The organism is Mesorhizobium sp. CO1-1-8 (assembly GCF_020164875.1).
Taxonomy (GTDB): domain Bacteria; phylum Pseudomonadota; class Alphaproteobacteria; order Rhizobiales; family Rhizobiaceae; genus Mesorhizobium.
On the sequence record NZ_JAIUGZ010000015.1, the window covers coordinates 1 to 171,874 of the forward strand.

Annotated in this window: 151 protein-coding genes, 1 tRNA gene and 2 pseudogenes; 59 read left to right on the plus strand and 95 right to left on the minus strand. The window is 63.0% G+C overall.

From position 1 onward, the window contains the following. Positions 1-347: 347 nt before the first annotated feature. From LB558_RS25230 to LB558_RS25240, 3 genes are all read left to right on the plus strand, one after another. Positions 348-1,898, plus strand: a complete 1,551-nt coding sequence (locus LB558_RS25230) for a cation:proton antiporter (RefSeq protein ID WP_224700048.1) — start codon at positions 348-350, stop codon at positions 1,896-1,898. A 165-nt stretch (positions 1,899-2,063) separates the two neighbouring features. Then, complete coding sequence (locus LB558_RS25235) at positions 2,064-2,966, plus strand: endonuclease/exonuclease/phosphatase family protein (RefSeq protein WP_224700049.1); 903 nt, start codon at positions 2,064-2,066, stop codon at positions 2,964-2,966. Positions 2,967-2,973: 7 nt separating this feature from the next. Next, positions 2,974-3,819 carry an EamA family transporter gene (locus tag LB558_RS25240; protein WP_224700050.1) on the plus strand — a complete coding sequence of 282 codons (846 nt, stop codon included), beginning with the start codon at positions 2,974-2,976 and terminating at the stop codon, positions 3,817-3,819. Between the two features lie 8 nt (positions 3,820-3,827). Here LB558_RS25240 and LB558_RS25245 read toward each other — a convergent pair whose 3' ends face one another. From LB558_RS25245 to LB558_RS25305, 13 genes are all read right to left on the minus strand, one after another. After that, positions 3,828-5,060, minus strand: a complete 1,233-nt coding sequence (locus tag LB558_RS25245) for an MFS transporter (RefSeq protein ID WP_412033501.1) — start codon at positions 5,058-5,060, stop codon at positions 3,828-3,830. 129 nt (positions 5,061-5,189) lie between these two features. Beyond that, the gene (locus LB558_RS25250; RefSeq protein WP_224700052.1) at positions 5,190-5,498 is read right to left on the minus strand and encodes a Dabb family protein; all 309 of its coding nucleotides are present in this window, start codon (positions 5,496-5,498) and stop codon (positions 5,190-5,192) included. Positions 5,499-5,515: 17 nt separating this feature from the next. Beyond that, complete coding sequence (locus LB558_RS25255) at positions 5,516-7,144, minus strand: GMC family oxidoreductase (RefSeq protein WP_224700053.1); 1,629 nt, start codon at positions 7,142-7,144, stop codon at positions 5,516-5,518. 12 nt (positions 7,145-7,156) lie between these two features. Further along, positions 7,157-7,918, minus strand: coding sequence for a 3-ketoacyl-ACP reductase (locus LB558_RS25260; protein WP_224700054.1), 762 nt, complete (start codon positions 7,916-7,918; stop codon positions 7,157-7,159). Beyond that, on the minus strand, positions 7,915-9,417 hold the full coding sequence (locus LB558_RS25265) for a GMC oxidoreductase (protein ID WP_224700055.1): 1,503 nt from the start codon (positions 9,415-9,417) through the stop codon (positions 7,915-7,917). Before LB558_RS25265 ends, LB558_RS25260 begins: the two co-directional genes overlap by 4 nt. Positions 9,418-9,422: 5 nt before the next feature. Then, positions 9,423-10,538, minus strand: coding sequence for an ABC transporter ATP-binding protein (locus LB558_RS25270; RefSeq protein WP_224700056.1), 1,116 nt, complete (start codon positions 10,536-10,538; stop codon positions 9,423-9,425). A gap of 4 nt (positions 10,539-10,542) precedes the next feature. Beyond that, the gene (locus LB558_RS25275; RefSeq protein ID WP_224700057.1) at positions 10,543-11,487 is read right to left on the minus strand and encodes a carbohydrate ABC transporter permease; all 945 of its coding nucleotides are present in this window, start codon (positions 11,485-11,487) and stop codon (positions 10,543-10,545) included. Then, complete coding sequence (locus LB558_RS25280) at positions 11,484-12,440, minus strand: carbohydrate ABC transporter permease (RefSeq protein WP_024502750.1); 957 nt, start codon at positions 12,438-12,440, stop codon at positions 11,484-11,486. Before LB558_RS25280 ends, LB558_RS25275 begins: the two co-directional genes overlap by 4 nt. Positions 12,441-12,543: 103 nt before the next feature. After that, on the minus strand, positions 12,544-13,797 hold the full coding sequence (locus tag LB558_RS25285) for an ABC transporter substrate-binding protein (RefSeq protein WP_127267247.1): 1,254 nt from the start codon (positions 13,795-13,797) through the stop codon (positions 12,544-12,546). A gap of 57 nt (positions 13,798-13,854) precedes the next feature. Next, the gene (locus LB558_RS25290; RefSeq protein ID WP_224700058.1) at positions 13,855-15,366 is read right to left on the minus strand and encodes an aldehyde dehydrogenase family protein; all 1,512 of its coding nucleotides are present in this window, start codon (positions 15,364-15,366) and stop codon (positions 13,855-13,857) included. Positions 15,367-15,375: 9 nt separating this feature from the next. After that, entirely contained in the window at positions 15,376-16,152 is a 777-nt protein-coding gene (locus tag LB558_RS25295; RefSeq protein WP_224700059.1) for an enoyl-CoA hydratase/isomerase family protein, read from the minus strand. Continuing rightward, positions 16,145-17,746 (minus strand): acyl CoA:acetate/3-ketoacid CoA transferase, encoded by a 1,602-nt coding sequence (locus LB558_RS25300; protein WP_224700060.1) that lies wholly within the window; start codon positions 17,744-17,746, stop codon positions 16,145-16,147. The genes LB558_RS25295 and LB558_RS25300 overlap by 8 nt, the downstream gene beginning before the upstream one ends. 106 nt (positions 17,747-17,852) lie before the next feature. After that, positions 17,853-18,911: a LacI family DNA-binding transcriptional regulator gene (locus LB558_RS25305; protein ID WP_224700061.1), complete on the minus strand. Its 1,059-nt coding sequence runs from the start codon at positions 18,909-18,911 to the stop codon at positions 17,853-17,855. 240 nt (positions 18,912-19,151) lie between these two features. Here LB558_RS25305 and LB558_RS25310 point away from each other — a divergent pair, with 240 nt between their 5' ends. Further along, complete coding sequence (locus LB558_RS25310; RefSeq protein WP_224700062.1) at positions 19,152-20,306, plus strand: dihydrodipicolinate synthase family protein; 1,155 nt, start codon at positions 19,152-19,154, stop codon at positions 20,304-20,306. A 394-nt stretch (positions 20,307-20,700) separates the two neighbouring features. On the opposite strand, the gene LB558_RS25315 is transcribed toward LB558_RS25310, so the two are convergent. Then, complete coding sequence (locus LB558_RS25315; RefSeq protein ID WP_224700063.1) at positions 20,701-21,468, minus strand: Stf0 family sulfotransferase; 768 nt, start codon at positions 21,466-21,468, stop codon at positions 20,701-20,703. Positions 21,469-21,650: 182 nt separating this feature from the next. On the opposite strand from LB558_RS25315, the gene LB558_RS25320 reads away from it, so the two are divergent. Together LB558_RS25320 and LB558_RS25325 are read left to right on the plus strand one after the other, a co-directional pair. Next, positions 21,651-21,815, plus strand: coding sequence for a hypothetical protein (locus LB558_RS25320; protein ID WP_224700064.1), 165 nt, complete (start codon positions 21,651-21,653; stop codon positions 21,813-21,815). Between the two features lie 65 nt (positions 21,816-21,880). After that, positions 21,881-22,084 (plus strand): hypothetical protein, encoded by a 204-nt coding sequence (locus tag LB558_RS25325; RefSeq protein ID WP_224700065.1) that lies wholly within the window; start codon positions 21,881-21,883, stop codon positions 22,082-22,084. Positions 22,085-23,064: 980 nt separating this feature from the next. On the opposite strand, the gene LB558_RS25330 is transcribed toward LB558_RS25325, so the two are convergent. Beyond that, positions 23,065-23,442 (minus strand): low affinity iron permease family protein, encoded by a 378-nt coding sequence (locus tag LB558_RS25330; protein WP_224700066.1) that lies wholly within the window; start codon positions 23,440-23,442, stop codon positions 23,065-23,067. Positions 23,443-24,358: 916 nt separating this feature from the next. Between LB558_RS25330 and LB558_RS25335 the strand changes: the two genes are divergently transcribed. Further along, the gene (locus LB558_RS25335) at positions 24,359-24,565 is read left to right on the plus strand and encodes a hypothetical protein (RefSeq protein WP_224700067.1); all 207 of its coding nucleotides are present in this window, start codon (positions 24,359-24,361) and stop codon (positions 24,563-24,565) included. Positions 24,566-24,627: 62 nt separating this feature from the next. Here the strand turns inward: LB558_RS25335 and LB558_RS25340 are convergent. After that, positions 24,628-24,702, minus strand: a tRNA-Val gene (locus tag LB558_RS25340). 116 nt (positions 24,703-24,818) lie between these two features. Next, on the minus strand, positions 24,819-25,181 hold the full coding sequence (gene cpdR, locus LB558_RS25345) for a cell cycle two-component system response regulator CpdR (RefSeq protein WP_006199474.1): 363 nt from the start codon (positions 25,179-25,181) through the stop codon (positions 24,819-24,821). Between the two features lie 164 nt (positions 25,182-25,345). On the opposite strand from cpdR, the gene LB558_RS25350 reads away from it, so the two are divergent. Together LB558_RS25350 and hisN are read left to right on the plus strand one after the other, a co-directional pair. Continuing rightward, complete coding sequence (locus LB558_RS25350) at positions 25,346-26,287, plus strand: N-formylglutamate amidohydrolase (RefSeq protein WP_224700068.1); 942 nt, start codon at positions 25,346-25,348, stop codon at positions 26,285-26,287. Between the two features lie 327 nt (positions 26,288-26,614). Further along, positions 26,615-27,388: a histidinol-phosphatase gene (gene hisN / locus LB558_RS25355; protein ID WP_224700069.1), complete on the plus strand. Its 774-nt coding sequence runs from the start codon at positions 26,615-26,617 to the stop codon at positions 27,386-27,388. 101 nt (positions 27,389-27,489) lie between these two features. On the opposite strand, the gene LB558_RS25360 is transcribed toward hisN, so the two are convergent. Next, on the minus strand, positions 27,490-28,467 hold the full coding sequence (locus LB558_RS25360) for an alpha/beta fold hydrolase (RefSeq protein WP_224700070.1): 978 nt from the start codon (positions 28,465-28,467) through the stop codon (positions 27,490-27,492). 479 nt (positions 28,468-28,946) lie between these two features. Here LB558_RS25360 and LB558_RS25365 point away from each other — a divergent pair, with 479 nt between their 5' ends. After that, positions 28,947-29,414: an Hsp20 family protein gene (locus tag LB558_RS25365; RefSeq protein ID WP_109659260.1), complete on the plus strand. Its 468-nt coding sequence runs from the start codon at positions 28,947-28,949 to the stop codon at positions 29,412-29,414. Between the two features lie 69 nt (positions 29,415-29,483). Here LB558_RS25365 and LB558_RS25370 read toward each other — a convergent pair whose 3' ends face one another. Further along, positions 29,484-30,533, minus strand: coding sequence for a threonine aldolase family protein (locus LB558_RS25370; RefSeq protein ID WP_224700071.1), 1,050 nt, complete (start codon positions 30,531-30,533; stop codon positions 29,484-29,486). 511 nt (positions 30,534-31,044) lie between these two features. Between LB558_RS25370 and gltB the strand changes: the two genes are divergently transcribed. Further along, entirely contained in the window at positions 31,045-35,781 is a 4,737-nt protein-coding gene (gltB, locus tag LB558_RS25375) for a glutamate synthase large subunit (RefSeq protein ID WP_224700072.1), read from the plus strand. Positions 35,782-35,923: 142 nt separating this feature from the next. Beyond that, positions 35,924-37,378 (plus strand): glutamate synthase subunit beta, encoded by a 1,455-nt coding sequence (locus LB558_RS25380; RefSeq protein WP_224700073.1) that lies wholly within the window; start codon positions 35,924-35,926, stop codon positions 37,376-37,378. Between the two features lie 6 nt (positions 37,379-37,384). Here LB558_RS25380 and LB558_RS25385 read toward each other — a convergent pair whose 3' ends face one another. Beyond that, positions 37,385-38,599: a DUF459 domain-containing protein gene (locus LB558_RS25385; protein WP_224700074.1), complete on the minus strand. Its 1,215-nt coding sequence runs from the start codon at positions 38,597-38,599 to the stop codon at positions 37,385-37,387. 128 nt (positions 38,600-38,727) lie between these two features. Then, entirely contained in the window at positions 38,728-39,948 is a 1,221-nt protein-coding gene (locus LB558_RS25390) for a lytic murein transglycosylase (RefSeq protein ID WP_224700075.1), read from the minus strand. Between the two features lie 209 nt (positions 39,949-40,157). Here LB558_RS25390 and galU point away from each other — a divergent pair, with 209 nt between their 5' ends. Further along, on the plus strand, positions 40,158-41,063 hold the full coding sequence (gene galU / locus LB558_RS25395) for a UTP--glucose-1-phosphate uridylyltransferase GalU (RefSeq protein WP_013529722.1): 906 nt from the start codon (positions 40,158-40,160) through the stop codon (positions 41,061-41,063). 40 nt (positions 41,064-41,103) lie between these two features. On the opposite strand, the gene LB558_RS25400 is transcribed toward galU, so the two are convergent. Next, on the minus strand, positions 41,104-42,894 hold the full coding sequence (locus LB558_RS25400) for an outer membrane beta-barrel protein (protein WP_224700076.1): 1,791 nt from the start codon (positions 42,892-42,894) through the stop codon (positions 41,104-41,106). 248 nt (positions 42,895-43,142) lie between these two features. On the opposite strand from LB558_RS25400, the gene LB558_RS25405 reads away from it, so the two are divergent. Beyond that, positions 43,143-44,144: a KpsF/GutQ family sugar-phosphate isomerase gene (locus tag LB558_RS25405; RefSeq protein WP_224700077.1), complete on the plus strand. Its 1,002-nt coding sequence runs from the start codon at positions 43,143-43,145 to the stop codon at positions 44,142-44,144. Positions 44,145-44,195: 51 nt separating this feature from the next. Here the strand turns inward: LB558_RS25405 and LB558_RS25410 are convergent, their stop codons facing one another. The 12 genes from LB558_RS25410 to LB558_RS25465 all read right to left on the minus strand — a co-directional run bounded on the left by LB558_RS25410 (position 44,196) and on the right by LB558_RS25465 (position 58,358). Beyond that, positions 44,196-44,660, minus strand: coding sequence for an NfeD family protein (locus LB558_RS25410; RefSeq protein WP_023810067.1), 465 nt, complete (start codon positions 44,658-44,660; stop codon positions 44,196-44,198). 11 nt (positions 44,661-44,671) lie between these two features. Further along, the gene (locus LB558_RS25415; protein ID WP_127259978.1) at positions 44,672-45,622 is read right to left on the minus strand and encodes an SPFH domain-containing protein; all 951 of its coding nucleotides are present in this window, start codon (positions 45,620-45,622) and stop codon (positions 44,672-44,674) included. 121 nt (positions 45,623-45,743) lie between these two features. Further along, a complete protein-coding gene (locus tag LB558_RS25420; protein WP_224700078.1) occupies positions 45,744-46,955 on the minus strand; it encodes an NAD(P)/FAD-dependent oxidoreductase in 1,212 nt (403 codons plus the stop codon). A 77-nt stretch (positions 46,956-47,032) separates the two neighbouring features. Beyond that, positions 47,033-48,097, minus strand: a complete 1,065-nt coding sequence (hemH, locus tag LB558_RS25425) for a ferrochelatase (protein ID WP_224700079.1) — start codon at positions 48,095-48,097, stop codon at positions 47,033-47,035. 135 nt (positions 48,098-48,232) lie between these two features. After that, positions 48,233-50,302 carry a bifunctional metallophosphatase/5'-nucleotidase gene (locus LB558_RS25430; protein ID WP_224700080.1) on the minus strand — a complete coding sequence of 690 codons (2,070 nt, stop codon included), beginning with the start codon at positions 50,300-50,302 and terminating at the stop codon, positions 48,233-48,235. 187 nt (positions 50,303-50,489) lie between these two features. Continuing rightward, positions 50,490-50,870 (minus strand): hypothetical protein, encoded by a 381-nt coding sequence (locus LB558_RS25435; RefSeq protein WP_224700081.1) that lies wholly within the window; start codon positions 50,868-50,870, stop codon positions 50,490-50,492. A gap of 85 nt (positions 50,871-50,955) precedes the next feature. Continuing rightward, on the minus strand, positions 50,956-52,401 hold the full coding sequence (locus LB558_RS25440; protein ID WP_224700082.1) for a homospermidine synthase: 1,446 nt from the start codon (positions 52,399-52,401) through the stop codon (positions 50,956-50,958). A gap of 128 nt (positions 52,402-52,529) precedes the next feature. After that, on the minus strand, positions 52,530-53,483 hold the full coding sequence (locus LB558_RS25445) for a heme-dependent oxidative N-demethylase family protein (RefSeq protein ID WP_224700083.1): 954 nt from the start codon (positions 53,481-53,483) through the stop codon (positions 52,530-52,532). A gap of 3 nt (positions 53,484-53,486) precedes the next feature. Continuing rightward, positions 53,487-54,149, minus strand: coding sequence for an aminotransferase class IV family protein (locus LB558_RS25450; protein ID WP_224700084.1), 663 nt, complete (start codon positions 54,147-54,149; stop codon positions 53,487-53,489). Continuing rightward, positions 54,098-55,243, minus strand: a complete 1,146-nt coding sequence (locus LB558_RS25455) for an aminodeoxychorismate synthase component I (protein WP_224700085.1) — start codon at positions 55,241-55,243, stop codon at positions 54,098-54,100. The genes LB558_RS25450 and LB558_RS25455 overlap by 52 nt, the downstream gene beginning before the upstream one ends. A 182-nt stretch (positions 55,244-55,425) precedes the next feature. Continuing rightward, positions 55,426-56,163 (minus strand): proton-conducting membrane transporter, encoded by a 738-nt coding sequence (locus LB558_RS25460; RefSeq protein ID WP_224700086.1) that lies wholly within the window; start codon positions 56,161-56,163, stop codon positions 55,426-55,428. A gap of 362 nt (positions 56,164-56,525) precedes the next feature. Then, positions 56,526-58,358: a M3 family oligoendopeptidase gene (locus tag LB558_RS25465; RefSeq protein WP_224700087.1), complete on the minus strand. Its 1,833-nt coding sequence runs from the start codon at positions 58,356-58,358 to the stop codon at positions 56,526-56,528. 174 nt (positions 58,359-58,532) lie between these two features. Here LB558_RS25465 and LB558_RS25470 point away from each other — a divergent pair, with 174 nt between their 5' ends. From LB558_RS25470 to LB558_RS25480, 3 genes are all read left to right on the plus strand, one after another. Beyond that, a complete protein-coding gene (locus tag LB558_RS25470; protein WP_224700088.1) occupies positions 58,533-60,068 on the plus strand; it encodes a sigma-54-dependent transcriptional regulator in 1,536 nt (511 codons plus the stop codon). 520 nt (positions 60,069-60,588) lie between these two features. After that, the gene (locus LB558_RS25475; protein ID WP_224700089.1) at positions 60,589-62,412 is read left to right on the plus strand and encodes a DUF882 domain-containing protein; all 1,824 of its coding nucleotides are present in this window, start codon (positions 60,589-60,591) and stop codon (positions 62,410-62,412) included. Between the two features lie 176 nt (positions 62,413-62,588). Beyond that, on the plus strand, positions 62,589-62,780 hold the full coding sequence (locus tag LB558_RS25480; protein ID WP_224700090.1) for a hypothetical protein: 192 nt from the start codon (positions 62,589-62,591) through the stop codon (positions 62,778-62,780). An 88-nt stretch (positions 62,781-62,868) separates the two neighbouring features. Here LB558_RS25480 and LB558_RS25485 read toward each other — a convergent pair whose 3' ends face one another. Continuing rightward, positions 62,869-63,507, minus strand: coding sequence for a 2-dehydro-3-deoxy-phosphogluconate aldolase (locus tag LB558_RS25485; RefSeq protein WP_224700091.1), 639 nt, complete (start codon positions 63,505-63,507; stop codon positions 62,869-62,871). A gap of 301 nt (positions 63,508-63,808) precedes the next feature. Here LB558_RS25485 and LB558_RS25490 point away from each other — a divergent pair, with 301 nt between their 5' ends. The 3 genes from LB558_RS25490 (at position 63,809) to LB558_RS25500 (ending at position 66,652) form a co-directional block, all read left to right on the plus strand. Beyond that, complete coding sequence (locus tag LB558_RS25490) at positions 63,809-64,729, plus strand: rhodanese-related sulfurtransferase (RefSeq protein WP_224700092.1); 921 nt, start codon at positions 63,809-63,811, stop codon at positions 64,727-64,729. 117 nt (positions 64,730-64,846) lie between these two features. After that, positions 64,847-65,584, plus strand: a complete 738-nt coding sequence (locus LB558_RS25495; RefSeq protein WP_224700093.1) for a tellurite resistance TerB family protein — start codon at positions 64,847-64,849, stop codon at positions 65,582-65,584. A 312-nt stretch (positions 65,585-65,896) separates the two neighbouring features. Then, the gene (locus tag LB558_RS25500; protein ID WP_127259995.1) at positions 65,897-66,652 is read left to right on the plus strand and encodes an SDR family oxidoreductase; all 756 of its coding nucleotides are present in this window, start codon (positions 65,897-65,899) and stop codon (positions 66,650-66,652) included. Here the strand turns inward: LB558_RS25500 and LB558_RS25505 are convergent, their stop codons facing one another. Both LB558_RS25505 and LB558_RS25510 read right to left on the minus strand, forming a co-directional pair. Further along, entirely contained in the window at positions 66,653-67,027 is a 375-nt protein-coding gene (locus LB558_RS25505; RefSeq protein ID WP_224700094.1) for a YciI family protein, read from the minus strand. It abuts the gene before it with no gap. 141 nt (positions 67,028-67,168) lie between these two features. Next, positions 67,169-68,353, minus strand: coding sequence for a pyridoxal phosphate-dependent aminotransferase (locus LB558_RS25510; protein ID WP_224700095.1), 1,185 nt, complete (start codon positions 68,351-68,353; stop codon positions 67,169-67,171). An 83-nt stretch (positions 68,354-68,436) separates the two neighbouring features. Between LB558_RS25510 and LB558_RS25515 the strand changes: the two genes are divergently transcribed. The 4 genes from LB558_RS25515 (at position 68,437) to denD (ending at position 71,416) form a co-directional block, all read left to right on the plus strand. After that, a complete protein-coding gene (locus LB558_RS25515; RefSeq protein WP_224700096.1) occupies positions 68,437-69,123 on the plus strand; it encodes a GNAT family N-acetyltransferase in 687 nt (228 codons plus the stop codon). Between the two features lie 10 nt (positions 69,124-69,133). Continuing rightward, the gene (locus tag LB558_RS25520) at positions 69,134-70,120 is read left to right on the plus strand and encodes a cation diffusion facilitator family transporter (protein WP_224700097.1); all 987 of its coding nucleotides are present in this window, start codon (positions 69,134-69,136) and stop codon (positions 70,118-70,120) included. 89 nt (positions 70,121-70,209) lie between these two features. Beyond that, positions 70,210-70,422 (plus strand): hypothetical protein, encoded by a 213-nt coding sequence (locus LB558_RS25525; protein ID WP_126071175.1) that lies wholly within the window; start codon positions 70,210-70,212, stop codon positions 70,420-70,422. Between the two features lie 16 nt (positions 70,423-70,438). Then, positions 70,439-71,416 carry a D-erythronate dehydrogenase gene (denD, locus tag LB558_RS25530; protein ID WP_224700098.1) on the plus strand — a complete coding sequence of 326 codons (978 nt, stop codon included), beginning with the start codon at positions 70,439-70,441 and terminating at the stop codon, positions 71,414-71,416. A 22-nt stretch (positions 71,417-71,438) separates the two neighbouring features. Here the strand turns inward: denD and LB558_RS25535 are convergent, their stop codons facing one another. The 4 genes from LB558_RS25535 to LB558_RS25550 form a co-directional block, all read right to left on the minus strand. Then, positions 71,439-72,653, minus strand: a complete 1,215-nt coding sequence (locus tag LB558_RS25535; RefSeq protein ID WP_224700099.1) for a nickel/cobalt transporter — start codon at positions 72,651-72,653, stop codon at positions 71,439-71,441. Continuing rightward, entirely contained in the window at positions 72,650-73,318 is a 669-nt protein-coding gene (locus tag LB558_RS25540) for a DUF1007 family protein (RefSeq protein WP_224700100.1), read from the minus strand. Before LB558_RS25540 ends, LB558_RS25535 begins: the two co-directional genes overlap by 4 nt. Positions 73,319-73,407: 89 nt before the next feature. Next, entirely contained in the window at positions 73,408-74,307 is a 900-nt protein-coding gene (locus LB558_RS25545) for a LysR family transcriptional regulator (RefSeq protein ID WP_023810038.1), read from the minus strand. 2 nt (positions 74,308-74,309) lie between these two features. Continuing rightward, a complete protein-coding gene (locus tag LB558_RS25550; protein WP_224700101.1) occupies positions 74,310-75,506 on the minus strand; it encodes an amidase in 1,197 nt (398 codons plus the stop codon). 540 nt (positions 75,507-76,046) lie between these two features. On the opposite strand from LB558_RS25550, the gene odc2 reads away from it, so the two are divergent. Together odc2 and LB558_RS25560 are read left to right on the plus strand one after the other, a co-directional pair. Beyond that, on the plus strand, positions 76,047-77,180 hold the full coding sequence (odc2, locus tag LB558_RS25555; RefSeq protein ID WP_224700102.1) for an ornithine/lysine decarboxylase: 1,134 nt from the start codon (positions 76,047-76,049) through the stop codon (positions 77,178-77,180). Between the two features lie 170 nt (positions 77,181-77,350). Next, positions 77,351-77,920, plus strand: a complete 570-nt coding sequence (locus tag LB558_RS25560) for a GNAT family N-acetyltransferase (RefSeq protein WP_224700170.1) — start codon at positions 77,351-77,353, stop codon at positions 77,918-77,920. A gap of 96 nt (positions 77,921-78,016) precedes the next feature. On the opposite strand, the gene LB558_RS25565 is transcribed toward LB558_RS25560, so the two are convergent. From LB558_RS25565 to LB558_RS25605, 9 genes are all read right to left on the minus strand, one after another. After that, entirely contained in the window at positions 78,017-78,301 is a 285-nt protein-coding gene (locus LB558_RS25565) for an SCP2 sterol-binding domain-containing protein (RefSeq protein WP_013529756.1), read from the minus strand. A gap of 192 nt (positions 78,302-78,493) precedes the next feature. Continuing rightward, positions 78,494-79,009 (minus strand): hypothetical protein, encoded by a 516-nt coding sequence (locus LB558_RS25570; RefSeq protein ID WP_224700103.1) that lies wholly within the window; start codon positions 79,007-79,009, stop codon positions 78,494-78,496. A 97-nt stretch (positions 79,010-79,106) separates the two neighbouring features. Then, positions 79,107-79,532, minus strand: a complete 426-nt coding sequence (locus tag LB558_RS25575; protein ID WP_127270030.1) for a hypothetical protein — start codon at positions 79,530-79,532, stop codon at positions 79,107-79,109. 13 nt (positions 79,533-79,545) lie between these two features. After that, positions 79,546-80,118, minus strand: a complete 573-nt coding sequence (locus LB558_RS25580) for a rod-binding protein (protein ID WP_412033502.1) — start codon at positions 80,116-80,118, stop codon at positions 79,546-79,548. A 301-nt stretch (positions 80,119-80,419) separates the two neighbouring features. After that, complete coding sequence (locus LB558_RS25585) at positions 80,420-81,313, minus strand: carbohydrate ABC transporter permease (RefSeq protein ID WP_224700104.1); 894 nt, start codon at positions 81,311-81,313, stop codon at positions 80,420-80,422. Position 81,314: 1 nt separating this feature from the next. Then, the gene (locus LB558_RS25590) at positions 81,315-82,166 is read right to left on the minus strand and encodes a carbohydrate ABC transporter permease (protein ID WP_245455906.1); all 852 of its coding nucleotides are present in this window, start codon (positions 82,164-82,166) and stop codon (positions 81,315-81,317) included. Positions 82,167-82,359: 193 nt separating this feature from the next. Then, positions 82,360-83,685 (minus strand): ABC transporter substrate-binding protein, encoded by a 1,326-nt coding sequence (locus LB558_RS25595; RefSeq protein ID WP_224700106.1) that lies wholly within the window; start codon positions 83,683-83,685, stop codon positions 82,360-82,362. 38 nt (positions 83,686-83,723) lie between these two features. Beyond that, the gene (locus tag LB558_RS25600; protein WP_224700107.1) at positions 83,724-84,809 is read right to left on the minus strand and encodes an ABC transporter ATP-binding protein; all 1,086 of its coding nucleotides are present in this window, start codon (positions 84,807-84,809) and stop codon (positions 83,724-83,726) included. A gap of 165 nt (positions 84,810-84,974) precedes the next feature. Then, positions 84,975-85,868 (minus strand): NAD(P)/FAD-dependent oxidoreductase, encoded by an 894-nt coding sequence (locus LB558_RS25605; RefSeq protein WP_224700108.1) that lies wholly within the window; start codon positions 85,866-85,868, stop codon positions 84,975-84,977. A gap of 217 nt (positions 85,869-86,085) precedes the next feature. Between LB558_RS25605 and LB558_RS25610 the strand changes: the two genes are divergently transcribed. Together LB558_RS25610 and LB558_RS25615 are read left to right on the plus strand one after the other, a co-directional pair. After that, the gene (locus tag LB558_RS25610; protein ID WP_224700109.1) at positions 86,086-86,733 is read left to right on the plus strand and encodes a TetR/AcrR family transcriptional regulator; all 648 of its coding nucleotides are present in this window, start codon (positions 86,086-86,088) and stop codon (positions 86,731-86,733) included. Positions 86,734-86,786: 53 nt separating this feature from the next. Then, positions 86,787-87,001, plus strand: a pseudogene (locus tag LB558_RS25615) (IS3 family transposase); the annotation flags it as partial. A gap of 193 nt (positions 87,002-87,194) precedes the next feature. Here the strand turns inward: LB558_RS25615 and LB558_RS25620 are convergent. The 3 genes from LB558_RS25620 to flhA are packed head-to-tail and all read right to left on the minus strand — an operon-like array spanning position 87,195 to position 90,417. Next, positions 87,195-87,578 carry a hypothetical protein gene (locus tag LB558_RS25620; RefSeq protein WP_224700110.1) on the minus strand — a complete coding sequence of 128 codons (384 nt, stop codon included), beginning with the start codon at positions 87,576-87,578 and terminating at the stop codon, positions 87,195-87,197. Positions 87,579-87,580: 2 nt separating this feature from the next. Continuing rightward, positions 87,581-88,333 carry a flagellar biosynthetic protein FliR gene (gene fliR / locus LB558_RS25625; RefSeq protein WP_224700111.1) on the minus strand — a complete coding sequence of 251 codons (753 nt, stop codon included), beginning with the start codon at positions 88,331-88,333 and terminating at the stop codon, positions 87,581-87,583. Beyond that, positions 88,330-90,417, minus strand: coding sequence for a flagellar biosynthesis protein FlhA (gene flhA / locus LB558_RS25630; protein ID WP_224700112.1), 2,088 nt, complete (start codon positions 90,415-90,417; stop codon positions 88,330-88,332). The genes fliR and flhA overlap by 4 nt, the downstream gene beginning before the upstream one ends. Before the next feature lie 149 nt (positions 90,418-90,566). On the opposite strand from flhA, the gene LB558_RS25635 reads away from it, so the two are divergent. Beyond that, positions 90,567-90,866, plus strand: coding sequence for a putative quinol monooxygenase (locus LB558_RS25635; RefSeq protein WP_224700113.1), 300 nt, complete (start codon positions 90,567-90,569; stop codon positions 90,864-90,866). A 134-nt stretch (positions 90,867-91,000) separates the two neighbouring features. Then, positions 91,001-92,782, plus strand: a complete 1,782-nt coding sequence (locus LB558_RS25640) for a chloride channel protein (protein WP_224700114.1) — start codon at positions 91,001-91,003, stop codon at positions 92,780-92,782. 8 nt (positions 92,783-92,790) lie between these two features. Here LB558_RS25640 and LB558_RS25645 read toward each other — a convergent pair whose 3' ends face one another. Beyond that, complete coding sequence (locus tag LB558_RS25645; protein WP_224700115.1) at positions 92,791-93,411, minus strand: ferric reductase-like transmembrane domain-containing protein; 621 nt, start codon at positions 93,409-93,411, stop codon at positions 92,791-92,793. A gap of 238 nt (positions 93,412-93,649) precedes the next feature. On the opposite strand from LB558_RS25645, the gene LB558_RS25650 reads away from it, so the two are divergent. Next, on the plus strand, positions 93,650-94,264 hold the full coding sequence (locus LB558_RS25650; RefSeq protein WP_224700116.1) for a TetR/AcrR family transcriptional regulator: 615 nt from the start codon (positions 93,650-93,652) through the stop codon (positions 94,262-94,264). Positions 94,265-94,331: 67 nt separating this feature from the next. On the opposite strand, the gene LB558_RS25655 is transcribed toward LB558_RS25650, so the two are convergent. The 31 genes from LB558_RS25655 to LB558_RS25805 form a co-directional block, all read right to left on the minus strand. Then, positions 94,332-95,975 carry an MFS transporter gene (locus LB558_RS25655; protein ID WP_224700117.1) on the minus strand — a complete coding sequence of 548 codons (1,644 nt, stop codon included), beginning with the start codon at positions 95,973-95,975 and terminating at the stop codon, positions 94,332-94,334. 229 nt (positions 95,976-96,204) lie between these two features. Next, the gene (gene fliQ / locus LB558_RS25660; protein ID WP_224700118.1) at positions 96,205-96,471 is read right to left on the minus strand and encodes a flagellar biosynthesis protein FliQ; all 267 of its coding nucleotides are present in this window, start codon (positions 96,469-96,471) and stop codon (positions 96,205-96,207) included. Between the two features lie 24 nt (positions 96,472-96,495). Next, a complete protein-coding gene (gene flgD / locus LB558_RS25665) occupies positions 96,496-96,903 on the minus strand; it encodes a flagellar hook assembly protein FlgD (protein WP_013529774.1) in 408 nt (135 codons plus the stop codon). Then, the gene (gene flbT / locus LB558_RS25670; RefSeq protein WP_023810019.1) at positions 96,903-97,346 is read right to left on the minus strand and encodes a flagellar biosynthesis repressor FlbT; all 444 of its coding nucleotides are present in this window, start codon (positions 97,344-97,346) and stop codon (positions 96,903-96,905) included. The genes flgD and flbT overlap by 1 nt, the downstream gene beginning before the upstream one ends. Next, positions 97,343-97,690, minus strand: a complete 348-nt coding sequence (flaF, locus tag LB558_RS25675) for a flagellar biosynthesis regulator FlaF (protein ID WP_023810018.1) — start codon at positions 97,688-97,690, stop codon at positions 97,343-97,345. The genes flbT and flaF overlap by 4 nt, the downstream gene beginning before the upstream one ends. A gap of 31 nt (positions 97,691-97,721) precedes the next feature. Continuing rightward, positions 97,722-98,765, minus strand: a complete 1,044-nt coding sequence (locus LB558_RS25680) for a flagellar hook-associated family protein (protein ID WP_224700119.1) — start codon at positions 98,763-98,765, stop codon at positions 97,722-97,724. A gap of 4 nt (positions 98,766-98,769) precedes the next feature. Next, complete coding sequence (gene flgK / locus LB558_RS25685; RefSeq protein WP_224700120.1) at positions 98,770-100,224, minus strand: flagellar hook-associated protein FlgK; 1,455 nt, start codon at positions 100,222-100,224, stop codon at positions 98,770-98,772. Between the two features lie 27 nt (positions 100,225-100,251). Further along, the gene (locus LB558_RS25690) at positions 100,252-101,508 is read right to left on the minus strand and encodes a flagellar hook protein FlgE (protein ID WP_224700121.1); all 1,257 of its coding nucleotides are present in this window, start codon (positions 101,506-101,508) and stop codon (positions 100,252-100,254) included. 79 nt (positions 101,509-101,587) lie between these two features. Next, the gene (locus LB558_RS25695) at positions 101,588-102,256 is read right to left on the minus strand and encodes a response regulator transcription factor (RefSeq protein ID WP_224700122.1); all 669 of its coding nucleotides are present in this window, start codon (positions 102,254-102,256) and stop codon (positions 101,588-101,590) included. Positions 102,257-102,479: 223 nt separating this feature from the next. Further along, positions 102,480-103,067, minus strand: a complete 588-nt coding sequence (locus LB558_RS25700; RefSeq protein ID WP_224700123.1) for a transglycosylase SLT domain-containing protein — start codon at positions 103,065-103,067, stop codon at positions 102,480-102,482. Beyond that, positions 102,997-104,373: a flagellar hook-length control protein FliK gene (locus LB558_RS25705; RefSeq protein WP_224700124.1), complete on the minus strand. Its 1,377-nt coding sequence runs from the start codon at positions 104,371-104,373 to the stop codon at positions 102,997-102,999. Before LB558_RS25705 ends, LB558_RS25700 begins: the two co-directional genes overlap by 71 nt. Continuing rightward, the gene (locus LB558_RS25710; protein WP_224700125.1) at positions 104,370-105,743 is read right to left on the minus strand and encodes a chemotaxis protein MotC; all 1,374 of its coding nucleotides are present in this window, start codon (positions 105,741-105,743) and stop codon (positions 104,370-104,372) included. The genes LB558_RS25705 and LB558_RS25710 overlap by 4 nt, the downstream gene beginning before the upstream one ends. Next, positions 105,740-107,071: a MotB family protein gene (locus tag LB558_RS25715; RefSeq protein ID WP_224700126.1), complete on the minus strand. Its 1,332-nt coding sequence runs from the start codon at positions 107,069-107,071 to the stop codon at positions 105,740-105,742. The genes LB558_RS25710 and LB558_RS25715 overlap by 4 nt, the downstream gene beginning before the upstream one ends. Continuing rightward, positions 107,068-107,694 carry a hypothetical protein gene (locus tag LB558_RS25720; RefSeq protein ID WP_224700127.1) on the minus strand — a complete coding sequence of 209 codons (627 nt, stop codon included), beginning with the start codon at positions 107,692-107,694 and terminating at the stop codon, positions 107,068-107,070. Before LB558_RS25720 ends, LB558_RS25715 begins: the two co-directional genes overlap by 4 nt. 3 nt (positions 107,695-107,697) lie before the next feature. Next, positions 107,698-109,344: a flagellar basal-body MS-ring/collar protein FliF gene (gene fliF / locus LB558_RS25725; RefSeq protein ID WP_224700128.1), complete on the minus strand. Its 1,647-nt coding sequence runs from the start codon at positions 109,342-109,344 to the stop codon at positions 107,698-107,700. 135 nt (positions 109,345-109,479) lie between these two features. Next, positions 109,480-110,547, minus strand: coding sequence for a flagellin (locus LB558_RS25730; protein ID WP_224700129.1), 1,068 nt, complete (start codon positions 110,545-110,547; stop codon positions 109,480-109,482). 268 nt (positions 110,548-110,815) lie between these two features. Next, entirely contained in the window at positions 110,816-111,811 is a 996-nt protein-coding gene (locus LB558_RS25735; protein ID WP_224700130.1) for a flagellin, read from the minus strand. Between the two features lie 199 nt (positions 111,812-112,010). Next, on the minus strand, positions 112,011-112,742 hold the full coding sequence (fliP, locus tag LB558_RS25740) for a flagellar type III secretion system pore protein FliP (protein ID WP_013529789.1): 732 nt from the start codon (positions 112,740-112,742) through the stop codon (positions 112,011-112,013). Continuing rightward, positions 112,739-113,233: a flagellar basal body-associated FliL family protein gene (locus LB558_RS25745; RefSeq protein ID WP_224700131.1), complete on the minus strand. Its 495-nt coding sequence runs from the start codon at positions 113,231-113,233 to the stop codon at positions 112,739-112,741. The genes fliP and LB558_RS25745 overlap by 4 nt, the downstream gene beginning before the upstream one ends. A gap of 16 nt (positions 113,234-113,249) precedes the next feature. Next, positions 113,250-113,957, minus strand: a complete 708-nt coding sequence (gene flgH, locus LB558_RS25750; RefSeq protein WP_127257844.1) for a flagellar basal body L-ring protein FlgH — start codon at positions 113,955-113,957, stop codon at positions 113,250-113,252. Then, positions 113,954-114,541 carry a MotE family protein gene (locus tag LB558_RS25755; RefSeq protein ID WP_224700132.1) on the minus strand — a complete coding sequence of 196 codons (588 nt, stop codon included), beginning with the start codon at positions 114,539-114,541 and terminating at the stop codon, positions 113,954-113,956. Before LB558_RS25755 ends, flgH begins: the two co-directional genes overlap by 4 nt. 3 nt (positions 114,542-114,544) lie before the next feature. Continuing rightward, complete coding sequence (locus LB558_RS25760) at positions 114,545-115,786, minus strand: flagellar basal body P-ring protein FlgI (RefSeq protein ID WP_224700133.1); 1,242 nt, start codon at positions 115,784-115,786, stop codon at positions 114,545-114,547. Then, complete coding sequence (gene flgA, locus LB558_RS25765; protein WP_127257839.1) at positions 115,783-116,310, minus strand: flagellar basal body P-ring formation chaperone FlgA; 528 nt, start codon at positions 116,308-116,310, stop codon at positions 115,783-115,785. The genes LB558_RS25760 and flgA overlap by 4 nt, the downstream gene beginning before the upstream one ends. 3 nt (positions 116,311-116,313) lie before the next feature. Further along, positions 116,314-117,102 (minus strand): flagellar basal-body rod protein FlgG, encoded by a 789-nt coding sequence (gene flgG, locus LB558_RS25770; RefSeq protein WP_013529795.1) that lies wholly within the window; start codon positions 117,100-117,102, stop codon positions 116,314-116,316. A gap of 11 nt (positions 117,103-117,113) precedes the next feature. Then, complete coding sequence (locus tag LB558_RS25775) at positions 117,114-117,440, minus strand: flagellar hook-basal body complex protein FliE (protein WP_224700134.1); 327 nt, start codon at positions 117,438-117,440, stop codon at positions 117,114-117,116. Beyond that, positions 117,440-117,856, minus strand: a complete 417-nt coding sequence (gene flgC / locus LB558_RS25780) for a flagellar basal body rod protein FlgC (RefSeq protein WP_224700135.1) — start codon at positions 117,854-117,856, stop codon at positions 117,440-117,442. Before flgC ends, LB558_RS25775 begins: the two co-directional genes overlap by 1 nt. Before the next feature lie 2 nt (positions 117,857-117,858). Then, entirely contained in the window at positions 117,859-118,239 is a 381-nt protein-coding gene (gene flgB, locus LB558_RS25785; protein WP_013529798.1) for a flagellar basal body rod protein FlgB, read from the minus strand. A 79-nt stretch (positions 118,240-118,318) separates the two neighbouring features. Then, a complete protein-coding gene (locus LB558_RS25790) occupies positions 118,319-119,158 on the minus strand; it encodes a hypothetical protein (RefSeq protein ID WP_224700136.1) in 840 nt (279 codons plus the stop codon). After that, positions 119,145-120,548, minus strand: a complete 1,404-nt coding sequence (fliI, locus tag LB558_RS25795; protein WP_224700137.1) for a flagellar protein export ATPase FliI — start codon at positions 120,546-120,548, stop codon at positions 119,145-119,147. The genes LB558_RS25790 and fliI overlap by 14 nt, the downstream gene beginning before the upstream one ends. A gap of 3 nt (positions 120,549-120,551) precedes the next feature. Beyond that, entirely contained in the window at positions 120,552-121,274 is a 723-nt protein-coding gene (flgF, locus tag LB558_RS25800) for a flagellar basal-body rod protein FlgF (protein WP_013529801.1), read from the minus strand. Positions 121,275-121,281: 7 nt separating this feature from the next. After that, on the minus strand, positions 121,282-122,403 hold the full coding sequence (locus LB558_RS25805; RefSeq protein ID WP_224700138.1) for a DUF1217 domain-containing protein: 1,122 nt from the start codon (positions 122,401-122,403) through the stop codon (positions 121,282-121,284). A 146-nt stretch (positions 122,404-122,549) separates the two neighbouring features. Here LB558_RS25805 and motA point away from each other — a divergent pair, with 146 nt between their 5' ends. The 6 genes from motA to LB558_RS25835 are packed head-to-tail and all read left to right on the plus strand — an operon-like array spanning position 122,550 to position 127,388. Then, positions 122,550-123,425: a flagellar motor stator protein MotA gene (motA, locus tag LB558_RS25810; RefSeq protein ID WP_127290388.1), complete on the plus strand. Its 876-nt coding sequence runs from the start codon at positions 122,550-122,552 to the stop codon at positions 123,423-123,425. A 32-nt stretch (positions 123,426-123,457) separates the two neighbouring features. Further along, entirely contained in the window at positions 123,458-124,405 is a 948-nt protein-coding gene (locus tag LB558_RS25815) for a FliM/FliN family flagellar motor switch protein (RefSeq protein WP_224700139.1), read from the plus strand. Between the two features lie 16 nt (positions 124,406-124,421). Next, on the plus strand, positions 124,422-124,808 hold the full coding sequence (fliN, locus tag LB558_RS25820; RefSeq protein ID WP_023809994.1) for a flagellar motor switch protein FliN: 387 nt from the start codon (positions 124,422-124,424) through the stop codon (positions 124,806-124,808). Positions 124,809-124,851: 43 nt separating this feature from the next. Then, entirely contained in the window at positions 124,852-125,862 is a 1,011-nt protein-coding gene (locus LB558_RS25825) for a flagellar motor switch protein FliG (protein ID WP_224700140.1), read from the plus strand. Positions 125,863-125,871: 9 nt separating this feature from the next. Further along, positions 125,872-126,954, plus strand: a complete 1,083-nt coding sequence (gene flhB / locus LB558_RS25830) for a flagellar biosynthesis protein FlhB (RefSeq protein ID WP_224700141.1) — start codon at positions 125,872-125,874, stop codon at positions 126,952-126,954. Then, positions 126,951-127,388, plus strand: coding sequence for a hypothetical protein (locus LB558_RS25835; RefSeq protein WP_224700142.1), 438 nt, complete (start codon positions 126,951-126,953; stop codon positions 127,386-127,388). Before flhB ends, LB558_RS25835 begins: the two co-directional genes overlap by 4 nt. 35 nt (positions 127,389-127,423) lie before the next feature. Here LB558_RS25835 and LB558_RS25840 read toward each other — a convergent pair whose 3' ends face one another. From LB558_RS25840 to LB558_RS25855, 4 genes are all read right to left on the minus strand, one after another. Further along, positions 127,424-128,194 carry a helix-turn-helix transcriptional regulator gene (locus tag LB558_RS25840; RefSeq protein WP_224700143.1) on the minus strand — a complete coding sequence of 257 codons (771 nt, stop codon included), beginning with the start codon at positions 128,192-128,194 and terminating at the stop codon, positions 127,424-127,426. Next, positions 128,191-128,901, minus strand: a complete 711-nt coding sequence (locus LB558_RS25845) for a helix-turn-helix transcriptional regulator (protein ID WP_127257812.1) — start codon at positions 128,899-128,901, stop codon at positions 128,191-128,193. The genes LB558_RS25840 and LB558_RS25845 overlap by 4 nt, the downstream gene beginning before the upstream one ends. A gap of 549 nt (positions 128,902-129,450) precedes the next feature. Next, positions 129,451-130,482 (minus strand): histone deacetylase family protein, encoded by a 1,032-nt coding sequence (locus tag LB558_RS25850; RefSeq protein WP_224700144.1) that lies wholly within the window; start codon positions 130,480-130,482, stop codon positions 129,451-129,453. A 23-nt stretch (positions 130,483-130,505) separates the two neighbouring features. Next, the gene (locus LB558_RS25855) at positions 130,506-131,336 is read right to left on the minus strand and encodes a TetR/AcrR family transcriptional regulator (RefSeq protein WP_224700145.1); all 831 of its coding nucleotides are present in this window, start codon (positions 131,334-131,336) and stop codon (positions 130,506-130,508) included. An 81-nt stretch (positions 131,337-131,417) separates the two neighbouring features. Here LB558_RS25855 and LB558_RS25860 point away from each other — a divergent pair, with 81 nt between their 5' ends. The 8 genes from LB558_RS25860 to LB558_RS25895 all read left to right on the plus strand — a co-directional run bounded on the left by LB558_RS25860 (position 131,418) and on the right by LB558_RS25895 (position 142,042). Beyond that, the gene (locus LB558_RS25860; protein ID WP_224700146.1) at positions 131,418-133,097 is read left to right on the plus strand and encodes an amidohydrolase; all 1,680 of its coding nucleotides are present in this window, start codon (positions 131,418-131,420) and stop codon (positions 133,095-133,097) included. A gap of 141 nt (positions 133,098-133,238) precedes the next feature. Beyond that, a complete protein-coding gene (locus tag LB558_RS25865; protein WP_224700147.1) occupies positions 133,239-134,333 on the plus strand; it encodes an ABC transporter ATP-binding protein in 1,095 nt (364 codons plus the stop codon). Positions 134,334-134,335: 2 nt separating this feature from the next. Next, positions 134,336-135,256, plus strand: coding sequence for an ABC transporter permease (locus tag LB558_RS25870; protein WP_224700148.1), 921 nt, complete (start codon positions 134,336-134,338; stop codon positions 135,254-135,256). Beyond that, entirely contained in the window at positions 135,249-136,049 is an 801-nt protein-coding gene (locus LB558_RS25875) for an ABC transporter permease (RefSeq protein ID WP_023809983.1), read from the plus strand. The genes LB558_RS25870 and LB558_RS25875 overlap by 8 nt, the downstream gene beginning before the upstream one ends. A gap of 22 nt (positions 136,050-136,071) precedes the next feature. Next, entirely contained in the window at positions 136,072-137,106 is a 1,035-nt protein-coding gene (locus tag LB558_RS25880) for an extracellular solute-binding protein (protein ID WP_224700149.1), read from the plus strand. A gap of 68 nt (positions 137,107-137,174) precedes the next feature. Beyond that, positions 137,175-138,371, plus strand: a complete 1,197-nt coding sequence (locus LB558_RS25885) for a serine hydrolase domain-containing protein (RefSeq protein ID WP_224700150.1) — start codon at positions 137,175-137,177, stop codon at positions 138,369-138,371. A gap of 36 nt (positions 138,372-138,407) precedes the next feature. Then, entirely contained in the window at positions 138,408-139,589 is a 1,182-nt protein-coding gene (locus LB558_RS25890; RefSeq protein WP_224700151.1) for a serine hydrolase domain-containing protein, read from the plus strand. A 128-nt stretch (positions 139,590-139,717) separates the two neighbouring features. Next, the gene (locus LB558_RS25895; RefSeq protein ID WP_224700152.1) at positions 139,718-142,042 is read left to right on the plus strand and encodes a Tex family protein; all 2,325 of its coding nucleotides are present in this window, start codon (positions 139,718-139,720) and stop codon (positions 142,040-142,042) included. Here the strand turns inward: LB558_RS25895 and LB558_RS25900 are convergent, their stop codons facing one another. Continuing rightward, positions 142,043-142,954 (minus strand): LysR family transcriptional regulator, encoded by a 912-nt coding sequence (locus LB558_RS25900; RefSeq protein WP_224700153.1) that lies wholly within the window; start codon positions 142,952-142,954, stop codon positions 142,043-142,045. Between the two features lie 138 nt (positions 142,955-143,092). Here LB558_RS25900 and LB558_RS25905 point away from each other — a divergent pair, with 138 nt between their 5' ends. The 8 genes from LB558_RS25905 (at position 143,093) to LB558_RS25940 (ending at position 155,813) form a co-directional block, all read left to right on the plus strand. Further along, positions 143,093-144,289 carry an acyl-CoA dehydrogenase gene (locus tag LB558_RS25905; RefSeq protein WP_224700154.1) on the plus strand — a complete coding sequence of 399 codons (1,197 nt, stop codon included), beginning with the start codon at positions 143,093-143,095 and terminating at the stop codon, positions 144,287-144,289. A 112-nt stretch (positions 144,290-144,401) separates the two neighbouring features. Continuing rightward, on the plus strand, positions 144,402-147,761 hold the full coding sequence (locus tag LB558_RS25910) for a DUF2126 domain-containing protein (RefSeq protein WP_224700155.1): 3,360 nt from the start codon (positions 144,402-144,404) through the stop codon (positions 147,759-147,761). Between the two features lie 6 nt (positions 147,762-147,767). After that, positions 147,768-150,179, plus strand: coding sequence for a circularly permuted type 2 ATP-grasp protein (locus LB558_RS25915; protein WP_224700156.1), 2,412 nt, complete (start codon positions 147,768-147,770; stop codon positions 150,177-150,179). Between the two features lie 3 nt (positions 150,180-150,182). Continuing rightward, complete coding sequence (locus LB558_RS25920; protein ID WP_224700157.1) at positions 150,183-151,067, plus strand: transglutaminase family protein; 885 nt, start codon at positions 150,183-150,185, stop codon at positions 151,065-151,067. Between the two features lie 185 nt (positions 151,068-151,252). Beyond that, entirely contained in the window at positions 151,253-152,359 is a 1,107-nt protein-coding gene (locus tag LB558_RS25925; RefSeq protein ID WP_224700158.1) for a DNA topoisomerase IB, read from the plus strand. Positions 152,360-152,466: 107 nt separating this feature from the next. Further along, complete coding sequence (locus LB558_RS25930; protein ID WP_224700159.1) at positions 152,467-152,841, plus strand: YciI family protein; 375 nt, start codon at positions 152,467-152,469, stop codon at positions 152,839-152,841. Continuing rightward, positions 152,838-154,112 (plus strand): RNA polymerase sigma factor, encoded by a 1,275-nt coding sequence (locus LB558_RS25935; RefSeq protein ID WP_224700160.1) that lies wholly within the window; start codon positions 152,838-152,840, stop codon positions 154,110-154,112. The genes LB558_RS25930 and LB558_RS25935 overlap by 4 nt, the downstream gene beginning before the upstream one ends. Before the next feature lie 186 nt (positions 154,113-154,298). Further along, positions 154,299-155,813: an aldehyde dehydrogenase family protein gene (locus LB558_RS25940; RefSeq protein ID WP_224700161.1), complete on the plus strand. Its 1,515-nt coding sequence runs from the start codon at positions 154,299-154,301 to the stop codon at positions 155,811-155,813. Between the two features lie 62 nt (positions 155,814-155,875). On the opposite strand, the gene LB558_RS25945 is transcribed toward LB558_RS25940, so the two are convergent. The 4 genes from LB558_RS25945 to LB558_RS25960 all read right to left on the minus strand — a co-directional run bounded on the left by LB558_RS25945 (position 155,876) and on the right by LB558_RS25960 (position 159,904). Next, positions 155,876-156,736, minus strand: a complete 861-nt coding sequence (locus tag LB558_RS25945; RefSeq protein ID WP_224700162.1) for a hypothetical protein — start codon at positions 156,734-156,736, stop codon at positions 155,876-155,878. Positions 156,737-157,084: 348 nt separating this feature from the next. Then, positions 157,085-157,420: a hypothetical protein gene (locus LB558_RS25950; RefSeq protein WP_224700163.1), complete on the minus strand. Its 336-nt coding sequence runs from the start codon at positions 157,418-157,420 to the stop codon at positions 157,085-157,087. Positions 157,421-157,482: 62 nt separating this feature from the next. After that, positions 157,483-158,331: an endonuclease/exonuclease/phosphatase family protein gene (locus tag LB558_RS25955; RefSeq protein WP_027038289.1), complete on the minus strand. Its 849-nt coding sequence runs from the start codon at positions 158,329-158,331 to the stop codon at positions 157,483-157,485. Between the two features lie 109 nt (positions 158,332-158,440). Further along, a complete protein-coding gene (locus LB558_RS25960) occupies positions 158,441-159,904 on the minus strand; it encodes a phospholipase D-like domain-containing protein (protein ID WP_224700172.1) in 1,464 nt (487 codons plus the stop codon). A gap of 80 nt (positions 159,905-159,984) precedes the next feature. On the opposite strand from LB558_RS25960, the pseudogene LB558_RS25965 reads away from it, so the two are divergent. The 5 genes and pseudogenes from LB558_RS25965 to LB558_RS25985 form a co-directional block, all read left to right on the plus strand. Then, positions 159,985-160,343 (plus strand): annotated as a pseudogene (locus tag LB558_RS25965) (invasion associated locus B family protein); the annotation flags it as partial. A 412-nt stretch (positions 160,344-160,755) separates the two neighbouring features. Next, the gene (locus tag LB558_RS25970) at positions 160,756-162,204 is read left to right on the plus strand and encodes a TolC family protein (RefSeq protein ID WP_224700164.1); all 1,449 of its coding nucleotides are present in this window, start codon (positions 160,756-160,758) and stop codon (positions 162,202-162,204) included. 39 nt (positions 162,205-162,243) lie between these two features. Beyond that, positions 162,244-164,376: a type I secretion system permease/ATPase gene (locus tag LB558_RS25975; RefSeq protein ID WP_224700165.1), complete on the plus strand. Its 2,133-nt coding sequence runs from the start codon at positions 162,244-162,246 to the stop codon at positions 164,374-164,376. Positions 164,377-164,418: 42 nt separating this feature from the next. Then, positions 164,419-165,708 carry an HlyD family type I secretion periplasmic adaptor subunit gene (locus tag LB558_RS25980; protein WP_224700166.1) on the plus strand — a complete coding sequence of 430 codons (1,290 nt, stop codon included), beginning with the start codon at positions 164,419-164,421 and terminating at the stop codon, positions 165,706-165,708. Continuing rightward, a complete protein-coding gene (locus LB558_RS25985) occupies positions 165,698-166,339 on the plus strand; it encodes a ribbon-helix-helix domain-containing protein (RefSeq protein ID WP_224700167.1) in 642 nt (213 codons plus the stop codon). Before LB558_RS25980 ends, LB558_RS25985 begins: the two co-directional genes overlap by 11 nt. 23 nt (positions 166,340-166,362) lie before the next feature. Here LB558_RS25985 and LB558_RS25990 read toward each other — a convergent pair whose 3' ends face one another. Beyond that, complete coding sequence (locus LB558_RS25990; protein WP_224700168.1) at positions 166,363-167,292, minus strand: transglutaminase-like cysteine peptidase; 930 nt, start codon at positions 167,290-167,292, stop codon at positions 166,363-166,365. Positions 167,293-167,615: 323 nt separating this feature from the next. Here LB558_RS25990 and LB558_RS25995 point away from each other — a divergent pair. Beyond that, positions 167,616-171,874: beta strand repeat-containing protein (locus LB558_RS25995; protein WP_224700169.1), on the plus strand; the 4,259-nt coding region annotated here is incomplete at its 3' end.

Consider the following 171,874-nt stretch of genomic DNA (forward strand, 5'->3'; position numbering starts at 1 on the left):
TCAGTACGAATCGTTCCATCCAAAGCTTGAATCACAATCCAAGTTCAGGCGGAATCCTGAATCTCAACAAGCCTTAGGCTGCTGCGCTTGTTTGGAATGATGGCTGCATCCCGGTCGACGAAGACGGACGATGCTTCCGCCCGCGTGGCATGGACTGCAATGTAGCGAAGTCCGTGTTAAGCGAACCCCATATCAGGTGATCTCGATGTCGGTGGGGTCGGCGGATTTGTCGAATTAGCGGAAAGGCAATTCGAGGCATATCCTGCCGGCTCGAGCTTGCTGGGCAATCAACAGTTTTCCAACCGCTTTGCCACTGCCAGAATCTCGCTTCCCGGCTATAAGAGGCCATGGTTCTTTTCGAACTGACACTCGTTCTGCTGTTGATCGCCGTTGCGCTTACGGCGCTGTCGCGGCGCGTGCAGGTTCCCTATCCCTCTTTGCTGGCGCTGGCTGGGGTGGGCATAGCCTTCGTGCCTGGCGTGCCGACCATCGAGATCGACCCGGAACTGGCGCTTGCCCTGTTCATTGCGCCGGTGCTGCTCGATGCCGCCTATGACACGTCGCTGCGCGATCTCAACCGCTACAGGGTCCCGCTTGTGCTGCTGGCGCTTGGTGCCGTCCTTTTCACGACAGCGACGGTCGCGCTGGCCGGCTGGGCGATGGCAGGTCTGCCGATCGCCGCAGCCATAGCGCTTGGCGCCATCGTGGCGCCGCCCGATGCGGTTGCGGCATCGGCCGTGCTTGGCCAATTCAAGGTGCCGCATCGCATCACTGCCATTCTGCAAGGCGAGAGCCTGCTTAACGACGCCACCGCGTTGCTGATCTACCGGATGGCGATTTCGGCGGCAGCAGGTTCCATTCTGCTGAGCAGCGCCGTTCCGATCATCCTGCTGTCCACGCTCGGCAGTCTTGCGGCCGGCTACCTGCTTGGCCGGGTGTCTCTGATGACGCTGGGCCGGATCGAGGACCCGGCGAGCGGCACCGTGGTGCAATTTGCCGGCACATTCGGGGTCTGGATCCTGGCCGACAGGATCGGACTGTCGGCCATCATCACCATAGTCGTCTATGCCATGACGATCGCCCGCACCGCGCCGCGCCGCATGCCGGCCAGAAACCGCATCAGCTCGTATTCGGTCTGGGAAACGGCGGTCTTCGTGCTCAATGTTCTGGCTTTCGTGCTGATGGGCCTGCAGGCGCGGACGATCGTCGGCCGGCTTGCCGGGCAGGGGCAGACCGATGCGTTCGTCCTGGCCGGGACAGTGCTTGCCATCGTCATCGTCTCACGCCTCATCTGGGTGCTGGGGTGCGGCGCGATCATCAGGTGGTTTGGCCGTTTCGGCGGAGCTGATCGTCAGCGTGACGCTCCGTCGTTTCGTGGCGGCGTGCTGATCGGCTGGTGCGGGATGCGCGGTTTGGTGACGCTTGCGGCGGCATTCGCCCTGCCGGCGGAATTCCCGGCCCGCGACCCGATCGTGCTCGCTGCCTTCACGGTTGTGCTCGGCACGCTGGTGCTGCAAGGCATGAGCCTGAAGCCGCTGCTGCGCCTGCTGAACCTCGACCCTGACGAAACGGTCGACCGCGAGGTTGCGCAGGCGCGTGTTGTGGTCATGCAGGCCGCGCTCGACATATTGAGTGGCAAGACATCGGACGCGGCGGCCGCGGTGCGCGAGCAATATGCCGCTCAACGCAAGATCGCCAAAAATCCCGACGATGCCCAGGCGGCGACCGAATATGACCGCTTGCGTCTTTATGCGATCAAGAGCCAGCGCGACGCGCTGGAGGAATTGCGCCGCAACGGGACGATCGGGGACGAAGCCTATCATCGCCTTGAGGAAGAGATCGACTGGACCGAACTGGCGGCGTCGCCACCCGGCCGGTTCCAGCCGCTGAATACTTAAGGCATCGCACGCCGTTTTCCGGCGCACGGAAGATGCCGAAGTGCTTCGGGATCGGTGCATGATCCCGGTGAAGGCAAGGCTGGTCCAAGCCACATCCATTCTCCTGCACATTGCAACCGTGGCATCGAACCGCTACTGCCAACACGAAATTGAGCCGGATAAGCAATGAAGCTGGTCAGCTACAACATCCAGTACGGGTTCGGCGGCGACGGCCGCTACGATCTTTCGCGCGCGGCGCGGATCGTTGCCGGCGCCGATATCATTGCCCTGCAAGAGGTCGAGCGGCACTGGCAGCGCAGCAATCATGACGACCAGCCGGAGCTGCTTTCCCGCCTGCTGCCCGAACATCACTGGGTCTATGGCCCGGCCTTCGACATGGATGCCAGCGAGCAGCGCGACGGCCGTCTGGTCAATCGGCGCCGTCAGTTCGGCACCATGGTGCTGTCGAAACTGCCGATCGTCTGGTCGCGACTGCATGCGCTGCCGATGCGCCGCACGCAGCGGCCGCTCAACACCCGCAACGCCGCGCTTGAATGCATGATCCGCACGCCGGCAGGGCCGGTGCGGGTGTTGTCGCTGCATCTCGCCCACATCGCGGCCGAGGAGCGGCTGGAGCAGATCGACTATCTGCTGGCCGAGCATCGCCGGGCACCGTCCGATGGCGGGCCGTGGAGCGGCGTCGACGACGAGCCCACGCGCAACTGGACCAGCGGCGAGGCGGAGCCGGAAAACCCGCTGGCGGCGATCTGGATGGGTGATTTCAACATGGAACCGGGTAGCGCCGAATATCGCCGTATCGTCGGCAGCACGCCCTACCATCGGGGTGCCGCCTATCTTGACGGTTTCGTCGATGCCGCCGCCGTTGCCGGGGAGCCGGTTCCGGACTTCCACACCCATGTGAAGACCATCGACGGCAAGCTGGCAAAGCGCCGGCTCGACCATTGCTTCGTCGGCGGCATGTTCGCCGGGCGGGTGCGTTCGATCAGTGCCGACATCGGCGAGGTTGCGTCGGATCATTTTCCGCTGCGGGTCGACATCGACCTGGAAACGCCCGGCATCGCCACATGAGCCACACATGACGCTTTTCGTCTTCTTCGCAGTGCTTGCAGCCGCCGCCATGCACGCGATCTGGAATGCGCTGGTCAAGGTCCATCTCGACCGCTTCCTGTCGATCACGCTGATGACGCTCGGCATGGGCGGGGCAGCGCTGGTGGTGCTGCCTTTCGTCGAAGTGCCGAAGGCGGAAGTGTGGCCCTACATCATCGCTTCGGTCATTTTCCACATGGGCTACCGGACCTTCCTGATCGGCGCGTATAAGGCGGGCGATTTCGCCCAGACCTATCCGCTGGCGCGGGGCACCGCACCTCTGCTGTCGGCCTTTGGCGGCATGTTCGTCGTTGCCGAGATTCCCGGCCCGTTCGCCATGCTCGGCATCTTCCTGTTGTCGGCCGGCACGCTGGTGATGTCGTTTCGGGGCGGCGCACATCTGGAAAAGCTCAATCTGCGCGCGGTCGGCTTCGCGCTGGGGACTTCGATCTTCATTGCCAGCTACACGCTGTCCGACGGCAGCGGCGCGCGGCTGGCGGCAACCGCGCAGAGCTATGCAGCCTGGCTGTTCATCTGCGATGCTTTTGGCGCCTTGGTGCTGTGCCTCATCTTCCGCGGGCCGAAGGCGCTGCCGGTGCTGACACGCGACTGGAAGGCCGGGCTGTTCACGGGCGTGCTCAGCGGTGCGGCCTACTGGATCGTGATGTGGGCGATGACAAAGGCGCCGATCGCCTCGGTGGCCTCGCTGCGTGAAACCTCGATCCTGTTTGCCATGATGATCTCGGTCTTCGCGCTCGGCGAAAAAATGACCGGGTGGCGCGGTGCCGCCGCGCTCAGCATCGTTGCCGGTGTCGTTGCGCTCAGGCTCGGCTGACTTCGACCCTAATTGAGCACAGTCATCAACTGGCCACGTCGTTCCGGACTGAAGCGGATGACGACGATGATGCAGACGGCGACCACGCCGGCAAACAGCGCCAGCGCATAGCCATAGCTGCCCCCGGCGCTTTCAGCGATTCCGGCCTGATAGGGGCCGCCATAGGACGCGGCGAGATTACCCGCCTGATAGATAAAGCCGGGCAAGGTCGCCCGCACCGCGCCGGGCGAAAGCTCGTTGAGGTGCACGGGGATGACGCCCCAGGCGCCCTGGACCGCGACCTGCATGACGAAGGCGCCGATGGCGAGCATGAACGGGGTGGTCGAATAGGCCCATAGCGGGATGGACGGCAGGGCGATCAGGCAGGCCAGCGTGATGGCGTTGACGCGGCCGATCTTCTCGGACAACGCGCCGAACGCCAAACCGCCGACGATGGCGCCGATATTGGCGACGATGGTGATCCAGCTCACCGTGTGCGGATCGAAGCCGTGCTGCTTCTTCAGGAAGGTCGGATAAAGATCCTGCGTGCCATGGCTGAAGAAATTGAAGAACATCATCAGCACGACGGCATAGAGCGCGACGCCCCAGTGTTTCTGAAGGGTTTCCCACATGCCCGGTCTCGCGGTCTTCTGCGCTTCGACGAAGGCCGGCGATTCCGGCACATGCGAGCGGATGAACAGCACAATCAGCGCCGGCACAAAGCTGAGCAGGAACATTGCACGCCAGCCGATCGTGTAGTCGCCGATCGTTTGCTGATAGAGCAGGCCATAGACCACCGCCGCCAGCAGATAGCCGGCCGGATAGCCGCATTGCAGGATGCCGGAGACCATGCCGCGTGCGCTCGGCGGGATGGATTCCATGGCCAGCGAACTGCCAAGCCCCCATTCGCCGCCCATGGCGATGCCGAACAAAGCACGCAGGGCGAGGAAGATGCCGAGATTGGGAGAGAAGGCGGCCAGCGCGCCGATTACCGAATAGCTGACGATGTTGAGCATCAGGATCGGCTTGCGCCCGTATTTGTCGGCAAGCATGCCGAAGAAGAACGCGCCGATGAAGCGCGTTGCCAGCGTCAGGAACAACGCCTTGGAGACGGCCGGGACATCGGCGTGGAATTCGGTCGCGATATCGGTGAGCAGGAATGTCAGAAGGAAGAAATCGAAAGCATCGAGCGTCCAGCCCAGGAATGAGGCGAGGACGGTCTTCTTCTGCTGCGAATTAAGGGGCAAATCTTCCTCCTCCATCGTCGTCGATGGGGGAATTATCGGCCAGTTCAGGGAAGATCGGTGGTCACTTTTTCGCGTGGCTCATTTGATCGAAGGCCCGCTGGAATGGCGGAAGGTGCGACAGTACGTGTCATCGGTCGACGGGTTCTAGATTTCGAGATCAAACACCATCAGCCCGTCTGTACCGCCTTCGAGAGCTGCAACAAGCCGAGCGCCGGCGCGCTGGTGCGCCTCATGCGCCAGATAGGCGTCACGGGCGGCAGCATCGCGGAAATCGATGGTGAAGCCATGGGTGAAGCCGTGTGCGAACGGCTCCGGGCTGACATTGGCGCTGAATTTTACTGCGTCCATGCCGTCGATCACCTGTCGAAGCGCCTCGAGATCGGCATGGATCGCCGTGCGCTCGGTGGCGGCGACACCGGTGCGAAATTTGATGAAAACACAGTGCCTGATCATGTCGTACTCCTCAGTGGCTAAGCAGCCCGGTTTCCGGAAAACACGGCCGGCGGCAGCGGCTCGCGGCCGAGGACCAGGTCGGCGCCCTTTTCGCCGACCATGATGGTCGGCGCATTGGTGTTGGAGGAGGGCACGCGCGGCATCACCGAGGCATCGCAAACGCGCAGGCCCTCAATGCCGCGCAGCCTGAGATCCGGCGTCACGACAGCCATGTCGTCGTGGCCCATGCGGCAGGTGCCGACCGGGTGGTGGTCGGTTTTGGAACTGCGGCAGGCATAGTCGAACAGTTCGTCGTCGCTGGCCAGTGACGGGCCGGGCAGCACTTCGCGCAGAACATAGGGGGCAAGCGCCTTCTGCCGCATGATCTCGCGGGCTAGCCGCAGCCCCTTGATCGACATGGCGCGGTCATAGGGATCGGACCAGTAGTTCGGGTCGATCAGAGGATGATCGGCCGGGTCGGCGCTCTTCAGCCGCACCGTGCCGCGCGAGCGCGGTCGCAGGAAGGCCGAGTTCAGGGTTACACCGGGGTTTTTCAGCTTCTCGACGCCGGCCTCGATGCCGGAGCCGAGGCCGAGGTGGAATTGGATGTCGGGCGAAGCGGCTGTCGGGTCGGCGTACCAGAAGCCGCCGGTCTCAAACAGGCTGGAGGCCACCGGTCCCTTCTTCAGGAGCAGATATTGCAGGCCGGCCCATGCCGTGCGGTGCAGCTTGGCGTAGTTGTCATAGGTGTGGTCGCCGGTACATTCGGCGATGACGAACAGATCGAGATGGTCCTGCATGTTGGAGCCGACGCCGGGCAGGTCGTGCACCGGCGTGACGCCGACCGACTTCAGATGGTCTGCCGGGCCGATGCCCGACTGCATCAGGAGTTTTGGCGAGCCGATGGCGCCGGACGAGACGATCACCTCGCGCTCCGCGCGCAGAATTTTCTTCTCGCCGCCTGGTCTGTCGACCACCTCGACGCCGATGGCACGGCCCTTTTCGACGACGATGCGGGTCACCAGCACGTCGGTCCTGACCGTCAGGTTCTTGCGGGCGCGGATCGGCTTCAAATAGGCGACGGAAGCGGACGAGCGCCGGGCATTCTTCTGGGTCAGCTGGTAGTAGCCGACGCCTTCTTGGGCAGCGCCGTTGAAGTCCGGATTGAAGGGAATGCCCATCTCCTGGCCGGCGCGGAAATAGGCTTCGCAGATCGGCAGCGGCGCAATCGGGTTCGATACGCCGAGCGGTCCCTGGTCGCCGTGAAAATCGTTGGCGTAGCGCTGGTTGTTTTCGGCGCGCTTGAAATAGGGCAGCACGTCGCGATAACCCCAGCCGGTGAGACCCTCTTCCTTCTCCCAGGCATCATAGTCGCGGGCATTGCCGCGCGTGTAGATCTGGGCGTTGATGGACGAGCCGCCGCCGACCACCTTGGCCTGCGTGTACCAGAAGACGCGGTCCTTCATGTTTCTCTGCGGCACGGTCGACCAGCCCCAGGAGGCGATCCCCTTCGTCATCTTGGCGAAGCCCGCCGGCATGTGGATATAGGGATGCCAGTCCTTGCCGCCGGCTTCCAGCAGCAAGACTGAGTTGCTGGGATTCTCGCTCAACCGGTTGGCCAGAACGCAGCCGGCCGGACCGGCGCCCACGATGATGTAATCGGTCATTTTTTCATCCGTTCACAGCCGTGGCACCGAGAGCGCGCCGTCGACATTGATGATCGAGCCGGTCGAAAAGCCGAGCTTTCCGCCGGCGAGCGTCGCCACCACGGCGCCGATGTCCGATGCTTCGCCCCAGCGCTTTGCCGGCACCAGCCCACCGTCTATGAGGGCGTCGTATCTGGCGGTGACGCCTGAAGTCATATCGGTGCGGATGATGCCGGGCCGCACCTCGAACACGCCGATGTTTTCGGGCGCAAGCCGCAGCGCCAGGTTCTTCACCCACATCGAAAGTCCGGCTTTCGAGATGCAGTAGTCCGGCCGCTCCGGCGATGCCATTTCGGCGCTGACCGAGGTGATGGTGATGATCGACCTCTGGTGGTCGCCTGGTGCAGCCAGCATCGCATTGGACACGGCCTGGCTGAGGAAGACGGTGCCGCGCAGATTGATGCCCAGCGTGCGGTCGAAATTCTCCGGCTTGAGGTCCAGGAGGTCACCGCGCATCACGGCGCCGACGCCGGCATTGTTGACCAGGCAGTCGATGCGGCCGAAGGCGCGCATCGCGGCATCGACAAGTGCGGTGTGGCTGAAGAGATTGGCGATGTCGCACTGGACGTAGGCGAACTTCGCGCCACGCTTGGTGATATCGGTGGCAAGTCCGTCAGCGGCCGTTTCGGCAAGGTCGGCGACCAGAATATCGAAACCGGCATCGGCCAGTGCCTGGGCGCAGGCAAGGCCGATGCCGCGCGCGCCGCCGGTGACGATGGCGGAGGGTCGGGTCATGCGGCGAGGTCCGTCTTCCGGATGTGATCGGCGACACGCAGCGCCTGGGCTGCAATCGATAGCGCTGGGTTGACGGCGGCCGAGTTCGGCAGGAAACCGGCGTCGACGACGAACAGGTTCCGGTGGTCGAAGGACCGGCAGAACGGATCGAGCGGCGCGGTGGCCGGATCGTCACCCATCTTTATCGTGCCGCATTGGTGCGACGGCGTGCGCTTGTCGAAGGGGCGCGACAGCACGATGGGATAACCGCAGGCGCGGAAATTCTCGCGCATCACCTTGGTCAACCCGTCGAGCGACTGCATGTTGGAGCGCCGCCACTGCATGACGATGTCCTTGCCGTCGACCATGATGCGGCTTTCCGGGTCGGGCAGATCCTCGCACATCAGGTACCAGTCGACGGCATGGCCGGCCATGAAATCCAGCGCGAATCCCGGCGTGTACTTGACATTGGCCCGCAGCATGTTGCCGTCGATCTTTCCCAAAAGCTGCACATTGCCGAGCGGCTTGCCGCCCTTGCCGTCGGATAGGTAATAGTCGTTCAGCATCAAGGTCTTCTGGTAGACGGCATCGTTGCGGCGGCGCGGGTCGATCGCCAGCATGGCGCTGGAATTGTGGTTCATGAAATTACGGCCGACCTGGTCGGAGCGGTTGGCAAGGCCCTTGCCGTGCGATGTGGGCGAGCGCAGCAGGATGACGGCGGAATTGACCGCGCCGGCCGAGAGGATGACCAGCTTCGATGATACTTTCTTCAGCTCGCCATTCTGGCGGTAGTGAATGGCTGATATCGTCGTGCCGTCGGCCGAGGCTTCGAGATATTCGACATAGGCGCCGGTCTGGAGCTTGATGTTCTGGTCGGTCAGGGCAGCGGTAAGCGGCCCGGTTTGCGCGTCTACCTTGCCCTGGCCGGTGTTGGGAAAAGCATCCCAGCCGGTCTTGCCCTCTTTCAGCCAGGTGTCGATGTCGACGCCGAGCGGCAGCGAGGCCGGATGCAGGCCGAGGCTTTTCAGCTCGGCGCGGGCGCGGGCGATGGGGGCCTCGTCGGGCACCGGCTTGAAGGCATAGGGGATCGAATGGAACGGCTCGGTCGGATCCTCGCCCAGTGCACCGCGCACGCGAAACAGCTGTTCGGCTTTCGAATACCAAGGCTCGAATTCCTCATAGGAAAACGGCCATGCCGGCGAGACGCCGCCAAAGTGCTCCATGGCGGCGAAATCTTCCTTGCGGTAGCGGATCAGCACCGCGCCATAGAATTTCGAATTGCCGCCGACATAGTAATAGTTGCCGGGGTTGAAGGCGGCGCCGCCGGCCTCAAGCCACATCTCCTTCGGCCTATAATGGCCGTCGACGAAGATCGAGCGCGTGTCGCGCGCGTGCGGTGTCGCCGGCAACGGCTCGCCGCGCTCCAGCATCAGGATCGAGGCGCCGCTGCCGGCAAGGCCGGAGGCGATCGTGGCGCCGCCAATGCCGGAGCCGATGATGACGATGTCCGGATTTGTCATGGCGGTCAGCGAATGCGGGTCTCGGTCGCCGGATCGAAGAACACCGCCTTGGTCAGGTTGAAGGCGAGCGGCGTGTTGGTGCCCGGCTGGATATTGGCGTCGGCGCGCAGCCGCGCCACCACGCCCTTGCCGCCAAGATTGGTGACGGCGAAGGTGTCGGAGCCGGCCGGTTCGACGACCTCGATGTGACAGTCGGCGGTAGCGATGTGCGAGGCGTTGCGCTCGGCACCTTCCGGATCGGTCAGGGCTTCGGGGCGGACACCGAAGATGATCGGCTTGTCCTGGAATGCCGACAGGCCGGCCGGTGCATTGGCCATCGGCAGCGAGATCGGCTCTCGTGCTTCGCGCTGCAGCACCACGGACAGCGCGTTGCCTGACGTGCCGATCGTCGCCGGGATCAGGTTCATCGCCGGCGAGCCCATGAAGTCGGCGACGAAGAGATTGCTCGGGTTGTTATAAATTTCGGCCGGGGTGCCGAACTGCTGCACCTCGCCATCCCGCATGACCGCGATCTTGGTCGCCAGCGTCATCGCCTCGATCTGGTCGTGGGTGACGTAGACGATGGTGGTGCCGGTGGTGGCATGCAGGCGCTTGATCTCGATGCGCATGTCGACGCGCAGCTTGGCGTCGAGGTTGGACAGCGGCTCGTCGAAAAGAAACAGTTTGGGGTCGCGCACCAGCGCACGGCCCATGGCGACGCGCTGGCGCTGGCCGCCCGAAAGCTGGCTCGGCTTGCGCTGCAGCAAGTGACCGATCTGCAGCACCTTGGCCACCTTGTCGATGGCCTTCTGGCGCTCCGACGCCGGTACGCCGCGCATCTCCATGCCGAAGGAGATGTTTCCGGCCACCGTCATGTTCGGGTAGAGCGCATAGCTCTGGAACACCATGGCGATGTCGCGCTTGGAGGGGTGCAGATCGTTGATGGTGCGGCCGTCGACACGGATTTCGCCCGAGGTGATCGTCTCCAGGCCGGCGATGGTGTTGAGCAAGGTCGACTTGCCGCAGCCGGAAGGGCCGACCAGCACCAGGAAGCCGCCCTTCTCGAGTTCGACATCGATCCCTTTCAGGATCTCGACTTGGCCGAAGCGCTTTCTCAGACCATCAATTTCCAGAAAAGCCATCAGATCATCCTTTGACGGCGCCAGCCATGAGACCGCGCACGAAATAGCGGCCGGCGAGCACATAGACGAGAAGGGTGGGCAGTGCCGCGATCATCGCGGCGGCCATGTTGACGTTGTATTCGACGACGCCGGTCGAGGTGTTGACGACGTTGTTGAGCGCCACCGTCATCGGCATCGAGTCGCCGGTGCCGGCGTAAGCCGAGGCGAACAGGAAGTCGTTCCAGATGTTGGTGAACTGGTAGATCACGGTGACGACGAAGATCGGCATCGAATTCGGCAGCATGATGCGGCGGAAGATCTGGAAGAAGGAGGCGCCGTCGACCTGCGCCGCCTTGACCAGTTCGGTCGGGAACGCCTCGTAATAATTGCGGAAGAACAGCGTGGTGAAGCCGATGCCGTAGACGACGTGGACGAAGACGAGGTTGACCGTCGGGTTGCCGAGGCCAAAGCTGGTTCCCGTCGCATTCTGCAGCGTGACGCCGAAGCGGCCGAGGCTGCCGAGGATGGTTGCCATCGGCAGCAGCACCGATTGGAACGGGATGAAGCAGGCGAACAGCATCAGCCCGAACACCAGCGTCGCGCCGCGGAAGCGCCATTTGGTCAGCACATAGCCGTTCAGCGCCCCGAGCATCGTCGAGATCAGCACGGCGGGAACCACCATCTTGATGGAGTTCCAGAAATAGCCCTTGATGCCGGCGCAGGTGAGGCCGACGCAGGTCTCTCCCCAGGCCTTCAGCCACGGATTGAAGGTTGGCGCCTTGGGCAATGCCAGCATGTTGCCGTTCTGGATCTCGTCCATGGTCTTGAACGAGGTCACCAGCATGACGAACAGCGGCATCAAATAGAACAGCGCAAACAGCGCCAGCAGCCCGTAGATGACGATGCGGTTCATGAGCTTGACGTTGACACCGCCGGAGGCTTGGCGGACGGGAGTGGCGACAGCGCTCATCGCGGCTTCTCCCGCAGTTCCGAATAGAGATAGGGCACGATGATGGCGACGATGGTCATCAGCATGATCACCGCGCTTGCCGAGCCGACGGCCATCTCGTTGCGCTTGAACGTGTACTCATACATGAAGTTGGAGGGCAGCCATGCCGAGCCGCCTGGGCCGCCGCTGGTCAGGGCCACGACCAGATCGTATGACTTGATGGCGAGGTGCGCGAGCACGATGAAGGCTGACAGGAAGATCGGCCGCAGCAGCGGAATGACGATGCGGCGGTAGAGCTGGAAGGTGGTGGCGCCGTCGATCTGCGCCGCCTTCATGATCTCGCCGTCAATGCCGCGCAGGCCGGCCAGGAACATCGCCATGATGAAGCCGGAGGCCTGCCAGACGCCGGCAATGACCACCGTGTAGATGACGAAATCCTTGTTCTTGATCCAGTCGAAATGGAAGCTCGTCCAGCCCCATTGATGCAAGGTCTGCTCGAGGCCGAGGCCGGGATCGAGGAACCACTTCCAAGCGACGCCGGTGACGATGAAGGACAGCGCCATCGGGTAGAGATAGATCGGCCGCAACACGCCTTCGCCGCGGATTTTCTGGTCGAGCAGGATGGCCAGGAACAGGCCGAGCGCCAGGCAGATTGCGATGTAAAGGAAACCGAAAATACCCATGTTGGTGATCGACGTGTACCAGCTCGACGGCGGGTCGGTGTCGAAGGTCCAGCCCCACAGCCGCTGATAGGCGCGCGAGCCGGTCAGGACATAGGATGGAAAGGTCTTGGAATTGGTGAAGGACAGATAGATCGTCCACAGGATGAAGCCGTAGACGAAGACGATGGTTATGGCGAAGCTGGGCGCCAGCACGATCTTTGGCAATGCGTCCTGCAGGCGCGAGCGCACCGAGGCGCGTGGCCGCGCATGCTCCGGCGTCAGCTTGATCTGGCTTGTCGCTACCGTGCTCATGGGGCTCCTCCCGTCGACTCGCGGCCAACCAGCTTCGCCGATCTAGTTCGCGGATCTGGGCCTTCCCCGCCGGAGCGGGGAAGGCGTTTTTGGCGTGTGGCGCTTACTTGGCGTCGTCGATCGCCTTGACCAGCTCGGTCACCGCCTCGTCCGAGGTCTTAATCTGACCATGGACGAATTTCGAGACGACATCCTTGTAGGCATTGGCGACCGCCGGAGGTGCGCCATAGCCTTGGGCCAGCGAGCCGAACAGCGTGCCGCCTTCGTTGGCTGCCTTCAGGTCGGCGATGCCCTTCTTGCCGCAAGCGTCGAAGTCGGTGTCCGGGACGTCGGTACGGGCCGGGACCGAACCCTTGACGACGTTGAAGGCCGACTGGAAGCTCTTCGACAGGGTGGCGGTGGCCAGCGCGACCTGGGCTGCCTTGCGGTCGTCCGGAACGTTGAACATGCCGAACATGTCGGAGTTGTAGATCACCGAGCCGTCGGTGCCTGGGAAGCGATAGCACAGGAAGTCGGTGCCCGGCGTTTTCTTGGCGGCGTTGAACTCGCCCTTGGCCCAGTCGCCCATAACCTGCACCAGGGCGTCGCCCTTGATGACCATGGCGGTGGCAAGGTTCCAGTCGCGGCCGGAGAAGTTGGGGTCGACATAGGTGACGAGCTTGGCCAAATTGTCGAACGACTTCTTCATCGTGTCCGACTTCAGGGATTCGTCATCGAGGTCGTTGAAGGCCTTCTTGTAGAACTCGGGTCCGCCGGTCGACAGCACGACGGAGTCGAACATGGTGGCTTCCTGCCAGTTCTGGCCGCCGAGAGCGAGCGGGATCACGCCTGCCGCCTTGGCCTTGTCGAGCAGTGCAACGAAGTCGTCGAAGGTCTTCGGCTCGGTGCCGCCGATCTTGTCCAGGACGGCCTTGTTGATCCACAGCCAGTTGACCGAGTGAACGTTGACCGGCGCCGCGACCCACTTGCCGTCATAGACCGAAAACTTCTGCAGGGCTGCCGGAACGGACTTGTCCCAGCCTTCCTTCTTCGCCGTTTCGGTCAGGTCGCCCATGACGCCGGCGGCCGCATAGTCGAGCACGGTGTAGCCGAGCATCTGCGAGGCCGTCGGATAATTGCCGGCCGCGACCATCGCTTTCAGCGCGGTCATGGCAGCGTCGCCGCCGCCGCCGGCCACCGGCACGTCCTTCCAGGCGTAGCCTTCCTTGGCCAGATCACCCTTGAGGACGTTGAGAGCAGCCGCTTCGCCGCCCGAGGTCCACCAATGCAGCATCTGGACTTCCTTGACGTCCTCGGCGTGGGCCGCGAAAGCCAGGCCCGACGCGAGAGCCGTTCCGATAAGCAGTTTGCGCAACATGTACTTCCTCCCTTGTTGCATTACACGACCGGCGGATGCCGCCGGGTTCTTCTCAACTCAGCCGACCCACCACCCGGTGCGCTGGCCGCGATGAAACTGGATTGTCTTTTCCTCGGTATAGTCCTCGACGGCGCGTTTGCCGAGTTCGCGTCCGAGACCGGACTGCTTGTAGCCTCCGAAAGGCAGCTCGGGATAACCTTCCATGAATGTGTTCACCCAAACGGTTCCCGAACGCACTCCACGCGCGACCGACATGCAAGTGTCGATGCTGGCGCTCCACACGCCGGCCGACAAACCATAGGGCGTGTTGTTGGCGATGTGCAACGCCTTTTCAATCGATTCAAAAGTCAGCACCGAGAGCACCGGGCCGAACACTTCCTCGCGCGCTATGGCCATCTCCTCGGTAACGCCGCGGATGATGGTGGGATCAAGGTATTGGCCGACATTGGAGGCCAATTGCTTGCCTCCGCTGTAAACCTGGCTGCCGTCGCCTTCAGCAGCAGAAACATAGCCGGCTACCTTCTTAAGATGGTCTGCCGAAATCATCGCGCCGACTTTGGTTTGGTCATCGAGCGGATCGCCGACCGTGACCCTGGCGGTAAGCGCCTTGACGGCGCTGAGAAAATCGTCGGCGATCGCCTCGTGCACGATCAGCCGGCTGCCGGCATTGCAGCACTCGCCGGCATTGAAGAAGCCGCCGAACACCGCCGCATCGGCGGCCGCTTCGAGGTCGGCGTCGGCGAAGACGATCTGGCCGTTCTTGCCACCGAGCTCCATCGAGACTTTCTTCAGCGACTGCGCGGCGGACGCCATCGTCATCTTGCCGACGCGGGTGGAGCCGGTGAACGAGACCATCTCGACCAGGGGATGGCTGACCATCGGCGCACCGACGTCGGCGCCAAGACCGGCGAGGATGTTGACGACGCCGGCGGGCAGGCCGGCCTGCATCAGGATGTCGCCAAGCACGAAGGTCGAGGCTGAGGTCATTTCGCTCGGCTTGACCACCGCCGTGCAGCCGGCGGCAAGCGCGAAGGGAAGCTTCTGGCTGACGATCAGGAACGGGAAATTCCATGGGGTGATGATCGAGACGACGCCGATCGGTTCGCGCAGGACCACACCCAACATGGCGTCGCCGAGATTGGCGTAGGATTCGCCATGCAGCGTGCGGGCCAGCGAGGCGGCGTAGCGCCAGATGTCGACGGCGCCGCCGATCTCGCCGCGCGCCTGGGCGATCGGTTTGCCCGATTCCAGTGCGTCGAGCCGGGCGATGTCTTCCAGCCGGCCCTCGATCAGATCAGCCGCCTTGAGCAGGATCGCGGCACGCTCAGCTGCCTTCATGCGCGGCCATGGACCGGTCTCGAACGCCTTGTGGGCAGCCTGCACAGCGGCTTCCACTTCGGCCTCGCCGGCCTGCGCATAGTGCGAGACGGTGAAACCGTGGCCGGGGCTATTTCGAGCAATCGTGCGGCCGTCGCGGGCATCGACATGCTCGCCGTCGATCAGCAGCTTGTACGCTTTCGGTGCCGCAGCCGCCTCGGCCGGCATGGCGATCTTGAGGGGTGCGTTCATATGTTTGCTCTAGGCTCTCGAAAAGGCTGGCTTCTGCTTGGCCTTGAAGGCATCGACCCCTGCCTTGAGATCGCCGGTCAGGGCGATGAAGCCGCTGGCCAGCGCTTCGGTGGCGGCGGCACTTTCCTCGCCTTCGGCGACCGCGATCATCAATTTGGCGGCTTCCGTCGCCAGCGGCCCGCGCTCGGCTATCTTTCCGGCCCAGGTCTTGGCTTCTTCATGTGCCTTGCCGGTCTCGACCACCCGGTCGACGATGCCCAGAGCGAGTGCCTCGGGGGCGAGAAAGATCTCGCCGCCGAGCGCCATCCGGCGCACCGTCTGCGCGCCGAAGCGGCGCACGGCGCGCTGCGTGCCGGACCAGCCGGGCACCACGCCGATCGAGGTTTCCGGGAAGCCTAATTTCACTTGTGTTTCCGCCACGCGGAAGTCGCAAGCCACAGCCAACTCCAGGCCGCCGCCCAGCGCATGGCCGGACAGGACGGCGATGGTCGGTTGTCTGAGCCGCGCCAAGCGATCGAAGACGCGGTGGCCATAGCGGACCCATTGCACCTGGAAATCGGCGGCACTCATCCGCGCCCACGCCTCGACATCGCCGCCGGCGCAGAAGCCCTTGCCTTCGCCGCGCAGCAGCACGGCGCGGACGCCCTCGGCCATCTCGGCTGCGTCGAGCGCCGTCTCCAGCGCCCGCAGCATCGGAATGTCCAGTGCGTTGAATTTCTCCGGCCGGCGCAGCGTGACGATGCCGATGGCGCCATCCTGCTCGAAGGTGACGAGAGGCTCAGCCATGCGCCCCTCCGAGCAAGGCGCCGCCATTCAGCGACAGGCCTATCGGCGGCTCCTGATAGAGGGCTGCCGGTGTCGTCTTGAGGTTCTTGGCAACGCCCAACGGGATTTCCGACTGCGCCAGCACATCGCGCTGCAGATCGATGCCAGGTGCGAGTTCTGTGATGACGAGGCCCTCCGGCGTCAGCCTCATCACGCAGCGCTCGGTCACATAGGTGATGTCCTGACCCTGTGCCACCGCGCGCTTGCCTGAAAACGAGATGTGCTCGACTTCGTTGACCACCTTCTTGACCTTGCCCTCCGCCTCGATGCGGATGCCGCCATCGGCCAGAGACAGCTTGGCCCCGGCATTGAAGAAGCCGGAGAAGACGATCTTCTTCGCCCGTGCGGTGATGTCGACAAAGCCGCCGGCGCCGGCGGTGACATGCGGCCGCGCCGAAAGCTTCGAAACGTTCACAGAGCCGTGTCGATCGATCTGCAGGAAGGACAGCAACGAGGCGTCGAAGCCGCCGGCCTGGAAGTAGATGAACTGGTGCGGCGAGGGCATGAAGGCGTCGGCGTTCGACGAGCAGCCGAATTTGAAGTCGAGCAGCGGCACGCCGCCGACCGCGCCCTGTTCGATTACCCAGGTAATCTTGCCGTGCTGGCCTTCCTCGAGAAGGATGCGGGGGACATTGGCGGAAATGCCGAAGCCGATGTTGACCGCCATGCCGTCGCGCAACTCCATGGCGACGCGGCGCGCGATCACCTTCTGGACGTTCATCTCTGGCGTGCGGAAGCTCGACAGCGGCCGGAAGATTTCTCCGGAGATGGCCGGGTCATAGGGCGTCAGCGTCGTCTGCAACTGGTCGGGCGCGACGACGATATGGTCGACCAGGACGCCCGGCACGCGCACGTCATGCGGTTTCAGCGTGCCGTTCTCGACCACGCGCTTGACCTGCGCGATGACGATGCCGCCATTGTTGCGGGCGGCGAGCGCCTGTTCGAGGCCGCCGAGATAGGCGCCTTCATGCTCGTAGGTGAGGTTGCCGCGCTCGTCGGCTGACGTGGCGCGGATGATCGAGACCTGCGGCACGATGGAGCGGAAATAGAGCCATTCCTCGCCGTCGAACTGCTGCACCGAAACGATCGGCTCGCTGGCGGCGGCGTTCATGGCGCAGCCCTGATGGCGCGGGTCGGCGAAGGTGTCGAGGCCGACCTTGGTCAGCACGCCCGGCCGCTTGGCGGCGGCTTCGCGGTGCATATCGAACAGGATGCCGGACGGCACGTTGTAGGCGGCGACCGAATTGTCGCCGATCATCTTCCATATCTGCGGCGGTTCGGAAGAGGAGGGGCCGGACGGATAGGAGCCGCACAACGTACGCGTCAGCAGCCCAGGCTTGGCCAAATGGTCAATTCCCTTGATGCCATACATGTCGCCGGCGGCGATCGGATGCAGCGTGGTGATGTTCTTCGGATGGCCTTCTGCGTCGAAGCGTTCGCCGATCGCGGCGAGCACCGCGTCGGGACAGCCGAGGCCGCTCGACGAGGACACCGACACAACCATGCCGTCCTTGATCAGGCCGGCTGCCTGTGCCGCGGAGACGACCTTGCTCAATTCATGCTCCCAAGCTCAGGGTGGATTGCGACTGCCTTGCGTGATTTCGCGGACCGTGACGCTGCTCGACTGACGCCGCTGGCGCCGATCAAGCTCCATTTGACGCTCATGCAGCGCCTCCCAAACCGACCGCCCTGTTTCGAATGCGACGATCCGGGCCGCAGCTTTCCCTGACCACGAGATTGACCGCGCCGATATGGTCTTCGGCGCGTGTTGTCCGCGACTGGATCATTTTCAGCATGACATGGGCGGCGCGTTCGCCGAGGCCTGCCGAGTCCACCGCGACGCTGGTCAGAGCCGGCATGTAATGCTCGGCCTCGGCCACATCGTCGAAACCGACGATGGCGAAATCAACTCCCGGCTCAAGCCCGCGCTTGCGCAACGCCAGCATGGCACCAAAGGCGACGGCGTCGTTGAAGCAGAGTGCCGCGGTCGGCGGTTCAGCCATTGCGAGAGCGGTTTCGAGGCACGCGATACCCCCTCTGCGGCTGGTCTCTCCCTCGACGACCAGTGCGTCGCGGTCGGCGATGCCCTGCGTCTGGCAGGCTTCGCGAAATCCGCCAAGCCGCTCGTGATAGACGACGAGATCGGACGAGCCGCCGAAGAAGACCAGCCGGCGATGCCCCTTGCCGATCAGATGGGCGGTGGCGAGATAGGCGCCGCGATGATTGTCGGGCGCGATGACCGGAATGCGGCTCTCGGGAAGCCGGCGCATGGCGAAGACCACCGGCAGACCTGCCGTTTCGATCCGCCTGAAGGCGCCCGGCGTCGTGCCGCGAGCCGGGGACACGATGAGGCCGGCGACGCCTTGCTCCATCAGCGATTTCAGCACTTCTTCCTGGCGCACCGGATTTTCCGCCGTATTGGCGATGAACGGCACGATACCGGCTGACTGGAAGACCCGTTCCATGCCAACCGCCAGCTCTGCGAAGAAAGGATTGGTAAGATCGTTGATGACCATGCCGATGACATTGGAGTGCGCCTTGCGCAGATTGGCGGCGCCGCGGTTGTAGACGTAACCGACATCCTCGATCGCCTTGCGCACCTTGCTTGCTGTCTCGGGCCGGATCAGCCCGCTGCCCTGGAGCACGAGCGATACCGTCGATTTGGACACGCCTGCTTCGCGGGCGATGTCGAATATCGTCGCCTTGGCCCGGTTGGCCATCCAGATGCATCCTCCCCGATTGCAGGTCCAAAGTATTGGAACGTTCTAATCTCTGCTCCGCTGGTGAGTCAATCGGGATTTTTCCCCCGCCTCGGACCTCGATTGTACGTACTCAAATGGCATGAGCTGCAAGGCTTTTTGTGTTGCAATGCAGCATTCCCGCCTGCAGAGAGTTCAGATCTTAAAGGTTCTTGATTTATTGGAACGTTCCATTTAGTAGCGTTGCGAAGGGAGAGATAGATGGACATTTCCTTGCCTGGTGAGGGTGGCGGCAGCACCCGCTACACGCTGGTCGGTGAACCCGTGCAGCCGATGGTCGGCGCGCGATTTTCGCGTATCGCCTATGCCGCCGCGCATGTCGTTGCCGATCCGCTCGCCATGACCGATCCGTGGTCCAGGCCGGCAGTCGACTGGGACAGGACGATGGCGTTCCGTCACCATCTGTGGCGGCTGGGCTTCCGCATCGCCGAAGCGATGGACACGTCGCAGCGTGGCATGGGCTTCGACTGGGCAAATGCACAAGAATTGATCCGCCGTTCGATCGCCGAGGCGCGCACCGTCGATGGCGCCGATCTCGCCTCGGGTGCCGGCACCGACCATCTGGCGCCCGCCGCCGCCAGGACGCTGAACGATGTGATCACCGCCTATGAGCGGCAATTCGCTTTCATCGAAGGCTTGGGTGGCAAGGCGATCATGATGGCCAGCCGGGCATTGGCGGCAGTTGCCAAGGGGCCGGATGACTATGTCAGCGTCTACGACCGCATCCTGTCCCAGTCCTCCGGTAGGGTCATCCTGCATTGGCTTGGCGACATGTTCGATCCGGCGCTCAGGGGCTATTGGGGCAGCGAGAATTTCGAGACTGCTCTCGATACAGTTGTTGCCATCATCGAACGCCACGTTGGCAAGGTGGAGGGGATAAAGATCTCACTGCTCGATGCCGGCAAGGAGGTTGCGCTGAGGAACCGTCTGCCGGACGGCGTCGTCATGTTCACCGGCGACGATTTCAATTATCCCGAACTGATCGCTGGCGACGGCAAGAAGCACTCGCACGCACTGCTCGGTATTTTCGACGCGATTGCGCCGGTCGCCAACGCGGCCCTGTCGAAACTGGCGGAAGGCGACCGCGCCGGCTATGACGCGTTGATGGCACCGACCGTGCCGCTATCGCGAAAAATCTTCGAGGCGCCGACCGAGTACTACAAGGCCGGCATCGTCTTCATGGCCTGGCTGAATGGCCACCAGGACCATTTCGCGATGGTCGGCGGCATGCAGTCGGCGCGCGGCGTCCGTCACTATGCCGACGTGTTCCGCCTTGCCGACCAGGCAGGATTGCTGGCGGATCCGGATCTGGCGGTGGCCAGGATGAAGAGCTTGGGTGCTTTGGCGGGTGTCTAGGTCCGCGAAAGGGCTGGCCTGCGAAACGGATACCCGCGCAAGGTTCGTTGGCCCGCGATTGCAGCGCCGGCGCAATGATGGCTCGCCGCTCGCAAGGCTCTTCTTCCTGCCCCCTATAGTCGGCGTTCGCCAAGTTCAAGCACTGCATGCGGCGTGCGCCAGGTGCAGGCCATAAGTCAACCTAAATGCGAACCGCTCTACCTCTGCCGAACAGCCGGGAAATGCCGATACAAGATCCGCTTGTCTGGTTGGATGGTGGGCGTGACAAGGATTGAACCTGTAACCCCTGCACACGCGATCCGTGTTTCAATCAGCTTGAAGAGCCGGGCATTGAGCGCTGGAACCCGAGCCGGCTGCAACGATCATCGAATTCCCCCGAGAAAAGTACCTGCCTCTAGAAGCGCTTTCGGATCAGGGGCCGTTTCAGGGCAAAGCGGGCGATATTGTCGAGCGTTCTTGGCACCGCCATCTCCCCGATGCCCTCAATGGCGCCCTTGGCCGCTGCGTCCTCGCGAAAGCGCACTATCCACTCTTCCGTGAGGCTGTCCCGTTGAATAGTGAATTTCGAATTGGCGGTGTCTTCGGGAACCTGGACGCCCATATAATCCGCCACAGCCTCCAGATAGGGCCGGGGGTCTTGCTGCAAATCTTCATAGACGAATTGACGGCAATCCAGCCCCGCAAGTTGTAGGTAGGACCTCCAGAACGCATAGCTTCGATCAATCTGGAAATATGCTTGGCTGATCTCGGCAAAGCTATAAGGAACAGCGCGCGGCTTGACTTTCCCTTCATGCCGGCTCGTCCACACTCCAGACATCCTGGCCCGGTAGAACGAAATAGCTTGCTGAATTCGGTCGCGACGCTCCAACAAAATGAATTCCAGGTCGTGTTTTCTTCGAATCTCGAATAAAAAGTCTTTTCCGAATTTCTCCTTGCACCAGGCCAAATGGCGCGGAAACAACTTGATCGCAAACCGTCCGTTGTCGGTCGACGCTTTCTTGATGACCGCTTTTTCAAGATCATCATAGGTGCGGGGATCGAAGCGTAGATAGGCCGGATCAAGCCATTCCTCCGACCGTCCCATCAGCCCAGTTGCGTTCGTCAGGCTTCCCAGCCAGTTCGAACCGCTTCTTCCCTCTGTAAAAATCGCAACGCCCCGCATAAAATCCCCACTTCACCCTGTCCCGGAACGCATGCAGCAAGGCGCGCTTACCTTCAAGCCAAATCAGCGCTGTATTTCCCATCCCATGGCCAGGAACACGGTGCTCAGCTTATTGCCGCCGTGATCTTCGTTGCCATCCTTGTCGGCATCCACCAGCGCCTTGGCTGGATTCTAGACCAGATATGACCACGCAATTCATCTACGACGCCGCATCGGCCTCGATCGTCATCGTGGGCGTGTTCGCCGTCGCCGACGCGTCGCCACGCGATTGCTGCGCCTGCCCAGGAGTCTCCTCTGTCGAACAACGGCAAGGGTTGTTTTCGCCGCCATCACCAATTTTCTTGTGAACCAATTTCTCCCGAGGCGCGACCAAGCGAAGTGTCCAAACATGGTCCATCAAGGAGAACGTCTGATGTTTACTGTTTCAAGAAACGTCCTTTTGGCCGCCATCGCCGTTTCGGTGCTGGCCGGCTGCAAGACAACCGCGCCAAGGGAATGCGACAGGCTGAAGCCTGGCGTCACCTACAACGGCAAATGCTGCGGTATCGAGCCTTGCCGCGACGGCAAGGGCGGCGGCGACAGGCCGGGAAATACGCCCGATCCAGAGCCGCAATGATCTGGTCGCCTGTGCCGTTCCGGTTCAAGCCGGGACGGTTTCGCGCCAAGGAGCTTGCCCGTGGTTCCAATGAACCCAAAGCTCTATGTGCAAAGCACCTGAGGGAGTTCACCGGCATCTACCAGGCTGTGAAGGCGATGGCGCGTCAAACAGCCAGGGACTACCAGGTCGAAGCTAGCGCGCTTTCGTTCAGCCAAGGATCATTTGAGCCAGTACAATCGTGAGAACCATTGATGCCGGCACGGCTATGAGGCAACACACCTCAGCGATCCTGTTTTGTCCCTTGTCCATCTCCGCCACCCCGCGTTGTTCGTTCTCACTTTGACGCTAACGGGCAGCCGTTGGAAGTGGTCCAGGCGCGGCGCGGTCAGAGATGCCGTGGGTGCTGTATATTAGCAACACCTTTCGAGCCAGCGGCTCCTCAACCATCCCACTTGGAACATTTTTGATGAACTGAAAGTTCGATAGCCATTACGAGGACGACAACTTTTATACCTGCCCGATTTGCGGTCAGCAGGTCGATATGCGCGACCTACGCCAGGTTATTTGGGACGAACGGCCAAAGCACCGGCCGTTGCTCGTTTGGTGGATTAGACTGATGAAAGCCCGCCGCCCCATTTGCGAAGCGACGGGCCCCTCACGCCCCATCTTTGTCAACGCAAGTTTGCTGCCAAGCTTTTTTGATCCGTTATGGGACACAAGGGACCCTCTCCGAGAGCGCTCAAACAGACATCCAAAATGCCTGCAGCAGGGCGCATAAGGATAAGACGAGGGCAGCGGTGGCAAAAAGCACGCCCTGCCAATTTGGCGGTGGCTCGGACATTAACTTGTCGGGGGGCGGCTGATTGTCATTCATGAAAAGCAATTGCGGCGCTAAGTTGGTTCCGCTAATCCTTGATGTTGTCAGCGAAAATGCTCGTCGTCCTAAAACTCAAAATACCAAGACGACGACCACCGCACGACGAGCCAAGTGATACTGTTCATGATCTCTCTCCTGTTGCTTTCGAAAGTTCGCGCCTGGCAGCCCCAATCGTTTGAGACGCTTCTGCTTCGAGTTTTACAAGCTTCTCCCTGATCTCCTCCGGCTCGGCGTGCTCTAATCCGACAACGTCGTTTCTGGTTTCGTTCAGTGAAACGATAATCTCGTCTAGTTTTGCGTGGATGGCGGCGGTATCGCGATAGCCTTGTAAAAGGACAACACCGGTGATCACGATGGCGGCAACCGACAGGGCATAGGTAACCGCACTTGTCAGACCAAAAGGCACCAGGGCGGTGCACAAAACCATTGCTATGAGCATGACATAGAAGCCCGGCGGCCGAGATAGAAAGTCGGAGGCCGCGAAAAGCAGTCGGTTCATATCCGGGCCAAAGCCATCAAGGCGACCAGTGCGGTAATGGCCACACAGATAGGCACCGCTGCCAGCAAGCCTGCCTCTAATATCCGACTCTCTTTGTCGCGCAACATCAGGTCATCTACTCCAAGTTGAAGATGTAAGTGCGAGAGAGCTAAGCGGCTCTCGAACCCTGCTATCGGCATAGGAAGGAACGTTGCTGCACCGATCCACCACTGTCAGCCATGCACGAGTGCCATCACGATGGTGAAGGCTGTCGCAAAATCGGTGCGAGTAACCGTCGTGCTTGGTCAGCACTTCATGCATCTGCTTTCTCCCAAATTCGAAAGACAACAGCCGCTGGGGGCGGGCGTTCCAGCCGCTGTCCCTGGCAGGACCAATGCGTGTGTCGGGCCAGACCTAGGTCCCAAAGGACTAGGCCTAAGTGCCTAGGCGGGAACGTTCAGGGCGGCTTTGCCGGGCGATGCGGGACGATGATCGTCATGGCCAGACCCTACAGGAGAGCAGATATGAACATGCTTCTAGAGAACACCGCAGCTGTGGGATCGGCTCAGCCGGACCGATATTGTGTAGCTGGACAGAACGATGGGCGGTCATCCGGTCCGAGTACCCGCTACGCCAGCGAGTCGTGGCGGGTTGCTTGCGGCAGCCGCGCCCCAACTTGCGGGTGGGGGCGGACCCCTTTTCCAACCTGCCTTGGCATAAGGTTCCTCTGATGCACAAAAAGCCCGCATGCCAGCGGGCAGTTCTCATGGGGAAAGCAGGAAAGGCCGGGCTCTTAGCATTGTAGAAAGCGTGCAACAATTCGCTTGAAGGGCCTTCTTTAGCAGCCATATAGTCCCTAACGTCACCGGCCTAGATCTATGGGCCGCCGGTGTTTGAGAGTTCGCTATGCTCCCGCCCATCCTTGGGGAGTTCGTCCATGGACAAGAGCCGTGAACACGGTCGCGTTTCAGCCTTCGCCTTTGACATTGCGCGAGAGGCTTTCCGAAAGTCGGTAGCAGAGACGAACATGGCTGAAGAGCATTGGGGCGAACACGCCAAGCGGCTGTTGCAGGAGATGGTCGACGGCGAGCCAGACCAATCCATGATCGACCGGATCATCGGGCGAGGCGCTACCCAGCCGTAGGGAATGGCGTACAAAACAACGAAAACCGAATGGACGGCGGCTTAGCTAAGTTGTCGAAAGGATGGTGGGCGTGACAGGGATTGAACCTGTGACCCCTGCAATGTCAATGCAGTGCTCTCCCGCTGAGCTACACGCCCATCCGAAGCCGCGCATACACCATTTTTGATCCAGCGCGTCAATAGCAGGAAAAAGGAAAGAAGGCGTCGTCTCGCCGCAGTGGCGAAGAGGTGCGGCGCCTCGCCTAGAAAACGGCTCAGGCCGCCTGCAGCATCTTCTCGACCTCGTTGACGAGGTCACGCAGATGGAACGGTTTCGACAGCACCTTGGCGTCTTTCGGCGCCTTGGAATCCGGGTTCAGCGCAACGGCGGCAAAACCGGTGATGAACATGACCTTGAGGTCGGGATCGATCTCTGTGGCGCGCCGCGCCAGTTCGATGCCGTCCATCTCCGGCATGACGATGTCGGTCAACAGCAGCGAGAACGGCTCCTCGCGCAGCCGCTCATAGGCGCTGGCGCCATTGTCGAAATCGCTGACCTGGTAACCGGCGCGCTCCAGCGCCTTGACGAGGAACCGACGCATATCGTCGTCGTCTTCCGCCAGAAGAATGCGTGCCATGATATCCCGTCCGAATCACCCGCCCGAGATTGCCGTTGGGCAAGCCCGTTAACCATCCTGTATATGAGGAGGTGAGGGTAAACATCAAGTGAACGCGGACGGCGATGATCCATATTTGCCAGGGCGGGTGCTGCCGCTGAAATGCTGGACACGCGGCCTGCAAGGTGGCACTTTCACATCATGATGCACTGGTGTTTTCGGGTTCGCTCAAATTGAAGACGGCAGCCGAGGATTTTTCGGTCTTTCCACCCTTCGAAATCCGGTCGGGCGCCGAGCAGCGCGTCCCCTTCCTCTTCAACTCGCCGCATAGCGGCCGCTACTATCCCGAACGCTTCCTTGCCATGGCAAGGCTGGACCGCAACGCCATCCGCCGGTCGGAAGACTGTTACGTCGATGAGTTGTTCGGCGGCGCCGTCGCGCTCGGCGCGCCGTTGCTGGCGGCGAATTTCCCGCGCGCCTATCTCGACGTCAATCGCGAGCCGTGGGAGCTCGATCCTCGCATGTTCGCCGAGCCAGTGCCGTCCTTCTGCAACATCCGCTCGGCGCGGGTGGCTGGCGGGCTTGGCACAGTGCCCAAGCTGGTGGGCGAGGGGCTCGACATCTATTCCGGCCGCCTGCCTCTGGCCGAAGCGGTCGCCCGCATCGAAGCCGTCTACAAGCCCTATCACGAAACACTGAAACGGCTTTTGACCCGGACCCATGCGCGGTTCGGTTTTGCCGTGCTGATCGACTGTCATTCGATGCCCGCGAGCATCCGTGTCGGCGACAGCGGTCTGCGCCCCGACTTCATCATCGGCGACCGCTTCGGCATCTCGGCAACCGCCGCCCTCACCGATACCGCGATCGGCCTGCTCAGCGCCATGGGCTATTCGGTTGCCCACAACAAGCCCTATGCCGGCGGCTTCATCACCGAGCACTACGGCCGCCCGGCGCGCCATCTGCATGCGCTGCAGATCGAGGTCAATCGCGGGCTCTACATGAACGAGCGGACATTCGAGAAGGCCGCCGGCTTCGATGCGCTGGCCGACGATCTGACGCGGTTCTCAGCCGACCTGATGTCGATGCCCGACCATCATTTCATCGACCTGCCGCTAGCCGCGGAGTGAGCGACCGGCCGCTGGCCGCAGAGTGAAATGGCGGCGTAAAAAAAGACCGCATCGTTTGCACGATACGGTCGAAGTCTAGGGAGGAAACGCCCAAGGAGGGCATGGACAGGAAAACCCTGTCCGAGGTCGATGGTATTGTGCGCTGCACAAAAGTCAAGCGACCTTCAGGCTTTTTTAATTCACTCTGATGTGGAAATTGCATTTCGACGACGCTTGTGTGACATCCGGGCAACAGAGGGCGTCGGGGAAAAGTCGTCGAATATCCTTGTTTTGGTACGAATTGGCGGCAGAGCACGGCTCGGACATGCTGCAGTGCGGGAGAATCAGTTGGACATCAGTGTCGATTTCATGCGCCGCATCGCGCAGGCGGCAGCGGCGGAGACCTTGCCGCGCTTTCGTGCCCAAGGAGCGGTCGCCAACAAGGAACAGGGCAGTTTCGATCCGGTCACCGAGGCCGATCGCGAGGCCGAGCGCGCCATCCGCGCACTGATCTCTGCTGAGTATCCTGACCACGGCATTCTGGGCGAGGAGCACGGCAGCGAGAACATTTCGAGCCGGCACGTCTGGGTGATCGACCCGATCGACGGCACGCGCGCGTTCATTTCGGGCCTGCCGGTGTGGGGCACGCTGGTTGGGCTGACGGTCGACGGCGACGCCGTTGCCGGCATGATGGCACAACCCTTCACCGGCGAGCTGTTCTACGCCAACGCCTCGGGTTCGCACTATGAGGGGCCGGGCGGGCCTCGCAAGCTGACGACCCGCAAGACGACGAAGTTGGACCAGGCGACGCTGTTCACCACCACGCCGGCGCTGTTCAAGGGCGAAGCGCGCAGCCGTTACGACGCATTCGAAAGACAGATCCAACTCGCCCGCTACGGCGCCGATTGCTATGCCTTCGCCATGATCGCTTCGGGGAGCGTCGACATTGTCGCCGATCCCGGTTTGAAGCCCTACGACATCGTGGCGCTGATCCCGATCATCGAGAAGGCAGGCGGTGTGGTCACCACGTTCGATGGCGGGCCGGCCGAACAGGGCGGCGACGTCCTGGCCGCGGCGACGCCGGAGCTTCATGCCGCCGCCATGGCCGCCTTGCGCGGCTAAACGCGAGCCCACCGCCATTCAGGTGATGCCGACCGCCTGAAGCCGTCCTTTTACTGCCTGGCGGCACCCCTTTGGGACAGTGAGCCGGCAATCGGCGCCAGTCAGGCCGTCGGTTCGTCGCTGCCGGGAATGAAGGCGTCGAAGGCGGCGAGCAATTGCTCGCGGTAGATGTCGGCTTCTTGCAGGATTTCGTGACGGGAGCCATCGATCATCAGCAATGAACCGATCCGCAGACGTCTGGCGTAGGCTTCCACGGTTCTGGTCGAGACAACCTGGTCGGCGCCGGCGGCGATGATCAGCAGCGGGACCTGGATCCGAGCCATGAAGTCGGGATCGCTGACGGCTTCCGAAGCTTTCGCGGCCGCCTGCAGCCAGCGGATCGTCGGCCCGCCAAGCGCCAGTTGCGGGTATTCTTCGTAGATCCGTGTGTTGCGCCGATAGCGCGTCGGGTCCGATGTCAGCTTGTTGGTCTCGAAAGGGGCCGTTACCTTCGGCCGCGGGCCCCAGGCGGCATAGAGCCGGCCGAGGCCGAGAGCGCAGAACAGGGAACAGACGCGGCGAACCGTCGAGATCGAGACCGGCAGGTCGGGCAGCGTCAGGAAGGGCGCGATCAGCACCATGCGCCGGACGCGATTCACCATCGACGGCGCGGCAAGCAGGGTGATCAATGCGCCCGCCGAATGGGCCAGGATGTAGTACGGTCCGCGGCAATCGGGCAGCACGATCTCCTCGAAGAACTGTTCGAGGTCGGCGGTGTAGTCGCGGAAGCTGCTGACGTAGCCGCGCTGGCGATCGCGGATCAGCCGGTCGGAATCGCCCTGGCCGCGCCAGTCGAGCGTGGCGACGCCAAAGCCGCGATCGGCAAGGTTGCGGATGGTTTCGAAATATTTCTCGATGCACTCGTTGCGGCCGGTGAGCAGGACCACGGTGCCCTTCATCGGGCGAGCGACCGCGCCGAACAGGCCGTAGCGGATATTCTTGCGGTCACGCGTGGTGAAGAAGCCGCCGGTGGCGTTTTCCGGCCGCGGATTGCCCTCGATTCCGTGAAAAAGGGAGTTCTCGGTGAAAAGATCCGTCATTCGGGACTTCGTGCTCGGCGTCTCGCATGCCCGCCTGCGCTGGCCGGCTCCGCTAAGGTGATAGACGCCCATGCGCCAAAAGCCAAGGAATTCCCGGTGACTGGGCTGCAACAGGGAAGGCCGGAAGCCGCTTGAAAAGCGTGCTTCCGGCCTCTGTCGATCCGGGAGGAAGGGACGTTACACCCGGTCGGCCTCGTTGCGGTGCCTGTTGTGCCATCGGCGCCGCCAGTCCTTGATCCTGGTATGGACTTTAGCGCCGGCTGCCTGAACGCGCGCCGAAGTGCCGGTTCATCTGCCGTTCATCAAGGAGCCGGGCCGCCGTGGCTTTTGCCGCCAGGTGAAATCTTGAAATGCTTTCCAGCGCTCCCCAAATGTCTCGTGCGGTCGCCAATGTCGGGGCCGCTGGCCCACCCGAAACGCCGCTCAAGGGTTTCGCACCGGCCATACGCAAACCATGTTGCTCAACAGGAGAACACCTCATGCGTCACGTTGATTTTTCCCCGCTTTATCGCTCGACCGTCGGCTTCGATCGTCTGTTCACGATGCTCGATTCGCTTGCGCAGCCGGATGGCGCGCAGACCTATCCGCCCTACAACATCGAGCGCACCGGTGAGGATTCCTACCGCATCTCGATGGCGGTTGCCGGCTTCTCGGACGAGGAAATCTCGATCGAAGCCCATCGCAACGTGCTGACCGTGAAAGGTGAGCGCAAGGACGAGGGCACCGGCGAAGGGTCTGAACTGCTCTATCGCGGCATTGCCTCGAGGGCTTTCGAACGCCGATTCCAGCTTGCCGACCACGTCGAAGTTGTCGGTGCTTCGCTGAAGAACGGCCTGCTGTTCGTCGACCTCAAGCGCAACATCCCCGAGGAGCTGAAGCCGCGCAAGATCGCCATTACGGCGTCTTCGGCCAAGGCCAAGCAGATCGAGGCCAAAACCGCCAACTAAACCAATAGCCTCCCAAGGCAAAGGCGGCGCCGAGAGGCGCCGCCTTTTTGTTGTCTGGAATATTGATTATCAAGCGATCAACTGGCCAAAACGGTCGACTTCATCGGCTGTCGTCGCAAAGCTGGTGACGAAGCGATAGAGCAATTCGTCCTCGCCGATGTGGCCGTCAAAGCCGTGCGGCTTGTGCCAATCATAGAACGCTGCACCCGCTGCCTGCAGCTTTTCGACTTCGGCTTTCTTGATGACCGCGAAAACCTCGTTCGCCTGCGGCAGCCATGCCAGCTTGGCCGTGGCCGAATCCTCGATCGCGGCGGCAAGGCGTGCGGCCATGGCGTTGGCGTGGCGAGCGGTGTCCAGCCACAGTCCATCCTTGAAATAGGCTTCGAACTGCGCTGCGACGAAGCGGGATTTCGAAAACAGCTGGGCGGCGCGCTTGCGCAGGAACGCCAATTCCCTGGCACGATCAAGATCGAACAGCACGACCGCCTCGGCGCACCAGCAGCCGTTCTTGGTGCCGCCGAAGGAGAGGATGTCGACGCCGCGTTTCCAGGTCATTTCGGCCGGTGTCGTGTCGAGTGCGACCAGCGCATTGGCAAAGCGGGCGCCATCCATGTGCAGGGGCACCGAATATCGTTTGGCGATCGCCGAGATTGTCTCGATCTCATCCAGACCGTAGATGGTGCCGACCTCGGTCGACTGGGTGATCGAAACGGCCATCGGCCGTCCCCAATGGACGATTTCCGGTGCGAAACGGCCGATGGTCCTTTCCAGATTGTGCGGATCGATCTTGCCCAGCGCGCCATCGATCTCATGCAGGCGGGAGCCGCCGGAGAAATACACCGGCGCGCCGCATTCGTCCTCGATGACATGCGATTCGCGGTGAGCAAAGGAAATACCGCCCGGCTTGTTGTAAGCGGTCAGCGCCAGCGAGTTGGCGGCCGTGCCGGTGGCAACGAAGAACACCGCGACCTCGCGTTCGAAAATCTCGCTGAAGCGCTGGTAGACCGCCCGGTCGAGCGCGCCGTCACCATAGGCGGTGGAAAAGCCGCCGGCATTCGCCGACAGGCCGGCGGCAATGTTGGGATGGGCGCCTGCCCAATTGTCGGAAGCGAAGAACATGCATCTGCCTATGTCTTGGGAGATCGGGGTTTTGGGGAGATCGGGGTTTTGGGGAAATCAGCCTGAAGTTGACCGGTTTCGGGAGCGGACCGCAAGGGGCCAGGCGCCGGAAAATCAGTAAAGCCAGCCAACCGGCAAAGCCCAGGCCGACGACTGAAGCTTACGTTTTTCCCCAACTTCACGACATTTTCTGTCGCAAAAAGCCCAAGTTTTTTGTGAATCGGTCTTGTGCGCGTCCGGGATTTCTGCCATAAAAATTTAGGACAGTAGTGCTGTCTTATTTTGTCGCACAAAACGAGCTGGATTGGCGTATCATTTGGGCCTCTCCGGCTGTTGCCGCGAGCGACAGGTGGACAGCCAGACTCTGGCCTGTACGATTACCAGATGCGATCCATGCGGAAAGCCGCCTGGTTCGACAAGGATTTCGCAAGACGTGCCACAAGGATCAGGGTGAGCCAAGCGCTTGCCGAGGCAAACCAGCGCCTGAATGGCTGGGAATGGAGGACAGGAGATGACGGACATGACGCACTCTGCGACGAACGGCCAGGCCGCGCAGACGAAAGCGGCAACCGTCAAAAACACCTTGCGATCCAATATTGGCCGAACCGCCAACGGCTTTTCCGCCCAGGGCCTCTACGATCCGCGCAACGAGCATGACGCCTGCGGCGTCGGCTTCATCGTCAACATGAAGGGCGTGAAGTCGCATCAGATCGTCGAGGACGGGCTGGCTGTGCTCGAAAACCTGACGCATCGCGGTGCTGTCGGCGCCGATCCGCTGGTCGGCGATGGCGCCGGCGTGCTGGTGCAGCTTCCCGACCGTTTCTTCCGCGAGGAGATGGCGGCCCGGGGCATGGAGCTACCGCCGGCGGGCCAGTACGGCGTCGGACACTGGTTCATGCCGCAGGACGCGGCCCTTCGCGCCCATATCGAGGACATCATCGCCGAATCGGCACAATCCGAGGGGCTGCCGCTGCTGGGATTCCGTGACGTGCCCGTCGACAATTCGTCGCTGTCGAAGGCGCCTGACATCGTGGCATCCGAGCCGTTCCATCGGCAGATATTCATCGGCCGCACGCCAGACATCACCGATGACGAGGAATACGAGGCCAGGCTCTATCTGCTGCGCAAGGTCATATCGGGCCGCATCTATGCCGAGAACGACAACATGGACATCGGCGCCTATTGCGTGTCGCTGTCGGCGCGCACCATCGTCTACAAGGGCATGTTCCTGGCTTATCAGGTCGGCGCTTACTACAAGGACCTCAAGGACCCGCGCTTCGAGACGGCGCTGATCCTCGTCCACCAGCGCTTCTCGACCAACACGTTCCCGTCATGGAAGCTGGCGCATCCCTACCGCATGGTCGCCCACAATGGCGAGATCAACACCGTGCGCGGCAACAACAACTGGATGGCTGCGCGACAGGCTTCGGTCGATTCCGAACTGTTCGGCAACAACATCTCGAAGCTGTGGCCGATCTCCTATGACGGCCAGTCCGACACCGCCTGCTTCGACAATGCGCTCGAGTTCCTGTTCCAGGGCGGGTACAGCCTCAGCCATGCCATGATGATGCTGATCCCGGAAGCCTGGGCCGGCAACAAGCTCATGGATGCCGATCGCAAGGCCTTCTACGAATACCATGCGGCATTGATGGAGCCGTGGGACGGGCCGGCGGCGGTGGTCTTCACCGATGGCCGCCAGATCGGCGCCACGCTCGACCGCAACGGCCTGCGCCCGGCGCGCTACATCGTCACTGACGATGACCGCGTCATCATGGCCTCCGAAGCCGGCGTGCTGCCGGTGCCGGAGGAGAAGATCGTCAAGAAGTGGCGGCTGCAGCCCGGCCGCATGCTTCTGATCGACCTGGAGAAGGGGCGTATCGTTTCCGACGAGGAGCTCAAGTCGGAGATCGCGACCAAGCATCCCTACAAGACGTGGCTCGCCAACACGCAGCTGATCCTCGAAGATCTGAAGCCGGTCGAACCGCGCGCGCTGCGCAAGGATGTCAGCCTGCTCGATCGCCAGCAGGCATTCGGCTACAGCCAGGAAGACACCAAGCTGTTGATGTCGCCAATGGCGACGACAGGCCAGGAAGCGGTTGGCTCGATGGGCACCGACACGCCGATCTCGGCGATGTCGGACAAGTCGAAGCTGCTCTACACCTATTTCAAGCAGAACTTCGCCCAGGTCACCAACCCGCCGATCGACCCGATCCGCGAGGAGCTGGTGATGAGCCTGGTGTCCTTCATCGGGCCGCGGCCGAACATCTTCGACCTGGTCGGCAATTCGCGCCGCAAGCGGCTCGAGGTGCGCCAGCCGATCCTGACCAATGGCGATCTCGAAAAGATCCGCTCCATCGGCCACACCGAAGACCGCTTCGACACCAAGACGATCGACATCACCTATGGCTCGGCCGAAGGGGCCGCGGGCATGCAGGGCGCCATCGATCGGTTGTGCGAGCGGGCGGAGGCGGCGGTCGCCGGCGGCTACAACATCATCATTCTGTCCGACCGTCAGGTCGGGCCGGACCGCATCGCCATCCCGGCGCTCCTGGCGACGGCGGCGGTCCATCATCACCTGATCCGCAAAGGGCTGCGCACCTCGGTCGGCCTCGTCGTCGAATCCGGCGAGCCGCGGGAAGTGCATCATTTCTGCTGCCTTGCCGGTTATGGCGCCGAGGCGATCAATCCCTACCTCGCCTTCGATACGCTGCTCGACATGCACAAGCGTGGCGAACTGCCGAAGGAAGTGGACGCCTACGAAGTCGTTTCGCGCTACATCAAGTCGATCGGCAAGGGCATCCTCAAGGTCATGTCCAAGATGGGCATCTCGACCTACCAGTCCTATTGCGGCGCGCAGATTTTCGACGCCATCGGCCTGAAGACCGATTTCGTGCAGCAATACTTCACCGGCACCGCGACGCTGATCGAAGGCGTCGGCCTGGACGAGATCGCGACCGAGACGCTCAGCCGACACAATGACGGTTTCGGCAACGACCCCGTGCTGCGCAACAGCCTCGAAGTCGGCGGCGAATACATGTTCCGTATGCGCGGCGAGGCGCATATCTGGTCGCCTGATGCGGTCGCCACCTTGCAGCACGCCGTGCGCCAGGGGTCGTGGGAAACGTTCAAGGACTATTCCGCCCAGATCGACAGCGAGACGGCCCGCGCACAGACCATTCGCGGCCTGTTCAGGCTCAAGCTGGCGCAGGAAACCGGCCGCAAGAAGGTGGCGCTCGACGACGTCATGTCGGCGGCCGACATCGTCAAGCGGTTCTCGACCGGGGCGATGTCGTTCGGTTCGATCTCGCGCGAAGCGCACACGACGCTGGCGCGCGCCATGAACCAGATCGGCGGCAAGTCGAACACCGGCGAGGGCGGCGAAGAGGCTGACCGCTATCTGCCGCTGCCTGGCGGCGGCAAGAACCCGGAACGCTCGGCGATCAAGCAGATCGCCTCGGGTCGTTTCGGCGTGACGGCCGAATACCTCGTCAATTCCGACATGATGCAGATCAAGGTGGCGCAGGGTGCCAAGCCCGGCGAGGGCGGTCAGCTGCCCGGCCACAAGGTCGACGCCACCATCGCCAAGGTCCGGCATTCGACGCCGGGCGTGGGGCTGATTTCGCCGCCGCCGCATCACGACATCTATTCGATCGAGGATCTGGCGCAGCTGATCTACGACCTCAAGAATGTCAATCCGGCCGCCGACGTGTCGGTCAAGCTGGTGTCGGAAGTCGGTGTCGGCACGGTTGCGGCGGGCGTCGCCAAGGCACGCGCCGACCACATCACCATCTCGGGCTATGATGGCGGCACCGGCGCCTCGCCGCTGACTTCGCTCAAGCATGCCGGCAGCCCCTGGGAAATGGGCCTTGCCGAGACGCACCAGACGCTGGTGCTGAACGGTCTGCGGTCGCGCGTTGCGCTGCAGGTCGATGGTGGCCTGCGCACGGGGCGCGACGTCATCATCGGCGCGCTGCTCGGCGCCGACGAGTTCGGCTTCTCGACCGCGCCGCTGATCGCGGCAGGCTGTATCATGATGCGCAAGTGCCATCTCAACACCTGCCCGGTCGGAGTCGCGACGCAGGATCCGGTGCTGCGCAAGCGCTTCAAGGGCACGCCCGAGCATGTCATCAACTTCTTCTTCTACGTCGCGGAAGAGGTGAGGGAACTGCTCGCGGAGATGGGTTACACCCATATCGACCAGATCATCGGCGACACCGATCTTCTGGAAAAGCGCGACCTGATCGAGCACTGGAAGGCGCGCGGGCTCGATTTCTCGAAGATGTTCTTCAAGCCGGATGCGCCGCATGAGGCCGTGCATTGGACCGAGCGGCAGAAGCACCCGATCGACGACGTGCTCGACCGCAAGCTGATCGAACTGGCCAAGCCGGCGCTCGGGAGCAAGCTGCCGGTCAAGATCGAAGTCGATATCCGCAATGTCGACCGCTCGACGGGCGCCATGCTGTCGGGTGAAGTGGCCAAGCGCTTCAAGCACAAGGGCCTGCGCGAGGATACGATCCAGGTGAAGCTGACCGGCACCGCCGGCCAGTCCTTCGGCGCCTTCCTGGCGCGCGGCATCTCGTTCGAGCTTGTCGGCGCCGGCAACGACTATGTCGGCAAAGGCCTGTCGGGCGGACGTATCGTCATCCGGCCGCCGGAAGAAGCCAAGATCGTCGCCGCTGAATCCATCATCGTCGGCAACACGGTGCTCTATGGCGCAACCGAGGGCGAGGCCTATTTCGCCGGCGTCGCCGGCGAGCGTTTCGCCGTGCGCAACTCGGGCGTCGCCGCTGTCGTCGAAGGCGTCGGCGACCATGGCTGCGAGTACATGACCGGCGGCATCGTCGTCGTCATAGGCAAGACCGGCCGCAACTTCGCCGCCGGCATGTCGGGCGGCGTCGCCTATGTGCTGGACGAAGCGGGTGATTTCGCCGAGCGCTGCAACATGGCGATGGTCGAGCTGGAGCCGGTTCCCGAAGAAGACGATCTGATGGAAAGGCTGCTGCACCATGGCGGCGACCTCGATCACAAGGGTCGCGTCGACGTCTCCGGCGACATGACCAGCCATGACGAGGAGCGGCTCTACCAGCTGATCTCCAACCATGTGCATTACACCGGATCGGTACGTGGCCGCGAGATTCTCGACGGCTGGACGACTTTCCGGCCGAAGTTCCGCAAGATCATGCCGGTCGAATACCGCCGTGCCCTGATCGAGATGGAACGCATGCGCATGGGCGTCGCGGCGGAATAAGCTTTTGCAATTGCCGGGGAGCCCAGGCTTCCCGGCCCATCTTCATCGACAGTTTGACCTCCGGCGCAAGGTTGCCATGGCTGCCTCAAGGGGTTAACGGGTGCGGCGAAAACCGCACCATCTGGACAGCAGGAACTGGACTATGGGCAAGGTAACAGGCTTTCTCGAAATCGACCGGCAGGTGCACAAGTACCAGCCGGCCTCCGACCGCATCCGGCATTTCCGCGAGTTCACGCTGCCGATGTCTGACAAGGAGGTCGAGAAACAGGCCGCGCGCTGCATGGATTGCGGCATTCCGTTCTGCCATGGACCGACCGGCTGCCCGATCCACAACCAGATTCCAGACTGGAATGACCTCGTCTACAATGGCGACTGGGACAACGCGATCCGCAACCTGCATTCGACCAACAATTTCCCGGAATTCACCGGCCGCATCTGCCCCGCGCCCTGCGAGGAAGCCTGCACGCTGAACCTCGAGGACATTCCCGTTGCCATCAAGACGGTCGAGCAGGCGATCGCCGACAAGGCCTATGAAACCGGCCATATCAGGCCCTATCCGCCGGAGAAGAAGACTGGCAAGCGCGTCGCCGTCATCGGTTCCGGTCCGGCCGGTATGGCGGCTGCCCAGCAGCTTGGCCGCGTCGGCCACGATGTCCATGTCTACGAGCGCGAAAGCCGGCCCGGCGGGCTGATGCGCTACGGCATTCCCGACTTCAAGATCGAGAAGCACTATATCGACCGGCGCATCGAGCAGATGCAGGGTGAGGGCGTGACATTCCATTGCGGCGTCAATGTCGGCGTCGACAAGCCGGTTGCCGAGCTGCTCGCCGAACATGATGCCGTGCTCTATTGCGGCGGCTCGGAAACACCGCGCGCGGCCGGCATTCCCGGCGACGATCTCGGCGGCGTGCATGACGCGATGCCCTATCTGGTGCAGCAGAACAGGCGGGTCGGCGGCGAGCCGATCCAGTCGGTGGCGTGGCCGTCGCATCCGATCATCGCCGGCGGCCAGCATGTGGTCGTCGTCGGCGGCGGCGATACCGCGTCCGATTGTGTCGGCACGGCCTTCCGCCAGGGCGCGGTGCGTGTCACCCAGCTCGACATCCGCCCGCAGCCGCCGGAAAAGGAAGACAAGCTTTCGGTCTGGCCCTACTGGGCGACCAAGATGCGCACCTCGTCTTCGCAGGCCGAAGGAGCGGAGCGCGAATTCCAGGTGGCGACGCTCGAATTCATCGGCGAGGAAGGCCAGCTGACCGGCGTCAAGTGCTGCGAGGTCGACGACAAGCGCAAGCCGATCGCCGGTACCGAATTCGTCATTCGTGCCGATCTCGCTTTCATCGCCATCGGCTTTGCCGGGCCGGCCGCGGCCGGGGTGGCGACGGAGCTGGACGGGCAGATGAAGATCGCCACCGACAGCCGCCGCTCGCGCAATGTCGAGGCCAATGACCGCGACTACAGGACCAGCGTCGACAGGCTTTATGCGGCCGGCGACGTGCGTCGCGGCCAGTCGCTGGTCGTGTGGGCGATCCGCGAGGGCCGCCAGGCGGCACGCTCGATCGATGAGGCGTTGATGGGGTCGAGCGTTCTCCCGCGCTGAGCGTCTTTAGCGATTGATCGCGGTCGTGGTGTCGGTCGCGGCTGCGGCTTTCGGCGGCCATGAGAAATCGTCCGCGCGGCCTGGCGAGGCAATAGGTGCCTTGCCCTCGACCACAAGCTTTTCACCGGGCAGGTCCAGATTTGCTTTCGCCGGTGGGGCCGCGCCAAGCAGCTCGGAGCCGCCGTCGAGGGCTGGATCGCTGAGCAGCATCGGCGCGGTGCGGTCGATGACGATGGGTGCCGCGGCCGGCGCCGGCGCCTCGACAGGGGCGCCGGCCGGAGCGGACGGTGTAACCACGCTTCCCGGTGCGGTCAGGCCGAGGATCTTCAGCAGCGGTTTTTCGGTATAGAAGGCGAGCTTGCGCTTGCCCGCCCTCGAGACGTTGATGCCGTCATCGGCGCGCAGCCGCACCGGCTGGCCGTTGATGTCGGGGCCGCTGGTGACGAAAGCACCGTTCTCATCGACGAAGCCGTCCCAGACGTCGACGAATTCACCGCCATGGCTTTCGGCGGCCTGATGATAGATGTCGTTGAAGGCCAGCATGTCGGAGGTCATCTTCGGCACCCGGAATGCCGGCATGCCGACCCATAGGAAGGGTACCTTTGCCTCGGCGATAGCTTTGCCGAACGCCTCGGTCCGGCGCTCATATTCCTTGGTCCAGGTTTCAGAGCGGGGCTGCTCGCGCTCGTCACCCACCTTCATCTGCTGGCGGTCGTTGGAACCCAGCATGACGATCACTGCGGCGGGTTTTTCGGTCTCGATCAGCGATTTGATCTGTTCGGGCCAGTTGTAGAAATCATCGCGTACGAAGCCGGACGAGCCATTGCTGCGAACGACAATCCTGACGCCGGTATTCTCGGCAAAGGCGGTGTCGAGGCCTTCGGCGAGGCCCGCCGCCATGAAGTCGCCGACCACCAGGACGGTGCGGGCGTCCGGTGCCTTGTCGACCACCGGGATTTCCGGTTCCGCGGGCGGGCGAGGGGCGCGGGGTTTTTTTGCCTTGGGCCTGGGCCTTGCCTTCTGGATGTCCTGCGGTGGCTCGATGCGCTCGCTGCGGCGCGGAAACAGAAGGTCGCGCAACGACCAGCCGCGGTTTTGCTGCTCCTGCGCCAAGGCCGGCGCATGAAAGGCGCCAGCCACGCCGACGGCGAGCACGATCACGGCCAGAATGAGAACCGGCATGCGACGAACAAGCCCTGCGATGCGCGCAGCCAAAGCCAATCGTTTCCTCCATCCCTTGGCGTGGTCCTGCCGAAAAACCGCATCGATTTCTCGGCAAATGCCGCGCCAACCAGATTGCTACAGCGTCCTTTGCGCGGCCGAAAGGCCGCGCGGCACCGCAGGTGGCTCTATTTCTGCCGGAGCCACTTCAGCACTTCCATGCTCGGGTAACCGTCCTGGGTCAAGCCGGCCTTGGCCTGGAAGGCCAAGATGGCTGATTTCGAGCCGTCGCCTATCTTGCCGTCGAACTTGCCGTCATAAAGGCCATGTTGGGAAAGCCGCTGCTGCAGTTCCTGCCTTTCCTCGAAAGTGAGCTTGGTGAAAGGCCGCTTCCAGTCCTGCACGAGACCGCTGGAGCCGGCGATTTCGTCGGCAAGAAGGCCGACGGCAAGCGCATATTTGTCGGCGTTATTGTAGGCCTTGATGACCGTGAAATTCTTGATCATCAGAAAGGCCGGCCCGCTGCGGCCGTCCGGCACCTTCAAAGTCGCTTTGTCGGAGCCGTTCTTGAACGGCTTGCCATTGGCCCTGACGACGCCAAGCGCCTGCCACTGCGACAGCGTCTTGGAACCGCCAGGAAGTTTGCCGGCCGGCAGGGCGACCTCATAGCCCCAGGTCTTGCCGGCCTGCCAGCCATTCTTCTTCAACAAATTGGCCGATGTCGCCAGCGCATCGGGGATCGAATTCCAGATGTCGCGCTTGCCATTGCCGTCCATGTCGACGGCATAGTGCAGATAGCTGGTCGGGATGAACTGGGTGTGGCCCATGGCGCCGGCCCAGGATCCGCTCAGATGGCTTTCGTCGATGTCGCCGGTCTGCAGGATCTTCAGCGCGGCGACCAGCTGGGTGCGGGCGAATTTCGCCCGCTTCGGATCGGCATAAGCCAAGGTCGCCAGCGAGCGCACGACGTTGCGCATGATGTCGTCGCGCTTGAGAATCTCGCCATAGTTCGACTCCATCGACCAGATGGCCAGCAGGATATAGCGGTTGACGCCGAACCTGGCCTCGATCCGATCCAGCCACGGCTTCCATTTCCTGGCCATCTGCTGGCCGACGGCGACCGACTGGTCATGGACGCGGTTGTCGAAATAGTCCCAGGCAGGGGCCGTGAATTCAGGCTGCGTACGCGCCTTTTCCAGCACCACCGGATCGATATCCCTGATGTTCCTGAAGGCCTGGTCGTAGAGGGCGCCGGAAACGCCGCTCTGCACGGCGGTGGCGCGGAAGCCGGCGACCCACTGCCGGAAACCAGCATCGGCGAAAGCGGGGCCAGGCATCAGCAGAGCGAACGAGAGGCCGGCTGCCGCGATGACGCTGGTGAATCTTTTTGCGGCACTGCGAACGGACATCTTTTCCTCCTTCTCTGTCTCAGGAAAGACCATTCATCGCCGAACCAGGTTAGGAATTAGTTTACCATAGGTGCCACCGGGAACGAAAAGACGCTTCGAAGCTTTACCGGTGGACGTCCCCCCTCAGTTGCCCAGTAGTCCCCAATTCCGGCGTGAAAATGTCTTGAACGGGGATTGCGGAGCTGGCCCTCAAACGGATAATTGAAAGCATGAAGAGAGTTCGCAAGGCAGTCTTCCCGGTCGCTGGTCTCGGCACACGGTTTCTCCCGGCCACCAAGGCTGTCCCCAAGGAAATGCTGACCGTCGTCGACCGGCCGGTGATCCAGTATGTGGTGGATGAGGCGCGCGAGGCCGGCATCGAGCATTTCATCTTCGTCACCGGCCGCAACAAGGCCGTCATCGAGGACCATTTCGACATCCAGTTCGAACTCTATGACACGCTGGCCCAGCGCGGCAAGGACGACCAGCTCGCCCGCCTGCAACGGCTGCAGCCGGCGCCGGGGCAGACCAGTTTCACACGCCAGCAGGTGCCGATGGGACTTGGTCACGCCGTCTGGTGCGCCCGCGAACTCGTCGGCGACGAGCCCTTCGCGCTTTTGTTGCCCGACATGATCATGCAGTCGGAGAAGAGCTGCACCAAGGCAATGGTCGAGCTCTACGAGGAGACCGGCAACAACATCATCGCGGTGCAGGAATGCGATCCCGCCGAAACCCACAAATACGGCATCGTCGGCCGCGGCGAAGACACGCATCACGGTTTCCGCATCACCGAGATGGTGGAAAAGCCGAAGGCCGGCACCGCGCCGTCCAATCTCTACATCAACGGCCGCTACATCCTGCAGCCGGAGATATTCAAGATCCTCGAAGGTCAGGAAAAGGGTGCCGGCAACGAGATCCAGCTCACCGACGCCATGCTGAAGCTGGAAAAGCAGCAGCCTTTCTACGGCTACCACTATCGTGGCCGCACGTTCGACTGCGGATCGCCGGAAGGTTTTGTCGAGGCCAATGTCGCCTTCGCGCTGTGGCGCAGCGACATGAACGAGAACATGGCCGGCGTCATCCGCACGCTTCTCGACGAGCTGAAGCCGTCTGAGCGCCGCGGCGCTGCGTTTTAAAAGATTCCAGCGAGCCGCCGGATGTCGTTGGTGCGGCCGTTCAGCGCTGCACCTTCACGCCGAGGAAGATGCTGTTGGCGGTGTAGTCCCGGCCAGGCAGATTGCTGGTCAGCTTCTCGGTCCTCACTCTTGTGGTCAGGCCGGCGTAGCGGTTCAGCCACCAGGTCAGTCCGGCCTCCGCGCTCAACACCCTGTCATGGCCGTCGATGCCGATGTAATCACGCCAGTCGAGGCCCAGAGCCGCGTTGGCGGTGAGATTGGCGCGAATCTGGCGTTCGCCGGTCAGGCGACCGGAATAGAGGATGTCGCCGCTTTCGCCCGATGTGGTCGTGGGCTCGACGGTGGTCCGCCCGGTCAGGCCGATCGTGGTGCCGCGCTCGGGTGACCATTTGAGGTCGGCGTTGACGGTGGCACCCGAGATCGCATCAAGGTTTTTGTCGTCGATCGCTTCCCTGAGCCAGCCGGCCGAGAATTCGCCTGACAGCTTCTCACCCATGTCGAGTGCAAGGCCAGCGCGGGCGCCGAGCCGCGTTGACGAGCGCTCGAAGCCTTCATTGTCGATGCGTTGGTCATAGGTCCGGCGGCCGACCTCGATCTCGGTGAAAGGGGTGAGGGCAGGGGAGATCTCGTAGCCGGTGCGCAACGTCGCCGTGTAGAGCGTGGAGTCCTGATCCTTCTGCGACAGCGAAGTGCCGTCCGAGAGCTTGGCGTCGCCGTAGAAGTCGTGCGAGACCGCGCCGGTCAACGTGTACTGCATCTTGCCGAGATGCTTTTCGACGGCGAGGCTGCCATCGATGGTCTGCCGCAGCGGCTGCTTGCTGACGCCCGCAATGGCGTCCGGCGATGATGCTGATTCCGGCACGGCCTCATAGCCGAGCTTGGCGATGGCGCGCAACTCATTGTCGAGGTCGACATTGAGCTGGCCTTCGATGCGCCCTTGTTCGTCGTGAACCGGGTAACCCGAGACGGTCTCGCGAAACAGGCCATAGCCGTCGATCGTGGCTGAGTTCTCGCGCCAGTCGGAGGCGGCGGAAAAGCGCAGCGCCGTCTCGGACAGCAGCGCCGACGTGCCGGCACTGCTCGAATCGCCGTTCGAGGTGGCGGTCAGGCCCTGTTCGATCGTCGGCCGGATAACGAAGGAGCCCCATTTGACGCCGGTGGCGGCAAATGGATCATCCTCCGGCTTCTTTTTCTGGCCTTCGATGGCGTCCGTGCGCTCCGCGCCTGGGTCGAGCTTCTGCTTGTCGGCACTGTCGATGGTGAGGGCGCGGCGGTTGGCCGTGTCCTCGTCTGTCTCTTCACCGTCGGCAGCATTCGTCGTGGCGGCGGTCGTGGAAGCGGTGATGTCGGAGGTGTCGGCCGTCGATTTCTTCTTCTTTTTCGACTTGTCGGCAGCCTTGTCCTTGGCCTGGTCAGCCGCATTCTGCCTGGCGGTCGATGAGCGGCGGCGAGGCTTGGGCGGCGCCGCAGTGTCGGCGGACGTGTCGTCAGTGGCTGCCGGCGGGTCGAAGAGGCTGCCGGTCGCGGTGGCATCGCCAGTGTCGGCGTCGTCAGGCACGGCACCGGCGCTGGCCGGCAGGTAGGTGCGGGCCGGCGCATTGTCCTGCGCGGCGTTGGCCGGCTGTTGACCCTGCGCTGCCAGGGCCAGCTGTCTCGCCTTGCGCTGCTGGTCGGACAGGATCGCCGATTCCGAAACTTCGCCGCGCAGTTCGGTTTCCTGGGCATGGAGCGCCGTTGGGCGCAGCAAGGCAAACATGCTGGTTGCCAGCAGCAAGGCGCAGACCGCCTTGCCCCCACGTCCTGTCGAATTTTCTGGCTGGACCCCGAACATCGCCACCACTGCTTGCGCGGCGCACGCGCGCCATACTTACCGAACCGTAAATGGGGATGGTTAACGGAGGGTTGAGGCAGCGGCCTGTCAGCCGCCTGAAGCTGATCTCCAAAGGGATCCATGCCGCGTGCGTTAAGCTTTTTGTTTTCGCGCCTGCCGTCGTCTGAAACCACCGCACACGTTCGAGCGACATGCCTGGGGCCATTTCTGTTGGACAGCGCGCCGGCAAAGCGCTAATCGCATCAGCCATGCATGCGGGATCCCTGGATAAGAAGCCTTCGGACAGGCAAGCCTCGATCGCTTCGGCGCTCAGGACGGTGGCAACCGAACAGGCTGGGGTTGCAGCCCTTGCCGAGGCCTTGGAGAACGGATTGGCCGCGCCTTTCGCGCAGGCGGTCGAGACGATCTCTCGGATTGAAGGCCGGCTCATCGTCACCGGCGTCGGCAAAAGCGGCCATATAGGTTCGAAGATCGCGGCGACGCTGGCCTCGACCGGCACGCCGGCTTTCTTTGTCCATCCCGCCGAAGCCAACCACGGCGATCTCGGCATGATCGCCAGGGATGATGCCATCATCGCCATGTCGTGGTCGGGCGAAAGCAAGGAACTGATGGGCATCGTCGCCTATTCCAGGCGCTTTTCCATTCCGCTGATCGCCATCACCGCCGGAGAGACATCGGCGCTGGCACGGGCGGCGGACGTGGTGCTGCTTTTGCCACGTGCTCCGGAGGCCTGTCCGCACGGCCTGGCGCCAACGACATCGACGCTGCTGCAATTGGTGATGGGCGACGCACTGGCGATCGCGCTGCTCGAGGCACGCGGCTTCACGCCGGACCATTTCCGCACCTTTCACCCGGGAGGCCAACTCGGCGCCAACTTGACGCAGATCCGCGAGATCATGCATGTCGGCGACAGGCTGCCGCTGGTGGTTGCGGGCACCGGCATGCAGGACGCGATCCTGGAGCTGTCGCGCAAGGGGTTTGGCTGCGTCGCGATCACCGACGTCGACGGTGCGCTGGTCGGCATCATCACCGATGGCGACATCCGCCGTCACATCGGCAGCAATCTGCTGGCGATGACGGTGGATCAGGTGATGACAAGAGGACCGAAGACGGCTGCGCCGGACACGCTGGTGGCAACGGCGCTGCAGACGATCAACAATTCAGCCATCACCAGCCTTATGGTGGTGGAGGGCCGGAAACCAGTCGGCCTCATCCACCTGCACGACCTGTTGCGTATCGGAGCGGCCTAAGGTGTGCTGATCTCCGGGAGATGCCGGCCTGACCTGAATCTGCGCGCTCGTTCAGACCGCCTCGACGGTCAGTTCCAGATCCGTATCGGCTGCACCCGTCACGCGCACTTGCGTGCCGGCCGGCAAATCCGGCCCGGAGACGCGCCACAGCGTATCGCCCAGCTTGATGCGGCCGCGTCCATCCCGGATCGGTTCGGCAAGTGTCGCCATCCTGCCGACCATTTGCGCGCCGCGCCGGTTGAGCAGCGGCTGGTCGGTCGGGTCATTGCGGCTGCCGACCAGCTTCTTGCCGACATAGGCCGAGACCAGCGACAGCGCCAGGAAGGCGAGGACCTGGACCTGCCAGGTCCAGAAGCCGGCGTCCCAGATCAGCAGCGACACGGCGCCGATGATCAGCGCGGCGATGCCGATCCACAGCATGAAGATACCTGGTGCGATGATTTCCATCACCAGCAGGACGAAACCGAGAACCATCCAGTTCCACGGGCCGAGTTCGGAAACGATGCGGTCGATCATTGGTTTCGACCTCAGTTGTCGGTTGGGCGAACGACCGGTGGGCGCGCGGCCTGCCTTTGCGAGCCGGTCGTGCCCTCGCTGCGGAAGACTTCCTTGGCGATCTCGCCGATGCCGCCGAGCGAGCCGATCAGAGACGACGCCTCGAAGGGCATCAGCACGATTTTGCTGTTGGTGGCCGTGCCGATCCTGCCAAGCGCTTCAGTGTATTTCAGCGCCACGAAGTAGTTCAGCGCCTGCACATCGCCTTTGGAGATCGCTTCCGACACCACCTGGGTGGCGCGGGCTTCCGCCTCTGCCGAACGTTCGCGCGCTTCGGCATCGCGGAAGGCGGCTTCCTTGCGGCCCTCGGCCTCGAGGATCTGCGACTGCTTGAGGCCTTCGGCGGCAAGGATCTGCGCGCGCTTGTTGCGTTCCGCGGTCATCTGCCGGCCCATCGATTCGATAAGGTTGGCCGGCGGGTTGATGTCCTTGATCTCGACGCGGGTGATCTTGATGCCCCACGGGTGGGCTGCTTCATCGACGACGCGCAGCAGGCGTTCGTTGATGGCGTCGCGGTTCGACAGGAGTTCATCGAGGTCCATCGAACCCATGACTGTACGGATGTTGGTCATCGTCAAATTGAGGATGGCGTTCTGCAGGCCGGAAACCTGGTAGGCGGCCTGCGCCGCGTTGAGGATCTGGAAAAAAGCGATGCCGTCGACACCGACGATGGCGTTGTCGCGGGTGATGATTTCCTGGCTCGGAACGTCAAGCACCTGCTCCATCATGTTCATCTTGGCGCCGATGCGGTCGATGAACGGGTAAATGAAATTGAGACCCGGGCTCAGTGTCTTGGTGTAACGACCAAAGCGCTCCACCGTATAGTTGTAGCCTTGCGGGATTGTCCTGATGCCCTTGATCAGCAGCACCAATACCAGAAGGGCAAGTGCACCAACCGCAATATCGAAACCACTGAAATCCATTTGGCTCTCCCTCAGACGAAGGCCGCTCAAGCCATTCTCGCGCAGCCGACTTCACCAAAGACTTAAGTGTGTTTCAGATGCGTTACAATCAGGTGATGATGGATTGTTTATAGGTTTGCACTCAACGGTTGAAGGCAAACAGCCTTGCATCCCTGTCATCCAGCCCGTTGATCGAAGCCGGGACAATCTCGGAAGCGATCTGCGAGAAGGTGATGCCGTTGCCGCCGTAGCCCATCACCGCATGGATGCGAGGGTGGCGGGGAATGGCGCCGATATAGGGCAGGCCGGTGGTCGTGGTGCCGAAAGAACCGGTCCAGGCAAATTCAGGCCTGGTGTCGAGATGCGGAAATATCAGGCCGAGCTTCTCGGCGATGCGTGTGCTCTTGTCGGCGATCAGTTCGTCGCGCCGCGCTTCGTCGACAAAATCCTCGTCCTCGCCGCCGCAAACGACCCGGCCGTCAACGGTCGCCCTGACATAGAGGTAGGGGTCCGACGCTTCCCAGATGAACGCCGCCTGCGGCCAGATATTTCGCGATTGCGGCCGTGTCGCGAGCGCCCATGTCGAGATGATCCGGTGGGCTGTCGCCGGCACGATGTCGACCAGTTCGTAGCCGGTGGCAAGAACAACATGGCGTGCGGTGATGGTAGGCCCATCCCTGGTCGCGACGACCGCTTCGTCGGCGCTGTCCTCGATGATTGTGGCTTCGACGGGGGCGTAGAAGCGTGCCCTGCGCTCCAGGGATTTCAGCAGCAGCCCGGCCGTCAGCTTGCGTGGGTCGAGTGCGATGTTGCCATGGCTGAGGATGGCGCCACCGCGGTCGATGCCGAATGTCTCGGCCAGCGGCGCCGGCGTGAGATAGGTCGCGCCGATGCCGGCTAGCCGACGTGCCTCGGCCTCGTCGCGCAGTTCCGACGGACCAAGCATCGTGCCGGCCAGATAGAGCGACGGCGTCCGGCTCAGGCCACAATTGATGCCGAGTTCGGCGATGCGGGCGCCGAGATTGGAGACGGCGAGCCGCGAGCGCCGCCAGGCCTGCTGCGTCGAGGCCCCGCCGACCATCTTCGAGAGCGTGGAGAGAGGCTGGTCTATTTCGAATGCCACCAGTGCGGTGGTTGCGGCCGTCGAGCCCTTCAGCGGGCCGCGCCGGTCGATGCAGATCACCTGATGGCCGTCGGCCGTCAGCGCCTCGGCCATCATGGCGCCGCTGATGCCCATGCCGACGACCAGCACATCCGTCTTGACATCCCGGGTCAGACTGTCCGTCGGCACTGTGGGCGCCCGATAGGCTGACCAGACGGGCCGGCCACTACTGAGGTCGAGTTTGCGGGACATCGCATTCTCCGGAGGGCGCGCCTGGTTGACGAAATTCCGGACGGAAAACCGTTTCCACACTTTTCCTGGAATTTCTCCTAGACCCAGCCAGACAGTTCGCGCCGCACCATCGCCTCGATCACCGCCATCCCTTCCGCGCTGTCGTTGAGGCAAGGGATATGGGCGAAATTCTTGCCCCCGGCATGGTGGAAGGTCTCGGCCGCCTCGCGGCCGATCTCGTCCAGCGTCTCGATGCAGTCGACGGAAAAGCCCGGATTGACGATGGCGATCGACTTCACGCCGTCCTGCGCCAGTTTCTCGACCGTCTTGTCCGTATAGGGCTGCAGCCATTCCTGCGCGCCGAAGCGCGACTGGAAGGTGATGATCAGTTTCCTGTCATCCCAGCCGAGCCGTTCGCGCAGCAGCCGCGTCGTCTTCTGGCAATGGCAGTGATAGGGATCACCCTTCTCGAAATACGGTTTTGGAATGCCGTGATAGGAGGTGATGACCACCTCCGGCTCGAAGTCCAACGTCGTCAGATGCCGTTCGATCGAACGCGCCAGCGCCTCGATATAGACCGGCTCGTCATAGTAGGGCGGCACGCTGCGGATGGCCGGTGCGCGGCGCATCTTCATCAGCGCGCGAAACAGCTGGTCATTGGCGGTTGCCGTGGTCGTCGCCGAATATTGCGGATAGAGCGGAAAGGAAAGAATGCGGTCGCAGCCCTGGTCGACCAGACGCTGGGCAATGCTGGCGGTTGAAGGGTTGCCATAGCGCATCGCCCAGTCGACGATGACATCAGGCAGGTCGCGCAGCGCTTCGGCCAGCTTTTCGGCCTGGCCGCGGGTGTAGGTGCGCAAGGGCGACTCGTTCTTCTCCCGGTTCCAGATACGGGCGTAGTTGGCGCCCGACTTCTTGGGCCGCGTGGTGAGCACAAGGCCATACAGGATCGGATACCAGATCGCCCTGTTGAGCTCGATGACACGCGGATCGGACAGGAATTCACGGAGATACCGCCACATCGGCTTGAAATCGGTGCCATCGGGCGTGCCGAGATTGACCAGCATGACGCCGATCTTGCCAGCCTTGACCGGCGGATGCCCAGCGGGCAACGGGCCGAGCGCCTTTGCGGCCTTGGGTTCGGCAGGAGTGGAAAGCGTCATAAAGGTTCTCCGGGAGACGCGAACCTAACCATCTTGCGCGCGCATTCAATGCAGCGTCTGGCCGCACCTTAGCCCGAAAACAGGACGCTCGTCCGGTTTTCGGGCGGGCGGTGTCATTCAGGCATGTAAGCCAGGCTATTTCGGCGGGATGGTCAGCGTTGCGCCGACCGGAAGCCGGCGCGGCTCATAGCCCTTGTTGGCGTCCGAAATGACCTTCCACTTGGTGCCGTCGCCATAGGCCTTCTTGGCCAGATCCCAATAGGTATCGCCGGCAACGATGACATGGCTGGCTTCGGCCGGTGCGGCCTCGGCAGGCTTTGCCGGTTCTGCAGGTGCGGGAGCTGCTTCAGCGGGCTTTGCTGGCTCGGCCGTTGCCGGCACAGCCGGTGGCGCTGGCGGAGGAGGTGCTCCTTCCGTCGATATGGCCGGTGGTGTGTTGGCGATATCGCCCGAGTTGGCCGGCAATTCAGGCATTGCAGGTGCCGCTTCGGCAGGCTTGGCGGCTTCAGCCGGTGCGGGCGCCGGGGTGGCCGGCGCTGCTTCGGCTGGCTTGGCCGGATCGGTTGCCGGGGCCGCGGGCGCCGCGGCGACGGTCGCCGCGATTTCGGTGATGCGGCCATCGAGCTTCGGCGTGTAGGGCCGGTGGGCGCCGAGATAGTCGGCAACCACCTGTTCGAGGCCGGGGCCGTAGTCGTAGGCATTCTTGGCCTTGTCGGCGAAGACCTTGTAGCCGTCGCCGCCCTGGCGGACATAATTGTTGGTGGCGACCAGATAGTCCTTGTCCGGGTTGATCGGCTTCCAGGCGCCGCCTTCCATGACCTCCACCGATTTGACCCGGCCGGCATTGGGCGCAACGGATTTGTCGAAGGAATATTTCAGGCCGGCGACCTGGGGGAAGCGCCCGGCGCCGTCCTCGACCTGGCTAAGGCCGCCCTCAAGGCCGGCCACCAGATCCTTGCCCGAAATCTGGAAGGTCGCCAGCGTGTTCTGGAACGGCAGCACGGTCAGCACCTCGCCCATGGTGACGGTGCCCTTGTCGATCGAGGCGCGCAGGCCGCCGCCATTGGAGATGACGATCTCGACGCCCTGTCCCTTGACGCGGTCGAGGATGGCGTCGGAGACGAGATTGCCCATCGCGCATTCGCGGGTGCGGCAGCTCTCGCGGCTGCCGTCGATCACGTCCGTGGTCTCAGCCACTTCCTTGTTCTTCAGTGCCTCGATCGGCGCGCCAAGCTCCTTGATGCGGGCGAGCACGGCCGGGTCGGGCGTGATCGACTTGTCGAGATAGATCGGGTCGCCGCTGGCCGATTTGACGACGCCATTGTCGTCGAACACCACTTTGAACTCGCCGAGATATTTCGAGTAGGACGCCGCCTGCACCACCGGCACCTTGTAGCCGTCCGGATTGTCGACCATTGTCGGGTAGGGGCCTTCCGCCTTCGGATCGGTGTTCGACAGCAGGGAATGGCTGTGGCCGCCGACGACGACATCGATGCCCGGGATCTTGGCAATGACGTCGCGTTCGCGCCTGTAGCCGATATGGGTCACGGCGATGATCTTGTTGACGCCTTCGCCCTTGAGCTTCTCGACTTCGGCGGTGATCGACTTGACGTCGTCCTCGATGGCGACGTTGGGTCCGGGGGAAGCGAGATCCGGCGTGTCGTTGGTGATCGCGCCGATGATGCCGATCTTCTGGCCGCCGACCTCGACGACAACAGACGGCTTGACGCGGTCGCCGAGCTTGGATTGCGCGTTGGCCTTTACATTGGCGCCGAGCACCGGGAACTTGATCATGTCGAGGAACTGCGCCAAGGCCACTTCGCCGTCGTCGAATTCATGGTTGCCGAGCGCCATCGCGTCGAACTTCATGTCGTTGAGGAATTCGCCTTCGACCTTGCCCTTGTAGGTCGTGTAGAACAGCGATCCCTGGAAATTGTCGCCGGCGCTGAGCAGCAGCACATTCTGGCCTTCCAGCTTCTTGCGCTCCTGGGCGATCGCGGTGATCAGCCGGCCCGCGCCACCGATGCACTCGCCCTTGGTTTCCTCGTCCGCCGAGCAGGTCGATTCATATTTGTTGTTGCCTTCGATGCGGCTGTGCCAGTCGTTGATATGCAGGATGTTCAGCGTGTAGTCGGCAAAGGACGCGCCGGCCGACAGACCGAGTGCTGAGGCTGACAGGGCTGCAATGGCGGCAAGCTTCTTCATCTTCGTCTCCCGGAAAGCTGATCAGAGGCCATTAGCGCTCTTGCTTGACTGGAACATAACAGCCGGCGCTTCGGCCATGTTCCCATCGCGTTCCGGATGACGCAAGCGGAATCCGGGACCTTTTGCCGGCACAAAAAAGGACGGCGGCCAACCGGCCGCCGTCCTTGGAAAACGAAGGGTCGTGGGTTCAGACGCGCCTTGTCAGCACGAAATTCTGGCCGCTGGAGCTCGTGCAGTTGAGCTGGCTTGTCGACACCATCAGGCAGTTGAAGCTGACCGCGGTCTGGCGGATCAGCGAGGTGCCGTTGATCTGCACCGATGTGGCGCCGGTCATCGTGTAGCTGCCGTCGGCAAGCTTCTGGCCGGTGTCGGTGGCTACCGTCGTGAAAGCGCCGCCGGCGAAGGTCGACAGGCCGGTGCCCTTGGCGTCGATCCAGGAGCCCTCGACGCCTTTCGGCGCCGCTGCCATCGGCGGCTCATTGGGGCCACTGGTCGTACAAGCAGCAAGCCCGGCCAAGGCCGCCGCCGCTACGCTCATCGAAAGAACTTTGCGCGCAATGTTGTTCATATGAAAATCCTCTCCTCAGTCCGCATCCCTTCAATCGCCCGATTTCCGGGCGATTGCAAGGCAATGGCGTATGCCGGGCAGGCTGCTATCGCACAAGGATGTTGCGGAACTGCCACGGGTCGTTCCGGTCGAGGTCTTCCGGGAACAGGCCGGGACGGTTATCGAGCGGCGTCCAGTCGGTGTAGTAGCCCTTGACCGGTCCGAGATACTGGGATTGCACTTCCAGGCAGCGCCTGTAGTCCATCTCGTCGGCTTCGACGATGCCGGCTTCGGGATTCTCCAGCGCCCAGACCATGCCCGAGAGCACCGCCGAGGTGACCTGCATGCCGGTGGCGTTCTGGTAGGGCGCCAGCTTGCGCGCCTCGGCGAGCGACAGCTGCGAGCCGTACCAGTAGGCATTCTTGTCGTGGCCGTAGAGCAGCACGCCGAGTTCGTCGACGCCGTCGATCAACTCGTTCTCGTCGAGCACGTGATGCACCGGCTGAGGCTTGCCGGCGGCGCCGAACATCTCGTCAAGCGACAGCATCGCGTCGTTGCAGGGATGGTAGGCATAGTGGCAGGTCGGGCGGTAGTGCACCTTGCCCTTCTTCGAGCGCACGGTGAAGAAATCGGCGATCGAGATCGCCTCATTGTGCGTTACCAGCAGGCCGTATTGCGCGCCGGGCGTCGGGCACCACGAGCGCACGCGCGTGTTGGCGCCCGGCTGCTCCAGATAGATGGCGGCCTTCGAGCCGTGCTTGTGCTTCTTGGCGTTCTTCGGAATCCATGTCTCGTGTGTGCCCCAGCCAAGTTCCGCGGGCTGCAGGCCCTCGGAGATGAAGCCTTCGACCGACCAGGTGTTCCAGAACACATTCATCGGTTTCGGCTTCTTGGTGCGCTGGGTGTCGCGTTCGGCGATGTGGATGCCCTTGACGCCGGCTTTCTTCATCAGCTTGGCCCAGCCCTCGCGGTCGTCCTGCGCGGGCTCCGAGAACTCCAGGCCAAGATCGGTGGCGAGATTGACCAACGCCTGCTTGACGAACCACGAGACCATGCCTGGATTGGCGCCGCAGGTGGAGACCGCCGTGGCGCCGCCGGGCTTCTCGTGCTTTTCCTTGAGCAGCGACTCGCGCAGCGCGTAGTTGGTGCGGCTGGCGTTATCGGCCTTGGCGTCGAAATAGAAGCCGAGCCACGGCTCGACGACGGTGTCGATGTAGAGCACGCCGAGCTTGCGGCAGAGCCGCATCAGGTCCACCGAGCCGGTATCGACCGACAGGTTGATGCAAAAGCCCTGGCCCCCGCCATCGGTCAGAAGCGGCGTCAAGAGCTTCTTGTAGTTCTTCTCGGTCACAGCTTCCTGGACGAAGGTGATGCCGCGCTCGTCGAGCAGTTTGCGGTCGGTGTCGCGCGGGTCGATGACCGTCATGCGCGACTTGTCGAACTTGAAATGGCGTTCGATCAGCGGCAGCGTTCCCCGGCCGATCGAGCCGAAGCCGATCATCACGACAGGGCCGCTGATCTCACCGTAAACGGGCCAGTTTTCAGTCGCCATTTTATCGAACACTCCTTCAAAGCCCAGGAAACTGGGAAAACATGCGCAAAACCGGGAATTTTTGCCCGGCGGCCATGCGCTACATCACAGATCATTGTCACAAACCAGCGAAAAGCGCCAACCAGCGGCTACGCTGTGTTGGCCATGTGGTTAAGGACCGTCATCAGCCGATCGCGGTCTGATGTCAGGCCCTTGTAGTCGAGCTGCGCGAGATCGAGCGCCTCGAGCTGGGCGGCGAAAGACGCCGCGAGCTTCGACCGATCAGGGTGCCTGGCCAGCACGGCGAGCGGGTCGAGATGGATGCGGATGGTGAACAGGATATCGCGCGAAACAGGCAGTTTGCGCAGGGTCTGCCGCTCGACGCGGATGAAGGCATGGGCGTCGATGTCGCCATCGGGAAAGCGCGACGGACGGTTGGTGGCGCGGTCGATGCGCTGCAGGTCGGAGAGCGGATGGTAGAGCGCGTTGTCGGACTGGATGGACCAGTTGTAGCGCTCGACGGCCTGCCCCTGGAGGCCATCGAACATCCGGTTGATGAGTTCCGCCGGACGCGTGCCCGGGCCGAAACCCGGCACCGGCGCGTGGATGTCCTGCAGCGGCTTGCCGAATTTTTCCAGAAGCGACCAGGACGAGGGAAAGCAAAGCGAGCCGGCAACCAGCCGCCAGCCGCTGTCGCTGCGGCGCATCAGGATCAGGTCTTCCTGGATGAGCTGTGAGGCCTTGGCCAATGGAGCATCGGCGAGAGAAGCAGGCAGACGGCTCGCGGCGCCCATCACCTCGACTGCTGATCCGGTGCGCCGATGGGTTTCGGGGAACCTCTCCAAGAGATGCGCAGCGAGCAAGTCCAGCACTTCCTGCTGGGCATCGCGCGTGCCGTCCTCTTCGACGAAAACACGGTCGGGGATTTCGGCATAGAGCCGGTGCTTTTCGGCGAGATACGGCAGCAGATGGCCATCGACCTCGATCCAGTCCGCCGGGTCGAGCGGCTTCAGCCCGATACTGAACAGTTTCGACGAGCCGTCATAGGGCGTGTGGGTCGGCAGCGTATGCTTTGGGGGTGTGTGAGTGGGCATAGACGTCATGTTTCAGGTCAGTCTTGCGGGGATCAGTCCGCGCAGCGAATTGCCGACGAACAGGGATTTGGCGGATTTCAGATCGTCCAAGCTGTAGATCGCTTCGCGGACGCGGCCTTCATCCAGAAGCTGCGCGCGCAATACGCCAGGCAGCAGGCCGCAATCGAGCCGGGGCGTGGCGAGCACGCCGTCGCCGAGATCGGCAAAGACATTGGTGATCGTGCCCTCACAGATTTCGCCGCGTTCGTTGGCCATAAGCACCTCGTCGGCCTGGGTGATGAGGTGTTCGGCGCGGGCACGCGTGTAAAGCTGCCGCCGGGTGGTCTTGTGGCGCAGCAGCGTGTCGTTCGAATCGAGCCTCGTCCGCGCCAGCCGCAGCATCCAGACCTTGTCGGCGGCGAGCGCTTCATAAGGTTGCGCCGAGGCCGTCACCTCACCATCGTGCGACAGGACGAGCCGCGTGCGCATGGCAACGCCGAAACCGCTGACCGCGCTGCTCAGCGCCTCGCCGACCGTGCCTGGATCACAGCGGAAGCCGAGCTCCGCCGCTGAGCCATAGAGGCGCGCAAGATGGCGATCGAAGCGCAGGAAGCCCGGGCCGGGTTCCCAGCGCATGGTCTCGATCAGCTGAAAGTCGGCGGTGTTCCCGTCGCGAAGCGCGCTTTCAAGAGACACTCCTGATATTCCTCCTGCGCCGTCGAATCGAAGACGACGCCGCCTCCGACATTGTAGACGGCCTCGCCGCCCGAAAAGAGCGAGATGGTGCGGATCGCCACGGAAAAGCGCATCGGGCCGCCGGGCGCGATCCAGCCTATGGCACCGCAATAGGCATCGCGGGGCGTGCCTTCCAGATCGCGCAGGATCTCCATGGCACGGATTTTAGGCGCCCCGGTGATCGAACCGCAAGGAAACAGCGCCGCGAAGATCTGGCGGATAGAGAGACCCGGCAGCAGTTTGGCCCTGACGTCGCTCACCATCTGATGCACGGTTGGGTAAGTCTCGATGCGGAACAGCGCCGGCACGTCCAGCGTGCCCACCTCGCTGATCAGCGATATATCGTTGCGCAGGAGATCGACGATCATCCGGTTTTCGGCCTGGTTCTTCTCGTCATTGCGCAGGAAGATCTTCTGCCGTTCGTCCTCGGCTTTGGTGGCTCCGCGCGGCGCCGTTCCCTTCATCGGATGTGTCTCGATCATGCCCTCGGCGTCGATCTCGAAGAACAGCTCAGGCGAGCGCGACAGCACGATGGGTTCGCCGAGCGCGATCAGCGCGCCGTATTTCACCGGCTGACGTTCCGTCAATGCATCGAAGGCGGCCAGCGGCTCGCCCGACCATTGCGCATGCACGGGAAAGGTCAAATTGCCCTGGTAGCAATCACCTTGCCTGATGTGCCGGTGCAGCCGCGAGAAGCGTTTTTCATAATCCTCGGGCGACCACGTCGCACGGGCGTCGAAGATCGGGCCATTGGTCGCCGCCGTATTGCGCGGCGGCACCGCCTCTTCGACCGGCGCATCGAAAATCCCAAGGCACACGAGTGGGGAGCGGCGCCCGTCCGGCAGCAGGGGAACGAGCTTGGGTTCGAGCAGGTAGCCCGCCTCATACGAGAAATAGCCGGCAAGCCATTTGCCTGCATCATGCGCGGCTTGTGCTGCTTCCAGAGCCGGCTCGAAATCCCCTGCTTCGTGCGCCACAATGACATCGGCCGGCCGGTCGAAGACGAGCTGGCGCGCGCTTTTGTCATTGCGAAAAATTGCGGCGGGCAGGGACATGGGCACCGAATGCTGCGATCAATGAAGCCATCACCCGCTCTATATGGGGTGCCGCCCGCGCGCAATCGAGGGAACGGCACGCTGCCTCTCAAAGCCGACCTTAGGGCCAACTCGGGAACCAAGAGCGAGCGGCGGCGCCGATATGGCGCCGCCGCTTGCAATCTTCAGTATTCGCCAGGCGATCAGCTGTTGCTGGAGGTTCCGGCTGTTGGAAACTGCTTGGCGAACTCCTTCTCGTTGCCGGCGGCGAGCAGCTTGGCCTGCTCGATCCAGCGTTCGCGCGCGATGCGGCCGTCGAAATTCATGACGTCCTCGATCCGTTTGATATCGGCGGCTGTCCAGGACGCGATCTGGGCGAAGCTGGTGACGCCTTGCGCCTTGAGCAGCTTCTCGTTGACCGGACCGATACCGATCAGCCGGCGCAGATTGTCGGGCTTGCCGGATGCTGAGCCGGCTGCTGGCTTGGCTGTTGCAGGCTTGCTCGTCGCGGATTTGGCTGGAGCCGAGGTTTTGGTGGCGGCGGGTTTCGCCGCCGGCTTGGCAGGAACCGCCTTGGCAGAGACCGCTTTCGCAGCGGCCGGTTTAACCGGCGCCGGCTTTGTGGCGGCGGATTTGGCCGTCGCGTAGGTCGACATCAGGGCTGCCGGCGCCTGGCTTGCCGGCTTTGCCGCGCTGCTTCCGGCGGCAGGTGCGGCCGGCGCTTCGCGCAGCCGGCGCTCGAGGTCGGCGCGAGTCTTGCCGCATGCATCGAGTTCGCCGGTCAGGCGGTCGCTGTCGGTGCGCAGCCTGTCGCGTTCGCTGCGTGTACGGTCGAGGTCGCCGCGCAAGCTGTCGAGTTCACCGCGCAGGCGCCCCCAAAGGAACCAACCCGCCAGCACGCCTATCAGGAACGCCAGGACGACATAGAAAAAAGTGCCCATTGTCTCTCTCCAGTCAGATCCGTCTGCCGTGGGGTCATGACCTTCGGCGAAGGACTACTCTTGGTGGTTCCGCGGTAAGCAGAACAGCCGGCTTCGGTTCGAGCTGTCGGCGATCGGCTTTTGCTTGCCCATGGTCAACGGCCGTTGTCGCGTTCGCCTGAGCGCCACGACCGGCTGAGATTTCTCCTCGCCGATCCGCATGCGCTCCGGCTGAGCTTGGAGCGAAGGCTATCATAGAGCTTGTGGAAAGCTATCGGAAAACTTCGGTGGAGAGTACTTCAAGAACAGATATTTAGGGCGATAGTAGAGCTGCCCCAACATGCATTCCGGCTAAACTGTCAGAGCGACGCCTGAGGGATGTTTCAAGTGTCGAGCGCTTCCAACTCGTCGATCAGGCCACTGATGACGCCAAGTCCGATCTGCCAGAAGGCGGGATCGGTGGCGTCGAGCCCGAAGGGCGCCAGAAGCTCGGAATGATGTTTGGTGCCGCCGGCACGCAGCATTTCGAAATACTTGTCCTGAAAGCCGCGCTCGGCGTTCTGGTAGACCGCGTAGAGCGAGTTCACCAGGCAGTCACCGAAAGCATAGGCATAGACATAGAAGGGCGAATGGATGAAGTGCGGGATGTAGGTCCAGAACACCTCGTAGCCTTCGCGCAGCTTGATAGCGGGACCCAGACTTTCGGCCTGCACTTCGAGCCAGAACTGACCGAGCCTGTCGGAGGTCAGTTCGCCGTTCTTGCGTTCGGCATGCACCTTGCGCTCGAATTCATAGAAGGCGATCTGGCGTACGACCGTGTTGATCATGTCCTCGACCTTCTGGGCGAGCATGGCCTTTCGCTCGCGCCGGTCGGTGGTCTGGTCGAGCAGCGATCGGAAGGTCAGCATCTCGCCGAAGACCGATGCCGTCTCGGCCAGCGTCAGCGGCGTCGAGGCCATCAGTGCGCCCTGGCCGCCGGCCAGCACCTGATGCACGCCATGGCCAAGCTCGTGCGCCAGCGTCATCACATCGCGCGACTTGCCCATGTAGTTGAGCAGGACATAGGGATGCGCCGACGGCACGGTCGGATGCGCGAAGGCGCCAGGCGACTTGCCGGGCCGCACCGGCGCGTCGATCCAGTTGCGGTCGAAGAAGGTTCGCGCGATCTCAGCCATGTCGGGCGAAAAGCGCTGATAGGCGGACAGCACGGTGTTCCTGGCCTCGTCCCAGCCGATGATCGCCTGGGGCGTATCCGGCAACGGCGCGTTGCGGTCCCAGTGGTTCATCACCTCCATGCCCAGCCAGCGTGCCTTCATCGCGTAATAGCGGTGCGACAGGCGCGGATAGGCATCGCGAACGGCGGAGGCCAAGGCGTCCACCACGCTGCGCTCGACGCGGTTGGCGAGATGGCGTGAATCGGCGATGTCCTCGAAGCCGCGCCAGCGGTCGGATATCTCCTTGTCCTTGGCCAGCGTGTTGGTGATCAGCGTGAAGGTGCGCAGATTTTTGCGGAAGGTCGTGGCCAGCGCCTCGGACGCCCGGCGGCGCACCTCGCCGTCGGCGTCCTGCAAACGGTTCAGCGCCGGCTCCAGCGTCAGTTCCTCGCCGTCGATGTCGAAGCGAAGGCCGGTCATCGTCTCGTCGAACAGGCGGTTCCAGGCGCCGCGTCCGGTGACCGACTTTTCGTGGAAGAGCTGCTCGACGCGGTCCTCAAGCTGGTAAGGCTTGTCCTTGCGCAGATCGAGCACCCACGGCCGGTAGTGACCGAAGGCGGGATCGCCGGCGAGCGCGCCTTCGATCGACACATCGTCGATCAGGTTGAGTTCGAGCGCGAAGAACAGAAGGTGCGCGCTGGCGTCGGTCATCTTCTCCTGGATGTCGCCATAGAGCTTGGCGCGCTGAGGATCGGCGGTGTTTCCGGCATAGACCAGCCCCGCATAGGAGACGATGCGGCCGATCAGTTCCTCCAGCGCCTCGTAGGCGACAAGCGCCTCGCCCAGCCTGCCGGCGCTGCCGCGCTCGGCCTCAGCGGCCAGCGTGCCCTTCCAGCGGCTTTCGAAGCTGGTCGCATCAGTGGCGGCCTTGGCGATGTCGCGCTTCAGCTCCGGCGCGTCTATGCCGGCATAGAGGTCGGAAAGGTTCCATTCCGGCAGGTCGCCCAGCTCGGCCGCACCCTGACCGGACGCCGGCGCCGCCAGCCGCCGTGTGGAAACCATGTGCCCAGAATCCTTATGCATTGCCGACACCTTCCGTGGCCAACGTTCAAGGAGAAACGAGAAGCCGGTCAAATCCTAAGGAATTCATTCACCGGGTTTTTTGAAACCTTATTTAGAACCCTGTGCCAAGATGGTCCACAGGGCAGAATTCCTCGGGCGGGCGCCATACCAGTCATGACAGGTTCCATACTCATAGTCGATGACGATCCGGTGCAACGCCGGCTGCTCGAAGCGGCGGTGACGCGGTTCGGCTACAGCGCAATCGTCGTCGACGGTGGCGCGGCCGCTCTCGATATCCTCGATGGACCCGGCGCCCGCGAGGTGTCGGTGGTCATCCTCGATCTGGTCATGCCCGGTCTCGACGGTATCGGCGTGCTGAAGGCGATGCGCGAGCGCGACATCAACGTGCCGGCCATCGTGCAGACCGCGCAGGGCGGCATCGAGACCGTGGTTTCGGCGATGCGTCATGGCGCCTTCGATTTCGTCGTCAAGCCGGCGTCCCCCGACAGGCTGCAGGCGTCGATCGGCAATGCGCTCAAGGTCGAAGCCGTCGAGGGCGAGGTCAAGCGCACGTCGCGCCGTCGCGGCGGCCTCCTGACCTTCAAGGACATGATCACGCACAGCCCGGCCATGGACAGGGTGATCCGTCTTGGCCAGAAAGCGGCGGCATCCAACATCCCGATCCTGATCGAGGGCGAGTCCGGCGTCGGCAAGGAACTGGTGGCGCGCGCCATCCAGGGCAGTGGCGACCGCCGCACGAAACCCTTCGTCACCGTCAATTGCGGCGCCATTCCAGACAATCTGGTCGAATCGATCCTGTTCGGCCACGAGAAGGGTTCGTTCACCGGCGCCACCGACAAGCACACGGGCAAGTTCGTCGAAGCGCATTCGGGCACACTGTTTCTCGACGAGATCGGCGACCTGCCGCTCGACGTGCAGGTCAAGCTGTTGCGCGCAGTCCAGGACGGCGAGGTAGACCCGGTCGGTGGACGCTCGACCGTCAGGGTCGACATCAGGCTGATTTCGGCGACGCACCGCAACCTCCTGCAGCAGGTCAAGGACGGCAAGTTCCGCGAGGATCTGTTCTATCGGCTGAACGTCTATCCGATCTTCGTGCCGCCGCTGCGCGACCGCCGCGACGACATCCCGTATCTGGTCACCCATTTCATGGAGAAGGTGGCGCCGGCCGACCCGCAGCGTCGCCTGCAAGGTATTTCGGCGGCAGCGCTCGCCGTGCTGCAGGCCTATGACTGGCCCGGAAACATCCGGCAGCTCGAAAATGCCGTCTTCAGGGCCTCGGTGCTTTGCGAAGGCGATGTGCTTTCCGTCGAGGACTTCCCGCAGATACGGGCGCAGGTGGAAGGCACCGTCAACCTCGATATGGACGGCGACGCGCCGTCGCCGCCCCTGCCTTTGGAGGGCCGCGATGACGAAGCCTTGCCCGGCGAGGGCGGCCCAGCAATCGCGTTCGATCCTCTGGCAAGGCTGCAGCCTCGCTTCGGCACGTTGCGGGCGCTCGACGAGCGCGGCAATGTGCGGGCACTTGCCGATGTCGAACTTGAGATGATCAAGCTTGCCATCGATCACTACAACGGACAGATGAGCGAAGTCGCCCGCCGACTCGGCATCGGCCGCTCGACGCTCTATCGCAAGCTCAAGGAACACGGCATCGATCCGGAGACAGGCCGCGTGGACCGGCTCGCCTCCTAAGGGTGATGCCGGGCTACAAAGATAGCGTATCCAAAGCCGCTCGGCTGCGGTTCGGGAACCATCATTTTCGGCTCGGCCTGTCCAAATCTTAACACACCTTTGGAGCGCATGGCTTCTTGCTAGGCTGGGCTTCGGCCCGAAATCCGGCTTTGCCACAAGGTCGACGCCAGCTTGCAATGCCACAACGGTCCTTGTATCGCCGTTTCAGCGGCATTGTGGCTGTCTTATGGACATCTCTGTTCACGCATTAAGGCTAACGGTAACAGATCGTGTTCGGGGCGAAGGGGAAAATCTGATCTAAACCAGCGGTTTACCAAGAAACCTTGTGAACAATTTTTGACGGGATATCGCCACGGTGTTACCGCATTTCGGCTTCAATAAGCGATGATTAACCATTAGGATGGATATTCGGGTGTGCTAATGCCACATCCGTTTGGACAAATCCGGGGACAAACGGCAGCCTGCAAGGCCTTTTGATTTGAACAGAATCGAACGACTCACAAACAGGCGGCACCATCATTTGAGCGTCTGGCCGAAGTGGCTGACAGTGTTGGTTGTCGCTTTTGGTTTTGTTGCCGCGGCTGCGAGCGGAGCCAGCGCCGAAACACGGTCGCTGAAGCTTTATCATCTCCACACCCATGAGAAGGCCGAGATCGTCTACAAGCGCAACGGCCGCTACGTTCCCGAGGGTCTCAGGAAAATCAACATCATTTTGCGCGACTGGCGTCGCAACGAGCCGACCAAGATGGATCCGCGTCTGCTGGATCTGGTCTGGGAGGCGTATCGGGAAGCGGGTGCCACGGACTACATCCAGGTCGTCTGCGGCTATCGCTCGCCGTCGACGAACTCGATGCTGCGCGGCCGCAGCAGAGGCGTCGCCGAGAAGAGCCAGCACATGCTCGGCAAGGCGATGGATTTCTATATTCCCGGCGTGCCGCTCAAGAAGCTGCGTAACATCGGTCTCAAGATGCAGGGCGGCGGCGTCGGCTACTATCCGTCCTCGGGTTCGCCGTTCGTCCACATGGATGTCGGCAATGTGCGCCATTGGCCCGGTATCAGCCGGCAGGAACTGGTCGGCCTGTTCCCCAATGGCAAGACGCTGCATGTGCCGAGCGACGGCAGGCCGCTGCCCGGCTTTGAGCAGGCGCTCGCCTCCTACAAGGCGCGCAAGGGGTCAGGCTCGCCGGCCATCGAGATGGCCAGTGCTGGCGGCAGCAGCAAGAAATCAGGTGGCTTCCTGTCGGCTTTCTTTGGCGGCGGCGACGACGAGGCCGACGACAGCGCCGATGTCCAGACCGCTTCGGCCGCCCCCCCGCCCAAGGCGAGAAACCTGAAGCCGGCAGCGGCAGCCAAGACCAGCAACCTGCCGGGTATCGCCATCGTGGCGCCGGAGAATGCGCGGCGCGCCGAGATTCCGCAGGTGACCGAGCAGCAGGCTCCGGAGCCGGAAGAGGACACGCCGGAGACGATCATCGCGGCATTGCCGGCCCGAAGCATTCCGCTGCCGGATTTCGCACCGCGGCCGAAAGCCGATGTCGGCGCACAGCAGCCTGAGAACGTTCCTTTTGCGATGGCGGAGGCGACAGCCACCACCGAGCAGGCCGTGGCGACCGCGCATGCGCCGGCGAGCGTTCCTTTCGGCATGGCCGATGCAACGGCTTCGGCTGATTCGACCCAGGTCGCGGTCAACAACGTGCCGTTGCCGACATGGCGTCCCGACAATTCGCTGCCGGCCGCTCTGGCTGAGCCGCCCAGCAAGGATGTGCTGATGGCGCTGGCCGAGACGGCTGATCAAGGCAAGACCGCGACCGATGCGTTCTCGGTGCTGCCGACGGCGCGGCCCGAGATGGCCAGACCGGATGCGGTCAAGGCCGTGCTCGACGAGGCCAATGCCCAGGTCGGTGCCGCCGATTACCAGCTTGCTTCCTTGTCAGGATCCGAGCCGCGTTCGGCGTTCAACGATCCGGGCACCAACGCCGCATCACCGCGCGATGCTGTCGTTGCCCGTCCGGCCGGTTCCGATCCGGCCGCCGCGATCGGCGCCGGCGTCAAGACGACCCGCAAGGAATCGAGAGCCACCGCCCGCGACCTGAAGCCAGGCCCCAAGGCCATGGTGGTTGCGGCCGCACCGCAGGCCGCCCGCTGGGCATTGACCAGCGGCGAGCAGGTCGCCACCGTTTCAAGCGCGACGACGGCGCCGGGCTACGCCTACAGCATCGTGCACACGCCGCCGAGCGAGGTCTACACGGCCGGCTTCCAGCCGAGCAGCCAGATGGCCGATGCCAATCGCTTCACCGGCAACGCCGTCAAGTTCATGTCGGTAGCCCGCTTCCAGACCAAATGACGGCAAATCAATCGACAAAGCCGCGCCGGGCAACCAGCGCGGCTTTTTGCTGCGTGGCCGGATCCGGTCGCCCGGCCCGCCGGGTTCCGATCACGCCGGCCTGACATTGCCGTGATCGTGGAACGCCTTGCGCCGTCAACGGTTTCTCTCCCGTTCGTTCAAACCCGGGGATATCCATGAAGAAGATTCTATTGGCGTCGGTCATCGCTTTGGCAACCGTCTCGGCGGCCATCGCCCCTACGCTGGCCGAAACCATTGTCGTCAAGACCAACGATCATATGCATATGAAGAAGCACTGCAGGACCAAGCTGGTCACGACCTGGAAGCACCATCACAAAGTGGTCAGGGAGATCCGGGTCTGCAACTGATCCCAGCTCAAAGCAGCTCTTTTAAAAACATCTGGCAAACCCGGTCGACGCAAGTCGGCCGGGTTTTTTCATGCCCGCATTGAAAGCCTTATTTTGCGAGCTTGCTCGCCGCGCGCGCCAGGGCTTCGATCTCGTCCCACTTGCCGGCCTTGACCAAGTCATCGGGCGCCACCCAGGAGCCACCGACGCAGACCACGTTGGGAAGGCTTAGATAGTCGGGCGCGTTCTTGGCGGAGATGCCGCCGGTCGGGCAGAATTTCACATCGGCGAGCGGCGAGGCGAAGGCCTTCAGCGAAGCGATGCCGCCCGACTGCTCGGCCGGGAAGAATTTGAGAAAGCGCAAGCCGGCTTCCCGCGCCGCCATGATCTCGCCAGGCGTGATGGCACCGGGCAGCAACGGAACATCGCTGCCGGCGGCTGCCGCCAGAAGCTCGCGGGTGATGCCGGGGCTGACGATGAACCGAGAGCCCGCGTCGGCTGCCTCTTCGAACTGCCTGCTATCGAGAATAGTGCCGGCGCCGACGATGGCTTCCTCGACTTCACCAGCCACTCGTCGGATCGCTTCCAGTGCGTCGGCGGTCCTCAGCGTGATCTCGATAGCCGGCAGGCCGCCGCGTGCCAGCGCGCGTGCCAGCGGCACCGCATCGGCGACGTCAGAGATCTTCAGCACCGGGATGACCGGCTGGCCGTTGAGGAGCGACAGGAGTTTTTCGGTCTTGCTGGGCACGTGTCTCTCCGTGGCGTGGGACAATTCAACCGATTAGCAGAAGGCTGTTTTCCTGTCCACGAAACCGACCGTGTCGCGATGTCACGCGTCGCCCATGCTTAGCTTGACAAAGGCGGCTGCCAACTCGGCGGTGTCGGCAGCTTTTGTGCCGGCAGCTTTTCAGGATAGGAATTTTTTCTTGACTCCCGACCTCAGCTATGGTACAAATTCGCCCATGGTGCAGATTTGCGCCAGTGACCAGCCGAACAGCATGCCTGCTTTGCCTTGAATCGGCTTGCTCGAGCGTTTAGTTGCTTCGGCAATGACATCACTTCCACCCTTCCGCGTCGCAGCGCTCTACCGGTTTGCCCGGCTCGACGCTTTCGAAGAACTGCGCGCGCCGCTCGCCGCCTTCTGCTGCGCGCGCGGCGTCAAGGGCACGCTGCTTCTGGCGCATGAAGGCATCAACGGCACCGTCGCCGGCAGCGAGACGGCAATTGCCGAACTGATCTTGTATCTCGAAGCCATCGAAGGGCTGGCGGGCCTCGAGGTCAAGTACAGCGCAGCCGCGGACATGCCGTTCCACCGCATGAAGGTGCGGCTGAAGCGCGAGATCGTCACCATGGGTGTCGATGACATCGATCCTTCGAAAAGTGCCGGCACCTACGTCGCGCCGACCGACTGGAACGCGCTGATTTCGAAGCCCGGTACTGTCATCATCGACACGCGCAACGCCTATGAGGTGTCGATCGGCACGTTCAAGGGTGCGATCGATCCGGCCACCGCAAGCTTTCGCGAGTTCCCGGCCTGGGTGGAAGCGCATCGGGCGGAGCTCGAAGGCCGCAAGGTGGCGATGTTCTGCACCGGCGGCATACGCTGCGAAAAGGCAACCGCCTATGTCAAATCACTCGGCTTCGAGGATGTCTTTCATCTCAAGGGCGGCATCCTCAAATACCTCGAAGAGGTTCCGGCCGAACAGAGCCTCTGGCAAGGCGAGTGCTTCGTCTTCGACGAGCGGGTTTCGGTGTCGCACGGCCTCGCCGAGGGCGAAGCGGAACTGTGCCGCGCCTGCCGCCACCCGCTGACGCCGGGCGACCTGACGTCGCCCAAATTCGCCGCCGGTGTTTCGTGCCCGCATTGCTTCGATGCGCGTTCGGACGAGGACCGCCAGCGTTATGCCGAGCGCCAGCGCCAGGTCGAGCTTGCGCAGGCGCGGGGCAGGGGGCCGCATATCGGCTCCTGATCCAGGCGTCGTGGTGCTGCAAAGCGGCTGCCTGTCATTGCAATGTCAAGTTTCGGGACCTACGTCTTCGACGTTCGAAACCTGCCCGTTCGGCCGGGCAAATCCTGGAGGCACTGAATGTTCGATCCCAAGAAGCTTCTCGACGATCTGCTCGGCTCGCAAATCCCCGGCGCCAGCGGCACAGTTCGCGACAAGGCAGGGCAGGCCGTGCAGATGGCCAAGGACAATCCGCTGGCCGCCGGTGCGCTGGCTGCGGTGCTGCTCGGAACCGGTACTGGTCGTAACGTGACGGGCGCCGCGGTGAAGCTTGGCGGACTGGCTGCCATCGGCGGTCTCGCCTACAAGGCCTACCAGAACTACAAGGCCGGCAACGCACCCGTGGAAGCGCCGGCGGCCGGCGAACCGGAATTGCTGCCGCCGCCCAAGGACACCGCCTTCCACCCGTCGCAGGCGCCGCAAGGTGAGGACGAATTCACGCTGACCCTGATACGGGCGATGATCTCGGCGGCGAAGGCCGATGGCCATATCGACGATGAAGAGCGCCAGAAAATCGCCGGCAAGCTCAGCCTGGCCGGCATAGGCTCCGATGCTGAAAAGTTCCTGATGGCGGAGCTGGCGAGCCCGCTCGACCTCGACACGCTGGTGACTGGGGCCAAGACCGATGCGCAGAAGCTCGAACTCTACACGGCGTCGCGCCTGACCATCGATCCCGACACACGCGCCGAGCGCGGTTATCTCGACCTTCTTGCCGGCCGGCTCGGCCTGCCGGACGCGCTGGTCGACCATGTCGAGGCGACAGTTTCGGCGGCCAAGGTCCCGGCCAAGGCCGGGACGTCACCCAATCCGCGCTGGTAGGCCAAAACGGCACAGGGCGCACTCTCCGGCTTAACCTCTCGTTAACCCAGCAAGCGCATCATTCTACCCAGTCGGATCGGCTTTCCTCCTCCCAAGCCCGGTTCAGATCAGGGGCGGTCGCCAATGACCGCCCTTTTTGTCGGCCCGATCTGTTCGCCCGACTACGACCTTTTCCGACAGCCGAATTCGACTTTTCGCGATCGTGCTCCTGTGCTCTGCTTGCCATCGGCGCCGCCATTTGCGATGCCTTTGGTCTTACGCCAACCCTGAAAATCAGGCGGGCACGCACCGCGATGCCGGAGGACAACAATCATGACCGAGCAAAGAACCGCCATCGTCACGGGGGCCGGCACGGGCATCGGCAAGAGCGTCGCCACGGCGCTGCTCAAGGCCGGCTGGAACACGGTGTTTTGCGGACGCCGCAAATCCGTGCTGGATGCAGCCGTGGCCGAGGCCGGGCCCACCGACGCTAAGGCCCTGGCGGTTGCCTGCGATATCAGCAAGGCAGGCGAGGTCGACGATCTGTTCGAGACCGTGGCGGCGGCCTTCGGCCGTGTCGACCTGCTCTTCAACAATGCCGGCATGGGCTACAAATCGACGCCGATCGACGAGATACCGGTCGAAGTGTGGAACGATATCGTCGGCGTCAACCTCACCGGTTCGTTCCTGTGTGCCCGCGCCGCCTTCGGCGCCATGCGCAAGCAGAAGCCGATGGGTGGCCGCATCATCAACAATGGCTCAGTGTCGGCCTATGCGCCGCGTCCGGGCTCGGTGCCCTATACAGCGACCAAGCATGCCATTACCGGGCTGACCAAGACGCTTGCGCTCGACGGCCGGCCCTATGACATCGCCTGCGGCCAGATCGACATCGGCAATGCGCTGACCGATATGGCGCAGCCGATGACGGTCGGCGTGCCGCAGGCCAACGGCTCGATATCAGCCGAAGCGGTGATGGACGTTCAGCGCGTCGCCGACGCCGTCGTCCACATGGCCAGCCTGCCGCTCGACGCCAACGTGCTCTTCATGACGGTGATGGCGACCAAGATGCCGTTTGTCGGGCGAGGGTAGTTATTTCCCCGCCAGCGGCACGCCGGGCTTGAAAAGCAGAATGGGCCTGATCTCGTAAACGGCGGTGGGATTGACGCGGCGCAGGTCGCGGGCGATCGCGATTGCCGCGTCTCTCGTGGTACAGTCGACCACATAGAGGCCGAGCAACTGTTCCTTGGTTTCGGCGAACGGGCCGTCGATGATTATGCCGTCGCCGGGGCCGCGCAGCGTGCAAGCGTCGTTTGTCGCGCCCAGACGCGCGGACGGTCCAAGCGTGCCTTCCTCATGAAGCCGGGTGTTGATCTTCAGCAGCTCGGCCATCAGCGCCGCATCTTCCTGCGGCGTCAGCGCCTTGATCGCATCTTCCACGTGATAGGCAAGGATTGCATAGAACATCCGGGGCACCTGCTTCGATCCTGATCCAGCGGAGCGTAGCTGTTCCCAACACGCACGCCCAGCCCTGGCCGTACGTCTCCGGACGCATCATGACATCATTGTCTTCAGTCGCAACCACCCGGCACCAGCCCGCTTTGAACCTCACTTCGCCAGGAACGCTCCGATCCGCTCCAGCGCGAGCAAGATGTTCTCCTCGGAATTGGCGTAGGAGAGCCTGATATAGCCTTCGCCGAGAATGCCGAAATCGGGGCCGCCGATCAGTGCCACGCCGGCCTCGTCGAGCAGCGCAGAGGCCAGCTTCTTCGCCTTCCAGCCGGTCTTCGAGACGTTGGGGAAGGCGTAGAAGGCGCCCTTGGGCGTGATGCAGGACATGTTGGGCAGGGCGTTCAGTCCCTCGACGACGATCTTCCTGCGTCGGTCGAAGGCGCGCATCATCTTGTCGACGTCGTCCTGCGGGCCGTCGATTGCGGCGATGCCGGCGAATTGGCTTGGCGCGTTGACGCAGGACCAGCAGTTGACCGCCAGCTTGCGCACCTTGTCGTAGAGATGGGCGCCCTTGTCGCCATTCGGCCAGATCGACCAGCCCATACGCCAGCCGGTCATCGCCCAGGTCTTCGACCAGCCATTGAGCACGATCAGCCGGTCGCGGATCTCGGGAAAGCCGAGCAGCGAGCAATGCGTCTCGCCATCATAGGTCATGACGTCGTAGATCTCGTCGGAGAGGATGGCGACGTGCGGATGCGCCTCCAGCCCCTTCACCAGTTTCTCGATCTCGGCACGGGGCGTGACCCCGCCGGTCGGATTGGCCGGCGAGTTGAGGATCAGCAGCCTGGTCTTCGAGGTGATCAGGGCCAGCGTCTCCTCGGCGGAGAAGGCAAAGCCGTTTTCCTCGCGCATCGGCACGGGAATAGGGGCTGCACCGGTGAACTCGATCATCGAGCGATAGATGGGGAAGCCCGGATCGGGATAGAGAATTTCGGCGCCAGGTTCGCCGAACATCAGGATCGCCGCGAACATGGTCGGCTTGCCGCCGGGCAGGATCATCACCGTTTCGGGGGATACTTCGACACCGGTGGTGGTCAGCGTGCGCCGCACCACCGCCTCGCGCGTCGCCAGCAGGCCGTTGGCCGGCGTGTAGCCGTGGTGACCGTCACGCAGCGCCTTGATCGCCGCCTCGACGATGTGCTGCGGCGTCTTGAAGTCCGGCTGGCCGATGCCGAGATTGACGATGTCGCGGCCTTCTTGGGCAAGTGCTGTGGCCCTCGCGAGCACGGCAAAGGCATTTTCTTCGCCAAGGCGGTCGAAGGCCGAAATCGTGTGGAGCATTTTTCCCGTCCGTGTGGTTCTTGCTGTTGGGTCGCGTTTTTGTGAGCCTCGGGCCGCAAAAGTCAAACGGATTGGAGCGTTCGGTGTCGGAAAATCTCACGGATTGGCAACCGCGTCCGCGGCCCGAACGCAAGACTATCGACGGCCGGTACGTCCGGCTTGAGCCGCTGAGTGCTGCAAAACACGGCGACGGCCTCTATGAAGCGTCCTCCGTGTCCGACATCGACGGCCGCTTCGCCTGGTTGCCCGACTATCCGTCGGAAACCCGTGCCGCTTTCCAGCCATGGCTGGACAAGGTCGAGGCCAGCGAGGATCCGCTGTTCTTCACCGTCATCGACAAGGCCAGCGGCAAGGTCGCCGGACGCCAGACGCTGATGCGCATCGATCCGGCGCACGGCGTCATCGAGATCGGCAACATCTATTGGGGGCCGCTCATCTCGCGCAAGCCGGGAGCAACCGAAGCGCAGTTCCTGTTCATGAAATACATCTTCGACGAACTCGGCTACCGCCGCTACGAATGGAAGTGTAATAACCGCAACGAGCCATCGAAGCGGGCCGCCGAACGGTTCGGCTTCAAGTTCGAAGGCATTTTCCGCCAGCATCTCATCGTCAAGGGTGAAAACCGCGACACCGCGTGGTATTCGATCATCGACAAGGAGTGGCCGGCGCTGCGCAGTGCCTATGAGGCGTGGCTCGATCCGGCCAATTTCGATGGCGACGGCCAACAGAAGCGGCGGCTCGAGGATTGTCGCGCGGAATTTGGCGCTTAGGAGTTCACCATTGGCACACACCCACGATCACAGCGGGCACGATCACGGCCCTGGTCGTGTGCATGGCTCGACCGATAAGAAACGCGTTCTGATCGCAGCCTGCCTGACCGGCGGCTTCATGGTCGCCGAAGCACTTGGCGGCATCCTCACCGGGTCGCTGGCGCTGCTGGCCGATGCCGGCCACATGCTCGCCGACTCGATCGCGCTCGGCCTTGCCTGGTATGCGTTTCATCTTGGCGGCCGGCCGGCGACCGTTCGCCTCACCTACGGCTTCGGCCGGGTCAAGACGCTGGTGGCCTATACCAACGGCATTGCCATCTTCGTCATCGCGCTATGGATCGCCTATGAAGCGTGGGGGCGCCTGCAGGCGCCGGCGCCGGTGCTTGGCGGGCCGATGCTGGCGGTGGCGATCCTCGGTCTGCTGGTCAATATCGGCTCGTTCTTCGTGCTGCATGGCGGCGACCGCGAGAGCCTGAACATGCGCGGCGCCATCCTGCATGTGCTTGGCGACCTGCTCGGCTCGGCGGCGGCCATCGCGGCGGCGCTGGTCATCCTGGCGACCGGCTGGACGCCGATCGACCCGATCCTGTCGGTCCTGGTCTCGCTGCTGATCCTCTACACGGCGTGGTCGCTGATGCGTGAAGCCGCCCATGTCCTGCTCGAGGGCGTGCCGCCAAGCCTCGACCGAGATCTGATCGCCAGGGATATCGAGAAGACGATCCAGGGCGTGCGCGAAGTGCACCACATGCATGTCTGGTCGCTTGACGGGACCAGCAACATGGCGACGCTGCATGCCTGTCTCGACGAGGGCGTGGATGCGCATCAGGCGGTGAGTGCCGTCAAGAAGCGGCTTGCCAGCGAGCATGGCATCAGCCATGCCACCGTGGAACCGGAATTCGGCCAGTGCGCCGACGATGGCGACGACCATGAGCACGACGACGGGCACGAGCATGGGCACGAGCATGAAGCGGCTGCATATCACGACCACCATCACTAGGACCGGATCGATCGATGTCGATTGTCCTGCCTCAGGAGTTGCAAAATCTTGAAAACCAGCTTGACGAACGCCCGCTGCCCGGACGCGGCATGATGGACCGCGACACCAGGAATGCTCTTATCGCTGCCGTGTGGATCATGCTTCTGTTCGGTATCGGCGCCTACTATCTGCCGACCGTGATGCTGGCTCTCGGCAGCCTTTCGACCGTGCTCGCCGGCGCCTTTGGCATCGTCTTCGTGCTGGCGTTCTTCTCGGTGTTCTGGCTGCGGGCCCGCAACCAGCGCAAAAACCAGGGTAAATAGGCAAGGGATTTTCGACATGCGCATTCTGATCACTGGCGCCGCGGGTATGGTCGGCCGCAAGCTTATCGCCCGGCTCGCCAAGGACGGCACGCTGCGGGGCCGCAAGATCACGGCGCTCGATTTACACGATATCGTGCCACCACAGGCGCCGAGCCTGGATGGCGTCAGCGTCACGCTGCACACCGGCGATCTCGCCGAAGCGGGGGCCACTGAGCGCCTAGTCGCATCGCGTCCCGATGTCGTGTTCCATCTCGCGGGCATCGTATCGGGCGAGGCGGAAGCCAATTTCGATCTCGGCTACCGCGTCAATCTCGACGGTACGCGCGCCCTGTTCGATGCCATCCGGGTGGCGGGCTTTGCACCGCGCGTCGTCTTCACCTCGTCGATCGCGGTGTTCGGCGCGCCGTTTCCGGACGTCATTCCCGATGAGTTCCATCCGACGCCGCTGACCTCCTACGGCACCCAGAAGCAGATGAGCGAAGCGCTGCTGGCCGACTATTCCAGGCGCGGCTTCTTCGACGGCATCGGCATCAGGCTGCCGACCATCTGCGTGCGGCCGGGCAAGCCGAACAAGGCGGCCTCGGGCTTCTTCTCCGGCATCATTCGCGAGCCCTTGAGCGGCCACGAGGCGATCCTGCCGGTGCCGCGCTCGGTCGTGCACACGCACGCCAGCCCGCGCTCGGCGGTCAATTTCCTGATCCATGCGGCGGAAATCGACGGCGCCGCGGTCGGGCCGCGCCGCAACCTGACCATGCCCGGCGTCGCCGTCACCGTCGGCGAGCAGATCGACGCGCTGGAACGCATCGCCGGGTCAGAGGTGGTGAAACTGATCCGTGAGGAGCCGGACGCGACGATCTGGGCGATCGTCAAGGGTTGGCCGACAAGGTTCGAGGCGAAGCGGTCACGGGAGCTCGGCTTCAGCGCCGAAAAGAGTTTTGACGAGATCATCCGCGCCCATATCGAGGATGAACTGGACGGCAAGATCGCGGGTTAGATCTGTCCGCCGGCGCTGGGCATCATCCGCCCGACGCCAGGCTCGCCGACAGCAGCAGCAGCCCGAACAGGAACACGAAGGCGGCGCCGCCGATCTCGACGATCGAGTGGATGCGGTTGCCCATGCGGCCGTCACCGGCAAAATAGACCGCCCAGTTCTTGGCGGTCACCGCCAGTGTCGCCAGTGCCGAAACGGTGATGGCGGTGCCAAGCGACATCGCCAGCACCGACAGCAGGCCGCCGAGCCAGAGCCCGTTGAGCAGGGCGAAACTGAGCACGATCAGCGCGCCGGAGCAGGGGCGGATGCCGACCGCTGCCACCGCCGTCCACGCCGTACGCCAGTCGAAGCGGTCACCCGACAGCAGTGCCGGGTCGGGTGCGTGCGAATGGCCGCAGGTGTCGCAGACCTCACCGGCCGCGTGATCGTGATGGGCATGATCGTGTGTGGCATGATCATGGTCGTGATCATGCGCGCCGTGGTCGTGATGATCGTGGGAATGGTTGTGCGCGTGGTCGTGATCGTCATGCGGGTGCAGGGCGTGCGAATGGGCATGCGCCGGATGGCTGTGAGCGGTATGCGAATGACCCGCATGCGAGTGGCCGCCATGCGAATGTCCACCATGAGAATGACGGGCATGAGCCGCCGACAGGCTGTAGGCGGGGCCTTCGCCAAACAGGCGCAGGACGGCGGGTCCGAGCTTGCGCCACAGCAGCCACGCGCCGAACAGGGTGACGAAGACGAAGCTCATGATCTCCATGAACCAGGCTGCGTCCGTCATCGAGACGGAGGTGCCGCGCAGGACGAAGTAGGCGACCCCCATCACCGCGACCGCCGTCAGGCCCTGCAGCAGCGCCGAGACGAAGGACAAGAGGATGCCGCGCCGCAGCGCCACCTCATTGGCCACCATGTAGGACGAGATCACCGCCTTGCCGTGGCCGGGGCCGGCGGCATGGAAAATACCGTAGGCGAAGGACAGGCCGACGAGTATCCAGATCTTGCTGCCGTCCTGGCGCATCGCCTTCATCGCCGTTGCCAGCGCGCGGTAGAATTCCTGCTGCCTGAGATTGATCCACATCAGGATATGGGCGAACGGGCCGGTGGTGGGCGCCATGCCGTCATTGACGCCGATGCCGAGCGAACTCTGGGCATGAGCGGCGTCGGCGGCATGCATCATGGCGACAGTGAGGGCCAACAGGCCGAATGCCAAACGCAGGGACGGTTTCGTCACCGGCTTCATCCTTCTGGCTGACAGGTCAGTTCGAGCTTGGTGGCGAAGATCTTGCTCATGTCGGTGCCGGTCGGATCGTTGAAAAAGGCATCGGTGAGGGTCTTCTGGTTTTCCTTGATGGCCTCGTCCGGGTCCGGACGGACCACCTTGCTGGTGCAGTTCGAGGGCAGGCCTTCAACCGTGATGTTGGAGTCCTCGGTGAAGTCGATTGCCGTGTAGAATGTCGGGTCGTAGACGCCGATATCGATCTTGCCGTTGAGCTTGATCGGCACCTTCGGTTCGGACTCGAACAGGATGATCAGTTGATCGTTGTCGAAGTTGGCCATCAGATGCGGCGGCGGCGTCATCGGCACGTCCTTGCCATCAACGGTGACGAGCTGGAAATAATTGAACTCGGCCAGCGAGGCATGAACGGTGTCGGCGACTTCCTTCAGCTCCTTGTCGTCGAGCTTCAGGTCGGAGTTCTTGTCGAACTCCATCATCACCGTCGAGGAAAACAGATCGTCGAAGCGCCAGAGATGACGCAGGGCCTTCACGCTTTGGTGATCCGGGGAGAGAATCACATCGAGGCGGGCCTCGGCGAAGACATGCGGATGCACGTAAGCCGGTCCAGCGGCGGCAAAAGTAGCCGCCAAGGCCGAAGCCAGCATGATTGCGTGCCGTTTCAGGTGCATTCTCGGTCGCGATTCCATAGGCCTCGGAAGAGTTGCCGAGAGTTACCAGAAAGGGGGCGAAATTGGGACCGCGAGACTGTCGACGCCGGTCAGCCAGCCTCGCGCGTCCTGAACCACTGCACCAAAAAGTCGACGAAGACGCGGACTTTCGCCGGCAGATAGCGGCGGTGCGGGTAGACGGCGAAGATGCCGCCGCCTGAGAGGATACGGTCATCCATCACCGCCACCAGCCGGCCGCTTGCGAGGTCGGGCGCGGCGATGAAATCCGGCAGGACGGTAAATCCGAGCCCCGCCACGGCCGCGGCTCTCGCCGTCATCGGGCTGTTGACCTCGACCGGACCAGACACCGAAACGCTCACCGGGTCGCCATTGTCGCCCTTGAACGGCCAGTTGTTCAGTCCGCGGCCATTGGTGTCGACGATGCAAGGCATGCGGCTGAGATCCTGCGGCCGTGTCGGCATGCCATGCTTGGCGATCAGTTCGGGGGAGGCGCAGAGCTTTATCGAAAACGGCGCCAGTCGCCTGGCGATCAGCGATGAGTTCTCCAGCCGCGAGATGCGCACCGCAAGGTCGAAGCCTTCCTCGACCAGATCGACGAAGCGGTCGTCGAGCTGGATGTCGAGCACGATGTCGGGATGCTGCTTGGCGAAGTCGATCAGCGACTGGCCGATCGGCGCATCGGCGAAGGTACGCGGCGCCGAAAGCTTGATCCGGCCGCGCACGTCGCCGGAGGATTCACGCACCGCGTCGGCCAGGCTGTCGACCTCGCGCACGATCTCCGAGGCGCGCCGGTAATAGGTGTGGCCGGCCTCTGTCATCGAGAACTGGCGCGTGGTGCGGTTGAGCAGCAAAGCGCCGAGTTCGTCCTCCAGCTCGCGCACATATTTCGACAGCAAGGCCTTGGAACGGCCGATCTTGCGCGCCGCCGCCGAAAAGCCCTCGGCCTCGACCACGTCGATGAAGGCACGCATGCGCGTCAGTGTGTCCATGGTCAGGCCTTTCGTGCCGCGTCGAGAAGTTTCCGGCCGAGCCGTATCAGGGCAATGTCGCTGCCGGAAGGGCCAAGCAGCGACAGGCCGAATGGGGCGCCGGCGACCGAGCCGACGGGCAGTGTGATCTGTGGAAAACCGGACAGGCCGGCCAGGCACAGAAGTTGGAGCGCCCGTTCGCGATAGGCCTGGAATTGCTCCGGCGTGCTGTCCACGTAAGGCGCCGGACCAGGCACCGTCGGCAGGACAAGGAAGCCGTCCTTGCCGAGCAGGGCGCTCAGTTCGCCGCGAAAGGTCAGCCGGCGCACTTTCTCGGCCTGGACTGTCTTGTCGTCGACGGCGCGGCCAAAGCCGAAACGCTCTTCGACGCCGGGGCCAAGGTCGCGCTCACCGCTGGTGATCCACTCGCCATGCACAGCCCAGGCCTCCCTGGCCTGCAGCCGGCGAAAACACCAGTAGAGTTCATCGGGAGATGAGGAGAAGCGGATTACCGGCGTCGCCGGTGCGCCGAAGACCGCGCCCGCCAGCCCCTTCATTCCGGCATATTCGGCCAGCGCCGGCCGGGCGACCAATCCATCCAGCCAATCCAGCGCCAGCGGCCGGTCCAGCACGTGCTGGTGGGGATCGCGGCCGAGCAGCAGCTTGCCGACGGTCTCGTAGGTCTCGATATCGTCGGCGAACCAGCCGAACGTGTCGAGGCTTGGCGCCAGCTTCATCGTGCCGTCGAGCGAAATGCGGCCATGCGTGGTGCGCAGTCCGATCAGTCCGCAGAAGCTCGCCGGCGCGCGGATCGAGCCGCCGGTGTCAGAGCCCGTGGCGATATCGGCCAGCCTGCCCGCCACCGCCGCCGCCGACCCCGATGAGGAGCCGCCAGTGACGCGGTCGGGTGCCGCCGGGTTCACCGGAAACGAGAAATGCGCATTCTGTCCGAACAGCGCGAAGGCAAGCTCGTCGGTCTGCGTCTTGCCGACGAAGCGTGCGCCGGCATCGAGGATCATCTGTACGGCGGGTGCGGTGCGCGAGGCCGCGTGGCTTTCAGCGAATTTTTGCAAATTGCCGCAACCGGTGCGGTAGCCGGCGACGTCGTAGATGTCCTTGACGGCCAGCCGCAGCCCGGCCAACGGGCCGAGCTGGGCATGTGCCACCGGCATCTGGCGAACATCGAGAAAGGCGTTGAGAGGGCCGTGCGTGCCTATCATCGTTCAATATCCGGATACGGTTGTCGCAACATTGTTCGACGCCAGAAATTTTACAACCTGCGATACGATTTTTATTGATTGTGAAAGTCTTCGCCCTTATATCGCGCTTGCCCAAAGTCGCACGTGCCTGTGGGTGTCCGCCGATCCTCGAATGGTGAGGGAAATCGGTAAGGTAACTGGAGCTAACCCCTCCAGTCGGTCTAGCGGCCAACCGCCAGCCCGAGGACACCTTGAAGCAACGACGGTGCGGGCCTTTCTGGTGTTCTGCCGGTTGTCCAAAAACCGGGGTTACTGAAGAGGCACACCTTCATTGCCGGCAGTGCGGACGGGTCTCCCCTCCAAGCCAAGGCAGACAAAGCGAACCGAGGCCGGGCAAGGCCAAGGTTCACCGCCGCGAGACGGCGCTTCATGGTTCCGGGGTCTCCACCGGCTGGTTCCATGGATTTCCGTCCCGCCTTTGTCCACCGCGAGTTCGCGAGGCCGACAGCCCGCGTCCCGCAGCCTTATTGCGCGCCGAAAGGCGCTGATGGAGAGACCCCGATGGCCACCCAGCGCATCCTTGACTTCCTCGCCACCCGACGTCCGACCGGCCCCTGCCTCGTCGTCGACCTCGATGTCGTGCGTGACAATTTCCGCGCCTTCGAGAAGGCGCTGCCCGATTCCAAGATCTACTATGCGGTGAAAGCAAACCCGGCGCCGGAAATCCTGCGCCTGCTTGCTGCGATGGGCTCGTCCTTCGACACCGCTTCCGTTGCCGAAGTCGAGATGGCGATGGACGCTGGTGCGCCGGCGGACCGCATCTCCTTCGGCAACACCATCAAGAAGGAGCGTGACATCGCACGCGCCTACCAGCTCGGCATCCGTCTGTTCGCCGTCGACTGCGTCGAAGAGGTCGAGAAGATCGCTCGCGTCGCTCCAGGCGCGCGCGTGTTCTGCCGCGTGCTGACCGATGGCGAGGGCGCCGAGTGGCCGCTGTCGCGCAAGTTCGGCTGCGTGCCGGTGATGGCCGTCGACGTGCTGCGCCATGCCAAGGGGCTCGGCCTCGACGCCTATGGCGTGTCGTTCCATGTCGGCTCGCAGCAGACCGACCTGACCGCCTGGGACCGTGCGCTGGCCGACGCCAAGGTGGTGTTCGCGACGCTCGCCGAGGAAGGCATCGTCTTGAAGATGGTCAATATGGGCGGCGGTTTCCCGACGCGCTACCTGCGTGACGTGCCGGCCGCCCAGGCCTATGGCCAGGCGATCTTCTCGGCGTTGCGCAAGCATTTCGGCAATGCCATTCCGGAAACCATCATCGAGCCGGGCCGTGGCATGGTCGGCAATGCCGGCGTCATCAAGTCGGAAGTCGTGCTGATCTCGAAGAAGGCGGCCAACGACAATGTGCGCTGGGTGTTCCTCGACATTGGCAAGTTCGGCGGCCTGGCCGAGACGATGGACGAGGCGATTCGCTACCCGATCGTCACCGCGCATGACGGCACGGAGACAGCACCTTGCGTGCTCGCCGGCCCGACCTGCGATTCGGCCGACGTGATGTACGAGAAGACGCCCTATCCGCTGCCTTTGTCGCTGACCATCGGCGACGAGGTGCTGATCGAAGGCACCGGCGCCTACACGACCACCTACTCGGCGGTCGCCTTCAACGGCTTCGAGCCTCTCCGATCCTACGTGATCTGACGGCGCTTCCTCAGCGCATTTTCGACGGCGAACCGGACACAACTTCGCCTGAAAATGCGCTGAGAGAGCCGATCAGATCATCCCAGGTGGGCGACTGTCGTCCACCCGGGCTCGCCTGTGGAACAGATCTCCGCTCGCCAGGGATTGCGGAAATGGAAATGTCAGTTGAAATGGAAGTGCCAGTTGAAATTGGGGGCCACGCACCGGCCTTTGTGATGGTCGCCGAGACCGCAGCCGATGTTGCGGCGCGCGAGGCGTTGCTCGATCGGGCCATGGGGCCGAAGCGCAGGAAAAAGTCGTCGGAGAAGTTGCGGCGAGGCCGGCGGCCCTCGGAAGGCCTGGCCTTCGTCGCCCGCGATGCTTCGGGCGGCGTGGCCGGCACCGTGCGGCTGTGGGATGTCAGGCTGGGCGAGGGCGGTGCGGCCGCGCTGCTGCTTGGCCCGCTTGCCGTCGACCCGTCGCTCAAGAATGCCGGCATCGGCTCGGCGCTGATGCGCCATGCCATCGCCGAGGCGGCGCGTCTTGGCCATGCCGCTATCCTTTTGGTCGGCGATGCGCCCTATTACGCGCGCTTCGGCTTCTCGGCTGGGAAGACCGGTTCACTTGCCATGCCGGGACCCTATGAGCGGCACCGCCTGCTGGCGCTGGAACTGGTGGAAGGTGCGCTTGACGGCGTGCACGGCACGCTGAAGGCTGCCGGCCGCAAGCTGAAGGCGCAGCAATTGATATCGGCGGCCTGAGACACGAAGCCGTCGGCATTTCATGCAAAAACGCCGCCCGAAAGAGGCGGCGTTTTTTCGCAATTGGTGGGCGCCACCTTGGGCGGCTGGATGCCCTCAGCCGATCAACTGGCTGAGCGCCATGGCGACGGTCATGTCGCCTTCGACCTTTATCTTGCCGGTCATGAACGCCATCGTCGGGTTCAGGTCGCCAGCGATCAGAGAATCCAGATCGTCGAGCGAGAGCTTGATGGTACAGTCGGTGGGTGCATCGGTGTTCGAGACGGTTGCGCCGTCGATGACGATGACGCCGTCGCTGCCGGTGTCGAATTTCACGGAACGATCGAACCCGCTGCTGGCCACGCGCGACTTGATCTTCTCGGCAATCTCCTGAACGCTCACGCTGTTCTCCTTGTCTGGTTCATCTGTCTCGCAACGGCGCTTCGATCCAGCCGAAGCCCATGCCGCGGTTTCGCGATCACGGTCGCTGCCGCATATAGCTTTGGGTTGACGTTTACGTCAACGCGAATTCAGGCGGTTGGTTCCTGCCGTCGCGGCAGCCGCGATGAGGCCGGGACTGTGAGCCGGGCAAACTCAGTGTTCCTTGAACGCCTTGGTCATTTCGCTCGCCGTCTCGCTTTTCTTGCGGCGCAGCCAGTTGTCGCGGATTTCGTCCTTCGACAGAAAATTGACCTGGTCGATCAGAACCTCATGCACCAAAGGCGCGCCGACACGCGTGTTGACGGTATCGCGGATCGCGGCCCGGAAGGCGTCGAGATCGATCGTCGCCTTGTTGGTGAAGTCGATCTGCGGATTGGAATAGAGGTAGGAATAGACCTGGTCGGTGATCAGCGCTTCGGCCGGAATGGACAGTTTCTTAATCTGCTCGGGTTCGACGGTGTAGACAAGCTTGGTCAGGAAATAGCCGCCGATCTCGGAATCGCGGATCAGCGGCACCGAAATGATGTCGGTCTTGACGTAGTCGAGGCCGCCCAGCATCGGCTTCGGCGTTTCGCCGACACCGCGCTCGCCGGCCGCCTGGAAAGAATAGAACACGGCGCCGAGGGTTGCGGCGCAGATCCAGACGGCGATGGCGACGACCTTGATCATCGGGCCCTGTCAGTCCTTTGGTCGGTCCCTTGCGATGGCAATGCGGCACTGCGCCGTTGCTTCGGCAGGATCTCCGATGTGTCGCTTGTATTCGGCATCATGCCTTCATCCAGCCGAACTCGCCGGCGGAGTAGGTGCCGTCGGTCTCGGCGCGCTGGATGGCGTGCCGCAGCAGGCTGGCGACTTCGTTGACCGCGCTGAGATGCGCCAGGATTGCCGCTTCGTTCTTCGCCAGCTTCTGGCGCAGCCGGGTCAGGCCCTCGCGGTGCTGTTCGAGGAATTCGGCTTCGCTGCCGCCCTTCATGGCGCGGGTCAACTCGTAGAGGTAGCGGCTCTTGCGGGCGTTCGATGCCTTGAGATCATAGTTGGTCGCGTTGCGGATGCCGGCCGTCTCTTCCTCGACCACTTCCTCGATACGGCCGATGATGGCGGCGAGGTTGCCGGGCCGCGCGAACGGGATCGGCGCTTCCGACGCGGTCGTGCGTGCTGGCAGGTTGGGGGTGGATTCCGAAAAGTCGGCCATGGCGTTTCCCAGTTTAGATCTTGATATTTGTTTTTATGGTCGTCTCGTCACCAGTCATCGACCCCGCAGCCTTGCGCTGCAATTGGTGGACCAGCGAGGTCGACAGGCTGTTTTGCTGGTCGATCTCGGTCTTTTCCAACCCGCCTGAAACCGGACCGACCGGCACCACGCGCTTGCCTTCGAGATAGTGGTCGGCAAGCATCGACTTGGCGATGCCGATGCCGCCGCGTTCGGCCATCACGTCGGCCACCCGCTCGGCAAGCTGCGATTTCCACATGTCGCCGGCCAAGCCCTTGCCGTAGACGCCCTCGGTGTCCTTGGGCAGCATGTTCTGGATGAAGGTCTGCAAAACCATCGCCTCGAACTTCTTGAATTTCTTGGCGGGGTCGGTTGCGGCGGCGGCCTTGTCGGCGGTGGCGCGCGACAGGATCGAGCCGGCATCGACCGAAGCGGCGGTATCGAGTGAAAACGTGCCCGCAACGCCGCGGGCCCGCTTTGCCAGCGCGGCGCGGGCGGTCTCGATATCCGCCGGCTCGACGGCTCGGGCCACATCCATAACGATGTCGCTGGGTGGAGAAATCGCCAAGAAAGTCCGCCTTTTACCGGTTTTCCTAGCCAGACCATGCCTCAACAAGCTTGTGGCAGGCTTGCGGGTAGGAGAGGGAGCGGAGTGCGGGGATCGGATCGAAGCTGCCGGCTTTGCGCCATGCGTTGGCGGGCAGATTTTTCCATCGTCGCTTTGGCCGGAAGCTGACGATCAGCTTGGCACTGGCTCATGAAAGAGCAGCGTTATGTGGCAGTACCCCGAGGGCCGTCCGAAATCGGCACCGGTGCCGGCTCACGAGCTTGCTTCGATGATCCGCCGAGGGTGGGATTCCGCCTCGGCTTCACTCCTTGACCGCCCCCGTCATCGAGGAGACGTAGTGCTCGACAAAGAATGAGTAGAGCACCACCACCGGCAGGGAGCCGATCAGCGCGCCTGCCATCAGGGCTCCCCATTCATAGACGTCCGAACGTACAAGCTCGGTAAGCACGCCGACCGGCACGGTCTTGTTTTCGGACGACTGGATAAAGGTCAAGGCGTAGATGAATTCGTTCCATGACAGGGTGAAAGCGAAGATGCCGGCGGAGATCAGGCCGGGCACCGACAGCGGCAGAACTATCTTGGTCAGGATTTGCCAGCGGCTCGCTCCGTCGATCAGCGCGCATTCTTCCAGTTCGAATGGTATCGAGCGGAAGTAGCCCATCAAGAGCCACGTGCAGAATGGAATGAGGAACGTCGGATAGGTGAGGATCAGTGCGAACGGCGTATCGTAAAGGCCGAGGTTGAACACCATTACCGACAGTGGAATGAACAGAATCGAGGGCGGCACGAGATAGGCCAGGAAGACCGCCAAGCCGACCTGCCGCGCCCCGGAAAACCTCAAGCGTTCGATCGCATAGGCAGCGAACACCGCCGCCAGCAGCGACAGGAAAGTTGCGGCGGTCGAGATGATGATCGTGTTGAGAAGCCAACCCGGATAGGACGTGTCGAAGAGTAGATACCGGATATGCTCGAGCGTCGGATGGACGACCCAGAACGGGTTGAAATTGGCATAATCCGTCATCTCGAGATTGGGTTTCACCGCCGTGATCGTCATCCAGTAGAACGGGAACAGCAGCACGATGACGAATATCAGGAGCGGCAGATAAACGGTCACCACGCGCCGGGGCAGGCTCTGGAGATAGCCCATGCCGCCTTCATCCGTGTTCGGACGGTTGTTCGTTTCGATCGCGGCCATGTCAGTCTCCACCGCCCTGCTGCCATTTACGACGTTGCAGCCCGAAATAGCTGAAAAGGATCGCCGCAAGCAGGAACGGGATCATCGCCACCGCGATCGCGGCCCCCTCGCCAAGCTGGCCGCCGGAAATGCCGCGCTGGAACGAGAGCGTCGCCATCAGATGGGTGGCATTCACCGGCCCGCCGCGAGTCAGCACATAGATCAGCTGGAAATCGGTGAAGGTGAACAGGACCGAAAAGGTCATGGTGATGGCGATGATCGGCGTCAGCAGCGGCAGCGTCACATAGCGGAACAACTGCCAACGGCTGGCGCCGTCGAGCGTCGCGGCCTCGTAAAGCGACTGGGGAATCGTCTGCAGGCCGGCCAGCAGCGTGATGGCCACGAAAGGAATACCGCGCCAGACATTGGCAGCGATCACCGAGGCGCGCGCATTCTCCGGATCGCCAAGGAAATTGATGCGGTGGTCGATCAGTCCCATCTGCTGCAGCGCCCAGGAGAGAATGGAGAACTGCGAATCGTAGATCCACCAGAAGGCGATGGCCGAGAGCACCGTCGGCACCACCCAGGGCAGCAGGACAATCGCGCGGAAGAACGATTTGAAGGGAAGGTTCTGGTTGAGGATGAGCGCTAGCCAGAGGCCGAGCGCGAATTTCAGGATCGAAGCGCTGATCGTATAGAGCAAGGTGTTGAAGACGGAGAGCCAGAAGACGGCGTCGCTCCACAGATATTCATAGTTTTCGATGCCGATGAAGATGCCGGGGCGGCCGATGCGGGCATCGGTGAAGCCAAGCCAGACGCCGAGCCCCAGCGGATAGGTCAGGAAGACAAGCAGCAGCGCAGCCGCCGGAAGCATGAAGCCGAAGCCAAGTGCGTTCCGGCTTTCGCCCCAGCGCGATAGAATCCGTGCGAAGATCGAAGATCGCGGCTGGATAGCAGCTGATGGCACGGCCATGGGTTGGCTCCTGCTGAGGTCTCATTGATCGGCCGGATCGGCCGCGACGCAATCCGAGGCCAGCCGGGCAGCCACGCTGCCCGGCTGAGCCGGCTCAAACGCGATAATAGCGATTTGCCCGCTTCTCGGCCTCTTCCATCGCCTCTTGCGGCGTCGCCTGGCCGGTCACCGCTTTGGCGAACATATCGACCAGCACGTAGTCGGCCATGGTTGCCGCCGAAGCATAGCCGAGCGGCCCGGCATAGCCGTTAGGCCGCAGAGTCGCCGAGGCCTTGGCGTAAGCGGCGTTGTTGGGATCGGCAGTCCATACCGGGTTGTTGTCGAATGCCTTCAGTGTCTGGCAGCAATATCCGGCCGAGGAGGTGATCCAGTCCTTCATTTGCGGTTCCTCGAACATGAACTGCAAATACGCCTTGGCCGCGTTGGGGTAGGGCGTGTAATTGAAGATGACAGCCGTGGTCACCTGGAACAATTCGACGGATTTGCCGACAGGACCGATGGGCAGGTTGGTCGTGCGTATGTCCTTGGCGATTTCAGCCAGCTTCGGATCACTGTCCTTATTGATTTTGGCGGTGTTGTAGGCCGAGATGCCGTTGGCGATGACAGCCAGTTCGCCGGCCAGGAAGGCGCGGTTGTTGTTGACATCGAGCCAGCTTTCGGTGCCTGGAATGAAGGTCTTGTAGAGTTCCTGCGCGTATTCGATCGCCTTGAGGGTCTCGGGGCTGTTGATCGTTACCTTGCCACTCTCGTCGACCATCTGGCCGCCATGGCTCCACAGCAGCCAATGAGCATAGTTGTTGCCGTCGCCGACACCATGGCCATGCGTGAAGCCGGCCGGATGTCCCTTGGCTTGCAAGGCCTTGCAAAGTTCCAGGAAGCCTTTCGTGTCCTTGGGAAACTCCGAAAAGCCGGCCTCTTTCACCCAGCTTTCCCGATAGACGATGGCATTTCCGATCGTGGCCAGTGGCAGGCCGATGAATTTGCCTTCCCGGGTCGCATATTGCTTTGGTCCATCGTGCCAGCCGCCGTATTTCGAGCCGAGATACTCGCCCAGTTCACTCACGTCGTGCAGCTTGTCGGGATATTGGTGCGGGTCATCGAACCAGACGAACATCAGGTCGGGGCCGGACCCGACATTTGCCGCGACTGCCGCCTTGGGCCGAATGTCCTCCCAACTTTCCTTGTCGACGCGGACCGCGACCCCGGTCGCTTCGGTGAAGCGCTTGGTGTTGGCCAGCCATTGGTCCTCGTCGCCCTGGACGAAGGGCGACCAGCGCAGCAGTCTAAGCTTGGCGCCATCCTCGGGTTTGTACTTCAGTCCGTCCTGGGCAAGGGCCGGAGAGCTGATGAACCGACTTCCCAAGGCCCCCGCCGCCGCGCCGGCGGTGGTGCGGATCACGTCGCGTCTGGTGAACTTCATGCTCGTTTCCTCCTGTTTGTTGTCCTTGCCTTGTGGTCCTACTGATCGGTACGTGTTTGGAATCTCTGTCCGGTTTCTCCGTGAAAGAGATGGATGAGGCTGGGCTCGGCCGTAAGCCGGATGGTTTCGCCCGGCGTGAAGGAATGTCGTTCCCGGAAATTCGCGACGATCTCTTCGCCGCCGGCTGTCCGGCCGATGAGCTGCACTTCGGACCCGGTTGGTTCAACCACCGCGACGATGACCGGAATGCCCTGGTCGTCGGACAGCCGCAAATGCTCGGGCCTTATTCCCAGCACCACAGGCTCGCCATTGGGGATGGAAAGTGCCGAGGCCAACGGGACTGAAATCCCGCCGGCACCGCGGAACGAGGGTGAGCCGTCGGTAGCGATCTCGCCCCTCAGCAAATTCATGGCCGGCGAGCCGATAAAGCTGGCGACAAAAAGATTGTTCGGCCGGTCATAGAGTTCCAGCGGCGGCCCTATCTGCTCGACGATGCCGTCATGCATGACCACGATCTTGTCAGCCATGGTCATGGCTTCGATCTGATCGTGTGTGACGTAGACTGTCGTGGTCTTGAGGCGCTGGTGAAGTTCCTTGATCTCGGCGCGCATCTGCACCCTGAGCTTGGCGTCGAGATTGGAAAGCGGTTCGTCGAAGAGGAAGACCGCCGGATCACGCACGATCGCGCGGCCCATCGCGACGCGCTGGCGTTGGCCGCCGGAAAGCTGCCGAGGATAGCGCGCCAGCAACGGCACCAGCCCAAGGATTTCGGCCGCGCGGCGCACGCCTGCATCGCTCTCTGGCTTGGAAACTCCTTTGAGCATCAGCGAGAACGCCATGTTCTCGGCAACGGTCATGTGTGGGTAAAGCGCATAGTTCTGGAAGACCATGGCGACGTCGCGCTCCTTGGGCGCAACGTTGTTGACGACACGTTCGCCAATCGCGATCTGGCCGCGTGAAATCTTTTCCAGGCCGGCGATCATTCTGAGCAGGGTTGATTTTCCGCAGCCGGATGGCCCGACCAGAGTGACGAACTCGCCGTCCTCGATGTTCACGCTGACCCCGTGCAGGATCTCGACAGCGCCGAATGATTTGTGGACTTCGTCAATTGCGACAGACGCCATCGGTCCTCCCAACAAATTCCTGCAACGTCGTCGAAGGAACAACGCTTCCGCCAGCGACAGCCTTGGCTCCTCCCCGGCTCACGCTAGGTCGAAACGGTAGCGCTACCAAACCGGGCTGTAAAGCGTTTACGGGAAGGCCCGAATCTTGATCGCTGCTGCTTGCTCTCAAGCCAGCATCGACTGCTGGGCAGAGATACCGGCCATCGCGCCTTGCGCTATTGCCGTGGTCACCGACGCCATGGCCGGGTTTGCAAGATCGCCGGCAGCATAGATGCCGGGTACGCTGGTTTGGCGGCGCTCGTCGGCCTTGACGGCGAGGCCGAGGGGCGTATTGACCGTGGCGAGGCCTAGCGATTCATGCAGGCTTGCGGACGGCTCGTTGCGCGGATGCGCGAACAGGATGTCGACCGCGACATCCGAGCCGGAATCGAGCCTGACGGTGGCATTATGGCCCCTGTGACGGGCGATCTCGGTGATCCGGCCATCAACGATCGGTATCCTCCGGCCCGCCAGATCGGCTCGGATATCGGGCGCAATGTCGTGACCCTCGGCGAAGACCGTCAACGTGTCGGTCCAATCTTGGTACAGCCTGACATAATTGTGCGACTGAGGGCCGGACCAGACGAGGCCCCAATGCTGAGTGGCGACTTCAAAGCCGTCGCAATAGGGGCAGGGCACGATGGATGTGCCCCAGCTTTCGGCAAAGCCTGGAACAGCAGGCATCTGGTCGACAACACCATAGCTCAGGATCAGGCGGCGCGCGCCAAGGCTCTTGCCGTCGGCAGCGAGGACGGAGAAATTGTCGATGGTGCCGGAGAGGCTCTCGGCCCGGGTGTTGACCAGCTTGACTGTGGGATAACGCGCCAGTTGCTGCCGCGCCTCGGCCAGGATGTCCAATGGTGGCTTGTGGTCGTGGCCGAGTACACCATGCGAGTGGCTCGCGAAGCGATTGCGCGGCAGCCCGGTATCGAGAACAGTGACCTTGCGGCGGGCACGGCCGAGCTGAAGGGCGGCGGCTAGACCGGCAAAGCTACCGCCGATGATGATGACGTTATCCATGGTGATGGGCTCCGAGTTGCGGTTAGAGGAGGTTGGAATGGGCTTGGCGGCGGCTGGGCACCAGGGAGGCCGATGGTGGAAAGCGCGGCCAGCTTCAGCAGTGTCCGCCGTCGCGTGGCGCCCTCCTGTTTTGAATTCATTCTTCGGCTTGTATATTAATGAAACCGCGTGGTATCGTTATTCCGGAATAAGGATACTGTCAAGGATCGGAATTGTTGTGAGCGAAATTAGTCAGGCCCGGCGCGGCCGGCCCGCCAACGAGGCGCTTGGCCAAACGATCATTGATGCCGCGTGCGAACTTTTTGGGGAATTGGGCTTTCAAGCGACGACCTTGGACAAGGTCGCCAAGCGGGCGAAGATATCCAAGCTCAGCATCTATCGGCACTTCGAGAACAAGGAGGCGCTGTTCAGCGCGGCCATCACGGCCCGCTGCCATCAGCTCGCGCCACAGGCCCTTTTTGAAGGCATCGACGGTTCGGCCGAAGATCAGCTCATGGCGGCGGCATCATTCCTGCTTCGCTCGCTGTTGAGCCCTGATGTCCGCAGTGTCGAAGCCATGGTCATGGCGGACAAGACAAACGAAAAGTCATTAAGCAAGCTTCATTACGAAGCAGGTCCCGCTTATGTCATCGCCCAGATCGAGGCCCTGTTGCGTCAGCTGCATGCCAAGGCGGTTCTGAAAGTGCCTGATCCTCTCCAGTCCGCCCGTTTGTTTGCTGCGCTTATCAAAGGATCCGATCTCCTGCTTATCGCACGCTTCGATGAGGCGAGAGCAGAGGACGAGAGCGAAATCAAATCTTATTGCCGGTCGGCCGTTGCCATGTTCATGGCGGCGCACGGTGGCAATGACCGCGCGGGCGGATAGTCCAGCGGGCCCATCAATTCTCGCTGGAAGCCTCGGAAAAACTCGAACTCACCTTTAGCCGGTCCTGCAATGTCTGGGACAACGCGGCGATGGGGAGCTTCTTCTCATCGCTCAAGACCGAACGCACCGCCCGCAAGTTCTATCGCACCAGAGACGATGCCAAGTCGATGTGTTCGACTATATCGAGCGCTTCTACAACCCGAGACGCCGACACTCCACACTGGGCTATCTGAGCCCCGTGGAATACGAAGAGCAAGCCAACCTGGCCTGGCTCGTGTCAACCGAACCGGCAGCAGATCAATCCGAAGCTCTACGCCGTGGGCGGCGTTCCAGGACCTGTGACCGGCGGCGTAACCTGCTACCACCCATTTGCGGCCTTAGTGCCGGCCTAATGGCGCAAAGCGGTCATTCACGTCGCGCCGTCCGTAAGTCAACTTCGAGCCATAAGCAGAACTCCGCAACTACTCGTCGTTCCGCTTCTGCGCGATCAGGTCCAGCCGCTCGCGGTCGGAGCGTTCGCGCTCGTCGCGGTTGCGCACGTCCTTGTAAGCGCGCTCGACCATGTTGGTGCGGGCGGTCGCGGCGGCGATGAGGCTGGCTTCCTGCCTGGCGCTCGCCAGGTTCGCCTCCTGGCGCACGACCGCCTGGGCGATGCGGCGATGGTAGAGGTCGGGAAACAGGGCGGAGAGCGAATCGGCCTGGTCGAAATGGCCGACCAGTTCCCTGGCTTCGGTTTCGGCGGCACTGGCCGCGGCGAGGAAGGTGGCGTGGCGGGTTTCGTGCAGCGCCTTCAGCTGCTCCTGCACCTTGACCAGCTTCTTGAGGCGGTCCTTGCGCGTGCTCATTTCTATCTCGCCAATGTCAGGTCGACGAAGCCGTCGACGAACAACGACAGCATGGTGCCGACGGCGAAATAGAAGATGATCATGCCGCCGGCGATGATGAAGGGCTGGGAGATGAAATAGATCGGGATCTGCGGCGTCAGCTTGTTGACGAAGCCGATCGTCAGATTGACGAGAATGGCATAGGCGACGAACGGGCTGCCGAGGCGGATGACCAGGAAGAAGGTGTCCGACACCGTGTCGGTGACATCGACGAGGGCGGCCTGCGGGTTGAAGAAGATGTTGACCGGCGCGACTGTATAAGAAGACACCAGCGCGCGCACGATCTCGTGGTCGAAATCGAAGACGAACAGCATCAAAAGTGCCGAGAACGAGATGATGGCGGCGAGGGCTGCCTGAGGTTCGGGCTCCTCGATCGCCGGTCCGCCGGTGCCGCCATAGCCGACCAGCATGGCAATGGCCGAGCCCATGAAGCGCAAGGCTTCCATGTAGAGCCTGGTCATGGCGCCGATCAGGCCGCCGACCAGAAGTTCCGAGATGATCATCGGCACCAGGATCTGCGGGCGCGGGTCGACGAAAGGAAAGATCTTGTCCCACAGGAAGGCAAGCAGGCCGCCGGTGGCGGCGACCGCCACGAACAGCCTGACCTGGACCGGGACGCGGGCGCTGGACAGGCCGGGCATCAGCATGAAACAGGCGCCGATGCGGCAGAAGGCGAGGAACGCCGCGATGACGACGCCTTGCGACAGCACGCTCACGATATGGTTCCGAGCACCTTGATCTCGACACCCTTGGCGATTTCGACGTGGCTGAGCACCGGCAGCGTGGTGAACAGCCGCTCGATGATCATGCGCAGATAGGGGCGGGCGTCGGGCGCGGTGACCAGAACGAAACGCTCGCCGGCTTCCAGATATTTCTTGATCGCCTTGGTCGCGTCCTGGCCGAACTCCTCGAGCTGGCGCGGGTCGATGTCGAACTCGCGCACCTCACCCTTGGCGTCGCGCTTGAGGCTCTGGTGGAAGGCGAGGTCCCAACGGTTGCCGAGGCGAAGCACCTTCAGCACGCCGCCCTCGGACAGGTCGCCGCAGATCTGCTGGGCCATGCGGATGCGGACATGTTCGACGATCTGCTCGGTGCGGCGCACATGCGGCGCGATCTCGGCGATCGCCTCGATGATCAGGTGCAGGTTGCGGATCGAGACGCGCTCGGCGAGCAGCAGCTTCAGCACCGCCTGCAGACCGGGATAGGAGATGTGTGTGGTGCAGATCTCGTCGGCGAGCTTGCGATATTCCTGGTCCTGCCGCTCGAGCAGCGCCTTCATGTCCTTGTAGGACAGAAGCTGCGGCAGGTTGTTGCGGATGACCTCGGAGAGATGGGTAAGCAGCACCGACATGTTGTCGGCGAAAGTGTAGTTCTCGCGCTTCAGATCCTCGGCGAAGGCTTCGACCACCGAATAGGCGCGCATGCCGAAGGCCGGCTCGCGGATTTCCTCGCCCGGTATTTCGGGGATGTCGCGATTGCCGAGCAGCACCATGATCTCGCCGACGCGCATCTGATATTCGGCCACCACGGTGCCGTGCACCTTGATCTGGTAGCTCTTCGGCGGGATGGCGAAATCGTCGGCGACACGCACTTCCGGCACCACGAAGCCATATTGGGTGGCGAATTTCTTGCGCATCTTGCCCATGCGGAAAACCAGCTCCTGATGCGACGTCAGCAGCCTTGTCGACAGCTGCTTGCCGATCAAGAGCTCGATCTCGGCGGTGGCGAGCGAGGCCTTGACCGAGTTCTTCTCCTCCTCGACCTTGGTCGCCTTTTCCTGGTCCTTGATCGCCTCGGCTTCGGCGAGGACCCGGTTGGCGCGCATCGGGATGACATAGCCGAGGCCGGCCATGCCGGCGGCGAGCGTGAAGAACGGGAACAGCGGCAGGCCGGGCATCAGGCCGAGCAGCACCAGCAGCGATGCCGCGACATAGAGGGCGCGCGGATGGGCGCCGAGCTGGCCGAACACCGCCTGGTTGGTCGAGCCGCGGGTGCCGCCCTTGGAGACGAGCAGGCCGGCGGCGAGCGACACGATCAGGGCCGGGATCTGGGTGACGAGGCCATCGCCGACCGACAGCTTGATGAACACGTCGGCGGCTTGGCCCATGCCCATGCCGTGCCTGATGTAGCCGATGGCGATGCCGCCGACGATGTTGATGGCGGTGATTATGAGGCCGGCGATGGCGTCGCCGCGGACGAATTTCGAGGCGCCGTCCATCGAGCCGAAGAAGGAGCTTTCTTCTTCCAGTTCACGGCGCCGCAGTTGGGCGGTCTTGTCGTCGATCATGCCGGCCGAGAGGTCGGCGTCGATCGACATCTGCTTGCCGGGGATGGCGTCGAGGGTGAAGCGCGCGCCGACTTCGGCGATACGCGTGGCGCCCTTGGTGATGACGATGAAGTTCACCACGATCAGGATCATGAAGACGATGAGGCCGATGACGAAGTCGCTGGCCATCACCAGCTTGGAGAAGCCGGCGATGACATAGCCGGCGGCGTGGGTGCCCTCATTGCCATGCGACAGGATCATGCGCGTGGTGGCGATGTTGAGCGACAGTCGCAGCATGGTGGCGATGAGCAGAACGGTCGGAAAAGACGAGAAATCGAGCGGCCGCTGGATCCACAGCGCCACCATCAGGATCAGCACCGAAAGCGCGATCGAGAAGGCGAGGCCGATGTCGATGAGAAAGGCCGGAATCGGCAGAAACAGCACGGCCAGGATGATGACGATGCCGATGGCGAAGAAGACGTCGCGGCCGTTCTTGGCCACCGCGCCGGGCTGAATGCTTTCGCTGATCGCCATATCGTTCTCAAACCCCATAGACTGCCGAGCGCGCGACAGCCCTGTGAGGGTAGCCCGCCAAGCTTGCGCGAGGGTGGGAGACTGGCTAGTTCGAACGATCATGCGCGCAGGTCGCCGTGTCGGCCGGCCTCGTAAAGAAGGGAAAACCCATGCTTCTGATCATCGGCACCATCCGCTTGCCGCCAAACAAATTGGAGGAAGCCAAACCCGCAATGGAGCGCATGGTTTCCGGCAGCCGCACCGAGGTCGGCTGCATCCAATATTCCTACGCGCAGGATGTCTTCGATGCCGGGCTCATCCGGGTCACGGAAGTCTGGAGTGACAGGGCAGCGCTCGACGCGCATTTCGCCTCGCCGCACATTGCGGACTGGCGTGCGAGCTGGCCGGCGCTTGGCATAGGCGAGCGCAACCTCGTGCTTTATGAAGCCGGCGAGCCCATGCCGACCTGAACGGTCCATCGGCCGATCGGTATCGCGCCCGCTGTCGCCAGTATGGTGTCTGTCGGCATTGTGGTTGCCATGCCGTGCCGCCGGGCGTATCAGGCTGGCTTTCCACTGCCTTCCGATATCGGCGAGCCGCCCCGGTGCTTTCCAGAAACCACAGCGAAGTTTACGCCCGCCGGCTGCGCGCTGTGCTGATCAGGTCGTTGCCTCTGCTCGAGGCACGCGGCATCGTGGTGGTCATTCTCGCCGGTGTCGTAGGCGTCATGGCTGGCATATTGGTCACGGCGATGAGCCAGATCGTGCAGGACCTGCACGGGCTGCTGTTCGGCGTTCAGCCAGGCGGCCGGCTTTCCGGCATGTTCTCGCTCGCCAATCCGATGCAGGCGCTGATACCGGCGATCGGCGGCATGCTGCTGGGGCTGACGGTGGTCTGGCTCCGGATACGGAAATTCCGCACCCCGATCGACCCGATCGAAGCCAATGCGCTCTACGGCGGGCGCATGTCGCTGACCGACACCTTCATCATCGCCGGCCAGACGATGATCTCCAGCGGTTTTGGCGCCTCGGTCGGACTGGAAGCCGGCTATACGCAGGTTGGCTCCGGGCTGGCATCGCGGCTGGCGGGCATCTTCAGGCTGCGCCGCAACGACGTCCGCATCCTGGTCGGCTGTGGTGCGGCCGGCGCCATCGCCGCTGCCTTCGATGCACCGCTGACCGGCGCCTTCTATGGCTTCGAACTGGTCATCGGCATCTACTCGGTCGCCAATGTCGCGCCTGTCATGACCGCCGCGATCTCAGCCTCGCTGACCGCCGAAATGTTTGGCGGTGTGCCGTTTCCGCTTGAGCTTTCGGGGTTGCCAGCGCTCACTGCCAGCCAGTATGTGCCGTTCCTGCTGCTCGGGCTGCTCGGCGGCGCCGCCTCGATCGCCATCATGCATCTGGTGACGCTGATCGAGCGCGGTTTCGCCAGGCTGTCGATCGATGCGTCGCTGCGCCCCGTCATTGGCGGCGTCATCGTCGGGCTGCTGGGGTTGATCACGCCGCAGGTCCTGTCCAGCGGCCATGGCGCGCTGCATCGCGAATTCTCGATGAATTACGGGCTGGCCGTGGTGGCGAGCGTCTTCGTGCTCAAGCTGGCGGCGTCGGCGGTCTCGCTGGGCTCGGGTTTTCGCGGCGGATTGTTCTTCGCCTCGCTGTTCCTCGGCGCGCTGCTCGGCAAGGCGTTCGCGGATGTGATGATCGTCGTCTCGCCGGCAACCGGCATCGACCCCGCCGTCGCCGCCGTCGTCGGCATGACTTCGCTCGCCGTCGGTGTCGTCGGCGGTCCGCTGACGATGACCTTCCTGGCGCTGGAGTCGACTCGCGACCTGACGCTGACCGGCGTCGTGCTGGCCGCCTCGATCATGTCGGCCATCCTGGTGCGCGAAACCTTCGGCTACTCCTTCTCGACCTGGCGCTTCCATTTGCGCGGCGAGACCATCCGCAGCGCCCACGATGTCGGCTGGATGCGTAGCCTCACAGTCGGCTCGATGATGCGCAAGGACATCAAGACCATCTATGCCTCGACGACACTCGCAGCCTTCCGCAAAGAGGTGCCGCTCGGCTCTGCCCAGCGCGTCATCGCCGTCGACGCGGGCGACCACTATGTCGGCGTGCTGATCGTGGCCGAACTGCACAGCGATCCTTCCGGCGGCGAGGTGCCGGTGCGCGATCTTGCCAAATACAAGGACGCGGTGCTGGTGCCGAGCATGAACGTGCAGGCCGCGGCCGAAACGTTCCAGCGCGCGGGCGCCGAAGAGCTCGCCGTGGTCGAGGATTTCACCGACCATATCGTGCTGGGGCTGTTGACCGAAGGTCATTTGATGCGGCGCTATGCCGAGGAACTCGACAAGGCGCGCCGGGATCTGTCGGGCGAGGGGTAGCGGGAAGGCTAGCGGGCAGCCGCTCGCGCTTTTCCACCCCACCAGCGCAGGGCCATGACGGCGACGAGAAGCGCCACGTAGGGCCAGTAGTGGACGTCGTGCACCGCGCGCTTGCCCTCGGCGATCACGAAGGTCAGCCATATGTCGTAACCGCCGACGGTGTGGAGGATGCGCCATGCGCGCGATCCGAGCCATGCCGCCGTGCGATCGAAGGACGTCGCGGCCATGGCGATGATGAACAGATAGGCAAGGCCGCCGAAGACGAACATCGCCGTATTCGTGGCGTCATTGAACTGCGCCGGATCGATCCGGGAAAAGACCACAAGAGCGATCGCGTGGACACCGTGCGAAAATGCAACGGCCAGTCCGATCTGACGCCGATGGCGGCGCAGGAACAAGGTCGGTGGGCCCGGCAGACGGTGTGCCAGCGCCGATGCCGAAAAGGCGGTGCAGAACAGCATAAGCGATATCTGCGCGGTGAGCCGCACGACCTGGCGGACGGCCTCGACCGAGAAATCGCCGCGATAGGCGACAAGCCCGGATAGCGCAAGAATGATCGCTGCCAAAAGCCAGAACAGCCGCCAACGGCTCGGTGCCTTGGCTGCAAGGGGTGGTGCGACGACGGTCATGGTGCCTCCAGAGCAATAAATGTAATCACAACTTACATTTATTGACGACCAATGCAACCCCAGAAGTAAGTCGTGCTTGCATCGGTCGCGGGATTGTGATGGCTGCTAAAGCGCATCGCGTTTGAAGGGGCCCAGAGACACGCTTCAGATCTCGTTTTTATGATGTTCCCCAAAGCCGGGACCACTTTTGGGCGCATTAGGGTGTCGGCCCGAAAATCAAAGGAATCCGGACAACGGCATGGAGACGCAACGCAAGACATACCATCACGGCAGTTTGCGGCAGGCGCTGGTCGATGCGGCCCTTGCCATCGCCAAGGAGGATGGCGTCGATCAGGTGACGGTGCGGGAAGCCGGCAAACGGGCCGGGGTCTCGTCGGGAGCGCCGTTCCGGCATTTTCCAACCAAGACCGCGCTTATGACTGCTGTGGCTGAAGAGGCGATGCGCCGGTTTCGCGCCGAGATATCGGTTGAGCTGGACAGAACGGAAAAGGTCGATCCGCTGGCGCGCTTTCGGGCGCTAGGCATCGCCTATCTGCGCTGGGTCATCAACAACCCGACGCATTTCGAGATCATCTCGATGCGCCGGGCGCTCGATTTCGACGCATCCGAGACGCTTGTCCAGCTCAACGAAGAGATTCGCGGCATGATGGTGCAGATCCTGGAGGATGCGCGCGCTGCCGGCCAACTGCGAACAATGGATATGGAAGGCGTCCCCCTGCAAGCGCGAGCCCTGGTCTACGGGCTTGCCCGCATGTGGATCGACGGCCAGTTTGCGCAATGGGGTGGCGCCGAAAAGGCCGAGTTGCTGATGCGGCAGAGCCTCGATAATTTTCTTGCGCTGCTGGCAAAATAGAACCGCGGTCAAGGCCTCAGATTCTGCCCACCACCACCAAAACACCGCGGTTGTGGGCGACAAAATGTCAGTGCTCGATCGGCCCCTTGGCCATCACAAGCGCCGTGCCGGCGGTGGTCGGGCGCTCGATCATGCGCCGCACGCGGGGCGGTTCGTCGCCGCTGTGCAGCGCCCGCACGCGTTCGCCGATGATGGCGTCGGCATGGGTGATGCGTCCATTGTGCCTGATATATTCGATCCAGGTCGGCGTGTGATAATGCTCGATCCATACTGTGGGATTTTCGAGATCGCGCGCCAGCGTCCAGTTGCGGGCACCGTCACGGCGGCGGACGCGGCCGCGTTCGGCCATGATGGCGAGGAACTCCGGTTCGTCCTCGTGCCGGATCACATACTCGATCATGATGGCGATGGGACCACTGCGCGGCTTCAGGTCAAGCGCCAAATGCGGTTCCTTGAAGCGATTGAGCGGGTCGAGGTTGAGCACCTGCTGTTGCGGCAGCGGGAGCAAAAGACCGATGGCGCCGCCGGCCAGCATGGCGACGCTGGCGGCGATCAGCGCGGTTTCGGCGCCGTGCGCGTCGGCGACGACGCCCCAGATCCAGCTGCCGAGCGCGATGCCGCCGAAGGTCGCGGTCTGGTAGACCGACAGCACCCGGCCGACCACCCAGCGCGGCGTCGCCATCTGCACCGTGACGTTGAAATGCGAAAGCGCGATCACCCAGCAGGCGCCGCCGACAAGCAGGCCGAGCGACGTCTGCCAGGCATGCTGGCTGACGGCGGCATTGAAGGCGCAGACGGCGAAGCCGGCGAAAGCACAGCGCACCATCGTCTCGCTGGAGAGCAACTGCCGCAGCCTGACGCTGATCAAGGCGCCGCCGACCGCGCCGATGCCGAAGGCGCCGAGCATGATGCCGTAGGTCAGCGCATCGCCCTTGACGACATCGCGCGCCACCAGAGGCAGCAACGCAAGCACAGCGCCTGCACTGAAGCCGAACGCAGCACCCCTGACCAGCACCTTGCCGATGTTGGGCGACATGGCGACATAGCGCAGGCCGGCGCCCATGGCGGCCCCCAGCGACTCGCGCGGCAAGGTCGATATGGGCACGTCCGGCTTCCAGCGCGCCAGCACGACGATCAGGCCGATATAGCTCACCGCGTTCGCCGCGAAGGCGGCCGCGGCACCGGCCGCGGCGACGATGATGCCGCCGATCGCCGGACCGACGCTGCGCGTCAGGTTAAAGCCCATCGAATTGAGGGCGACGGCCGCCGGCACCTTGTTGCGGGGAACGATATCGCCGACCGAGGCTTGCCATGATGGGCTGTTGAGCGCGGTGCCGCTGTCGATCAGGAAGGTGAAGGCAAGCAGCGTCCATGGCGTGATCAGGCCTGAATAGGTGAACAGGGTCAGAAGCACCGACACCACCAGCATGAAGGTCTGGGCGACCAGCATCACCTTGCGCCGGTCGAAACTGTCGGCGATGGCGCCGGCTACGAGTGCAAACAGCATGATCGGCAAGGTGGTCGAAGCCTGGACCAGGGCCACCTGATAGGGCGAGGTGGCGATCGTGGTCATCATCCAGGCGGCGCCGACACCCTGGATCAAGCCGCCGAAATTCGAGACGAGACTTGCGCCCCACACGGCTCGGAAAATGCCGTGACGGAAGGGCGCCAGCGCCGAGACGCTCTCGCTGTCCGGCTTTTCGTCAATCATTTGGGGTTCCCGCCATGTCGTGCCTGCTCGTCAGACAATCCGTTTGCGCAGACCGTTTGCCGAAAGTAGGGCATGGCGCCGCAAAGGGCAAAAAAGCTCATGGTCCAACAATAGGATAGAGGCGGTCCAGGCCTGTCCGCCGTGGGTCCGGAGGTGCCGCGGGGACCGGCGGCGTCTGTCGTCGGACAATTGCGAACGGCATGCCGCGGCACACCATCCTGGAACAGGTTCAGAATCCGTTCTGGATGCGCTCGAAGATCACGTTGGTGAAGGCCGATATCTGGCTGCCGATGAAGGGGCCGGTCAGCGCCACCACCAGCATGATGGCGACGATCTTCGGCACGAAGGTCAAGGTGATCTCCTGCACCTGCGTCAGCGCCTGGATGAGGGCGATGCCGACGCCGACCACCATGGCGACCAGCACCACCGGAGCCGACGCGACGAGCACCGTCCACACCGCGTACTGGACGATGTCGAGAGCGTCGGCCTCATTCATCGGACTGGCTCTCTGCCGAAAGCGTCAGCTAGCTGCCTTGACCGAAACTCCCGGACCGACCGCGACTTCGGTGCCGTTCTGCAGCACGGCGATGAGACCGTTGCTGGCGAGGCGCACCGAAGCCACGGTGCCCGTCGTCAGGCCGTCGGCGGAGGTGATCGAGCGCCCGATCAGTGCGTCGGCCTGCGACAGCGCCGAGGACTGCATGATCTGATTGAGCTTGGTGTTGGTCTGCACCGATTGCTCGACCTGCGAGAAGGTGGCGAGCTGGGCGACATATTGCGTCGAATCCATCGGCTTGGTCGGATCCTGGTTCTTCATCTCGGCGATCAGAAGCTTCAGGAAAGACTGGTAGTCGACCGCTGTCTTCGAGGTGGACGCCGTGGCCTGATTGGCGCCGGTCGGAATCGTCGTCGTCATGTCCACGTTCATCAGTATCGTGCTCCCACAGCCAACGGGCGCTCGGCACCCGAAACATCGTCATTACCACCCAGCGCGCGGCGTTCGAGCGGATAAAGCGCGCGGATCGCCTTAAGCGCCTCGTAAATATGATCCTCGCCGACCATGCGGTCGATCTGTTTCAGCGCGCTGCAGATCTGGGTGTCCTCGAAGCTTGCCAGAAGCAGCGGCAGCGAACGGCGGAACATGTCGCGCGCGGCGGCGGCGCCGGCCGGGTTCATCAGCATGACCTGCAGGATGAAATAAAGCTGCTTGAGCGGCGTCGAGGCATCGTCGGCCTGGATCACGTGGCTTTCGAGCAGGAACTGGACGTCGTTCATCAATTCGACGGTGACCTTGCGGTCGACCCGGATGACGGCGCCGTTGATGTAGATCTTTTCGTTCGGCTTCAGCGATATCTTCAGCGTGTTGGTCATTGAATGCCGTCCCTGATGATCTGGGACACCTCGATCAACCCTTCGAAATTATTGGTGCGGCCCTGACGGATGTCCTCCGCCTCGCGCAGCAGCCACAGGCCGATGGAAATGAGATTGGCGCGCAGCTCCTTGGGCAGGGCGTTGTCGCTGGAGCCAAGATCCTCGACGAAGGCGGTCCAGACGCGGTTGGTGAAGTGAAGCGCCTCGATCGCCTCCATCGAATCGTGGCCGGCAGCCGCCGCCGCCGCCAGCATGTCGATCGAGCGGGTCAGAAGTTCCCGCTCGCGGTCCTTCGCGTCGGCAACGGAGTTGCTCTGGATGTCGGCGTAAGAGAATTGGTACATCGTTGGGGCTCTACCGTTCCGTTAAGCGTTGTCAGGTCAGGTAATTCAACAGGCTGAGCTGTTGCAGGCGTGCGGTCAACGCGAAAGACGTTTCGATGTGCTGTGTCAGGTCCGCGACCCGTGTCGCGGCTTCGGCCGGATCGACGGCTTCCAGATCGAGAATGTGCCGTTCGAAAAGGTCGACCTGCGTTTTCATCCGATCGTTGGCATCGGAAACCCGCTTCTGGACGATACCGGTCTCGGATTGAAGCTGGGCAATGCCGCTCAGCGCTTCGCCGACGAGCAAGGTGGAGCGGCTGACGACAGTGTTCTTCGCCGCTTGGCTGATGTTGCTGGACATCAGGCTGGCGACCATGGTTGCCGCCATGGCGAGCTTCTGGATGCCATCGCTGTTGGCGCTGGTCGAAGTCGGTGTGGTTTCGTTGAGTGCGATGCGACTGACGATCTGCTGGTCGGTGGCGTTCGACCAGTTGCCTTGCCAACCGGCGCCCGTGAACTGCGGCGCGACATCATTGGTGATGAAGTCGTCCATCTGGGCAGCCGTGATGTTGGCCGCTGCCGGGTCGTCCTGGGTGAAACCGAAATTGGTGAGGAAAGCAGTATCGAATGCAGCCTTGGCAGGAGAGCCGGCAGCCGTGACATTGTTGATCGGCTTAACGTCTGTGTTGGTGCCGGCAAACAGATATTCGCCATTGACGCTGGTGTTGAGGATCGAGGTCAGCTGCTGGATGGTCGCCTTGCCGGAGTCCCGGGTGAGGCTGTTGGACGAGTCGCTTGAGGAAGCGGTGGTCAGGGCGGACAGGAAGGTCTGCGCGGCGGTGGAGAGCTGGCCAAGCGAGGTCTGCGTCGAGGAAAGCCGGGCGCCGACCAGGCCGTTGGAATCGATGATGACGTTGAGCCGGTCAAGATCGCGCTGGAAGGTGACGGCCTGGGTGGTGCGCCCGCCAAGAGCCAGGCCGATGTCGGCGACCCTGCCCGTCGAAGATTCTTTGGTGGCTTTGACGAGTTCGGCCTGCATGCGCATCTGCTGGGAGCGCATGGCATTGGAGATTGCGGCCGAGGAGACTGAAGTCATGGAATTATCCCACCGCGTTGAGCAAGGCCGTCATCATGTCGTCGACGGTTTTCATCATCCGGGCCGATGCCTGGTAGGTGTGTTCGAGGTCGAGCAGCAGCGACATTTCCTGGTCGACATTGACCCCGGTCGCGTTGGACAGCGCCTCGGCGCTGCGCGATGCCAGTGCTTCCTTGGCGTCGGAGGCGGTCGACGCCTGCTGGCGCACGCCCTCGAACCAGCCGATCGAATTGGCGGCGTAGTCGGACACGCTGGACGTTGCCGAAACCCCGGCGGCGGGGTCGAAAGTCATCGGCTGGTCGAGCCGGTCGCCATAGGCAATCAGAAGGGTGGAATAGGACGCGCCACCGCCGGTGTTGGCGACATAGGCCGCACCGTTGGCACCGCCATCGCGCAGCAGCGTCGGGTTGCCGCCGGTGCTCGGGTCCATCGCTGCATTGACGCTGATGGACGCGGCAAGGCCGTTGACCAGCGTGCCGGCGGCCGGCACGGCCGGCGCGCCCGACCAGGTGAACAGGCCGGCGGCATTGGCCATCGAGGGTGCGGTCTCGGCAAAAGCGATGATCAGGCCACGCGCCGTCTCGTCGAGCTGGCTCTGCATGGTCGAGGCGACGCCGTCGCGCAATTGCAGCAGGCCGGCAAGCGTGCCGCTGGCGCTGGTGTTGCCGCCGGCACCCGCCGAGATCGGCACGTTGTCGATGTAGAGGGCATTGCCGACGGTACCCGCCGTATATCCCGCCGACGCCGCGAAGGTGACCGTGCGCGGTATCGTCTCGAACAAAGTCGTGCCGTCGCCGGTGGTGATGACCATGTCGTTGTCGCCTCTTGTGAAGGTCGACACCGGGACATAGTTCGAAATCTTCTTCAAAAGCGCGTCGCGCTGGTCGAGCGCATCGGAAACGTCGGTGCCGGAACGGGTTCCGGACATGACGGCCGTGTTGGCATCCTGGAATTGGCTGAGCAGCGAGTTCAGGTCATCGACGGCCGTGGCGATCTGGCCGTCGGTCTGGGTGCGGAAATCCTGGACTGCCTTGGAGCCCTCGTTGAGCGAGCGCACGACCTGCTTGGCGGCGTCGATGACGCTGGCGCCGAGGTTCTGGTTGGACGGCGAGGTGGCGTAGAGCTGCAGCGCCTTCTGCAGGTCGGCGATTGCGGTAGAGGGCGAGGACGCATTGTCGACGCCATTGACCGCAACGCCCAGTTGATCCATGCCGCTGTAGAGCGCGCTCTGGCCGCTCCAGGCCGACAGCGCGCCGAGATTCTGGCGAAACAAAAGCTCGTTGGCTGCGCGCTGGATATCGACCGAACGCGCGCCCGGCGCCGTGCTGGTGACGACGGCCTGGCGCCGCGAATAGTCCGGGTTGGAGGCGTCGGCGACGTTGCGCGAGACAACGCTGGTCTGTCGCGCGGTGTTCATAAGCGCCGACTGGGCGATACTCAATGCGGTAGACAGTGACATGCGGGTCTTTCGCGGGCGACGCCCGTCTTATCTCTTCAGGTTGACAAGGACGTCCATCAGATCGGAACCGGTCTGGAAGACTTTCGAATTGGCGGTGTAGCTGCGCTGTGCCGCGATCATGTTGGTCAGTTCTTCGGCGATATCGACGTTGGAATTCTCGAGCGCGCCGGAGACGATGGAGCCGAGCTTGCCTTCATTGGCAAAGCCGACACGAACCGCGCCGGACTCGGTGCCCTGCGAATAAACATTGCCAGGCAGCGCCTTGAGCTGGTCCGGACTCTGTACGTCGGCGAGCGGGATCTTGTAGAGCGGCTTTGTGGAGCCGTCCTTGTACTGGGCGTAGATGGTGCCGTCCTTGCTGATCTGGACCTTGTCGATGGTGCTCGGCGCGTTGCCGTTGACCTGGGCGTCGGAAACCGTGAAGCCGGCGCCAAGCTGGGTCAGCGCAGACAGATCGAGCGAAAAGGCGGCGCCGTTGGGCACGGTGAGGGAGACGCTGTCGACGGCGCCGGTGAGCTTGCCGGTGGTGGTGTCGAACGTCAGGTTGGCCGAGCCCAGCGCGCCGCCGGTATAAGGGAATGCTGTTCCGGCGGTGGCCTTAGACTGATCGAAGACCGAGACCTGCCAGGTGCCGGCGCCGGTGTTGGTGAAATAGACGTCGAGCAGCTTCTTGTTGCCGAGATTGTCGTAGGCAACCATGGAGGATTTTGAAGTGTACTGCGCGCCGACAGCATTGGTGGTGGGCAGATTGCCGGCGGCGACCGGTGTCGCGCCGGCCGGCAGGTTGCCGGCATAGCTGCCCTCGGTGCTCGGTGCCGCGGTCATTCCCTGGTCGGAGATGACAACCGGGACCAACCCCTCGAAGCCATTGACCGTCGCTGCCGGTACCCCGTTGTCGTAGCTGTAGGCCATCAGCTGGAAGCCGGCCGAGTTGACCAGTCTGCCCTGACCGTCGGGAACGAAGGCGCCGGCTCGGGTCAGGTAAGGGGTGCCGCTCGGATCCTGAACGACAAAGAAGCCATCGCCGCTGACGGCAAGGTCGGAAACCGAGGTCGTGTACTGAAGCACACCCGGATCGCTGACCGCCTGACGGATCGTCGTGGTGACGCCGCCGGAATTGTAGGCGCCGCCAGTCGACGGCATGACCAGAGTCGAGAATTCGGCGGAGGACCGCTTGTAGCCGGTGGTGTCGGAATTGGCGATGTTGTCAGCGACCGTCGACAGGCGGTTTGCCTGGGCGTTCATACCGGAAACGCCGGTCCGCATCATTCCGTAGAGGCTCATCGAAACGTCTCCGCTGTGTCCATGCTGCTGGCTACGAGGCTACGCATGTTTTCTTGCGCGAGGCTGGCGCGGCGCTGCATCAGAAGACGAGCCGGTAGCCGAGGAAACGCTTGGAATCGATCGGATCGGTGCCCAGCTTCTCGCGCAGCTTCTTGCGCAGTTTGCTGATGTGGCTTTCCACCACGTTCTCCTCGACCTCTTCGTCGAAAATGCCGTAGATGGCGTTGAAAACCTGGGTCTTGGTGACGCGGCGCCCGCGATTGCTCGCCAGATATTCGAGGATGCGGCGCTCACGGCGCGGCAGGGGGAGGGGCTGACCGTCGATCTCGGGATCGCGGCCGTCCATGAAGATGCGCATGGCGCCGATCTCGGTGTAGGCGACGTCTTCCTGGGCGCGGCGGCGGATCGCGGTGATGCGAGCCAGGATCTCACGGATATGGACGGGCTTGCGAATGACGTCGTCGACGCCGCTCTCGAACAACCGCAGCGTGTTCTCAAGGGAATGCTGTTCGCTGAGCGCAATCACCGGAGCGCCGGTGCGGTCGCGGATCTGGCGGGGAGAGATGGAGCCTTCGCGGCAGTCGCCGAGGAGGAAGGCTCGGACCGAGCGCAGATCGGTGTCGGCGGCCGAATTCACCCACTCACCGAATTCGCCGGATGCAAAGCCTGCACAGGCGATGCCCTCACGATCGAAAAGTGAATTGTATCCCTCTGTTACGAGCTCGCGCTCGTCAACGATCACAATCATCGGCCCCGCCTTCCGAATCAAATCATTTGCCCCGTGAAGAGAGGCCTATCCGCTGGCGGGAATCCTGAACAACCGTCATTTCTTGTAGCTAGTTTCTTGGGAGTCTGGAATCGTATCGGTTGCATTAGGGTGCGGCCAGATATCCATTCGGCGCCAAGTTTCGGCCAAGTCAGACCAACAATTCCGGGTTGCATGGTTGCTCAATTAGAAGCAGAAAATGCGCTTATGGGTTGCAGAAGCCGCGGGCGTTCGCGGTCCATTTTCCAAAGCCGGTGGCGACCATGTTGGCAATGACACGGCAGACATAGATCTTCTGCGCCGGGTCGTTGTCGGGACCAGCATGATAGCGGGCAACGGCCATCGACCAGGTTTCGTGACGGGCATGAAGGCTGGCCAGGAAGCGCGCCGCATAGTCGACGTTCTGACGTGGGTCGAGCATGTCCTCGACGCTGCGAAAATGCGATGCGTGGTAGTGGTGATTGATCTGCATGCAGCCCAGATCGATCAGGGTCTTGCCCTCGCGCCGGGCATTGGTGAAGGCGGCAAGGGCCTCGGTCCGGCTCCTTGGAAAGACTGCTTTTCCTTCTATATTCAAGGCGTTGGGTTGAAGGCTGCCCTTGTTTCCGGTCTCCGTCAGGCCAACGGCATAGAGGATGCCGGCGGGCACGCCATAACGATCGGCGGCGCGCAGGATCTCAGGCTCGCAAGGGTTGGTCGCGGCGGCGGCAGCGCTTGCCACGCTAAATAAAGATATCGCCGCCAGCGCGCTCGCGAGAAGGCGAAGTGCCGCGGCCGTAGTCCTGCGCGTCATCGTTGCGTTTTCCTGAGGATTGGTGGCCCGGTTGCTGGCCGCCGGCTCCACCATTGCCACTGCCCGAATTCCCGGGTTGAAAGGATGCTGGATCGCGGCCTGCCGCAGCCGGCAAGGGGGCGGTTGCATCGGTGCGGGTTGTAGCGGTGACCGCTACCGAGGGTTGCAGAATTGTGACCTGGTCAACCTCGAAGCCGAGCCCACGCAGCGATTTGACGATGGCCTCGCTGTCGGCTGACAACCGACGGTAGGCGTCGTGTGTTTCAGGCTTCAGCTCAATCGAAAGTTGTTCCCTGGAGAGGCGAAGATTGGCCGTCACCATGCCAAGTTCGGCGGGGTGGAGTTCGATCTTCAGCACATGTGTCGGAACGGCAACAGAGCTTGCCAGATGGGTGGGCGTGGGTGAGGCTGAAAGCGCCTTTTGCGGCCCAGTGTCTGCGGCTATGGCGTTGATCACATTGAGGGCCGCCTGGCTGATGGGACTTTGCGGCGGGGCGGGAAAGCTCTGTTCGGACACCACGTCGATGCGTGCAGTGGACAGGGACTGTTTTCCTGCTTCGGGCCGCATCGCGGACTGGACGTCCTCGATGCTCTTCATCGGATTCGTAGCCTGTTTCGACCGCACGCCGGGCACATCGGCAGCCGGCGCGTCCGACAGCTTCTGGGCCGCCGCTGTGACGTCGCGTTTTGGCGCGCTGGAGGCAGCGCTCGGCGACTGACCGTCAAGCGCCGTCAAAGGTCCGTCGACGATCGACGCCTGCTCCGGCTTCGATATGGTTTCGAGTGCTTCGCGTCCGCCCGAGGATTTTGACCGGTAGGTCTTTGGCAGGGACGCCTGTCCGCCGAGCGCCGGGTCCGGCGGATTCTCGCCAGTGGCCGCATTGCTCCCGGCTGCCTTGGCCGCTGTCGAGAAATGCCGCAGGTCATGAAATGCGATCAGCAGCGGAAGGTCGTCCTGAAGCGGCGCGGTATCCGACGCCATCTCTTCGGCGTCGGCCTCGTGCGTCTTTGCTTCCAAATCGTCCTTGCCGGTTTTCGCGTTTGCGCCTTTGGCCGAGGTGGTCCTTCCGGGCTCGGCCGATGCCGGTTCGGCCTTGGCGTCATGCCGGGCAAGGCCCGCAGCGAGCTTGCTCCAGCGCTGGTCGCGCGATCGCGCCTCTGTCGACGGCTGCCGTTCCGGGCGGGCATCGTCGCGCAGCATTTTGCCGAAGCCAGCGTCATCGTTCCTGCCGTTTGCGGCCGGCTGCTCCGACGTCGCGCGCGTGGAGGCAAATCCTGGCAAGGCCGAGCCGAGGCTGGTGGTCATTTGGGGGCGGCTCCAAGCATCTGGTCGATCAGATCGAGCTGTCGACGTGTTCTGGTCATGGCGGCGTCGGTCGGATCGGGACCGGCCGCGGGCGACGGTGCCGACGCCGGCATGACGGTCGCTGCGTCGGAGGATGTGGCTGCAACTACCGCTGAGTCCGGAGCATTGGCGGCCGGTCCGCCGGAGGCCGCGGTGGCGGCAGGTTGCTCCGAGATGGCGCCTTCGACCGGTGGTAGTCCACTGTCGTCGGGGTTTTGCGGCGTGGCGATCTCGGGAGCCGGAGGTTGCTCGGCCGCAACAGGGGCAGGTTTTTCCGCCGGAAGGGCGGTGGGCGGCGCGACGACCTCGCCGGCAATAGCCTGCGCGGCGTCGAGCAAGGCGCGGTCGCCTTCCGAGAGCCTGGTGCGGTCGATCTTGCCGAGCTTTGCACGAACGTCCTCGATTGTGCCCGAGGTGACGGTGGAAAGGCTGGCATAGAGCAGAGCGCGCGGATCGTCCTGATTGGTGTTGCCGTCGCGGCCCTGCTCGGCCCGGGCCGAAGCGAAGGCCGACAGGTCGTTCAGGCCGTCTATCGCGGCACGGCGGGCGATGCGGAGATAGATCACCTTCTCGCGCTCGGGATCCATCATCGAGGTGATGTCGCCCAGCTTCTCCTGGCTGATCGACATGTGCAGCGCGATGACGCCCGAGACGAAGGAGTCGGCGAACTGGCTGGCATAGGGCGAATAGAGGTAGCGCTCGACATACTGTGTGGAAGCAAGGGCGAAACGTGCCGCGTCGCCTTGCGCGACTGCAAGGCCGACCGAACGGCGAAGTGCCGCTTCCTCGACCAGCGTGCCGGGACTGAGCAACCTTGCCTCGTCGAGCAGACCGAGTGCGGTCGCCGGTTGATCGCCGGCAAGCAGTGAGCCTTTGACCAGGGCGAGGAAGGCGCCGAGATCCGGAGGCAGCGCCATGGGATCGATAGGCCTCAAGGCTTCGATAGCCTCGCCGGGCCTGCCGTTGAGGTAGTCGATCACGCCTTTGGCGATGGCAAGGCTTTGCGGGTCGGTTGTAGCGCGCGACGTGGCCGCTTCGACGGTCACCGGGTTGCCGCCGCTCATGCCGTAGACAAGCAGGGCCCGAAAGTTCTTGGGATCCTTGTAGTCATCGGCATTCGCCGTGCGCAGGCGCGCATCCGCCATCTCCAGCAGCTTGGCCTGCATCGGCAGGGCGGCATGATCGCCGGCGGCTATGCGGTCCTGGATGAGTTGCAGCGAGCGCACCAACTGATACGGCTGCAGCGCGTCCTGGGCGAAACCGGCCGACGGGTGTCCGCCGGCCAGCAGCAGCAGGCCAATCAACCGGCGGGTGACGGCCGCTCGCTTCATCCGCCGGTCGCCATCAGGATCTCGATGCGGCGGTTTGCGGCCGCCAATGGATCGGCTGCTACCTTCGGCTGACGGTCGGCGAAGCCGGCGACCTCGGTGATGCGGCGTTCGTCGACGCCGCCGCGCACGAGCATGTAATAGGCGGAATGCGCGCGCGCCGTCGACAGCCGCCAATTGTCGTAGCTGTCGCTGCGAAACGGCCGGGCGTCGGTGTGGCCGTTGATGCTGATGGTGCCCTTCTGGCTGTTGACGATGCGGCCGATCTTCTCCATCGCCAGCACCAGTTCGCGTCTCGGCAACGCCGAGCCGACCTCGAACATGCCGAAGTCGAGCTGATCGGTGATCGAGATGACGACGCCCTTGTCGGTGGCTTCGACCGAGACGCCGTCGTGCAGCTTGTCGCCAGGCTTGAAAGCATCGGCCAACTGCCGCTTGACGTCGGCCGCTGCCTTCACGGCAGCCGCGGTTGGTAGCTTTTCACCGATTTCGGGCTTGGGCGCCTTTTGCGCCTCAGGCTCTGCCTTGGCTGCGTCGGCGGCCTTGGTGCCCGGTTTGGTCTCGCCGGCCATTGCACTGGCAGGGTTCGCGGCCTCCTTGCCGGTCACGTCCTTTGCCTGCGGCTCAAGCGGTGCGGCCGCGACAGGCGGCACGGCTTTGACTTTGAGCACTTGCGTTTCGGCGGTCTTGTCGCCGGGCTTGGCCGGATCGCCCTCGATCTTGGTGCGCTCGGAGCTGGCCTCGGCGCCGGGCGCCGCGACCTGCTGCGACCAGAAATCCGGCTCGAAGGGATCGCGGTAGGAGGCGCCACCGGAGGCGCCGGTAGCCGGGCCGGCAGCCTGCACGCCGCCGTCACCCTTCTGGCTGACATTCTGCATGACGCCAGTATCGGTGGCGATTTCCGAAAGTACCGCGTAGGGGTCGGCGAACAGGTGCTCGTCGGAGTGTTCCGCTTGCGGGAGGTCTTGCTTGTCTTCTTTGCGGTCCGCCGAGCCATCGCCGTCCTGGCCGGCCTTGTTGGTCGCCTTCTTCGGATTGTCGGCCGTCGTCCCGATCGCGCGCGGACCGTCGCCGAGGTCCTCAAGACCTTTGCGGCTCGAATTGCGGTCAACCAGCTTGACCGGGTTGAAGTAGCTGGCGACGGCTGCCTTGGTCTGCTCGTTAGCGGCATTGATCAGCCACATGACCAGGAAAAAACACATCATGGCCGTCATGAAGTCGGCGAAGGCGATCTTCCAGACGCCGCCATGATGAGCCTCGTCATGGTCGTCATGGCCACGACGCACGATGATGATTTCGTGGGGCGTGTGTCCGGCCTCGGCGACGCTCATGCCAAAACCTCCGAGAGGGTCGTCGACCATTCGGCCATGCGCGTCTCGAACACCGCCTCGTCGATGGCGACGGTCAGGTCGAAGCCTGGTGCCTCGACGAAGTCGAGATTGGCGGCGCGAGGTCCGAGCGACGCCTTCAGTGTTTCGAACATCGAGAGCGGGCCGCGTACGACGATGCGGACCGCTTCGGCATCGCCAACCGCTTCGCGAACGGCGCCGGCCAATGCATCGATCGAACGTTTCTGTAGATCGTCGCTGACTATGCCGCCGATGATGCGGGCGACCGTGGCGGCGACAAGTCCGGTCACGCGCGCCTCCATCGCATCGATGCGCAACGAGACGGCCTTGCCGACGTCGTCGCCGAGGCTTTCGAGAAATATCCTTGCTTCCTCGGCATTGGCCTGACGTTCGGCTTCGAGCGCGGCGTCATGCGCAGCCGACAGGCGGACCTCCAGCGCTGCCTCCGCCTGAGCAACAGCCTCGGCGATCAGCGTGCCGATATCGGCTTGCGGCGCCCGCGTCTCGGGCTTGTGTTCGGGATCGACTGCTGCCCGGGGCTGGCCGGCACGTTGCGCGCGCGTCGCGAAATCAGGCAGAAGGTCGAAGAGGGCTGCGGAGGGCATGGATTACACCGCCACTTCCTGGGAAGCCCATTTGCGCAGGATTTGCGCGGTGCGCTCCTCGTTGAGGTCGACCATCCTGGCAAGCCGGTCCTGCGGCGCCGGCCGGATCTTCTGGCGAAGATCGTCGAGCGGTGTGGGGCCTGGGCGTGTGCCTGGCAAGGCGCCAACCGCGGCATTGTCGGTGGCGGCCATTGCCTCCGGGGTCGGCAGCGAGCGCTGGACGTCGTCGAAGCTGGGACCTGCCAGGGCCGGAGTAGCCTTTGCCGTCAGCGCCGCGGCCATCGGCCTCAGGCCGAAGAAGGCGACCAGGAACACCACGACGATGAAGGCACCCGCATTGATCATCGTGCCGGCATGCTGGCCGATGGAATCGAGCATTCCCGCCTGCGGGATCGCCTCGCCATCCAGGCCATCGATGAACTCGACCGCCGAGACGTCGATGATGTCGCCGCGCTTTTCGTCCAGGCCCGTAGCGGACGTGACCATCTTCTGGATCTCGGCGACGCGCTTGGTGATCTGCTCCGGCGTGGCGTCCTTGCCGAGGATGGTCGTCAGCCGCTGCTGGTTGACGACCACGGCAATCGACATCTTGGTGACGGTGTAGCCGTTGGAGACGGTGGCGATCTTCTTGGAATTGATCTCGTAGTTGGTGATCTCTTCCCTGCGGTCGTTCTGCGAGGAGGATTGCGGACCATCGGTGGCGGTTGCCTGGGTCTCGGGCAGGTTCTGCTCGACGCTGGCCGGAGTGGAAGCCTGCTTCTGGTTGTTGTTCTCGTTGGCGCGCACCGACTGTACCGAGCGTTCGACGCGGGAATTCGGATCGAAGATGGTCTCTTCCGTCTGGCGGGTGTCGGTGTTGACCTCGGCCTTGACGCTGGCGCGGAAATTGTCGGGGCCGAGATAGGCCGTCAGCGCACGGCGGATGTTGTCTCCTATCTGCGCCTCGACGGTCTGCTCGACGCCGAGCGTGCGGGCGGCGCTGGTGTTGGAAGGATCGTCGCCAGCGGCCAGCAGATTGCCGCTGGAATCGAGAACAGTCACCTTGTCGGCCGACAGGCCCGGAACGGCGGCGGCGACGAGATGGCGGATCGACATGGCGCTCTTCTCGGCGTCGATGCCGGCGTAGCGGATGACCACGGAGGCGGAGGGCTGCTGCTCGTCGCGGCGGAAATTGGCGCGTTCGGACATGACGATGTGGACCCGCGCAGCCTTGATGCCGGATATCGACTGGATGGTGCGGGCGATCTCGCCTTCCAGCGCGCGCACGCGGGTGATCTGCTGCATGAAGGAGGTGAGGCCGAGCGAGCCGACATTGTCGAACAATTCGTAGCCGGCATTGGCGCTGGTCGGCAGGCCCTTTTCGGCGAGCAGCATGCGGGCCTGAGCGGTGGTGCCGGCCGGCACCAGAACCGAGGTTCCATCGGCGCCGACATCGAAGCCGATACCGGCTTCGCCCAGCACCAGGCCGATCTGGTTCACGTCGGCGCGGTCGAGTCCAACATAGAGCGTGTCGTAGGCGGGGCGGTTGAGATAGACCGAGGCGATGCCGATGACGCCCATCACCAGCACGGCGATGCCCGCCAGCATGGCGAGGCGCTTCACGCCAAACCCGCGGAGATTCGAGATGATGCTCTGGATCTGTTCCGGCACGGTTCAACGACTCCCAGCATGATTGCCCGCCGGAACTCTAGTCTTCGAAGCTTGTGCGAAAATGAAATCGGGCCGCGCTTGCGGCGCGGCCCGATAATCGGAGTGCGGAAAGGAGGGCGCCGGTGGCGGCCGCGATCAGCTCTTGAACAGCGACAGGATCGACTGCGAGGCGCTGTTGGCGATCGACAGCGATTGGATGCCGAGCTGCTGCTGCACCTGCAGTGCCTGGAGGCGGGTCGATTCCTTGTTCATGTCGGCATCGACGAGCTGGCCGACGCCGCGGTCGATAGAGTCCATCAAGCTCTGGGTGAAGGTCTTCTGCAGGTCGATGCTGCTCTTGGCCGAACCGAGGATGGTGGCGGAGTCGGTCAGCTGCGCCATGACCTTGTCGATCCTGGTGACCATCTGCGTGATGATGTCGTCGGTTACCCCGGCCGCCGTGATGTCGAGGTTGTAGGCGGAAATATTGTCGACCTTGGCCACCACCGCTCCCGCCGCCGTCTGGCCAGCTAAGTTTGCGGCGATGTCCGTTAGTCCGCCCGCGATCGCGGCCGAATAGGCGGTGTCATACAGGGTCTGGGCGGCCCCAGTGGCATAGATGGAGGTCTGGCGATCGAGGGTGCCGTAGTTCTTGACGTCCGTGGTCAGGCCGTAGTCGAAAAGCTTAGTGCCCTCGACATCGATGTTGATCGTTCCAATCGAGATGGCGCCGGACGAGGAGCGATTGAATGAGGATACGATCTGCGAGTCGGGCTGGACGCCATCATTGGCGGCTGCGACCTGCTTGGAAGTCACCGCAAGGAAATTCGAGCCGGAGAAAGTGGCCGCATCGGCAAAGGACTTCATCTGCGCCTGAAGCGCCTTGAGCTCGGTCTGGGTTTTTGCCTTGGCTGCGTCCGTCTGGCCGACGGTCGAAAGCAGCTTGGTCTTGATCTGGCCAATCGTTGTCAGAACATTGTTCATGCCGGTGTAGGCGGTATCGACTTTCGAGGCACCGAGGCCGAGTGCATCCTGCACCGTCGACAGGGCCGCGTTGTCCGAGCGCATCGTGGTGGCGATCGACCAGTAGGCGGCGTTGTCGGAGGCCTGCGAGACCCGGTAGCCGGTCGATATGCGGGCCTGCGTCTGTTCGAGCGACTTGTTGGTGGCGCTGAGGCTTTGAAGCGCGGTTAACGCCGAAGCGTTGGTCATGATGCTCGCCAAGAAAGTCGCTCCTTCTCAAAAGCCGACATGCTCAGACATGCCGGATAGGCCTGTTCAACGGGTGGCATCGTGCCGGTCGGACCGAATCGCCAACTGTCGTAAGCTATTGGTTAACCATAACTAGCGCGGCATGGTTAACAGCCTGTTAAAAGCTGGCTCTTGAGAGTTAAGGACCGAGGATTGCGCGGGGCTGGAGCAAAACGCAAATCGGGCCGCGCTTTTGGCGCGGCCCGATTTTTTAATGCGAACTGTGGTTGAGCGAAGGCGATCAGCCGCGGAAGAGCGACAGGATCGACTGCGAGGAACCGTTGGCGATCGACAACGCCTGGACGCCGAGCTGCTGCTGGACCTGCAGGGCCTGCAGACGGGTCGATTCCTTGTTCATGTCGGCATCGACGAGCTGGCCGACACCGCGGTCGATGGAGTCCATCAGGTCCGAGGTGAAGGTCTTCTGCAGATCGATACTGCTCTTGGCGGCGCCGAGCGTGGTGGCCGAGTTGGTCATGTCGGCGAGCGCGGAGTCGATGACGGTCAGCATCTGCTTGATCTGCGTATCGCTGGCAGCCGTGCCGCCCGAGAAGATGGAGAGCGAGGCGGCCGAATAGGTGTCGGTGGCCGTTGCGGCGGCGCCCAGGGTCACGGCAACGGCCGTGAGGGTGGCCACACCGGTGGAGCCGGTGCGCTGCGAGTCCAGGATGCCCTTATTGAGTGTCGCGGTGGTACCAGCTTCATAGAGCTTGATGTTTTCCACCTTGACGTCGATGGTCGAGATCGAAGATGCGCCGGCCGCGTCACGGTTGAAGGCCGAAAGGATCTTCACATCGGAAGCCGCCGTGGCTGTTGCGCCACTGTCTACGGACAGCATGTTGGTGCCGGAGAAGGTGGCGCCGTCGGCGTAGGACTTCATCTGCGCCTGAAGAGCGGTGATTTCGGTCTGGGTCTTTTCCTTCGAGGCGTCCGTCTGGCCGTAGGATGCCAGCAGCTTGGCCTTGATCTGGTTGATGGTCGAGATCGCGCTGTTCATGCCGGTGTAGGCGGTGTCGACCTTCGAGGCGCCGAGGCCGAGAGCGTCCGAAACGGTGGACATTGCCTGGTTGTCGGAGCGCATCGTGGTGGCGATCGACCAGTAAGCAGCGTTGTCAGAGGCCTGCGAGACGCGGTAACCGGTCGAGATGCGGGCCTGGGTGTCGGTGAGGGATTTGCTGGTGGCGTTAAGGCTCTGCAGAGCCGTCAACGCGGCGGAGTTCGTCATGATGCTCGACATGGTACTCGTACCTTGATTTTACAGGTGTTCTTTTGACATACCGGGTCTCCCGGTATGACGGTGCGGCATCATGCCAATGATCTCTGAAATCGATCACCCGCCATCTGCGAGCGAATATGCGGGCAAGTCCCTACCAAAGGGCTAAACCGGACGGTTAATCGAAAATATATTGCTGGGATTTCGAGCCGGCGCGGCAGGGTCAGTTGAAGGAGCGCACCAAGCTGCCGACAAGCAGGTTCCAGCCGTCGATCAGGACGAAGAACAGGATCTTGAACGGTAGCGACACCACTGTCGGCGGCAGCATCATCATGCCCATCGCCATGGTGATGGTGGCCACGATCAGGTCGATGACCAGGAATGGCAGTACGATCAGGAAGCCGATCTCGAAACCGCGCCGGATCTCCGAGATCATGAAGGCTGGCACCAGGATGCGCAGGTCGACGGTGTCACGCGAAACGGTCTGGCCGCGCTCTCGGGCGAGGTCGGCGAAGAGGTCGAAATCCTTGTCACGCACATTGTGCAGCATGAAGGTGCGGAACGGGTCCGAAATCTTGTCGAAGGCTTCGGTCTGGGTGATCTGGTTGTCCATCAGCGGCTTCACGCCGGTGTTCCAGGCCTGATCGAAGGTCGGCGCCATGACATAGAAGGTCATGAACAGCGACAGCGAAATCAGGATGAGGTTGGCCGGTGTCGACTGCAGGCCGATGCCGGCGCGCAGGATCGAGAAGGCGATGACGAAACGGGTGAAGCTGGTCACCATGATCAGCAGGCCTGGCGCCACCGACAGAACGGTCAGCAGGCCGAACATCTGGATGATGTAGCCGACGGTGGTGCCGTCAGCCTTGCCGATGCCGCCGAGATCGAGCTGCTGGGCCGCCGCGATGGAGGTGGCGGCGGCGATCATGGCCGTGGCGAGAAGGAACTTTCTCATTCGAGCAGCAATGTCCTGACGAGTACCTGTTTGGCGTGACCCTTGCTGCGGATCGCGGCGCGTTCTTCGAGGTCGGCCTTCAGGTGCTGGTAGCCGCTGGCGCCCTCGATCTGATGCATCTTCAACGTGCGCACCAGGGCCAAAAGGTCCTGGTGGATGTCATCCGACATTGCCTGTGGCTGTGGCACGTCATAGACGACGGATACCTCCATCCTGATCCAGGTGCCGGCAGGCGAGGCGATGTTGGTGGTGATCGGTGCCAGCACCACAAGCATCGGGCCCTGGCCTGGCTGATCGGCCGCAGCGGGCTGCACGATCTTGCCTTCGTTCTCGGGCGCGACGGGTACCGACGCCGGCGCGTCGACGCCTTTGAGATAACCGCCGGACATCCAGCCCATGCCAATGGCGGCCGCCGTCACAACCAGCAGCATGCCGGCCTGAATGGCAGGGGAGGGACCCTTGCGCGGCTGAGCCTGTTCGATATTTGCCACGGCGCCCTGCCCGATCCTAGAACGGAAGAACCTGGTCGAGAATCTGCTGGCCGTAGGCAGGTTGCTGGACCTCGGTGATGCGACCGCGTCCGCCATAGGAGATGCGGGCCTCGGCGATGCGTTCGTAGGGGATGGTGTTTTCGGCGCCGATATCGGCCGGCCGCACGATGCCGGCGAGCGTCAACACCCTGAGCTCGGCGTTGACGCGCACTTCCTGCGATCCGGTGATCATCAGATTGCCGTTGGGCAGCACATCGGTGACGATCGCCGCGACATTGAGTTCAAGCGTTTCCGAGCGCTTGATCTCGCCGTCAGCCGTCGTGTCCGTGGTGGAGCTGAGAGCCCCAGCGCCCTTGCCGGCGGTGCTCCACTTGTCCCACTGCGCGCTGAGGTCGTAACCGAGCTTGCGATTGGCGGTGCGGCTCCTGTCGTTCTGGTTCTTGAAGTTGGCCCGATCGTTGATCTTGATCTTGACCGTCAGGATGTCGCCTTGGGACAGCGCCCGCGGGTCGGTGAACAGCCGGCTCTGGCGGTCGTCCCACAACGAGAATTTCTTGACCGGCGCGGGCGGCGTTTGCGGGTAGCGATAGAGCGAGCCGGTGCTGCCGCCATCGATGCCGGAGCCGACCGGGGAGAGGGCCGGCTCCCTGCCGACCTCCTTGAGGTTGGTTCCGCAACCGGACAGCATGGTGACCGCGCACAGGACAAGCATTTTCCGGATCATGACGGATCTACCCTTCGGGCTGCGCTGGCCATAATGCCGGTGAGCGTCGCCGCCGCCTTCTGGTCCATTTCGTTAAGGATGACGCTCGCCTTGCGTGAATCGAGCTTCATCAATATGGCCGCAGCCAGATCGGCGTTGACGATGGCCAGCCGTTCGGCGGCGGCGTCGGGTTTCATGCCGGCGTAGATCTGGACGACGCCGTCCTCGGCCCGGGCCAGGAAAACCTCGCGCCGCTTCAGCCAGGTCTCGTATTCAGCTTTCTTTGCGTCGAGAGCTTTCATGCGCTCGTCAATGCCGGCCTGGAGCTGTTTCAGTTCCTCCGCCTGCAGGACATAGCGGCGGTCGCGGGCGGCGTCGGCGATGTTTGAGCAGAAGCGCTCGATCTCGCTTTGGTCCGGCGCCTTTTCCCGTTTCAATTGCCGCGGCGCCGCTGCCGCCGGTGCTCCCGGCAGGATCTGGCGGACCGTCTCCTCGCCGCGTGCGGTGTCGCCGGCAAAGGGCAGAGCCGCGAGGATGGCGGTCGCGAGCAGGATCGCGGCTTTGCGGTGTCTGTCATGGCGTGGGAAGGAGCGCGTCATCGGCATCGCCTATTGCAGAACCAGGTCGGCCTGCAGGGCCCCGGCCGACTTGATGCCCTGCAAAATGGCGATGATGCCGTCCGGCTTGACGCCGAGCCGGTTGAGGCCGGAAACGAGGGTCTGGAGATCGGGTCCGTCAAGCACGGCAACGCGGGCGTCGGGCCGGCTGGCGTCGATGGCGGTAAACGGTTCCACGGCGGTCTCGCCCTTGGAGAAGGGCTCGGGCTGGACGATGCGCGGCGCTTCGGTGATGCGCACGGTGAGCGTGCCGTGGCTGATGGCGACCCGTGAGATCTTGACGTCATTGCCGATGACGATGGTGCCGGTGCGCTCGTCGATGACGACACGAGCCGGCGTGTCGGATTCGACCACCAAATTCTCGATTTCGGCATAGAAGCGCGCCGCCGAGACACCCTTCGGCCTTCTGATCTGAACGGTGCGCGAATCGCGCTCGGCCGCCACCCGCATGCCGAAGCGCTGGCCGGTGTAATCGTTGATGGCGTCCGCGATGCGGATAGCGGTCGAGAAATCGGGATTGCGCAGTTGCAGCGTCAGGATCGCCTGATCGTCGAACTCGGCCTGGACAGCACGCTCGACGATGGCGCCGTTCGGCACGCGGCCGGAGGTCGGCACGCCTTGCGTCAGCTGCTCGGCCTGCCCCTGGGCGGTAAAGCCGGACACGATGACCGAGCCCTGGCCGACGGCATAGATCTCGCCGTCCGCCGCCTTCAGCGGCGTCATGATCAGCGTGCCGCCGGAAAGCGAGGTCGCGTCGCCCATCGAGGAGACGTCGATGTCGATGCGGGCGCCCGACTGCACGTAGGGCGGCATGTTGGCGGTGACGATGACGGCGGCGACATTCTTGGCACGTGCACTGCCGCCTTCGGTGGCGATGCCGAGATTTTCGAGCATCGCGCGGATCGACTGTTCGGTGAATGGCGAGTTGCGCAGGCTGTCGCCCGATCCGGCAAGGCCGATGACCAGGCCGTAGCCGACGAGCTGATTGTCGCGCGAACTCTGCAACTGGGCGATGTCCTTGATGCGCGAGGCGACCTGGCCCGGCGGCAGCGAACTCGGCCCGGTCGAAACCCGGAACATGCGGCTGGTGGTGGCCGGATCATATTCGGGATCGTTGTAGACGCCGCCATTCTTCGCGGCGAGCTCGCGCTTGGCCTTCGGCGTCAGGCCGTCGGCCAGCGCCGGCTGCAGGCCAAGCACGGCTGCCAGTATCAGGGTAAGCCCGCGCATCATGAAGCGCTGACCTGGATGGTTCCATCCGCCATCACAGTGCCGGACAGGACTTTGCCGCTGTCGATGTTGCGAACCTTGACGAGGTCGCCCGCGGCTCCTGGCTGCAGCGTCACGGCGGTGGCCGAGATCGTCAGCCCGCCGGCGATGAAGAAGATCTGCACGGAAGCGCCCTGTTCGACCAGCCAGGCCTCGCGGATGGCTGTGGAGGGAATGTAGCGGCCGGGCAGCAACGTGCGCTTGGCGACCTTGCCATCCAGTTCCTCGACCCGTGTGGCGACCGCCTCCGGCTTGTGCTTGCCGACGATAAGGGTGACCTGTTTCAGGGCAGCAAGGTTGATGGTCTCGCCGGGATAGATAACCCGGCTCGGAATAAGCACCACCTCGCCGACAGCTTGATTGCTGGCGATCCGGGTGGCCGACTGGTTGGCTGATTCCTGGGCAAAAGCCGGCATCGTGCCGGTCACCAGCGCAAGGACGAGCGCGGTGCGGCGGAATGCGGACAGGAGGCCGGGCGTCGACATCATGCGTTACCTGATGTTCTTGGAGACCACGGAGGCCATGTCGTCGGCGGCCTGGATGACCTTTGAGTTCATCTCATAGGCGCGCTGCGCCGAGATCAGCTCGGTGATTTCCTTGACCGGGTCGACGTTGGAGGCTTCGAGATAGCCCTGCTGGATGGTGGCAAAGCCGGGATCACCAGGCACGCCGACATTCGCCGGCCCCGAAGCCGTGGTTTCCTGGAACAGATTGTCGCCGAGCGGCGCCAGGCCGGCCTCGTTGGCGAAATTGGCGATCTGAAGCTGACCAAGGTTCTGAAGGTCGGTCTGGCCGTCGATGCGGGCGAAGACCTGGCCGGTCTTGTTGACGATGACCTCGACGGCATCCACGGGGACGTTGATTGCCGGAATGACGGCAGCACCGTCGACCGTCACCAACTGGCCGGTGGCGTTGGTGTTGAGAGCGCCGGCGCGGCTGTAGAGCGTGCCGCCGTCGGCACCCTCGATCTGAAACCAGCCCCTGCCGGTCAGCGCCAGGTCGAAACTGTTGCCGGTGCTGGTCAGTTCGCCCTGGGTGTGCACGTTGCGCACGGCCGTCGTCTTGACGCCGAGACCGATCGAGACGCCCTCCGGCACCAGCGAGGCGTTGGAGCGGTTGGGTACGCCTTGCGTGCGGTCGACCTGATAGAGCAGGTCGGAGAATTCGGCACGGGCGCGCTTGTAGCCGGTGGTGTTGATGTTGGCGATGTTGTTGGCGATGACTTCCAGATTTGTCTGCTGGGCATTCATGCCGGTGGCGGCGATGGCGAGTGCTTTCATGGCGGAAATCCTCAGATGCCCATTCGACTGACTTCGAGATAGGCGGAAACCACCTTGTCGCGGATCGCGACGGCGGTCTGAAGCGCCTGCTGCGCGCTCATCACGGCGTCGACCACCTGACGGGTGTCGGCGTCGCCCTTGAGCGCCTGCAGCGATACCTGCTCGGCATTCTGCAGGGTGTTGACGGTCTTGGAGGCTGCCTGGCTCAGCGCCTCGGTGAAGGAGGTACCGATGTTACCGCCGACGGAGGGTGTCGCGCCGCCCTGGAGCAGGCTTGTCGCCGTGTCATCGCCGCCGATCGACGGCTTGAACTGAAGGGCTCCGATACCGCTGATCATTACTGGTTCCTCATCAGGTCGATGGTCATGGAAATCAGGTCGCGGGCCTGCTTGACGACCTGAAGGTTGGCCTCGTAGGAGCGGTTGGCCTCGGTCATGTCGGCCATTTCGATCAGCACGTTGACGTTGGGCATCTTGACGTAGCCCTTCTCATCGGCGGCCTCGTTGCCGGGCTGGAACTCGACTGGAAAGTCACTGGGGTCTCGATCGATCGAATTCACTGCAACCGTTGAGCTGCCGGAGGACCGGTCAAGCTCGGAGACGAAGCTGATGGTCTTGCGGCGATAAGGATCGGAGCCGGGCGCGGTGCCGGTCGACTGGGCGTTGGCCAGGTTTTCGGAAACCACGCGCAGACGCTCCGACTGCGCGCCGAGGCCGGATGCTGCGACTTTGAGGGCTGCGGTCAGCGCGTCCATGGTCAGCTCTTCACCGCCATCATCATCATCGAATGGAACGCCTTGACGATCGCCGTGTTGAGTTCGAAGGAGCGGCGCACCTCGCCGGCTTTCAGCAACTGGTCTTCCAGCACGACGGAGTTCTTGGACGGCATGACGACGCCGTCATCCTCCTGCGGCTTGATGGTGAAGCCGGCATTGGTCGCTGCATTGCCGAGATGGCCGGCCTGGGTGGCCTGCAGCGATACGGCGGCGCGGTCGAGCACCTTTTCGAATGGCTCGACGTCGTTTGCCGTATAGCCTGGCGTGTTGGCATTGGCGATGTTGCCGGCGACTGCCGACTGGCGCACTGCCAGCCATTGCGCTTGCTTGGCGGCGAGGTCGAAAAGGGAAACGGGCTCCATGGGAATCTCCGAGCAGGTACCCAGAGACTAGGCCGCCAGTCTTGCGCGGGCCTTGCGGATGGCCGGAAGTCTGAGACCGTTATTTGGAGAGTTCGATCACCTGGTCGGCGCTGGTGACCATGACCCATTTGCCATTGCGCTGCTCGATGGAGGATACCTGGCTGGAGTCAGGCAGTATCGAGCCGCGCTGGACGATCCAGAGGCCAGCGTCGTCCTGGATCATGGCGCGGCCATTGGCGACATGAACCATGCGGAATTTCGCCGCGTCGGCCGGAAACGGTTGCTCGTCGGATGCGGCTGCGGGACTGGCATCATCCCGCACCGTCCCCGTGGCAAAAAGATCGAGATTGGCCGCGGGAATGTCCTTCGCCGTCAGCGGCGCGCTGCGTTCGGCGACCACGCCGCCGCCCGCTCGCCCGGAATTGGAGCCTGTGCCGCCGAACTTCATCGCCTGGACGCCAAACTGGTCCTGGTTGAAGAAGATGTACCAGGGAAACAGGGCGCAGATCAGGCCGAGCGTGATGCCGAGCGCGGCAATGACCAAATCGCTGCGTCGGTCGGACTTCTTCTTCAGCCGGGGAAACGGTGCCTTTGGTGGCTGCGGCCATTCGGTGCGCGGGAACAACCCGTCGATCAGTGAGTCGCGGCTGGCCTGCGTCATCTCCGCAGCCACCACCTGGGGAGCCCGGGGCAGAGCGGGTTCGAGGGGCCTGGCCGGATCAGGATCGGCTTTGCCAGCCCGTGGCAGGATTGGCTTGACGGCTCTGGCCAGAACGGCCTCGGCTTTGGCTGCGATGGCATGGGCGGCCTTTGCCTTGGCAGTTCTCGCTTCGTCAGCCTCGGCTTGCTCCGCGGCATTGGCCTCGGCGATCATGTCGCGCAGGATGCGCTCGGTATATTCGCGTTCAGTCTCCGGCATCGGCGTTCAGCTTGCTCTTGAGGTGGCGGGCGAGATCGGAGAACGGGTCGGCCGACGGGCGATCCTTCGGCGCTTGCGTCAGCGCCTCATAGATCAGCGGCACCTGGCGCACGGCGATGTCGAGTTCGGCATCGACGCCGCCCTGATAGGCCCCGAGCAACCGGATATCGCGCGTGTCCTCGAAGCGCGAGATCATCGACTTCAGCCTTGTCACCAGCGCGCGCTGTTCGACGCTCCAGGCCTTTCCGGCCAACCGCGATATGGACGACAGCGGGTTGACGGGGGGATAGCGACCCTGTTCGGCGATCGTGCGATCGAGCACGACATGGCCGTCGAGGATGCCGCGCACGGAATCGGCGACCGGGTCGTTGTGATCGTCGCCGTCGACCAGCACGGAAATGATGGCGGTGATGGATCCTTTGCCTTCCCCGCCCGGCCCGGCGCGTTCGAGCAGCTTGGGCAGTTCGGTGAACACCGAGGCCGGATAACCGCGCGCGACCGGCGGCTCGCCGGTTCCCGTCGCCACCTCACGCAGGGCGTGAGCGAAGCGGGTGATCGAATCCAGCACCAGCAAAACGCGATGCCCCTGATCGCGAAAATGCTCGGCGACGCGCATGGCGGTGTCCGGCGCACGCCGGCGCATCATGGCGCTTTCGTCGCTGGTGGCGACGACGGCGACGGTCTTGGCCATGCTGTCGCCGATCGTGTCCTCGAGGAATTCACGGACTTCGCGGCCGCGTTCGCCGACGAGCGCCACCACGACGGTATCGAATGCGTCGGCGCCGGCGAGCATGGCGAGCAGCGTCGACTTGCCGACGCCGGAGCCGGCAAAGATGCCGAGGCGCTGGCCAAAGCAGAGCGGCGTGAAGATGTCGATGACCTTGACGCCGGTCATGAAGGCAGTGCCGACGCGTTGCCGCGCCATGGCTCCCGGTGTCGTCTGGGCGCCGCGCGTTGTGTCGTCTCCCCGGGCGAGCGGCGGGCCGCCATCGATGGCCCTGGTGAGCGCGTCGATGGTGCGGCCGCGCCACGAGGCATGCGGCGCCACCACGAGCGGACCGCGACGGAACACGGCATCACCGATGCCGGAATCGGCGCTGCGTTCGAAGGGCGCCACGACGGCCTCGTCGCGGCCAATCTTGACGATCTCGCCGCGGCGCGCACCGGCATGGCCGCGCTGCTCGACGATGTCGCCGAGCCTGGCGAAACCGGAAAGGCCGTGCACCTTGTAGTGCGTGGGCGTGACTTCGATGACGCGGCCGCCGCGCTTGAGCAGCGCCTCGGCGTCGGCGAAACGCCGCCAGACCCGTTCCAGCGCGGCAAGCCGGTCTTCCGGCGCCGGCTGGAGTTGTCTTTCGGGTGCGCGCAGGGATGGCTGGTCGAGCGACATGGATTATTTCGAGCCGAGCGTCTTGATCGCTTCGTCGGTGGACGAGTCAGTCTGCCGCATCAGGGCGGCGGTGTTCTCGAAGGCGCGCTGGACCATGATCAGCCTGGTGATCTCCAGCACCGGATTGACATTGGACTCTTCGAGAAAACCCTGGGCAACGCCGATATCCGAGCGATCGGTAACAGGCTCGGGGGTGCGTGCCGGAACGATGCCGGAATTGCCGTAGCGGACGAAGTTCGCGCCTGGATCGAAATTGTAGAGACCGATCGAGCCGACAAGCTGATCGTTCTGGCGCAACGAACCATCGGCCCCGGCCTTGGGCGGGCCGTTGCGGGGGTCAAGCTGGATCGGCGAGCCGCCGGCATCGAGCACCGGGTGGCCCTCGATCGACATCAGCTCGCCGTTCTCGTTCATTGAAAAGCGGCCGTCGCGGGTCATGACGGTGCCGACCGGCGTCTCAATGGCGAACCAGGCATCGCCCTGGATGGCGAAATCGAAGGGATTTCCGGTCTCGCTCAAGGCACCGTGGGCGCCGGAAAGGTAGGTCTTGCCCGGGGAGGCGAAGGATACCGATTTCTGCCCGGTGCCGGAGACGACGTCCTCGAACTTCACGCCGGTGGCGCGGAAGCCGATCGTCGAGGCGTTGGCAACGTTATCGGCGATGGTGTCGAGGCGCCGCTCGAGCGCGATCTGCGACGAAAGGGCGACGTACAGGCTGTCCCGCATGATGGTCTCAGAACCTCAATTTCTGCATGGCCATCATCAGGTCGGTGGAGATGCCGACGGTGAGTGGCTGGGCAAACAGCACGCTGACCGAGGAGACGGCCGATGAAGTCGGGTTGTTGATCTCGTACATGCTGGTGAAGCGCGTCAGGAATTTGCCGAGTTTCTCGGGATCGGAGAAATCCGAGATGTCGAGTTTCTGCTCGAACAGCTGCGCCTGCTTGTCGACATCGGCGGTGGCGAAGGAATCGGGCAGGCCGAGCACAGTGCGCACGACACTGGCAAGCGCGGTGTCGGCCAGCACGTCGTACCAGTTGGTGATGGTTGGGGCCTTGCGATCGAAATAAAGCGCCAGCCGCACGCCCTGGTTGGTCTGACCGGCATCCTCTTCGAGGGTCTGGCGCATGTATTTGTCGACGGTCGGCTGCTGCGCTGGATTGATGGTGGTGGTGTTTTCGCCATAGGCTTCGAAGTTGAAGGCGGAGGCAAGCGCGGCATAGGTCTTGTCCGTCATCTTGTTGGCGACGCTGTCGGGATCGCGGACGCCGCCCTGCAGCACCCGCTTGATGAGGTCCTTGTCCTCCGTCGCCGAATCGAGGCCGAATGACGCCAGCGCATATGTGTAGAGCCGGTTGTTCGACATCAGATCGTCGATCGACTTCACCTTGGTGATGTTGGCAAGGTAGTATGTCGTCTCGCCCTTCACATAGGCCGAATCCGGATCGAGGCCGCCGATTTTCGCCTGCGTGGCGTAGTTCTTGGTCACCATCTGCTGCGTCTTGTTGTAGATGGTCGCATCGGCGCCGTTGGCGGCGAAGTTGAAGGCGCTGACGAATTCGGCGTAGCGCTTGTCGGTCAGCTTGTTGGCGAAGCTGTCGGGATCGGAGACGCCTTCCTTGAGTGCCTTGACCATGAAGGCCTTGGCATAGTCCATGTCCTCCAGCCCGTAGGCCTTCATGGCATATTTGAACAAACGGTCGTTTTTGACGAAATCGTCGATCGATTTCACCTTGGTGATGTTGGCGAGATAATATTTGGTGTCGCGATCAACCACGGGCTGCTGCTCGATCCTGTCGATCGATTTTGAAATGTCCTTGGTGATGAGCTGGTAGCTGGTAAAGGTATTGAGCAAAAACGTGCCTCCGGCCGAAGCTATGCCGGCATAATACCCACACTTCCTTGCGCGAAACTGAATCGCTTCCACGCCCTCGATTCAAGCCTCACACAAGGCACAGGGGCTATCCCTTGCTCCTGATGTGAAATGCGGAAGGACCTGTCGTGGGCATTCTGATTGGACTGGTGGTAACGCTCGGCTGCGTCCTTGGCGGCTTCATGGCCATGGGCGGCCATCTTCACGTGCTGATCCAGCCATGGGAGGCCGTGATCATCTGTGGCGCGGCTTTCGGCACCTTCCTCGTCGCCAATCCGATGAAGACGGTCAAGGACACCGGCAAGGCCATTCTCGAAGCCTTCAAGCAGGCGGTGCCGAAGGAACAGGACTATCTCGAAACGCTCGGCGTGCTGCACTCGCTGATGCGCGAGCTGCGGTCGAAATCCCGCAGCGAGGTCGAGGCGCATATCGACAATCCGGAAGAGTCGGCGATTTTCCAGGCGTTCCCAACCGTGCTGCACAATCATGACCTGACGCATTTCATCTGCGACTACTGCCGCATCATCATCATCGGCAATGCCCGCTCGCACGAGATCGAGGCGCTGATGGACGAAGAGATCCAGACCATCAGGTCCGACAAGATGAAGGCCTATCACGCGATGGTGGCGGTGGGCGATGGCCTGCCGGCGCTCGGCATCGTCGCCGCCGTGCTCGGGGTGGTCAAGGCGATGGGCGCGCTCGACCAGTCGCCGGAAATCCTCGGCGGTTTGATTGGTGCCGCACTTGTCGGAACATTCCTCGGCATCTTCCTGTCCTATTCGGTGGTCGGGCCGGTCGCCACCAAGATCAAGACAGTGCGCGAGAAGAAGAACCGCCTCTATATCATCGTCAAGCAGACACTGCTGGCCTACATGAACGGCGCGCTGCCGCAGGTGGCGATCGAGTTCGGCCGCAAGACCATCTCGTCCTATGAACGGCCGACGATCGACGCCGTCGAGCAGAGCACGATGAATACCGGCACCGTCGAAAAGAAGGCCGCCTGAACGATGCGCGACAGATCGGTCCCGGCACTGTCATGACCAGCCCGGGCAGCCCAGCGGAAGCGCGCTCGCTGATCATCGAGCGTCTGGTCGGCGACAGCGGCGAGGCCACGCAGGTCATCGACGCAGGCCGCGCCATGGCCGAACGCGCCGTACCGCTGTTGCAGAAAAGCCTGACCAGCGAGCTTGGCGTTCCGGTCGTCGTCGATCTCAAAGCGATCGAGGTCAGCCGCGTTCCCGAGGCGCGTTCGCGTGCCGGCGACACGTTCGCCATGACCGTGATCGGCTCGTCCGCGTCCTCCGATGCGATGACCCTGGTGATCGATGCTCCGGCAATCGCTATCATGATCTGCACGCTGTTCGGCGGCGACCCGGATCTGCCGGTCTCGCCGATCGAGCGCGATCTGTCGCAGATTGAAATCGATGTCTCGACCATGGTGTTCCAGCAGGTCGCGCAGGCCCTCAACGCATCGGGAAAGCGTTCGCTCGACCTGCGCCTGCCTGCGCCGCGAGCAATGTCTGGCACCGAGGCGAAGCGGTATGTGCTGCGCGATGGCGCGGCAATCCGCATCGTGCTTAGCATCTCGACGCCGGCCGACAGCGGCACCGTCACGGTGACGATGCCGCAGCGCGTCGTGCTGGCCAGCCGCGACGGAGCCGTGCCTGTCAGCGACGACGATCACGGCCCCAGCTGGCGCGCCCGCTTCTCGGAAGAGGTGATGCGCTCCACCGTGGCGCTCGAGGCCACGATGCCGCTGGCGCGGCTAACGCTCGGCGACCTTGCCGGTTTCGAAATCGGCGACGTCATCGAATTCGAGGAAACGGCCCAGTCCCAGGCGCGTCTCAGCGCACGGGGCAAGACGCTGTTCGTATGCGAGTTCGGCAAACTGGGACAGAATTACACCGTCCGGATCAGGCATCCTTACGACGCCGGGCAGGACTTTATCGACGGGCTGATGCCGGCTGCCGCCGGACGCGCCTGAGCATTTGGAGACGATCATGGCCAAGACCAAGGCGGAAGCCGACCTCGACCAGCCGGACGAGCAGCTCGACCGTGCCATCGAAGAGTTGCGCGGTGTCCTGCATGAAGAGGAGCAACGCCCCGATGCGGCGTTCAGGGCGGCCTCATCAGCCAATTCGAGCGTGATCATGAACATCCCCGTCGATGTCCAGATCATCCTCGGCAGCACTGAGATGCCGGTCTCCGATCTGATGGCGCTGCAAAAAGGGTCCACCGTGGCGCTCAATCGCCGCATCGGGGAACCTGTCGACGTCGTGGTCAACGGCCGCAAGATCGCGCGCGGCGAGATCACCGTGCTGGAAAGCGATCCGTCGCGTTTCGGCATCAGGCTGACCGAAATCATCGCCGGCACGAAGGGCGCCTAGACATGGTTTGCGGGGCTTGCCGGCGGCAGCGGAGGCGAGTGGCATGACGACGCCGGTGACCTTGACCCGCGCGCAGAAGGCGGCCGCCATACTTGTGGCGATGGGCAAGCCGTCGGCCAGCCGCCTGCTGAAATTCTTCAAGCAGGAAGAACTGAAGGCCCTGATCGAGGGCGCCCGCCTGCTGCGGACGATTCCGCAAAGTGATCTTGAGCGCATCGTCGCCGAGTTCGAGGCCGAGTTCACGGAAGGGGCGGGATTGCTTGATTCCGCCGACAGGATGGACACCATCCTCAACGAATCGCTCTCGCCCGAAGAGATGAGCGCGATCATGGGCGACAAGAAGTTCGAGGTCGCACCGGAAGGCCCGCCGCCGATCTGGCCCGAACTCGAAAAACTCGAACCGGCGCGGCTTGGTGCCTTCCTGGCCGGTGAGCATCCGCAGACGGCGGCCATGGTGTTGTCGAAGCTGGCGCCGCAGGTGGCGGCCAACGTGCTGCTGACACTGACCAAGCCGATGCGTGGAGAAATCATCAAGCGCATGGTGACGATGGCCAATGTTCCAGACGCTGCCGCCAGGATTGTCGAAAACCGGCTGCGCACCAGCGTGCTGGCGGAAACCTCGACCAAGGACACCTCGGCCGGGCAGGCGCGTGTCGCCAGCGTTCTCAACGAACTCGACAAGCCGCTGCTCGAGGAGGTCATGCAGGATCTGGAAGCCGCCGGCACGCCTGATCTCGACGGTGTGAGGGCCCGGCTGTTTGCTTTCGACGACTTGCCGCTGCTCACCCAGAAAGCCCGGGTGCTGCTGTTCGACGGGCTGTCGACAGAGCTGGTCACGCTGGCCCTGCGCGGCACTTCGGCCGCACTCGCAGAATCGGTGCTGTCGGCCATCGGCGCCCGCTCGCGGCGCATGATCGAAGCCGAACTCGGGCAGGGCTCGGACGGGGTCCCTCTCGCCGACATCGCGGCGGCCCGCAAGACGATCGTTACGACGACGATCCGGCTGTCGCGCGAAGGCGCCTTCGAACTACCCTCGACCCAAGACGCCGCCTAAGACCGCGCCATGGCTGACGCGGTCGACAAGGATTCGAAAACCGAAGAGGCGACGGAAAAGAAGATCCGCGACACCATCGAACAGGGCAAACTGCCCCATTCGCGGGAGACAGCGCTCTTTGCCTCGTTCGTTGCCATACTGGTGTTCACCGTCTTCTACGCCAAGGATGCAATCATCGATCTCGGCATGTTCCTGTCGATGTTCCTGGAGAAGCCGGAAGCCTGGCCGATGGACACGGAGGCCGACGTCATCGCGCTTTACAAAATCGTCCTCCTCGAGGTTGGCCGCGCCGTCCTGAGCTTGATGGTGCTGCTGACCGTCGCCGGCGTCGGCGCCTCGGTGTTCCAGAACATGCCGCAATTCGTAGGTGAGCGGGTCCGGCCGCAACTCTCGCGCATTTCCATCGCCAAGGGGTGGAACAGGCTGTTCGGCATCCAGGGTTGGGTCGAGTTCCTGAAGTCACTCGGCAAGGTCGGGTTTGCCATCGTCGTGCTGAGCTTCACCCTGTCGGAAGACCACCGCAAGCTGCTCGCCGGGATGATCACCAATCCGGTCGCCTTCGGTCTCGTCATCCGCGGCATCGCCGTCGACATCCTGGTGGCGATCGTCTTCGTCATGGGGCTGATCGCGGCAATCGACATCGTCTGGTCGCGCTTCCACTGGAAGCAGGATCTGCGCATGAGCAAGCAGGAGGTCAAGGACGAGTTCAAACAGTCCGAGGGCGACCCGATCGTCAAGTCGCGGCTGCGCTCGTTGGCGCGCGACCGGGCGCGCAAGCGGATGATGACGGCGGTGCCGCGCGCGACGCTGATCATCGCCAACCCAACACACTTCTCGATTGCGCTGAAATATGTGCGCGACGAGGACTCGGCACCCATGGTGCTGGCCAAGGGCCAGGATCTGGTGGCGCTGAAAATTCGCGAGATCGCGCGGGAACACAACATCCCGGTCTTCGAGGACGTGGCGCTCGCCCGCTCCATGTACAAGCAAGTTTCGGTCGATAGTGTGATCCCGTCACAATTCTACCAGGCCGTCGCCGAACTGGTGCGGATCGTCTACTCGAAAAAGGCTGAGCGCAGACAGATTTCATGAACCGGCAACCGCACGCAAAATCCCGCGAGATCATCGTCGCCAACGCTATCGAGCAGGTGGTGGGGGAACTCAGGCTGATCGATGTCGCCGACTACATCGCCTTTATCCGGCTGGAGCATTTCGCATGCCTGTCGGACTTGGTCGATTCAGCGGTTGAGTTGTTCTTCATGCCGGGCACTCTGCGGCTCGGCCATGGTGGTGAGGCGCATGTCGACTGGAGCGGCAGCCCGCGCATCGTGCTCGATCTGGAATTGAGGCCGCCCGGCGTCACCGTCTATTTCCAGCTGACGCTGAGCGAGCTCGGCGCTTCGGTGGCGGTCAACTACGTGTCGTTCGAGAAGCCGGGCGAAGACCCGGAGCACAACACGGCGCTGCTCGAGGCGGTGATCGAAGAGGCGCGTATCCGCAAGGTCGAGCCGCTCGGCTATCGCTGACCGTCGGTCGCTATCGAGCCGCCTGTCGAATTCCCCTATTCGATCAAGCCCAGCCGCAGCGCCTTGGCAACGGCCTGGTTGCGGTTGACGGCGTTGAGCTTCTGGGTCGACTGGGTCAGATACTGGTTGGCGGTGTGCACCGACAGTTTCAGGAGACGCGCGATCTCCTCGCTGGTGTTGCCGTTGGCGGTCAGCTTCAGGCATTCGAGTTCGCGCTTGGAGATTGCGCGCATGCGGCCGGCATCGGCCGGACGGATGCGGGCGACGGCGGCGAACAGCGAAAAGCAGCGGGCGTGTATTTCGTAGAGCACATCCTGCTGCAAGGTCATCTCCGAGCCCAGGAACACGACAAGGCCGCATTGGCCGCGGTCGGCGTGCACGGGAAAAGCGATGCCGCTGGTTCCGGGCGCCAGCGCCGCCATCCGCTCGGTCCAGGCGAGATTGCCAAACAGTTCCGCCATGGCGGCGACGCCGTCATCCGTCCACCAGCGCGGTTCGGTCGAGACGCGGGTGTGGCGCACGATCTCCTCGCCGTTGGCGCCTGAGATGAACTTGGTCGCCACGGCGATGCCGGGATAGTCGGAATCGAAGCATGGCACGAGCCGCGCCCGCTCGGGCGAGGGGCTTACGAAGAAGAGGCCGAAAGCCGAGGCATTCATGTCAACGGCGATCCAGCGGCAGCGGCGCACGGCATCGGGAATGGTGACCGCGTGATGGGTTTCGGAGCCAAGGGTGAAGGCCCCGAACGGGTTGCGCTGCTCGTTGAAAAGGGCTTCGGCCGTTTCCTTGATATCGGCGTGTTTCAAATGATGCCGCTCCTGATCGCCGTGGCGATGGCCATCGCGCGGTTGCTGGCCGCGAATTTCTGGATGGCGTGGGTGATGTAGCTGTTGACGGTGTTGGAGGAGACGCCAAGGATGACGGCGACCTCGTCGGTGGTCTTGCCTTCGGAAACCCAGAACAGGCATTCGCGTTCGCGATCCGACAACGGATCCTGCATAGCGGCGGCGGCAATCAGTTGCGGGATGTGCGAGAGCGCGTAGCAGCATTTCAGCTGCGCCCGCATCAGCGCCGGCTGGTCGATGCTGCCGGCGGTCGCCGCAGAGAACAGGGCGAACAGGCGCTGGCGACCGACATTGAGGCGCAACGAATAGATTTCGGCATGGCCGAGCACGTCGAGAAGCCGGGCTTCCTCGCCGGTGACCAATCCGTCTGCTTCTGGTGCCCGGGATGCCACCAGCGGCTGTGGGCGGATGCCTGGCGCGACGGTGAGCGCGCCTTGCGCAAGTCCGGCGATCAACCGCTTGCCGATCAGCTCGATGGCATCGAAAATCCAGTTGGAGGAGACGATGCGCGCATCGTTGCGGTCCTGGTCGTGGACGATGGCGACCAACATGTAGCTGTCGGCGCAGATCTCGGCGGTCAGTTGCATGAAAAAGCTGGTGAGATCGCCGCGCGACGTCAGGCGCGAGCCCAATGTGTCGGATTGAAGAAGTGCGGCGGGACTGCTCATTCTTGTTGCTTTTGGCCGGAATCGTTTCTGCTGTCCGGATGCTGGAAGCCAGCCGCCGAACCCGAATACGCATTACTTTGACGAAGACACACGCGTGGCGCAGGGCTGCGCCGAACCAAATACCGAATCCATTCAGGGAACGCGAAGCCGTCCGCGTCTGGTGCCGGAAAAGCTCCGGAACAAGAGACTTTGGGTGGTCGCCGCGCCCCCCAGGACCGGCTGATTCGGGTCTAATCTACCCGCAGTTGAATCTGACATCAAACGCGATTTGACAAAATCGAATGCGGTGGACTCACGTGCGACTCAGAGGTCGGTTTTCGCGCCCTGGACAGAAGACCGGGACGCGAAAGTCTTCGCCGGCCATCTCGGCGGCTAGTCGATTTCGCCAGGCTCGGAGCATTGAATAGACGGGCGCGCCGGTTGCTGTGCCGAACGCTGGTGCCTTGGCCCGATAATGGGAGCCGGGCGAAGTTGCCGCCCGGTCCCGGTGGTCTTTGCTTATGCCTGTCGTTGTCCCAAAATCGCTGGATGCTCCTGGACGACAGGCATCTACCGATCCTCGAACCCGGTCAGCACGCCGACCGCGTTGATGCCGATCTCCTCGACGGCATAGCCGCCTTCCATGACGAACAGCGTCGGCAGGCCGAGCCTGGCGATGCGGCGGCCGATCTTGGGATAATCAGATGTCTTCAGCTTGAACTGGCTGATCGGGTCCTTCTCGAACGTATCGACACCCAGCGAGACGATGACGACATCCGGTGCATAGGCGGTGAGCCTGGCGCAGGCATCCTCGAGCGAGGCGTTCCATGCATCCCAATCGGTGCCGAAGGGCATCGGATAGTTGATGTTGAAGCCTTCGCCGGCACCCGCGCCGCGTTCGTCGGCATGGCCGAGGAAGAATGGGTACTCGATCATCGGATCGCCATGCAGATTGAGCACCTGGACATCGGCACGGTCGTAGAAGATTTCCTGCGTGCCGTTGCCGTGGTGGTAGTCGACATCGAGGATCGATATGCGTTTGGCGCCCTGGTCGCGGAACCATTGCGCGGCGACGGCGGCGTTGTTGATGTAGCAATAGCCGCCCATGAAGCCGGCCCCGGCATGGTGGCCGGGAGGACGGCAGAGCGCGAAGGCGGAAGCCTCGCCATCCTTGACCAGGCCGGCGGCGGTCAGCGCCACGTCGTAGGAAGACTTGATCGCCGCCCAAGTACCTTCGACGAAGGTGGCGCCGGCATCGAAGGAATAATAGCCCAGCAGGGCGTCTATGCGCTTTGGCGGCACGTCGCCGCGCAGGCCGCGCGTCGGCCAGGTGAAGGGCATCGCCGTGCCCGTGAGGCCTGCTTCCAGCCATTGCGGCCAGACCGTCGGGAGAAAGTCGATATAGTCGGATTTGTGGATGCGCTTGGCGGCGGCAAGGTCATGTTCGTGCGGCGCGATGATGGGACCCAGTTTCTCGCTTGCGACCCGTGCCTTGATGAATTCGGCCCTCGATGGCTTTTCGAAACCCGGTACGATGGCTGATGTGACCAGTTCCATTTGGCCGGCATGGCCGGCGTGCAGGGGGGAGAAAACAGTCTTCATGAAATTCCTCTCGAAATGCGAAATCAGTCAAGGTTGAGATAGGGGCTCACCAGAGCGAGCCACATGGTTTCCACATCGTCCTCTATGAGGTCGAACGTCCTGCGATCCCTCTTCAGTCCGACCAGCCGGCAGGCGTGCCCGACTTCCATCATCACAAGGCCGAGCCGTTTGGCGATCTTGTCTTCGAGAGCAGGATTCACATGCCGCAGCCAGGCGGCATAAAGCGCGATGATCTGCTCATCATATTCGTCCTGGATAGGCCTGAGATCGGCGTTGCCTGAAATGGCTTCGATCACCGGCATCAGGGTCGCGTTTTCGAGATAGATACTGGACGTGTCGATAAAGAGCTTGCGCACCTCGCGCCGGAAATCTTCGCGGTTGGTGGGCTGGGGGACCTTGATGCGCCTCTCGATCACCTCCGGAAAGGAGGACAGCCAGCGCCGGGCGAGGTCCAGAAGAATGGCTTCCTTGTTGGGAAAGTACTGGTAGACCGAACCGACCGACAAGCCTGCGCGCTGCGCGATGGCAAGCGTCGTTGGCGTCCGGGTTCCTTGCTCCCGCGTCAGGATCAGAGCTGCGTCGAGAATCCTGTCGACAACCTTGCTCGACCGTTGCTGCCGCGGTTGCTTGCGCGGCTCGAGCGCTATCCTGGTTTTGCGGTCAAGACTGCGCTTCACGGCTTGATGTCCTCGTTCCCCGCCCGGTCTCAACATGGTGGAGCTTGCTGTCCACAATACATTCCAGATTCGGCATGTTGACAAACGCGAATATTCAGTCGCATTCTTTATCCACGCTGCCTCTTGGGATGACAAGGGGAATTTCCAAGACAGCGCACTGGCATTCTTTTCGTCCATGGCGTCGTTCCGGTGGAGTGGCAGGTCGTTGGACAAGAGGGTTTGTCGGTCTCAGTCAGTCGTCAAAAGCGCGGAGTCGCGATGTCTGCCACAGGTGCGGGTCACAATGCGGATCTGATCGTCATCAACGGTCGTGTGCGGACCATGGACGACGACAATCCCGCCGCCGAAGCCGTCGCCGTGAAGGACGGCGCCGTCATGGCCATCGGCAGCCGCGCCTCCATCGAAGAGTTCAAGGGACCGGCCACCAAGGTGATCGACGCCAAGGGCGGGTCCGTCCTGCCGGGTTTCATCGAAGCTCACATGCATCTGTTTTCGGGCGGGGCTGAACTTGCCCACCTTCAACTCACCGGTATTCATGGCTTCGAGGCGCTGCAGAAGGCGATCCGCGACTATGCGCCGACGCGGCCCGACGCGGAGATGCTGGTCGGCCAAGGTGTCGACTACACCGTGCTCGGCAGCGAGCGGGTGACGCGCCATCACCTCGACGCCATTTTGCCCGATCGACCGTTCTGCATGGCCGCGCCTGACCATCACACCATGTGGGCCAACACCAAAGCGCTGGAAATGGCCGGCATCCAGCAGGGGCGCACGCTTGGTCCGGGCAATGAGATCGTCATGGGTGACGATGGTCTGGCCGCCGGTGAATTGCGCGAGGGCGAGGCCTTTGGTCCGGTGCTCGACCTTGCCGGCGAAGGCCGGGTTAGGCTGGGGCTGTCGACCGGCGGCGAACCGGACCCGATGCCGACGGCGGCCGAGCGGGACGCCGACCGCGACATCATGCGGCGCGGGCTCGCCTGGTGCGCCCGCCACGGCATCACCTCGATCCAGAACATGGACGGCAACCTCTACCAGCTCGAGCTGCTGGCCGAGATCGAAGCCGAGGAAGGCTTGCCCTGCCGCGTCAGGATCCCGTTCCACTACAAGAATTTCATGACGCTCGACATGCTCGACAAGGCGTCATCGATGGCCGAACGCTACAACAGCGAATGGCTGTCGTCGGGCATGGTCAAGGTGTTCTACGACGGCGTTCTCGATTCCTGGACAGCTGTCATGGTCGAGCCATACGCCGACCGGCCCGACTGGGTGGGCGAGCCGCTGTTCACGCCGCAACAATTCATAGATCTGGCCGTCGCGGTCGACAGACGCGGATTGCAGATCGCCGTGCACTCGATCGGCGACGGCGCGGTGCGCGCGGTGCTCGACGGTTATGAGGCGGCGCAGAAGGCGAACGGCAAGCGCGACAGCCGTCACCGGGTCGAGCACATCGAGGTCACCACCACCGCTGATGTGCCGCGTTTCGCCGAACTCGGCGTCATTGCCTCCATGCAACCACCGCATCCGCCCGGCGCCATGGATTTTCCGCTGGAGCCGACCGTGTCGCGCATCGGGCCGGCGCGCTGGCCGCTGAGCTATGCCTGGCGGACCTTGAAGGATGCCGGCGCGCATGTCGTCTTTGCATCCGATTGGCCGGTGTCGCCGATCGATCCGATCCTGGGCATTCAGGCGGCAGTGTTGCGCAAACCGTGGGCAGAAAGCGACCCGGACCAGAGTTTCTCACTGCATGAAGCGATCGCCGGCTACACGATCGAGGGCGCCTACGCCGAATTCGCCGAGCACCGCAAGGGCACGCTGAAATCAGGCTACATGGCCGATCTGGTGGTTTTGTCGATGGATATCGAGAACACCGCCCCGGCCGACCTGCACAAGGTGCGGCCCGTGACGACGATTTGCGGCGGCAAGGTCACCTATCAGGCCTGACTACGGCATGGGGCTTGCAAGCCTCAATGACTGATTGAACTGTGACCCAATGCCGGGCTTGCCAACCCACCGGCCATGTGGTCACATCGAACAGGGGAAGAGCTCCGCCAGCAAGAGCGGGGTCAACAGTGAGGCGTAATCGTGCCGGACAAACCGGATCGGAATGCGATTGAAGTAGTAAACGTCAGCAAAATTTTCGGATCAGGTGAGGGGCAGGTAGCTGCCCTCGACACGGTCTCTGTATCTATCCGCGAGAACGAATTCTTCACGTTGCTGGGGCCATCCGGCTGCGGCAAGACGACGTTGCTCAGGCTGATCGCCGGCTTCGACTTTCCAACCGCCGGTGAAATTCTGCTCTACGGCCAGGACATCGCGCCGCTGCCACCCTTCAAGCGGCCGGTCAACACTGTTTTCCAGTCCTATGCGCTGTTCCCGCACATGACGGTCGCCGACAATATCGGCTTCGGCCTGGAAATGCTGGGTAAGCCGAAGGCCGAGATCAAGGCGAGCGTCGCCGAGATGCTGAAGCTGGTCAAGATGGAGGCACTCGCCGGTCGTCGCACCAGCCAGATCTCCGGCGGCCAGCAGCAGCGCGTGGCCTTGGCCCGCGCCTTGGCACCGCAGCCGAAGGTGCTTTTGCTCGACGAGCCTTTGTCCGCACTCGACTACAAGCTGCGCAAGGAGATGCAGATCGAGTTGAAGCGGCTGCAGCACGAGACCGGTATCACCTTCATCTTCGTCACCCACGACCAGGAAGAAGCGCTGACCATGTCCGACCGCATCGCTGTCATGTCATCGGGCAAGATCCTCCAGGTCGGTTCGCCCTGGGATATCTACGACAAGCCGGCCGAACGCTTCGTTGCCGACTTTATCGGTGAAACCAACTTCCTCACGGCCGCCATCAGCGAGATGGCCAACGGCAAGGCGCGCGCCACGCTCAAGTCCGGTGCGACCATCGAGGCGACCGTGGCCCAGGGTTTCCAGCCCAAACCCAATGCCACGGTCGTGGTTCGGCCTGAACACGCCAAGCTGACCAAGGCCAAGGGCGAACTCTCGGGGACGATCGACAACATCGTCTATTTCGGTACCGACACCCACATCCATGTTCATCTCGACAGTGGCGAACTCTTCACCGTACGCCAGCAGAACACGCGCAGCGCGGGCTGCGGTTTCGAGAAGGGCGACGCGGTCGGCATCCTCATCGGCAGCGATGCCGCCCAGGTCCTGAAGGACTGACGATGGCGACCGCGGAAGAAGTCGCCAAGGCAGCGGAGCGGCGCGATGTCCGCGACCGCTGGCTCTTGTCAGCGCCAGCGCTGCTGGTCATTTTTCTCGCCGCGACCGGCCCCCTGCTGATCGTGCTCGTCTACTCGTTCCTGACGCCAGGCTCCTATGGCGACGTGAAGTGGCAGTTTTCGCCGGAAGCCTGGATAGCGGTGTTTCTGGAACGCGATATCTTCGACGACACGCTTTCGATCGCTGCCGCCCACGTCACCATCTTCCTGCGCTCGATCAAGCTCTCAGTGGTGACGACGATCGCCACTTTGGTGCTTGGTTTCCCGACTGCTTATTTCATGGCGACGCGCAGCGAAAAGACCCGCGATCTCTGGCTGTTCCTGATAACCATTCCGTTCTGGACCAACCTCCTGATCCGCACCTTCGCGGTGCTGCAGATCATCCGCAACGAAGGTATCATCAACACGATCCTGCTCAAGCTCGGCATCATCTCTGCGCCGATCCAGATCCTCTATACCGACACGGCGATCCTGATCGGCATGACCTATGTCTACCTGCCGCTGATGGTGCTGCCGATCTATGCCAGCATGGAAAAGCTCGATTTCCGGTTGGTCGAGGCGGGATACGATCTTTACGCGTCGCGCTTCCAGGTGCTGCGGCGGATCATTTTTCCGCTGGTCAAGCCGGGCGTCATCGCCGGCTCCATACTGGTCTTCATTCCAGCGCTTGGCGCCTATGTGACACCGAGTGTTCTTGGCGGCGGCAAGAACATGATGCTGTCCAACCTGATCGAATTGCAGTTCGGGCAGGGCCGCAACTGGCCACTCGGCTCGGCGCTGTCGATCGCCGTCATGATCATCGTCATGGTGGCGCTGCTTGCCTATGTGCGCAATGCCGGCAAGTCGGGGGTGCGTCATGGCTAAGAACTTTTCCATCAAGCACCAGCCAGGATTCACCGCGATCGCCGCGACCTGCTTTATCGTGCTGTATCTGCCGATCATCGTGCTGGTCATCTATGCCTTCAACGCGGCGAGCTCGACCTCCGAATGGGGCGGCTTTTCGCTGAAATGGTTTCAGTCGGCATGGCAGAACACGCAGGTCGTCGATGCCACGCTGCGTTCCTTCCAGATTGGCTCCATCGCGGCGGTGCTCTCCACGATCTTTGCCACCATGGCGGCGCTCGCCACCACCCGCACCGCGCCCTATCCCGGCCTCACCTTCAAATATGCGGCGATCAACCAGCCGCTGATGGTGCCCGAGATCGTCACTGGGGTGGCGCTGCTGATCTTTTTCTCGCGCATCAAGATCTTCACCGGCTATTCCGGCATCGGCTATCTGGTGGCCGCGCACACGGCGTTCTGCATTCCCTTTGCCTACCTGCCGATCCGGGCGCGGCTTGAGAATATGGACCTGACGCTGGAGCGTGCCGCAGCCGACCTCTACGCGACGCCCTGGAAGGCCTTCCGGCGCATCACGCTGCCGCTTCTGTGGCCCGGCATCCTGGCCGGGCTGATGCTGGCCTTCGTCATCTCGCTCGACGACGTCGTCATCACCGAGTTCGTCAAATCGGGCGGCCAGGACACGCTGCCCACCTACATGCTCGGCCAGATCCGCCGCGGCATCACACCCGAGATCAACGCGATATCGACCGCCTTCCTGCTGCTTTCGGTCGCGATCGTCACGTTGTTTTTCTTCGTCAGCAGGAAACGAGACTGAACCGAAAATGGGAGTTAAAACCATGAACTGGAAGACGACAGCAACCGCCATGGGGTTGGCGCTGCTCGCCTCGACGGGCCTGGCCCGCGCCGACGGCGTGCTCAACATCTACAATTGGGGCAACTACACCAGCCCCGACGTGATCAAGAAGTTCGAGGCCAAATACAACGTCAAGGTGACCATCACCGATTACGATTCCAACGACACCGCGCTGGCCAAGGTTCGCCAGGGCGGCACCGGCTTCGACATCGCCGTGCCGTCGCAGACCTACGTACCGATCTGGATCAAGGAAGGCCTCATCCAGGAGACCGATCCGGGCAAGATGGAAAACTTCAAGAACGTGGCGCCGGAATGGGCCAATCCCGATTTCGACCCGGGTCGCAAATACAGTGTTCCGTGGGCGTGGGGCACGATCGGCGTGGTCGTCAACACCGATGCCTACAAGGGGCCGGCCAACACGTGGGGCATCGTCTTCAACACGCCTGACGAGCTGAAGGGCAAGGTCAATGTCGTTCCGGAGATGGGCGATGTGATGTTCGCCGCGATCAAGTATGTCGGCGGCCAGCAATGCACCGACGACAAGGCGGTGCTGAAGAAGGTGCGCGACCTGCTGGTGGCGGCCAAGCCGAACTGGATCGCGATGGAATACAACACCATCGAGAAGATGGGCGCCGGCGACTTCAAGGCGACCAGCGACTGGAACGGCTCGGCGCTGCGCCAGCGGCTGGCCAACCCGGCCATCCACTACAACTATCCGAAAGAAGGCTACGGCCTGTGGAGCGACAACGTCGTCGTTCTGAAGGAAGCCAAGAACGTCGAGAACGCCAAGCTTTTCCAGAACTTCATCATGGACCCGGAAAACGCGGCAGGTCTCTCGGCCTTCCATCGCTACGCCAATGCCATCACCGGTTCGGACAAGTACATGCCTGCCGATATGAAGGACGCGCCGGAAGTCATCATTCCAGCCGCGGACAAACCCCTTGGCGAGCTCCAGCAGATGTGCCCGCCGGAGACCCAGGAACTTTACACCAAGATCTGGACCGAGTTGCAGAAGTAAACTGGGTTCGACGGACCCGGCGGCACACGCCGCCGGGTCCGTTTTTATGTTCAAGGGACTCGGCCGTCATGGACTCCTATCGCAATTCCGATCCGCGGCCGCCGATCATGCAGGGCTCGCCGCCCGCCATGGTACCGCCGAAGCTCGACTGGGACCGGCCGCCGTGGAACCGCTGGGCGTTCCAGCACATTCGTGAAATTCTGCCGACCGCCGAAGTCTGGCGCGGCAACGGCCATCGCCGCCGTCTCGAACGCGCCGAGGTCGATCTCGACGGGCTGCAGGTCGAGGACAGCGAGGGCATGCCGACAACGCTCGCCGGGCTGCTCGACGAGACCTATACGGACGGTTTTCTGGTGCTCAAGGACGGCAAGGTTGCCTATGAGCGCTACTTCAACGGCATGGATGAGCGTACCCTGCACCTGTCGCAGTCGATGGCGAAGTCCCTTACCGGTTCGGTGCTCGGCATACTGGTTGGGCGCGGGCTGATCGATCCGGCCAGGCCGGTAACCGACTACCTGCCGGAACTCGTCGTTACCGGCTGGGCCGGCGCCGGTGTGCAGCATGTGCTGGACATGACCAGCGGCGTCCGCTTCTCCGAGGAATATACCGACCGCTATTCCGATATCGGCCAGGTCGATGTCGCCACCGGCTGGAAGCCGGTGCCGCCGGATAGCGATCCGGCCTTCCGCTGGCCCTCGCACATGTTCGAACTGATCCTCGGCTTGAAGGGAACGATCCGCCCGCATGGTGCTCAATTCGAGTATCGCTCGATCGAGACCGATGTACTCGCCTTCATCATGGAACGGGTGACGGGCAAAAGGCTGCCGCAACTGGTTTCGGAAGAACTCTGGCAAAAGCTCGGCGCTGATGAGAGCGCCTGTTTCACGGTCGACAGCGCCGGCTATGCGGTGGCCGACGGTGGCTTCAACGCGACGCTGCGCGACTATGGCCGCTTCGGCCAACTGATCCTCGACAATGGTGGCGGCGTCGTGCCGGCCGGCTGGGTCGAGGCGACGCGCAACGGCAGGCATGGGCCGGACTTCAGCCCCAGCCTGCCGGAGGGCAGCTATCGCAACCAGTTCTGGATCGAGGACCCGCGCTCGCGCGCACTGATGTGCCGCGGCGTGTTCGGTCAGATGATCCATATCGACTGGAACACCGGAATGGTCGTGGTGAAGCTTTCGACCTGGCCGGATTTCGCCAATGGTGCCTATTCCATAGCGACGCTGAAAGCCGTGCACGCTATCGCAACGGCACTTCGCTGAGCCCCACAAGAAGAAACGACCCCGGAAGGAAACGCCATGACCGGCAAGACCGCGTTTGAGACCCGCTATGGCTTTCGCCGCAACCAGGTGCTGCTCGCCAACTGGCGCGAAAACCCGTTCAACCAGTGGTCGTTCCAAAATCTCGGCGAACTGGTGCCGACCGCCCGCGTGGCGGCGGCACCAGGCGTTGTCGAAGCCCCCGTGCGCGATATGGGCGGGCTGCTCGACGAAAAGGTTTCGGTGGGCAGCAAACCGGAGACGGTGGCTGGATTTCTCGCACGTTCGAGCACCGACGCGCTGTCGGTGATGAAAAGCGGCAAGATCATCGGCGACTGGTTCGCGCCGCATATGGACTTCGGCGCCCGCCACATCATCTTTTCGATCAGCAAGTCGCTCACCGCCATTGTCGCAGGTATCTTGGAAGGCGAGGGGGTGTTCGATCCGGAAGCGCCTGTGACCCAGTATATCCCTGAAGCCGCCGGCTCGGCCTATGGCGATGCGAGCGTGCGGCACGTGCTCGACATGAGTGTCAGCCTCGATTTCGAGGAAGCCTATCTCGATCCGGAAAGCGCTTTCGCCCGCTACCGCCGCGCCACGCTGTGGAATCCGGGTGGCGGCACGGAGAGCCTGCGCGAGTTCATCCTGACCCTGCAGCGCCTTGCCGAGCCGCATGGCCAGACCTTCCGCTACCGCTCGCCCAATTCCGATCTGCTCGGCCTGCTGCTTGAGCGCGCGTCGGGCCAGCGGTTCAGCGACCTGATGCGCGAGAAGCTGTGGCTGCCGCTCGGCGCCGTCAGCGAAGCCTCGATCGGCGTCGACATGGAAGGCACGGCGCGCACGGCCGGCGGGATTTCGGTGACGCCGCGCGACCTGGCGCGTGCCGGCGAGATGATGCGGCAAGGCGGGGTGGCCAATAGCCGCCGCATCGTGCCGGAAGCCTGGGTGCGCGACACGACAAGCACCGGCGGCAGTGCGGACGCCTGGCAGCGCGGCGCGATGCTGCCACTGTTTCCCAAAGGTCGTTACCGGAACAAATGGTACCAGACTGGACACGAGAACGGCGCCTATTGTGGCATCGGTATTCATGGCCAGTGGCTGTATGTCGATCCCAGGACCGAGGTGGTGATCGCCAAGATGTCGTCGCAGCCCGAGCCGGTCGACGATCCGCTCGATGTCGAGATTGTCGCCTTCTTCGAGGCGCTCAGCCGCATGGTCTAGGCTGGACCCGAGCCGCCACATTAGCATACGCTTTCCTGTGGACCCGCCGGGCGGATCGAAGCGCGGCGGTTGGCGGGCTGGACGTCTGCGCCTATGGTCGCCGCTCTTTGGATGAGAGCAGGAACGACATGGCATCCGACATCAAGCGCATTGCAGCCATCATCGCAGCCGAGATCGGCGCGCGGCCCGAACAGGCGGCCGCGGCTATCGAACTGCTCGATGAGGGCGCAACAGTGCCGTTCGTGGCGCGTTATCGCAAGGAAGTCACCGGAGGGCTGGACGATACGCAATTGCGCGATCTTGCCGAACGGCTTGCCTATCTGCGCGAGCTCGACGCGCGCCGCGACACCATCCTTGGCTCGATCCGCGAACAGGGCAAGCTGACCGAGGAGCTTGAAGGCAAGATCGTCGCCGCCACCACCAAGGCGGAACTTGAGGACATCTACCTGCCCTACAAGCCCAAGCGCCGGACCAAGGCCGAGATCGCCAGGGAGCGCGGGCTGGGGCCGCTGGCCGAAGCCATCTTGGCGAACCGCTCATTGGTGCCTGCCGAACTGGCGCTGGCCTATGTCAGCGAAGAAGTGGCCGATACCAGGGCGGCGCTCGAGGGCGCGCGCGACATCCTGTCGGAACAATTCGCCGAGAATGCCGATCTGGTCGGCAAATTGCGCACCTATATGAAGGAACGCGCCTTCATGCGGGCCAGAGTGGTCGACGGCAAGCAGGAGGCCGGCGCGAAATTCTCCGATTATTTTGATCATGTCGAGCGCTGGGCAAATGTGCCGAGCCATCGGGCACTGGCCATGCTGCGCGGCCGCAACGAGGAGGTGCTGTCCCTCGACATCGAGGTCGATGCCGACGACACCTCACCGGTGAAGCCGGTGGAGCGGATGATCGCCAATGCCTATGCCATCGGCGGCAGCCTGCCGGGCGATCGCTGGCTGACGGAGGTCGCCGGTTGGACCTGGCGTATAAAACTGTCGCTGCACCTGACGCTCGATTTGATGCGCGATTTGCGCGAGCGGGCCGAGGAAGAGGCGATCCATGTCTTCGCCCGCAATCTGAAGGATCTGCTGCTCGCCGCCCCGGCTGGTTCGCGCGCCACGATGGGGCTCGATCCGGGCATCCGCACCGGCGTCAAGGTGGCGGTGGTCGACGGCACCGGCAAGGTGCTGACCACGACGACGGTCTATCCGTTTCCGCCCAGGAACGATGTGCGCGGCACGCAAGCGGAACTGGCCAAGCTCATCCGCCAGCACAAGGTCGAACTGATCTCGATCGGCAACGGCACCGGCAGCCGCGAGACGGAAAAGCTGGTCGCGGACATGCTGTCCGACATGCCGGCTGATGGCGGGCCGAAGCCCTTGAAAGTGATCGTCAGCGAGGCAGGCGCCTCGGTCTATTCGGCATCGGCGACGGCGGCGGCGGAATTCCCCGGCCTCGACGTGTCGTTGCGCGGCGCGGTGTCGATCGCCCGGCGCCTGCAGGATCCGCTGGCCGAACTGGTCAAGATCGAGCCGAAGTCGATCGGCGTCGGCCAATACCAGCACGATGTCGACCAATACCGGCTCGGCCGTTCGCTGGAAGCGGTGGTCGAGGACGCAGTCAATGCCGTCGGCGTCGATCTCAACACAGCCTCGGCGCCGCTGCTGGCGCGCGTTTCAGGCCTGGGTGCGTCGCTGGCCGACGCGATCGTTTCGCATCGCGATGCGACCGGGCCCTTCGCCAGCCGAAAGGATCTGCTCAAGGTGCCGCGGCTTGGACCTCGGGCCTTCGAACAATCCGCCGGCTTCCTGCGCATTGCCAATGGCATCGAGCCGCTCGATGCCTCGTCGGTGCATCCGGAAGCCTATGGCGTGGCCAAGAAGATCGTCGCCGCCTGCGGGCGCGATGTGCGGTCGTTGATGGGCGATAGTGCCGCGCTCAAGGCACTCGACCCGCGCGTCTTCGTCGATGAGCGTTTCGGCTTGCCGACGGTGCGCGACATCCTGGCGGAGCTGGAAAAGCCCGGCCGCGACCCGCGCCCCGGCTTCAAGACGGCGACCTTCGCCGACGGCATCGACGACATCAAGGATTTGAAGCCCGGCATGCTGCTGGAAGGCACAGTCACCAATGTCGCTGCCTTCGGCGCCTTCGTCGATATCGGAGTGCATCAGGACGGGCTGGTGCATGTCTCGCAACTGGCCGACCGGTTCATCAAGGATGCGCATGAGGTGGTCAAGGCTGGCGACGTGGTCAAGGTGCGCGTCGTCGACGTGGACATCAAGCGCAAGCGCATTGCGCTGTCCATGCGCAAGGACGGTGGCGAGGGTGGTGCACCGCGTGGCGGGCCGCGCGACAATGGTGGCGGCAGGCCGGCACCACGTTCGCCGGCGCCGCAGCGCCAGCCGGAGCGGCCGGCACAGCAAGGAGCATTCGGCGCTGCGCTGGCGGATGCGCTGAAGCGGAAGTAGCTACCACGCCAGAACGGCCGGCTCCTTCTCGACCTGGCTCAGCAGCCAGTCGCGAAAACTGGCGACCGGCGGATGGCCGCGCTTGTCGTGCGGGACGACGAGATAGTAGGCGCTGCGGCTTTGCATGGGCTGGCCTGGCGCCGGCACCAGCTGGCCGCGCTGCAATTCGCCTGCAATGAGGATCAGCGGCAGCAGCGCCACGCCGAGCCCCGCCATGCAGGCCTGGGCGGCGGTGCCGAACTGCTCGAACTGCATGCCGGGCCCGGTCGGCGCGCTCAGGCCCTGATACTCGAACCATTCGGTCCAGGCGCCAGGACGCGTCGCCATGTGCAGCAGCGGCAGGCGGCCGATATCGGCCGGTGACGCAATGGCGCGGCCGGCGAGGAATTCGGGCGACACGACCGGCGCCACGGTTTCGCGCACCAACAGCGTCGAGTCGGCCTCAGGCCAGTCCGGCAGGCCATAATGGATGGCGGCATCCAGCCTGTCCCTGGCGAAGTCGAAGCGGCCGACGCGGGTGACGAAATTGATGGTGATATCGGAATTGTTTTCGACGAAATCGGGGATCATCGGCATCAGCCAGCGCGTGCCGAAGGTCGGCAAAATCGCAAGGTTCAGGATGCCACTATGCCGATTGCTCATCAATCCAAGGGCTGCGTCACGCAACTGGCCAAGTGCTGAACGCACTGCCTCGGCGTAGATTTCGCCCGATGCCGACAGCCTGACATTGCGGCTGTCGCGTTCGAGCAGCCGGCGGCCGAACTGATCTTCCAGCAATTTGATCTGCCGGCTAACCGCGCCTTGGGTCAGATCGAGTTCCTGGGCGGCAGCGGTGAAACTGCCCAGTCGCGCCACAGCCTCGAAGGCGGCAAGGGCGCTTATGTTGGGCAAAAGGCGGCGTTGGACATTCATGATCCATTCCTAACGGTCATTGATCGGTGAATCAATTTCGTTTGATTTTTTCGAGGCGCAGGCCGATAGAACGGGCCAACATTTTGCTTCATGCATGTCATCGTTTTGAGCGACATGCATCGGTTGGGGAGAAACGCGATGGCCGCCGACAAGAACGCATTCGTCTGGGAAGACCCGTTCCTGATCGAGGGCCAGCTTTCGGAAGACGAGCGCATGGTGCGCGACGGTGCGGCCGCTTTCGCCACCGACAAGCTGGCGCCGCGGATCGAGGACGCCTACCTCAACGAGACCTTCGACACCGCGATCTTCCGCGAAATGGGCGAGGCCGGCCTGCTCGGCATCAACATCCCCGAGGAATTCGGCGGGCTTGGCGCCAACTATGTGACCTACGGGCTGGTCGCGCGGGAAGTCGAACGTGTTGACTCCGGCTATCGCTCGATGATGTCAGTGCAGTCGTCGCTGGTGATGTATCCGATCTATGCCTATGGCTCGGACGAACAGCGCAGGAAGTACCTGCCCAAGCTCGCCAGCGGCGAGTGGATTGGCTGTTTCGGCCTGACCGAGCCGGATGCAGGCTCCGACCCGGGCGGCATGAAGACACGCGCCGAGAGGACAGCCAGCGGCTACAAGCTGTCCGGTTCGAAGATGTGGATTTCCAACGCACCGGTCGCCGATGTGTTCGTCGTCTGGGCGAAGCTGAAGGGCGAGAACGGCAAGGACGAGATCCGCGGCTTCGTGCTGGAAAAGGGCATGAAGGGGCTTTCGGCGCCGAAGATCGGCGGCAAGCTGTCGCTGCGGGCGTCGATCACCGGCGAAGTGGTGATGGAAGGCGTCGAGGTCGGCGAGGACGCGCTGCTGCCCAACGCAAAGGGCCTCGGCGGACCGTTCGGATGCCTCAACCGGGCTCGCTTCGGCATTTCCTGGGGCTCGATGGGCGCCGCGGAAGATTGCTGGCACCGCGCCCGCCGATACGGTCTTGATCGCAAGCAGTTCGGCAAGCCGCTGGCCGGCACGCAGCTCTACCAGAAGAAGCTTGCCGATATGCAGACCGAAATTGCGTTGGGATTGCAGGCATCCTTGCGTGTCGGGCGGTTGCTGGATGAAGGCAAGATGGCGCCGGAAATGATCTCGATCGTCAAGCGCAACAATTGCGGCAAGGCTCTCGACATCGCCCGTCAGGCCCGCGACATGCATGGCGGCAACGGCATCCAGATCGGCTACCACGTGATGCGCCATGCGCAGAACCTGGAAACGGTCAACACCTATGAAGGCACACATGACGTGCATGCGCTGATCCTGGGAAGGGCGCAGACGGGGATACAGGCGTTTTTCTGAGCCGGCAACCGTTGCTTAAATTAGGTGCACCGCAACATCTCTGCTTGGAGAATGGTCGCCAGATGTGTCAGGGTTCAGCGAAATCGTTTGAAACGCTGAATTCCGGGGCCCCATGGCAATTCTGGCAGCCGTCTACCACCTGACCCACTACAAATATGACCGGCCGGTGGTTCTCGGTCCCCAGATCATCAGGCTGCAGCCGGCGCCGCATTCCCGCACCAAGGTGCTGAGTCATTCGCTCAAGGTCGAGCCGGCGAACCATTTCGTCAATCTGCAGCAGGATCCCTACGGCAACTTCCTCGCCCGCTTCGTCTTTCCGGAGCCGGTGACCGAGCTGAAGATCGAGGTCGACCTCGTCGCCGACATGACGGTCTACAATCCGTTCGATTTCTTTGTCGAGCCATCGGCGGAGGCGTTTCCGTTCGAATATCCGGAGGAGATACGCGATGATCTCGCGATCTACCGCAGGCCGGAACCGGCCGGTCCGTTGCTGTCGGCCTTGCTCGGGACGATCGACCGCAGCGCGCCGAATACTGTCAATTTTCTCGTCGATCTCAATGCCCGGCTGCAGCGCGAAATTGCCTATATCGTGCGCATGGAGACCGGTGTGTTCTCGCCGGAGGAGACGCTTGCCGCGAAAAAGGGTTCATGCCGGGATTCGAGCTGGCTGCTGGTGCAGATCCTGCGCAATCTCGGCATCGCGGCGCGCTTCGTTTCCGGCTATCTGGTCCAGTTGAAGCCAGATTTGGTGGCGCTGGACGGTCCAGCCGGAACCGCCGTCGACTTCACCGATCTGCATGCGTGGTGCGAGGTCTATCTTCCCGGCGCCGGCTGGATCGGCTTCGATCCAACCTCGGGCCTGCTCACCGGCGAGAGCCATGTGCCGCTGGCCGCCACGCCGCATTTCCGCAACGCGGCCCCGATTTCCGGCATGGCGAGCTTCGCCAATGTCGAATTCGGCTTCGAGATGCGGGTCGACCGCATCGCCGAGCATCCGCGAATCACCAAGCCATTTTCGGACGAAAGCTGGCAGGCGCTCGACGCTCTGGGCAACAAGGTCGATGCAGCGCTTGCCGCCGGCGACGTGCGGCTGACGATGGGCGGCGAGCCGACTTTCGTGTCGATCGACGATTTCGAGTCGGCCGAGTGGAACACCGCCGCCGTCGGTCCCACCAAGCGCGAAAAGGCGGACGAACTGATCCGTAAACTGCGCGAGCGCTTCGCGCCCGGCGGCTTTCTCCATTACGGCCAGGGCAAATGGTATCCGGGCGAAAGCTTGCCGCGCTGGACCTTCTCGCTCTACTGGCGTGCCGACGGCCAGCCGGTGTGGAGCGATCCGTCGCTGATCGCCCGCGAAAAGAGCGAAGCCGATATCGGCCCGGCACAGGCCGAAAGCCTGCTCACCGCGATTGCCGGCGAACTCGGCATCGACAAGGCCATGGTCAGCGAAGCCTATGAGGATCCGGCCGAATGGCTGCTCAAGGAAGGCAAGCTGCCCGACAATGTCGATCCGTCCAACTCCAGGCTGGAGGATCCGGAAGAACGCAGCCGTATGGCGAAAGTGTTCGAACGCGGGCTGACCAAGCCGTCCGGCTACGTGCTCCCCGTCCAGCGCTGGAACAGCCAGGCATCGGATCCGCGCTGGCGCTCGGAAAAATGGAAGACGCGGCGCGGCCGGCTGTTCCTGGTGCCCGGCGATTCACCCGTCGGCTACCGCCTGCCGCTCGGCACGTTGCCCTATGTGCCGCCGGAGCAATTCCCTTATATCGTGCCGGTCGATCCGTCACTGCCACGCGGCCCGCTGCCCGCGCGTGAAGCCATACTGGCCGGAACGGCTCCAGCCGAACTGGAAGGCGCCGACGAGATGGCGCGCCGCCAGCAAGCGGCATCGTTCACCGCTGCGAGCGGCCAGCAGGAGCGGGTCGAGCAGGAGATCACCGAGATCGGCGGTGCTGTGCGCACTGCACTTTCGGTCGAGCCGCGCGATGGCCGGCTGTGCGTATTCATGCCGCCGGTCGAGGCGCTGGAAGACTACCTCGAACTGGTCGCGGCGGCCGAGAACGCGGCAAAGACGACCGGCCTTCCTGTGCATATCGAAGGCTATGGCCCACCGCACGATCCTCGCCTCAACGTCATCCGCGTCGCGCCCGATCCCGGCGTCATCGAGGTCAACATCCATCCGGCGTCCAACTGGCAGGATTGCGTGGCGACGACGACGGCGATCTACGATGAGGCGCGGCAGACGCGGCTTGGCGCCGACAAGTTCATGATCGATGGCCGCCACACCGGCACCGGCGGCGGCAACCATGTCGTGGTCGGCGGTGCAACACCCAATGACAGCCCGTTCCTGCGAAGGCCGGACCTGTTGAAGAGCCTGGTGCTGCAATGGCAGCGCCATCCGTCGCTGTCCTATCTGTTCTCGGGCCTGTTCATCGGGCCGACCAGCCAGGCGCCGCGCTTTGACGAAGCGCGTCACGACTCGCTCTACGAGCTTGAGATCGCGATGGCGCAGGTGCCGCATCCAGACCGGGGCAATGCACCCTTGCCATGGCTGGTCGACCGGCTGTTCCGCAATTTGTTGACCGACGTCACCGGCAATACGCATCGTTCGGAAATCTGCATCGACAAGCTGTTTTCGCCGGACGGACCGACCGGCCGGCTGGGGCTGGTCGAATTCCGCGGTTTTGAGATGCCGCCCAATGCGCGCATGTCGCTGGCGCAGCAACTTTTGGTCCGCGCCATCATCGCCCGCGCTTGGAAGAGCCCGCTCGACGGCCGCTTCGTGCGCTGGGGCACGTCGCTGCATGACCGTTTCATGCTGCCGCATCATGTCTGGGCCGATTTCCTCGACGTGCTCGACGACCTCAAGCTCAACGGCTTCGAATTCAGGCCCGAATGGTTCGATGCTCAGCTCGAATTCCGCTTCCCGTTCTGCGGCGAGGTTCAGCATGCCGGCATCAAGCTGGAACTGCGCCAGGCGCTGGAGCCGTGGCATGTGATGGGCGAGCAAGGCGCGATCGGCGGGACCGTGCGCTTCGTCGATTCCTCGGTCGAACGGCTGCAGGTCAAGACCGAAGGGCTGAACCCGGAGCGTCACGCAGTCGTCTGCAACGGCCGCATCGTGCCGATGAAGGTCACTGACAATCGCGAAGTGGCGGTAGCGGGTGTCCGCTTCAAGGCCTGGCAGCCGGCATCGGGCCTACATCCGGCGCTGCCGGTCAACACACCGCTGGTCTTCGACATCTATGACCGCTGGTCGGGCCGTGCGGTCGGCGGCTGCGTCTACCATGTCGCCCATCCCGGCGGGCGCAATTACGACACCTTTCCGGTCAATGGCAACGAGGCGGAAGCTCGGCGGCTCGCCCGCTTCGAACCGCGCGGCCATACGCCATCCGCCTATGTGATCCGTGAAGAACAACCGGCGGAAGATTTCCCGATGACCCTTGACCTTCGGCGGCCGGCAAGACTCTGATCAGCGATGGCAAAGGGGAATCACAAGCGGGGACGCGGCAAGCCGCAGACCCACAGCCTGCTGGAGCACTACCAGCCGATCGACGGCGTCGTCGACGAGATGGTCGATGCGTCGGGCAATCCTCGCCCGGCCTGGAAGCATTTTGTCGAGGCGCTCGAGGAACTCGGTGCTGAAAAGCTCGGCCAGCGCTTTGCCCGCGCCGACCAGTATCTGCGCGATGCCGGCGTTTATTACCGCGTCTACGACAAGGCCGGTGCCAATGAGCGCGAATGGCCATTGGCGCATGTCCCGGTTCTCATCGAGGAGAGCGAGTGGGCGGCGATCAGCGCCGGCCTCGTGCAGCGCGCCGAACTGTTCGAGGAAACCATCGCCGATATCTACGGGCCGAACCGGCTGGTCGAAAAAGGCATCCTGCCGGCGGGATTGATCGCCGCCAGCCCCGAATATTTGCGGCCTGTCGTCGGCACCAGGCCGGCCGGCGGCCATTTCCTGCATTTCTGTGCCTTCGAGCTCGGCCGTGGGCCTGACGGTCGGTGGTGGGTGCTGGGCGATCGCACGCAGGCGCCGTCCGGCGCCGGTTTCGCACTGGAAAACCGCGTCGCCACCACACGCGCGCTGTCCGACATCTATGGCGAGATGCATGTGCACCGCCTTGCCGGCTTTTTCCGCCGTTTTCGCGACGCGCTGATCGGCATGGCCAAGGAGACCGACGGCCGCGTCGCCATCCTGACGCCGGGGCCGCTTAACGAAACCTATTACGAACACGCCTACATCGCCCGCTACCTTGGCATCATGCTGCTCGAAGGCGAGGATTTGACCGTCTCCGGCGGCCGGCTGATGGTGCGCACGGTTTCCGGCCTGATGCCGATCAGCGTGTTGTGGCGGCGGCTCGATGCCGCGTTCGCCGACCCGCTCGAACTGCGCCCGGATTCGCAGATCGGCACGCCGGGCCTGGTCGAGGCGATCCGCCAGGGCGCGGTTGCTACCGTCAATGCGCTTGGCTCCGGCCTGATGGAGACGCGTGCGCTGCTCGCCTTCCTGCCCAAGATTTCACGGGCCTTGCGGGCCGAGGAATTGCTGCTGCCAAGCGTCGCGACATGGTGGTGCGGGCAAGCAACCGAACGCGCGCATGTGCTGGCCAACATCGATCGCATGGTGATCGGGCCGGCGCTGTCGACGAGACTTGCCTTCGAGGATGACGATTCAACGAAGCTCGGCTCGGCCCTGTCGGCTGGAGAGCGGGCGGAGCTGGTGGCGCGCATCGAACGCGATGGCGGCGATTTCGTCGGCCAGGAAGCGGTGACGCTTTCGACAACGCCCGTCTATGTCGGCGGCTGGCTGGAGCCGCGGCCAGCGAGCCTGCGCGTCTACCTGGCGCGAACGCCGGAGGGCTGGACGGTGATGCCGGGCGGTTTTGCCCGCATCGGCCTGTCGCTCGACCCGACGGCGATCGCCATGCAGCGCGGCGGCCAGGCAGCGGATGTCTGGGTTGTCAGCGACAAACCGGTGGAGCGCGAGACGCTGCTGCCACAAGAAGGCGACAGTTTCAGCCGCACCAGGCCCGGCAGCCTGCCCAGTCGCGCGGCGGAGAACCTGACCTGGCTCGGCCGCTATATCGAGCGATCGGAAGACACGGTGCGCATCCTGCGCGCCTATCATGTGCGGCTCGCCGAAACTTCCGACCCGGATATGCCGCTGCTCGCCGACATCAGGGATTATCTCGAACCTTTCGGGATCGATGTGGAGACGGCGATCCCGTCAGGGCTGATAGGCACGCTGGATAGCGCGGTCTACAGCGCCGGGCAGATCCGCGACCGCTTCTCGCCCGATGGCTGGCTGGCGCTGAAGGACCTGTCGAAAACCATCCATCAGTTCGCAACGACGGTCGCGCCCGGTGACGACGCGACCCGGGCGATGACAGTCATCCTGCGTAAGCTCGCCGGCTTTTCCGGTCTGCTGCACGAGAACATGTACCGCTTCGCCGGCTGGCGCTTCCTCGAGATCGGCCGCCGGCTGGAGCGCGGTATCCAGATCTCCCGCACGCTGTCGCGGCTGACCAGCGCCAAGGCGCCGGACGGCGCGCTCGACATGATGCTGGAGATCGGCGACAGCGTGATGACCCATCGCCGCCAATATCCGGTGCAGGCCGGTCGGCGCACAGTGATCGATCTGCTGGCGCTCGATCCGCTTAACCCGCGCTCCATTCTGTTCCAACTCGAAAGGCTGAAGGCCGAAATCGGCCTGTTGCCGTCGCTCGGCGGGGAGGGGCAAATGTCGCCGGCGGCGAAGGAAATCCTGAAGCTCAACACCCAGATCGCCATCAAGGAGCCTTCGGATATGACGGCAAAGGCGCTGGACGAGCTCGCCTACGAAATCGGCGGCCTCTACAACAGCCTAGCCAAAGCCTATTTCGGATAAATCATGCTCTACGATATCAGGCTTCATCTCCACTACGATTACGCTTCCGCTGCCGGCGGTGGTCGTCATCAGGTGCGCGTACTGCCGTCGACGATATCAGGCGTGCAGCGCGTCATCGCCGCATCGCTGTCCTTTGCGCCGGCGCCCAACGAGCGTTCCGACTTTTCCGATTTCTTCGGCAACAACGTGACTTCGATCGCCTTTCGCGATGCGCATGATGCGCTCGACATCAGGATGAGCGCCCGCGTGTCGGTGTCTCGGCCCGAGCCGGGGCTCGACGTGTCGCCCGATGTCGTCCGGCTCAGGCAGGAGCTCGCCGCGGTGCGGTCTCTGGCACCTGATGCACCGCACCATTTCCTGACGGCCAGCACTCATGCCGGCATCGACGATGCGATCACCGCCTACGCACGCAGCAGCATCGCCGGTTCCGCCGCCAGCACGGCCATGGACCTGTGCAATCGCATTCATCGTGATTTCACCTATGACGGCGAGGCGACGACGGTGCGGACCCGGGCCAGCGATGCCTTCAGGCTGAAGCGCGGTGTCTGCCAGGACTTTTCGCACATCATGATCGCCGGCCTGCGCGGGCTCGGCATTCCCGCTGGCTATGTCAGCGGCTTCCTGCGCACCATCCCGCCGAAGGGCAAGCCCCGGCTGGAAGGCGCCGATGCCATGCATGCCTGGGTCAAGGTTTGGTGCGGGCGCGACGCTGGCTGGCAGGAATTCGATCCGACCAATGGCATGCGGGCCAGCAACGACCATATCACCGTCGGCTACGGCCGCGACTATTCGGACGTGGCGCCAATCGTCGGCGTGCTCAAGACCACGGGTGGACAGGTCGGCGAGCAAGCTGTCGACGTCATTCCGGTCGTGCTCGAAAGAGCCTGAGAGCAGGTCCTACACGCAGCGGTATTCCGCTGCTCGCGGCGAGGCGGCGTTTGTCCGCGCCGTCGATCAAGCTGCAAGCCGCTCTGTAGGCGCAGCCTGCACGATCGGCGCGAAGGGCTTTTCGGACGGCGCGTGGAACCAGCGGTCGGCCAGTGGCTTATCTACGGAATTCGCGTGGAGCCGACATGTTGCAAAAATCCGGATTGTCGCCCAGCCGACCGGCTGGCGAGGACGCTGTATCGCCAGATGGTGCGCCCAAAAACGGGGCACAAAGCTCGGCCGATCATGCGTCGCTTAGCTATGTCAGCGATGCCGAGCCTGGTATCCGGCGGCTGAAGACAGGCAAGGGGTTTTCCTACAAGGGGCCGGACGGACGGACGGTTTCGGACGCCACCAAAGCGCGCATCGAGACGATCGTCATTCCGCCGGCCTGGACGGATGTGTGGATTTCGCCGGACGCGGACGGCCATATCCAGGCAACCGGCAGGGACCAGCGCGGGCGCAAGCAATATCGCTATCATCCGCAATGGGCCGAGGAGCGTGATGGTGCCAAATATTCGAGCCTTGTCGCTTTCGCCGAGAGCCTGCCGGACCTGCGGCACAGGATCGACAGCGATCTGCGCCGTCGTGGTTTGCCGTTCGAGCGTGTCGTCGCCGCGGTTGTCTGGCTGCTCGACAACACGATGATCCGCGTCGGCAATGCCGCCTACGCCCGGGACAACAAGAGTTTCGGGTTGACCACGTTGCGCGACCGGCATGTCGATATTGTCGGCTCAAGCCTGCGCTTTGCCTTCAAGGGCAAGTCGGGCAAGGAGTGGAAGCTGAAGCTGGCCGACCGCCGCATCGCCAGGATTGTGCGTGGCGCGCAGGACCTGCCGGGCCAGAAGCTGTTCCAGTATCTCGATGAGGACGGTAACAGGCGGCCGGTCCGCTCCGAGGACGTCAACCGCTATATCCGTGAGGCGGTCGGTGACGCCTTCAGTTCGAAGCATTTCCGCACCTGGGGCGGCACCATTCACGCCGCGTCGCTGTTTGCGCAAACGGAACTGCCGCAAAGCCAGGCGCAGCGAAACAGGGCGATGAACAGCGTCATCGACAAGGTTGCCGAGCGGCTGGGCAATACGCGTGCCGTCTGCCGCAAATGCTATGTCCATCCGCGGGTCTTCGAAGCGTGGTCCGAGGGGCGGTTGCTGGATGAAATGGCGCAGGCCAACAAACGCAAACGCGCGATTGCCGGTCTCGATGACGAGGAAGCTCTCGTGCTGCGATGGCTGAAACTGGGAGAAAGCTGACCGGCGCGGCCGGCCGTGGCCAAATCCGTCACATCCGGATTTTTTTATCGACGTCATGTCGGGATCGGTCTTACTGTTTCGTCCTTTGACAGAGAAAAGGACCAGCCATGCTCTACGCAATCCTCTGCTATGCCTCCGAAGATGTCGTCTGCTCCTGGAGCAAGGCACAGGACGACGAGGTCATGGCCAATATCCTCGGCGTTCAGGAAAAATATGCCAAGGCCGGCCGGCTCGGCCCGGTGGCACGGCTTCTTCCGACGACCGCCGCGACGACCCTGAGAAAGGTCAAGGGCGAATCGGTCGTCATCGACGGGCCGTTCGCGGAGACCAAGGAACAGTTTCTCGGCTTCTACACGCTCGAATGCGCGAATCTCGACGAGGCGGTGGAGTTTGCCCGTGAGCTTTCCGAGGTCAACCCGAGCGGCGGTTCCTATGAAATCCGGCCGGTTTCGGTCTTCAACCCCACAAGGGTTTCCGCATGACCGAAATGGCCTGGATCAGCTCCGCGATCAGCGCCGCCCGCCCGCAGGCGATGGGCGCGCTGCTGCGTTATTTCCGCGATCTCGATACGGCGGAGGAAGCTTTCCAGGACGCGTGCCTCAGGGCGCTGAAGAACTGGCCGCAGAACGGGCCGCCGCGCGATCCGGCGGCCTGGCTGATCTTCGTCGGCCGCAACAGCGGCATCGATGCGGTGCGCAAGCGCGCCAAGCAGGCGCCGATGCCGGAGGAAGACCAGGTTTCCGATCTGGAAGACGCCGAGAGCGATATCGCCGAGCGGCTGGACGGGGCGCACTACCGCGACGACATATTGCGGCTGCTGTTCATCTGCTGCCATCCCGATCTGCCGGCCACGCAGCAGATCGCGGTGGCGCTGCGCATCGTCTCCGGTCTCACCGTCAAGCAGATCGCGCGCGCCTTCCTGGTTGGCGAAAGCGCCATGGAGCAGCGCATCACTCGAGCCAAGGCGCGCATTGCGGACGCCGGCGTGCCGTTCGAGACGCCTGGCGCGGTCGAGCGGTCGGAACGGCTCGCCGCCGTCGCCGCCATGGTCTACCTGGTCTTCAACGAGGGCTATTCGACCAACAGCGGCGAGGCGCCGGCCCGCGCGCCGCTATGCGAGGAGGCGATCCGGCTGGCACGGCTGTTGCTGCGGCTGTTCCAGACCGAGCCGGAGATCATGGGGCTGACGGCGCTCTTGCTTCTGCAGCATGCGCGCGCACCGGCCCGTTTCGACGAAAGCGGCGAGATCGTGCTGCTCGAAGACCAGGATCGCAGCCTGTGGAGCCGCAAGATGATCGATGAGGGGCTGGCACTGGTCGACAAGGCGCTGCGCCATCGCAAGCCCGGCCCTTACCAGGTGCAAGCGGCGATTGCCGCGCTGCATGCGCGGGCCGAAAAGGCCGAGGATACCGACTGGAACGAGATCGACCTGCTCTATCGCTTGCTGGAGCAGATGCAGCCGTCGCCGGTGGTCACGCTCAACCGGGCCGTCGCGGTCTCGAAGGTGCGTGGACCGGCAGAGGCGCTGGCCATGATCGAGCCGCTGGAAGAACGGCTTTCCGGCTATTTCCATTTTTTCGGCCTCAAGGGCGGCCTCTTGATGCAGCTCGACCGGGGCGACGAGGCTCGTGTCGCCTTCGACCGCGCCATAGCGCTTGCGAACACGGCGGCGGAAGCTGCCCATATCCGCATGCATATCGACCGGCTGATCAAGGACGGTGCGGTACGCCCACCGGCCAAGAAGGCAAACTGAGCGCCATCTGCCCCATCTGGCTCAATCGTGCAGTTTGGGCTTAGACCATGCCGGGGTGGTGATTTTCCCTTGAAACGAGTAATGCCACGCGATGATCGTGCCTGAGGTGCCTTTGTGCACGCGGGCAGCATGGCGCCAGGCTTTGACCGACGCCAGATGATGGCGACGGATCTGAAAGGGACAGGAATGACCATAGACAAGGAAACGACCGAACTGCTGGTGAAACTGGGTGTGGCCAAGGAGGCGCTTGTCGGCGGCGACCTGATCGTGCGCAGCCCGGTGACGGGCGAGCAGATTGCGGCGTTGAAGACGATCTCGCCGGCCGACGCGGCCAAGGTGATCGATGCCGCGCACAAGGCCTTCCAAGCCTGGCGCATGGTGCCGGGCCCGCGGCGTGGCGAACTGGTGCGGCTGCTCGGCGAGGAACTGCGCGCGCACAAGGCCGAGCTTGGCCGGCTGGTTTCGATCGAGGTCGGCAAGATCCCGTCCGAAGGGCTCGGCGAAGTGCAGGAGATGATCGACATCTGCGATTTCGCCGTAGGTCTCTCCCGGCAATTGTACGGCCTGACCATTGCCACCGAGCGCCCGGGCCATCGGATGATGGAAACTTGGCATCCGCTCGGCGTGGTCGGCGTCATTTCCGCCTTCAATTTCCCAGTGGCTGTGTGGTCGTGGAATGCCGCCCTGGCGCTGGTCTGCGGTGACGCGGTGGTGTGGAAGCCGTCGGAAAAGACGCCGCTGACCGCACTTGCCTGCGAGGCTATCTTCAAGCGTGCGGTCAAGCGCTTCGGCGCGGACGCACCGGATGGCCTGGCGCTGGTGCTGATCGGCGACCGCGCCGTCGGCGAGATCCTGGTCGATCACCCCAAAGTGCCGCTGGTTTCGGCGACCGGCTCGACCCGCATGGGCCGCGACGTCGGCCCACGGCTGGCCAAGCGCTTTGCCCGCGCGGTGCTGGAACTCGGCGGCAACAATGCAGGCATCGTCTGCCCGACCGCCGATCTCGACATGGCGCTGCGCGCGATTGCGTTTGGAGCGATGGGCACGGCGGGACAGCGCTGCACGACGCTGCGGCGCCTGTTCGTGCATGACAGCGTCTACGACGCCCTGGTTCCGCGTCTCAAGAAGGCTTACGAGAGTGTATCTGTCGGCAACCCGCTGGAGACCTCCTCGCTGGTCGGGCCACTGATCGACAAGGCGGCTTTCGACGCCATGCAAAAGGCGCTGAAGGAAGCCGCCGCCCATGGCGGCAAGGTGACCGGCGGCACGCGGGTCGAGAACGGCCATCCGGATGCGTATTACGTGCACCCGGCGCTGGTCGAAATGCCAAGCCAGGTTTCCCCGGTGACGGAAGAGACCTTCGCGCCGATCCTCTACGTGATGAAATATTCGGATTTCGACGCCGTGCTTGACGAACACAATGCGGTTGGTGCCGGCCTGTCGTCGTCCATCTTCACCCGCGACCTGCAGGAATCCGAACGCTTCCTCGGTGTCGACGGATCGGATTGCGGCATTGCCAATGTCAACATCGGAACCTCGGGCGCCGAGATCGGCGGTGCCTTTGGCGGCGAAAAAGAAACCGGCGGCGGCCGCGAGAGCGGCTCCGACGCATGGAAGGCCTATATGCGGCGCGCCACCAACACGGTGAACTATTCCAAGGCGCTGCCGCTCGCCCAAGGCGTGTCGTTCGACATCGACTGAGAACTCCGGGATTTTGATCATCCGCATTGAAAGGCATCCCCGTAACGGGGATGCCGCACCGATCAGCTTCCAGCCGGCGGAAAACAGGCATTAAAAGCGGTGTCGACGATGGCCAGTTTGGCCGCCTGGACGGTCATGTATTCCTGGTAGAAGGTGTTCGACACCCACATCACCGAATGGCCTCGCTGGCCGAGCCAGCCGATGCTGCCGAGATTCTCGGCAGCGCGCAGCTTGCGGGCCAGATGGGTCCGCGAGAGCTTGAGCCATTTGGCAAAATCTCCGATCGACACCACGCTGGTCGGAATCTGGTCCAGGCCAGCGTGATCGGGGTCGATGCCCGACATCAGCCAGTCCATGACGATACCGCCATTGTTGAGCCAGATGAACAGGGAAAAGGTCTGGTTGGGCTCGCGCACCGGCTTGGAGGCAAGCAGGCCGTCCGCCACCAGAGGCTGCAGCCTGGCAACCATCTCGGGGTGTTCGAGGAACCTGGCCAAGCGGTCAGCGCCGTCGAGGCGATCCAGTGTTCGCAGATGGGCAAGAACCCAGCCGGTAAAAGTCTGCACGGTTGCCGCAGTCGGCTGCAAAGGGTGCGTACGGCCGTCGCCACCCGACACATACTCCGCGATGTGGTAGTGCAGCATCTCCTTGATGAAAGCGTCCGCCGTGTTGCGGCTGGCAACCTCATGTTGGTGAACGAACTCGATGAACCGCGATACCGTCAGTTCCTTGCGGCGGTCGTGCGGATCGCGCCTGAAATGCATGGCGAGGCCGACATGACCCATCAGCCAACGCTGCTGCGTGGCGAAAATGGAAGCCAGCCGAGGGCTCTCTTCATAGATTCGGATCAGCGCCAGGGACTGTTCCTGAACGTAGCGATGCAACGCCGGATGGCCGGCAATATCTTCCAATTTCAGCGCCATCCTCCTGGTGTTCCGGTTCAACTCCGAAAGTCGAGTTGCGCTTCACATTTTTCAGCCTTCCACGGCTGTGTCCAGAGGCACCATATGCGAAGAGCAAGCCCAACCCGAACACGGATCCGGCCACGACCGGTCCATGGTGGGATCCGCTAACCGATTGCTATGCCTTGACGGGGATGGTGGAGAGCGAGGTCACCGTGCCAAGAGCAATGGCGACAAAGATCGGAATCCAGCCGTGCGTGCTGGGTATACGATTTGACGCGGTCCAGCATCGCCTCTCACATCCGCGCTGGCAGCCGATCATTCGTAATGGACCGGCCGGCTTTCGCCGGCCGGTTGGTCAGATCGGGATCAGCCGCAGACGCGAACCTCTTCGATCACCCTGTGGTGGTGGCGCCAATGCTTGACCAGTTCGATATGGCAGCGATGATGCCGGTGATGGCGACGATATTCGCCGTACCGGTATTCGCCATTGTCATACTGAACGTTCCGGTCGCCATCATACTGATTGTCATAATAGCGATCCCGGTGATGACGGCGAATAACAATCCCACTATCGGAATCGTCATCCGGCAAATATCGGTCGCCGTCGTCGGACTGGATGGTCACGCTTGCCGCTTGCGTCGGCGCGGTGATCGCCGCTGTCGCGGCCAATGCCAACAGGGAAGCCAGAATCAGTTTTTTCATCTCGTCCTCCTGCGTGTTCAAGACATGTTAACTCGCGGAAGAACTGGGCGTTCCGCCTAATTTTACACGCTTTGAGACGCGGAAGACATCAAGGCGTTATCGTCCACCCGCTCCAGGCGCACGAAGGCCGTCAGCGGCAGGTGGTCGGAGGCAACGCGTGAAAGCGGCGTGTCATGCGCATCGATGGCGGCAATCATGCCATGCCTGTTGGCCATGATCCGGTCGAGCGCCAGCAGCGGCAGGTTCGACGGGAAGGTGGGGACCGCCGGCGGCTGCGGGCCGAACGTCGCATGCAGCGTGTTGAGAGCGGAGCGGTTGCCAAGCCGCCATTCGTTGAGGTCGCCGAGCAGCAAGGTCGGTCTTTCGTCCGGGCTGTTCATCAGGTCGAGCACGACGCGTGCCTGCTGGGAGCGCGAGCGGCGCAGCAGGCCAAGATGGGCGGCGATGATGCGCAGCGTCCGGCTTCCATCGAGGTCGATCTCCGCCACCACCGCGCCGCGCGGCTCCAGTCCCGGAAGCTTGATCTGGTGCACGTCGCGAACGACGCCTTTCTTGAACAGCAAGACGTTGCCATGCCAGCCATGGCCCTTGCCGGTGGCCGAAATCGGCACCGGAACCAGGCCGGTTTCCCGTTCGAGCCGGGGCAGGTCAAGAAGACCATCACGGTCGCCGAAGCGATTGTCGGCTTCCTGCAGCGCAATGACATCCGGGTCGATTTCGCGGATGACGCGGATGATCCGCTCCGGGTCGAATTTTCTGTCGACGCCGATGCATTTGTGGACATTGTAGGAGGCAACCAGCGTGCCGGTGGTGGCTGTCGTCTTGAGTGCTGCGGCGTTAGCCTTCTGCATCCGGCGGTCACGAAGGGACAGAAGCATGCTTGCCGGGAGGCTGCGTCCAATTCTGTGCATCTCTGTGCTGCTCGTCCTCGCTGGATTCAATTCAGAAGCCGGATACAGTCAAATAGGCAATTTCGGCGTATGTTCCATGACAGACGAATTCCTCAAGCGCACCTCCGCCTTAGAGATAGGGTGAACCGAGCCACAATACCCGGTCGAACAGCCGGATAAGAAACGGCCGGGCTCGCAAGGCTTCCAGCGTCACCGGCACGGCGGAGGCGATCGCCGACCCGATCCGCGCCTCGATCTCGCTGGCAAAGCCGGCATCGAGGACCTCCAAGTCGATCTCGAAGTTCAGCCGCAGCGATCGGGCGTCAAGATTGGAAGATCCGACATAGGCCCACACGCCGTCGATCGAAAGCAGCTTCGAATGGTCGAACGGTCCCTCGGTTCGCCAGACACGGCAATAGTGTTTGAGCACCTGATCGAACTGCGCCATCATCGCGCGGTCGACGAGGAAAAGATTGTTCACCGCCGGCACCACGATGTCGATTTCGACCCCGCGCCTGCCGGCGGTGATCAGCGCGCTGATCAGTTCCCGATCCGGCAGGAAATAGGGGGACATCAGGCGTATCGACTTGCGGGCGACCGAGAATGCACCGATGAGCAGCTTGTGGTTGGTCTCGTTGCTGGCATCCGGGCCGGAAGCGACTGCCCGCACCATCATCGGTGCGCCCGGCGACGGCGACAGCGGGGCAATGCGCCAGGCGTCACCCTTCAGCGCCTCGTTGGTGGCGAAGCGCCAGTCCTCGGCGGCGACCGAAAAGAGGTCGGCGACGATCGGACCGGTCACCCGGAAATGTGTGTCCCTGGCGCTGTTGGAGCCGGCGAATTCGGCGGAGAAGCCTTTTCGGATGTTCATGCCCCCGGTGAAGGCGGCGATGCCGTCGACCACCAGGATCTTCCGGTGGGTCCTCAGATTGGCGTAGGGCAAGCGCAGGCCCATGACGATGTTGCCGTTGAAGACATCGGCGGGGATGTTGGCCTCGCGCAAATGCCCAAGGATGCTCGGCACCGAGTAGCGGGCGCCGACGGCATCGATCAGCACGCGGACGGTAACGCCGCGCCGGACAGCGCCGGCCAGCGCCTCGACGAAGAGCAGGCCGACGGCGTCATTGTCGAAAATATAGGTCTCGAGCAGGACGCTGCGCTCGGCGCCATCGATCGCCGCGCACATGGCGGCATAGGCCTCGTCGCCGGTCTCCAGCACATCGATTGCATTTCCAGGGTTGAGCGCGCGCCGCGCCACCCTGTCGCCGAGCGTCCGCAAGCCCATGAACCGTTGCCCGTATCGCTCGACGATCAGGGCCTCTTCGACAGCGACGTCGCGCTCGTGCTTGGCGGACACCGCGCCGTCGGCAAACGGGCGCTGGGCGGTGATCGTGGCACGGCGGATGCGGTTGATGCCGGCGACGGCATAGATCAGCACGCCGAGGATCGGGGACAGCACCATCACGCCGACCCAGCCGGTGGCGGCGCGGACATCCTCCTTGGTCATGACGGCATGGACGATGCCAGCCGTCGCCATCACCACGGAGATGATCGCCAGAATTTGAGGCCAGTGAGTCGCCAGGGTCTCCAACATGCCGAGACTATCCAGCGAGCGGTTGCAGAAGGCAATGCAGCCGGTCATGCCGCGCATTCGCCGATGGTGGCGAGAGTGTGCTCGCGCAAGACCGGGTCCAGCAGAACGGGCAGAGGCTTCTTGCCGTGGAGATCGCGGCACGCCCGGACGGTTCGACGACGGCTACCTTGCTTCTGCCCTTCGGGATCCTGCTCGATCCGGGCGTGACGCTGCAGATCGACGACCAACCGCCACTGTCCCCGCAGCGCATCACGACCTGCCTGCCGACGGGTTGCGTCTGCGTCTTTACCGTCGATCGGCCGACGCTTGAAAAGCTGAGGGGAGGCTCGTGCTGGAGCTCAATGTCACCACGGAGGCCGAGACCCCGCTGAGCTTCCCGGTCTCGCTTCGCGGCCTGACCGCGGCGCTCGACCGCATGGTGGCGTTGAGCGCAAATTAGGGGCGTCGGCTCGGGCCGCGACAAAAAAGTGGTTCCGCAATGGTGCGCGCTGACCAGCTTATGGCCGTAACGGGCGAGCGGCCACGGTCGCGTGCTTGAAAATACTACAACTGTCGGTTGGGTTTTGAGCGACTGCTCTCCAAACCGGCCATGATTCTGACCCTACGGCCCACAGCGCGGCGCCTTGTGGATTTCCCGCGGAGTGCGGCGTCCGGATACAACCGCAGCGAGCCGACGTTATGTGCTATTTTTGCTACATCTCGCAGCCTTGTTGCCCAAAAGGGCTGTTTAGCGACTTCTAAATCAATAATCGCTCACATATTTCGTGAATTTGTGAATAATCCACCGACGGGCAGGCCTTGGCTTGGTTAGCGCTCTGAAAGGACGCTGGGGAAACGTTAGGGTGGGATTAATGAATACGACAAATATGTCGACCATAGGCAGGCGCCTTGGTCTTTTGATGGCGGCCACCATGCTGACCTGCGGGAGTGCTCACGCGCTCACGCTCAAGGAGGCGATGGCTGTCGCGGTGGAATCCAATCCCGAGATTGGACAGGCAATCGAAAACCGCGAAGCAATCGAGTTCGAGCTGCGGCAGGCCAAGGGCCTCTATCTTCCCAGTGTTGATGTTGAGGCATCGGCCGGCGTTCGCCGGCTCGACAATCCATCCCGGCGCTCACTTTCCATCGAAGACGACGCGCTCTATCCGGCTGAAACGGATCTTACAGTTTCGCAGACGCTTTATGACAGCGGCGCAAGGCGGGCCGAATTGAACCGTCAGGCATCGCGTGTCGACGGCGCTTCATTCCGGGTGCTGGAGCGGTCCGAATTCATCGGGCTGTCCGTTGTCCAGGATTACCTGGAGTACATGCTGCAGGCTTCGATCGTTGTCGAAGCGAAGAAGAATCTCGGCTTCCACCAGGGAATTCTCGGCGACATCCGGCAAGGCATCTCGGGCGGCGCGCTGAACGAGGCCGACCGGCAACAGGCCGAGGAACGGCTGTTTGCCGCCAAGGCGCGCATGCAGGAGGCGACCGAGGAACTGGAAGCGGCCAAGATCCGCTTCTTCAAGACCGTCGGAAAGCCACTGACCAGCCCTTCGAGGCCGGGCGATGTCTCGGCCGCACTCCCGCGATCGCTTGACGAGGCAATAGGGTTGGCACGGGAAAGCAACCCGCGCGTGCACATGGCCAACAGCGACATCGACGCGGCGGCTTCCCTCGTGGATGCCGCACGGGCAAAATTTGGCCCCTCCATCATCGCTGAAGGTCGCGCCCGGGCGGGAACTGACATTGACGGCGACGATGGCGACACCACCGACCTGCAGGCGCGTGTGGTCCTGCGCTGGAATCTCTACCGCGGTGGTATCGACAAGGCCAACGAGCAGGAGCAGATCCGCCGCACCAGCGAACAGCGCCTGGCGCTGCACCAGGTGCAGCGCGAAATCGAGGAAGCCGTTCGCACGTCATGGGATCGCCGTTTCCGGCAAGCCGATCTGGCAAAGACCCTGAGGCAGCAAGCCGCCGCCAATGAGAAGCTGGTCGGTTCCTATCGCGAGCAGTTCAAGGTCGGACAGCGCTCGCTGCTCGACGTGCTGGATGCGCAGAATACGCGGTTCAACACGGCAACGCTGGCGGATACCGCGTCCTACGCATCGCTGTTTGCCCAGTATCGGCTTCTGGCCGCGACCGGACAATTGCTGAAAACGATGAACCTTCAGCCGGCGAAACAAGCGACGGCCTATGCGCGAACCGAGTTTGCGGCACCGGAAACCGCAGACACTGAAACCTATGCGCGGACGCCATCGGAGCAGAAGAACGACCTGCCATTCGATATTCTCGCCCCGGTGAGGAAGAAATAAGACGACGCAAGGTCCAGCGAGCGTCCTGACGGGCAGATCGTGAACCAGCAACCCAACATCCTCTCCCCCAAGGAGGCGTTCAAGGCCTGCTTCTCAGCCGTTGCCGGATATCTCGGCAGGCCGAGCGCGGAGACCGTGCTGTTTGCCGGCGTGCCGCTCTCGGACACGCGAATTGCGGTCGACGACATCAGGCACCTTGCCGAACGCATCGGCCTGGAAGTCACCGAGTTCAACCACCGCGATTTTCTTAGGGGGCGTATCGACCTGCCCGCAATCGTCTTTCGCGTCAGCCAATTGCCCGTTGCCCTGCTCGCTCTAGGCGAAGACGATGCTTATATCACCGCGCCCCAGGAAGACGGCCGCACCACGATCGGCAGATCGGAACTGGCCGCCAGCTACATCAGCGGCGGCGCTTCCTTCTCGATCACCTATGCCAATGCCGCCGAGACCATGTCGGTCGGCTCGGCGGCCAGGATCGAGCGGAGACATTGGCTTACGGGGACGATGGGCGCTTTCTGGCGCACCTATTCGAAAGTCGTCCTGGCGGCGGTGTTCATCAATCTGCTGGCCATAGCCTCGCCGATCTTCACCATGAACGTCTACGACAGGATCCTGCCGAACAAGGCAATATCGACCCTGTGGGTCCTGGCTCTCGGCATCGGTGCGGTCATCCTGTTCGACCTGCTTTTGAAGACGGCCAGGGCTTCCCTCATCGACTATGCCGGCCGCAAGGCGGATCTCCGGATATCCTATCTCCTGTTCGAAAAAGTGCTGAACTCGTCGCTGTCGGCGCGTCCCGGCTCGACCGGTGAATACGCAAACAGGGTCACGCAATATGAATTCGTCAGGGAGTTCTTCACCTCCAACACCATAAGCGTGTTCATCGACACCGCATTCGTCTTCGTCTTTCTCCTTGTGATCTATGCAATAGGCGACTGGCTGGTGATCATACCAGCGCTGGCCTTCGTGATGTCCGTCATCGTCGGCCTGGTCACCCAGCGCCGCATCGGCAAGCGCGTCGCCGCCTCGATGAACGAAGCGTCTCAGCGCCAGGCCCTGCTGGTCGAATCGATTTCGACGCTGGAGACGATCAAGTCGCTGCGCGCCGAGGCGTATCTGCTGCGAAAATGGGGGGAGCACTCCAAGAACGCCGCCAACACGTCCGAGAAGATCAAGCAGCTTTCGGCGGCGGCGGGCAACATCACCCAGTCCATACAACAGCTGGTGACCGTCGCCCTGGTCGTGGCCGGCGCCTATGCCTTCTCGGAAGGGCATGTTTCGACAGGAGCAATCATAGGAACGGTGATGCTGGCGAGCAGGGCCGTGGCGCCGCTCGGCCAGATCGCCATAACGTTGTCCCGGTTCCGCCAGGCCATGCTCTCGCTGAGAATGGTGAACTCGATCATGGCTCAACCGGAAGATCGACCTGACACGGTGGGTTTCGTCAACCGCCCCATTCGCAAGGGGGCGATGGTGTTCAGGAATGTCGGGTTTGTCTATCCCGGCTCCGAAAATGAGGTTTTGACCGGCCTGAATTTCTCGGTCAAGCCGGGTGAGCGGATCGGCATCATCGGCCGCATAGGATCGGGAAAGACGACGATGGGGCGGCTGATCGGCCGGCTCTTCCTGCCGACTTCCGGTGAGTTGCTGCTGGATGGGATCGATATTCGCCAGTATCACCCGTCCGAGGTTCGCGCCGCGGTCGGCATCGTTGCGCAGGCCGGCGACCTGTTCTCGGGCACCATCAAGGAAAACCTCCTGATGGCATGCCCCGAGGCTTCAGACGAACAGATCATCGAAGCGGCAAAGGCGGCCGGTGTCGACGATTTCGTCTCACGCCACCCGCGCGGCTACGACATGAATGTCGGCGAGCGCGGCACCAATCTTTCCGGCGGCCAGAGGCAGACGGTGGCAATCGCACGCCTGCTTTTGACCAAACCGAAAATAGTCTTTCTGGATGAACCATCGGGCTCGATGGATCTCGCATCGGAACGCCAGCTGATCAAGCAGCTCAAAGTCGCCTTTGACCGCGACACCACGCTGATCGTCTCCACACATCGGTTCAGCATGCTTGAACTGGCCGACCGCCTGATCGTTATCGAGCGGGGCAAGATCGTTGCCGACGGACCGAAGGACCAAGTCATACAGGCGTTGCAGAAAACAAGCGCCTGACAAAACAATTATTGCTGCATCCAATGCGTTGGGGCGTGGGAAATGCTTGCCAGGGAAGATCGACCGCCGCTGTTTGCGTCGGCGTCCATATTCATCATCGGAGCGCTCTTCGTGGTTTTTGTCGCCTGGGCGTCCTTTGCCGAAGTCGATGAGATCGCACGCGGCGATGGCAAGGTCATACCCGCTTCCAAGACCCAGATCATTCAGGCGAGTGAAGCCGGTGTCGTTCAGGAAATCGCCGTGACGATCGGCCAGGTCGTCAAGAAGAACGATCTCATCATTCGCCTGGACAATACGCTCAACACGTCCAGTCTGGGCGAGCAGCAGGCCAAGGCGCGCGCGCTGGAAGTGCGCATAGCAAGGCTGAAATACGAACAGGCCGGCAATCTCTCGGGTCCATTTCCGTGCCCTCAGGACATTCAGTCGGTCGCTCCGCAAATCTGCGACAATGAACAGAAGCTGCTCATCGCCCGGCGCGGGAACTTCGACAACAAGCTGTCCGTGCTCAAGTCACGCCTCGATCAGCGCGAGAAGGAGCTGGCCGAGGCGGAGGCCAATTCCGACCGTCTTACAAAGAACCTGGTCGTCAGCGACCAGGAGGCAAAACTGGTCGACGCGATGGTCAAGAAAGGCCTGATGGCAAGGACCGAGCAACTCCGGGTAGAGCGCGAACAGACCGAACTCAACGGCCAGCTGAACCTTGCAGGCGAAACGATAAAGAAGATCAGATCGTCGATCACCGAAGCCCAGCTTCAGGTCGAGGAACTCGGCCTGCAACTGCAGCAGGAGGCGTTGGACGACCTTACCCAGGCGCTGGCGGAACTTTCGGTGGTGGATGAGACCATAAGGGGAGCCACCGACAAGGTCGCGCGCACCGATATCCGTTCTCCCGTGGACGGCATCGTCAACACGCTGGAGCTCAACACGGTCGGCGCTTTCGTCCAGCCTGGCGCCGTCGTGGCCGGCATCGTGCCGACCTCCGAAACGTTGCTGGTGGAGGCACGGGTCTCGCCGCGGGATGTCGCGTTCATCCGCCCCGACCAGGAAGCGCTTATCAAGGTCACCGCCTATGATTTCTCGATCTTCGGCGGCATCGAGGGCAAGGTCTCAAACATCACAGCCGACAGCCTGGTCGACCAGAAAACGGGGGAACCCTATTATCAGGTGCGTGTGGCGACCGACAAATCGACGCTTCAAAGAGACGGCAAGGCCTATTCGATCATTCCTGGAATGATCTGCTCGGTCGATATCAAGACCGGGCGCAAGACGATCCTGCACTACCTCCTGAAGCCGATCAACAAGGCGCGTGAGGAGGCGATGAGTGAGCGGTAGCGCCAGCCCTCATCATTCCGATCGCGAAGGGCTGCTTCCGCCAGTCGCCGCCGCGGATTTCGGGTTGGAATTTCGGGTTGTGGCGCGCGGCGGCATACGGCGCGGCATCCGTTTGGAGCGGGCATTCTGGATGTCGCTGAAGCAGATGGCCGAAAGCAGGAAGTGCACGATCGGCATGCTCATCGACGAGATCGCCGAAAGCCAGCCCCAGACAGGCAATTTGACATCCGCGATCCGGGTGGCCTGCATGCGTGGATTGGGGGACGAAAACCTGACCTTGCGAAGGCTTGCATCGATCAACACCATCAACGCCATACTGGTCGCTTGCCCGTCTCCGGCCTTTGCCCTGGCTTCGTCGAAGAAGATCCTGTCGTTCAACGCGCCGTTCCAGCAACTGGTCAAACGTCAATTGCCGATCGCCCCAAGCGATGACGCACGGCACGACCTCAAGCTGGCGTTGGATCTCAATGTGGCCGACATCTTCACGCGGCTCGAGGCCAATGGCGAATCGCCGGTGGCCACCGGCTTTGTCATCGGCGCCGGTGACCGTCGATACCGGGGTCAGTTGAACGCGGTGCGGGCTCCGGTGCTCGAGCCGGAGCTGCTGATGGCGTTCGTCTTCGGCGGCTGAATCACCACCAATCCAACGAGAACTTACGGCTGAAAACCTTCGCCGGGTGCGACGGTTGCGAAACCGCCCTTGATATCGGCCATCTGGGCTCCGCCCGGTCTTGAGCCGTGGATCCAGGCCCGGTCCGTGCTGAACGAATAGAGCGGAACGTAATCCGGGAGATCGCTGTCACGCACGACAGTGTTGCTGAGGCTGTCGAGAATGAAGGTGCCGCTGCCTGTGCTTACCGAGAGCACTGCGTGAAAGAAGCCTCGTTTGCGATCCTGGAGGACGACAAGCGCCATGCTCTGCGTCGGAATGCCGGCCCTCAGCAAGGCCGTCATCTTGAGGATGGCAAAATCTTCGCAATCGCCGGCTCGCCGCTCGAGAATCTCCGAAGGCTTCGCCCAATAGTCGAGCTTGCCGTAGACGACGCTGTCTTTCCTGTAGGCGATCAGGCGATTTACGCTGCTGTTGACGAAGGACAGCTTCTCGCTGAACCCCTTGCCTTGAGCGGCGGCGATCATGCCGGCAAAAGCCGCGCTCTTGTGCTCGCAGGCGCTGCCTGCCGAGCAGGCGGTGATTGCCCGGTAGACGGGCGCCCAGCGCGCCGCGACGGGAAAATTGCGCATGGACAAGGCAACCGATCCGAATACCCCCGGAATAATCGACGCGGTCTGCACCGGATCTATCCCGGCGTCATCTCGCGCCGTTGACGAGCCATCCCCGCGGCCAATATCTGGGCCATAGCTGCCGGTGACCATACCGATCCGGTAAGCGCCCGCGGGCTGCCAGGGCTGAGGCCTCACCAGCGAAACACCGCCGAGACAGGGCGGGGTCTGGACCTTCTCCTGAGGCCTGCCGGGTGCGGCGATATCGCCCGCGAATGACGGCCCCGCCAGGCCGACAAGCCCGATTGCCAGCAGGAGCACTTGGATCCGGGTTTTTCCCGGAACTGATTTTTGCTTTTTCATAACGCCCACCTTTGACTGTGGACGCTACCAATCTTGTCTCAAATTATTGGAAAGGAAGGTGGATAAAGATCCAGCAACTGTCTCTATCCATTTTATTTAAAATTTTATTCAAACTTATACTTTGATTTGCCAAAAGATCTCGGCCAGTCCTCCGTCAGGGAGGCCGTCAGAATCCCGCATATACCAGGTTATATTGTTGCGGTTTACCACGTGTAAAAAATGCCGAGCAATGCATATCATAATATATGAAATAGATTAGAGGGTAGTTGCAAAGTAGAAGTGGCCGCTGTCTCTATTCGGTAAATATCGGAGGGGTTTCAGTCATGACGAACAATATCGAGTTGGACAGCTTTTCGGGTTCCTTGAACGAGCATTCTGCGTCCAATGGACACGGCGATCAGACATCGCCGGCGGAGATCCGGGTCGCCCAGGCAAGTTCGACACAGCAGCCCGCGCCGGCAGCGTCCGAACCGGTGCCAGTCGATGTCGGCGGAGCGCCTGTCAAGCCAGAAGCCCCCGCGGAAGCAAAGGCACCGCCGGCAGCTGCGCCGCACGAATATGTGGCGGACGCCAGCCATGTGGTAAGGCTTCCGGCCAACGCCTCCATCGACAACATCAAGGTCGACGGCCACCACCTTGTGCTTGAACAGGCCGACGGCTCGGTGATCGTGATCAAGGACGGCGCCCTGAACGTGCCGACCTTCATCATCGGCGACGTCGAGGTGCCCCGCGTTGCCTTGCTGGCAGCACTCGAGGCAAGCCATGTCGATGTCGCCTTCGGCACCGACGGCTCCATCTCGGCCGGCCCGGGCGGTTCGAATTCAAGCGCAGGCGGAGATTTCTCGGTTCCCCCCGGCGGCATCGGCGACGGGTTCGACCTGTCGGCACTGCTGCCGCCGACGGCTCTGCAGTTTGAACAATTGGACAGGCGCGAACTGTTCCCCTCGATCGTCGACAGGCAAGTTACAGTGACGGCCACGTCATTGCTTGCCCCGAGCGAAGCGGCCAGTGAAACCGGCCTTGATGGCGGCCCGACACAATCGCCGGGCAGCGACGCACCGAGCCATTCGGAAACGTCCGGCACTGGGACGATCAGCATCGACGCGCCGGATGGAATCGGGTCGATCGTCATCAACGGCGTTACCGTCACCGCCGTCGGCCAGGAGATCCCGGGGCAGTACGGCTTCCTGACGATCGTCTCCTACAATCCGAGCACCGGTGCCATCGAATACAATTACACGGTGACCGAATCGGTCGCTCATACCGATCAGACAGCCGGCTATGATCCCAACAACGACACCGTCCCGGACAATTTCAGCATCACTGTCACGGATGTTGACGGCGATTCGGCCAGCACGACCTTTGCCGTCGCCATCGTCGACGATGTGCCGACGGCTGTTGCCGACACTGACAGTATCGCCGCCGGCCAGTTTGGCCCCGCCACAGGCAATGTGCTTGTCGGCGGTACGGATGCGGTCGACGCCAACACCACGGACGGCGTTGCCGACACCCAAGGCGCCGACGGGGCGACGGTGGTGGGCGTCCAGGCCGGCAACACCAATGCCGATGTCGACAATGCAGCCACGCTCGGCGTCGAGATCCAGGGCACTTACGGCAAGCTGACGCTCCAGTCGGACGGCTCCTACAGCTATGTGCGCTCTGCCGGCACGCCCGGAGGCGTCAACGACGTCTTCACCTACACGATCAAGGATGGCGACGGCGACACCTCGCACACCACGCTGACGATTTCGATCGGCAACTCCACGCCTGTGATCACCGACCTGACGCCGGAGGCCAATGGCGGCGACGTCATCGTCAACGAAGCGGCATTGAATGTCGGCACGCCGGGCGGACCTGGCTCCGATCCGGCAAGCACGGCGGAAATCGGCGCCGGCACCTTCACCATCTCCTCTCCCGACGGCATCCACTCGCTGGCGATCGAGGGCAACGCCTTCATTACCGACGGCGTGTTCACCGCGGGCTCGTTCACCACCGCGCTCGGCAACACACTCAACGTGACGGGTTACAATGCCGCCACCGGCCAGGTGAACTACACCTACACGCTGGTCGACAACGAGGCGCATGATACCATTCAGGGCACCAATAACCTGTTCGAGAACTTCACCGTCACGCTGACCGACCAGGATCTGCAGAGCGCCAACGCCACGCTCTCCGTCAAGATCGTGGACGACGTGCCGACAGCCCATGATGAGGCAACGCAGGCGGTTGCGGAAGGTGCCCCGGCGCTGACGGGAACGCTGGACTTCGTCGCCGGCGCCGACGGCGCGACGGTGACGCATGTCAACGGCACGCTGCTGATCTTCAATGACGGCACGGGCTACTCGCAGTCGATCGACATCGGCGCGGGCAGCATCCAGGTGAAGGCGGACGGGTCCTACACGTTCACGCCGGATGCCTCGGTCGACAACAGCTCCGGTCCGGTAGCGGTCAACGCGACCTATACCGTGACGGACGGCGACCACGATACTTCGACGGCCAACATCGCCTTTACGATCACCGACGGCGCAGGCCCGGTTGCCGGCGCTCCGATCACGCTGGCGCTTGATGACCAGAACCTGAGCGACGGCTCGACACCGGCCGGCCCGGACTTCGCCTCGAACGCGATCACCTTCACGCCGGGATCGGACGCGATCGCCTCGATCGCCTTCGGCACCGATTTGACGGGCTTGAACACCGCGAACCTGACTTGGACCAGGGTCTCAGACACCCAGGTCGTCGGCAAGGACGGCGCCGTGACGGTGGTGACGCTGGATCTGTCGGTTGCCAACAACGCGGCGACCGTGACGGCGACGCTGAACAACAATTACGACGCACATCCCGGCATCAACGCCGACGACCTGGTCAATCTGGGCCATGTCGGCGTGGTCGCCACCGATACGGACGGCGACCAGGCAACCGGCACCGTCAACGTGACGGTGTCCGACGACGTGCCGACGGCGCATGATGAAGCCTCGCAGTCGATCGCGGAAGGTGCCCCGGCGCTTACGGGAACACTCGACTTCGTCGCCGGCGCCGACGGCGCGACGGTGACTCATGTCAACGGCACGCCGCTGATCTTCGATGCCGGCACGGGCTACTCGCAGTCGATCGACATCGGCGCCGGCACCATCCAGGTGAAGGCGGACGGTTCCTATTCGTTCACGCCGGATGCCTCGGTCGACAACAGCTCCGGCCCGGTGGCGGTCAACGCGACCTATACCGTGACGGACGGCGACCACGATACTTCGATGGCCAATATCGCCTTTACGATCACCGACGGCGCAGGCCCGGTTGCGGGCGCTCCGATCACGCTGGCGCTTGACGACCAGAACCTGAGCGACGGCTCGACACCGGCCGGCCCGGACTTCGCCTCGAACGCGATCACCTTCACGCCGGGATCGGACGCGATCGCCTCGATCGCCTTCGGCACCGATTTGACGGGCTTGAACACCGCGAACCTGACTTGGACCAGGGTCTCAGACACCCAGGTCGTCGGCAAGGACGGCGCCGTGACGGTGGTGACGCTGGATCTGTCGGTTGCCAACAACGCGGCGACCGTGACGGCGACGCTGAACAACAATTACGACGCACATCCCGGCATCAACGCCGACGACCTGGTCAATCTGGGCCATGTCGGCGTGGTCGCCACCGATACGGACGGCGACCAGGCAACCGGCACCGTCAACGTGACCGTGTCCGACGACGTGCCGACGGCTTCCGCCGAGGCTTCGCAGAACGTTGCCGAAGGCGCGACGATCACTGGCACTTTGGACTTCGTCGCCGGCGCCGACGGCGCCACGGTGACGCATATCGGCGCTACCGCCCTGGTCTTCGGCGGCGACGGTTACTCGCAGCCAATCGACATCGGCGATGGCTTGATCAAGGTCATGGCCGACGGTCACTACTCGTTCACCGCCGACAATTCGGTCTTTGGCACGGGTGCGGCTTCTGCAATCTATACCGTAACGGACGGCGACGGCGACACGTCGACGGCCGGTATAAGCTTCGTCGTGACGGACGCCAATTCGCCGACGAGCGGCACGGCTGCTGCCACGGTCGATGACGACGGACTGGCCGGCGGCAATGCGGCGAGCACCACGGGTGACATCGACGCCAATGTAGGCGAGGTTCCGACCAGTGCCAGCGAAGCGACCTACAACGGCACGCTCGGCGGCAGCCTCGGCGGCGACGGCGCCGGCGCCAACGGCTTCTCTTTCGCGACGCTGAATGGCACCAACGGCACGGTCGGCCAGGAGAACGTGACCTACAGCTGGGACGCCGGCAACGACACGCTGACGGCGACAGGTCCGCGCGGCGTCCTGTTCACGGTGCATGTGACCGACCCGGCAACCGGCGCCTACACGGTGACGCTGGTCGACAATGTGCTGCAGGCACAGGGCCCGAACGATGAAAACAATGCGACGGTTGATCTCGGCTATGTGATCACCGATGCCGACGGCTCGACGGCACCAGGCACGCTGACCGTTACCTTCAACGATGACGGTCCATCGGTGGCGATTGTCGCGGGGAGCGATGCGGCAGTGCTGCTGACGACGCAGGACGCCGACACGATCGGGAATGC

Bases quoted from the DNA above. Each gene is read 5' to 3' on its own strand.
- LB558_RS25405 (WP_224700077.1), top strand. From the start codon at position 43,143: ATGCATGCGGGATCCCTGGATAAGAAGCCTTCGGACAGGCAAGCCTCG.
- LB558_RS25970 (WP_224700164.1), top strand. From the start codon at position 160,756: ATGAATACGACAAATATGTCGACCATAGGCAGGCGCCTTGGTCTTTTG.
- LB558_RS25280 (WP_024502750.1), bottom strand. From the start codon at position 12,440: ATGAGCACGGTAGCGACAAGCCAGATCAAGCTGACGCCGGAGCATGCG.
- LB558_RS25760 (WP_224700133.1), bottom strand. From the start codon at position 115,786: ATGATGCGCGGGCTTACCCTGATACTGGCAGCCGTGCTTGGCCTGCAG.
- LB558_RS25915 (WP_224700156.1), top strand. From the start codon at position 147,768: ATGGCAAAGGGGAATCACAAGCGGGGACGCGGCAAGCCGCAGACCCAC.
- LB558_RS25570 (WP_224700103.1), bottom strand. From the start codon at position 79,009: ATGATCAAGGTCGTCGCCATCGCCGTCTGGATCTGCGCCGCAACCCTC.
- LB558_RS25525 (WP_126071175.1), top strand. From the start codon at position 70,210: ATGATGGACCGCGACACCAGGAATGCTCTTATCGCTGCCGTGTGGATC.
- LB558_RS25850 (WP_224700144.1), bottom strand. From the start codon at position 130,482: ATGAAGACTGTTTTCTCCCCCCTGCACGCCGGCCATGCCGGCCAAATG.
- LB558_RS25855 (WP_224700145.1), bottom strand. From the start codon at position 131,336: ATGGACGAAAAGAATGCCAGTGCGCTGTCTTGGAAATTCCCCTTGTCA.
- LB558_RS25635 (WP_224700113.1), top strand. From the start codon at position 90,567: ATGCTTCTGATCATCGGCACCATCCGCTTGCCGCCAAACAAATTGGAG.
- fliP (WP_013529789.1), bottom strand. From the start codon at position 112,742: ATGAGAAAGTTCCTTCTCGCCACGGCCATGATCGCCGCCGCCACCTCC.
- LB558_RS25415 (WP_127259978.1), bottom strand. From the start codon at position 45,622: ATGGATTTCAGTGGTTTCGATATTGCGGTTGGTGCACTTGCCCTTCTG.
- LB558_RS25430 (WP_224700080.1), bottom strand. From the start codon at position 50,302: ATGAAGAAGCTTGCCGCCATTGCAGCCCTGTCAGCCTCAGCACTCGGT.
- LB558_RS25310 (WP_224700062.1), top strand. From the start codon at position 19,152: ATGGACATTTCCTTGCCTGGTGAGGGTGGCGGCAGCACCCGCTACACG.
- flgH (WP_127257844.1), bottom strand. From the start codon at position 113,957: ATGATCCGGAAAATGCTTGTCCTGTGCGCGGTCACCATGCTGTCCGGT.
- LB558_RS25270 (WP_224700056.1), bottom strand. From the start codon at position 10,538: ATGGCTTTTCTGGAAATTGATGGTCTGAGAAAGCGCTTCGGCCAAGTC.
- LB558_RS25950 (WP_224700163.1), bottom strand. From the start codon at position 157,420: ATGAAAAAACTGATTCTGGCTTCCCTGTTGGCATTGGCCGCGACAGCG.
- flhB (WP_224700141.1), top strand. From the start codon at position 125,872: ATGGCTGACGCGGTCGACAAGGATTCGAAAACCGAAGAGGCGACGGAA.
- flhA (WP_224700112.1), bottom strand. From the start codon at position 90,417: ATGGCGATCAGCGAAAGCATTCAGCCCGGCGCGGTGGCCAAGAACGGC.
- LB558_RS25700 (WP_224700123.1), bottom strand. From the start codon at position 103,067: ATGACGCGCAGGACTACGGCCGCGGCACTTCGCCTTCTCGCGAGCGCG.
- LB558_RS25410 (WP_023810067.1), bottom strand. From the start codon at position 44,660: ATGATCGACCGCATCGTTTCCGAACTCGGCCCGTGGAACTGGATGGTT.
- LB558_RS25500 (WP_127259995.1), top strand. From the start codon at position 65,897: ATGACCGAGCAAAGAACCGCCATCGTCACGGGGGCCGGCACGGGCATC.
- LB558_RS25380 (WP_224700073.1), top strand. From the start codon at position 35,924: ATGGGCAAGGTAACAGGCTTTCTCGAAATCGACCGGCAGGTGCACAAG.
- LB558_RS25910 (WP_224700155.1), top strand. From the start codon at position 144,402: ATGGCAATTCTGGCAGCCGTCTACCACCTGACCCACTACAAATATGAC.
- fliN (WP_023809994.1), top strand. From the start codon at position 124,422: ATGGCCAAGACCAAGGCGGAAGCCGACCTCGACCAGCCGGACGAGCAG.
- LB558_RS25400 (WP_224700076.1), bottom strand. From the start codon at position 42,894: ATGTTCGGGGTCCAGCCAGAAAATTCGACAGGACGTGGGGGCAAGGCG.
- LB558_RS25465 (WP_224700087.1), bottom strand. From the start codon at position 58,358: ATGGTTTCCACACGGCGGCTGGCGGCGCCGGCGTCCGGTCAGGGTGCG.
- flgB (WP_013529798.1), bottom strand. From the start codon at position 118,239: ATGGAGCCCGTTTCCCTTTTCGACCTCGCCGCCAAGCAAGCGCAATGG.
- LB558_RS25290 (WP_224700058.1), bottom strand. From the start codon at position 15,366: ATGAACGCACCCCTCAAGATCGCCATGCCGGCCGAGGCGGCTGCGGCA.
- LB558_RS25535 (WP_224700099.1), bottom strand. From the start codon at position 72,653: ATGAAGCCGGTGACGAAACCGTCCCTGCGTTTGGCATTCGGCCTGTTG.
- LB558_RS25735 (WP_224700130.1), bottom strand. From the start codon at position 111,811: ATGTCGAGCATCATGACGAACTCCGCCGCGTTGACGGCTCTGCAGAGC.
- hemH (WP_224700079.1), bottom strand. From the start codon at position 48,097: ATGACGCTTTCCACTCCTGCCGAACCCAAGGCCGCAAAGGCGCTCGGC.
- LB558_RS25845 (WP_127257812.1), bottom strand. From the start codon at position 128,901: ATGAGCAGTCCCGCCGCACTTCTTCAATCCGACACATTGGGCTCGCGC.
- LB558_RS25895 (WP_224700152.1), top strand. From the start codon at position 139,718: ATGGCATCCGACATCAAGCGCATTGCAGCCATCATCGCAGCCGAGATC.
- LB558_RS25695 (WP_224700122.1), bottom strand. From the start codon at position 102,256: ATGATTGTGATCGTTGACGAGCGCGAGCTCGTAACAGAGGGATACAAT.
- fliQ (WP_224700118.1), bottom strand. From the start codon at position 96,471: ATGAATGAGGCCGACGCTCTCGACATCGTCCAGTACGCGGTGTGGACG.
- LB558_RS25960 (WP_224700172.1), bottom strand. From the start codon at position 159,904: ATGTTGGAGACCCTGGCGACTCACTGGCCTCAAATTCTGGCGATCATC.
- LB558_RS25370 (WP_224700071.1), bottom strand. From the start codon at position 30,533: ATGTTCTTCGCTTCCGACAATTGGGCAGGCGCCCATCCCAACATTGCC.
- LB558_RS25860 (WP_224700146.1), top strand. From the start codon at position 131,418: ATGTCTGCCACAGGTGCGGGTCACAATGCGGATCTGATCGTCATCAAC.
- flgF (WP_013529801.1), bottom strand. From the start codon at position 121,274: ATGCGGGACAGCCTGTACGTCGCCCTTTCGTCGCAGATCGCGCTCGAG.
- LB558_RS25495 (WP_224700093.1), top strand. From the start codon at position 64,847: ATGTTCGATCCCAAGAAGCTTCTCGACGATCTGCTCGGCTCGCAAATC.
- LB558_RS25930 (WP_224700159.1), top strand. From the start codon at position 152,467: ATGCTCTACGCAATCCTCTGCTATGCCTCCGAAGATGTCGTCTGCTCC.
- LB558_RS25905 (WP_224700154.1), top strand. From the start codon at position 143,093: ATGGCCGCCGACAAGAACGCATTCGTCTGGGAAGACCCGTTCCTGATC.
- LB558_RS25585 (WP_224700104.1), bottom strand. From the start codon at position 81,313: ATGGCCGCGATCGAAACGAACAACCGTCCGAACACGGATGAAGGCGGC.
- LB558_RS25390 (WP_224700075.1), bottom strand. From the start codon at position 39,948: ATGTCCGTTCGCAGTGCCGCAAAAAGATTCACCAGCGTCATCGCGGCA.
- LB558_RS25250 (WP_224700052.1), bottom strand. From the start codon at position 5,498: ATGATCAGGCACTGTGTTTTCATCAAATTTCGCACCGGTGTCGCCGCC.
- LB558_RS25260 (WP_224700054.1), bottom strand. From the start codon at position 7,918: ATGACCCGACCCTCCGCCATCGTCACCGGCGGCGCGCGCGGCATCGGC.
- LB558_RS25755 (WP_224700132.1), bottom strand. From the start codon at position 114,541: ATGCCGATGACGCGCTCCTTCCCACGCCATGACAGACACCGCAAAGCC.
- LB558_RS25600 (WP_224700107.1), bottom strand. From the start codon at position 84,809: ATGGCGTCTGTCGCAATTGACGAAGTCCACAAATCATTCGGCGCTGTC.
- LB558_RS25720 (WP_224700127.1), bottom strand. From the start codon at position 107,694: ATGCCCTCCGCAGCCCTCTTCGACCTTCTGCCTGATTTCGCGACGCGC.
- LB558_RS25690 (WP_224700121.1), bottom strand. From the start codon at position 101,508: ATGAGCCTCTACGGAATGATGCGGACCGGCGTTTCCGGTATGAACGCC.
- LB558_RS25460 (WP_224700086.1), bottom strand. From the start codon at position 56,163: ATGGGCACTTTTTTCTATGTCGTCCTGGCGTTCCTGATAGGCGTGCTG.
- LB558_RS25510 (WP_224700095.1), bottom strand. From the start codon at position 68,353: ATGCTCCACACGATTTCGGCCTTCGACCGCCTTGGCGAAGAAAATGCC.
- LB558_RS25835 (WP_224700142.1), top strand. From the start codon at position 126,951: ATGAACCGGCAACCGCACGCAAAATCCCGCGAGATCATCGTCGCCAAC.
- LB558_RS25245 (WP_412033501.1), bottom strand. From the start codon at position 5,060: ATGGAGGAGGAAGATTTGCCCCTTAATTCGCAGCAGAAGAAGACCGTC.
- LB558_RS25325 (WP_224700065.1), top strand. From the start codon at position 21,881: ATGTTTACTGTTTCAAGAAACGTCCTTTTGGCCGCCATCGCCGTTTCG.
- LB558_RS25990 (WP_224700168.1), bottom strand. From the start codon at position 167,292: ATGAAAAAGCAAAAATCAGTTCCGGGAAAAACCCGGATCCAAGTGCTC.
- LB558_RS25435 (WP_224700081.1), bottom strand. From the start codon at position 50,870: ATGAACAACATTGCGCGCAAAGTTCTTTCGATGAGCGTAGCGGCGGCG.
- flgA (WP_127257839.1), bottom strand. From the start codon at position 116,310: ATGATGTCGACGCCCGGCCTCCTGTCCGCATTCCGCCGCACCGCGCTC.
- LB558_RS25320 (WP_224700064.1), top strand. From the start codon at position 21,651: ATGACCACGCAATTCATCTACGACGCCGCATCGGCCTCGATCGTCATC.
- LB558_RS25935 (WP_224700160.1), top strand. From the start codon at position 152,838: ATGACCGAAATGGCCTGGATCAGCTCCGCGATCAGCGCCGCCCGCCCG.
- LB558_RS25265 (WP_224700055.1), bottom strand. From the start codon at position 9,417: ATGACAAATCCGGACATCGTCATCATCGGCTCCGGCATTGGCGGCGCC.
- LB558_RS25920 (WP_224700157.1), top strand. From the start codon at position 150,183: ATGCTCTACGATATCAGGCTTCATCTCCACTACGATTACGCTTCCGCT.
- LB558_RS25330 (WP_224700066.1), bottom strand. From the start codon at position 23,442: ATGAACCGACTGCTTTTCGCGGCCTCCGACTTTCTATCTCGGCCGCCG.
- galU (WP_013529722.1), top strand. From the start codon at position 40,158: ATGAAGAGAGTTCGCAAGGCAGTCTTCCCGGTCGCTGGTCTCGGCACA.
- LB558_RS25890 (WP_224700151.1), top strand. From the start codon at position 138,408: ATGACCGGCAAGACCGCGTTTGAGACCCGCTATGGCTTTCGCCGCAAC.
- LB558_RS25560 (WP_224700170.1), top strand. From the start codon at position 77,351: ATGGAAGTGCCAGTTGAAATTGGGGGCCACGCACCGGCCTTTGTGATG.
- LB558_RS25980 (WP_224700166.1), top strand. From the start codon at position 164,419: ATGCTTGCCAGGGAAGATCGACCGCCGCTGTTTGCGTCGGCGTCCATA.
- LB558_RS25825 (WP_224700140.1), top strand. From the start codon at position 124,852: ATGACGACGCCGGTGACCTTGACCCGCGCGCAGAAGGCGGCCGCCATA.
- LB558_RS25240 (WP_224700050.1), top strand. From the start codon at position 2,974: ATGACGCTTTTCGTCTTCTTCGCAGTGCTTGCAGCCGCCGCCATGCAC.
- LB558_RS25445 (WP_224700083.1), bottom strand. From the start codon at position 53,483: ATGACGTCTATGCCCACTCACACACCCCCAAAGCATACGCTGCCGACC.
- LB558_RS25295 (WP_224700059.1), bottom strand. From the start codon at position 16,152: ATGGCTGAGCCTCTCGTCACCTTCGAGCAGGATGGCGCCATCGGCATC.
- LB558_RS25595 (WP_224700106.1), bottom strand. From the start codon at position 83,685: ATGAAGTTCACCAGACGCGACGTGATCCGCACCACCGCCGGCGCGGCG.
- LB558_RS25680 (WP_224700119.1), bottom strand. From the start codon at position 98,765: ATGACTTCAGTCTCCTCGGCCGCAATCTCCAATGCCATGCGCTCCCAG.
- LB558_RS25230 (WP_224700048.1), top strand. From the start codon at position 348: ATGGTTCTTTTCGAACTGACACTCGTTCTGCTGTTGATCGCCGTTGCG.
- LB558_RS25715 (WP_224700126.1), bottom strand. From the start codon at position 107,071: ATGAGCGTCGCCGAGGCCGGACACACGCCCCACGAAATCATCATCGTG.
- LB558_RS25455 (WP_224700085.1), bottom strand. From the start codon at position 55,243: ATGTCCCTGCCCGCCGCAATTTTTCGCAATGACAAAAGCGCGCGCCAG.
- LB558_RS25545 (WP_023810038.1), bottom strand. From the start codon at position 74,307: ATGGACACACTGACGCGCATGCGTGCCTTCATCGACGTGGTCGAGGCC.
- LB558_RS25480 (WP_224700090.1), top strand. From the start codon at position 62,589: ATGAAGAAGATTCTATTGGCGTCGGTCATCGCTTTGGCAACCGTCTCG.
- LB558_RS25710 (WP_224700125.1), bottom strand. From the start codon at position 105,743: ATGAAGCGAGCGGCCGTCACCCGCCGGTTGATTGGCCTGCTGCTGCTG.
- LB558_RS25335 (WP_224700067.1), top strand. From the start codon at position 24,359: ATGGACAAGAGCCGTGAACACGGTCGCGTTTCAGCCTTCGCCTTTGAC.
- LB558_RS25590 (WP_245455906.1), bottom strand. From the start codon at position 82,166: ATGCTTCCGGCGGCTGCGCTGCTGCTTGTCTTCCTGACCTATCCGCTG.
- LB558_RS25490 (WP_224700092.1), top strand. From the start codon at position 63,809: ATGACATCACTTCCACCCTTCCGCGTCGCAGCGCTCTACCGGTTTGCC.
- LB558_RS25815 (WP_224700139.1), top strand. From the start codon at position 123,458: ATGACCAGCCCGGGCAGCCCAGCGGAAGCGCGCTCGCTGATCATCGAG.
- LB558_RS25255 (WP_224700053.1), bottom strand. From the start codon at position 7,144: ATGACCGATTACATCATCGTGGGCGCCGGTCCGGCCGGCTGCGTTCTG.
- flgG (WP_013529795.1), bottom strand. From the start codon at position 117,102: ATGAAAGCACTCGCCATCGCCGCCACCGGCATGAATGCCCAGCAGACA.
- odc2 (WP_224700102.1), top strand. From the start codon at position 76,047: ATGGCCACCCAGCGCATCCTTGACTTCCTCGCCACCCGACGTCCGACC.
- cpdR (WP_006199474.1), bottom strand. From the start codon at position 25,181: ATGGCACGCATTCTTCTGGCGGAAGACGACGACGATATGCGTCGGTTC.
- flaF (WP_023810018.1), bottom strand. From the start codon at position 97,690: ATGTACCAATTCTCTTACGCCGACATCCAGAGCAACTCCGTTGCCGAC.
- LB558_RS25925 (WP_224700158.1), top strand. From the start codon at position 151,253: ATGTTGCAAAAATCCGGATTGTCGCCCAGCCGACCGGCTGGCGAGGAC.
- flbT (WP_023810019.1), bottom strand. From the start codon at position 97,346: ATGACCAACACGCTGAAGATATCGCTGAAGCCGAACGAAAAGATCTAC.
- LB558_RS25505 (WP_224700094.1), bottom strand. From the start codon at position 67,027: ATGTTCTATGCAATCCTTGCCTATCACGTGGAAGATGCGATCAAGGCG.
- LB558_RS25540 (WP_224700100.1), bottom strand. From the start codon at position 73,318: ATGCACCTGAAACGGCACGCAATCATGCTGGCTTCGGCCTTGGCGGCT.
- LB558_RS25275 (WP_224700057.1), bottom strand. From the start codon at position 11,487: ATGAGCGCTGTCGCCACTCCCGTCCGCCAAGCCTCCGGCGGTGTCAAC.
- LB558_RS25705 (WP_224700124.1), bottom strand. From the start codon at position 104,373: ATGACCACCAGCCTCGGCTCGGCCTTGCCAGGATTTGCCTCCACGCGC.
- LB558_RS25605 (WP_224700108.1), bottom strand. From the start codon at position 85,868: ATGGATAACGTCATCATCATCGGCGGTAGCTTTGCCGGTCTAGCCGCC.
- LB558_RS25880 (WP_224700149.1), top strand. From the start codon at position 136,072: ATGAACTGGAAGACGACAGCAACCGCCATGGGGTTGGCGCTGCTCGCC.
- LB558_RS25235 (WP_224700049.1), top strand. From the start codon at position 2,064: ATGAAGCTGGTCAGCTACAACATCCAGTACGGGTTCGGCGGCGACGGC.
- LB558_RS25365 (WP_109659260.1), top strand. From the start codon at position 28,947: ATGCGTCACGTTGATTTTTCCCCGCTTTATCGCTCGACCGTCGGCTTC.
- LB558_RS25955 (WP_027038289.1), bottom strand. From the start codon at position 158,331: ATGCACAGAATTGGACGCAGCCTCCCGGCAAGCATGCTTCTGTCCCTT.
- LB558_RS25775 (WP_224700134.1), bottom strand. From the start codon at position 117,440: ATGATCAGCGGTATCGGAGCCCTTCAGTTCAAGCCGTCGATCGGCGGC.
- LB558_RS25305 (WP_224700061.1), bottom strand. From the start codon at position 18,911: ATGGCCAACCGGGCCAAGGCGACGATATTCGACATCGCCCGCGAAGCA.
- LB558_RS25550 (WP_224700101.1), bottom strand. From the start codon at position 75,506: ATGATAGGCACGCACGGCCCTCTCAACGCCTTTCTCGATGTTCGCCAG.
- fliI (WP_224700137.1), bottom strand. From the start codon at position 120,548: ATGTCGCTCGACCAGCCATCCCTGCGCGCACCCGAAAGACAACTCCAG.
- denD (WP_224700098.1), top strand. From the start codon at position 70,439: ATGCGCATTCTGATCACTGGCGCCGCGGGTATGGTCGGCCGCAAGCTT.
- LB558_RS25440 (WP_224700082.1), bottom strand. From the start codon at position 52,401: ATGGCGACTGAAAACTGGCCCGTTTACGGTGAGATCAGCGGCCCTGTC.
- LB558_RS25650 (WP_224700116.1), top strand. From the start codon at position 93,650: ATGGAGACGCAACGCAAGACATACCATCACGGCAGTTTGCGGCAGGCG.
- LB558_RS25285 (WP_127267247.1), bottom strand. From the start codon at position 13,797: ATGTTGCGCAAACTGCTTATCGGAACGGCTCTCGCGTCGGGCCTGGCT.
- LB558_RS25900 (WP_224700153.1), bottom strand. From the start codon at position 142,954: ATGAATGTCCAACGCCGCCTTTTGCCCAACATAAGCGCCCTTGCCGCC.
- LB558_RS25360 (WP_224700070.1), bottom strand. From the start codon at position 28,467: ATGACGGATCTTTTCACCGAGAACTCCCTTTTTCACGGAATCGAGGGC.
- LB558_RS25645 (WP_224700115.1), bottom strand. From the start codon at position 93,411: ATGACCGTCGTCGCACCACCCCTTGCAGCCAAGGCACCGAGCCGTTGG.
- LB558_RS25620 (WP_224700110.1), bottom strand. From the start codon at position 87,578: ATGAGCACGCGCAAGGACCGCCTCAAGAAGCTGGTCAAGGTGCAGGAG.
- LB558_RS25655 (WP_224700117.1), bottom strand. From the start codon at position 95,975: ATGATTGACGAAAAGCCGGACAGCGAGAGCGTCTCGGCGCTGGCGCCC.
- LB558_RS25575 (WP_127270030.1), bottom strand. From the start codon at position 79,532: ATGGCCGACTTTTCGGAATCCACCCCCAACCTGCCAGCACGCACGACC.
- LB558_RS25940 (WP_224700161.1), top strand. From the start codon at position 154,299: ATGACCATAGACAAGGAAACGACCGAACTGCTGGTGAAACTGGGTGTG.
- LB558_RS25315 (WP_224700063.1), bottom strand. From the start codon at position 21,468: ATGCGGGGCGTTGCGATTTTTACAGAGGGAAGAAGCGGTTCGAACTGG.
- LB558_RS25870 (WP_224700148.1), top strand. From the start codon at position 134,336: ATGGCGACCGCGGAAGAAGTCGCCAAGGCAGCGGAGCGGCGCGATGTC.
- LB558_RS25945 (WP_224700162.1), bottom strand. From the start codon at position 156,736: ATGGCGCTGAAATTGGAAGATATTGCCGGCCATCCGGCGTTGCATCGC.
- LB558_RS25885 (WP_224700150.1), top strand. From the start codon at position 137,175: ATGGACTCCTATCGCAATTCCGATCCGCGGCCGCCGATCATGCAGGGC.
- LB558_RS25790 (WP_224700136.1), bottom strand. From the start codon at position 119,158: ATGCCGGAGACTGAACGCGAATATACCGAGCGCATCCTGCGCGACATG.
- LB558_RS25875 (WP_023809983.1), top strand. From the start codon at position 135,249: ATGGCTAAGAACTTTTCCATCAAGCACCAGCCAGGATTCACCGCGATC.
- flgK (WP_224700120.1), bottom strand. From the start codon at position 100,224: ATGTCACTGTCTACCGCATTGAGTATCGCCCAGTCGGCGCTTATGAAC.
- LB558_RS25470 (WP_224700088.1), top strand. From the start codon at position 58,533: ATGACAGGTTCCATACTCATAGTCGATGACGATCCGGTGCAACGCCGG.
- flgD (WP_013529774.1), bottom strand. From the start codon at position 96,903: ATGAACGTGGACATGACGACGACGATTCCGACCGGCGCCAATCAGGCC.
- flgC (WP_224700135.1), bottom strand. From the start codon at position 117,856: ATGGACGCGCTGACCGCAGCCCTCAAAGTCGCAGCATCCGGCCTCGGC.
- gltB (WP_224700072.1), top strand. From the start codon at position 31,045: ATGACGGACATGACGCACTCTGCGACGAACGGCCAGGCCGCGCAGACG.
- LB558_RS25420 (WP_224700078.1), bottom strand. From the start codon at position 46,955: ATGTCCCGCAAACTCGACCTCAGTAGTGGCCGGCCCGTCTGGTCAGCC.